Origin of the sequence: Bacillus cereus group sp. MG1 (assembly GCF_040460035.1) — a bacterium.
In the GTDB taxonomy this organism is placed as follows: Bacteria; Bacillota; Bacilli; order Bacillales; family Bacillaceae_G; genus Bacillus_A; species Bacillus_A cereus.
The window spans coordinates 1-230,686 of the sequence record NZ_JARVGY010000001.1 but is presented as its reverse complement, the minus strand read 5'-3'; the positions used below and the strand labels follow the sequence as shown (position 1 = coordinate 230,686).

Below are 230,686 nucleotides of genomic sequence, written 5' to 3'. Positions count from 1 at the left end.
GTGGCTTAGGTAAATTATCGGAGCATCTATATCATCTTTCATATCAAATGCTAAATAATCTCCATTTCCCACTTCACAAAATGCTAATTTGTTGTGCCAAACTACATCATATTCATCATCTAGATTTGAAAAAAACTCGTCAACCAAGTCTTTACGTTCTTTTTCGAATTCAGAAAGACTTTCTAAACTCCAGTGGGGTGTTCCGCAAAAAATATCAGTAAATTCATTTGGTAGCTCTACATCATCAGGTAAAAACCAGCGTAAGCTAAAATTTCCTGAGAACTCTAAAAGTACTTTTTTGAAGCTATTTGGTAGTTTAATACCCAGTTTTTCTTCTACTTGGATTATTTGTTCAAGGGAAGATGGTTCATCTATACAAACTTCTTGAACTTCACCACCTATGTATTTAATTCTAGAAGTTATAATTTCTATTCGTTCTTTTAGTAACTCATAATCCATCTTATCACCTCATGTTATATTAATTAAAGTATATCATTCTTAATAAATTTTTTCGTGTTATTGAGGTTTTAAGTAGCAGCTTTCTTTGCTAATTCAGTAATATATTCAAAGAAAACATCATGTTTTACATCATAAACGACATTTACAGGTCGTCCATCAGTAGTTTCTTCTGTACGTCCTTGGCTTGGTCCGTATGTATGAACGATACTATTAATCGTTTCAGTTTTTGCAAGGCTAGTGTTTCCGACAAAAGCGGTAGTTAGTACATCCCATAAATAGTAAGTAGAGTTCGTTGAGAAGTGAACGAGAGGAGGGACCATTGCATAGCATTGACCAAGGAAATCCATACCAATATACTTTCGCTCTTTTGCCCACTGTTCACGTATGTTTATAGTTAACGGAACTTGGTTTGTACTTTCTAGTGTCACTAAGTCGATTTTAATTTTTGCATCCCATACACGAGCTACTGCTTCAGGATCCCAAAACGAATTCCACTCAGCTGTTCCATCATGCTCTGGTTCATGTACATTGCCAGCTTTAAGAAATGTACCACCCATCCAAACGAGGCGTTCAATTTTATCTTCGATTATGGGAGCTTCATATAATGCACGAGCAAGGTCAGTTAGGGGCCCAGTAAATAATAAAGTTGTTTTTCCTTCCGTTTGTAGAAGCGTTTCTATTAAATGATGATGCGCGGGTTTTGCCACCACGGGTGTTACAACTTTTCCAGACTCATTTAAAATTGGTAGAGCATCTACATAAAATGCATGCATCCGCCAGTCTTTCGGAAACGGGTTTTGCCCGCGAGAGTTTGAAGCGGCTACGGCAATATTACCTTTGCCGAAGCGATCGATAATTTTACGACTGGCAGACATTGCGGGTTCTAAATAGCAGTCTGCTGGGATAACAGATACCCCCGTAAGTTCAATGTTTTCCATTTGAAGTAATAAAAATAATGAAATTAAATCATCTACGCCGCCATCATGATTGAAGTACACTTTTTTCTTCATTGTAATCTCCATCCTATATGATTTAGTTAGAAATTAAATATGAATTGAGGAAAAGTCATCAATAATTTCCACCACTTCAATTTCTCCATTAATCAGTAGCTCAGGAAGATCATTTCTAATATTTCCTTTCCAATACTCTCTAGCTTGTTCGATTTTTTGAGAAAAAGGAATTCCATCTTCTTTCGGTAAAAGATTCCCGTCACCTTCAAAAGAATTTCCAATCACTCGTAGTTTAACAATCTGTAAAACTTCTCGATTGTAAGAATCAAATAATGTTTTCCATTTTAAAGCATCTTCATAGCTTTTTGAAGCGTATAAACAAGATAACCTGGAAGGGTATTCAGGGAATTCTTGTAGTCTAACCATTTCTACAATTGTTTCTCTAACTGCTCTAATTGTTTGATCCATATAACTCATAACTACTTTAGTATTTTCATTATTTATATGTAATTCGTTATTTTTATAGTGTTTATTTAAAATTTGTATGCCATCTTCACCACTAGCATTTAATTGTTCTCTTTCAAAAAAGAAGTGATATAGAGTATTGTGTTGATTTTTGTTAAAAAGAATGATTTGTCCGATATGCATTTTTTTCCTTGTTACGATGTGATATGCGTAAAATTCTGCTTCATTCATGGTTATCCTCCTAGTAATAGTGTAATGCAATGTTAAATTTAGTAATTCAACATTGCGATATATATAACCTCTATAAGTAAAAGTGAGAATTTGAGTAGAAAGGAAAAAATGAAAACGTTTTAAATTTATTCACAAAATGTTCACTTACGAAGAGGTTTCCAATGTCGATATAATGACAAAGACTCAAAGAGAAAGGATGATGAAATTTGCCAACAACAAGAAAGGAAAAACTCCAATTTGGCATGATGATGTGCCTTGGGATGGTTATCGTAATGACGTTTTACAATTTACTAATGAATGAAACAGGAGGACCAATTTATATTAAAGAGATTGCATTAGAACTATTAATTGGCTTTATTATTGCACTATTAATTGAAATATGTATCGTTGGACCTTGTGCGAAAAAAATTGTATTCATATTGCCATTTGATAAATCTAAAAAAATAAATATTATCGTTGCAATGGCGACAACTATGGTAATTGGAATGGTGTTCTTTATGTCATTTTTCGGTATGGCTATGATGTATTTACATGGTGGACTACAAGGAGATTCATTTGTTTCCATTTATTTTTCGATTTTTATTAAAAATTTCATAATGGCATATCCATTACAATTAATTATTATGGGACCGCTTGTACGTTTCTTATTTACAAAGTTTGTTATGAAAAAGAAATATTTTAATGTAGCGTAATTTAAATTTATAAAACTTTATATATAAATAATAAACATAAACACACCCCGCATTTTTGAGGTGTGTTTTTTTGTTCATTCCAAGTTGTTTTCATAGTGATGTGACATTTGTCCTTTTGCCATTATAGGATGATGGTTTTTAATTAAGTCAGAAATAAAGGATGAGGAGATGATTTTTTGAAAGGTATTATATTTGCTGTTTTTGCGGGGATATTTATAACACTTCAAGGAACCTTTAATGCGAAACTTAGTTCACATATCGGTATATGGTCGACGAGTATTATAACCCATTTAATTGGATTCATTATTGTAACAACTGTATTTTTGTTAAAGAAAGAAGAGAAAATAACGAATTTAAAGAGTGTGAAAAAAATATATTTAGCAGCGGGTGCATTTGGTGGATTCATTATTTGTGCAGAAACTATGGCGATATATGCACTAGGAGTTACATTGACAGCTGGCACACTTATGGTTGCTCAATTGTTAACGGCAACAGTTATTGAAATGAAAGGACTATTTCATATAAAAAAGATACAGATGGAGAGATATCATATTGTGGGAACAATAATAATGATTATAGGTATTGTTGTATTTAATATGTAAATGAAAGGAGAAATGAATATGGAGGATAGATCAGGTTTAATTACGCATTATTTGAAAACCAATAAAACGCTCGAGATTTTTTCAGAAATAGATACAGCTTATTTTCAATTAAATCACTTTGAAAAAGGCGAGCTTATTTGCAATATAGATGACGAAATGGATCGTTTATATTTTGTTGTTAAAGGTAAAGTAAAAGTTTACACGATTACACCTGAAGGGAAGAAACTAATCCTTCGCTTTATCAATCCATTGGCCATTGTTGGTGATATTGAATTAATTCAAAATAGCAAAGCACATAATATCGTTGAGGCTTGTTCAGATGTTGTAGCAATCTCTATTTCTAATACGGTTATTAGAAACAAGTTATTACATGATCCTATATTTATGAAGTTCTTGCTTGAAAACATTGCGAACACGTTAAAAATATCGACTCGTTTTACTGCTCTTAATTTACTTTATCCTGTAGAAGTACGTGTAGCTAGTTATTTGCTTTCAATTTCAACAGATAGTAACGGGAATATGTATAAAGGGGATTTGGATGCAACTTCAGTAACGAGTATTGCAGATTTTATAGGGGTAAGTTATAGGCACGTAATTCGGGTATTACAAAGATTTTATAATGAAAAACTAATTAAAAAGAGTAATGGAGTTATTGTAATTAAAGATTTTTCTAGAATGAAGGAAGTCGCTAAAGATAATATATATGAGCAATGAAAGGGAGAGGAAGATTTTGATTGGATTTAGTTTAGCTATATTAGCAGGAATATTAATTAGCGTACAATCTGTTTTTAATGCAAAAGTAAATGAAAATGTAGGACAGTGGTTAATAACTACATGTGTCCTTGGGATAGGTCTCATTAGCTCTATTCTATTTTATATCATTACAGAAAACAGTATTAGCATTAAAGTGTATACTGCAAATTATTTGTTTTATGTAAGTGGACTGTTTGGTATCGGGTTAATTATTTGTATAATGGGTGCAATAAAGAGTCTAGGTCCAGCATATACGGTGCTAATTAGTCTTATTACTCAATTGGTTGTTGCGTTATGCATTGATACATTTGGATTATTTGGAATGGAGAGCATTCCATTACAAATAAATAAATTAGTTGGTATAGGTTTATTAATTGTGGGAGTAGGAATTTTTAAAAATCTATTTTTGAATAAGAAAGCTATTCATATAAATGAGGATAGTGTCTAAAGGATATAAAGGGGAAAAGTGTGAATGGTCAGAACTTATACATTTAGATAGTAATAAGTGAGCGATGAGGAGAGAGGATAAATGAATCAGTTAATGTTGCAAGATGGTGTACATGATTTGGAAATCGGTGAGATTCAACATTTTAGCTCCTACGTAAAGTGCATGCAAGATTTTATCCCGCTATTTGTCGGGCAGTAAGACCCCTACCTCAAAATTCAGCGAAAGCAAAGAAGTTAGGTGGGGTTCGGGCTGCCGTAAAAGCTCGATTGGTGAGGGCTAATAATCAGTGGGGGATGAGCAAAGCCCCCACTGATTAAATTTTCACTTCACAATTATGTTTCTGCCTTTGATTTTATTGAAATTAACATTTATAACCTAAGTATAAATGTATTGAGCTCTTCTTTACTTATTATTTTTTGAACCGTAAATGAACAAACTTCAACATTTTTATTAAGTTTACAATTCTCATCATTATACGCGTACTACCGTCCCAATCTTTATTTGTAGGTATATCTTTAAAGAAAGGGGAGCAGCTTAATACTTTTATTGTAGAGGACCATTTTTCTATTAATTTTGGATTGTTTACGTAAAAATACATCATAGCACCATTATTACCGGATTTCTTTACAGTAGCATTCGAAAGATTCAGTGCGAACTTTGATTCAGCGTCAAAATATAATTCTCCTCCAGGGAAACGTTTTGACATAGCGACTACGATCTTTTTTAAATCTTCTTCTTTAAAGTAATAAAACACACCTGCTGATATAAAAAGAATACCGTCGTTTGAATTATATTTTATATCGTCAAACCAAGAAGTATCAAATAGTGATTTAGCAATGCTAATATTTCTAGGCGTATCTTCAATTAAAGTTTTGCGAAAAGAGATTGCATCGGGCAAATCAAGGTTGTACCAATGTATTGTACCGTTATCGATTCTTGAAAAAGTAGTGTCTAGTCCGGAACCGATGTTTACAATAGTAGCATTCGGGTGTTTTATTATAAATTGTTTTATCGTATCGTCAATTTTTCGTGCACGGGTAATGTATGTGATACATCCGTATTCGCCAAATATATTTGCTATTGTTGAGAAGTCAAAATTACATTCTTTAATAATTCGAATAGCCTCTATATCATCTAAAATATCCTTATTTTTCTCACTGCCATATGCTCTTCCCCATAAGGGAATAAGCATCGTACCTTGCACGGATTGTAAATCTAATTCTTTAGCCATGAAACATCCTCCGTTTAGTAATAAACAATATATTTAGTCGTTATTTAACATTTTTGAGAGCATTGTATTTGTTTTATATAGTCCATAAGTTAAATCCCGCCTATCTTCTTCAGATAACTTTTCGAGGTTTACTGTGAAATTATTATATATTTGTTTCCATCTCTCATAATGTACTTTTTCAGCTTTTTCTGTCAGAGAGATTAATATAGCTCTTTTGTCTACCATATCTTTCTTTTTTATGATGTATCCGTTTTGTTCTAAGTTACGTACTGTTACACTTAATTGTTGTTTAGGGATGTTTAAATAACTAGCAATCATTTTTAAATTTACAGGCACCTTTTGCTGGGCGATATACTCTACTACATGTTGTTCTAAATGTGTAAATTCTGAGGATTTCTCCGATAGTAATTTAAAAGTACCTGACATATTTAATAATAAATTCATGTATTCGTTTAATAATTCGTTTTGGTTCATTGTTTTTGATTCCTTTATGAGTTTAGTTATTATTTTATTACTAAATTCAATATAAATCAATTAAAATTACTCTTTATAGTAAATGAATGTTTACTAATAACTGTTTTTTGAATTTATGTGGACTGAATTATGAGGATGCGAGAAGTGGTTTTAGGGAACGAGAATATAACCGAATATAAAATATTACTAAACGTATATAACTAATGAATACAATGTCTTTTTCAGTTATTAAGTTGTAAATCATTTTATGATAAAATCTTTTACATAATTTAATAAAGGGGTAGTATTTAATGGGTTATTTCTCAAATGGTTTATTAGTTTTGTTTGTGCTTATCGTATGTAGTTGTATAATTTTTGGTTGATAATATAATGAGAGTCTTATATAAAAGAAGTTATCTTAAGTGAGATAACTTCTTTTTATTTTATATTGAGAAGGAATTCTATCTTTCTTATTGAAGTTTGTTCTAGTTATTTTTACATCGATCAGATTTGTGTAAAGGGAATTTTATGAAATATAAACAAGCTAGAGAATAGGGAGTGTTTACATGGAAAATAGTATACGCTACACAAGTGAACACCCTACAGATTTTAATGGATTATTATCCTTATACGAATCTTTAGGATGGAATTCTCTTAAATTAACGGTTAACGAGTTAGAACGAATGTGTAAGCAAAGTTGGTATGCAATTTATGTTTTTGATGATAAGAGGTTAGTAGGGATGGGGCGTGTCATATCAGATGGAGTCATAACAGGCATTATTTGTGGAGTTGGTGTATTGCCAAAATATCAGTCTAGTGGCATCGGAAAAGAAATAGTGAAACGATTAATCCAGCACTGTGAACAAAACAAGGTTATTCCACAACTTATGTGTGTAGAAAAATTGCAATCTTACTATGAATCTATAGGGTTTGAAGCATTCTCTATTGGGATGACAAAACATATTATAAGATAGAGGTGCTTTATCCTGCTATTTGTCGGGTAGTAAAACCCCACGGATTAAAGTTTCACTTTATATTTTCAGTTTACTTGTACATATTTTCAAACTTCAACATAAAGGAGAATGGCTGTATGGAGATTGCTAAAGGAGTAGAAATGTTACAACTTGAATTTCAAGAATTTGTTATTCATCCAATTCTTTTATGGAATGATGAAATGGCAGTATTAATAGATACGGGTTTCCCAGGACAAATTGAAGATATACAAGTAAAGATGGAAAAGGTTGGGGTATCATTTGATAAGTTAAAAGTCGTGATTTTGACGCATCAGGATATTGATCATATAGGTAGTCTGCCAGAATTGTTGCAGCGCTGTCGAAGTAATATTAAAGTTTATGCGCACGAACTAGATAAGCCATATATCGAGGGGGATTTACCTTTATTGAAGGACGGAAATGTAGAGAACCGCCCAAAAGGAAAAGTGAGTGATACTGTGATTGACGGGCAAGAACTTCCGTATTGTGGTGGAATACTAATTCTTCATACTCCAGGGCATACTCCGGGTCATATTAGTTTATATTTGAAACAAAGCAAAATTCTTATTGCAGGAGACTCTATGTATAGTGTGAATGGGATGTTAGGAGGAATTCACGCCCCAACAACTATAAATATTAAGGAAGCAAAGCAGTCTTTGAAGAAGTATTTAAATTTACATATTGAATCTGTAGTTTGTTACCATGGGGGATTAAGTAAGGAGAATATAAATGTTCAACTTCAAAATTTGTAAAGTTAAAATGGAGTTTTTTGTTAAGTGACGTTGAAGTATAATCTGATTATTAGTATATAAATAAATTATAAAAGAGCATGTTTGAAAAAATTAAACATGCTCTTTTATTAAAGTAAATCAGTTTAATATGAATGACCTAACCCATTCCAATAAAAAGAAACGATTTCTTGTGCTAATTCATCTATATTTGCCAGAATAGGATTGTGATTTTCATCTTTAAAATTCCCAATTGATAATAAAGATACGAAAGCATGAGCCGCAAATTTAGCGTTTCCTTTCGGAATTTCTCCGATGTGCATCGCATTATCGAGTGCTTTTTCTAGTACTTCATACATATTATCTTCAGCATTTTTTAATTGTTTCAATTGTTCTTCAGATAACGACAGTTTTGCATCTTTCATAAAATTTTTCATATCAATATCCATCGTTGCGTGTAAGTAAACTTTAGCGAAGTCTAATAATCTTTCTTCTAAAGTTTTGTTTGTAGAGAGTATTTGAGACATATTCTCACGTATACGTACCATCATTTCGATCATAGTAGCGGTAAATAAATCGGCTTTTGTTGAATAGTAATAGTAGACAGTTGCTTTCGTAACACCACAAACTTTTGCAACCTCATCCATAGAAACGACTTGATAATTTTGTGTAAGAAATAAGCGGGTTGCTACTTCTAAAATGGTTTCTTTTGTAGATTTTGTATTTTTATTTTGACGCGGCCTTCCGAGAGGACGTTGTTTTTGTTCCAAATACATTCGCTCCTGACATTTATGATTGAGATAATTATAACATAATTTTCAATCATTCTTGATTAATTAACCGACCAGTATATATAATTAATAATGGAGGAAAAAAGGAAGGTGGGTTTTTATGAAAAAGCACCCGTTACATATGTTAGGGAGGCTTGTAGCAGGGAAAAATATGCAATGGATCACTTTATCGGTGTGGGTTCTTATTACATTATTACTTTCATTTACGTTACCACAAGTAAACAGTACGAAAGAACCGAATCCAAAAAATTTACCTGAAACAGCTATGTCACAGCAAGCGGAAGCGCTTATGAAAAAAGAGTTTCCGAATAATGCAGGGAATCCGTTGTTAGTAGTATGGTATAGAGATGGTGGATTACAGTCACAGGATTATAAACTCATACAAGACGTTTATAAAGAGTTAAAAGCTAGTCCTTTAAAAGAACAATCAACGTTACCGCCATTTGATACAATTCCAGAGCAAGTATTATCAAAAAGTGCATCAAAAGATGGTACATCATTTGTTACACCAGTATTCTTTAATAAATCTGCTGGTACGGATATATTAAAAGGAAATCTGGAAGAGTTTAGAAAAATAGTGAATAGTAAGGTGGATGAAGATCCATTTAAACAAAAAATAAGTGAATCTGGTTTACATGTTCGATTATCTGGGCCTGTAGGTATTCAAACGGATGCAGTTAGTTTATTTAGTCAAGCAGATGTGAAATTGTTAGTGGCTACTGTATTATTAGTCTTGGTCCTATTAATTTTGCTTTACCGTTCGCCAATTTTAGCAATTTTACCTATACTTGTTGTTGGCTTTGCATACGGTATCATTAGTCCTACACTCGGTTTTTTAGCTGATCACGGATGGATTAAAGTAGATGCCCAAGCGATATCAATTATGACAGTATTATTGTTTGGTGCTGGAACGGACTATTGTCTATTTTTAATTTCGAGATATAGAGAGTACTTGTTAGAAGAAGAAAGTAAATATAAAGCATTACAACTTGCGATTAAAGCTTCTGGCGGTGCAATAATAATGAGTGCGTTAACTGTTGTACTTGGATTAGGGACATTATTACTTGCTCATTATGGTGCCTTTCATCGATTTGCAGTACCATTTAGTGTTGCTGTATTTATAATGGGAATCGCGGCTTTAACGATTTTACCAGCACTATTATTAATTTTCGGTAGGATTGCATTTTTCCCGTTTATACCGAGAACAACTTCAATGAATGAGGAGTTTGCAAGAAAGAAAAAGAGGGCTGTAAAAGTTGAAAAATCAAAAGGCTCCTTTAGTAAAAAACTTGGAGATGTAGTAGTACGAAGACCGTGGACAATAATTATGCTAACTGTGTTTGTATTAGGTGGATTGGCTTCGTTCGTACCACGTATTCAATACACATATGACTTATTAGAATCGTTTCCAAAGGATATGCCTTCTCGTGAAGGGTTTACGTTAATTAGTGATCATTTCTCAGCTGGTGAACTAGCACCAGTAAAAGTGGTTGTTGATACGAAAGGAAAAGAGCTTCCTATTAAACAAGAACTAGAGAAATTTTCTTTCATAAATACAGTGAAAGAGCCAAAAGAGGGAAAAGAAAATAAGCAAATACAAATGTATGAAGTTTCTTTAGCGGAAAATCCATACTCAATTGAAGCGTTAGATCAAATTCCTAAATTGAAAAGTAATGTAGAAAAAGTATTAAAAGATGCTGGGATTAGTAATGCTGAAGAGCAATTGTGGATTGGTGGAGAAACAGCTTCATTATATGATACAAAGCAAATTACTGAACGTGATGAATCAGTAATTATTCCAGTAATGATTAGCATTATCGCTTTACTATTACTTGTCTACTTACGATCGGTTGTTGCGATGATTTATTTAATTGTAACTGTCGTTTTATCATTCTTCTCAGCGTTAGGAGCAGGATGGATATTGCTTCATTACGGTATGGGAGCGCCGGCCATTCAAGGTGCGATACCGTTGTACGCATTCGTATTTTTAGTTGCTTTAGGTGAAGATTATAATATCTTTATGGTTTCAGAAATATGGAAAAACAGAAAGACACAAAATCACTTGGATGCAGTAAAAAATGGTGTAATACAAACAGGTAGTGTTATTACATCGGCAGGTTTAATTTTAGCAGGAACTTTTGCAGTGTTAGGTACACTTCCAATTCAAGTATTAGTTCAATTTGGTATTGTAACTGCAATTGGCGTATTACTAGATACGTTTATCGTAAGACCGTTACTTGTACCCGCAATTACAGTTGTGTTAGGCCGATTTGCTTTTTGGCCAGGTAAACTTTCAAGAAAGAGTGAAGAAATACAAAAGGTGGATGCATAGTTAAAAAAGCCAAGGGTATTTTCCTTGGCTTTTTTCAATGTAGTTAATTAATTTTTTGAAGTCAAATCATCAGCTGCAGCGTGATCAGCATCTTCAATTGTTGTTTCGGGCATTCCGTATAAGCCGTTCATTGCTTGTTCTTCAATAGTAAGGTTTGCAGTATTATTATTTTGAATAGATGTAGTATTTTCAGTAACATTTTCTTTTTTATTCATATTTTTGTTATTCATGTATGTATCCTCCAAATTTCATTTGATTTATCTATAGTATGTGGATGGATTTCAAGAAATATGTGAATTGATTCTTACATATGTTATATAATTAAATAAATAATTAGGGTGAAATGTAAACTGTTAGGAGTGAACAATTATGGTGAAGCAAGGGAAATAGCCTTCTAAAATAAAAAGAAAATTTTAGGAGGCTATTAGAATGAAGTTTCATGTAATTGATAGAGAAGATTGGAATAGAGAGCAGTATTTTGAGCATTATTTAAAGTTGAAATGTACATTTAGTATGACTGTTAATGTTGATATCACGATGTTATTAGAGAAAGTATATCAAAAGGGAATAAAATTTTATCCCGTTTTTATATATTTAATTTCTAGAGTAGTAAATAATCATAAAAAATTTCGAACATGTTTTAACGATGAAGGAGTTTTAGGCTATTGGGAGGAAATGATACCGAGTTATACAATCTTTCATAAAGATGATAAGTCTTTTTCAAGTATATGGACGGATTATTCAAGTGATTTCCGCACTTTCTATAAAAATTATGAAGACGATATGAGATGCTATGCTAGTGTTCATGGTCTTTTCACGAAAGAAAATATTCCTCCTAATGTATTTCCGATTTCTAGCATACCTTGGACTAGTTTTACTGGATTTAATCTTAATATTAATAATGATGAAAATTTTCTATTGCCAATTATAACTTGTGGGAAATATTTTAACGAAGGAAATAAGGTTATGCTACCAGTTTCATTGCAAGTACATCATTCGGTTTGTGATGGATATGATGCGAGTCAATTTATAGAAGATTTACAGCAGTTAAGTAACACTTGCAACGATTGGCTTAAGTAATATCTAATTTTTAATTATATAAAGTGAAACTTTAATCAGTGGGGTGTCAGCCCCCGCTGATTATTAGCCCGACCCCCACCTAACTTCTTTGCTTTCGCTGAATTTTGAGATGGGGGTCTTACTGCCCGGCAAATAGCGGAATAAAATTGAAAATGAATAAAAGAAGAGACCATGTTGATATTACATGGTCTCTTCTTTTATTCATTAATACTAAGTAATTGTGGAAAATATAGGATGATTTGTAGTTTAATAGTAAAGAGAGTGATTAGTATTAATTTTCTTTGTTTTTAAAATTTTAAGTATGTAAATGTTTAACAGGGGGGAATAAAGTGAAATTCGTAAGCATTGAAAAAGATGAAATCTTAATTGAGGATATGGCAAAATTGTATTGTAAAGTATTTGAGAAAATAAATTTCAATGAAATGATCGAGCGAATGAATAGGCATATAGAATATACAGGTTTTAAAGGTATAGTAGCAATAAATGATGAAAATGAAGTAGTTGGCTTTACTTATGGTTATCGCTCAATCGAGGGACAGTACTATAATCAATTAATGAGAGAAGCGTTACATCTAGAGCAAGTAGACGAATGGTTGCAAGATTGTTTTGAATTTGTAGAGTTAGCAGTTCACCCACAATATCAAAATAAAGGTCTTGGAACGAAATTACATAATGAATTACTAGAAGGGCTTTCAAATAGAACGAGTGTTTTAACAACACAAATAAACAATGAAAAAGCACGTTCGTTATATGAAAGATTAGATTGGGTAAATGTTTTAGAGCCATTTCATCCAAGTAAAAATGATGTTCCATATGTAATAATGGGAAAAGTATTAAAAATAAAAGTGAATTGATAATTATGGCATTCACAAAATGGTTGGTTTGTAATAATGAAGGGGAAAACGAAAATGACGAGAATATCTATAGAAAAAGCTACAATTTTAGATGCTGAGAAATTAACAGAAATAATGAAAAGAACATTTGATGCAGAAGCAAAACAATGGCTATACGGCCAAGATGATGTCATTGATTATAACATTCAACCGCCAGGGTACTCTTCAGTTGAAATGATGGAATATTCCATTGAAGAATTGGATTCTTTCAAAGTTGTAATGGATAAAGAAATAATTGGAGGGATAATAGTTACGATTTCTGGTAAGTCGTACGGTCGAATTGATCGTATTTTTGTAGATCCTGTTTATCAAGGAAAAGGAATTGGATCACATGTTATGAAATTAATAGAAAAGGAATATCCAAACATAAAGATTTGGGATCTCGAAACATCTAGTAGACAAATTAATAATCATCACTTTTATAAAAAGATGGGCTACCAAATGATTTTTGAATCGGAAGATGAGTATTGTTACGTGAAAAGAATAAAAACAAGCTCAAACAAAGAGAGTGTAGTTACAAATAAAGATATGAAAAATAGTCAATACGAAAACTGTAATTTAGCGAATACAGGGTATTATCAAGTGAATTTAAAAAACAGTTCATTTGTTGGTAGCAATATAATAAATATGAATATGAGTAATTGTAATGTAAGTCAATCAAAGTTTAGAAATATAAATTTTAGATGGTCATCATATGCAGATTTAAATCTTTCTGGCAGTAAATTTAATTTGGTGACTTTAGGTGGAGTGCAATTTAAAAATACAAGTCTCGGAGATGAGAAGGAACCTATTGTATTCGATAAATGTGATTTGGAAGGCAGCACTATAAGTAATAGTAATCTGAAAAATATTGAAATAGAAAATTGTAATATAGTCGGCATGAAACTAAATGGTATTCCAATTGAAAATTTGCTTAATTTATATAACGAGGCGAAAAGTTAACCAAATCCATATAGTTGTTAATCTTTTTGGAAATTAAGTATTATATCGAAATAATTATGTAAAAATGACATAAAGAAATACGAGTGAGAAGGTCATTCATACACGTTTCTAGAATTACACACAAACAAATATATTGTTATTTATATGGAGGAGAGAAAGATGGGGATCAACGTTAGAGCAGTAGAAATACAAGATGCTAGAGCAATTCATCGTATATGTATACAGGATGACGTTTTACCGTATATGGTTTTCTTACCTAGCATGCGTGTAGAAGCTATGGAAAATAGAATTCGAAATTTAGCACCAAATCAATTTGAATTTGTTGCAGAATATGATGGAGAAGTTGTTGGATTTGTAGGTTTAACACAAAGTCCGGGCCGAAGATCTCATTCAGGCGATTTATTCATTGGGGTAGACAGTGAATATCATAATAAAGGAATTGGGAAAGCACTTCTTATGAAGATGCTTGATCTGGCTGATAATTGGTTAATGTTAGAGAGAGTAGAACTAGGTGTGTTAGAAACGAATCCAAAAGCAAAAGCTTTATATGAAAAATTTGGATTTGTAGAAGAGGGAGTAAAGATAGGGAATTTGAAAGCTCACGGAAAATTTATTAATGAAATTATGATGAGTCGTTTTAGACCGAATGGTTTAATTGTACATAATGAATAGTTAAAAGCATGACAGTATACTGTCATGCTTTTTCATTAGAATTTGGCTGTAATAAAAATAATACTAAACCAATAAAAATAACGGTAATTCCTAGTCCTTGTTGTAAAGAAATAGTCTCATGTAATATAAAGTACGCTAGCATACAAGTACCAATTGTTTCACCTAAAATACTCATTGAAATTACAGTAGCACTCATCCATTTTAATAACCAATTAAAAATGGTTTGTCCTAAAATTGTAGCAATGAAAGCTAATCCAATAAAGCACAACCAAGTTTGTGTAGAGTAATGGATGAAAGATTCTTGTTGCATGAAAGCAAATATGCTAAGAAAGCCAGCACTACTTCCATAACTAATTACCGAATATGGTATAAGTGACAAATCTTTACGAACGTGTTGGCTAATGAAAAAATAAGCAGTAATGATACCGGCAGCGATAAATGCTAAAATATCTCCATATAAAGCTTCTCCACTAATTTTGAAATCTTGCCAGCCAATGATGATACTACCTGAAATAGCGATGAGGCAACCAATAACCGCTCCTTTCGTAAATCTCTCCTTAAATAAAAAATAACCACCAATCATTGAGAACAAAGGTTGTAACGTTACGATAACTGTAGAGCTTGCTACAGAAGTATATTGTAATGATTCAAACCATAGTACATAATGTGCAGCTAAAAATAGCCCAGATGTGAATCCGAATGTCCATTGTTTTTTCGTTAAAGTTTTTAGCTCATTTCGACTATTTTTATTAAATAGTAATAACGGTAACAGGATCAGTGTGGCAAAGAATAATCGGTAAAAAGCAATGATTGTCGCAGGAGCATCTGCCAATTTTACAAAAATTGCTGAAGTTGATAAGGCGAATACACCAAAAAATAAGATGAAATATGAAAGAATAGGTGATTTCAAAGTTTGTCCCTCCGATAGAATGTTTATTATAATAAACTTAATGCGATATAATGTACAAAAGTAAGTATATAAGTCCCGGGGATAATAGGAAAGGATTATTTGCCTTTGTTTAGTATGTCAGCACAAAGACAATGAAATATGCATTATGATGGACGAAAGGAAGTTTTACTATGATACATGATAGGCTTGGACAAACAGTATTAAGTTATCGTAAGAAAAATAATATGACAATTCGTGAATTCGCTGATTATGCAGGAATTAGTACGTCACTAATTAGCCAAATTGAAAGAGGACATGCTAATCCTTCTTTAAATGTTTTGGAGTTAATTGCAAAAGCATTAAATGTACCGCTGTTTACACTTTTTATTAATGATATCGATACAGATTCGCTCATTTCTAAGAAAAAAGATCGAAAAAAAGTATATCGGGAAAACAATGATCACATTGTATATGATGTATTAACACCTGATTTTATGAAAGCACGTATTGAAATGTTAATGATGGATTTAAATAAACAAGCAAACACAACAGAAAGTCATTATTCCCATGAAGATAAGGAAGAGATTGCTGTTATTATGAAAGGGGAAGTGTATGTAGAATTGGAGGGAAAAGAATATTTTTTAGAAGAAGGCGATGTTGTACGTATTCCACCAAATGTGAAGCATCGATTTTTGAATAAAAGTGATGAATCGAATCACATTTTATTTGTACTGACACCATCTTTAGGATGAAAATATAGTGATTTTAACTAGAGGAGAAAGAAAATGGAAAACAAAAGTATTTTAAAAGGCGGCCTTTCAATTATTTCTCAATGTAAAAAAGAAACAAATGATATTTGGCATGCGCATTTTGGAGCAGCTGCAATTGCTAGTTATTTTAATCATATAAAGAGAGCTCCAAATTATAAAGATATAACATTAGAAAAATTCCGGTATGTTATTCATTCTTAATGAACGTCAATAATCTGTAAAAGGAAGCTTAATCTAGTTTCTTTTTTTGTTAGTAGTATATTATTTTTTCAAATATGTAAGATTTTACATGCGTATTTTACTTTTACTAATTATGTAAGTAGGCTATACTGAAATACATACATTTTATTTTTGGAGAGATGTAAAACGACATGGAACTAGCGAAATTGGAAAAAGTAATTGAAATAAAAAAAGAAGAACTTTTATATTTAGTATCGGATTATGGAATTCAACATGAAAAAGTATTGGCATTGAGTCAAGAACTAGACAAATTAATCAATTACTTTATGTTTTTAAAATAAAGAGAACTATGACGTGGTTTGTATATGTTATAGTTCTTTTTTATTAGGTAATTTGAAAATATATTCAAATATATTGTCTAATTTTTTACAGAATGCGCAACTTGCTAGTCGAATATAAGGACTTTTGGTTATAATAAAAAGGAATTATTAATTGTATCGGTTAGGAGCGCAGCACATATGAAAACAGTTGTTGTTATCGGTGGAGGTATAACGGGACTTTCTACTATGTTTTATTTAGAAAAATTAAAAAAGGATTATAATATCGATTTAAATTTAATTCTTATTGAGAAAGCAGAGTATTTAGGTGGTAAAATCCATAGTGTGGAAGAAAAGGATTTCATTATGGAGTCAGGAGCGGATTCAATCGTTGCTCGTAATGAATATGTTATGCCACTTGTAAAAGATTTAAATTTAGAAGATGAAATGGTATATAATGAAACGGGTATTTCTTACATATATTCTGAAAACATGTTACATCCGATTCCTTCTGATACTATATTTGGGATACCGATGAGCGCCCAGTCTTTGTTTAGCAGTACGCTAGTCTCAACGAAAGGGAAAATCGTAGCTTTAAAAGATTTCATAACGAAAAATAAAGAGTTTACGAAAGATACATCACTTGCTCTATTTTTAGAAAGTTTCTTAGGGAAAGAGTTAGTGGAAAGACAAATTGCTCCTGTACTTTCAGGCGTATATTCTGGTAAATTGAATGAGCTTACAATGGCATCTACATTACCGTATTTACTGGATTATAAAAATAAGTATGGAAGTATTATTAAAGGTTTTGAAGAGAATAAAAAACAATTTCAATCAGCAGGAAATAAAAAATTCGTATCATTTAAAGGTGGACTATCTACGATAATTAATCGCTTAGAAGAAGTGCTCACTGAAACTGTCGTAAAAAAAGGTGCTATAACGACGGCTGTAAGTAAACAAGAAGATCGATATGAGATTTCTTTTGTAAATCATGAAACAATACAAGCTGATTATGTTGTTTTAGCAGCTCCGCATGATATAGCACAAACTTTATTACAGTCTAATGAGTTAAATGAGCAGTTTAATACATTTAAAAACTCATCTCTTATAAGTATTTACTTAGGATTTGACATACTAGATGAACAACTACCAGCTGACGGCACAGGGTTTATTGTAACGGAAAACAGTGATTTACATTGTGATGCTTGTACATGGACAAGTCGAAAGTGGAAACATACATCGGGTAAACAAAAATTATTAGTAAGAATGTTTTATAAGAGCACCAATCCGGTATATGAAACAATCAAAAATTATAGTGAAGAAGAATTAGTACGAGTAGCTTTATATGATATTGAAAAGAGTCTCGGAATTAAAGGTGAACCAGAAGTAGTCGAAGTTACAAATTGGAAAGATTTAATGCCGAAATATCATTTAGAACATAATCAAGCGGTTCAAGCATTGCAAGAAAAAATGACGAATCTTTATCCAAATGTATATTTAGCTGGTGCCTCATATTATGGTGTCGGAATTGGTGCGTGTATTGGAAATGGAAAAAATATAGCCAATGAAATAATGGCTACATTAAATAAATAATACTGTAGAATAAATAAAAGCTGTTCCTTCAGCAAAATGGAGGAACAGTTTTTATTTATTTTATTTGAATGGAAATTGTATTGTTTTTTATATTGTTTTCTTTTAATGTTAATGTTATTTCTCCAGACTCTTTAAATGAATACGGTGATAGTTGATAAATATCTTTTATATCATGTTTTTCTTGTAATTTATTTACCGGTATTGATACGATATTTGGCTTCCATGTTTCTTGTTTTCCTGAAGGATATTCTATAAGTATTACCGGATTTTTTAACTGTATTGTTTTCCAAGAGACGAAATATAGTTGTACTTCTGTATCTTTTTTTAATAATTCTTCGGAGAAATAACCGAATTCGCCTATATTACCGAAAACAGTATAGTTTTGATTTTTTAATTTAATATCTAAATAACTAGGTTGATATGTTACCGCATGATAAGTTCCATATGAAAGTGAGAGTATGGCAGCGATTAAAATACCGATTGAAAATGTCCTAAAGCTATTACCTTTAAAGCTAGTCATCATGAATGAGTTTGGTGTGAATTTTTTTGCGAATAAAAAAATAAGTAATATGAGTAAGAGGGATAAGCCGATGAATATATACATAGGAAATCTTCACCTCCACAATAAAATAATATATTAACTATATTTTACCATAAATGTAAGGGGTAGGTTTGTTGTTTAGAAGGAGAAAATGAAGAAACAATTTCTTTACAGTTCTTGATAATTTAAAATTCGATTTATGGAAATTATAGCGTCATGTTTGAGGTGCAATCAGAAGGTATCTAATTCGTGTATATAGAATTAAGAGAGAATGTGCCATTAGAAATGTTTGATTTATGGAACAATAAGGACTTTACTAATTATACATATTTTTTCTGATATAATGAATGAGTAGAGAGAAAGGAGTGATCCTATGGCATTTCCTATACTAGAAACAGAACGCTTACGTTTAGTTGAAATAGAACAATCTTATTGTCAAAAAATATATGAAATCTTTTCATTGGATGAAGTGACGTGTTACTACGGTATGAATTCTTTTACGGAGTTTGGACAAGCTTCACGTATGATCGAATCTTTTTCAAAAAATTACTTTGAGAAAAAGGCAATACGATGGGGAATTGTGTTAAAAGAAACGAACGTTTTAATAGGAACAATTGGACTAAACAATTTACAATTATGGAGTAAACGATCTGAGATTGGATATGATCTGCATCCTCGCTATTGGGGAAATGGTTATGCTTCAGAAGCAGCTGGAGAAATTATTAATTATGGATTTAAAGATTTAGGTTTGTTTAGAATTGGAGCTATTACATATCCTGAAAATGTTACTTCTTGTAGAATGTTATCTAAAATTGGCTTCCAAAAGGAAGGGCTATTGCGCGGATATATTCATCAAGGAAATAAGCAACACGATGCATTGTTGTATTCTATAGTGCGAACTGATGTTGAGGACATAAATTTATAATAAAAAAAACCTCTTAATTAAAAGAGGTTTTTTTTATTATAAATTAACCTAATTTAGGTAATAAACGTTCTCCGCTTTTCATGCTACTTTTACATAAAGGGCATTTAGGCTCTTCTTCAAATGAAAAGTTCTTTCTCATCCATCCTAAACAATCCTCTGATTCACATTCCCAAACAGGGGTTTGTTCTGGTGGTACTTCTGCTACATCGTTCTTTCGATTGCGATACATGTAACCACTCCTTTTATGTAAAAAATTTTAGTTATATATTAAAAAGGTTGTTAACCTTGCTGGTAACAACCTTTTTATTGTTTGAATTATAGCTTTACAACGTTTTTAGCTTGAGGTCCGCGGTTACCTTCTTCAACTTCAAAGCTAACTTCTTGACCTTCGTCAAGAGACTTGAAGCCGTCGCCAGTGATAGCTGAGAAGTGAACGAATACATCGTTACCGTCTGCAACTTCGATGAAACCGAAACCTTTTTCGCTGTTAAACCATTTTACTTTACCTGTTAATGTCATGGTAATGCCTCCTAAAAGTAGAAAAATTACAATATGATCGGCCTTATTTGAATGAAAATAAAATTTCACATATTATCAAAAACCCATAAGGAGTACAAACTGTCCCTGATTGATACTTGATAATATGCAAAGAAAATATAGTGTTAAATTGACCTTAATTACTATCTTACAACAAATGGTGGGAAATAGCAAGTGCTGGTAATACCACTGAGTAATCTGGGTGATAATAGTAAAGGCACAAAGGCACCTCTTTTATTTATATATTATTCCTAATTGGGATTTATGCAAAATCATGTAAGAAAAACTTAGAGTAAATATTAATAATATATTTTTCGTGGTAAAATATGGTTGGTTACTGTTGGTAGTTAAATATTATAAAAGACCTGCGGTAGTATGTCAACGGAAAAACAACAGAAATCAAAGTTATCAAAGGACATTTTGTTGAAAAAAGACATTACGAAACTAGACCAGTAATGTATGTAATTTACTGGAAAATATTTGAAAGGTAGCGATGACAGGTTTTATGTCACACTTTCACGCACCTTTCTGGCGTAAAGAGTTGGTGATTGCGTAGTAGCGCATCCACCAATCGCACAAATTTTCTTGCGGTTAGAACGAGTGCACGTTTGTGTTGATGCTTTGGTACTTCATTATATTTTTTTACGTAATATTCTTGGTAATCAGATACATACTTTCTTACAGAGTTGGCGGCTTCAACTAGGTAATAACGTAAGTAGTGATTTCCATTACGAGATAATGAAGTGTTTTCTGCAATGAAACGACCAGATTGATGTTTGCGCCAATATAATCCGGCATATTTTGCAATCTTAGTTTCATCATCAAATCTTTCGATTTGACCAATTTCAGCGATAATACCAGCAGCGAATACGGGACCCACTCCAGGAATGGATTCAAGTGTTTGAGGTAATCCAGCCATGATTTGCTTAATGGACTTTTCTATTTCCTTAATTTGTTGTTGATAGGTACGAATGACCGCAATTGATGTTCCGAGAAGGACATCGATTGAATCTTCCACTACCTTATCTAAACGATAGGAAGAGCGAACAGCCTTTTGAATGGTTGACGCAACACATTTTGGATCACCGAACCGATTCTTTCCTTTTGCTTGTAGGAACTCAGCGAGTTCGTTTAAAGGCATGTCAGCTAATTCCTCTAGACTAAGTTTTTCAAGGAATAGCTCCATCATGGCGTTGCCGAATATAGAAGAATCCACCTCTTGTGAGAACGTATTACACTTATAACTTAGGTGTTGTAGAAAATGTTGCTTTTCCTTTGTCAACATTCTAACGAGCTGATAACGAGATCTTGTCAATTGTTGTAGTGCTACGTACTGGCTTTCTTTTACGATAGACATTTGATTTCGTCCGAACCGTAAATAGTCAGCGATGACGAAGGCATCAATCTCATCTGTTTTATCCATGTCAGAATAGCTTTTCTTGAAGTTCGTAATTTGTTTTGGATTCATTAGAAATACTTTTGCTCCAAAACTTTGTAACTCTTTATCATAATGAAGAAACATAGATGGATGAAAACTATAAACAGATGTAGATTCTAAACCGATTTTAAAAATTTCTACTTTTTGATTGGCTATACGCTGTAATAATCGCTCTTTTAGCGCTATGGCACCTGGTAAATCATTATTGACTGAAAAGGAGTCTAGCTTTTCTCCGTCACCATTTAGAATACAAGTTTTTATATCAAACGAACTTACATCTAATCCAACAAATAATCTCATGTAAGAGACCTCCTTTCGATTTAGAATCATTGCTTGGACGTCTCGAGATATCTCTAGTGTGCACGCCGATCAACAACCTCGTGTATGAGAGCTAGTCCTGAATCGAAAGCCGCCCTAGAGCTACTAACATCTAAGTTCGAGGGTCAGGCTGCTCAGCCTGCGAGTAGGAAGTCCCGCACGTTCACTGAGAAACACTCTTTTTATGTGGTAAATCCACAGGAGAAGAAAGAATTGTCCCAAATGATCCTAAGACCATTATCTAGAAATATCTTGAGACGTCCAAGGATTATTTATAAGTCTCATAGTAGGAAGAAAACCTAAGTTTGAATTACAGCTTAAATATAATATACGAGGAGAAAAGAAAGTGAAAAATAATTCATTTATAATAATTGAAGCAGCAAAAGCAGGGAGAAAAAAGGTCCATCCAGTCTTTGCTGTAATATTAGCCATTATATTTTTGACTTTAGGCGAACTTTTTATGTTATTTATGTTATTTTTACCGAAAGCTGAAACGATATTCATGAAAGGTATTTATGACAATGTTAGAATGGTGTTAACGTTTGGCGGAGCTATATTTATTTTATTTATATGGGTTCGTTTTGTAGAAAAAAGACCTTTTTCATCCATTGGCTTTTGGAAAGAGAAATGGATGAGAAAGTATTTAAAAGGTGCGTTAATAGGGTTTTTATTTATTTCAACGCCAGTTATTCTACTATTATTAATGGGGAGTGTGAAATTGCAAGTACAACATATTACCTCAACAGTGATAGTAGGAATAGCAGGATCTCTAGTTGCATTTTTAATACAAGGGGCAACGGAAGAAATTATTGTACGAGGTTGGTTATTCCCGGTTCTTTCTGTTAGAAGTCGTATATGGGTTGGAATAATTGTAACTTCATTTTTATTTGGATTTCTTCATCTACTTAATCCAGGAATTACAATATTATCTATATCGAATATAATATTAGTGGGTGTTTTCGCAGCTTTATATGTATTGAAAGAAGACGGTCTGTGGGGAATATGTGCATGGCACTCAATTTGGAACTGGGCTCAATATAATGTATATGGTTTTGCAGTTAGTGGCACAACTGTATATTCTACTCCAATTTTTAAGTCTATAACAAATGGACCAGAAACATTGCATGGAGGCGCGTTCGGAATTGAAGGTAGTATCATTACAACAATCATGCTCACTGTCGCTTCAATTGTTTTATGGAGAAAGTTATGGGGAAGAAAAGCGAAACAACGAAATTTTAGTTAATGAAAGAGGGAGAAACTATGGGGATAATAGCATTTGAGGGAGCAAGCGCTGTTGGTAAAAGTACCACGTGCCGTGAATTAGAAAAGAATTATGGTGCTTATATAATACCTGAAGTGAATTCTTTATTTGAAAGGCCAAAAAATGAACATAGAACATGGTATTTTGAAAAACAAGTTGAGCGCTGGAATATAGCTGTTCAGAAGTCAAAGCAATATGAATTAGTAATACTCGATGGCGATATTTATCAGCCACTTAGTTATAATTGGTGTTTTCATTTTGATATATTTAATCAGCCATTATCTTTAATAGAAAATTTTTATAAAGAAAAGATGATAAATAGGGAAATTGGCTTTCCGGATCAATATTTTTATTTATATACGAACGATGAAGAACTTAGAAAGCGGAAAGTATCTGATGAGACGAAAAGAAGAAGAAACTTTGAAAAACATTTACATATATCAAAATCGTTTCAGCGTTATTATGAAAATTTAAATACTGTTACAGATGGGTATTGTAAATTAATTGAGGCAAAAAGTGTAAGAAATAATGAATTAGAAATAGTGAGAAACTCACAAAATTTGAACGTGTGTGAAGAAAGACGTTTTGATGTTTCGAAGTTAGATGCTATTACGAAGTGGTTAAAAGAAAATCGTGCATAAAGTAAAAACAACGAGTGTTGTAGAACGCCCTCGTTGTTTTTTGTTTCTTTATAAATATAAAGGAAAAATTTGTAGAATATTTTCATTATTTAACAGAATAATCTTTCAATTTTAAAGAAAAAGAAATACAATATGAGGAAGTATATATAAATAATATGATAGGGGATGGGATGCGATATTTTGAATGAAGTAACAGTTTTTATATAAGAAATAATTAGATAGTCAGAACGGAGATATTTGGGAGGAAACAAGCGAGATGAAAACATTTTTGAAAATAATAGGTGTTATAGCTGGTATGGCGGTAATTGGAGTAGGTTTAACATATGGTATGCTGCATTATTTAAATAATAGTAAACCAGCTGCGAAAAAGGCATCACCAGCTGCTCCAGCAGTAGAAGTATTAGCTGATAGTAACGTAAAAGCAGAAGATGCAAAGCTTTTAGAAAATGGAAATTATTCATTGCCGAATAGTGGTTTTAATAAAAATTTTAAATGGACAGATGAGAATATACAGACAGCATTACATGAAATGGCACATCAAAAAGCGAAAGCTGATCAAAAGTGGGGCTATATTTTTATTACACAAGAGCGGATTGAAAGCTTAATTGATATTGTAAAGAGTAATGATCTTGTACAGGGAAGTACATATGTAGAAATTTTAGAACGATGGAAACAAGGAAAATATGAAAAGGTTGATGGGGATCATAATAAGATTTGGAAATTACAAAGTGGGAATTTAGGAGAAGGAAAAGGAGTAATGTCGGAAGCTGAGCAAAAAGAATTAATTAATCAAGTGTTTATGAACAAAGGTACATATTCAGGTAGTAAATTAATTGCAGGTGGGGGACAGACTAATAAATAGTATACTAATTAATGAAAGAGAGTAATTGCTTATTAGGCAATTACTCTTTTTCTATGTACGTCTTAATATTTTAGTCTCGTTCAAGTAAGGAAAGGAACGATTGTAATACCGGGGAAATCCATCTAGATTTATGATAGATTACATAACTTTGAATAACTGTTGGAGTTTCGATAGGTTGAAAACATAGTTGTCCTTTTTGGCAACTTTCTTGTACAACGATATAAGGAAGAATTGAAATGCCTAACTCACACATAACGGATTGTTTAATGACTTCAACATTGGAAGTTTCAAATGTTTTAGCTGGAATATTTCCACTTTGACATAAAAAACGATCTACCATTGGCCTATAGCCGCAGCTTTGTTCTGTAAAAATGAACTGGGTGTCCTGTAATAACTGGAATGGATTTGTATGTGCAGCGGAATGATCTGGTAAAATCCATCCAAATATTTCATTACTAAAAGTACGCGTAATAAAATCATTATGTTCTATACTTTCTCCAATTATGAAGATAACGTCTGTTTCTCCTTCACGTAATTTTTGTAATGCTTGTTCATTTGTGTTTGTTTCAAGTACGATATTTACTTTCGGATTTTTCTGTTTGTAAGTACGTAATAATTGTGGTAATCGGTATACCGCTAATGATTCATTAGATGTAATACTTAATGTACCTTCTAAATAATCTGTATTTTGGGGGATTTCTTGCGCTTTTTCATATATTGAAAGTAATTCTAATGCATAAGGATGAAATTGATGACCTGCTTTTGTAAGTAGCACTTTTTTCCCTAACCGATCGAAAAGAGGAATATGTAAATCGTTCTCTAAAGCTTTCATATGTGCTGTAACAGTAGATTGCGCATAACCTAGCGCATGCGCAGCCTTAGAAAAATTACCATACTTCACAATGGCGCAAAATGTTTTAACATGTCTCATTTCCATAAGCAATCCCTCTTTTATTATCATGATTTGTGAATGATTATATCATGCATTTTAATTTTCCAAATGATTAAATTCTGTATAAAATGAAATTGTAGAAATATTCATACAGGTGATATTGGAGGAGAAAAGATGAAAAAAAAGGGCTATCATGTAGCTGTTGTTGGGGCTACAGGTGCGGTAGGGCAAAAAATTATTGAACTGTTAGAGAATGAAATGAAGTTTAATATAGTTGAAGTCACATTGCTTTCGTCAAAACGATCCGCTGGTAAGAAAGTAAGATTCAAAGGACGAGAGATAATTATAAAAGAGGCAAAAACAACTGGCTTTGAAGGTGTAGATATTGCCTTTTTTAGCGCTGGGGGAGAAGTATCTAGACAATTTGTAACTCATGCAGTTTCTAGTGGTGCGATTGTAATTGATAACACAAGTGAGTACCGAATGGCACAAGGTGTACCGCTCGTTGTTCCGGAAGTGAATGCGCATACTTTAAAGCAGCATAAAGGTATCATTGCAGTTCCAAATTGTTCAGCATTACAGATGGTAACAGCACTTCAGCCGATTCGAAAATCATTCGGTTTAGAAAGAATTATCGTTTCAACATATCAAGCCGTATCGGGTTCTGGCATTCATGCGATTCATGAATTACAAGAGCAGGCTAAGTCTATGCTTGCTGGTGAAGAAGTGAAAAGTAATATATTACCGGCGAAAAAAGATAAAAAACATTACCCAATAGCGTTTAATGTACTGCCTCAAGTAGATATATTTACAGACAATGATTTTACTTTTGAAGAAGTAAAAATGATTCAAGAAACGAAGAAAATATTAGAAGATGAAAACCTGAAAATGGCAGCTACTTGTGTACGTGTTCCAGTTGTATCAGGGCATTCAGAATCAGTTTATATAGAACTGGAAAAAGAAGCAACCGTTACGGAAATTAAGGAAGTATTAATGGATGCACCAGGTGTTATTTTGCAGGATAACCCTAGTAAACAGCTGTATCCAATGCCATTATATGCAGAAGGGAAAATAGATACATTTGTCGGAAGAATACGTAAAGATCCTGATATGCCAAACGGATTCCACCTCTGGATTGTTTCTGATAACCTATTAAAAGGTGCGGCTTGGAATTCAGTTCAAATCGCAGAGACTTTAGTAGAAAAGGGAATACTTTAATCTAGTTTGAAAAACCGGGGAATCGATAATCATTTTCCGGTTTTTATCCCGCTATTTGCTGGGCAGTAAGACCCCCACTGATTAAAGCTTCACTTTATTTAATAATTGTTTTCTTTATTTCGCCCAACTTTAATTTAAATTAGTCGTTATTGAATTTTTATAAATATCTACTTTATGTGCAGTGAAGCGTAAGGTTTTGGATTCTGCATGAATTGTTAGGTTAATAATAATCGATAACGGCATTTCGACCGTTTTCACAATATCTTCTATAGCAATATACTCATTTTCTGCTTCGTTATAATAAACAACAGAACGAATTACTGTCTCGTTATTTTCAATGTCAATTTCACACATCATAGGGAATTTTTCACCATTATGTAAGAATAGTTCGCCTAGTACGATTGAACCGTTTAGCTCCTCTGTAAAATTAGTAGTTGCTGCTGGTTTTACCCATGTTTCGTCATGTTCTTCGTTTTCCTCTTCATCTATTGTCCATTCCCAAATGGGGTTTTGTTTTAGGTCTTCAATAGTTAATTCATCAATTGGTTTGCAATTGCTCATACATAAATCCTCCTTTTGCTTTGATAAATAAGTTTCTTAATCTCAAAAATTAGATGATTGCTTACGAGTAAGTTCAATATAGTATTTTGCTCATTTGATATTAAACTATTTTATTTTGAAGTAAAGCTTCTATAGCGATATTAACAAAAAAATAATTATTTAGTAAATAATTATTAGTGGAGGTTTTAAAGTGGCATAGAGTTAAGGTAGTAAAAAACATCAAGAATGAATGGGATTCATTTGGTACGATATGGATATGTTTAATAAGAGGGGGAATTTGATGTATCAAGTAAAGGGGTATTTTTCATCGCTCAAAGGAAGTCATTATGAAATTGGTAAGCAACAAGGTGAATTTGTGAAACAACATTCTTATCTTATTCCGCAATTTATAGAGCAAGAAAACTTAATATCGCATAACCATTGGACAGAATCTAGAAATATATTAAATCAATATTGTTCTGGAATTAATGAAGAAATTGAAGGTTTTTGTGAAGTGTTAAAAATTCCTTCAAAAAATATGATGTATTACTATCAAACACTATTGAAAGCAGGTTGTAGTCATTGTGCAGTATTACCTAAAAAGACAGATTCAACTCACACTTATGTATTAAGAAATTATGATTTGTCACCAGTAATAGATGATATGCGTTTTTGCTCGACGTATGTTGAAGGTGCGTATGCACATAGTGGCTTTTCTACTCAATATTTTGGTCGAACAGAAGGGGTTAACGAACATGGATTATCTGTTACATTTTCAGCATGTGGTCAACCAGTAGGAAACATTGCAGGTTTAAGAAAGCCAATGGTAAATGGTTTACAGTGTTTTGCGGTAATTCGATTGTTGCTGGAGAAATGTAAAAATGTGCAGGAAGCTAAATCACTAATAGAAGAAATACCAATTGCTAGTAATATTAATTTAATAGTAGCTGATCCTTTAAACGCAGCACATATTGAAATATTTGACGGTCATAAATCCACAACAACGATTGATGGTGACAACCAAGCTTTTATTGTATCAACAAACCATGCAGTTAGTTCATCAATTCAGAAATTAAATAATAGGAAATTAGAACAATCTACAAAGAGATATCATGTTTTACATGAGCATTTAAATGGATATGAACAAGTGAGCATAGAGTCTTTAAAAAAGTTAGTAGAAGAAGAATATCCTGATGGACTGACTGTACATAACTATGAAGAATGGTTTGGAACTTTACATTCTGTATTATTCGATTTACATGATCGTACAATGAAGATTTGTTTCGGATCACCACTTTTAAACGACTGGTACTCATTGAAAGTTGGAGGAAGTATGCCGTTTTCTGAGGTGAACGTGAACTTTAAAAATAAAACTTATACTGACTTTTGGAGGGAAGATAAGAATGAATTGATGCCTAAAAGATAAATGAGATAAGATGATAATGAAGAGAGTGCATTTACACTGGAGGGATTACCAATGCTAAAAGTTATGTTACCATTTGTTCTTATCTTTTTTCTTGTTATTGCGATGTATATTGCTTATCAAAAGAGAAAAAAATCTGGGATAAAAGGATTGAAAAGTGCGTTAACTTCTATTTGCTTCTTTTCACTCGCAATTTTAAATATGTTTGCATATTGGTTTCACTTTGGCGGTGCTTTTACTTGGTTATTTTCAATTGTATTATTGCTAGTTGGTGCATATTTTACTAAATATATTCCAATATCTAAAAAGGTACATTAAAATCTATAAGAGTTTAATATAATGTTTACTTTGTTTTGAAAAGAGGTTATTCTACTAGATCGTTGTGAAACGGTTTCATAGGATAATCTCTTTTGTTTAGTTTTGGAAAGAACGTACTGTACTTTTTAGTTGCTCAATAAATTCTCGATTTGCAGCACACATATATTTATCTTTTCTATAAATTAGCCCTATTTCAATTGTTGGAGTAGGGTTTTCTATTTTAATAGCTTGAATGTTTTTATTTTGTAAAAAGTCTATATATGGTTTGGGTAACACTGTAATTCCCATTCCTTTGGAAACCATTTGGATTAAAGATTCCATCGTGCTAATTTCTAAAATTGGTCTTGGTTTAAAGTTGAATTTTTGACAATGAGATGTAATTAGTTCGGTTAAAAAGAAATTTTTAGGTAAAAGAATTAAAGGGTAGTTCTGTAATTCAGCAATAGATACATGATTACGTTCAGCTAATCGATGACCAGTTGGCACGACTAATGTAAGATCGCTTTTGTATAGAGGGATAGAGATAATCTCTTTATCTTGCACCGGGAGAAATGTAATTCCAATATCTAGTTCGTTTCGTAATAATTTTTCACGAATATCTCCTGTGCGAAGCCCTAATACAGAAAGCTCTATATTGGGATATAAATTATTGAAATTTAAAATAGTTAGTGGTAGTAAATAATTTAGGACGGTTAACAAAGCCCCTATTGTTAAGGAACCTTGCTGTAATCCGTTTAGGTCTTGAATAGCTGAACGAGCTTGTTCGACTTCATGAAAAATGGTTTTACTATGTGATAATAAAATCTTCCCTGCTTCAGTTAAAGATATTTTTTTACCAATTCGATCGAAAAGTGGCATTCCTACTTCATGCTCTAATGCACGTATTTGTTGACTTAGAGAAGGCTGTGAAATATTTAATTTCTCAGCTGCTTTTGTGAAATGTAATTCTTTTGAAACAGCTAAAAAGTATTCAAGTTGTCGTAATTCGATTGGAATCACCTCAAGTATAATAATAGGTTATACCTATCATTATTATATAAATAATTGAATTGAACAATGATTTTAAAGGTTTTATAATCATCTTTATATAGCAGAGAGGGTTGTAAAAATTAATTGAGAGAAAATACATGTAACACCTTTAAAGGAGGAAATAGAATGGCTAATGAATATCAATTATTATCTTTAAATATAGGATTACCAAAAGAGGTTACATACGGTGGAAAGGTAGTTCATACAGGCATAAATAAGAAACAAGTAAAGGAACCGGTATATTTATCCTTTGTAAAATTTAATGGGGATGGACAAGCTGACTTAATTCATCATGGAGGAGTAGATAAAGCAGTTTGTGTTTATACTGGTGATCACTATCCATACTGGGAAAAAGAATTGAATCAAGATCTTGTATATGGGGCTTTCGGAGAAAATATAACAGTTAGTGGTATGAGCGAAGAGGATGTTTGTATTGGTGATACATTTGAGCTAGGACAGGCAATCGTACAGGTAACACAACCAAGGCAACCTTGTTTTAAATTAGCAAAAAAATATAATATTCCAAAGTTACCACTATATTTTCAAGAAACAGGATATACAGGATTTTATTTTCGTGTATTAAAAGAAGGATGGGTATCATCAGTCGACATCTTAAAAAGACTACAGTCTGATCCAAAAGGTGTTTCAGTAGCATTCGCTAACCGTATTATGCATAAGGAAAAACAAAATATTGAAGGGGTAAAAAGGATATTAGAAGTAAATGCACTTTCAAATAGTTGGAGAAAGTCTTTTGAAAAGCGTATAAGTGGAGAAGAAATTAATACGAAGGAAAGACTTGAAGGGATAAAAGAATAAAAATATTTTATTATAAATAGTGTATTTCTATTAGTAAAAGCTAATTAGAAAGCGCTATTTTTATAAAATAAACTAATTAATATCCGAAAATCTTAATATTTTTTTATTCGACTTATTTTCAAATAGTCGAAACATAAAATTAATTAGACTTTTTTTTTATGTTTTATGATAGTATATTGATTGGTAAGACCTCTATTTTTAAGAGTAGGTCATATAAGTATATCTAATTTAATGGAATTTAACATTTGGAGGTACAACATGGGGAATGTTGAAAAATTGGCAAGTCTTCTAATAGAAGAACCGAAAAGAGAGCAGTTATTTCCTTTATTTGAAGAAGTGTTTGGAATTACAACTCAAACATTGAATGATTTTTCGGATAAAGGATATTGGGATGATACATATAAAGCTTTATCATTTTTACAAGAAGATAAAGTGATTGCAAATGTTGCGGCATTTTCACTCCCATTATTAATTAATGGTGAAAAAATAAATGCGGCGGGTATTCAATCAGTAATGACACACCCTAATTTCCGTAGACAAGGGCTAATGACACAATTAATGAGTAAAATGATAGAAGAAATTGATAAGAAATGTGAATGTGCATTATTGTTTACGGAAAAACCTGAACTATATACAGCATTTGGATTTAAAGTTGTGCAGGAATATTTGATGACTATACCATATGATAAAAATATTAATAATAACCATTCACTACTTAAAAAGTTAGATTTCTATAATATAGAGAATAGACAGTTAATACATGAAACGATTGATAGTAGCCAAAGACTTTCAAATAGTTTTTCAACTTTAAACTTCCATCCTTCATTTTATTTGAATATGTATGATTCGGAATGGAATGAGAAATTGTATTATTCAGAGAAACTAGATGCTTTAATCGTTTATGAAGTAGACAATGAAAAGTTGAAATTATTTGGAGTATTTGCGCCAGTACTTCCGGTTTTAGATGAATTATGTGGAGAAATCAATGAAAGGTTTACGGAAATCGAATTTTATTTTTCACCGGATCAATTAGGGGTTGAGGATGTACAGTTTACAGAATTACAGTCTAGCAAGTATTTAATGGTTCGAAGTGATAAAGAGTTAGATTTTAAAGGTTATAAATTCCCAGTATTAGCGGAGTTTTAAATATTTGTATAAAGGTTTTATTATGGAGGAACTATGAATATATCATATATACCTAAACATGTTGAGCAGCTCACTATAATGAATGTCCCTGAATATTATAAAATTAATGACAAGCAGGCGTTTATTGTCCGTTCGAAAGCAGAAACAGATTTTTGGCTTAAAACACATTATGGTTTTGAAGTCATGAATGGTCATGTATTTTATAATGAAATGATGACAGACTTTCAAGCTGAAGTACAATTGTGTATGAATCCAAATTCAAAATACGATCAAGCAGGTCTTTTTGTTATGATTTCGGAAAAGTGTTGGTTGAAAACTTCATTAGAGTATATTCCAGATGGCCCTTCTCATTTAGGAGCTGTCGTAACGAATAATGGATATTCTGACTGGTCAACGCAAGATTATCCAACTGAAGCAGCTAAGCAACAACTTCGTTTTCGAATTATTCGAAAACGCGGTGATTATACAATATATGTGAAAAAGAGCCATCAATGGGAACAAATAAGAATCGCTCATTTAATGGAGGATATAGGGAATGAGCCTATTAAAATAGGTTTTTACACGTGTAGTCCTTCTAAAAATAAGGGATTTGAGACTGAGTTTTTAAATTTTACAATTGAAGAAATATAGATGAAAAAACCGTATTCTTTTCATTAAGAATGCGGTTTTTGTATTTACATAATATAAAGCACATTTATTGACCAGAAAGTCATTAATACTTATCATTTAATAATGTTAAATATTAATTTGCATAATATAATAAAAGTAATGAAGAAATTACAAAAAATATCAATTAAATAAGGAGGGATATGAATTATTCAGTGGTAATTTCATGGGAAAAGGAGATTATGTATGAAATCATTTCGTAAGTTATTACAGTATTTAAAACCATACATGTTCTTCGCTATTATTGGACCGCTATTTATGGTACTTGAGGTTGCGATGGACTTAATTCAACCGACTATTATGCAACATATCATTGATGTTGGGATTGCAAATCGGGATTTAAATTATGTAATAAAAATGGGGCTTCTTATGATAGGAGCAGCAGCACTCGGTTTAGTTGGAGGGCTTGGGTGTATGATGTATTCTACAAAAGCAGCTGTTAATTTCGCTACAGACATACGAAAAGATGTGTTTGCGAAAATAGAAACATTTTCTAGTAATAATCGTGATTCATTTGGAACAGGTAAATTATTAACGATCGTGACGAATGATATCACTTCCATTCAATCGGCAATGACGATGACATTACGTGTTCTCGTTCGTGGTCCACTGTTATTTATGGGAAGTATAATTATTGTTTTTGTAACAGCGCGAGGGTTATTTCCAATATTACTTGTAGTTGTTCCGATTTTATTACTTGCGATTATTTTAATTGCAAGTAAAGCAAGTGGTACATTTAAAAAGGTGCAAGAGGCATTGGACAAAGTGAATACAAAGTTACAAGAAAATTTATCTGGTGTACGTGTTATAAAAGCGTATGTAAGACAAAAATATGAAATCGCTCAATTCGGAAGTGTAAATACAAATTTAACGAAGATAAATATTCGAGCTGTGCAACTTATTTCTTTAATGATGCCAATCATTATGCTAGTTGTAAGTGGCGGGATTGTCGCAACATTATGGATTGGTGGAGAAAAAGTATTCAATGGAACGCTTCAAGTAGGAGCGATTTTGGCATTTATTAATTACTTGAATATCATTTTAATGTCACTTATGTCGATTAGCATGGTATTTATTCAAATTGCGCGAGCTTTTCCATCTGCGGATCGTGTACAGCAAGTGTTAAATACCGAGGTTGATATTATAAGCGCAGCTAATGCAATCGAACCTGAGAAAATCGAGGGGAATATCGAATTTAAAAATGTTAGTTATAGCTATACGAAAAATAATGAATACGTTTTAAAAGATATTTCGTTTAGCATACAAAAAGGTGAAAAAGTAGGGATTATTGGATCAACTGGAAGTGGTAAATCTACCTTAGCGAAACTGTTACCACGTCTATATGATGTGGATCAAGGTGAAATATGTATAGATGGAATAGATGTTAAAACATATGATTTGCAAAAACTCCGTGCTTCAATAGGGTTTGTACCTCAGAAGGCTTTGTTATTCTCAGGTAGTATAGAAGAGAATTTACGTTATGGTAAAGAAAATGCAACACATGATGAGCTGGAAGTAGCAGCTGCATCAGCTTGTGCGACTGAGTTTATCAATAAGCTGGAAGAATCTTATCGATATAATTTAACACAAGGTGCGACAAATCTATCAGGTGGACAAAAACAACGTGTATCAATTGCAAGGGCACTTGTGAGAAAACCACCGATTCTCATATTAGATGATTCTACATCAGCAGTTGATGCAAAATCAGAGGCTACTATTCAAACAGCTTTAAAAACAAAATATAAAGGCACAACGACATTATTAATCGCGTCCAAAATTTCTTCCATAATGGATGCGGATAAAATACTTGTATTAGATAATGGTGAATTAGTTGGCAATGGTACACATGAACAATTGTTAGAACGAAGTGAGGTTTATCAGGAAATTTATCTTTCCCAAGGTGGTAATTTGCATAAAGAAGGTGGGGAAGAACATGCGTAATTTTCAAGGGCAATTTGCTAATAAAGGTGGACGAAACACACCGAAGATGGGAAAAGCTAAAAATGCCCAAGGAACTGTAATGCGGATATGGAACTATATGGGCTATCAAAAAGCTGCTCTAATGTTTGTTATATTTCTAGTCGTTGTTACTACTTTACTTGGATTATTAGGTCCCTATTTTATGGGAGTCATTATAGATCAATATATTGTACCGAAAGATTTAAGTGGTACAGCAAGAATGTGTATGTTACTTATCGCGATTTACGGTGTAACTGTACTTTTAACATGGTTACAAACATTTGTCATGATTAACGTTGCATTAAAAACAATTCAAAAAATACGACAAGATATTTTTGAGAAAATCCAAACGCTTTCTTTACGGTTCTTTGATGTGCGTTCTCAAGGTGATTTAATGAGCCGTGTGACAAATGATATAGATAATTTGAACCAAGCTTTGACACAAAGTGTTGTACAAATTATTTCATCAGCGCTAACTTTTATAGGTGTAACGATTGCGATGTTCGCCTTAAATTGGATTTTAGCAATTGTAACTTTAATTACAGTACCTATTATGTTTTACGTTACAAAAAAACTAGTTGCATATAGTGGTAAAAACTTTGCGAAGCGTCAAAAAGATTTAGGTGAATTAAATGGATTTATTGAGGAAGCAATTACAGGTGCGGATGTTACGACGTTGTATGGAAAAGAAAAAGAAACTGTACAAAATTTCAATAAAATTAATGAACAGCTAAGAGTTTCAGCTACGAAGGCTGATACATTTTCAGCTTTTATTTTTCCAAGTATGAACTTTATTAATAACTTAGGTATGGGGCTTGTCATTGGGACTGGATCAGTTATGGTCTTAAACGGAATGACAACAGTGGGTGTTATTGCGGCTTTTATTAATTATTCTCGTCAATTCTCAAGACCGTTAAGTCAATTTGCGACTTTAATGAATACAATTCAAGCGGCAGTTGCTGGTGGAGAACGTGTTTTTGAGATTATGGATGAGGTACCAGAAATTCAAAATAAAAAAGACGCATTTGTTGTACAAAATTTACAAGGGCATGTTGCACTTGAGAATGTTTCATTTGGCTATGCAGAGAATAAAACGATTTTAAAAGAAGTGAGTCTTAAAGCGCAGCCAGGAGAGACAATTGCTTTAGTTGGCCCGACTGGATCAGGGAAAACAACAATCATTAATTTGTTAACTCGCTTTTACGATATACAGCAAGGACAAATTCATATTGATGGAAAAGATATAAAAGATTATGATATTAATTCTTTACGAAGTAAAATAGGAGTAGTTTTACAGGATACGTATTTATTTGCTGGTTCGATTATGGATAATATCCGTTATGGACGCTTAGATGCTACTGATGAAGAAGTTATCACTGCAGCTAAGGCAGCATCTGCACATTCTTTTATTAAGCATTTGCCAAATCAATATGAAACAGAAATTGCTTCAGAAGGATCGAATTTAAGTCAAGGACAAAAACAACTTCTTGCGATTGCACGAGCAATTTTAGCAGATGCAGATATATTAATTCTCGATGAAGCGACATCTAATATTGACACAAGAACAGAATTACAAATACAAGCAGGACTAAATAATTTAATGAGAGGTCGCACAAGTTTTGTAATCGCTCACCGACTTAAAACAATTGAAAAAGTAGATCAAATCCTTGTTATAAAGGATGGAAGAATTTTAGAAAGAGGGAATCATGAGTCTCTTATGGAAGATAGAGGGTTTTATTTTGATCTGTATACGAGTCAGTTTAAAATTTAATAAAAAAAATGAGGTTTCTCTAGAAAAGAGAAGCCTCATTTTTTTATTTGTAAACTTTATGAATTACTTTTCTAACCAAATTAATTATCCGACCTGAAAAATACTTATACTTGCAGATACATTTGTTAAAGAGCCACCATCACTATTTGAGAGAGTGATAGTACCTGCTGAAGAGGTGTTATTTATTAAAGTCAATGTTGAAGGAACAACTGTTACGGTAAAAGCAGCAGTACCTTGATTTATTGAATGTGGTGACCCCGTACCAAAACGCCCACCTGGAATTGGTGTACCATTTAGTTCGAGGGAGAATTGGTTTTCGCGAGAAGCTTGTAATTGAAACTCTGCTACATATGTTCCTAGTGTATTAATTATAATATTTCCAGTACCTGTGATGTGGCTAAGGGCAGTTCCTGTTATAGGTCCATTTGTGTTAAAAGTAACACTACTTCCTACTGCAATTGATTGGTTAGTAGTATCAAAAACATATAGATAGTTTGTTAATCCTACACTAGCCGCCCCGGTAGGCCCAGTGGAGCCAGTGAAGCCAGTAGGTCCAGTGGAACCCGGTAGCCCCGGTAGCCCCGGTAGCCCCGGTAGCCCCGGTAGCCCCGGTAGCCCCGGTAGCCCCGGTAGCCCCGGTAGCCCCGGTAGCCCCGGTAGCCCCGGTAGCCCCGGTAGCCCCGGTAGCCCCGGTAGCCCCGGTAGCCCCGGTAGCTCCAGTAGCCCCGGTAGCTCCAGTAGCCCCGGTAGCTCCAGTAGCCCCGGTAGTCCCAGTAGATCCAGTAGGTCCAGTGGAACCAGTAGAGCCAGTAGCCCCAGTAGAGCCAGTAAGTCCAGTGGAACCGGTAGCCCCGGTAGTCCCAGTAGGTCCAGTGGAACCGGTAGCCCCGGTAGCTCCAGTAGCCCCGGTAGGTCCAGTAGGTCCGGTAGCTCCAGTAGCCCCGGTAGCTCCAGTGGAACCGGTAGGTCCAGTAGGTCCGGTAGCTCCAGTAGCCCCGGTAGCTCCAGTGGAACCGGTAGTCCCAGTAGGTCCAGTGGAACCGGTAGCCCCGGTAGTCCCAGTAGTCCCGGTAGTCCCAGTGGAGCCAGTAAGTCCAGTGGAACCGGTAGATCCAGTAGGTCCAGTGGAACCAGTAGAGCCAGTAGCCCCGGTAGGTCCAGTAGGTCCGGTAGAGCCAGTAGCCCCGGTAGGTCCAGTAGGTCCAGTAGGTCCAGTAGCCCCGGTAGGCCCAGTAGCTCCAGTAGGTCCAGTGGAACCGGTAGGTCCAGTAGGTCCAGTGGAACCGGTAGCCCCGGTAGCTCCAGTGGAACCAGTAGCCCCAGTAGCCCCGGTAGTCCCAGTGGAGCCAGTAAGTCCAGTGGAACCAGTAGCTCCAGTAGCCCCGGTAGTCCCAGTGGAACCGGTAGCCCCGGTAGCCCCGGTAGCCCCGGTAGCCCCGGTAGCCCCGGTAGCCCCGGTAGCCCCGGTAGCCCCGGTAGCCCCGGTAGCCCCGGTAGCCCCGGTAGCCCCGGTAGCCCCGGTAGCCCCGGTAGCCCCGGTAGCCCCGGTAGCCCCGGTAGCCCCGGTAGCCCCGGTAGCCCCGGTAGCCCCGGTAGCCCCGGTAGCCCCGGTAGCCCCGGTAGCCCCGGTAGCCCCGGTAGCCCCAGTAGCCCCGGTAGTCCCAGTGGAGCCAGTAAGTCCAGTGGAACCAGTAGCTCCAGTAGCCCCGGTAGTCCCAGTGGAACCAGTAGGTCCAGTAGCTCCAGTAGAGCCAGTAGCCCCGGTAGGTCCAGCAGGTCCGGTAGAGCCAGTAGCCCCGGTAGCTCCAGTGGAACCGGTAGTCCCAGTAGGTCCAGTGGAACCAGTAGAGCCAGTAGCCCCGGTAGAGCCAGTAGCCCCAGTAGAGCCAGTAGCCCCGGTAGGTCCAGCAGGTCCGGTAGAGCCAGTAGCCCCGGTAGCTCCAGTGGAACCGGTAGTCCCAGTAGGTCCAGTGGAACCAGTAGAGCCAGTAGCCCCGGTAGGTCCAGCAGGTCCGGTAGAGCCAGTAGCCCCAGTAGCTCCAGTAGCCCCGGTAGAGCCAGTAGTCCCAGTGGAACCGGTAGCCCCGGTAGCCCCGGTAGCCCCGGTAGCTCCAGTAGCCCCGGTAGTCCCAGTGGAACCAGTAGAGCCAGTAGGTCCGGTGGAACCGGTAGGTCCAGTAGGTCCAGTGGAACCGGTAGCTCCAGTAGGTCCGGTAGCTCCAGTAGCTCCAGTAGAGCCGGTAGCCCCAGTAGGAGAATGTGGGAGAATAATACGGTTAATATCTAAAAGTGAAAAGTTAATGAACATATCTTTGTTTTGATAATCTATCGAAATCACCTCACTAGCATGTTTAAAGAAATAGTAAAGTAATAATTTTTATAGGTATTTCATTTCTATATTATTAATGCAACTTATTTTGGAAACAGTAAATAGCTATTATGACTATAGGGTATTAATTTTTAACCTAAATTTTAATAAAACCTTTATTAAAGATAAAGAGCGCTTTTAAAGGCGCTCTGAGACAAGTGTCATGTTGAAAAAGGGAATGGAGGATATTATGTGCATACTGTTTTAGAATGTTGTAAATTTTTAATTAAAAATAAAAAGATCTTATGAAAATTAAAAATTTGTATTATTAGATAGTCACCATACAATAAAATATGCTTGTTTGATATAAATGTGTGTCAAATTTACCAAAATATATTTTGGCATGCATAAGAAAATTAAAATACTTTTTTAGTAAATAATAGCGGCTTCAGTGACAGATGGTAGAAAGAGTTTATGTGGTATTGTAATAATTTCAAGCGCAATTTGCGCTGAATATAGGAGTATTTGAGTTAAATCTAAAGCGAGTGTTAAAAGTATTATGAAGCTTGTAAGAATTACAAAACTACCCCAAAAGAAACTTTTTGAAGTGTTGCGGAAATCTTTTATTAAGGAAAAGAAAGAAAAAGATGCGGTAACAATAAAAATGAAAATTTTATACTTATCAGACATTATAACCCTCCCAAAGAACAGTAATTTATATTATACTGTATTTTTCAATATTATTATAAAAAGATTTTAAAGTGAATAATAAGAAAAAAATAAAGCCATAACTTAAGACATTAGTTTAGGTTCTATTGTTTTAATACTTTGTTTTAGAAGGTATATAATCTGAAATTGAAAATTTTCCAAATGAATTGCCATTTTTTATTTCTAATCCAACATCAGGTACTCAATGAAATGGTATGAAAGATTATAGGCTGGTGATACGACATTAAATAAGAGGAATCTGCGCGCAGCAAGAGTCCTAGCTCAGATTTCTACTAGAGAAAAATATTTAGTTGGAGTTGATATGTTAATAAAAAACGGATGGATGTGGAAACTAAATATTCATGACATTAAGGATAAAGGTCAGGAAATATAATTTGGTATTCTGGGAATAACCGGAGGTCCGTAGTTAAAGTTGCATAGAATTTGTATTTTGTTTCTAATTTTTCAATTGTTGTTAAGTGATGTGAACCTAGTCCACGCTGTACACTATGTTGAGAAAGAGTCGGCCCAATTTGTAATTTTCGTTTTTTCATTGCATCGTTCCATGGACTATAAAAAAATTTAAAAATAAAAGCAGGTTCCATGTAAATGCTATAAGGATAATGCGAACCATGTCTCCCGACTCTATAGTTCCCGTGCGAATTATTGTGAATTAATCTACCGTTAAGATATAGTTGGTTTGGATTAGGTTGAGTTATTATGCCGTGATAACGTTGTTTAACAAGCGGAGAGCTATATCTTGGATTAGTGTAGCCATAACTTGGTTCATCAATCATCATAATCATTCTTATTGAAAACATATTGCCACCCATAGTGCTAAGTAATTTAAAAAATTGTTCTTTATTATAACAGCACAGGAATTCTGTCGTATTCAATACCATTTTCCATCCTGTAATTTCTCTTTCAATTTCCATAACTTCTTGATCAACTAAATAAGCATCAAATTCGAGTGATTTTGAGTTTCGTATTTCCCAATTAGGAGCGAATGTTTTACAGATTTCAACTGAACGATCAGTGGATCCACGATTAATAAGAATGCCATGATCAAATAGCTTTGTATGGTGCATTAACCACCATGGAAGTAAATATTCTTCATTGTAAAAATGAGAAATTAAAGTAGTCTTAATCAAAATCACCTCCGTATTTAACCTGCTTCTTATTTAATATGATATGGAAGGAAACCTATTGTTAGAAGGTTTCCTCTTAAAAGTTTTAAACCACATAGGGTATGTGGATGGATTAGTATATAAAGTAGTCTGATTGATAAAGAGTGGTATTAAAAAGTACAAAATCTAAAATGAGCATCGAATTAGTGTATAACGATTGAAACGGCACTGAAAACTAATAAAACAGCCATAATGATGTTGAATAATTGGTTATGTTTTACTAATATTTTTTGGAATATTGAACCAAATAAACTCCAACTAAATGTACTTAGTAAACCGACTATACCTAGAAATAATGAGAAAAGCAGAAAACTTGAATATGAATTGTAGTAGGGGAGTATAAAAGTAGAGACTACTGTGAGCCCGAATAATATTCCTTTTGGATTAACAAATTGAATGAAAATACCCACTGTAAATAAGTTTTTATTATTTTTTTCATTGTGATCTGCACCGCCTTTACTAGTAATTATTTTAAAGGCTAAATATAGCATATACGCGACACCTAAAATTTTTAAAGGAAATTCAATTATAGGGATAATATTAATTAAAACAATATTAAAGAAACTGCATAAAGAAGTGAGGATGAAAAAACCGAATGCTACTCCAAAGCAAAAGTTTATGCTTCTCTTTAATCCATGTTGATTTGCGTATGTCATAGCTAAGAAATTGTTGGGACCAGGTGTGAAGCTACTTATAAATACAAATAACAAAAAAGAAAATATAGGCATTTCAAAACCTCCCAATTTTTGTATGTTATAATGATCAAAAAGAACAATATAACGTGTGCTTTTTATTATACATAACGGTCGTTATATTGTATGCGGTGTAGGAGTGTTTTTTATGGAAGAAATTCAACTTATTCTGGCAAAAAATTTAAAATCAATACGTGAAAAAGAAAAATTAAGTTTAGAAAAGGTCTCTCAATTAACAGGTGTAAGTAAAACAATGATTGGACAAATTGAAAGAGGGGAATCAAGTCCGACACTAACAACAATATGGAAAATTGCAAATGGCTTGAAAGTTTCTTTTACTTCTTTAATCAATAATCCTCAGCCTGATACGAAAGTGATTTTAAGAAAAGATATTCAAGTATTGTCTGAAGACAATGGAAAATATAAAGTGTATCCTTCTTTTCCATTTCAAGATGATAGACATTTTGAAATGTATACAGTGGAAATAGAAACAGAAGGGAAATTAAGTTCAGAAGGGCATAAAGAAGGCGCAGAAGAATTTATAACGGTATTTGAAGGTGAATTGACAGTAAAATTGAATAACTGTCAATATAAATTAAATAGTGGAGATTCAATTCGTTTTAAGGCCGATAGATCACACTCTTATTATAATTTAGGGGAATCTTTGACTCGATTAAGCATGACAATTTATTATCCAACTGCATAAGTTTACATTTATAGTAACAAAAGATAAAACCATCTTTAAGAGATGGTTTTTATTTTTTATTACTCACAAAAAAAGACACTCATCTGAGTGTCAACATAGTATTGCTCTCGCGTATAGGATTGGAGTACGTTTCTCAAATACGTATTGAGATGGTTCGTAAAAAAGAAACTGTCTTCATATTTAATGTAACATCGGTGGAAGTCAGTGTAAATTGATAATATATATACGGAAAATTTAGTATAGATAGTTTCTACTATGAATATAGTGCAATTTGTTCTTTAATGCGCCACCACTTTTATGAAATAATTGGGAGGTTCTTATCATGACAGACTTAGTATTTAATAATGTTTATTAGAAAAAGAATGAATCATTTTTAAATCGATTCGTATAATTGTTAGAGAGGCACCTGTTGAACCACCTCCAACCAAATTAACGATGTATAATACGTCGAATAATTGAAGTGAAATTGTAGTATCGGCAATTAAATTATTGTTATAATTTGAAGTTGATATAGCGGGAGAAAAAATAGAACCAGGAAGTGGAGTAGAAGCGTTTAATAGTAGTTTTGTTCCAGCGAGTAGAGCAGTTGTCGTATTAACTTGATAGGTTAAATGCTATCTTCTGGTTACAGGAATTGTAAATATATCGTTTGAGGCGTTAATTGTAAAATTACCGAGGCTTTGGTTATTAGAAAGAGGAATATTAGTTCCGCCTAATATCACAGTGATGGGATCACCTAATGTATTATTAGCGAACATAGAGTTTGTTGTAACTATTGACCCAGTATTTCTGGTAGGTTCAGTAAGTCTGTATGGAAGAATAATTTCAAGAGTCGTTGATACTAGTTTTTCTATTCTTTTTTCATTTTTATCTTGAGTATAAATTACCTCATTTTTAAATTAGAATGCAATAAGTTTCGTGTTTTTGGAATGGAACTATCATTTTATTATATTAATAGGAGTTATAGCAACGGTAAAATGTTTAATATATGTATGAATCATTTGGAAGGAAAAAAGAATAGTTATGAAAGCATTTCTTAATAATAGACTCATACTTATGTAAGTTAATTAAAAATATGTGGAATGAGGAATTAAATTGAAGCGGAATGATAAATTATCAATAAATAAAGGTAAGATAGAACCTGAGAATATTGGACCTACATTTTCAGCTCTTCCACCAATATATATTCCAACAGGAGCAACAGGAGCAACAGGAGCAACAGGAGCAACAGGAGCAACAGGAGCAACAGGAGCAACAGGAGCAACAGGAGTAACAGGCCCAACAGGATCAACAGGCCCAACAGGATCAACAGGATCAACAGGCCCAACAGGAGCAACAGGAGCAACAGGTCCAACAGGAGCAACAGGAGAAACGGGAGCAACAGGAGCAACAGGAGCAACAGGAGAAACGGGAGCAACAGGAGCAACAGGAGCAACAGGAGAAACGGGAGCAACGGGAGTAACAGGAGCAACAGGTCCAACAGGAGCAACAGGAATAACAGGAATAACGGGAGCAACGGGAGAAACGGGAGCAACAGGAGAAACAGGAGCAACAGGACCAACGGGAGTAACGGGAGCAACGGGAGCAACAGGACCAACGGGAGTAACGGGAGCAACAGGAGCAACGGGTGTAACAGGAGCAACAGGAACAACAGGAACAACAGGTCCTACTGGGGGGATTGGCCCTATAACAACAACTAATTTGTTATTTTACACTTTTTCAGATGGAGAGAAACTTATATATACAGATGCAGATGGCATAGCTCAATATGGTACAACGAATATACTATCACCTACTGAGGTTTCGTATATAAATTTGTTTATCAATGGAATTTTGCAACCACAACCATTCTATGAAGTTAGTACTGGTAAACTAACTTTATTGGATAACCAACCACCATCGCAAGGTGCTTCAATTATTTTACAATTTATTATTATTAATTAAAAAAGACAGATTCTTAATGAAAAGGAATCTGTCTTTTTTGTTCTGAATTACATTCGTTAACATTAAGTGACGATAAATTCAATTGTAATTGGAATTCCGCCGTCTAATGCATCCCCACCAGGAATTGTAATAGCACCAGTAGGACCAGTAGTAACACTGGAGTTCACGCTTGGTTGAAGAATACCGTTCACATATAAGTTGTAATACGTGAAAGTCGGAAAAGCGGTTGCAGTAGTACCCGCATCGTTTAAACAAGCTGTGGCAGCAATTGCAAAAGCTGCACCTGTACCTGTGCCGGCTCCTAGTGTGGATGTAAATCTTCTAGATGCCATAAATGGTTGAATGATAGGCAATTAATTTTCACTCCTTACAATATTTTATTAGAACGAAGTATAAAATAACTTGTCCACTATATTGTATGAGAGTTTTTTATAATAGAAACGGCTTCACCTTTATAAGGTGAGCCCAATTTTAGTAAGGAAATGTTCTTTATTTATATGAAAAAATGATGTTGTTACTTGCGGAATATATGTTAATCGTAAATTCGGTTTTTGTATTCAAATTAAAATGTGTCTTTGAACCTAAGAGATAAACGTGGAAAAATAAAATAAACTCTTAAGTTTAGGTATTTAATCTAAGCAGTCAATTATTAAAAACATATAATTAATATGTGAGTCATGAACATAATTAAATAGCGTTTGCAAGTTTAATTATATTTCATGTTTCCTATTTTAAGTCAATATATAACACATACTCTTTTACAACTTTATGATCCTTATAATAGGAAAAACTCAAATATAAAACAAGTAAGGAGGACATAAATGACAAGTAATAATTGTTTCGGTCATAACCACTGCAATAATCCGATTGTTTTCACTCCAGAGTGTTGTAACAATCCACAAACAGTTCCGATTACTAGTGAGCAATTAGGTAGATTAATTACTTTACTAAACTCTTTAATTTCGGCTATTGCAGCGTTTTTTGCAAATCCAAGTGATGCAAACAGATTAGCTTTACTCAATGTAGTGTAGTGCTATCCTAAGAGAGAAAACAAAAACTCATCTTAGCTTTGATACCTCCCACAATTACTTGTTATGTTTTAAAACACTTACAGATAGTTGGCTGTTTGAAATAAAGATGTAGGGGTCTGTGTAGCAATGGAACCAGATCACGCAATAAGCATTAGCGGACATTATCAGCGCAAAAAAAGGAAGTTTCTCTAATTTCAAGAACCTTCCTTTTTAAAAATTCATGTTAGCATTATTTATAAATGTCACCACGATTTCCGATAGCTTGTATGTATATGACTTTCTCATCATGATTTATTTCAAATAAGATTCGAAAGGTTCCAACCCGCAATCGATATAAATCTGTGTAACCCTTCATACTTTTAATATCTCCTTCAGGAGGAATTTCAAGAAGCCCCTTCAACCCTTCAGCAATTCTTTTTTGTATGCCTTTTTCTTGTTTTGCAATAAATTTCACCGCGGACTTATGGTAAATCAATTTGTAGTCCGAATTCACGTTTTGCGTCCTCCCCTGATACATATCCTTCTTCACTATTTAACTGTTCTAATTCTTGTTTAGACAAGGGTTCATCATCTGAATCCGCTATATCAATTTTTTCCCAATCGTTAGGTTTCTTTTTTGAGCGTTGAACAAGGAATTCTAAAAAATCAAATGCTGCTTTTTCATCTTGGTGACCAAGACAATCAATTAATCGATATAACTCTTCTTTACGAACAGCCATATTCTACACCTACCTTCGGTATTTTTAATGTCCGCTAATTAATATTAGCGGACATATGATGCTTTGAAATAAACAATTGATGTCCGCTAATGTAACTGATAAGATTAGATTAGCATGTCCACTAATATAAGTCAATATCGGAGGAGGAATATATGTCATCCATCAAGATTATTTCACTACAAGGAACATCTTTTATCTCAGATTTTATTTCTAGCTTATCTCTTGAAGGAGATTTGCATACAAAAACACTTACAGAATATAAAAGTGATCTTAAAGATTTTGTATACTGGTTTGAACATCTATGGGGAAATCTTTCGGAAGAAACTTTCTTCCATCCAACTGAAGTTACTGCTCGAACAATTGCAAGGTATCGAGAACATATGCAAATTACCAGATCTCTAAAGCCGGCTACAATCAATAGAAGAATTAACTCTATTAAGCGTTATTTTGACTGGGCGAAACAACAAGGAATCATTCAAACTGATTATTCCAAGTCAATTAAATTTGTTCCAGCAGTAAAAACGAGTCCGAAGCAAATGACGGATAAAGAAGAAGCAGCCTTAATGAATGCTGTTGAGAAATATGGCACGCTACGTGACAAAGCAATGATTATTTTTATGCTTCATACTGGTTTTCGTTCAATGGAGGTTTGCGATGTTCAAATAGAAGATATTGTTATGAGAAAAAGGGGAGGCAATGTCATTGTTCGATCTGGAAAGCGAAATAAACAGAGGGAAGTTCCTCTGAATAGTACAGTTCGTTTTGCACTAGAAGAATATATTGGATCGAATAATATTACACATAGCTATTTGTTTCCTTCTTCTAAAACAGGAAAACGGCTACAAGAAAGAGCTATCCGCCATATTCTCCAGAAGTACATGCGTCTTGCTAATTTAGATGGATTTAGTGCCCATGATTTAAGGCATCGTTTTGGTTATGTAATGGCTGAACGTACACCCTTACATCGTCTGGCACAAATTATGGGCCACGATAACTTGAATACCACGATGATTTATGTGAGAGCTACTCAAGAAGATTTACAGGGAGAAGTGGAGAAGATTGCCTGGAATTAAGGAATAAATATCATCATACTAATTTTGTCATTTGATACAAACTAATAATTGTAACAGGAGGAACAAGGATTATGCCTGTAGATTTTTTAACACCTGAACAAGAGGAGAAATATGGTTGTTTTTGTGACACTCCAACATCAGAGCAATTAGCAAAATATTTTTGGTTAGATGATAAAGATAAAGAGCTTATATGGAATCGTCGTGGAGAGCATAATCAACTTGGTTTTGCTGTTCAGCTAGGAACCGTGAGGTTCCTAGGTACATTTTTATCTGACCCTACAGATGTACCACATGCTGTGGTGACATATATAGCAGATCAACTTGGGTTAGACGCCAAATGCTTTGCTGATTACCGAAGTAAACGAAATCATTGGCAACACATGAATGAAATACGCTCTACTTATGAATACAAAAATTTTACAGATCAGCCCGGACATTGGCGTCTGATCAGATGGTTATATACACGTGCTTGGCTACACAATGACCGACCAAGTATATTGTTTGATCTAGCCACAGCACGATGTATAGAACAAAAAATTTTATTACCTGGTGTATCAGTATTAACAAAGTTAGTCGCGAAAGTTCGTGATCGTGCGTCAGAAAATCTATGGGAAAAACTTGCGGAACTTCCTTGTACTGAACAGCGCAAACAATTGGAGAATCTTCTTCAATCAGGTCCTAAAAAAAAGAAAACACATTTAGAGCGTCTGAGTAATCCTCCGTTTACTATCAGTATTACAGGTATTAAACATTCTCTTCACCGACTACAAGAGCTTCGGCAATTAGAAGCTGAATATTGGGATACATCTGGAATCCCTACCAAAAGACTGCAACAACTTGCTCGGCATGCTGTAGCTGTGAGATCACAAGCCATTGCCAGAATGAATGATGAGCGTCGCATAGCTGTGTTAGTAGCATTTGCTAAAATTTATACACAAAATGCCCAAGATGATGTGATTGATATACTGGATCGATACTTAACAGATTTATTTGCTAAGACTTATCGAAAAGAACAAAAAGAACGTCTTCGTACAATTAAAGATTTAGATAAAGCGGCACGTCAACTCCGGGAAGCTTGTATAACATTATTAGAGCATACGGATCCTTCTATCCATCCAAAGGTTGCAGTGTTCAAGAAAGTCCCAGAAAAAGATTTGATACAGGCTGTTCAAATTGTTGATTCACTTACCTGTCCGCCAGATCAAACGCTAGCATATTCAGAGTTATTGCAATATTACGGTACAATTCGAAAATTCCTTCCGCTACTCATGGAAGAGATTGAATTACAAGCAACACCCGCTGGACTTCCTATTTTACAAGCATGGAATTTTGTAAAAGAACATGGGGATTCTAGCAAGAAAAGATGGAGAAATGCTCCTCTTGTTGGTTTAAATACAAATTGGTCTAAAATTGTAGTTGATAAGAAAACACGAACTGTAAATCATCGTGCTTATACATTTTGGATGCTTGAACAGGTAGTAGATGCTCTACGCCGTCATGACCTTTATATCGTTGGAAGTGTAAAATATGGAGATCTCCGCGCACAATTGCTACAAGGAGAAGAATGGAAAGCAATCCGTCCTAATGTTCTTCGCTCACTAGACTGGTCTTTAGATTCTTATGAATCTTTAGCACCTCTTAAGGAAGAATTAGACTTGGCTTATCATCAAACCGTTGAAAATTGGGACAATAATCCTGCAGTTCAAATAGAGACGTTTGCTGGTAAACAAAGAATTACTCTTACACCTCTACAGAAGCTTCAAGAATCAGAGACACTAGAGATATTAAAAAAACGCATACAGGATATGTTACCAAACATAGATATTCCTCAACTATTATTAGAAGTAAATCGTTGGACTGGGTTTATGAATGATTTCCGACATATTAGTGAAGCTAAATCAAGGATTAATGAGTTACCCATAAGTATTTGTGCATTACTTATATCTCAAGCTTGTAATATAGGATTACGACCTCTTGTTCAAGATGGTGTTCCTGCATTGGCACGTGATCGTCTTACATGGATTGAACAAAATTATTTTCGTGCAGAAACTCTTACAGAAGCTAATACAAGACTTGTAGATTTTCATAGTCAGTTAGACCTAGCAAATATGTGGGGAGGCGGTGAAATCGCCTCAGCAGACGGGCTACGTTTCTTTACTCCAGTAAAATCTGTACATTCTGGACCGAACCCTAAATATTTTGGCACAGGTCGTGGAGTTACTTTTTACAACTTTACTAGTGATCAATTTACAGGACTTCACGGCCTTGTGATTCCAGGAACCATTCATGATTCTTTATATTTACTTCAATGTGTGTTAGAACAAGATACGAGTTTACAGCCAAAAGAAATCATGACAGATACAGCTGGTTATAGTGATATTATTTTTGGGCTATTTGGATTATTAGGTTATCAATTTAGTCCACGATTAGCCGATGTTGGAAAATCACGTCTCTGGCGTTTTGATGCCACATCAGATTATGGAATTCTAAATCCGTTATCTAAAGGGCGCATTCGTGAAGATTTGATACATCGTCATTGGGAAGACATGCTTCGAGTTGCCGGCTCTCTCTCATTAAATAAAGTCAATGCAACTCATCTTATCCAAGCATTGCAACAGAATGGAAAACCAACCATGTTAGGGCGAGCGATTGGAGAATTTGGACGGATTTTTAAAACACGTTATTTGCTTTTATACTTAAATGATGAGAATTATCGTCGGAAAATTCTAACGCAATTAAACAGAGGAGAAGCAAGACACAGTTTAGCTAGAGCTGTATTTTATGGAAAGCGAGGAGAGCTTCATCAAGCTTATCGAGCGGGCCAAGAAGATCAATTGGGTGCACTGGGGTTAGTCGTAAATGCGATTGTAGTGTGGAATACTCGTTATATGGAATCAGCCTTACAAGTTCTCCGAAATCGTGGTCATACTCTGGACGATAATAATATTGCTAGGCTGTCTCCACTTGGTCATGAACATATCAATATAGTAGGGCGCTATTCATTTATACTTCCTGAAGAAATAAAAGATGGCCAATTGCGTAATTTAACATATAAAGAAGATCGTTTGATGGAATAGAATAGGAATCCTATATTTCTACATGATATAGGATTCCTATTGTCCGCTAATGCTTATTGCGTGATTTGGTTCCATTGCTACACAGACCCCATGTATCCCTTATAGAAGATCCGTACTGTTTCGAACACATTTCAATCATTTATAACCAAGATGAATTAAAAATCTTTGTTATGTTTAAATTTTTTTAATAAAGAAGAATTTTTTATTCTCAATCTATCTCTGTTTCAATCAATTCTACATTATCAGATGCTGAATTTCCTGCAAGTTTTAATGCTTCTTGATAAAACTTGTCTGAGCTTACACTTTTTGTTCTTTTATCGTAAACAGAATCCCAAGGAATACCTGTTGCTTGGGCGTGTCTTACAGGATCATATTTTTGCCCTTTTTTAAGCATCATATAAAGGATTTTAGCAATTTTCCCACACATATGACCAATTGCTGTTTTACCATTCATTTTACGCTCTACTAGACGATGATAATAGAAACTGAATACAGATGGTTGTTTTTTCATCGCAATGATAATCATCGCCATTTGAAAGAGCACTCGACGTGCATCTCGAACACCACTAAAGGTCATTCTTGTACCCTTTACAGATGTTCCTGATTGTTTATTTTCTGCCGAGACACCAAGATATTTTTTAAACTCTTTATATGTATTAAAACGTTCAATATCACCAATGGCTCCAATAAGAGTACAAGCCCAATTATCGCTCATAAAAGGAAAAGAGAATAATAACCCTGTATAGGGATGAGGTTTAATACCTTTGCTTGCATTTCCATGGAGTAATTCTTGGATATGATTATCAATCCCTTTAATACTTTCTTCAATACGTAACGCTTCTTCAATTATCCAACTTTGTCTTCCAACTAAATGGGGGACATCAATTGTTATAGACTTTGCTGTAACTTTTGCTAGTGCCTCAGATGCCTTTGTAGCTATTCGCTTTGCTCCAGATTCAATCATTGTTTGTCGTAGTTCTTCCTGTGTAGCTAGCTTTAGATCTTTACTAGTTGGATACTTTAATACAAACTTCATCACAGAAGGTGTTCCTAGTTTCTTAAATGCTACTTTTAAGTCTGGATGCGTAACCATTAAAAGTTGCTGTACCTGATTTTTACGCCGCGTTAACTGAGTATTTAGTAACCATCTGTCGCGGGTTAACGAACGAAAAATAGATTGAGTCACAGAAGCTGGTTTAAGTAAATTAACCCCTTTCATATAAGGGTGTAACGTTTTGTGCCACCCCATATAGGACATTACCCTTGCGTCTACCGCATCTGATTTTTCAGTAATTCCTAAATGTTTTTCTCGAAAGTCTTTTACTGCGGAATTTTCCACTAAATATACATCAAAATTTCCATTCAAAAGAACTTGTTGAAGTAAATAAGAGTAGTGACCACCTGTTGGTTCTAGTAAAATCAAGAAATCTGATCTATAAATTCCTAGTTGCTTTTCCATGTGTTCTAAGGCTTGTAAAAATTGAGTTATTCCAAGACTGTCTGCATTAAACTTCATTGTCTTTGACCGTTTCCATTCACGTCCCTTAGGATCTAAAAAGGATTGGAAAGGGATACAGCTAGCTACGTGAAAGGTAGAACCAATGTCAATTCCCACAAATAACTGATATATCATCCTTTTATTTTCTTTCTCTTTTTCCTTGGAATCTTCTATAAAACTAAAGGGTGCTACAGTTTTTTCACTCATACATAAATCCTCCTAGCGATATATAAATCTGACTGTCCAATTTTCCGTTAGAGCTTAATGCCCAATGTAGTATGTCAGGACTATAACGCCAGACTTTAAATTTCATATTAAGTAAAGAGGTCTAACCAGGGGCCAGCCCCAAATAATTAAAGAATTTCAACCGCTAATTTTATTAAATACTATATAAGTTTTCAGATTTCATTTGCATATAGTCTTTTAAATTTCTAAAAGACAAAATTCTTTATCTAGCGCTCTATTCCCTTCATAATTTACGAACTTTTTTATCTTTTTTGCTTGATTTGTTATAATGATTGTATGTGCAGTGACCTTTTAAGGTGTTTCCGACCATAACTGGATTGGGGCTAGCATTATATTCCTAGACCTCTTATATGCAATTGGGGCACTCCGCTACTTATGGGTACAAGGCTCTGCACACCTTAAATAAAATCTTGTCTAGATTCAGAATAAACGACTTATTTTCTTATAATAAGTTTAAAATATAGAAAAAAACTCCTTTTTGAAGGAGTTTTTTTCTATATACGCCAACGCTCCAAAACTTGTTTAAGAGTTACTGCTCGAAAGCGTACCCACATTGAGTAAAAAGATACACTGGCATTATTATATTTCAAATTTTATTGTATTGTCTAATAATTCCCTGACCACTATAGGCCATGCCCTCCCTCGAAACCAATTAATCTTTAATATAAATTTCATTATCTAATAATCTTTCGCGTATAGTATGTAGCCCTTTAATTTTAACTATTGTATTGTGAAAAGACTACGGAAATTTGTTTACTCAACTATTGAACTTACTAAATGAATTAGCACCTTCTCCAGAAGGGAATTTCTTAAAACAATTAATTCAAAGTATTATTAATTTACTACAATCTCCTAACCCAAATCTAAGTCAATTACTTTCTTTATTACAACAATTCTACAGTGCTCTTGCACCATTCTTTTTCTCTTTAATTATTGACCCTGCAAGTTTACAACTTTTATTAAATTTATTAACTCAATTAATTGGTGCTACTCCAGGAGGAGGCCCAACAGGCCCAACAGGTCCAACAGGTCCAGGAGGCGGAGCAACAGGTTTAACAGGAGCAACAGGAGCAACAGGAGCGACAGGAGCAACAGGAGCAACAGGTCCAACAGGAGCAGGAGCAACAGGAGCAACAGGAGCAACAGGAGCAACAGGTCCAACAGGAGCAACAGGAGCAACAGGAGCAGGAGCAACAGGCCCAACAGGAGCAACAGGTTTAACAGGAGCAACAGGTTTAACAGGAGCAACAGGCCCAACAGGAGCAACAGGTCCAACAGGAGCAACAGGTCCAACGGGGGCAACAGGTTTAACTGGTGCAACAGGCTTAACAGGAGCAACAGGTGCAACTGGTGGCGGAGCTATTATTCCGTTTGCTTCAGGTACAACACCAGCAGCATTAGTTAATGCGTTAGTAGCTAATACAGGAACTCTTCTCGGATTTGGATTTAGTCAGCCTGGTATAGCGTTAACGGGTGGAACAAGTATCACATTAGCATTAGGTGTAGGTGATTATGCATTTGTAGCACCACGCGCAGGAACTATTACGTCATTAGCAGGTTTCTTTAGTGCAACAGCTGCATTATCTCCATTATCACCTGTTCAAGTGCAAATACAAATATTAACTGCACCTGCAGCAAGCAATACGTTTACAGTACAAGGTGCACCTCTATTATTAACGCCAGCATTTGCCGCAATAGCGATTGGTTCTACAGCATCAGGAATCATACCTGAAGCTATTCCAGTAGCAGCTGGGGATAAAATACTGTTATATGTTTCATTAACAGCAGCAAGTCCAATAGCTGCAGTTGCTGGATTTGTAAGTGCAGGTATTAATATCGTTTAATTTGTTACAATGTTTAGTAGGAAATTAAACAGGGGTTTGTATATAGTCCTTCCTAATAAATTTAGGAAGGACTATATTTTTTAGGAAAATAAGTAATAAATTAATTGAACAATTACTCTTTGTTAAGTTCGTATAAAAAAGTATAATTTACCCTTTCTCATTTAAGTAATAAGTTATGTAACTTTAAAAATTTCCGATCAGTAAAAAAAGATGAATTCTTTTAAAAAAGAATTCATCCATAAGATAAACTATTTATTTTTATTACAGTTACATCCTTTTTTCTTTACATAGCCTTGCTCCGCTAAGTCTCTTTGCGATTGGGAATTGGAAGATTGAGAGGATGCTGAAGAACTACTATTTTTATTATAAGAGTAGTTTTTTCGATAGTTATAATTACTCATAGTACTATCACCTCCAATTTAATATATAAATATTATATGTATGTCCACTATCAATTGTTACTATTTTTAATAGGAAGAGAAGATACAATAAAAAAATCTCCTTGGTATTTTCCTAGGAGATAAATGATGATTCTTTTGAAAATTTACAAATTAATAGCCCCAGTAAAGAGGGAAGTAATAAGAATCTTGGTGATGCGGATTATGTTGTTGAGCGAGGGGCTGGGTTGGATAATTTTTCATTTCACGGTTTTGATTGCAGTTTGACGGAGGACCAATTACAGTAGTTGATTGAATAGGGGAAACCGCTTGTTTCCATTGTTGTTCATTGAGGCAGTAAGTATGTGCCATCATATGAGCAGGAGTTAATCTTAAAATGTCAGAACCGAAAATAACTTCTGGCGCTGGAGCATTGAAAATAGCTAATAAATGAGTATTATTTGCTGTAGCAATTTCATAATGCCACCACGCTTGTGGAATGTTGGCAACTTGCCCGGGTTTTATCGGTAAGTTTAATATTTGATTCGTAAATGGATTAAGTAAAGAAACAACAGCAGACCCTGAAATACAATAAACAAGTTCAGCTGCATTTTGATGAATATGTGGTTCTACAACATTTCCTGTACTTAAATAAATATCTAATAAAGAAGTATTTTCTAAAGTATTTAATTGTTTAATACCAAGTACATTTATATAATTTTGGGCATCTTTCCGAAAAAAATTACTTTTATTTACATCATAAGTAAAATTGGTTGAGGGGGAGGTATAGTCGATGTTGGCAGTCAATTGTATTACCCGCCTTTCTATAGGTAAGTTAGGTTACAAAATTAGGATATGTGTCTAGTCTTTGTTTTGTGCTGTTGTCGGTAGCTTAATAAATTCACTTATTCCATAAAGAATAAGGTGTTAAGACCAAACTATATTCGTATTCCCATTCATACTTTGGATTGATGGAAAAAAGTAATGAAAATGTTAATTTAAAATTACATCAATCATTTATAAGGAGTGAATGTTCATGTCATTTAGTGAAATGATTAGAAATGAAGTACTCAGCTGGGCGGGTGTTTCTGAAAAACCGCATCGATTTGGTGGTATTGAAATAAATTATGGCAAGAAAGAACTTGGCCATCTTCATGGTGATAAATTAGCTGATTTACCATTTCCAAAGTTAAAGCGAGATGAATTAGTGAAGCAAGGCTTGGTAAAACCACATCACGTATTACCTGAATCAGGATGGATTAGTTATTATTTAAAGAGTGAAGAGGATATTCCATTTGCAATTGAGTTATTTCGTATGCAATATGATCGAATTAAAAAGTAATGAAATAAAGTAGGATAATAAAAATTTATTTTTATGTCACATCCCTCCTTAATCGTTCGTCTTGTATGTAGAACGATTAAGGAGGGATTTTATTATGAATACATTTGATATAGCAATTGTTGGCGGTGGGCTTGCTGGATTAACAGCATCTATATATTTAGCGAAAGCTGGAAGGAAAGTGATTGTATTAGAAAAGTCCAGTCAATTCGGTGGCCGAGGGATGACTACAAATAAAAATGAAATCTGCATGAATCTTGGTGCACATGCTTTATATAGAGGCGGGGCAGCGTTTATAACTTTTAATGAGCTTGGTATGACTCTTCCAGGTGGAATACCATCTACAAAAGCACATGGAATATGGAAAGGGGATATATTCACTATCCCAACAGATTTTTACTCAATTTTATCAACACCACTACTTTCTTGGTCTGCAAAAGTACAATTCTCACGTCTTATGATTCGTTTAGGAAATTTAGATGTAGGAGAAGTTCCGAAAATGAGTCTAACTACATGGGCAGAAAATGAAATAAAAGATCCAATGGTTCGCAATATATTTTATGCGCTATGCCGAACAACAACATATACGTTTGCTCCTACAATACAATTAGCATCATCTGTACTAAAGCAAATACAGCTTTCTATAAAAGAGGGAGTGCTTTATGTAGATGGTGGTTGGGAGACGATAATAACAAAATTAAGAGCTATAGCGAATGATATCGGGGTGCAGTTTTTGGCTAAAAAGCATGTTGTGGAAATTGAGCATTCCGAAGGTAAACAAAGAATACATTGTGTTGATGATGAGGTTTTTGAAGTAGGCACAGTCATCGTGACGACTCCGCCGAAAGAAGCTTGTAAAATAATAAAAGGTGCAGAAGGAACAAGTTTGCATAGATGGAGTGAACAATCTGTACCGGTTACTGTTGCTGCATTAGATATTGGCTTGAGACAATTACCCAATCCTACACATCAATTTGTATTAGGATTAGATCAACCTATATTTTTCACAAATCAATCGAGAGCAGCTAAATTAAGTGAAGATGGATCAATTGTAGTGAGTCTAATTAAGTACTATAATCCTGTACTCGAGATGAATCATATTCGTGATGATAAAGAACAGTTGGAAAGTACGATGGAGTTGTTACATCCAAATTGGAAAAGAGAAGTTGTTGCACAGCAATATTTACCGAAAATAACAGTAGTACATGATTTTCCTCATATTGACCGTGTTGAAAAAGCGGGCCCTAATATACCTGAAATGCCAGGTGTTTATGTTGCAGGAGATTGGGTAGGGCATGATGAAGTATTAGCTGATGCTGCGGTAGCAAGCGGGAAGCGTGCAGCGTTATACATTTTAAAGCAATATGAAAGTGAGGCAGTTCATCATGGAAACGGAGCAGTTATATGAAGCGTATCAACCATTATTATTTTCGTTAGCATACAGAATCCTTGGGAGTGTTATGGATGCTGAGGATATCGTTCAGGATGTATTTATCTTGCTAAATAATATAGAAGATCCTCAATCTATAGAAAATATGAAAGCATATTTATGTAAGATGGCGACAAATCGTTCAATTGATAAATTACGATCGGCAGCGCATAAACGTAACGTGTATGTAGGGATGTGGTTGCCAGAGCCAATTGTAGAAGAGAGTGATGAGCCATCAAAGTCATTTATAATGAAAGAATCCCTTTCCACCGCATATTTATTACTTTTACAACAATTATCTGAGGTAGAAAGGATTGTTTTCATATTAAGAGAAGTTTTCAGTTATGAATACGAAGAAATAGCTTCAATTGTTGATAAGAGTAGTGTAAACTGCAGGAAGATCTTTCAACGTGCTCGAAAAAGCATGTTGGAGAAACCGAAGCAATCAAAATTAAGCACGGAGAAAATGGCTTCTTATGTTGAAAAGTTTGTATCATCATTACAGTGTGGGGATGCGGAAGGTATGTTAGAAGTATTAAAAACAGATGCTATACTCAAAGCTGATGGTGGTGGTAAAGTTACGACTGCGATTAACCCGATTTATTCTGCGGATCGAATTATACGTTTGTTCTTTGGGATTGCACAACGATTGACAGAAGAGTACACTGTTGATTTCAAAATGGTCAATGGTATACCAGGAGTTATAGTTACAATAAATAATAAAGTAACTTATGTTCTTTCGTTTGTATTTGAGGATGAGAAAATTTCAAATATTTATATGATGGTTAACCCTGAAAAACTTATGCATTTAAATGTAAAAATATAAAAAAGCGCATTTCTTCAGAAATGCGTTTTTTATTATTTTTCTAACATTTCAAGAGGTACATCTTTTTCGCCAGCTACCTCAAATTTAATTTCCCCGTCTTCTTCATAAATACGTGTAATAATCGGTATAGTAATCATTAATTTTTTATGCTGCTTTCGTTTTCTAGCAGCATCTAAGCTAATCACGTTCATTTGTAAGCATCCTTTCTTCTGGAAATATATAAACAAAGAAAATGCGTCCGAAAAGGGCGCTTAATTGAATTTGAAATACCGATTCATTTAAATGGGGTTTATATAATTTAATAACTGCAATTTTAATATGAAATAATATGAATGGAATAATTGCACGTAGAAATTAACTTTACCAAAAAACGAAACAATATGCTATAAAAAAATTCAAATCTTTGTCATATAACAGGAAAAAGGTTTTTGTTTCGCATATAATGAAAGTAGACGGGCAGCAAGAGCTTTTTCATCATATTGCTTTGGAAAGGCGATGGAAAAAATGGATACGTTAGATTTATTATTATTTCAACTTGAACAATATGGAGAAGAGCATGATCGAAATAAAAAAACAAGGGAAGAAAAATTACGGAATATTACTCGTGAGATGGGGCAATTTTTATCAATTTTAGTAAAAGGGTGTAGCGCAAAAAACATTTTAGAAATCGGAACTTCTAATGGTTATTCTACATTGTGGTTAGCTAATGCGGTAGAAGAAACAAATGGAAATGTAACAACTGTAGGGCTTTCTTCAGAACGAGTTGGAGAGGCACTTGTCAATTTTGAAAAGGCAAACCTTTTACAAAGGATTGATGTTCATAATCAAGAAGCAGGGGCATTTTTAGATGCGCAATTAGATCATTCATTTGATTTTATTTTCCTAGATTCAGAGCGTACGCAATACATGTGGTGGCTTGAGCATATAAAACGCATTTTACAACCAAAGGGTTTTCTTGTTGTTGATAACGCAACCTCTCATGCAAATGAATTAGCCGAGTTTAAAAAAATGATAGAAGAAGATGAAATGTTTGAAACGGTGTTATTGGCATTTCAAAATGGAGCATTCGTAGCGCGCAAGAAGAAATAGGAGTGGGCGCAATATAATTATCACATTGAAAAAGGGTGTATGTCAAAAGATTGAGTACAGAAGGATAGAAGAACATAATTTATATACGTAACATACGAAGAATCCGCCTTCAGCATGTCGTTCTCTAGGTCTTAAGTCTGAGGAAAATTATGTTGTTTACAGGTATACTTATAGTAAGAAACAGGGAATGACTGCATAAACAGGCATTTCTAAAAAAATCGATTTCAAGCAATCAGAATGTATATGAAATACGATATAATAGATGAAATATAGTGCATATAAATTCGCACATATAAATAAAGGAGCGATTTTGTTGACTGAACTCGAGAAAAAAGAACCTGTATCGATCATGAAAGATAATAATGTAGAAGTAGTAGTTGATACAGTTATAAAAGATGCAGAATTAGAGGAACTGAATAAAGAAGCTGATCTTTATGTACAAAAGTTAAATAGCGAGCAAAATACAGATTTATCAAAAGTATTGTCTCAGCTAGGAGATTTAGGAGATAAAGAGCAACAAGCAGCAGGACAAACGTTGTCAGCATTAAAACGTCCTGTAACAGCGATGATGAATGGGAAAAATGAAGAAATTCCAAATACATTGTTAGAATTACGAAAAGTGGTATCAGAGCTTGATCCCAATTCACTTAAAGCAAGTGGTATGAAGAAAATAATGTTTAAAGTATTCAAGAAAAATCCACTTGAAACATACGTGCATAAATACCAATCTATAGATAAACAAATCGAGGAAATCATTAGATCCCTTCTAATTGGCCGTGATAACTTACAAGAGGATACAGTGGGTCTTGAAATGCTTAAAGAACAATCGCACGATAAAATTCATGCGCTTGATAAACAAGTATACTTAGGGAAAAAGCTTGCTGGCATGCTTGAAGCTGAGAAACAAAACCCAGAGCGTCAAAGAGATATTCCATTAATTAACGATGCGTTAGAAAAGATACTTGTACGTACACGTAATATGCAGCAAGCGAAAAGTGTTTTATTACAATCTATCGCATCTGTAGACATTATTAAGAAAAATAATGAAAAGTTAACAGAGGCAATTCGTAATGCAATTACGATGACGCAAAACGTTGTAACGGTTTCAGCTGCTATTCAGTTAGCGTTAACAAATCAACGGAAAACAATCGATGCAGTGAATGCGACAAATGAAGCAATTGAATCGATGGTATTAAGTAATTCTCAAGCGTTAAAACAAAATACAGAAGAAACGACAAAATTGCTTGAAAACCCTGCTATTAGCATGGATAAATTACGTGAATCATTCCAAAATGTGTTCGCTGCAATTGAAGCATCTGAAAAATCGTCAGAACGTATTATCGAGTCAAGTAAGAAGTTCGTTATTGAACTAGACACATTTAATGATGAGATGAAGCAGAAACTCATTCAGCGTCCAAGGAAATAACGGATTATTAGAGGAGGTGAACAAATGAGTTTCATTCAAACAGTATTATTACTACTCGGTACATTGCTTTTAATAGCATTTACTGTCGTTGTTTTAGTCGTATATTTCGGACGGAAGCTGTATTTTTCATGGACGAAGCCATATAAAAGAGCGCAAGATTCTTTAGACAAGTTATCAAACAAATCAATACCGTTTCTACAAGAATTTACACAACATCCACTGTTTTATCGCTGGATTCGCATTGAAGGAAAGAAAGAACAAAATACATTAAATACTCTATTTTGTGCATCAGGTCAACGTACGAGAGAACAAGTCTTCTCGATGTTACCGAAAGAAAAGCAGAAAAAAGTGCATGTAATGGCAAAAACTACGAAAAAGCTTACGAATGAAGATATTGATGTAGCTGCGATGAAAGTGAAAGATTTCTTAAGACAAGAGACACAGCAAACTGTAAAACCGACAGACTTATCATTTTACAAATTGTATTTTTATGACCGTTATCCAGACGCATTAAATACAATTCAAGCGTATAAACGCTCAATAAATCCTTCATTACAAAGAACGGTTGATGATATTACAATTTCAGTATTGAATGCACTTCCGTACTATCAAGAGCAACGCATGTTTGAACAACAACATAAACTTGAAACGTTCTTAATGAAAGATTTAACGGCCATGTTATCGTTGGTAGTACAATTACCACCTTCACAAAGACCAGAGAAAGAAGAAGAACTGAAAATCTACTTGGAAAATTTCCAAAAAGAAATGGAAGTAGTAGAGCGAGATATTCGCGACTCAATTGATCACGATTTAAATGTGAAGATGAGAGCAGCGACTGAGAAGTTTAAGAATAAATAACAAAAAGCGCCTTAAAAGCTAAGTATCACAGCTTTAGGGCGCTTTTTGTTATGAGATTTTATTTTGCATTAACGGTAGTATGACTAGAAGCCACACTTTCATTATGCAATCGATCAACTGCAGTTACGACATACGTATACGTTTCTCCAGAAATAACGGTTTTATCTACATAAATTTCTCCAAGTTTTGTTTTTCTTACAGTAGTAAGTAAATTTTTCGGATTTTGTATATCCACTTCATTTTTCCCATTCGCGCGGTAAATAGCGTAATAAGTAGAATCATTATCTCTATTGTCAATGATACCGATTGCAATACCTTCATCTCTTGGAATGGCACCTTTTAAAGTCGGTTGTTTTGGTGGATCATGATCAAGCCAAGGCATAGGCGGAATTAATGCAGGATATTTATATATGTCTTTTGAGAGTCTATCTTTAGCTCCAAGTGGATTGTTATTAATATCTTTTAAGCTAAAATGCATACTACCTTTTATTTCAGGATATAGCCGGTTTAATGCAATTTGTCTTGGATATTCTTCTGGATCAGACCAAGCAGGGACGGAGTTATTATTAATTTTATAGGCCGCTTGACCGATGTATAGGTGAATCGGTTTGTTATTTGTTTCTTTAACCCACCAATCTACTAATATGTCATATGCAGCTGGGGTGAAACCTATATTCCAATATATTTGCGGTGTAATGTAGTCAATATATCCTTTTTGTATCCACTCACGTGTGTCAGCATAAAGGTCATCATAGTTTCTTTGGCCTGCGGTTGTGTTAGAGCCAGTCGGATCGTCAGCTATATTTCTCCATACGCCGAACGGACTAATGCCAAACTTTACATATGATTTTTCTTGTTTTATAGCAGTATTTAAATCTTTTACAAGTTCATTTACATTGTTACGTCGCCAATCTTCTATATTTGTAAATCTACCGTTATTATATGTTTCGTACGTTTTCTGATCTGGAAATTCTTCACCGGCTACTTTATATGGATAAAAATAATCATCCATATGCAGCGCATCAATATCGTAATTTTGCACGATTTCTAAAGCACCTTCTGTTATAAATTTTTTCACTTCTGGAATACCGGGATTGTAATATAACTTTCCGCCATAAGGGACAACCCAATTGGGATGTTGCCTTGCAGGGTGATTATTTGATAATCGATTTATATCGGTGTGATTCATCGTTATTCGGTATGGGTTAATCCAAGCGTGGAATTCTATATTTCTTTTATGAGTTTCTTCAATCATAAATGCAAGCGGGTCATAACCAGGATCTTTTCCTTGTGTTCCTGTAATGTATTCAGACCAAGGACCGTAATTTGAAGGATAGAAAGCATCAGCGGTTGGTTTAATTTGTACAACAACTGCATTCATACCAGTGCTTTTTACATCGTCTAATAATCTTATAAATTCTTGTTTCTGTTTTTCAATGGGTAAGCCAGTTTTTGAGGGCCAATCAATATTCAGAACAGATGCAATCCATACAGCACGTAATTCATGTTTTTTGTATGCAGTATTTACTTCAGCATAAGTAGAGTGAGGGGGAATGAAAGAGAAAGGGATGAACAAGATGACGATACAACATATCATTAATAAACGTTTAACGATCATTTATACGCCTCCCTATCATATGATTATTTAAAATAATATAGGAGGCGAGGTTGACTTTGCAATAGAGAAAATTGCATATTGAAACATTAATTTAATAGGAAAAATATTTTTAATGAAATTTACTTTCATTATAACTAAATTCATTTACTACTTCATATGCTTGTTAGTAAAGTGAAACTTCCTTTCATTTGAAGGGTAATAAATTATAAGTATAGGAGGATTAATAAATGAAAGTTTTGTTCGTCTGTTCTGGAGGAATGTCCAGTGCAATTGTTGTAAACGCTTTAAAAAAAGAAGCGGAGAAAAATGGTGTGAACATGGAAGTGCATGCAATTGGAACGAATGAGGTAGAGGAAGAAGTAAAGAATGGCTGGGATGTCGTAATGGTGGCACCTCAAATAAGACACCGATTTGACTCTGTAAAAAAATTTGCAGAGGAGGAATCTATTCCGTGTGGCATCATTCCACCGCAAGCATACACGCCACTTGGAGGCCCGACTTTATTAAAAACTGTAAATGAATTAATTAGTTAGGAGGAAGCGTTATGAATAAGTTTGTCACGTTTCTTGATAAAAACTTATCTGGCCCGATGGCAAGGCTTTCTGAGCAGAGGCATCTACAAGCAATCCGTGATGGAGTTATTTCGGCGTTACCATTTATTATAGTAGGAAGCTTTTTTTTAATAGTAGCATTTCCACCACTGCCGAAAGATAGTTTCATATCGGTTTGGGCATTAAAGAATCAAACAAGTATATTGATACCATATCGTTTAACTATGTTTATTATGTCCTTATATATAGCATTTGGAATAGGATATAATTTAGCGAAAAGTTATAAATTAGATGCTTTATCAGGAGCACAGCTTGCGGTATGTTCACTACTTTTAACATTAACGCCTGAGTTAATTGATAAAAAAGGATTCATGCTTCCGATGACAAATCTTGGAGGTCATGGATTATTTGTGACGATGATCGTCTCTATTTTATCAGTTGAGATTTTAAGGTTTTGTAAGAAGAATAACGTAACGATAAAAATGCCAGAACAAGTACCACCGTCAGTATCACGTTCATTTGAAGCACTTATACCTGCAGCATTCGTTATTATTATGATGAGTCTTATTACAGTCGTTTTTAAAGTTGATTTACATTACGTTGTAGATAAACTAGCCGCACCGTTAGTAAAAGCTGGTGATAGTTACTTTGGCGTTATTATACCTGTATTTTTAATTACGTTTTTCTGGTCTTTCGGGATACACGGAGTATCAGTTGTAGGTACTGTGGCAAGGCCACTTTGGGATGTGTATTTAGGAAAGAACGGTGAAGCTGTAGCAAGTGGAGCGAGTCATTTTCCGTTTATTGCACCAGAACCGTTTTATCAATGGTTTATTTGGATTGGTGGTTCGGGCGCAACGTTAGGGCTTGTGTTAGCTATGATTGTATTTGGTCGATCAAAATATTCGAAAGCATTATCGAGAACGTGTATTGTTCCGGGGATTTTTAATATAAATGAACCGGTTATATTCGGTTTGCCGATTGTATTAAATCCAATTTTAATTATTCCTTTCGTCATTACCCCGTTAGTAACAGCTACTATAGCGTATGCTGCAACCGCAATGGGATTTGTAACACCAACGCATATTATGCCGCCATGGACATTACCTGCTCCAATTGGTGCATATTTAGCAACAGGTGGAGATTGGCGTGCGATTGTATTAGTTTTTATAAATATAGCAATATCGTTTCTTATTTATTTACCATTCTTTAAAATGTACGACAAAAATATGCTTGAAATCGAAAAGAATGGTGACGGAGAGTCGGTTAATCCTTAATCTGCATGCTGTTATTTTGAGTGATAGACTTTTTGTCTATCACTTCTTTCACATTAAAACTAGAAAGGGGGAAATAGAATGAATATAAAATTTAGTTATAAAGGTGTGTTTTTATTACTATTTGGAGTGATTTGTGCAAATTTACTTTTTGTCCCTTTATTAGGCATGCTAAATTTATCACAAATGCATAGTATTTGGCTCGTTACAAGTATTGCGGCAAGCGTTTTGCTTACGGTAGTTGTTTCTTTCATTGATGGATCGTTTGCATCGAAAGCTCAGTTGTTTTTTAGATTTATATTGTTTTCGATTGGTTGTACGTTGGTTACTTACATGATTGTTTTTTAGTAAATAGGAGGTCATGCATGTTATGTATGTTGCAGGGGTAATTGTAGAAGAGGTTTTGACATATTGTATGAATCATCCATTTCTGAAAATGAATCCACCGAAATCAACTGGTAGAGAACAGTTTGGAGAAGAATTTGTCAGTGAGTTATTAAAGCGGTTTGAAAAGCATAGTAAAGAAAATATATTGACGACTGTCACAAGGTTTACAGCAAGTTCAATTGTTTATCATTATAAGGAGTTTATTCTGCCGTATTATGAAATCGATGAGGTAATTCTAGGTGGTGGCGGAAGTTATAATGATACACTTGTAGAAATGATACGGCATGGATTGAAAGAAGAAAAATGTGCATTATTCCTTCAAGAAGATATAGGCTATTCTTCAGAAGCGAAGGAAGCAATCGCCTTTGCCATTTTAGCAAATGAAACATATCATCGTAATCCGAGTAATGTGCCGAGCGCAACAGGTGCAAAGGAATCTGTAGTTTTTGGGAATATAACATTCCCTCCAATTTGAAATGAATGAGGCGAATAGATGAAATATATGATTGGAGTAGACGGCGGGGGAACAAAGACAGAAGCAATTGCATTTGATAAAGACGGAAATGAACTTGTAAGAGCTACAAGTGGTTTTGGAAATATATTAATAGATTTTGAAGAAGTTCTTGTGCATATTATGGAGGTGATTGATCAATGCCAGAAAGGTGTATTAAATGGGCATTGCGTTTGTATTTGTTTAGGATTAGCGGGTGTAAGTGGAGTAAATACGAATGAATTAACATTACGTCTAAAGAAGAAGTATGGAACACCAATTGAAGTTTTTAATGATGCGATGATTGCACATGCAGCTGTTTTAAAAGGAAAAGATGGAATTTTAACAATTGGCGGCACAGGTGCAATTTGTCTTGGAAAGAAAGGAGAAGTGTACGAGTATAGTGGTGGATGGGGACATATTTTAGGAGATGAAGGAAGCGGATATTGGATTGCATTACAAGGTTTAAAAAGAATGGCCAATCAATTTGATCAAGGAGTTGCACTTTGTCCATTAAGCTTAAGGATTCAAGATGAGTTTCAACTTTTGACGTCGTCTCATATAAAAAGACTAGTTTATAGTTCTTCAAAAGATAAAGTTGCAGCAATCGCGCCATTAGTTATTCAGGAAGCGAGAAATGGGAATGATGATGCACGTGAAATTATCTTGCAAGCTGGAAAAGAATTGGCAAGGATTACAGTAAATGTTTATAACAAGTTGAACTTTAAGCACTCAACGCCAATTGCAGTAAGTGGCAGTATATTGCGTTTAGTTCCTGAAATATTTGCTGTATTTAAGAAATGCTGTGAAGAAAGTATGAAAGAAATTACATTCGTATCACAAGCAGAAATGGCAGTGAAAGGAACATATTATTTAATGAGGGATATATATTTTTAAAAATAGCGTATGAGAATTTTTGTATGATTTGTAAATATATGATGTTAAAATGTATAAAGGGAAGTGGATAAAAAAGTACAATATACATAGTTCATGAATATTGTATAAGTACTTCCATGTAGAAAGTGAATGATTATATGATTAATAGTATGCAGTTTTTGTATTTGGTCGCTTCTTATTTATTTGGGAACATATTGACCGCTTATATAGTAACGAAATGGAGATATAACGTTGATATCCGAGATGAAGGAAGTGGGAATCCCGGCGCAAGAAATATGGGGCGTGTATATGGAAAAGGATATTTCATCGCTACATTTTTAGGTGATGCAATTAAAGGGGCAATCGTAGTTTCTATTGCAAAATACCTTTTTGGACATTCTACATTTGTAATGTTAGCTTTACTAGCTGTTTTACTGGGACATATTTATCCAATTGTATTTAAAGGCAAGGGCGGAAAAGGCATATCAACATTTATTGGAGGATTAATCGCATTTGATTATTTGATAGCGCTTACTCTTGTTGCTGTTTTCATTATATTTTATTTAATTTTTAAAGGGTTTACTAAGCCAGGGTTAATTACAATTGCTTGTTTACCAGTTTGCATGATTTTGTATTCTTATTCTATTATTACGACTATTTTAAGTGCTTTTATCATTGTGCTTATTTTATATGTAAATCGAGACTGAAACGAAATTTTAATAAGTGGAGTAAATCTCCACTTATAATTTTTATTAAATACATAAAGGAGATAAGCCATGGGGTTAATTTATAAAGTTGCTGATCAAGATCGGGAATTTGAACGTATACATAAATTGAATTATAAAACATTTGTAGAAGAAATTCCGCAACATGAAGAAACGAAAGAGCGTGTTCGTATAGATCGCTTTCATGATGAAAATACATATTTAATTTGTTTAGATGAGGATAGATTAGTAGGTATGGTCGCAGTGCGGGGAAAACGACCATTCTCGTTAGATTATAAAATCTCAAATTTAGATATTTATTTGCAAGAGCATGGAGAAAAAGTGTATGAAATTCGTTTACTTTCAGTAGAACGTGAATATAGAAATGGAAGAGCGTTGTTAGGATTAATTCGTTTTCTACATCGTTATTTGCTTCTAAATGGATATGAATTAGCACTCATTTCTGCAACAACACGTGAACTACCTTTATATGAGCAAATGGGATTCAAATCTTTTCATACGTTAGTTGGTACAGAAGAAGCAGCCTTCCAGCCAATGTATGTTACTCCTGCTATGTTTGAAGAGTCGAGTGTTGGAGGGATTATGACGAAAGAATATACGTTTTTACCTGGTCCAGTAGATATTGAAGAGAATGTTCGAAAGGCATTTTCTACGCGGCCTATTTCGCATCGCTCTAAGTCATTTCAAGTGACAATGGACAATGTGAAAAAACGGTTACTTCACATGACAAAAGCAAAACATGTACAGCTTATGTTAGGAACAGGGACGTTAGCAAATGATGCGATTGCTTTACAGTTACGTTCTTTAAAAGGGAAAGGACTAATATTAACAAATGGAGAATTTGGAAATAGATTAGTTGGACATGCAAAACGAGCACAATTACATTTTGATACGTATAAAAAAGAAATGGGAGAGCCGTTTATTTATAACGAATTAGAAGAAATAATAATAACTGGAAATTATGAATGGCTTTGGTTTGTTCATCATGAAACATCTACTGGAATGTTAAACGATTTAGACGAGCTAAATACTCTTTGTAACGAGAATCAAATGAAACTATGTGTAGATTGTATAAGTTCAATTGGAGCAATACCATTAGACTTGAAGGATGTGTATTTTGCAAGTGGTGTTAGCGGTAAAGCGATTAAATCATATACAGGAATTTCTTTCGTTTTTCATAACCACATTGTAAAAATAAACGAGGCTGTGCCGGCCTATATGGACATTGGCATGTATGAAGAAAATGAAAGCATTCCATACTCACAATCATGGAATTTAATTTATGCATTGCAAGAAGCGTTGAAGAGATTTGAAGATGAAAAGGCATTTGTAAAAATTAAAGAGACATACGATTATGTTGAAGAAGTTATTACTGATATGGGTTTAAAGCTTGTTTCAACTAAAGAACACGCCGCACCAATTATACTTACTATTGTATTGAGCGAAGAGCATTCTTCTAAAGTAGTAGGCGATGCATTAGCATTACAAGGATACGTTGTTCATTATGAGTCATCTTATTTACAAAAGAATAATTGGATTCAAATTGCATGTTTAAATCATTATAAAGAACGCGATATGAAGAGGATGTTAAATTGTTTGCAAATATGTTTATTTCAGAGTGGGGTACATATATAAAGATTTTCTCTTTTCGTATAAAGGAGCTACGACTTACGAAAACTTAGAAATAGAACTTTGGAAGAGGTGTCAGTATGATAACTAGAAAACTACCATTACATATAGACGATATTAAAAAAGCTCACAAAATTCTAGATAGAAATGCTCGTAAAACGCCATTAGTAAAATCTTTTTATTTGACTAGTAAAACGGGCGGAGAAATTCATTTGAAATTAGAAAATATGCAATTAACGGGTTCTTTTAAATTCCGTGGCGCATTTAATAAAATGTCGCGGCTCACGGATCAAGAAAAAGAAAGAGGTGTAATTGCATGTTCAGCAGGTAATCATGCACAAGGAGTTGCATTATCTGCTCATTTACTCGGTATTAAGAGTAAAATTGTTATGCCAATTTCTGCACCGCAGGCGAAAGTTGAAGCAACAAAAGGATATGGATCTGAAGTGATTTTACATGGTGAAACCTTTGATGATGCAAAGGTAAAATGTGAAGAAATTATAAGGGAAACAGGTGAAACATACTTACATCCATATGATGATGTAGAGGTAATGGCTGGTCAAGGTACAATAGGATTAGACATTCTTGATGATATGTGGGATGTAGATACTGTCATTGTACCAATTGGTGGAGGCGGAATTATTTCTGGCATTGCTGTAGCATTGAAATCTTTTAATCCATCCATTAATATAATTGGTGTCCAAGCAGATAATGTTCATGGAATGAAGGCATCTTACGATAAAGGAGCAATCGTAGAACATTATGAGGCGCCTACTATTGCAGATGGTTGCGCAGTTAAAATACCAGGTGAATTAACATTTGAAATTGTAAAAGAATTAGTAGATGATATTGTAACTGTATCAGAAAAAGAGCTGGAAGTAGCGATGAAAGATTTATTACAACGTGGGAAAGCTGTTGTAGAAGGTGCAGGTGCATTAGCAACTGCTGCACTTCTTGCAGGAAAAGTTGATAGCTATATAAAAGGAAAAAAAGTAGTAGCGGTTATATCTGGTGGGAACGTAGACTTACAGCGCATATCAAGTGTATGTGAGCACTTTTTTGTCGCTAATGAAGTGAAATAGTTTTATGAAAGAAGAGCTAAGAGAAATAGTCTTAGCTCTTACTTTTTGTCTACTGTTTACTGTAAGTAGCAATAAACTTGCAAAATTTGCTGTTTAAAAATTATTTTATTTAAGCGCCTATTTTTACACATATCTTTAATGTTACAATAATTATTTCAATATTGTCGAAATGTAAGCAGAAATTTAATATAATAGTTTTAATGTGCTAATGAGCGGTGAGGAGGGCAGATCATGAATAAAGAAGAACAGGTCATGAACGGTTTCAGGGAATTATATAATAAACTGGTTTGGCTTAATAAAGATAAGATGGAAGAAGGTCTTAAAGGTTTTAAGTCTTCTGAAGTCCACTGTATTGAATATATTGAAAACAATGCAGATTCTAACGTGACGCAACTCGCAGAGGCTTTTTATGTGACTCGCGGTGCTATAAGTAGAATGACTAAGAAGCTCATACAAAAAGGCCTTGTTGAAAGTTACCAAAAGTCAGAAAATAAGAAAGAAATTTATTTTAAGCTTACCGAACAAGGGAAAGAAATTTATAAAATCCATGAAGATCTGCACAAAGAGTTTCAAGAGCGGGATAAAGCTGTATTTGAGCAAGTAACTGAAGAAGAATTCGACAGTATAATTAGCTTTGTGGAAAAGTATAGTAGACATTTGGATGCAGAAATAAAGAAACAAGGTATACATATTAAATCGTAATACATTTTAATAATAAAATGGCAGCCTTACTCTAATATGAGAATAGGCTGCTTTTTTATTATTTTATCTTTGTTGACTAATCAACAAAACAGAGTTATCATTTTGTTGACAAAGCAACAAAACATTTTAAGGAGAGAAGTTAAATGTCTATATTTAGATCACAAAATGAAAGGGAAACTGAAAAAAGCATAGATAAACATGCTTTACTATTCGGACTTATTTCTGTATTTCTTTGTGGTATAGGTTTCAGTATCATTATGCCTGTAGTCCCATTCTTAGTACAGCCATATACAAGCAATCCGGAAGAACAAGCATTGGTTGTTACACTACTAACTTCCGTATATGCGGCCTGCGTGTTTTTAGCTGCTCCAGCACTCGGGGCTTTAAGCGATAAGTATGGCCGTCGTCCATTACTTTTAATATGCTTATTTGGTTCTGCAATTGGGTACTTAGTTTTTGGCATAGGAGGAGCTTTATGGGTATTATTTGCTGGACGGATAATAGAAGGTATAACAGGTGGGAGCATAAGTACTATCTTCGCATATTTTGCAGATATCATTCCGAAAGAGCAGAGAACGAAATACTTTGGATGGGTGAGTGCAGTTGTAGGTGCGGGAACTATTATTGGACCAACTCTTGGGGGCTTACTTGCAAAGTTTGGTCATTCTGTACCTTTATACTTTGGAGCGTTCATAACTTTATTAAATGTTTTATATGGTATGAAATACATGCCTGAGAGCCTTGACAAAAATAACAGGTTAAAAGAGATTACTTTTGTAAGGTTAAATCCTTTTGCACAGCTAGCAAATATACTTTCCATAAAAAATTTAAAATGGTTACTTATCTCAGCGTTTTTACTTTGGATACCTAACGGATCTTTACAAGCAATTTTCACGCAATTTACAATGGATACTTTCAGTTGGAAACCTGCATTAATCGGACTTATGTTTTCAATTTTGGGCTTTCAAGACATTGTTTCACAAAGTTTTATAATGCCAAAGCTTTTAATTAAGCTTAGTGATAAACAAATAGCAATTCTTGGGATGGTTTTGGAGATTATAGGATACAGTTTTATTGCAGCATCAGCTGTATTTTCACTCTCTCCACTACTTATCGTTGGAATGCTAATGTTTGGTTTTGGGGATTCAATTTTCGGGCCTTCATTCAACGGGATGCTTTCAAAGTCTGTCAGTTCTAATGAACAAGGAAGGATTCAAGGTGGAAGCCAATCTATTCAAGCTTTAGCAAGAATGATTGGTCCGATTATTGGAGGACAAATCTATGTATCACTTGGTCATGCCGTACCTGCTTTTATGGGTATGATTCTTATAGTAGCGGCAATGGCAGTTTTGTATAAGGGAATGCATGCAACTGTATAACAGATAGATATAAGAACAAATAAAAGGGAGTCAGAACTTAGGAACAAGTGCTGATTCCCGATTTGTTTACGGTTTGAGAGCTAAGAGAAATGCTTTTGTTTAGGGATTTATTCTGCTATGCTCTCATGGTGAAGGGTAATATTCAGTGAGGTGGAACTATCATTAATTACAGTTAGCTTTATTTGAAAGTAAAAAGGTAGGTAAATGACTAGATAATTTCATTATGCTTGTGCTGAAGTAAATAATGACTCCATCTTTACTTTGCTCTTTTCTCGAATTTCAGCATCTGCGTGTCTCATAACGTATTTATGCGCTACAGCGATTGCTAAAACATCATCTAATAAGCCAATCCCAATAATAGCAGCTATATCTGGAATGAAATCGATTGTTAATACGTAATAAGATAAAGCGGCTAATATTATGAATTTCGCCTTAGTAGGTAATTCTTTCTTTTTCATTGTGTAGAATAAAATAATACTTTCATATACGCTAGATTTACCGAGGTTTACAGAGCTTTTTTTGAACTTTTTCCAAAGTGTCTGTTTCTCCATATAAACACTCCTTTTACAAAAACATAGATTTTTTAAAAGGATGGACAAAGAAGTGAGAGATTAATCAATTTTATTGTTTTTCTTAATTATATATTTCCATAAAAATAGGGGATTACCTGTTCAAAATAATATAATGTGGATTATACAATGATTCACAGTGTTTCATTACATAGTATGCAAGTAGTATTTGTTAAATTAAACAATTTGCAAATGGTATCTATCTAAAGAAGATTTCACCGAAGGTTTTAATTACTTCTAAAAGGATAGGGATTGTACGTCTTATTAGTGAATCGCTGCAATATAAGGTACATAATAATAAAGGTATATTACTGCAAATAAAGCTTATTCATCTAAAACGTCATATTTTTACAATTAATGAACTAGCAACCTTGTTCTTTCTATATCCTTCACCTGTAAATTTTTCACTACTATATTATTGACATACAATAAATGGTTAAATGTTTCTAAAAGGTTTTCTAAACAAACAAAATTCTCAGATTGATACGAAAATGCTATGAAAAATAATAAATATATCTAATGCGCTATTAGAATTTTTTCATATTATAGTATTGAGAATTGTATAAGGAGGTGGAAAAAGAATGGACGAGCGTGTACAACCTCAACTTTCACCGCCATGGATCACATATTTTAACGAACTCAGAAATTCGGTAGGGGCTGATCCAACTGTAACAGTAGGTCCGCTAATACCGACTGATGGAAATTTTATTATTTTAGTACAAACTACGGATTTTGAAAAAGCGATTGCATTAGCTACACTTCTTAAACCTACAGTGCAATTTGGCAATGTAAATGTAACTATTGTTGTTAGTGTTATTGGGGATGGAATTGTAAACCCAATTCCTTGTCCTTTAGATGCTTTTGAAATTGCACACCTTTTTCAAGTAGCTTTAGAAAGCAACTTGTATTTTGAGCAAGTTGTTGTGCAGCCGCAGTTCCCAGGTGGAGCGAATGTTGTTTTTCCGGTTTTTGCTGCAAAAGTGATTCAGTTTTTTAATGATGATATTTCTAATCTATGCCAAACTTTCACAGAAGTCGCTGCAAAAGTTTTTCGTGATGTAATGAATGATGCTATATGTGGTATACCAATTTTATACTCGACAAGTTGTAGTACAAGCACTGAAAATGTATAATTTATTGATGAAAAAACTTTTCACAAAAAAGAAATACAACTGAATTTGTTCTATTAATTTAAAAGAGACATTTCTAATTTAAGGAGATGTCTCTTTTATTACATATGAAAATTACGAAACGGATACTTGTCCAATAAGGGTAAAATTCATTTATAAAAAGTAACAGCTTAGGTTAAGAGTGAAAACCCTGTCTATGATTTTACAGACGAACTTGCTAACACATATGAGAAATAGATATAAAATAACTTTGGTATCCACATTTAAAAATAGAATTAACTAATAAAAAACTTAAAACAAAATACTGATAAAAAATTTTTTAATATGTATAGTAAAATGTATGTGGACGAAGTGGTTATTATTAAATATTGAATAGGCGGTATGGGGGAAGAAAAATGAAAATAATAGAACTACCAATTGAATTCGAATTTAACGGGCAAAAACAATGTATTTATCCAAGTTTAATTATATTACATAATGAATTAACGTTAGTCGATACAGGATATCCAAGTTTTTTACCTTTAATTGAAAATGCAATATTAAAACATGGATATGAGATAAAAAACTTAAAGAATATAATTATTACTCATTATGATGATGATCATATAGGGCCTTTATACGATTTTAAAGTGAAATATCCTCAAATTAATGTTATTGCTAGTGAAATTGAATCTAACTATATTAGTGGTGATATAAAATCAGAGAGGTTAGTTCAAGCTGAAGAAATGTTAGAACGTATGCCAAATGAAGAAAAAGAATTTGGTAAATGGTTTATACAACAGTTAAAAAATATAAAACATATTTCCGTCGATGAAAAAGTGCATGATGGTCAAATGATTTTGAATAATGAATGTCAAATAGTAGCGACGCCAGGACATACTTCGGGGCATATTTCATTATATTTTCCGAATTTAGATTGTGTAATTACGGGAGATGCGGCTGTTCAAGAGAATCGTGGGTTAGTAATAGCTAATCCGAATTTTTGTTTAGATATAGAAAAAGCGAAACAGTCTTTAAATAGGATTAAAAGTTTTAAAGCAACACAGTATTATTGCTATCATGGAGGAAAGCTTACTGTATAAATTAATGAAAATCGGTCTTTCCTAAATCGAAAAGATTGGTTTTTAGTTCATATATTTTGCGATTTCAACCAAATCAGTAACATTATATTTCGGTAAAATTGAAATATATATGTAAAGAAGAATATATATAATTTGAGCAAGAGTATAGGGGGGAGAAGATGGGTTCGTTATTTGATGTAATAGCAGATATCATTTTATTTTATCCTCGAAATGACATGAAATTGAAACATCATATCGCAAAATTAAGTGAATTAGAGTGGTTTCGAAATCTACATGAAGATCTGAAGTATACAAGTTTAATTTGGAGTAATAGAAAAATTAAAAGGTATATTTTGACTTCTATAAATATGGAAGCATTAATAAAATCTGAGAAAAAGCAAAAAGAATTTGTTCATCTAGTACAGGATGAATATAAAAAAAGAAGATAAGAATTTTTTTATTTTTCATATTTGGCGAAACAAATGGTACAATGAAAGCTAATGTGAAAAATAAGGAAAAGAAGTGGTCTATTTGAAAAATTTTTTAGAATTAGGAATTAGTGAAACTTTTAATCATACATTACGTGAAAATGGAATTACAGAAGCAACACCAATTCAAGAGCAGGCAATTCCTGTTATTATGTCTGGTAAAGATATTATTGGGCAGGCAAAAACAGGTACGGGTAAAACGTTAGCATTCGTGTTACCGATTTTAGAAAAAATCGATTCAGAGTCTAGTGATGTTCAGGCTTTAATTGTTGCACCAACAAGGGAACTAGCCCTGCAAATTACAACTGAAATTAAAAAAATGCTTGTTCAAAGAGAAGATATTAATGTACTAGCGATTTATGGTGGGCAAGATGTAGCACAACAATTGAGAAAATTAAAAGGTAATACACATATTGTTGTTGCAACACCAGGACGATTATTAGATCATATACGCCGTGAAACAATTGATTTAAGTAATCTTTCAACGATTGTACTAGATGAAGCGGATCAAATGCTTTATTTTGGTTTCTTATATGATATTGAAGATATTTTAGATGAGACACCAGGTAGTAAACAAACGATGTTATTCTCAGCAACGATGCCAAAAGATATTAAAAAATTGGCGAAGCGTTATATGGATGAACCGCAAATGATTCAAGTACAAAGTGAAGAAGTAACGGTTGATACAATTGAGCAGCGTGTCATTGAGACGACAGACCGTGCAAAGCCAGATGCACTTCGTTTTGTTATGGATCGTGATCAGCCATTTTTAGCTGTTATTTTCTGCCGTACAAAACTTAGAGTAAGTAAACTGTATGATAATTTAAAAGGACTAGGTTATAATTGTGCTGAACTTCATGGTGATATACCTCAAGCGAAACGTGAAAGAGTTATGAAGAGTTTCCGCGAAGCTAAAATTCAGTACTTAATCGCAACGGATGTAGCAGCTCGTGGACTTGATGTAGATGGTGTAACGCACGTATTTAACTTTGACATCCCTGAAGATGTAGAAAGTTATATTCACCGTATTGGCCGAACAGGACGTGCAGGTGGATCAGGTCTTGCAATTACGTTCGTTGCAGCGAAAGATGAAAAACATTTAGAAGAAATTGAAAAAACGCTTGGTGCACCAATACAAAGAGAAATAATCGAACAACCGAAGATAAAACGTGTAGATGAAAATGGAAAACCGGTACCAAAGCTGGCTCCGAAGAAATCAGGTCAAAATCGTCAAAGAGATAGCCGCGAAGGTTCAAGAAGTGAATCAAGACGTGATTCAAGAAATAGCTCAAGAAGTGATTCAAGAAATAGTTCGAGAAATAGTTCTAGAAATGAAAATAACCGATCATTTAATAAGCCAAGTAATAAAAAAGGTAGTACAAAGCAAGGTCAGCAAAGACGTGGCCGTTAAATGGTTATAATTGTAAAAGAGTCGCAAAATATTGTGGCTCTTTTTTTGTTTGTATACAACAAGGATGATGGCAAGAAAAAAACAAAATTTCATTCACCGCATTTGAAATTTATAAAGGGAATTTTATAGTCCAAAACCATTAGTGCAAGGGTATTACTATCATTCAGCAGAACACTTTGGTTAAAAGAAAAGGTATTGAAGCGAGCGAGTATTTTCATTATACATTCCGCAATTATTGAAATAGAACAAGAGAAGTTTATGAAGGATTAAACTCGTATTGGTGTACGATCGTTGGAAACTGGAAAACTAATTTGTTAGTTTTGATCGATGAGGAACTCGAGAAGCACCACTGCCATCCTTATGGGGAAATTGCTTACGACGACGATGAAGGTAATTTAGTGATAATATGCGAAATAAGAAAAAAGGACTAGCAGTCGTACCTGCCGTCCTTTAATAGGAGAAAAAGTAATCTTGTTTAGAACTACGCATAAACAGAAAATCTGCTTGTAATTAGTTTTACCCTAAATATACGTGTCTATACAAAAAAGGGATAAGTAAAAGATACTTATCCCCGGAAGGGAAATCCCAAGCACCAAAATGGCTCGTATTGGTCTGCAGGTTCAAAAGTAGTATATGTAAAACGAAAAATCTCATACAAAAAGCAGACAACGATTTTGGTTGTCTGCCAGTGAGTTCAATGAGTTAGCTAATTGTGATAATTTGCATCCCCATTGCGAGAAGAGTGAAGCTGCTAGTTCAAACAGCTTGTTGGTATTATTTTCGATTTCTAAAAAAATATACATCAAAAGAAAGAGGTATTAGCCATGGACACGGCGGCTTGAAAATAGTATGTATTTTTATTTGAAAAATATTCAAGGGATGAAGAAACATGGAATGTTTAATAAAGGTGTTTGTTTTATTAATCAGTTAATTAATAAAACAAAATAGTTATTTGGGAGAAAGGGAAAATTAATATGAGATGAATTGAAGCTGTTGAAAAATTACTTGAAGTGATGAAAGAATGCTTTTGGAACGGAACATCTTTAAAGGGTGAAACTAATGATTTTAATATTGTATCTTGGCTGATTGAAGAAGCGACGCGTAAAACAAAATAAAGATTTCATTTTGTAGCAATGGAGAATAGATATGTGTACTTATTGGGGGAAAGTAGATAAAGAGTTCTTTAAGAGGCAAGAACCGGAACAAAATAAAAGAGCGGCTAGCAAAAGCTAACTGCTCAATACAAGGAGATACAGAGAAGACTACTTTAAATGAATGTTGGCATACAGCCCAAATTCAGTATTGACCGAATATTTATTTTAAATTCAATTTATTTAAAGTAAACATCCCAACAGATAAAATGGTTGCGCCTGCTACAGAACCTAGCCAGTCTCTCCAGCCTAATGTATTTAAAGATGCATCTGTTAAATCCGTAATTAAGAAGATAGCAAACATTAATACACCAAATGCTAAGCATCCCCAAAATGTTTGCAAATATTTAATAATCTTCTTTCGGAACTTGCTCATATAAATCACCCTTATTAATAATTTATATTTTTATAAATAAATTATTACATATACAAAAATTAAAAGTACGAAATATGCAATATTACATATTGGAACTCAACAAAATACTCCATTGATAAGTACATAGATCGAACGGAGGCATCGTTCTTTTCCTAAAATGAAAGGTGACGATAAGAAACATGAGATACGTTTTAAACAAATTGAGCGGACGTTAAAAAATAAAAATTTATAAAGGAAATAGAAAGTATGGTGTTGTATATGTACGATAATAGGAAACTTTTTGCAAACTAAACATATAATTTTAATAGACCGACAGTCGGTCTGATGGGAAGGAGAACTTGAATGCGAATTGTAAAGGAGTATGAGGAGCGTAGAAAGGAAATTTTAGAAACAGCTGAGCGTTTGTTTCTTACGAAAGGTTATACGAAAACAACCGTGAATGATATTTTAAAAGAAATTGGTATAGCAAAGGGGACGTTTTATCATTATTTTAAGTCGAAGGAGGAAGTAATGGATGAAATCATTATGAGGATTATTAAAGAGGATGTCACTAAGGCGAAAAGGATTGTCTCCAATCCCGATATCCCCGTTTTAGATAAGTTATTTAAAATTTTAATGGAACAATCACCAAAATCAGGAGATGTCAAAGAAAAAATGATTGAACAATTCCATCAACCAAATAATGCAGAAATGCATCAGAAAAGTTTAGTGCAATCCATTATACATTTATCTCCTGTATTAACGGAAGTTTTAGAGCAAGGAATAGAAGAAGGCATATTTTCTACTCCATACCCACAAGAAACAATTGAATTATTACTCTCTTCAGCACAAGTCATATTTGATGATGGTTTATTCCAGTGGAAACCGGAAGAAATGATGAGAAGAGCTAAGGCTTATATTAAAATGATGGAAGTATCTGTTGGAGCGAAAGAAGGGTCCTTTGATTATATGATCGAGGTTTTAATGAAACAGAAATAGCTTTTTTCTGTTTGGGTGTTATAGACCGGCAGTCGGTCTAGACTAAATGAAGGATGTGATGAAGATGCCAGCAAGTATTCAATCTTCCTTGAAAGATTTTCACTTAATGGTAAGTGGTCAAATTATTACTATTTTAGGTTCAACACTATTACGTTTTGCACTGTCTTTATATGTGCTAGATATAACAGGACGTGCCGATATATTTGCAGGGTTATATGCCATAACGAGTATCCCGTTTTTGTTAGCTCCTCTTGGCGGAGCGATAGCAGATCGTTTCAACCGCCGTAATGTAATGGTCATTTTGGATTTTATAAACGCTGCTATTGTATTAAGTTTTATAGTTTTGTTATTAACTGAATCGGTATCTATTTTATTGATTGGAGCAATTATGTTTTTACTAGCAGTCATTAGTGCAATGTACTCACCAGTTGTTATGGCAAGTATTCCGCAATTAGTTCCAGAGAAAAAGTTAGAACAAGCAAACGGTATCATAAATGGTGTGCAAGCATTATCTAATATAGTTGCACCTGTACTAGGAGGAATATTATATGGCATAATTGGTTTGAAAATGCTCGTAATAACAAGTTGTCTTGCTTTCTTTTTATCTGCAATTTTAGAAATGTTTATTACAATACCTTTTATAAAAAGAGCGCAAGAAAGCCATATCATACCGACAATTGTAAAAGATATGAAAAAAGGTTTTCTTTATGTTTTAAAGCAACCTTTTATTTTGAAGGCTATGTTACTTGCAACTTTACTAAACTTAATTTTGACACCGTTATTTGTTGTTGGAGGACCTATTATGTTACGAGTAACTATGCAGAGTAGCGATACGATGTATGGAATTGGAATGGGATTAATTGATTTTGCAACCATATTAGGGGCATTGTCAATCGGTTTCTTTGCTAAAAAGTTACAGATGAAAACATTATATAATTGGATGCTTATCATAGCTTTATTAGTAATGCCAGTGGCACTATCAGTTACACCGTTTATTCTTAATTTAGGATACTATCCACCATTTATCCTCTTTATACTTTCTTCTCTTCTAATCGCAATGATTATGACAATTGTATCCATTTATGTGATTACTGTAGTCCAAAAGAAAACACCAAATGAAAATCTAGGAAAAGTGATGGCATTTATAACAGCGGTATCTCAATGTATGGCACCAATTGGGCAAGTCGTATATGGTTTTATGTTTGAAGGATTCAGTACGAAAATTTATTTACCTATATTTGCTATTAGTTTCATAATGATAATAATAGCGGTGGTGACGAAGGTGCGCCCATAAGGGCCTTGTAAACTCTGATTTAGTAAATCAGCGGGTGAAGTGAAACAAGATAACAACCCGACACCGGTAGCCTTATCCGTAATCGAAAGTGAGCGGGGAGTGTAGCATGGCTGCAACGGGATAAGTCACTCTAATGTCATGAGTGCGACTGAATTTCTAGGTGTACCGTGGTAAACAAGGTTGAATGCTAAACTGCGTGAAGGATAAATCAAGGGGTCTTATCGACGACCATATCGAAATAGACATTGAAACGATATGTCTCTAGTTCAGCTCATCTATTTTTTGTGGAGAGAGGTGTGTTTCACACTAGAGAACCAACTAAAGTACATTAGTAAAGATTGAAAGTCCCAACCGACATTACTACAAACTATTTACAAGGTACTAAATGGGGATTACCTAAGTGGAAGCGCCATTTATGGCTATAGAGGATGATTTCAAGGTAAAAACCAAGAAATGTGGCTCTTGAATATTCCATATGGTAACGGAGCCTTCGTAGTAGTCAGAGATAGGGAAAGCCTATCACACTAACGTATGACAAATTACGTTAGGTCATGGTTGTGAAATCAGGATGGCGAAGGAAGGTAGTCAATTAGTTCATGATGATAATAAACAGGAAGGAAGCGAGATGCTGATGAGAAATCCAGTTTATGTATTGAACACCTTGTCGAAGAATACTATTAAAGAAAACTATAAGTTCAAAAGATTATATAGAAATCTTTATAATCCAGAATTCTACTATAAAGGTTATCAAGAAATATATGCCAATCCAGGTAATATGACCAGAGGAACCATAAATAAAACTGTTGATGGCTTCTCAAAAAATAGAGTATCTAAAATCATCAACAACATTAAAAATGGTAACTATAAACCTACTCCTGTTAAGCGAGTATATATTGATAAAAAAGGGAGTAAGAAAAAACGTCCTCTTGGGGTACCGACATTTGACGATAAACTTGTCCAATTAGTAATAAAGTATATCTTAGAAGCAATTTATGAACCAAACTTCTCTGAGAACTCACATGGATTCAGGAAAAATAGGGGTTGTCATACAGCTTTGAAACAAATTAAAAAGAGTGGTAATGGAACTAAATGGTTTATTGAAGGTGATATTCAAGGTTTCTTTGACAATATCGACCACCATATCCTAATTAACCTACTAAGAAAACGTATCAATGACGAAACACTCATCGGATTAATATGGAAGTTCCTAAGAGCTGGGTACATGGAGGATTGGCAATTCCACAAAACATTCAGTGGAACACCACAAGGAGGGATTCTCAGTCCTCTTCTTGCCAACATATATCTAAACGAACTAGATATATACATGGAAAAATACGCTGAAAAGTTCGGAAAAGGTCAACCAAAAGACAGAGAAGTTGATAAAAGATATCAATACTTACACCTCAAAATAAAAAGAGGGCGTAAGAAAGCAGACTTACTAAGAGAACAAGGTAAACACAATGAAGCTCAGGAATTAATCGAGCAAGTCAACGAATGGGTTAAGGAAAGGGGACAACGTCCCTACTACAATCCAATGTCGGATAAATTTAAGTCACTAAAATATGTTAGATATGCTGATGACTTTATTGTAATGATAATCGGCAGTAAAGATGATGCCAAAGCCATTAAATCTGATATAGCTCAATTTCTCAATGAAGAATTAAAATTAACTTTATCAGAAGAAAAAACACTTATCACCCACTCTAGCAAGAAAGCAACATTTCTTGGGTACAACGTCAATATCACTAGAAACGAGTTATTTACCAAATACTCGGTGAAAGGTGCAAAAAGAAGACATCACAATCTAAAAGTAAGACTTGAAATCCCCCATGAAACATGGCGAAATAAATTACTTGCCCTGAATGTTTTAGAAATGAAGTATGTGAATGGGAAAGAAACTTGGAAACCAAAGCATAGACCGGAAATGGCACACCTAGATGATTTGGAAATACTACATAATTATGTATTACAGATCAGAGGGATGTACAACTACTACAAATATGCAGTTAATTCAACGGTACTCCAAAAATTCAGTTACGTTCTAGAATACAGCATGTATAAAACATTCGCCAATAAATATAAAAGCTCAATCGGAAAAATTAAGGGGAAATATTGCAAAAACGGTGTATTCATAGTCAATTACAAAGATAAAAAAGGCAAACAACACTCTCATTCTTTCTACAGGGAAGGATTTAGAACGGTTGATATAACTAAGATGAAAACACAAGAAAATAACATCGACAACTTGTTAGCCTCAAGAGTTCATATGTCAACAACTAGTCTTATGGATAGGTTGTCAGCCAACAAATGTGAACATTGTGGTAAAACCGATTCTAACTTAGTAATGCACCATGTCCGAAAAATGAAAGATGTTGAGAAAGGCAAAGCCAAATGGCAAAAATTAATGATTGCCCGTAGACGCAAAACATTAGCCGTATGTGAGGATTGCCATAATGAAATTCACTATGATATGAGAGTAGAACTTATAGCGAAAAACAGAAAAAAATAACTTTGACAAGCAATTGATGGAGAGCCGTATACTCTGAGAGGAGTACGTACGGTTCGGTGAGGGGTTTTGAGAAACCTATCATAGCAATATGACAAGGCGCTCGCTTCCTACTCTACAAAATATTAAGAAATGAAGGGAACTAGCTTCATATGCTTAGAGTATTAGCGAAACCCAATCCTAATCAATTCTTCATCATTTATTTCAATTACGAATCTATATTCTTTGTCTAATAGCCAGTAATAAAAACTGACTGCATCAACGTCAACTAGTGATTGGAATACTTTATCAAGATTTGTACTTACTACAGGGATTTCATAGTTATCCCATATTATAAAAATCTGTTCGTCAAAATCTAGTTGGTTTGCTCTAATAAGGGAAATTAGTTGTTCTTTGTTCGAAGCTATGAATTGATTATCTATCTGTTCCCAATCTATTCTTCCCGAGACAGTTATAGGAAATGAATTCATTAAAATAGTAGCAATCTGCTGGCTTTTTTCTTGGGAGAAAATGAGAGTTTCGTTTCCTAGGGATTCAAGGCATTCACTAAACAAAGGGTTTGTGTCATTGTTGTTTTTGGTTTTCAGTGCTCTTAACTTTTGTCGCAATTTCCATTGTCTTGACGATCTATCATCCATTTTTAACATTCCTTATACAATTATTTAAGAATGAGTATAGCATATAAGGGAAGTCTTTATGAAAAGGAACTTTTTAAATATAAATTAAACAAAAGCGTTATTTGAAACAAAAGCCTTTTAAGGAAAGATAAGAGGCCATCAAAAAATATAACAACATGAAAATTTTATATTATGTATATACAATTTAAAGAGTTAGTGGAAATAATAAAATGTATAAAATTCTTATAAAAAAGCCCTAGGATTAGGGGATCTAGGGCTTCCTCTGTTGGTATATCTCACACGACATTATAAAAAGAAAAGAACTTAATGAAGATAACACATGAATGTTTCGTAAATGTATCAAAAAAGTGAACAAAAACGTTATTTTATTAGAAAAGTATGATTGTATGAAATATCATGTATGAAAGAAGAGGCGTTAGCAAAAATATGCCTTAACGAAATCGGCTTTATTTTTCAGCAAAGTATTCTTCTTAAGTGACTCATGTTGTAAAGGTAGCGGTGAAAACAGAAAGAGTTCTTTTTTTGGCAGACGGAGAAATTGTTAGTGAAATACGGATGGGTAAATAGGAACATGATCATTTGAAAGTATGAGAAGAGAAGTTGTTAAAATGGTTAGCTATACTTGGATTTTAAAGGGAAAAACTCCTATTGAATGTAGGAGTTTTTTCTTTGTTTGAAAGTTCAAAAAGATATATAATAATTTTCTGACTATTAATTTGTGGAGGGGTATTAATGAAAAATGAAACGTTACACACACAAGAAGACATTTTAAAAATGCTTGATTCATTATTAAGACCTGCAGAACCATTTTGGAATGAATTTTATGAGAATAGAGAAAAGGATGTTCCATTTTTTGAAAATGTTCCAGATGAGAACCTAGTTTCGTATATACAAAAAGAGAGAGTTTCAAAAGGGAAAGTATTAGAACTTGGATGTGGTCCAGGTAGAAATGCCATTTATTTAGCGACTCAAGGATTTGATGTAACAGCAGTGGATTTATCTGTAGAAGGCATTAATTGGGCTAAAGAAAGGGCATTGGCAAAAGAGGTAGCAATTCATTTTATTTGTGATTCAATTTTTAATTTAGAGGTTCAAAACGAATTTGATTTTGTATACGATTCGGGCTGTTTGCATCACATTCCACCGCATAGAAGAATAAATTATGTGGATTTAATTAAAAACTCATTAAAATCGGGTGGTTATTTCGGATTAACATGTTTTGCGGCAGGTGATTTAGATGAGCGAAATGGATCGGAAATAACAGATTGGGACGTATATAGAGGGTGGAGTCTACAAGGTGGTCTTGCATACTCGGAAGAAAAGTTAAGAGAGATATTTAAAGAATTTGAGGTAATTGTGATTAGAAGAATGAAACAAATGAAACAACCGAAAGAAATGTTTGGAGAATCATTTCTTTGGACAGCATTATTTAAGAAGAAATAATAAAGTAGATAATTGACAAACTCATCGTTTTTATAGACAATATATTAAAAGGAACGTACGTTTGGTTTTGTTGGCGTATGTTTTACATAAATACATAACAAGGGGCTGTCTCCATATGAGTAACGCAAATCAAAAAATTACTACATTTTTAATGTTTGAGGGCAAAGCTGAGGAAGCAATGAATTTTTATACGTCACTATTTGATCAATCAGAAATTGTAAGTATTTCTCGCTACGATGAAAATGGACCTGGTAAAGAGGGAACTGTAATTCATGCAACTTTTACGCTAAATGGCCAAGAGTTTATGTGTATTGATAGTTATGTAAATCATAATTTTACATTCACTCCAGCTATGTCTCTTTATGTAACTTGTGAGACAGAAGAAGAAATTGAAACGGTCTTTCATAAACTAGCGCAGGATGGAGCGATTCTTATGCCTTTAGGTTCTTATCCGTTTAGTAAAAAGTTTGGCTGGTTAAATGATAAGTATGGTGTATCTTGGCAGTTAACTCTTGCTGAATAAAAAAAGAAAAAGCGTAGCTTATTTGTTTAATGGATTTAGTTAAAAGCTTGAAAAATGAAATAACATAAAAAAGCGTTCCAACTGTCAACAGATTTGGAATGCTATTTTTATGTGGAAGTGAGTTGTTTAAAACTTACCAATTCTACGATTATTTTAAATGAATGGAATAGATGTATAATTTTTTGTCTTTTTAGAATTTTTAGCGATTATTAGCATTTATCTGTTAATATAAATATAGACAACTATGTATGAACTATCAGGCGGGTTAATAGAAAAAGGAAAGCATAAATAGTTAATAAGTTTACACTTAAAATGCAACTAGATTGTTAGGAGGAATAATTGTAATGGATACTACACAACAAAACAGTAATGCATGGGATAAGAAGGTGGAAGAAGGTTCTAGATACACGCAGTCTGTAAGTAGCGAGATTATTGAGAAAAGCAAATCAGGTGAATGGGAGATTACAGTCACTACGGAAAAATCAGTTCCTAGAGAATGGTTTCCAAAGTCATTAGATGGATTAAAGATACTTTGCTTAGCATCAGGTGGCGGACAACAAGCACCAGTTCTATCTGCTGCTGGAGCAGATGTAACAGTTACTGATATATCTAAGAAGCAATTGGAACAAGATGAAAAGGTAGCAAAACGGGATGGTTTAACTTTAAAAACCGTACAAGGAGATATGTCAGACCTTAGTGATTTTGAGGAAGAATATTTTGATATTGTTGTAAATCCTGTGTCTAATTTGTTTGTCAAAGATGTTCATCTTGTATGGAATGAAGTTTCTAGGGTTTTAAAGAATAAAGGTGTTCTTATTGCTGGATTTACAAATCCGTTACTATGGATTTTTGATGATAACCAAGAGCAAAAAGGTATTCTGGATGTTAAACATTCAATTCCTTCATCAACATTGGATTATTTACCAGAGGATGAAGTTCAAGATTACATCGATTCAAATCAAACAATAGAATATGCGCATACTTTAGAAGACCAAATCCAAGGCCAAATTGATGCTGGTTTTGCTATAACAGGTTTTTATGAGGATGATTTTGGTGGAACAAGGATATTAGATAAGCATATTAAAACATTTATTGCGACAAAAGCTATAAAATTAAAGATGGATTAAGAATTTTTGCTTGTCGCACGGGGCGTTAGTCGAAGAAGGCTCTTAAAATAGAAAAGGATGGTACTTTCCATCCTTTTCCTTATGTATTTTGAGTGTCGAAACTATTCTCAAAACAAGTTTTACACTACTAGTTGTATAATTAGGTTATGCTTTTATATTAAGAATTTTGCTGACCGAATCTTTTCCCGAGTTTAGCTAACAATTCAGGTTGATCGCTTTGGCTCATTATAACTTCAATAAAGATAAGTTGATTCTTATTAAAAATTATATTTACTAAGGTTTCTGCTAATTCTGCTTCATTTTCTACTTTAAATGTTAGACTTTTTTCTTCTGATCCAAATATCATTGATAGTTTATTGTAATCCCACATCTGTATGTCATTATAAAGTTGGTTTTGTCCGTGAATGGCACGTTCAACAGTGTATCCGTTGTTATTGATTAAAAATATAATCGGTTTTAAATTTTGACGTAGTATAGTTGATAACTCTTGGGCAGTTACTTGGAAAGAACCATCACCAATAATTAAAATGTTGCGCCGTGATAAATTGGCGAGCTGTGTACCAAGTAGAGCGGGCAGTGTATATCCGATAGATCCCCATAATGGTTGTCCTACATATGCAGTGTTATTAGGTAGAGGGATAGCAGCACTACCAAAGAAAGGTGTTCCTTGCTCTACAATTAAGACGTCGTTTTCTTGTAAGAAATGGTACATTTGCTGCCAAAAACGTTTTTGTGTGACCATTTGTGCTTTTGGATTGAACTCTTCAGTAAAAGGTGATGTTTCTAAAATAAATGGCTTAACGTCAAGGGTATCTTTATTACGATGCTCAATTGAATCACTTAAATGTTGTAAAACATCCTGCATTACAACTGGACCGTATTTTTTATCTATAATTTTCACAGTGTAGGGATGGATTTCTATAACTTGTTCTTTTGTAAAACCTTGTGTGAAGCCGCCTGTAATAGTATCAGTTAACTTCACGCCAATACTAATAATACAATCAGATTCATCAATTCTTTTTCGCAAGTACGGAGAACTTACATCACCAGTATAAACACCTATAAATTGAGGGTGTTTTTCTGGGAATATTCCTTTTCCCATACTGAACGTCGCGATGGGAAACCCAGTTTTTTCTACGAATTGATGTAAACTTTCTTTAGCATGAAATCGATCTACTTCAAAATCAGCTAAAATTACAGGTTTTTTGGCGTTATTTATTATTGAAGTGGCATGTAGAAGCATTTTATCCAGCGTTTCTTTATTACTTAAAATCGGTTTATATAAAATTGGTTCTGTAGGTTTATTAATTGGTTTATTATACACATCAATCGGCAAATTAATATGAACAGGGCGTTTTTCATTCCAACATGCACGTAAAACACGGTCAATTTCCTCAGCAGCATGCTCAGGTGTTACATTTGTTTGTGCTATAGTGATTTCTCGATACATATTGGAAAAGTGATCGAACTTTCCATCTCCTAACGTATGATGGACGATTGCTCCATTTTCCATTACTTTTGTTGGTGGCGTACCTGTAATTTTTATAACTGGCACGTTTTCCGCATATGAGCCAGCAATACCGTTAATAGCGCTTAATTCTCCAACACCGAAAGTAGTAATAAGAGCGGCGATTCCTTTTATGCGAGCGTACCCATCTGCTGCATATGCAGCATTTAATTCATTACAATTGCCAATCCACTTTAAATTTTTATGTGCTACCACATCATCTAAAAAGGCAAGATTATAATCACCAGGAACCCCAAATATATGTTCAATTCCTAATTCGTGTAGTCTATCCAATAAATATGTACTTACAGTATATTGTTTTTTCAAATGAATCATCTCCTAATTATGCAATGAATGTTTCAATAGACTGAACAAGTTCTAATGCGTTGATTAAAATATTCATTACTAGATTGTGGTATAATTTACATACAGGGGGAAAGTAGATGACACAACATAAAGAAGAACAGATGAATGAGGCATTAGCATTATTTTATTTTGCATATAAAACATTTACTGAAAAGCCAGATGAAATTATAAAAGAATATGGCATTCAACGAGTACATCATCGAATTTTATTTTTTATCGCACGTTTTCCAGGGATAAGTGTAAATGAGTTATTATCACTATTAGAAATAAGTAAGCAAGCGCTCCACGGACCGCTACGTCAACTTGTGGAAAAGGGCTTAATTGAGAGTAATGAAGCTATGCATGATCGACGTGTGAAACAGTTGTCTTTAACAGAAAAAGGTACAGATTTAGAGAAAAAACTGAGTGATGTACAAAGACAACAAATGGGTGCTATTTTTTCAAAATTTGGTGAATCATGTGAGGACAATTGGCACCAAGTTATGAATGAAATGGCAAATAGCCGATCAGGTTTTGATGCTTGGATATCGAAACGTGAAATACCAGTCGATCAAAAATAATGAAAAAACTTCTGTTTTTATCGTTTGAAAAAGAACAAATTTTATCCATACATTTGGCAACTATCGATTGGTCATAGAGTGAATGGATAAAAAGATACATTACTAGATACTTTATACGTGTACGCAATGGAACAATAAAATTCACATTTCCGAAAGGGGAATTATAATGATAAAACTTGTACTTATTCGTCACGGACAAAGCTTATGGAATCTTGAAAATCGCTTTACTGGATGGACAGATGTTGATCTATCAGAGAATGGATTAAGTGAAGCGAGAGAAGCAGGAGCAATATTAAAGAAAAACGGATATACTTTTGATGTGGCTTATACATCTGTATTAAAACGCGCAATTCGGACGTTATGGATTGTACTTCATGAGATGGATCTTACTTGGGTTCCAATACATAAATCTTGGAAGCTAAATGAAAGACATTATGGTGCATTGCAAGGGCTGAATAAAGATGAAACTGCTCAAAAGTATGGTGAGGAGCAAGTTCATATTTGGAGAAGAAGTGTTGATGTAAGACCACCGGCTCTTACTGAAGACGATCCTCGATATGAAGCGACCGATCCAAGATATAAAACACTCAAAAAAGGTGAATTTCCATTAACTGAATGTTTAGAGGATACGGAGAAGAGAGTACTTGCTTATTGGCATTCAGAAATTGCGCCGACATTAAAAAGTGGTAATAAAGTAATTATTTCATCACACGGTAACACAATTCGCTCGCTAGTAAAATATTTAGACAACCTTTCAAGTGATGGTGTAGTTTCATTAAATATTCCAACTAGCATTCCGCTTGTTTATGAATTAGACGAAAACTTACGTCCGATTCGTCATTATTATTTAAGTATGGATGGAGAAGTACCTGAAGGGGAAATTCCGAAACATATTTCTTTTTAATACGAAAATTTGAAATGAATGCTTGTCTACATATACAATATAGACTCATGGTAAAGTGAAATTTTAATCAGTGGGGTCTTACTGCCCACAAATAGCAGGATAAAAGACGTGGTACCTTCTAATATATATGCGATGTAGCTAATTTTAGAAGCTTGTCCACGTCTTTTGTCATAAAGAGAGCAGCTTGCGCATGTAATGATATCGTGAGTAGTTTTTGAATGGAGGGTGATGTGATTAATGATCTCTAACATTCGAATTGGCTTATTTGTTTTAGCGATTGTCTTTGTAGTCCTTGTTTTCTTTTATTGGAAAAATGAAGAGTTGTACGAGGAGAAGAAGCAACGTATTAGAAAGACTTGGTATGGTTTGTTTATCATATCTGTCACCGTGTATTTCATGATAAAAGGAATCGATTTAACCCTCTGGAAAAATCTTTTAATGTTTACTGCAATGGTTATTTTTGTTGATATTGCGTTCATTTTAACGCCTAATATTTCAGAAATATGGGGTGCGAAATTTAGCGATATTGGCAAGACAGTTCAATCCATAAAACGATCATTAATTGCATCTAAAGCAAGAGGAGAAATATACACGACAATTATTCAAAATGTTAATCCAGCAGTATTCGGTACGATGGAATGGCATACGGAAGAGGAATATACAAAGAGCTTAAATGCATTTTTAGATTCATATGGGGAAAAGATTGGCGCGAAAATTGTTGTTTTTGAAGCTGCGAAGGAATTAAATACAAACTTTCGTGGTATTCGCTCACAATTTAGTATTATCGTCCCGTTAGAACATATCGAGCAATTGAATGAGCAGAAAGCGGTGCAAGTAGAAAATGTCGGGATTATACCAGCAAAAATAGTAAGTGACGTTTTCATTGTTATTGATGGAAAGAAAAATAACCTGCAAGATCGGGATTTTGAAAATGTATATAATTTAACAATACATCATAGTTATTTTAGTAAATAAGGACAGAATCTTTTTCTGTCCTTTTCTTCTATACATAAATTAAAAACAAAATCCGACAAAGTTGAATAAAATTGGACAATCATTCCTACACTAGCATGTAGAGGTGATTGTAGTGGTAAAAGATTATGACAATGATTTTTTTAAAGAAGATAACGAAGATACAACAGATTTCTCTTTAATAAAAGGGGATACGTTGCAGCAAGTAGAAGAATTAGAAGAAGAATTAAAAAGAAAATCATAAGTGTACACTCTTTCTACATTTGCTATATAATATAAATAAAAGGTTGTATCTTTTTGAAAAGGGGGAGAAGAGATGGCTGAAGTCAATGTACAAAAGTCTTCGTTTTTTAAAGAAAAAAAAGAAGAATCCAATACAGATTTCTCTCTTGTGAAAGGTGCATTAACGGAGAATATAAATCGGTTAGAGAAACTGATGAATAATAGTAGTTCAAAATATATACAGGTGAAAAGAACAAAAGAAAATGCATAGAGCATTTTCTTTTGTTTTTTATTTAATAGTAAACTTATCTTTTACTTTTTTAGGTAAATCTGTTTTCTGAATCTCTTCATAGGACTTTACTTCAATTGATGATATTTCATTGTTGCTATTATCATCTTGATCTACATAAAGGCGTAAAAACGCGTCTTCATTTAATTTATGATTGTTTTCTTTTTTTGTACTTCTAAATGTAATTTGTTTTTTGACGCCATCTTCATCATATGCGGACAGCGTATAGTTTCGTAAGTTTCTATGATCTACTTTTTCGATAGTTCCTTCGCCTTTTATCTGCATGTAATATACATCTTTACCAATTCTATTTAGTGACGCTCTCTCACAGCCAATAGTAAAACTAAAAAATAATAAACATAGTGTAATAATTGCTAAAAACTTTTTCATTTTCTTTATCTCCTTTAATGTGTTTCTTTAGAAAGTATACGACTATTATTAAATGAGAAAAATTGATGTAGATTACAACGCGCTTACAATGTTGTAAGAGTGTTGTACATAAAATGAACAATAAAAGTTAAAAGAAAGATAAAATAATGAATCATGGTATAATGATATGAGACTTACATATTATTTTTTCATTTTGAGAGGAGCTTGAAAAATGTATTCTACTTTAGAACAATTAACAAAGCACCCTGTATTTTTTCATTTTGCAGAAATTTCAAAGATTCCTAGAGGATCAGGTAATGAAAAGGAAATTAGTGATTATTTAGTGGGCTTTGCAAAAGAGCGTAACTTAGAAGTCATTCAAGATGAAGCATTAAATGTCATTATTAAAAAAGAAGCAACAGCTGGTTATGAAAATGTACCAGCTATTATTATTCAAGGTCATATGGATATGGTTTGCGAAAAAAATCAAGCAACAGTACATGATTTTGAAAAAGATCCAATTGAATTACGAATCATTGGGGACATGTTATATGCAAATCAAACAACTTTAGGTGCTGATAATGGTATTGCAGTTGCGTATGCATTAGCTTTATTAGATTCAAAAGAAATTCCGCATCCAGCACTTGAAGTCGTTATCACTACTGAAGAAGAAACGACAATGGGCGGAGCTTTTGCTATTGATCCAAATCATTTTGAAGGAAAGATATTTATAAATATTGATTCTGAAGAAGATCATAAATTACTTGTAAGTAGTGCAGGTGGTGCGAAAGCTGTTGAAACAATTCAAGTAATTTGGGATGAAACGCCAGCGAATATGGATGCATACCGTATATATGTTGGTGGTCTAAAAGGCGGCCATTCTGGTATGGAAATTGATAAACAACGCGGTAATGCGAACAAAGTATTAGGACGAGTATTACGTGATTTATCAGTACATACGGAGTTTTACATAAGTGAAGTTCACGGCGGATTAAAAACGAATGCAATTCCGCGTGAAAGTGTAGCTACAATTTTAATTCGTACAGAAGATGTAGGACAAGTAGAAGAAAAACTAGAATCATGGACACGTGTATTACAAGAAGAAATGCGTGCTGTTGATCCAGATGTTCATGTTACACTGACAAAATTGGATGAAAAAGTTGAAAAAGTATTTGCTAAAGAGACACAAAAGCAGCTTATTTCATCGTTATTCTTAATTCCAAATGGCATTCAAAGTATGAGCATGGATATTAAAGGTCTTGTAGAAAGTTCAACAAATTTAGGCGTTATTGAAACGTTGCAAGATGAAATTAAATTACGTAACGAAGTGCGAAGTTCTGTAAGTAGTTTAAAACAACATGTTGCAGAAGAAATCAAATATATTGCTGAATTAGTTGGTGCTACATTTGAAATAGAGTCAGAGTATCCAGAATGGCCATACAATCCAAACTCACAAATTCGTAATTTATTTGAAAAAGTACATCAAGAAAAATACAATAAAGAAATTGAAATCTTCGCTGTACATGCGGGGATTGAGTGTAGCGCATTCGTTCAAAAGATGCCTGAATTAGATGCAATTTCATTCGGACCAGACATTTTCAACGTCCACACTCCAGATGAACATATCAGTATCTCTTCTGTAGTGAATAACTGGGGATTCTTCATTGATGTAATGAAGGGTACGAAAGAATTAGCTAAGTAATAACGACGAAATAAAAAGGAGCCTATAAAAATTTATAGGCTCCTTTTTTGTATTGGAATTTATCCCACTATTTGCCGGGCAGCCCGATTGGTTCAACTAATAATCAGTGGGGGATGAATAAAACCACTACTGATTAAAGTTTCACTTTATGAGAAGTCATTTTTCGTTAGTATGTAATATTAAGCTTGAACAATTAATAAGGATGAATTGTTGATGTTTTTTAGTACTGATGAAGGGGTGGAGAAATGAAGGGAAGAAATCATTTTATTGTTTGTATGTTTTTATTGTTTTTCACATTTAGTTTTATTGGTGTTCAGAAAATAATAGCAGAAGAAGTTGAATTTTCAGGAACAACAGCTCCATTGAATGTAAATGTTAGAGAGGCAAAAAGTTTAAATGCAAATATTGTAGATGTGATTCCCGGAAATACAAAAGTATCTTTTAAAGGATGGGAGTATGGTGAAGCGGTTAAAGATTACTGGACAGGAAATTTAGATAATCGTTGGTTTTATTATTTTAAAGATGGAAAAAAAGTATATGTAACGTCAGCGTATATTAATGGAAATCCCCCAAGTACACCAACAGACCGTAAATTATCTGTACCTAACATATTACAAGAAAGATCAAATTGGTGTTGGGCAGGCACTTCGGTTTCAGTTTTAAATTATTTTGGGAAAACTCCTTCACAAGATCAGTACGTTAGGTATGTTAAGGGTGGATCATATAATAATCCTGCAACTTCACGTGAAATACAATATGGATTATCGGGATATGGTGTTAGCTCAGCTATAAGTTCTGGAGCAAAATCTTATGATTGGTTCAAAAGTCAAATTAATAGTAATCAGCCGATGATTGCACTCATTATGTGGCAAAATGGAGCTAACATCGGACACTTTCTAGTACTTGATGGATTTTATAAAGGGACAAATGGAACAGATTATATAACATACATGGACCCTTGGTATGGTGATCATTATAATCATAATTTCAGTACGTTCCATAACAATAATAATTTTTGGTGGAGTGAAACTGTTTATAATATCCATGCAAACTAATAATATTAAAAGCGGGGGTTCATAAATGGGAAAACTACTTAAGCTTGTGATACTGTGCATGTGCTTAATGACCGTTATTATTTTCGCTAGTAAAATTAGTTATGCATCAAAAAATAAAAGTGAATCAGTACAATCGATCGCATTAAAAGATTATCAATATAGTAAGGGAAGTTCTTCTGAAAATTTAAGTTTTGAAAAAATAACAACATCTCCATTTTCGTTACCAATCTATGAAACAATTCCAGCACAGCAAATTTTAAATAGCTCTGAATTTAAGAATTTACTATTACCAACAAATGAAAAGCTGTGGTTTATTATGAAGGGTGAGCAGCCAGAAGGACTAATTGTTGCGAATGATACTGAACCGATTCGAACGGGCGGAGAAAATAGAAGTAAAGATTTATATGGATTATATAAAGCAATAAAAAATAATACAAATGAAACAAAAGATATTAGTTATTTCGAATTTGAAGGGCAAGGAATATTGGTAGTAAATCAAAATAATGATCAAGAAATATACCTTAGTAAAGGTGCCGCTGCCATATTAAAACTTCCTGCTGGTCAAAAAGTATTGAGCAGTGAAGTAATACAGAAAATGAAAGAGAGAATTGTAACTGGTTTTGAATAGTGGTAATATCTGATTTTTTTGTTTATACAGGGTTGAATAGGGAACAGGATCAATGGTAGCATTAGGGCATCTTTACTGTTTGAAACCTAATAGTGTATATAAAAAGGTTAGAGAAGTTAATTCTCTAACCTTTTTATATTAATGTCTGAAATTTAAAAAGTGATGGAGTAAACCAAATAATAAAAGTTTGTCTGCTCTTCTATTTTTATTTGCAATTTAAACTCGTTATATTCAGCTATCTATTGTACAACCTTTTTACATAGCTGAATTTTTTTATTTGAAAATAAGGGTGCATCTATAAAACCATAATGATAAACTAAAATACCTAATTCCACTCTAGAATTAATATGCCATTTTTCTTTAATATGATTAATTATCGTTGAAATTCTTCGAGGGGTAACATATATTTTTTTTTGAAATTTCTGCATCTGTGTATCCTTTTGCTACATAAATAGCCACTTCTAACTCTCTTTCGGTCAACATTCTTTTCATAAAATACGCTCCTTCGAAATTATTTATATAAAAATCAAAAGAAACTATTAAAAGAAATAAAGGTGAAAAATCATATTTATTTTAATCCGGCTATTTGCGGGTAGTAAGACTCCGACCTCAAAATTTAGATGTGGCAAAGAAGTCGGACTCCCTGTAAAAGCCTACCTGGGGTGGACTAATAATCAGTGGGGGTGAATAAAACGCACATTGATTATTAGTGAACCATATTTTAATAATTTCTCGTATTGTGATACAAGTTTGTAAAAGAAACTATAAATCCATATAATTAGTAATTGTAACTATATCAATTTTACATTACATTAAAAGTTGGAAAATATTCTTATACTCATAAAGTGTTACATTTGAGGGAGGAAAGATGGAATTCTGCAATCTTGGTATTATTATTAAAGAACTTAGAAAGAAAAAAAACATGTCACAATCTGAATTATGTCATGGAATATGTTCACAAAGTCAAATTAGTAAGATAGAAAAAGGTATTATTTATCCATCTAGCATATTGTTGTATCAATTATCTGAAAGACTTGGTATTGATCCAAATTATATATTCGCACTAACCAAAAATAAAAAAATAAAATATATTGAAAATGTAAAATGTGTAATGAGAGATTGTGTAAAACAAAAACAATATAATGAGCTTTATAAAATAGTAAAAAAAGAGAAAAATGATAATAATTTCCAATCGAAAGAGGATAAACAATTTTTATTATGGCATGAAGCGATTGCTATATATTATGTAAATGGAGCAACAAGTAATGCTTTTGACATTTTAAATAGAGCACTAAAACAAACCTTAAGTAGTACTAACTTTTTATCAGAAAAAGAAATAAGCATAATGAATTCAATTGCTATAATACATGCAGAAAATGAAGAGTATGAGAAAAGTATAAATATATTAAAACAAAGTTTAATTAATTTTAATAAGATAGAATTTCCTAGAGAAAAAGAAATCAAATTAAGACTCATTCATACGTTAACAAAATGTTTACACCTTGCAAATCAATATGAAGAAGCAATAAAGTATAGTGAAATAGGTATAAAATTAGCCATAAATATGAATACTTTATACTTATTAGGTGAATTGTTTTTTGAAAAAGGTGCAATTTTATTGAAAGTTCAGCACTCTAATGAAGTTGGTTTAACAGACATAAAAAAAGCATTGTTTATATTTGAACTAACTGAAAGAAAACAATATATAAAAATGATCAAGGAAAAATATATTAAAAATCAAGAATAAACAAGAAAGAATTTTAACATAAACTATTCCTAATTGTTATTTATTTCTAAAAAAAGTACTGTAATACGAACTATTCCTAATTGTTGTTTATTGCTAAAATGAATACCGTAATATTAGATAAATATAAAGGGTGGCATTTTATGAAATCAAGAGGAATTACTCGTAAAGCAGATAGTATGGGGCGTATTGTTATTCCAATGGAAATAAGACGGAGTTTAGGAATTGTAGAAAAAGATTCTCTTGAAATGTTTATAGAAGAGGATCAGATTATTTTACGAAAATATCAATCTCCAAGAGCTTGTGCACTTACAGGAGATATTTCAGACAGCAATATTTCGTTAGCGAATGGGAAGATTATTGTAAGTCCAAACGGGATGGAACTGTTAATAAAGAAGTTACAGCAATATCTTTTAAAGTAAAAGATAAGTAAGAACTTTAAAATAGAATATACTTGGAAAAAGTCCTCTATTCATTTAGGGGGCTTTTTTATTGTTATCAATAAAATTGAGGGGCCGTAGTTGGTTCAATGGAATACGAATTACCTTGTGAATAGTCTGACTATTTTTTAGAAAAAACTATTCATTTACATTTTTTGGTTTCGTGTTATATTTTTAATGTTAACATAGTTGTATTGAAAATTCTGATTTTAAAATTAGGAAAACTTTAGAAAATGAAATACTCTTACTTGAATTGAAAATCATATAAACATAGTTTGAAAGTAAAGTATGAAAATGAATCAGATTTTCAAATTAAATTTGTCAATTCAATAGAGGTTCGTGGGGGAAATGTAGCTAAGAACAAATCTCTTATACTCCATGTTTTTTATTTGTAAATCGGTAATTCTAATAGCTCTGACGAAAAGTAAAGGAGTAAAAAAGAAGTGGATAGTTTGTTTAATGAAGATAGGGTGTAAAAAATAAAACAACGGAGGTTTTATAATGAATAAAGGAATACTGCAGATTACAGAAATTGAAGAAATTACTATTCCGAATCTATTGAAGGATAAAATGAAGAATCTGATAGAAAATGAATTAAAAACTCATAATCCTTATACTTGTGATCAAGAAATAGCAGCATATTTTTCAAAAGAGTGGCTTAATTGTTTGATTGACTATTCAAAGAAAAATCCGAATTCAGATATGAAAAACCTACTACATATGATAAAAATAGCGAATTGTGGCGGGAACGTACCGCCTATCCTTATTAAAAATACTCCATGTGATCCTATAGAAACACTATTACCTGGGGAAAATCGCAGAGGTTTTAATTATGGTGAAGACGAACACGATAGAATGAAAAAATATTTTTATGCAGAATGGGTCACATGGCTTTTTGCCACACTTTTTAATTATGATGCTTTAATTCACCCATCCGAACATGCTGGGAAAAATAGATTTCATCTTATTTCGCCTTTAAATAACGATGAAGTTTTGCGAAATGTCGGTGCAAGCACCGGTGGCGGGAACTTTTATCAACATAACGATGCCACAGTGTATACAGATATGAAAGACCAATCAGATATTGAAGCAAGATTGAAAACATTCAATACGAATTTAGAAATTGTATCAAATAGACTTAATAAATCCGTGGAACGAATAGTGTCTGAAATTACTTGTGGAAAATTTACTAGAGTTGATGCTCTTTTATTAAAAGGAGTGTTAAATTTAAAAACTCAAACTCATATTGGAACGCCAAAATTACTTCAAAAGCATCTTGAAGAAAATTTCTTCAGTAAAGATGACATATTGGCGATAAGTAAAATGCCTATTGCTCATATCGCAGGAATGGCTGATGGTGAAATATCGGGATTTGTAGGGGAAATAAACCAAATTATATTTTTAGATGATAATGGTGATATTATTGCAACTTGTTTAAATGGAGCAGAGAATAGATTGATTTATGTAGGAGAAAGTGAAGAAGAAAAATTGAAATTTGACATGTTTTTAGAACTCTTACGAACAACGCCTACTTATAAGGTTCCACTTACATCTGAAGATTTATTAATTATCCCAAATTCATACTATGGTAAACAAACAAATGTAACTCATGGTAGAGAAAGGTTATCTGAGGAAGAATATAAAATCCCGATTGGAAATAATAAATACGGAAGAAGAATTGTTTGCAGGCAATACGTTTCCAGCCGATTACGTGATCAGAAAGAAAGTTACTTTAAAGATTTAATTAACTAGTTTAAAGAGAGGAGGGAAGATGGGGAGGTTTGGGGTATAATAGCTCAAGCCTTCCCATATTCTTTGTATGGATTTTACTATTGAATTACTCATACTACTATTTTTAGTAGCTGTATTAGCAGGATGGATAGATACGATTGCTGGAGGCGGTGGTATGATAACTATCCCGATAATGTTATTAGTAGGTATGTCTCCTTCTGTAGCGATAGCAACTAATAAACTGCAAGGGAGTAGCGGAACTCTCATGGCAACAGTGTTTTTTATTAAGAAGAAAGAAATTAATCTTAAAGAAATGCGTTTGTCCATCTTAATGACCTTTTTTGGATCAGTTTTCGGTGGATGGCTTGTTTTACAGATACGGGCAGAATATCTAATTATGATATTACCTTTTTTACTTGTTTTTATTGGCATTTATTTTCTATTATCTCCAAATATAGCAAACGAAGATCGACCGAGGAAAATAAGTATGTTGTTGTTTGCGTTAACAGTGGCTCCGTTACTGGGATTTTATGATGGTTTCTTCGGCCCAGGAACAGGTAGCTTGATTGCTTTAGCGTTCATTCTCTTATGTGGATATAGTGCTACACGGGCGACTGCAAATGCTAAGATTTTGAACTTTACAAGTAATTTCGCTGCTTTGTTATATTTTATTATTTTTGGCCAAATCGATTGGACAATTGGGTTGATTATGATGCTTGGTCAAATTATAGGATCATATATTGGAGCGAAGATGGTGCTTACAAAAGGGACGTCATTAATACGACCAATAGTGGTTATTGTTTGCTTTGTTATGGCAATTAAAATTTTTTTACAAAATATAAACTAAATGTAATCAATATATTATTTGTATCGAAGTTAGAGTGTTTTCATGTTTTTATTGCAGTATTACGCTGTTTAAGATGTGTTCAAAATTACACAGTTTGACTATTGTAATGTATTGCGTTATGCTTTTTTATAGTATAAAAGAAAGGCTTGAAGATAATGATTCGTCGTTTGAGAAAGCTAAAAAATGTAGCAGTCGTAGTAAGCTTCTAAGTAAATAGCAATATATATAATACTTAGAAGCGAGGAATAAAGTTATGAAGCATCCATTATTTAATCATTGGTCAGAAACAAAGTATATAAAAGATATAGTAACAAATCCACTCATTGAAGTAGGAGAGTACTCCTATTATTCAGGCTATTATAGTCATCAAAATTTTGAAGATGGCTGTGTAAGGTATTTGTGGGGAGATGCTAAGTCCCAAGCACTGTTCAATCCAATTGAACAGATGGGATGGCACCTTGACAAACTCATTATTGGGAATTATGTTTGCATTGCAAGCGGGGTAGTCATTTTAATGGGTGGTAATCATAATCATCACTCAGAATGGATTACAGTATATCCATTCGCTGAGCAAATTAAACAATCATATGAACCTAAGGGAGATACAGTCATTAAAAGTGATGCTTGGATTGGAATGAATGCTATAATAATGCCTGGCGTTACTATTGGTGAAGGTGCAATTGTTGCTGCAGGATCAGTCGTAAGTAAAGATGTTCCGCCGTATACAATAGTTGGTGGAAATCCTGCTAAGGAAATAAAGAAACGATTCACTGATACAGAAATAAACATGTTAATGGAAATGCGTTGGTTTGATTGGGATAGGAAATTGATTGAGAAGGCAATTCCGCTGTTATCTAGTCCATCCATCGAACCATTATTTGCTTTTTATAAAAATGAAGTGAAAAATAAATAAATCAGTTAGAAAAACTACATCCAGTATAGGGTGTAGTTTTTTATTTTTTGTAAATGTGGAACAAATGTATTATTTAGATTGTCTATTAACTGTAATCCTAAAAAATATGAAAGTGTGAATCATTTTGAAAAATATAAGGGGATTAAAAATAAGGATATGTGTGGGAATACAAAGTATTAGCGCACCTAAAAGTGTCGGATGAGGTGGTCTATATGAAAGCGATTCTAACGTTTTATATGTATATATAATTTGAGAACACTGTCTATTTTTTGCGGGATTATGTTAGAATAACGCTTTTTTTGAGTACAAAGAAATTGGAGGTAACAGAAGTGAAAGGTATGTTTTGCAAGAGAGTTATTGCAATAGTAACAGTGCTTACACTATTTTGTAGCATGGTCGTTACAATTGGAAAAGCAGCAGCGGAAACAGTTCCTGCTATAGACGTTGAAGCAGGATCAGCAATTTTAATAGAAGCAAATTCCGGAAAAATTTTATATGAAAAAAATGCAGATGAATCATTGGCAATTGCTAGTATGACAAAAATGATGAGCGAATACTTAGTTCATGAAGCGGTGGATAAAGGAAAACTTAAATGGGATCAAAAAGTTAAAATCTCTGAATATGCACATAAGATTTCGCAAGATCGTTCACTATCAAATGTTCCATTAGAAAATGGTGGCTCTTATACGGTAAAAGAGTTATATGAGGCAATGGCAATTTACTCTGCAAATGGTGCAACAATTGCTTTAGTTGAACAGATTGCTGGTAAAGAAGTCAATTTTGTAAAAATGATGAACGATAAGTCGAAAGAGTTTGGTATGAAAGACTATAAATTTGTAAACTCTACCGGCTTAACAAATCAAGATTTAAAAGGATATCATCTAGAAGGGACAACTCTAGACGAGAAAAATAAAATGTCTGCAAGGGATTGTGCAATTTTAGCACAACGTCTTATTCAAGATTTCCCCCAAATATTAAATACAGCAAAAATTCCTAAAAAAACATTCCAAGAGGGTGGTAAATATCCAATTGATATGGCGAACTTTAACTGGATGTTAAAAGGTTTAATTAAGCAATATGAAGGTGTAGATGGTTTGAAAACAGGAACGACTCCAGAAGCGGGAGATTGTTTCACTGGTACAGTAGAAAGAAATGGTATGCGCCTAATTTCTGTAGTGATAAAAGCAAAATCTCATACGGCACGTTTTGATGAAACAAAGAAATTATACGATTATGGATTTGCGAATTTTGAAGTGAAGAATGTCTACGGAAAAGATTCAGTAATAAAAGGACATGAAACAGTTCGAGTGGCAAATGCAAAAGACAAAGATGTAGTAGTTCAAACGAAGCAAGCTGTTTCACTTCCAATGCCGAAGGGCAATAAAGACATTTATAAAAAAGAATTTAAAGTATCGAATACGGAACAAGAAGCGCCTATTAAAAAAGGTGTAACAATTAGTAAAATGATTATCTCGTCTAAAGATAATACAGATCCTGGGTTCTTATCAGGTAATTCATTACAAATAGACCTTGTAACAAAATCTGATGTGGAACAAGCAAATTGGCTTACACGTTTTATACGTAAAACAGGATCTTTTTTTAGTGGTATGTGGGATCGTACGATTGATATAGTAAAAAGCTAATTTTATAGGATACAACTAAATATTAGTTTGAAACAAAAGGTTTCAAAGCACTATAGATTCTTATGTGGATAGCTTGGAATGTCAGGGTGTAATTTTTTCTTCTTACTTTGTGCATTGCAATGACACTACTTTTTTCTATAGTTTCGTATCATGTAATCGAAAAGAAATGTATCAACTGGGCAAAACAAAGAACAACAAATTTTTTGAAAAAAGTATAAGTCCTAGAGGGATTTTATTTCTTTAGTAAATATACGAATATGACCGATTCCTTAGTATACTTGGGAATCGGTCAATTTTGGATTCTAAATGTAAATATAGTAAAGTGGAATATAATTGAAATCGAAAACCACTTAGAAATAACAATTACGGTGTGAGCTATTGTATAGTATAGATATGTTTAAAAATAAAGGGGGAATACATATGTGGAAGCGATTTGTAGCAATTGGTGATAGTTTTACAGAGGGGATAGGGGATGAAGTTGAGGGAATTGCATTAAAAAGCTGGGTAGATCATTTTGTTCAACTGTGTGAAAAAGATATAGAATATGCCAATTTTGCAAAGCGTGGGTTAGTAACTGAAGAAATTCGCTTGCAGCAATTGGAAAAGGCGTTAACTTTTAATCCAGATTTGGTTAGTCTCATTGCAGGGGCAAACGATGTTTTAAAAGGACGTTGGAATCATGATGCATATAAGAACGATATGGAATTTATGATAGATACATTAAGTAAAGCAGGGGCTGATATTATTATAGCAAACCTTCCTGATTTTACAGTTAGGCTTCCTTTTGCTTCTGAAAAAAAACAAGAAATAAAAGAACAATTATTAGAGGCAAATGAAGTTATACATTCACTGAGCAGAGAGTATAAGCTTCATCATGTTGATTTTTGGAATCATCATTTAGTTAATGACAATACGCTTTGGTCTAAGGATTTAATTCATCCAAACTCAAAAGGATATGTAAAAGTTGCTGAATTGATTTTTAGTAGTTTGCCTGTACAGAAGACAAAATAATAGTTTGCAATGTAACGAATATGATATTAAGTGTATGAAGCTATGTTTTTTAGTAAATGGAAAGAACTAAACATTTAGCAAACAAAGCGTTTCTACGATATATTTCTACAGTAGTGCACAAATACAGAATCACAAAGAAAGATCACTTATGGAAATAGGTGGTCTTTAAATGTTTTTATAACTAAATTAGTATATGCTGTATTACTAACAATTTCGTACTACATAAAAATTAAGTTCTCTTATAGAAAAACTGATTTTATATTATCTTAAAATATAATAACATGTTCAAATGATATTTTGGGTATGTATCCTAATTGTGAATGATGTGTAATTTTTTTTGAAGTATAAATATCCAATAAATAAAATAGGTAGTAGGTGCAGAAGTATTAATACTATATTATTCAATTCTTGTTATGAGTACATTAGTGATTGGTAATATTATATTTTTATTATCAACTTTAGTTATTGGAATTAATTTGCATAGAAAATATGTAGGATAAGAAAAAATAAATATACTTTATTGTATATTTATTTTTTTGTTTAGTAGGATTTATAGTCTCTATAAACTATTATGTTAATAAAATTAAAAAACTTAATTCTTGATATCCTTATGGCTAAAGCTATCTATAAAATGACAATATAACTAAATAATTGTTTGGTATGATTTGTGGATTTAGTTTTTTATCCGAATTTTCTGATTCAAATATTTCAACTTTATGAATATAGTAGGTGAAATATTTGTGTGATAGTATTTGAGATAGAAAAAAGCCAACTTTAAAAAGGATGTGAATTGAATGTGCAAACGACTGTAAAGGGTTATATTAAGGAAACGTTTAGCTGTTATTAGTGTAAGGTAAAGATATATTTTGTAACAGTTGATATAAAAATGAAGAAATAGGTACGCTTTCGTTTGTCTGACTATTTTAAATATATGAAAAACAAGAGTGGTTTGAGTTTTGACGAAGTTAAATTCTAGGTGAGATGTCAATAATGATTAATTAAGTTTAATAAAGAGGTACCTTATACGCAAAAGCGTTTATATTAGTAACCTAAGGAGCTTGCTTTTATGAAAACTATTGATTCAAAAGGCCTATTAGGAAATAGGGTTTATTTACAAGTTTTCTCTGCCTATTCATTGCTTATGCTTGGTGTTTTTATTGATATGTTAGCGATTATGACTATAGTTGGGTTTGAATGGGAAGTAGATCCTACTATGATTGGATTGATTCCTGTTGCATATGCACTTCCTGGAATTATTTTTGGCTCATGGGCAGGTGTTATTGCAGATCGTTTTAGAAAAATTCCAATTATGATGTTCTGTAATCTAATGGTTGGTCTAATAACAATTGCTCTTTTATTTGTACAAGATATCCACTGGCTCTTAGTGGCATTAATGATTCGTTCCATTTTTATTGTTTTCTATTATCCTGCACAGCAAACACTAACAAGACAGATTGTATCCCCGGACTTGCTTACTAAAGCAGTAAGTATCAACGGAATAGTAGAGCAGGGTACAAAGATAGTAGGCCCACTTATAGGGGGCATGTTGCTGAGTTGGTTTCAACCAGAGTTCTGCCTCATTATAAGAGCTATAAGTTGTTTATTAGCTACCTTAGTTCTCATACCCACAATAAAATTTAAAGAAACTATATCGAAAGAATTTGTTGAAAAGCAAAAACAAAGTACTTGGACCGCTTGGGTACAAGGGTGGGGTTATGTGTTATCTAATCGGATAATATTATCAACCATGATTTTCGTTACAATAGCCATGGCAGTATTACAATTAGTAGACTCACAATTCCCAACTTTATTTAAGAGTTTATTCCCACATGATAAAAGTAAAATGGGATATATCATTTCTATTATTGGTCTTGGCGGAATACTTGGTGCATTACTAACTCAGAAATTAAAACAATTTCAATATGGCTGGGTAGTATGTGGAGGTATGGTTTTAATGGGAATTGGTTTTGGGGGGATTGGTTTGATAACGCCCGGTACGGTCTTCGTTTTAGCCTATTTAATTAGTTTTATCGCTGGTATTGGAAGTGGGCTGATGCTTGTATCTAATCAAGTCATATTACAAATAGAATCCGATCAAGATCAAGTAGGAAGAGTATTTGGTATACAAAGCAGTTTAACAAACGCAGTTTTAATTATTTCCCCTGCTATGAGTGGCCCATTAGTGCATTTATTTGGAGTAACTCAACTCTATGTTTATGGAGGGATTGGGCTTGTTATTATTGGAGTAATTGGAGTTTCACTGCAGAAATATTTATGGGCTAAACATAAACACGAACCAATAAGAGCAAATAATTTTTGAAGGGAAGATTTTTATGACCAATGAGGAATGTTATCCATTAAGCCATCCGCAGCGAAGAATATGGTATACAGAAGTTATTCATTCTGATAAAGGAATATGTAATTTAAGATTTTTATTTAAACTTCATCGGAAAATGAACTATTCAAAATTAAACCAAGTTGTGAATCGCGTTATCAGTGAAAATGACGGTCTGTGCATTAGGTTAAAAGAAAATGGGCATCAGGAACCGAAACAATATTTTATTAAACATGAAGAACAAGAATTTGAGTTTTTTGATTTCAGTAATGTGGAGAATACAAATTTGCTTGAGGAATGGATTGAGCAGAAAACAAAAGAAACGTTTACATTATTTAATTCCAATTTATACTATTTCGCTTTAATAAAATTAAACGATAATGAATGTGCAGTCTTTGGAAATGTTCATCATATTATTATGGATGGTTTATCAATTCAAATATTTACTGAGCAGATTGCAAAATATTATTATGACATGCATAACGAGAATGAGGAAGGCGAAATTAAAAATTCATATGTTCAATTTCTGACCAATGAACAAACATACTTGAATAGTAGTCGTTTTCAAAAAGATCAAAAATTTTGGTTAGAGGAATTTAAAACACTGCCATCTATGACCGGGTTGAAGCCTTATAATACGTACCAAGTTAGTACCAAAGCATCACGTGAGACGTTTATATTAACGGAGCATTTGAAGAGAAAGATAGAAAAATTTTCTGAAGATTACAATTTTGGTTTATACACCCTTTTTGTTGCTGCTTTCTCGTTGTCCATGTATCGGTGGACCTCATCGTTTGATATTGGTTTAGGAATGGCTTACGGCAACCGTATGACTAAAATGGAACGAAAATTGATTGGAATGATGGTGAGTACAGTTCCTTTAAGAATGGATATTGATCCAGAAGAAGAAGTACTTTCATTTATTAGTAGGGTGTCCAGAAAACAAAGTAAATCATTAAGACACCAGAAATATCCATTTGATTTGTTATTAAAGCAGATTAATAAAGAGAATAACAGTAATGTGAGACTTTTCGGAACTACGATTGATTATAGGGATCGTGATGAAAGTGGTGACTCACTATGGATTCCAAACCGTGAAGAAGTACAAGATTTTGCAGTGCATATTGAAAATCTAATTGATATAGACTCTTTACATGTACATATTGATTATCGTGAGGAGCTATTTTCTAAGGAAGAGATAAAACGGTTTTTTAACGTGATGTTAGCGATAATGGAAAACACTTTTGAAAACCCAAAGCAGAAGGTGGCTGAAATAGAAATCATTTCTGAGGAAGATAAAAGAAAAAGTTTAGTTGAGTTCAACAATCCTAAACTGGATGTCCCGCCTCAAGTAACTATTCATGAAATGTTCGAACGGCAAGCGATGATTTATCCAAATGCTATTGCAGTTACGTATGAAAAAGAAAAAATTACTTATAAGGAGCTTAATGGACGTGCAAACCAGTTAGCTCATTATCTGCAGAAAAAAGGAGTAGGACCTGATACTTTAGTTGGACTGTGCGTTGAACGTTCCCACGAGATGATTGTAGGTATTTTAGGGATTTTGAAGGCTGGTGGGGCTTATGTCCCACTTGATCCAACATATCCAGAGCAACGACTTCAATATATTTTAGAAGATGCTAGCATTCAGTTATTCGTAACGCAAGAAAGTTTAAAAGAATTGAACTGGTTACCAGAAAATGTTGAGTCGATTTGCCTGGATCGTGATCAAGATGAGATTGGGAAAGAAAGTAAGACTTTGCCGGTTTCTAGTGTCGGTCCCAAAAATCTGGCATATGTAATCTATACTTCGGGATCAACGGGAAATCCAAAGGGCGTTATGATAGAACATCACAATGTCATTCGGTTATTTAAATCGACGGATTGTTGGTATCAGTTTAATGAAAAAGATACTTGGACGCTTTTTCATTCGTATGCATTTGATTTCTCAGTATGGGAAATTTGGGGAGCGTTATTATATGGTGGAAAATTAGTTGTTGTTCCGTACTGGATTAGTCGATCACCTAAGGATTTTTATCAATTATTGGTGGAGGAAGAAGTCACAGTTCTAAATCAGACACCTTCCGCATTTCGACAATTAATACAAGTGTGTGAACAAGAAGATAAGAATAAAAATTTGCAGCTGCGTTATGTCATATTTGGCGGAGAAGCGTTAGAACCTACTAGCTTGTTACCGTGGTTTCAAAGGTATGGGGAGAAAAAACCACAGTTAATTAATATGTATGGAATTACAGAAACTACAGTTCATGTTACATATTATCCAATTACTTTAGATGATGTGCAGCATGTTTCAAGAAGTAATATTGGAAAGCGGATTCCCGATTTAGAAGTGTATATACTAGACGCTTATCAACAACCTGTTCCTATAGGTGTTGATGGTGAACTTTATATTGGCGGGGCAGGGCTTGCACGTGGGTATTTAAATAGACCTGAATTAACAGCAGAGCGTTTTATATCTCATCCATTTAGTAGTGATCTGAAAGCAAGATTATACCGGACAGGAGACTTAGCGAGGTATTTGCCAGATGGGAATCTAGATTATCATGGAAGAATTGATCATCAGGTTAAAATACGTGGTTTCCGAATTGAGATTGGGGAAATTGAGTCTACTTTACATACATATGCATATGTAAAAGAGGCAGTTGTAATTGTAAGAGAAGATCAGCCAGGCGATAAACGATTAGTAGCATATGTTGTAGGAGATGGAAATGTAGATGCGTGGAGAGAATATCTTAAAGCGAAACTACCAAGTTATATGGTTCCTTCGGGATTTGTGGCGATGGAAGCTATTCCACTTACAACTAACGGTAAAGTTGATCGTGAGGCCTTACCTATGCCGGAGGAAAAGCAGATTAATAGTGAATGTGTTGGCCCTCGGAATAGTAACGAACAAATACTAACTACCATTTGGAAGAGAGTATTAGGTGTTAAAAAGGTGGGAATCTATGATAATTTCTTTGAAATTGGTGGCGACTCGATTCTCAGTATTCAAATCATATCTCAAGCAAGTCAAGTGGGGTTAAAACTGACTCCAAAGCAAATGTTTGAATGCCCAACTATCGCTGAGCTGGCACAAGTGGCTATAGAAACGCAGGGAGTACAAGCGGAGCAGGGAATTGTGATAGGTGATGTGCCTCTTACTCCAATTCAGTGCTGGTTCTTCGAGCAAGAACATCCACATACAGAGCATTGGAATCAATCAATGCTTTTAAGAGTAAAAGAAAGATTGGATGTGAAATTACTAGAGGGAGCGATATTAAATTTACTGAAACATCATGATGCTTTACGTTTCCGGTACGAACAGTTACCAAACGGAACGTGGAGACAGAGAAATGAAGGGACTGATGAGCTGTCAGTACTCCATGTTGTAAAACGGAATCAAGTTAATGAAAAAGAGTGGAATAAAATAATACAAGAAGAGATGAATATTCATCAAGCTAGTTTCAATTTAATTACTGGTCCGTTAATGAAAGTAGTGTACTTTGAAGATAACTTGACTGAAAATGATCGAATATTCTGGGTGATACATCATTTAGTAGTAGATGGAGTGTCATGGAGGATTCTATTGGAAGATTTACAGGTGGTATATAACCAGATGAAACAAGGTCAAGAAATTCGCTTACCTGCGAAAAGTACATCTTTTAAAGAATGGTCTGAACGACTTCAGACATACAGTGATTCGGGTATTTCAAAAGAAGTAAAGGATTATTGGAATGAACAAGTAGAAAAAGAAACGATGAAAATTCCAATGGACTATCCAATACAAGAAACGACAGAAGAATCGATTGATCAAGTGACGAGGACTTTAGGAATAGAAGAAACACAAGCATTGTTTCACGAAGTTCTAGTCACTCATAAGACAAGGATTGATGAGGTACTATTAACGGCATTAGGACAAGCTATCGTCGATTGTACAAATCAGCAAACTGTTTCTATTCATCTAGAAGGACACGGGAGAGAAGAGATGATTGAAGGTATTGATTTATCAAGGACAGTGGGCTGGTTCACGAGTATTTATCCCGTTCATCTCAATTTTCAAGGAACTCAGACACCTATTGAAGGGTTAAAGGCAGTCAAAGAGCAATTGCGTCGAATCCCAAATCGCGGAGTTGACTATGGCATTTTACGTTACTTGAATAAAGGATTACTTCCGTTTTATCAGCAAAAGCCTTCAATAAGCTTTAACTATTTGGGCCAATTTGATCAGGTGTTTTCAAGGGACTCTTTGTTTATGCAAGAGACAGGATTTACATTTTTAGATCATGCTCCAGATTCCAAACCATCTCATCTAATTGATGTTATCGGAATGGTGAAAGATGAAAAGTTACATTTTATTTGGATGTATAGTAGGAAACAGTTTTCTAAATTAAAAATTCAAGTGATAGCAGATGGTATGTTGAGGCATCTTCGTCAACTTATAAATAAACCAACAACAGAGTCTGCTTTTACGGTATCAGATTTTGCTGATGCAGAGGATCTTACGGAAGAAAGCTTGAGCAAAGTATTACTTAAATTAACAAAGAAGAGGGTGTAAAAATGGGAGACGTTATTGATATATATGGTTTATCACCTTTGCAAAAAGGAATACTGTTTCATACTTTATACGATCAAGATGATGAACATTCTTTTTCCTATATTGTACAAGTAGGTTTCTTGCTCGGGGGGCAATTGGATGTTGATACTTTTGAAAAGGCTTGGGAATATGTTATTAATCGACATGAGGTTTTACGTTCAGTATTTGTATGGGAGGAAGTAGAAAAGCCACTACAAGCGGTTTACCAACGTCTTCCTTTTACTATTCATCAAGAGGATTGGAGCACCTATCCACATGAGGAAAGGGTGAAGAAATTACAACAGTTTTTGAATGTAGATCGTAGAAAAGGATTTTTATTGGATGAAGCACCATTGATGAGAGTCACTGCGATCAAAGAAGCAAAAGAGGAAACGAGAATTATTTGGACACATCATCATATTTTGCTAGATGGATGGAGTGTGTCATTGGTCTTTAGTGAAGTGATGGAAGTTTATCTCAAGATGATAAAGGGAGAATTATTGACTCTTCCTAAATCTCTTCCTTATAAAAAATATATCCAGTGGATAAATAAACAAGATCAAAGTCAAGCAGAGGAATTTTGGAAAGAAGAATTAAAAGGGTTCTATGCACCTACGCCATTAGCAATGGAAAGAAAGGATCAAGGACAAGAGAAGGGCTATGGAGAGTGTGTTTATCAAGTATCTGAGAAACTTACTGAGAAGTTACAAGAGTGGGTACGAAATAGTCGATTAACGTTGAATACGTTAGTACAAGGTGCATGGGCTTATTTGATGAGTAGGTATAGCGGTGACAGTGACGTCGTATTTGGCGTAACTAGCGCTGGACGTCCTACTGATTTAATGGGAGCAGAGAATATGGTGGGGCTATTTATTAACACATTACCTACCAGAATTCGATTAACGGATAATACATCAGTAGTAGATTGGCTTCGTAAAATACAAATGAAAGAAATGGAACGAAGACAGTATGAGTATAATTCGTTGATAGATATTCAAGGCTGGAGTGAGGTTCCGCGAAATAGCTCCTTATTCCATACCTTGTATGTGTTTGAAAATTATCCAATTCAAGGTGAGAGAAATGATGATTTAAGATTACTAGATGTTACAAGCACGGAACAAACAAATTATCCTTTAACACTCATTGTAATGCCCGGTAAGAAAATTACTTTAAAGTTGATGTATGATCGAAGCTATTTTAATGAAGAAACAATAAATCTGATTCAGAATCACTTATTGCAAATATTAATTCAGATGACGAAGAGCCTAGATTCAAAACTATTTGAAATTACTCATTTAACAGAAGAAGAACAGATACAGTTACTAGAGGAATGGAATCATACTCAATTTAATTATTCGGCTGAAGGCATGATTCATACGATGTTTGAGGAGCAAGTTAAAAAAACACCGGAAGCAATCGCGGCTAGTTACGAAAATGAACAAATTACCTATAAAGAGTTGGAGAAGCGTGCAAATCAGCTAGCTCATTATCTACAAAAGCATGGTGTAGGCCCAGAGTTTCTAGTTGGGGTATATATGGAACGTTCATTACAAATGATGATAGCGTTATTAGGTATTCTAAAATCAGGAGCAGCGTATGTTCCACTTGACCCTACTTATCCAGAGAGTCGACTTCGATATATATTAGAGGATGCTGGAATCGAAGTACTAGTGACGGAAGAGAATTCTAAAAATTTGTTTGTATCTGAAAATATAGAAACGATTTGTATGAATAAAGATTACACTGCAATTGAAAAAGAAGAATCAACCCCATGTATAAGTGGTGTAACAGGAGAAAATTTAGCGTATGTTATGTATACTTCAGGATCTACAGGGAATCCAAAGGGAGTAATGATTGAGCATCATTCAGTAATTAATTATCTAGAATGGATGCAACATAAATATCCGCTTTCTGAAAAGGATGTGGTCTTGCAGAAAACGCCATTCTCATTTGATGTCTCTGTTTGGGAATTGTTTTGGGGCATTCACGTTGGTGCAAGTGTATCTTTCCTACCTCCAGGTGGAGAAAAAGATCCTTCTATTATAGCTGAAGTGATTAAACAACATCAGGTTACTATAGTTCAATTTGTACCTTCGATGTTATCTGTTTTCTTAGACCACTTCAATCATATTGAATTGAATATGAATTGTTCGTCCGTACGCCATGTATTTTCTGGTGGAGAAGAACTAAGTTCAGGGTTGGTTAGACGATTTCAACAGAAATGGAATTATAGTGGACAAGTGAAATTAACCAACTTTTATGGGCCAACTGAAGCCACTATTTATGTGAATGCATTTGATATTCAGCCTAATCAAGAATTTGTTTCTATTGGGCAGCCAATACAGAACACGCAATTATATGTATTAGACCAAAATCAACGCTTGCAATCAATAGGAATTGAGGGTGAGTTATATATTGGTGGTGCTGGTTTAGCACGTGGATACTTAAATCGTCCGAATCTTACTGCTGAAAAATTCGTTTCGCATCCATATCGATTTGGGGAACGACTATATCGAACAGGAGATTCAGTAAGATATTTAACTGATGGGAATTTAGAATTTATAGGTAGAATGGACCACCAAGTCAAAATGCGTGGTTTTAGGATTGAATTAGGAGAAATTGAAGCGACTTTAGAAAAATGTTCGTTTATTAAAGAGGCTGTCGTATTAGTTAGAGAAGATCGTCCAGGTGATCAACGATTGGTTGCATATGTAATAAGCGATGGAAATACCGAGGAGTGGAGAGAGTATTTACAAAAACAATTACCAAATCATATGATTCCAGCGCACTTTATAGATTTAGAACACTTCCCGCTTACTCCAAATGGGAAAATTGACCGAAAGGCCTTGCCAGCACCTGATGAGCAAGCTATTGAAGATTTAAATGTGCTACCTCGGACGCCATCGGAAGAGCTTATTGCCTCGGTTTGGAGTCAAGTGTTAGGAACAGAAAATATTGGCATTCAGGATTCCTTCTTTGAACGTGGTGGGCACTCACTACTTGCTACTCAAATTGTCTCTAGATTGCAAGAAATGTTCCAAATTAAAATTCCATTACGTGAACTTTTCAAGCACGATACAGTGGAAGCATTGGCGAAACGAGTGGATCAGTTACGAAAAGAAGATAAAAAACGAGAGGTTGCTCCTCTTGTACCTATGAAACGAGAAGAAGTTATCCCACTTTCCTATGCGCAGAAACGTCTATGGTTTATTGATCAATTAATGCCAAATAGTGCTATGTACAATATTCATGCAGCGTGTCGCTTAACAGGTAAATGGTCAATTGAAGCATTGGAGGTCGGATGGAATCAATTGTTGGAGCGTCATGAATCATTAAGGACGACAATTCTAGAACAAGAGGGTGAACCTTTTCAACAGGTTCAATCTCATGTGTTCAGGCATATTCCTCAAACGAATCTAACAGATCTTTCTTTGGAAGATAGGGAAAGAGAAATGAAACGCCTTATTCAAAACGAGGCGGAGGAACCATTTCATTTTGGACAAGGTCCTCTGATTCGAACACGAATATTGAAAGTGGACAGGGAAGAATGGGTTCTCATTTGTACGATGCATCATATTATTTCAGATGGATGGTCAATGGGAATCTTACTTGAAGAATGGATGGCTTTTTATGAAGGAGCACTAACCGGAAAACCAGTGGAATTGAAGGAGTTATCTATCCAATATGCAGATTTTGTCATGTGGCAGAAGGAATGGAAAAAGAGGAGAGTTTGAATCAGCATCTTCAATATTGGAAGGAAGAATTATCTGGGGAACTACCGGTTTTACAATTACCGATGGATCGTCCTCGACCTGCAGTTCAAACCCATCGTGGTGCAAGTCAGTCCTTAATAGTGGCGAATTCCTTACAGGAAAAGCTCAAAGATTTAAGTTTGCAAGAAGGATGCACTTTATTTATGACATTGATGGCAGCGTATCAAAGCTTCCTTTCTCGTTATACAGGACAGGACGACATTATAGTTGGAAGCCCCATCGCTAATCGAAATGTGAAAGAGATTGAGGGATTAATAGGATTCTTTGCAAATACGTTAGTTTATCGAGCTGATTTCAGTGGAAATCCGACGTTCCAAGAACTATTGTCGCAGATAAGAAAAAAAGCACTAAAAGCATACGAGTATCAGGACATCCCATTTGAGAAAGTGGTAGAATCCGTAAAACCTGAACGGAATACAAGTCATTCACCAATATTCCAAACTATGTTTACTTTACAGAATACGAAACAAGAGTTTCTTCAGCTATCCGAAAGACAAATGGAACTCATGGAAAGCTATGTTTCTGTTGCCAAATTTGATTTGAGTTTATTTGCTTCTGAGACGGAAGAAGGATTATCACTAACCTTTGAATATAATACTGATTTGTTTAATGATACAACCATTAAACGTATGGTAAATCATTTTGAACATTGGTTAAATCAAATTGCCTCTTATCCAAAATGTTTATTATCAGAATTGAATATGTTATCGAAAGTGGAATATAAGCAACTACTAGAGGAATGGAATGAATCAGCCGTTATAGATATAGAAGATAGTACGATTCATACAATGTTTGAAGAACAAGTGAAAAAAACACCAGAAGCAATTGCAGTAGTGTGCGAAGATGAAGAACTAACATATCGAGAGTTGGACGAACGCTCGAATCAGTTGGCACATTATTTACAAAAAAATGGTGTAACATGCGAAACATTGGTTGGGATTTGCGTTACACGTTCATCCGAGATGATTGTCGGTCTCTTAGGAATTATGAAGGCGGGAGGAGCATATGTCCCAATTGATCCAGCGTATCCGGAAAGTCGACTGCAGTACATTTTAGAAGATGCTCAAATAAAGGTACTGGTGACACAGGAAAAGTTACAACAAAAAATGGTTATACCTACATTCGTTAACGTCATTTGTATTGATCGTAATCGAGCAGAAATAGAACAAGAAGTTACTACGGTATGCACGAGTGAAGTGACGGGTGATAACTTAGCCTATATTATCTATACTTCAGGTTCCACGGGAAATCCAAAGGGAGTAATGATTGAGCACAGGAATACAGTAACAATGATTCATTGGGCGCATCATACGTATTCTCGAAAGGAATTAGCGGGAGTATTAGCTTCAACTTCACTATCTTTTGATTTATCTGTTTTTGAAGTATTTGTTCCCTTAACGATGGGTGGTAAGGTGATTGTCGCTGAAAATGCTCTACATCTAGACAAGTTGTCTACCAAAGGTGTGACTTTGGTTAATACTGTGCCATCGGCAGCAAAGGAACTGGTTCGAGCAAAAACAATTCCTTCTTCAGTAAAGGTAATGAATTTGGCTGGAGAACCGTTACCATATCCGCTTGTTCAAGATTTATACGAGAGAAGTACGATTGAGAAGGTGTTCAACTTATATGGACCGTCTGAAGATACTACGTATTCCACGTATATGGAATTAGAAAAGGGTGTCATGCATAGGGTACCACCAATTGGTAAACCAATCTTCAATACAGAAGTATATGTATTGAGTGCTGAACAAAAAATGGTTCCAATTGGTGTAGTTGGTGAGTTGTACATTGGTGGATCAGGGTTAGCACGTGGATATTTAAAACGCCCTGACTTAACGAAAAATCGATTTATACCGCATCCGTTTAAAGAAGACGAGCGAGTATACCGGACTGGAGATCTAGTAAGGTATTTGCCGGATGGAAATTTGGAGTATGTTGGACGAATTGATCATCAGGTGAAAATTCGTGGGTTCCGGATTGAACTAGGAGAAATCGAAGCGGTATTACAAAAGCATACATTAGTTAACGAAGCTATTGTGATGGTGCGGGAAGATTATCCTGGCGATCCACGTTTGATTGCCTATGTTGTAGGAGACGGGGGTGCTCAAAAGTGGCGTGATTATCTCAAGGACCAACTACCAAATTATATGATTCCATCCTATTTTGTTGGATTAAATGCATTTCCACTCACTCCTAATGGAAAAATTGATAGGAAGGCTTTACCAGCACCAGAGAAGCAGGAGATAGCGAGTTGTTATATTGCTCCTCGTACGTCTACGGAAAAAACAATTGTTTCGATATGGCATGAAGTTTTAGGCATGGAAAACATCGGAATTCAAGATTCGTTTTTTGAAATTGGTGGACATTCATTACTTGCTACGCAAGCTGTTTCCAATCTTAAAGAGGCTTTTGGAATCGAGATATCATTGCATGATTTATTTATGTTTCATACGGTGCAGCAATTGGCAGAACAGATTGATCAATTGCTCGATAACAAAAATCAAGAAATGCAGAATGATAGTAAGGAGAATATAAGCCTTCAAGATTATATTCAAAAAGAAGCAGAAGTGAGTAATGATGAAGAATTACTGGAACTGCTTAAGCAATTAGAAGAGTTATCAGAGGAAGAAGCACAAGGGATATTTGAGAGTAATTTGATTGAGGAAGGGGTAAAAAAATGAGAAGTGATTTACTTGCAAAGCTGAGTTCACTTTCTCCTGAGAAGAGAGCATGGCTTCAGAAGCAAATGCAAAAAAAGGAGAATAAAGAAGCACTCCCGTTGTCTTATGCACAACAACGTTTGTGGTTTATGGACAGATTTAACCCAAACAGTTCTTTATATAATATTCCAACCGTATGGCATCTAAAAGGAAATTGGATACCTGAAGCATTAGAGAAGGGATTCAATCGACTCATTGAACGTCATGAATCATTACGAACTGTTTTTAAAGAAATAGGAGAACAGCCTGTGCAACAAATTGTCGAATTCCTTCCTAGAGCATTACCTGTAAGGGATTACTCTCAACTTCCTCTAGAAGTAAAAGAAAAAGAGGTAGATAGTTTAATTGCGAGAGAAGCGCAAGAACCATTTGATTTAATGAATGGTCCTTTAATTCGTAATCAGCTTGTTCAATTAGAGAAGGATGAATGGTTATTACTGTGTACGATGCATCATATTATTTCTGATGCTTGGTCCATTGGTATATTCATGAATGAATTCCTTGCTTTCTATGAAGAAGAAACGGGCGGAAATCCTGCTAAATTAAGTTCATTATCTATTCAATATGCAGACTTTGCGAAGTGGCAAAAGGGGTGGTTGCAAGGTGATGTGCTAAATCGTCAGCTTACGTATTGGCAGGAAGAATTGTCTGGTGAGCTTCCTATCTTACAACTGCCAGTGGATCGACCTCGACCGGTTAAGCAGACTTACTCTGGGGCTGCGCATCATGTGATTTTTCCTTATAAATTGCTCAGTCAATTGAAGGATATAAGTCGACAAGAAGGATCTACTTTATTTATGACTTTAATGGCCGCATACCAGAGCTTTCTTGCTCGTTATACGGGACAAAAAGATATTCTAGTTGGTAGCCCGATTGCAAATCGGAACCATAAGGGAGTAGAAGGATTAATTGGTTTCTTTGTTAATACGTTGGTTTATCGATCAGATTTGAGTGGCACCCCTACTTTTCGGGAGATTTTGAACCAAACAAAGAAAAAGGCGTTAAAAGCTTACGAATATCAAGATATACCATTTGAAAAAGTGGTAGAAGCTGTGCAACCTGAACGAAGCATGAGTCATTCCCCTATATTTCAGACCATGTTTACGCTACAGAATATAAAACAAGAACGACTAGATTTGCCTGATAGAAGTATTGAAATGGTAGAAAGTAATATGTCTATTGCTAAATTTGATTTGAGCTTAACTGCCTATGAAGTGGAAGAAGGTCTATTCGTCTCATTTGAATACAACACGGATTTATTTGATAGTAGTACCATTGCACGTATGGCAGGACATTTTGAGAACTGGCTAAATGAAATCACGTATCATCCAGATGAATCATATACAAAGCTGTCAATGCTATCGGATACTGAGCAAAATCAACTCCTAGAAGAATGGAATGATACGGACGTAGTTTATGGTCATGATTGTATGATTCATGAGCTATTTGAGCAGCAAGTTGCACGGACGCCTGATGCAGTGGCGGTAGTTTATGAGGGTGGAAAGCTAACGTATCAAGAACTAAATGAAAAATCGAATCAATTGGCACATTTTCTACAAAAACGAGGTATCGGACCTGAATCATTGGTTGGTATATGTATTGAACGTTCTCCTGATATGATTATCGGTCTCTTTGGGATTTTGAAGGCAGGTGGGGCTTATGTCCCACTGGACCCAAGTTATCCTGAAAACCGCCTGAGATATATTTTGGAGAATTCACAAATTCAAGCGCTGTTAACAAAAGAGGCACTACAGGACTGGTTACCTAAAGATATTCAAGCAATTTGTTTAGACCGGGATCAAGTGATGATTTCTAAAGAGAGTAATTTAGCTCCGGTAAGTGGAGTAACAGCAAATAACTTAGCCTATATTATATACACTTCGGGTTCGACGGGAAATCCAAAGGGGGTAATGATTGAACATCATTCCGTTATCAACCGCCTACAGTGGATGCAGAAAAAATACCCATTGTCCGAGGAGGATACAATCCTACAAAAGACACCGTTTTCATTTGATGTTTCTGTATGGGAATTATTTTGGTGGTCATTTGTAGGAGCACGTGTTTGTTTACTTCCACCAGGAGGAGAGAAAGATCCTGCGGTGATTGAGGAGTATATTGAACGATATCGCGTGTCCACCATGCACTTTGTTCCGTCGATGTTATCTACTTTCTTAGATTATATGGAACTATATAATTCGAAAAGGGATGTATCGTCTTTAATTCAAGTTTTTACTAGTGGAGAAGCGTTAAACACTGAGCAGGTTCGCCGGTTTAAGGGGATCTTTTACAATGTTCAGCAAACAAAGTTAATTAACTTGTATGGTCCTACTGAAGCGACTGTGGATGTGACTTATTACGATTGTGATTTAGAAAAAGAAGCAATGCTTATTCCGATTGGTCGTCCGATTGATAATACAGAGTTGTATGTGTTAGATCAATATCAACAAGTGGTCCCGATTGGTGTGGCAGGGGAACTTTACCTTGGAGGAGTAGGATTGGCACGTGGCTACTTCAATCGACCGGATTTAACTGCTGAACGTTTTATTCCGCATCCTTTTAAGGACGGGGAACGATTATATCGAACGGGTGACTTGGTGAGATATATGAATGATCGTAACTTAGAATATATTGGAAGAATAGATAACCAAGTTAAAATTAGAGGATTCCGAATTGAATTGGGAGAAATTGAAGCAGCTTTACATGATCACGCATCTGTAAAAGAGGCAGTCGTGTTGGTGAAGGAAGAACGACCAGGAGATAAGCAGTTAGTAGCTTATGTAGTGGGTGAAGGGGATGCTGGAGAATGGCGTGAATATCTCAAGAAGCAATTACCACATTATATGGTTCCGGCATACTTTTTCCAAATTGAAGGTATGCCACTCACTCCAAATGGTAAAGTGAATCGGAAAGCATTATTGGAATTAGAAGAACAGTTCATAAGTGAAGATATTACTTCATCACGAACACCAGTGGAGGAGCTCATCGTTTCCGTTTGGAGCCAAGTGTTAGGAATAAAAAATATTAGTGTTCAGGATTCCTTTTTTGAAATCGGTGGTCATTCACTACTAGCTACTCAAGTAGTGTCACGTTTACAGAGAATTTTTCAAATCGAATTACCAGTACGTGAACTATTTGAATATACAACGGTGGAGTCACTGGCAAAGCGATTAGAACAGTTACGTAAAGGAGATAAAAAACGAGAGATTCCGCCACTAATACCAATGAAACGAGGAGATGCTATTCCACTATCTTATGCCCAACAACGTTTATGGTTTATTGATCAATTTACACCTAATAGTGCCCTTTACAATATGCCAATGGTATGCCGTCTTACAGGGAATTGGCTACTTGAAGCATTGGAAACGGGATGGAATCAACTAATAGAACGTCATGAATCACTGCGGACGGTCTTTCAAGAGGTGAATGGTCAACCCGTACAGCAAATTGAACCGTATGCTTTTCAATCAATTCCGAAAACGGATTTAACTATGCTTTCTTCTGAAGATCAAGAAGAAGAAGTTAAACGTTTAATTCAACAAGAAACAGAAGTACCATTTGATTTAACAGAGGGTCCATTAATCAGGACAAGTATTTTGCACGTGGGAGAGGAAGAATGGATACTCCTTTGTACTCTACATCATATCATTTCAGATGGATGGTCAATGGGAATCCTACTTGAAGAATGGATGGCATTTTATGAGAAAGCAACGGATGGAAAGGTAGCGGAACTTGAACCATTACCGGTTCAATATGCCGACTTTGCTCAGTGGCAAAAAGGATGGTTAAAGGAGGAGGTGCTTGATCAACAACTCCAATATTGGAGGGAAGAATTGTCTGGGGAGCTTCCTGTACTCCAACTTCCTGTGGATCGCCCGCGTCCCGCAATACAAACTCATCACGGGTCGACATACACTATGGTTCTGCCAAGCACGCTACATGATAAATTGAATGAACTTAGTCGAAAAGAAGGGGCTACGCTCTTCATGACGCTTTTAGCTGCATATCAAAGCTTTCTATCTCGTTATACGGGACAAGAAGATATTCTGGTCGGAAGCCCAATTGCGAATCGGAATTATAGAGAAATTGAAGGACTAATTGGTTTCTTCGTTAACACGCTGGTTTATCGAGCTAATTTGAGTGGTAGACCGACATTTCAAGATGTACTGTATCAGGTTCGTCAAAAGGCATTGAAGGCGTATGAATATCAAGATATTCCATTTGAAAAAATTGTAGAAGTTGTGCAACCGGAGCGAAGTACAAGTCATTCGCCAATTTTCCAGACTATGTTCATCTTGCAAAATATGAAACAAGGGTTACCGGTGTTATCTAGTAGAAGTATTGAAATGATAGAAAGCCATAGTCCAATTGCAAAGTTTGATTTAAGTGTAATGGCAGTTGAGACGGAAGAGGGATTACTTTTTACTTTTGAGTACAATAAGGATTTATTCAATGCTACTACTATTGAACGGATGGCAGGACACTTTGAGAAATGGCTACATGAAGTTTCTCATCGCCCACAAAATCCGTTGCATGATCTGAGCATGCTATCAGAACCCGAGCGTACTTTGTTATTAGAAACATGGAATGACACTGTAATAGAAATGTCTCATCAGGGTCTTATTTGCGACAAATTTGAGGAGCAAGTAGCAAGGCGTCCTGATGCGATTGCGATAGTTGATCAAACAAAACAGTGGACTTATGGTGAACTGGATACACAAGCAAATCAGTTGGCAAATGTTTTACAGCGAAAGGGAGTAGCCCCAGAGTCAGTGGTAGGGGTTTATCTTCCGAGGTCAGCTGAGCTAATGGTAAGTTTACTAGGCATTTTAAAAGCTGGTGGAGCTTATGTCGTTTTAGATCCGTTGTATCCAAAATCAAGGTTAGAATACATGATTGAAGATGCAGGGATTCAATTTGTAGTGACGGCGGAAGGACAAGAAGGCCATTTCGCACACGTCGAAATGGTGAGGTTAGAAGAATTAACGGTGGAAAGCGTAATCGCACCTACACGTCAAATAAATCCAGAGAACTTAGCCTATATTGTTTATACCTCTGGTTCTACAGGAAAACCGAAGGGTGTCATGGTTGAATATCGCTCATTAATGAATATGGTTTCTTGGCATCAGGAAGTTTATCATATTTCAGCAGAGGATCGTGCGACTCAGATTGCAGGGGTTGCTTTTGATTCGGCTGTGCAGGAGATTTGGCCGTATCTAACTGCTGGCGCAGCACTCTACTTGTCAACAGAGGAACTGAGAATTAATCCAGAAGCACTAAGGGACTGGCTCATTGATTCACGAATAACAGCTAGCTTTGCACCTACGCCTATTCTGGAAAGGCTCTTGAAATTATCTTGGCCAGATAAAACGGATCTTCGTTTTATCATTACTGGTGGGGATCAATTAACGCAGTACCCATCTAACGATATTCCTTTTGCGGTAATTAATCAGTATGGTCCATCGGAAAATACCGTTGTTACCACAGATTGTTATGTACCTGTAGGAGTGACAACAGGTACGCCATCGATTGGTCGACCGATTGCAAATACAGAAGTTTATGTGTTAGATTCTCATCTTCAGCTAGTACCAATTGGCGTAATTGGAGATCTCTATATTGGAGGGAAGAGTCTTGCACGTGGATATGCTAATCGTCCGGATCTTACAAAGGAAAAATTTATTCCACATCCTTTCAAGTCAGGAGAACGTCTCTATTATACAGGAGACAAAGCAAGTTATCTTTCTGATGGTAATCTCCAGTTCCATGGACGTATAGATGACCAAGTAAAAATTCGTGGTTTCCGGATTGAATTGGGAGAAATAGAAGCTGTTTTGCAGGCACATTCTTCTGTGAAAGAAGCAGTTGTATTGGTACGAGAGGATAATCAAGGTGATAAGAGATTAGTAGCTTATGTAGTTGGTGAAGGAAGTGTCCATGAATGGCGAGAACATCTACAAACACATTTACCAAATTACATGGTTCCAACAAACTTTATTGAGATGGAATTTTTACCACTTACACCGAATGGAAAACTTGATTTGAAGGCATTGCCTATACTTAGTGAACAATCCGCTGAAAATACTGTATACCCAAGAACTCCGCTGGAAGAACTTATCGCTTCAGTGTGGAGTCAAGTGCTAGGAATAGGAGACATTGGTGTTCAGGATTCTTTCTTTGAGCTTGGTGGTCACTCTCTACTTGCTACACAAGTGGTCTCGCGCTTACAGGAAGTCTTTCAAATCAAATTGCCAGTACGTGAACTGTTCGAATATTCAACGATCGAGGCATTAGCGAAACGAATGGATCAGTTACGTAAGGGGAATGAAAAACGAGAAATTCCACCATTGGTGCCGATGGAACGTGGAAATAATATTCCACTATCTTATGCCCAACAGCGCTTATGGTTTATTGATCAATTTGCACCTAATAGTGCCCTTTATAATATGCCAATGGCATGCCGCCTTACAGGGAATTGGTTACCTGAAGCATTGGAATTGGGATGGAATCAGTTGATAGAGCGTCATGAATCTTTGCGGACTGTATTTTATGAAGAGGATGGCCATCCTGTGCAGCAGATTCAACCGTACGTTTTCCGTCCGCTTCTGCAAATGGACTTAACTAAGCTTTCATTAGAGGAGCGAGAAAGAAAGCTGGAGCAATGGATTCAAACTGAAGTCGAATCTCCATTTGATTTAGAACAAGGGCCATTATTCCGTGGGAAACTCATAAGAATTTCAGAAGAAGAATGGGTTCTTCTGTGTAATATGCATCATATTATCTCGGATGGGTGGTCGATGGAAATCTTGCTTCAAGAATGGATGGCATTTTATGAGAATGCGATTGGTGAAAAACAAGCAGAGCTGGAACCACTACCAGTTCAATATGCCGATTTTGCTCAGTGGCAAAGAGACTGGTTGAAAGATGAAGTACTATATCAACAGCTTGCATATTGGAAGGAAGAATTATCTGGTGAGTTACCAGTCTTAATGTTGCCAATGGATCGTCCGCGTCCGCCAGTGCAAACCCATCATGGATTAACTCATAATGTTTTGTTGTCACGCTCATTACTGGATAAATTAAACGAACTAAGTCGTCAAGAAGGGGCCACACTTTTCATGACCTTATTGGCATCGTATCAAAGTTTCCTTGCTCGTTATACGGGACAAACGGATATTATTGTTGGTAGCCCAATTGCAAATCGAAATTATCGAGAAATTGAGGGGCTGATTGGTTTCTTTGTCAACACTTTGGTTTATCGAGCTGATTTAAGTAATGCACCGGCATTTCAAGAGTTGTTATCTCAAGTACGGATAAAAGCATTGAAGGCGTATGAGTATCAAGATGTTCCGTTTGAGAAAATTGTAGAGGTTATCCAACCTGAACGAAATACAAGCCATTCTCCGATTTTTCAAACCATGTTTACTTTGCAAAATACGGGACAGAAGCTACCAGAATTACATGGAAGAAATATAGAAGTAATGGAAAGTAATGCTCCGATCGCTAAGTTTGATTTAAGTTTAACTGCTGCAGAAGTGGAAGAGGGTTTATTACTTACTTTTGTTTATAGAACTGATTTATTTGACAGCTTAACTATTGAATCCATGGCTGAACATTTTGGGAACTGGTTGAATGTAATCGTGGAGAATCCTGATAAATCATTAGCTAAGTTGCCTATATTATCAGGATTACAGCAAAAACAGTTGGAAGAGTGGAATAATGGTGCTGTAGCATATCCACAGGAAAGTACAATTCATCAGCTGTTTGAAGAGCAAGTAAATCGTACACCTGATGCGGTAGCAGTGGTAGATGAAAAACAGCAGTTAACGTATCGAGAGCTGAATGAAAAAGCTAATCAATTGGCCCACTATCTTCAGCAATGCGGAATTGGGAATGAATCATTGGTTGGACTTTGCTTTGAGCGTTCAATTGAGATGGTTGTTAGTATTATGGGGATTTGGAAGGCTGGAGCAGCCTATGTTCCATTAGACCCATCATATCCAGAAAGTCGCCTACGATATATTTTGGAGGACACTGGAATTCAAGTATTAGTTACGAACGAGTCATTGAAAGATTGGATACCTAAAGAAATCAAGATAGTTTGTCTAGATAGGGATCAAACAATGATTTCGCAAGAAAGCATTCTTTCACCAAAATGTGAAGTAACAGGAGAAAACCTAGCGTATGTTATCTATACTTCGGGATCGACAGGGAACCCAAAGGGTGTCTTGATACAGCATCATTCTGTAATAAACTTGTCGCATGGTTTACAAAAAGAGGTTTTCGAAGATGAGATACCATCTAACATGCATGTCGGTTTAAATGCGTCAATTGCCTTTGATGCATCTATTCAGCAATTACAAATGCTGCTTTATGGTTCAAGTTTGTATATTATTCCAAGCGAAGTACGAAGTGATCCGGAGCAGTTTGTAGCTTATATTAGGGAGAACAAGTTAGAAATCTTTGATATAACACCTTCATTGCTTCAATTACTTATAGATGTCGGATTGTTAGAAACGTGCGATGGCGTTCATGTTCCAAGTAAGGTACTGGTTGGTGGTGAAGCAATTATGCCGTCATTATGGGAACAGCTAGTAGAGACTGATAAAATCCAGTTTTATAATGTATATGGTCCTACAGAATGTACGGTTGATGCAACATGCTATCATATCAAGAAAGATAGTAAGAGAGTAACAATTGGACGTCCATTGCCTAACATCCAAACTTATGTATTAGATAGAAATAGGTTGCCAGTTCCAGTTGGTGTAATGGGGGAACTTTATATCGGAGGAGCAGGTCTAGCAAGGGGGTACTTGAATCGTCCAGAGTTAACATCCGAACGATTTATTTCTCATCCATTCAAAGAAGGCGAGAGGTTATATAGAACAGGTGATCTTGTGAGATATCTTCCTGATGGTAATATAGACTACTTAGGAAGAATGGATAATCAAGTGAAGATTAGAGGATTTCGAATTGAACTTGGAGAGATTGAGTCGACTTTACAAGAGCATGACTTAGTAAAAGAGGCAGTTGTAATGGTTAGGGAAAATCAGTCGGGAGATAAGAGGCTGGTAGCTTATGTAGTGGGCGAAGGCAGTTTAGAAGAATGGCGAGAGTATCTTAAAACAAAACTGCCAATCCATATGATACCTTCCTACTTTGTCGAAATGAAAGAATTACCGCTAACCATAAATGGAAAGATTGATCGGAAATCGTTACCTATACCAGATTATCAAGGGACACAAGAAGGATACGTGGCCCCAAGAAATGAACGTGAACATAAGCTTTCTATCATTTGGGAACGTGTGCTAGGTTCAAAACGTATTGGTATGAATGATAACTTCTTTGAAATTGGTGGAGATTCAATTCTTAGCATTCAGATTGTCTCGCGCGCGAAGCAAGTTGGTTTACAATTGACACCAAAACAAATATTTGAACACCAAACAATTGCTGAGTTGGCGCAAGTAGTCAAAGAAGAACAAGGTGTACAAGCTGAACAGGGAATTATAACTGGAGAGACGATACTTACACCTATTCAGCAAAGGTTTTTTGCACAAAATCATCCTAACCCACATCATTGGAATCAATCCATGTTCTTTAGAACGAAAGAGAAATTGGACATAGGATCACTGGAAAAGGCGGCAGGTAACCTTCTACTTCATCATGATGCTCTGCGTTTAAGATATGAACGTTTACCTAATGGGGTTTGGAAACAGTGGAATGAAGGAATAGAAGAACAATTGATGCTTACTGTCATTTCATTAGACGAAGTGCCGGAAGCTAATTGGCATCAGGTTATTCAAAAAGAGATTAATATTGCACAAGAAAGTTTGAATTTACATGATGGTCCGCTAATGAGAATGGTGTATTTTGATGAAGGTGAGCACGCTGGCCGATTATTTTGGACAATTCATCATTTAGCCGTGGATGGTGTTTCTTGGCGAATTTTATTGGAAGATTTGCAAACAGCATATACGCAAGTAGTCCAAGGGCAGAAAATTCAATTACCTATGAAGAGTACATCTTTTAAAGAATGGTCGGAGAAATTACATCATTACGCTGAAACTGGCCTATCAAAAGAAGTGCTACATTACTGGGAGGAGCAGGCTGAACAAGACGTAGTTAAATTGCCGGTAGATGGTACTATAAGTAATCCAGTAAGCGCAGTAACTGAGGAAATTACTGTGGTGTTAAATGAGAATGAGACCCGTATGTTATTGCAAGAGACTTTAAGCACTCACCGTGTCCAAATCAATGAAGTATTATTAGCAGCATTAGTACAAGCTACGGCAGCATGTACGGGGCAGCCGATATTGAGCGTAGATTTAGAGGGACATGGTCGAGAAGAGATTATTGAAGATGTTGATTTATCGAGAACTGTGGGATGGTTTACAAGTATTTACCCAGTTCATTTAAATATTACTAGTGCTAATACGCCAATTGAAGCATTAAAAGCAGTTAAAGAACAAGTTCGCAAAATTCCTAATAAGGGTGTTGATTATGGGGTGTTGCGTTACATGAACGCAACAATGTGTGAGCAATTAAGCTCCCAATATACACCGTCTATTAGTTTTAACTATCTTGGACAATTTGACCAAATGTTTTCTAGCGATGCAATGTTTATTCCGGAGAACGAATTTAAGCGTTTAGATCATGCTGCCGGTTCCAAGCGATCGCATGTAATTGATGTAATTGGGGTTGTAACGGATGGAAAACTTCAGTTCACTTGGGTATACAATGTTGGACAATTTTCCAAATCAACGATTCAAAGTATTGCACAGAATATGCTATATCAACTGAGTACATTGATTCAATTTTCAGATAGAGAATCTGCACTGACCATTTCGGATTTTGCAATGGCTAATCTTAGCCAAGAAGGTTTGACAAATGTACTAAACAAAATGCATCGCGGAAAGAACAATCAGATTACTGATTTATATCCACTATCACCTTTGCAAGAAGGTATGATTTTCCACACATTGCATGACCAAGGGGATGAACATGTTGCACCGTATATAGTGCAATTGAGTTTTATGATTCGAGGAAAAATGAATATTCCTACATTTGAGCAGGCGTGGAAATCTGTAATTCAGCGGCATGAAATTTTTCGTACAGGATTTGTATGGGACGAAATTGAAGAACCTGTACAAGTGGTGTATGAAAATATCCCATTTAAAGTGAATAAAGAAGACTGGCGTACAATGACAAGTGAAGAGATAGAGGAAAAAAGAAAAGTCTTTTTGGCATTAGATCGAAAACAAGCCTTCCAATTTGATGAAGCACCATTGATGCGGGTAACAGTCATTCAAGAAGGTGAGGAAGAATATCGGATTGTTTGGACCCATCACCATATTTTACTGGATGGATGGAGTTTACCATTAGTATTTAATGAATTACTTACAGTCTATCAGAAGAGAATGAATGGAGAAGCTGTGAAGTTACCTAAGTCCTCACCATATAAGAAATATATCCAATGGTTAAGAGAGCAAGATAAGGAGCAGGCGGAACAATTCTGGAGAGAGAAGCTAAAAGGTTTTACTGCGCCAACTTTGCTGGGCTTAGAAAGTAAAGAGGAAGAAAAAGGTTACACAGAGAAGGTTACGTATTTATCAGAAGAGCAGACTCAAGCGTTACAAGGATGGGCGAAACGCAATAAACTTACTTTGAGTACAGTAATTCAAGGTGCATGGGCATATCTCATGAGCCGATATAGTGGAGAAAATGACATTGTTTTTGGTGTAACAAGCTCAGGACGTTCTACGGAGATTATTGATGTTGAAAACATCGTAGGTCCTTTCATTACAACGTCACCGACGCGAATTCAATTGATGGATGATATAAAATTAATAGATTGGTTGCAGAAGATACAAGAGGGAGAGATAGAAAGAAGACAATATGAGTATGCTTCTTTGACAGAGATTCAGGGGTGGAGTGAAGTTCCTAGAGGAATACCGCTGTTCAATAGTTTATATGTGTTTGAAAATTATCCAGTGAAAGAGGAGTCTTCAGAAAATCTGGAAATTGGTGAATTGGAAGGGGTAGAACAAACCCACTACCCATTAGGGTTAGCTGTAGTTCCAGGAATCCAGTTATCGTTAAAGTTAATGTATGACCGTAGTAAGTTTAATAGAGTAACCATTGAACGAATGCTGGGTCATTTACACAAAGTGTTAATGCAAATGCTCAAAAACATTGATCAAAATCTATCGGAGCTAGTATATATTACGGAAGCTGAACAAAGAAAGCTATTGGAAGAATGGAATAATAATACTATATCCTATCCACGTGAGAATGCAATTCATCAACTATTCGAAGAGCAAGTAAATCGTACGCCTGACGCGTTGGCAGTGGTAGATGAAAAACAGCAACTAACATATCGAGAGCTGAATGAAAGAGCTAATCAATTAGCCCATCATTTACAGAAATGTGGAATTGGGACAGAGTCATTAGTTGGCCTTTGCTTTGAGCGTTCAGTTGAGATGGTTGTTGGTCTCATGGGAATTTGGAAGGCTGGAGCAGCCTATGTTCCATTAGATCCATCGAATCCGGAAAGCCGCCTACAATATATTTTAGAAGACACAGGAATTAAAGTGTTAGTTACAAATGAAGTATTACTAGGCTGGATTCCTAAAGACATTAAGACAGTTTGCCTAGATAGGGACCAAGCAATGCTTTCTCAAGAAAGCAAACTTTCACCAATATGTGAGGTAACAGGGGAAAACTTAGCGTATGTTATCTACACTTCTGGTTCGACAGGGAATCCAAAGGGAGCTTTAGTACAGCACCATTCTGTAATAAACCTATCATATGGTTTACAAAAAGAAGTTTTCTCACATGAGATACCTAGTAATATGCGCGTCGGTTTGAATGCATCAATTGCCTTTGATGTATCTATTCAGCAATTACAAATGCTGCTTTATGGTTCAAGTTTATATATTATTCCAAGTGAAGTTCGCACTAACCCAGAACAATTTGTGTCCTATATTAGGGAGAATAAATTGGAAATGTTTGATATGACACCTTCATTACTTCAATTACTAATAGATGGAGGATTGCTAGAAATAAGTGCTGATGTTCATGTACCAAGCAAGATATTGGTCGGTGGTGAAGCAATCATGCCGTCATTATGGGAACAGCTAGTAGAGACTGAAAAGATTGATTTTTATAACGTATACGGTCCTACAGAATGTACGGTTGATGCAACATGCTATCATATCAAAAAAGATAGTAAGAGAGTAACAATTGGACGTCCATTGCCGAACGTTCAAACTTATGTATTGGATAAAAATTTGTTACCTGTTCCAGTTGGTGTAACAGGTGAGCTATATATTGGGGGTGCAGGTATAGCGAGAGAATACTTGAATCGCCCAGAATTAACAGCAGAGCGATTCATCTGTCATCCATTTAATGAAGAAGAGCGTTTATATCGTACGGGAGATTTGGTTCGTTATTTACCTGATGGTAATTTAGATTACTTGAGAAGAATTGATAATCAAGTGAAAATTAGGGGCTTTCGTATTGAACTTGAAGAGATTGAAGCGAGTATAGAGAGGCATCCATTGGTAAAAGAAGCAGTAGTTTTGGCAACAGAGGATAAATTAGGAGAGCAGAGATTGGTTGCTTATGTAGTTGGAGATGGTAGTATGCATGAGTGGCGTGAGTATCTCAAGACACAAGTACCAAATTATATGGTTCCCGCACACTTTATTAAGGTAGACGAGATTCCTCTTACAACGAATGGCAAAGTTGATCGAAAGGCATTGAACAATTTAACTATTCATAGAGAAAATAACTTCTCTACACCAATCATTCCAAGGGATGAAATTGAATATCAGTTGATTAAAATCTGGCAGGATGTGTTACAGATAGAAGATGTCTATGTAAATGATGATTTCTTTAATAGAGGAGGACACTCTCTCCTTGTAATTAAATTAGTTTCAAAAATTAGGGAGAAGTTTGGAAAAGAGATTAAGGTTTCAACATTGATTAAGAATCCAACATTGGAAGGAATCGCATGCCTTATTCGTGATAAGCATGATATGACGAAATCAGTAGCAGCGCTAGTTCCACTACAAGAATCAGAAAAAAGCCCTTTCTTCTGTGTTCATCCGTTTATGGGGAATGTATTCTGTTACATTCAACTAGCAAGATTACTTAAGAACCATTGTTCATTTTATGGTTTACAGAATCCTCTTATAGAAAAGGAAGAAATTGATGAATTGACCTTGCCGGAACTAATTCAACTTTACATTGAAGAAATCAAACGTGTTCAGCCAGAAGGCCCATATCGTCTTGGAGGATGGTCTTTAGGCGGTGCAATTGCTTATGAAATCGCAACTGTGCTAAAGAATCAAGGTGAGGAAGTTGAGTTGTTGATACTAATGGATACTAAAGTACCTTCAGAGCAAGATCGTAAAACAAGGGAGGATATGCTCTCATATATATCTGAACATTTCATTCCTAGAGATCTTACTGAGCAGGAAGAAGGGCTCGTTCATAAGCAAGATATGCTTGTGGAGCGATTAATTATGGAAGGAGTACTCCCGCCTGATGCAAATCTTATGAATTTGAAGCAAGTTATCAATGCTCATAGGAAATGCCTGAACTTAATGGCAGAGAATGATTTGATACCATACTTTGGAGAAGTTATCTACTTTAGTGCTGAGGAAGGAAAAGAGTTGTTTACAGATTGGGGACCTTTATTAAAAGGAAGAGTAAATAGGTATTCAGTCCCTGGATCACATGAGGAAATAGTAGACTTCCCCGCAGTTGAAAAGATAGTTAAGTACCTATTAAATGAATTTGAAGGGATAAAAGAAACATCCCTTTCATTAACTGAAAAGTAGAGAGTGCAAAAGATGCAACGCTATGAATGAAAAGGGGAGACCAATAACTGCAAATAAAGTGTAGGCAATAATGAATATATCAAGAGTATTAATTTTTAAGAGGATAATGGAAAATTTACTTGATAGAGACATAGAAACCTATATGAGTTGCTCATAGAATGATGTAAATCCTCTCTATTTTTTGTAATAGAAACTAATGCTTTGATGATATTATTGAGGAAAGGTGTATATTTTCATTGATATGTAAATATGCACCTTTTCTATTGTATTTGCAATTTAATAAAGTTAATTTGAATTTATGTAACGCACATATATGAAGCCATCTTTAAAAAAGGAAGTGATTTATCATACACATTCAAGCTGTGAAAATACCAAAGAATATTGAAAGTCATTTGTTTAAGCAACTTAGTAACTTGGTTTCAAATGAGAAGAAAGAACGAATGAAGCGTTTATTAAACTCATGTGACGTTAATAGGACCCTGATAGGGGATTTACTAATCCGATCTCTAATCTGCCAAAAGTATAAAATTAATAATGAAGAAATTAGATTTAAATATAATGAGTATGGAAAACCTTTTGTTGAAAATTTTTCTGACTTTCATTTTAATCTGTCACATTCAGGAGAATGGGTGGTTTGTACTACTGCTAATTTTAATGTGGGTATTGATATAGAAAAGACTTCAGAGATAGAGGCTCTTAAATTAGCAAAAGAATTTTTTTCAGCGGATGAATTTTATGATATATCTAATATGAATTCTGATGAACAAATTAATTGTTTTTTTGATTTATGGACATTAAAAGAAAGCTATATAAAAACGATTGGAAAAGGGCTTTATACCCCATTAAATTCATTCTCTATAAAAAAAGAATCACGAACTTTAATTTCATACAAGAATATACCTAAAAACTTTTACTTTAAACAATATAACATTGATCCAAATTATAAGTTATCTGCTTGTGCAACAAGGGATGAATTTCCGCAAGAGATAATAATTAAAGACATTTATGCAATTTGCCAAAATATATACAAATTTGAAAGTAAGGAGAAAATCAATGCAGAAGACTAAACTTTTTTGCTTTCCACATGCTGGGGGATCTGCGTTTAGTTACGCAAAATGGAAAAATCACTTTAATCCATATATTGAGGTAGTCCCGATAGAGCTAGCTGGTAGAGGATATAGAATTGAAGAAAACTTGTACCAAAGTATGGAAGAGGCAGTAAATGATGTCTACAATAAAATAGTTATGCAGATAGATGATTCGCCCTACATTCTATTCGGGCATAGCATGGGAAGTTTGATCGCCTATGAATTAGCCAGAAAAATAAAAGATTCTAAAAACGTATCGCCTGAATTTCTTGTTTTGTCCGGTAGAAATCATCCAAATAGTAAAATAAAAAATATCCGACATAATCTTTCTAATGAGCAATTTAAAAGAGAAGTTATTGCAATGGGAGGTACACCATCTGGGGTACTGCAATCAGAAGAATTAATGGAGATTTTTCTCCCTATTCTAAGAGCAGATTTTAAAATCGTTGAGACGTATATTCATGACAAAAATACACAACCATGTGATATTGATTTTCTTATATTTAATGGGGAAAATGATGAATTTACTACATATGATCAAGTAATAAAATGGGAACGATACACAAGTAAAACGTGTACTTTTCATTCTTTTGAAGGTAATCATTTCTTTCTAAATGAAAATATTGAAGAAATAGCAAATAGTATTAAAAGAAAGTTAGATTCTAAAAGATTATCAAATAGTTTTTAGTTTTTTAAGTATACTCATAGCTAATAAAGAAAAATATGAAAGATGAAAAATACAGGCATTGCTGAAATTTTATTGAATATATGCATAGAATCCTAAACGAACTGTTTAAAGGCAGAGACTCTAAGCAAAATGTATATGAATTAACTTTAGTTTAAGTTGGCTTTACCTATAATACCATTTAGAGTCTTTATTATACTTAGTACAAAGTACATAACAGTTGGGGATGCTGTATGTAAAGCTAATGAATATGTGAAGTGAAAAGGCCGACTTTTATAATTATGAGTGGGCCTTTTGGTTTTATGGATATCAAATTAGTGAGCAACATTTCAAAGGGTATCTTGTGATATAACTAAGTAGATTTTTTTAAACCAGGGGATGATGAGATGAATAAATTGAAGGGGAAAATTGCATTAGTAACAGGGGCTAGTAGGGGGATAGGTCGAAGTATTGCCTTACATTTGGCACGGGCTGGTGCGTTAGTCGTTGTTCACTATAGTAAAAGAAAAGAAGAAGCAGAAAGTGTAGTGGATAAAATTAAAAAAGATGGCGGTTCCGTATTTGCGATTCGTGCAGACTTAAGTACTTTTAATGGCATTAATATATTGTATTCAATGATGGATCAATCTCTTCAAAAATATATAGGTGATACTACATTTGATATCCTTGTAAACAACGCTGGAATTGGGCAGGTGTTAACGTTAGAGGAATCTACGTTTGAAATATATGTAATGTTTAGATACCTAAAGGAGTCTACGTTTTTTTAGTAGGCTCTTTCTAGCTAATGATAAGGTACCAGCAAATAAACTATTTTGTCTAATTGACAAAATAGAAAGTTTACATAACGTTTTTCTGGTAAACAATTCTGAGTCAAATAGTGTGATCAATTAAGTTATTTAGTCCTAAATCATAAGATTTTAATACAAAATACTATAATTTGATTAATAATAGTAGTGAAAAAAATATTAAATATATCTAAGTTTTAAAGCGAATATTAGAAGCTGGTGTACCGCATTCTTATTTCAATAGCACATATGCAAGTATTAAAGTCCAGAACTCATCTGGTAGCGTTATGTACAATAAGGAAATTATGGGAAATAGACAACAAAATGCTGAAACCCAAACAGTACCTGTAAAAGAGGGAGATTATATAGAATTTACTCATATAGAAGGGGAAGCAGCAAAGGAAAAAACACGCGCGACTTTAACTAACCTTGAGAATGGAAAACAGGAATATATCGGAAAGAAAAGAACATATCGGGTTACATCTACAGGATTAATAAGACAATAAACGTATAAAAAAGTTGGGGAAATCCCCAACTTTTTTATCGTTTTAGTCAAGAAGATTCCTTTTTCAAGGAATGCGAAGTGAGTAGGTAGAGGTAAATTGGCTTCGAATAAGGTATGGCAGGAAGCTTTATCAATAAGTATGCAAATATTTTAAAAACTAATTTTTATACAAAAATTGTATACTTACGACAAGAAAGTTTACATTAACCAACAATTTTGTTTTCGGTAAATTTAAGGTGTGTAATTAATATGCATTTTTCGAGGAAAACGCAGAATTATGTCAAATTATCTTTATTTACATGACTGTGAACGTGGTATAAAAATGAAGCATATCCAAAATTATTAAAGGGGCTGAAAAAATGATTAAAAAACTTATTATTGGTTCTATTGTTTTAGGAACAGCAATAGGAGTAAGTAAACCTACATTTGCTTCAACAAATTATTCTCCATCACAGTTTCAAGATAGGGGAGATGCCCAAGTTCAATCAATACCATCGCCATGGCAGTATTTAGGGCAAACCTCTAGGGAACTTCAAATTAAAACTAAGGATCCAAAAGTGCTTGCTTTTGAATTAGCAAAAGAAGCTCCATTTTACAAAGATGAATTAGTGGATGTGTGTTCTGCAATCTTAAAAGAAAATGTAGATGTAGTATATTGGACAAGTAAGGAATGGGCTAGATTTGAAGTAGGAAATTACGAGTTTAAACATGAAATGAAAATTTATAGAGATAAAGAACGTCAGCAATTAATTACTTCAATAGAATCATAAAAAAAGAAGCTATCTTTAGTAAGATATGCATCCAATAATGTAGACAGGAAAAGAGAGCACATAAAACTGTTGCGATATTGGAAAGTAAACTAAAAAAACAAGTATAATTACTTGTTTTTTTAGTTACAGTAATTATTTAGAAGGCTTAGCTTGTATATGTTCACATACATTTATTGGATAACCATAATCCTCTCTATACTATGATTGGGATACAAAAGCTAGAAAGGTATCAATCCATTTATTCTTAAATTGAATTAACATTCCTCCGTCATGGTAGGTTTCGTTATATTTTGAAAAAACACTTCACAAACAATATGTATTACTTTATGGGAACATTATTAAATTTGAACGATATTAACAATGCTTTGTTGATAATTAGCTAAAAAAGTATTGTACGATTAAATGTATTGTGTTACATTTGTGTTACAAGGTTGTTACGAAATATTATAATTATTTCTATATCATTTCCTTTTGTTTCCTTAATGTTACGAAAGGTATAGATGTTTTATGTGTATAGGAGTGTGTGTAGTAAAGAGTCTGAGTTGAAAATACGTGCACACTTTAAATTTCCTTTCTGTCTGAATGAAGAAGACTACCAACTAATTAAAGGGTTCAAAGTAACAACTTTAAATAAAATGTGCTTCCTTTCCCACACACAATTTAGTACATATTTAAAGTACAGCCTAGTTGCTACACAGACTCTTGTACATATAAATATTAAGGTGAAATAGAGATAAGGATTTATTACATAATAAGCATTACTTAGCTAAACGTAAAAATATTATCTGTGCATTTTTATGAAATGTTAAAATGTCTAGATGATATTTTTTGAAGATTTCTTGGATATGTTTATGAATAACAATTTCTAATACTTAATGATTCTCTACTACTGCAATATCCAATAATTTATGTAATAGGATTTATAAGGTGTATGTACATTCACTTATATAGGGAAAATGAGGTTTTTCATATGAAGTATAGTTATAAAGTGTTTATATTTATTTGGACAATTATTTTATTGTTTTTTCTACTTTATTATGGTTACAGTGAAATTTCTGATACTAAGAAAGTGCCAGTTATAACAATCAAAAAATAGAAGTAAAGAATATTGAGAAAACCAAATGAGATAAAATAGATACAGTAGAAAGGCTACTACAGGAAGTAATTAATCGTACGAAGTTAGATGGTGAAAATACATCTCTTTATAAAGATGCTATTCATGCAAGGTCGTTATCAAGTGGTCATAACCCATCGAGAACATGGGTAAAAAAGTTACAAGGAAGTATGGGGGGATAGAATTCCAGAAGGCTGGAGGATATGTGGTGAAAATGTGTATGCTTGTCATGGCATTCACTACACAGCACTGACGTCCTATTTTTATGTCTTTTCAATATAGAATGAGAAAAATGAATGTTTATCGTGGGATGCAGCAGTTGCATGGTGTAAAAAGTTAGGCCTTGCACACGTTCCAGTGTTATATCGTGGCCCCTATAATGAAAAGGTAATTCGTTCGTGCTACAACGGTACTTCACTCTTTGGAGGGATTCAGGAGGGGTATGTACTTAGATTAACGGATGCGTTTCACTATAATGATTTTTCAAAATCCATAGGGGCATTTGTTCGAAAAGACCATGTGCAAACTAATCAGCACTGGATGACACAAGCGGTTATCCAAAAAAAATTAGCAAAATAAAAACACGCAATTCCAAATGGAACTGCGTGTTTTTTCTTTTTTTAGCATCATTTGACGTTCATGTATGGTTACTCTTATTAGAGAATATGTCCCCTAACCACGGAAAACTATTAATTTATTAGTTTTTATTCGTAACTTTTAAAGTATCTAATACGACTTTAGTTGTGTCTGCAATAAGCTTATCATCATATTCTGCATCTTTTTTATCATGATTAGAAAGGATGGCAAGAACAATTGGTTTTTTATTTGGTGGCCAAATAATTGCAATATCATTCCTTGTTCCATAAGATCCTGCGCCTGTTTTATCAGCTACTTCCCATCCTTTTGGTACGCCCGCACGAATCAACTTATCTCCAGTCGTATTTCTCTTCATCCAATCTACTAATAATTCACGTTTCTCTGTTGGAAGTGCAGATCCTAATGTAAATGATTGAAGTGTCTTAGCGATCGCTTCTGGTGTACTGGTATCGCGCGTTTCTCCAGGATGTACTTCATTTAATTCAGGTTCAAATCGTTCAGATTTAGTAACCGTATCTCCCGTTTCTCTCAAGATTTTTTCAAATGCGGATGGACCACCTAACTTTTTAAGAATTAAATTATGTGCCGTACTGTCACTATATCGAACAGAAGCATCTGCAAGTTCTTTTAACGTCATTCCTGTATACACATGCTTTTTTGTAATTGGATTATAATTAGAAAGGTCTTCACGCGTATACGTAATCCCTTCATCAAGAGCTTCTATTGAGTTCTGACGTAAAAGAGCTCCCGCTGCTAATGATTTAGATGTAGAGGCAAATGCAAAACGATCATTTGAATGATAAGCAATAGTTTGATTTGTACCTGTATCCAGAGCATAAATACCAAGCTTAGCATTATATTCTTTTTCAAGCTTAGCAAAAGAATCATGACCTGTATTTTCTTGTTTAATTTGCTTTATTTGTTTTGTTTGCTTTGTTTGCTTTGTTTGCTTAGGTGGTTCAGATGGAGTATTACTATTAGAACACCCTATTAGTGTTACACATGAAAGTAATACGACGGGTACAATCTTTTTGTAGGTAAAGAACTTGTTTAAAACGTACATGAATTTTCAACCTCTTTCAACGATATATGGATTTTGTTTTGGTATTTTAAATACCGATGTTAATTAAAGCGGGTGTTGGATACCGATACTTCTGAAGTTGAATTTTAACAGGCTAAGCAGAACCAAAGCGTTTATATGAATGAACAGTTGCTGTTTAGGGTGTTTCTTTTTTTATAGTTTACCCGTGAAAGTATTAAACTCGTAACATTTAAATGAAGTATCTCAATACACACTTTTTTACATCACTTTACTTTGGGGAATAATAAGTCCTTTCATATTTTTAGGGATACACATAATAGACACTCTAAGTAATAAATTTGTTCCATTTTAACTTGGTAAATGGTAAAGAAAATACAATGAATTGTAAATGAAATCTGTACGGGAATCTAGTACCGTATAGTACAGTGCATATGAAAAACTCCTCAATGCTATCTCTTAAAAAATAATAATTCTCGGCTTTATAAACTGTCTTTTCAAAAATATTGCGAACCTGTAAGAAAAATGAAAGGTAATTCAATATGAGATAAACAACCTTACTACAATGAAAAACAGAATCATTATTAAAATCATGAGATACGATATCAAGTTATTTGCGTGTTTAATACATTTTACCAAATATTCCAGTTTTAATAGGAAAAGTTAAAATGTAGACAAGTATCTTCTATCAAATCTCATTCTTAGTGTGTACATTTGGAGGGGATTTCTCATATGAAATTAGTAAAAGTAAAAGATCTTAGTTAGGAGAAAGATGAGAATGCTAACAAATTCTATGGGAAGGTGAAGAAAGAAGGTAGCGTAGGTCTATTCATTAAGAGTAAGCTTGAGGAGATTATATCAGCTAAGTTACTCTTTAGCGACACAGTTAATCCTGAGGGGATGAGACAATTACAAAAGAACAGCAAGTTGAATTTCACTTCTAAGAGGGGGCAGACGCCTCTCTTTTTTTATGTCGCAAATAGCATTAATTCGTTAAGTAATTTATATGAGATTATCTTAAATAAGTTAGTTAAGAAAGAAAAATAAAAGTGAGTAAAAAGATAAAAATATACAGGTACGTAAAAAATAAGGAAGTTGTATTTGCAAGTGTTTTAGTTTGGTGTGATATCAACCGTATTGGTAAAGGTGAATATTACGTTCAAATTAATATGGATGGAAAAGGAGGAGTTTCAAAATCTATGGATGGTAAAGTGATGGGAAAGGAGTATGAATATACATTATCGGGTTTTGATAAGGAAGGTAAAGAAAAAGAGTTAGAATTTATCGCACAAAAGAATCTTCGTAAAGAAGCATTCCTACGTGTATATCATTTAGATAAAAAAGGTGTAACAGCTTGGGAGGAAGTGCAGGAAGATGAGCTTCCTAAGAAAGTAAAAGAAAAACTAGGTGTGAAATAATCATTTATTTGTGATGGTGGATTCTCCTACGTCGAGGGTTCGCCGTTTTTTTATTATATGTTATGTTGTAGTTTTTATATAAAGCATATTGAAAAGATAGGGTAAATCATCTGGAATGATACCTCCATTATTAATAATTTGTACGTTAACCTTTCCATTATTACTAAATCCATTTATATCAACAAATTTCCCCACATACCCCTTTGTACCAATATCTTTTAAAGTACGTATAAAAAATGCCCTTTATCTTATCTTTATCTTATCTTTACCTTATCTTTAAATTTTTATATTAAACTTAAAACCTTAAAGTATTGATGTTTGAGTCTAAAAAGGGCGGGAGATAGATGTTCATTACATAGTTTGTAAATAACCAATTACCTTTGAAAAATTAAATTTTTTATACGAGGAGGAATATATGAAGGATACAAGTAAAAAACAAATTATAAAAGTGTTCCTTATTAGTATTTTAGGCTTAGGAATAATACTTGGAATGCTATATTTTAATCATAAAACCAATATTCAAAAAAATAAAGCGCTAGCCACCGAAAAACGTGTATTGCAATATGAATCTACCTTGAAAAAAGAATTAGAAAAATATAATTTAGGAGAGAAAACAGCAGTTTTATTAGGAATTATGTACCAAGAGAGTAGAGGTGAGGGAAACGATCCTATGCAGTCATCCGAATCACTTGGATTAAAGCCAAATGAAATTCAAGAGACAAGCTTGAGCATTGAACAAGGGGTAAAACACTTTGCTAAAATGTACAAATATGGAACGGACAAGGATGTTAGCATGGATACAATTATTCAAAGCTATAATATGGGGCCAGGGTATATTGATTTTGTTGCTAGTCAAGAAGTTAAACAACACTCGGAGGATTCAGCCAAAAAGTTTTCTAAGATGAAAGTTGATCAAAATCCAGCGATGTATACTTGTGGTGGAAATAAAAATAATTTTAGGTATCCATATTGTTATGGTGATTTCACATATGCCACAAAGGTAAATGAAAAAACAAAACTTATTGAAAAACTTCTTCGAAATGTACATAGTTCTTCTAAATAAGTTGCAGAATGAAATATAATGATACCCAGTTATTAATAATAGTATCTAAGAAAAAAACTACTTCCTTTCTTAATTCATATGATTTTTAAAAATAAATCCTATAGATGTTAATATTTGTTATATAATATATTTGTCAAAGCATTACCCCTAAAATTTCTACAGTCAATCTGTAAGATAGTTTGTTTGGCCCGTATATTCACCTTAAACTAAAAAGAACTTGTAGAGATTCCTACAAGTTCTTTTTAGTTTAAGGATTAAATGAGGATTTAAAATATAGTTGCAATTTTTTGAGGGGGAAAAGTAAATGTTTATAAAAACAGAAAGATTATTAATACGAAAATTTGAGTTCAAAGATTGGCAAGCTGTTCATGAGTATACATCAGATATCAATGTTATGAAATACATACCTGAAGGTTTTTTTACTGAAGAAGATACAAAAAACTTTGTAAATGAAAATATTGGTGAAAACGCTAAGAACTTTCCTGTAGTATTAATTGATAAAGATATTTTGATTGGTCATATAGTTTTTCATAAATACTTTGGTGAGCATACTTATGAGATTGGTTGGGTGTTCAACCCTGAATATTTCAATAAAGGATATGCTTCTGAAGCAGCACAAGCTACATTGGAATATGGGTTTAAGGAATTGAAGTTACATAGAATTATAGCTACATGTCAGCCACAGAATATACCATCATATCGAGTGATGGAGAAGATTGGAATGAGAAGAGAAGGCTATTTCAGGAAGTGTATACCACATGGGAATGAATGGTGGGACGAATATTATTACGCTATTTTAGAAGAGGAGTAAAGCCTCATAACGCATTATTAAAAGAAAATGTTCCTCCTGAAGTTGTAAAAGCGGTAGCTAGAATATGAATGGAAACAATTTGATGGAAACGGTCAGCCAATCATAGCGTAAGACGATGGAATTGGCATTATGTAAATTACTATTGTTGTTGATATTGTCTTAATTGAAAAAATAAGTTCTGTTATTACTTGACAAGTTCAAAAATAGTAGATATGCTTTAACACGAAACGAACAAAAAATTTGAGATATCTATGACCTGTTAGGTGAGGCTCCTATACAAACACAGGCTATTGCCCAAAAATATCGAAAGATGCCAATGGGTAGAACAGGAATTGTCGGATTAAGGCTCTTCTTAAGATAGCTAAGTGATGAATGATTCATCCTTTACGTTGTATAGTGCCAAAACTCAACTAGGGGGAATGAGCTTTATTTAGCTATGTCTTTTTTAGCAACCTCCTTTAGTTGAATTACTAAGGGAGGTTTTTTATATGCAAAATTTTATTTGTAATAAATCTTTTATAAAAGGGGGGAAGACTAATGATTGATGATATTGATCCCATATTTATGAAGAAATTAGTTTTCCTAGAAGTGGGAAAATGATACCAAGTACCACTGTCCTTAAGGAGGAATTACGATGAAAGAATGCTTACAACAATTATTAGCAACAAAAGATACACACTTAGTGCAAGAGCTTATAAAAATTCAATCCTACGATATTGCAATGGAAATAAAAGGTTTTCAACATAAAGATCAGATATCTTTAATAAAATGTTTTCCTACTGAAAAAGGTGCGAAAATTCTCAGTTATCTTACACCAGAGGAGCAATATAATATTTGTACCAATTTGCCTGTGGATAGAGGAGAAGAGCTATTAGCTAGGCAATCTATTGATGACCTTGTTGATGTAATTCTTTCAATTCATCCACTTCAGGCTGAAAAACTTATACAACTTTTGTCTGAAGAATCTCAACAAAGAATTAGAAGTCTGCTGGTTTTTCAATCTGGAACAGCGGGCAGTTTGATGACAATTGACTATATTGCTGCCAGGGAAAATTGGAAAGTGAAAGATACGCTGTCGCATATTAGAAAAATTGGGGCAGGGGTTGAATCAATTTCGTATATTTATGTTCTGGATACACGTGGTCAGCTTAATGGAATTGTTTCTATTCGTGAATTATTGCTAGCTTCAGATGATAAAACTTTATCATCGATAATGGCATCAGATGTTATTTCAGTTTCAGTGAACCTAGACCAACAGGAAGCCGTACAAAAACTAATGGATTATGATTTATCCGCTATACCTGTAACAACGATGGATAATCGGATGATAGGTATTATAACCTTCGATGATGCAATGGATGTTTTCGAAGAAGAAGCAACTGAAGATATTCAAAAATTAGGAGGGAGCACCCCATTAGATAAGCCATATTTCGAAACTTCTATTTGGCAAATATACCGTAAACGTATAGGTTGGTTATTACTTCTGTTTGTAGCAGAAGCATATACTGGTTCTGTACTTCGGCATTATGAAGAAACATTAACTCATGTAGTTGCACTGGCTTTCTTTATTCCGTTGTTAATTGGAACTGGTGGAAATACAGGTACACAGGTCGTAACTACATTGGTTCGAGCTGTAGCTCTAAATGAGGTGAAATTTAAAGATATATTTCGTGTTATGAAAAAAGAAGCATTAGTAGGCCTTTTACTAGGGCTTACATTAGCCGTGGCAGCATTAATTCGTGCGTACACTTTAGGCGTAGGTACAGAAGTCGCGCAAGTTGTAGCTATTACTGGATTGTTCATTGTTATTTGGTCGTCCATTGTTTCATCTGTATTACCCTTGATTTTAAATAAGTTAAAGCTGGATCCAGCTGTTATCTCAGGTCCGTTCATTACGACATTAGTCGATGGAACGGGGTTAATTCTGTACTTTACCATTGCAAAAATGTTACTAGGGTTATAAGAAACTTATATTAAGTTTTTTTTATACCTAAGTTCGTTCCCGCAAAGTTTGTAGACAAACTCGTTGGAAGTATAGAGAAAGAGAGAATAGAAATGAAAAAAGTATTCAAGTTACTGGAATATCCGTTGGTGTTTTCGCTTATCATTACAATTGTATTTGGAATTTTGATTATGTATAGTGCTAGCTCAATTGTTGCAGTTGAAAATTATGGCTATAGTAGTTTTTTGTTGCTAATAAGAGGGAACTTATAAATAAAAATTACTATTTATGGTGAGAATAATACTATTTAAGTGCTATTGAACTTCTGAATTTAATTGAAAATTCAGAGTAATTATAAAAATGTAGTTTTATAATTATTTTTTTAAAACAGGGGAATTCTATTTATTTGGATAGGAGGTAAATTTGTTGAGATCTAATAAAAAATATTTTTATAAACAGGAAGTATTAAGCAAAAATTATAATATGCTAATTGAAATTGCAAAAAGTGATGTTAAATCAACGTTAGATTTTTTTAAAACAACGTCTCAAGGGCTGTCTCACGAGGAAGCTACTAAGAGGCTTGAAGTGTATGGAGAAAATAAAGTAGTTTCTCAAAAAAGAATAAAATGGTATATAACATTATTTAATTCTTTTAGAAGTCCGTTTATTTCTCTTCTAATTATATTAGGAATGTTATCTTTTTTTACCAATGATATAAAAGGTACTATTATTGTGGGAATCATGGTGACGTTAAGCGTATTAATTCGGTTCATACAAGAAATTCGTTCTCAGAAGTCTATAGAAAGATTAAAAAATCTTGTATATGAAAAGGTAACTGTTCTCAGGAAGGGAAATATTCCTTATAAAGAAAATAAGAGAACTTTATTGGAGGAAAGTGGAAAGTTACAAATTGGTCTTGAGGATCTTGTACCAGGGGATATTATAGAATTATCTGCTGGAAATATTGTGCCTGCAGATGTACGGATTATCTCATCAGAAAATTTACTTGTAAATCAATCATCTCTAACAGGAGAAGCATTACCCGTTGAAAAATCAAATCAGTATTTCCATATGTACAAAAAACGTAAAATTAGAAAAATCCAAAATTTAATTGAATTAGAAAATCTCTGTTTTATGGGAACTCATATTATAAGTGGTACAGCAAAAGTAATAGTTGTAGGTACTGGAACAGATACTTACTTTGGTTCAATAGCAAAGAATCAGGTTAAGATGAACAAGAAATCTGATTCTAAATTCGATAAAGGGGTAAGCAAAGTTAGTTGGCTATTAATTAAATTTATGATCATCATGACTCCTATTGTCATGATAATCCATGGGGGTATTAATGGAAATTGGTATGAGGCTTTTTTATTTGCAATTGCTATAGCAATTGGACTCACTCCAGAAATGCTTCCAATGATTGTAACAGCTAATTTAGCTAAAGGCTCTATTAATATGAGTAAAAAAAAGGTACTTGTAAAACAACTATCTTCTATTCATAACCTTGGAGCTATTGATATTCTCTGTACCGACAAAACAGGCACGTTGACAGAAAATAAGATGGATCTGGTACGCCATACAGATACAAATGGAGAGAAGTCGGATGAGGTTTTAAGATTAGCGTATATAAATAGTTACTTCCATACAAATAATAAAAATGAAATTGATTTATCAGTTATACGTTATGTAAAAGATAGTAGTAAATATGATTTGTCTCAATACTCCAAAATAGATGAATGTCTATTTGATTTTGATAGAAGAAGAGTTTCAGTTGTTATAGAAAAAAATGCTAACGAACGAATAATGCTTTGTAAAGGTGCAGTTAGAGAAGTTGTATCAATTTGTAGTTTTATAAAAGAAAATAATAAGATAATTCCTATTACAGATGAAATCCAGCGTAGAAATAAACACCTAATTGAACTCTGGCAAGAGCAGGGGATGCGAGTTGTTGCAGTTGCATATAAACAATTAAATAGTGATAAAGTGGGAAGTTATTCTATAAATGATGAATCAGATATGATACTCGTTGGATATGTAGGTTTTTTAAATCCACCCAAACAATCGGCTATCGCTGCACTTCATACTCTACAAAAGAAAGGAGTACAAGTGAAAATTTTAACAGGTGATAACGAGTCCGTGACAAGAAATGTATGTAGGAAAATGGGCTTGTATATAGGAGAACCAGTACTGGGTTATGAAATTGATAGTCTTCCTGATAAGGTATTAGGAAAACTTGCAAGTAAAACAAGTGTGTTTGCAAAATTAAATCCTAGTCAAAAATTCCGTATTATAAAGGCACTTCAAATGAATGGTCATACAGTCGGGTTTATAGGGGATGGAATTAACGATGTGTTTGCCTTAAAACAGTCTGACGTTGGTGTATCTATCCATACAGCAGATGATATTGTTAAAGAGAGTTCAGATATTATACTTATAGAAAAAGACTTACATGTTTTAGAAGATGCTATAGTGGAAGGACGGACAACGTTTGGAAATATACTGAAGTATATTAAGATGACAGCAAGTTCAAATTTTGGAAATGTATTAAGTTTATTAATTGCTAGTGCATTTCTTCCTTTTCTTCCAATGCTACCAATTCAAATATTATGTCAAAACTTACTATATAATCTATCCCAACTTTCAATTCCGTGGGATAAAGTAGACAATGAATTTTTAATAAAACCAAGAAGTTGGGATACAAAAGATTTATTTCGTTTTATTATTTTTATTGGGCCGGTAAGTAGTGTTTTTGATATAATCATTTTTATCGTAATGTGGAATGTATTTGGTGCAAATATTCCTGAGATGCAATCCTTATTTCAAACGGGTTGGTTCGTAGTAGGGTTATTAACACAATTATTAATTGTGCATATGATTCGTACTCAACATATCCCTTTCCTACAAAGTACGGCTGCTAGGCCAGTTTTGATGCTTACAGGCTTGGTTATGTTTATAGGGATTTCCCTTCCATTTACCAGTTTAAGTACTCAAATTGGTTTAACCCCACTTCCATTTTATTATTTTCTGTGGTTATTGGGAATTTTAACAATGTATGCTTTAGTTACTCAATTTATAAAGAGAATATACATAAGGAAGTTTAATCGATGGCTATAATACTAAAAAATTCAGTCCAGAACAAGAATTACTAAATACTATATTCTAAATGGATAAGGAATTTACAGCATAATTTAGTTTGGTAGGAAAAAAATTAAGTCAGATTGATGTTTTAATCAAACTTTATTCTCATTCTATAATAGAGTAAAATAAAAAATTTAGTACAATATGGAATAGGCAACGATAAAAACTAAAGGACAACAAAAGAGATATGCTTGTTGTCCTTTGGTTTTTATTTTTAAATATGTTTTATAAAGAGATATGTATTAGATCTCTTTTTTAATTAGAGCATGAATTAAGAAGATGTCTTATTTGTTCTATAAAATAATGATGATGTTTGATACTCGACTAGTATAATAGCTACTTCCATAGAAGAAAGGAAAGAAGCGAGTGACATAACCTCTATATCATCTTTAGCTAGGGAGAAAGAAGCATGTTATTAAATATTAGGGGTACGAGAAGGTAAGGAATCCAAGGGAATGTAGAATATAAAAAGGAGTCGTTATTCGACTCCTTTTTATATGGGATAGCTTAATTATTGGAAATATTACCTATTGAAATACTTTTTCAATTGTAGGCATAACAGCTATTGGTGGTAGGGATTTAGTCCATGCAGCTGCATATACATTTAATTTCTCACCTAATGTGTAGTTTTCATCATCTGAAACAGGAACTCTTAAAATCTTATTTTGAGAAACTAGATCCCACCAATCATGTTGATAAGCAAGAGCTTCATCTTTTGTAGGCGTAGCTGCAACTACTAAATAATTGTTCTCTACTGAAATGACATATCCAGTAAAAGGTTCTTGTTCTTGGTTCTGAATAGTATGAACAGGAATATTATTGGCGGAAATCTTGTTAGAATCTGCAAAGGCCGGTGTTAATCCGAATGTAAGTCCACATCCTAGTGTTAAAGTTGTTACCGTTGTTACGAATGTTTGTTTTTTGTTAAACATGGTATATCCTCCTTATATTTTATTCTTACACTATCCACTTTCAATTTACATACATATAAAACCTTTTAATATTAAGATGCTTAACAATTCTGTCACAATTATCCTATAAATGTTAATATTATCTATTAATGGAATTGGATTTGTGTTATAATTCACTAGGTGAACTATTATTGTTCATTTCATCTCTTGATGAATGTATGCCCTTCCTTAAGTATAAAGATGTTCGATTGTATTGGTGAAGAGAGGATATATTCCTCTTCTTTTTTATTAATATGAGATTTTTAGGGAATGAACAGAAAAAGAACCCTATGGGGTTCTTTTTCTAGGCATATTAACAGTAAGGAGAGTATTGAAATACTATTTTCAAATATTTACAAGGAGAAAAATTTGAAAAAGCTTATCATGTCATTGTTTTTACATACATGTAATATAAAGTTAATTGATAATATTTAAACTCATTATTACTAATATTCAATTAAGATAGTTAGCACTACATTGATAGTGTTAATTAGCTTGATTGGTGTGGAATGTGATATGAAGCATAAGTTTGCCGCAAACTTGTGCTTTCAGGATTTGAAGAATATTCTTAATATGAATTTTAAAGAAAATATAAAATTTTACTAGACGTGAGAAAAAAGAATTGAAAATATCCTTTAAAATAAGATATATTTTGTTCAAAAAATTAGAGGACACCAATTAATTAAAGCGGTAAAAAACGTTTTAATTAATCGGTGTCCTTTTTGTTTTAAAAAGAGAATATATTTTCTCAACAGGACAAATGGTAATTAGCTATAAGTATTAATTATAAGGATAACTGGAAAATAGAAATTAATAATAAATGAGAATGCAAAATGATAACATTAATATCTGAAAGAAATCTATCTGAAATCCACGAAGACGATGTAGATGTATTAAAAGTAATGGCACATCCTGTTCGATTACAAATTGTAAATGAATTAATGCACCATAAAGTATGCAATGTTACACAGTTAACGGAAATATTAAGACTCCCCCAATCCACTGTTTCACAACATTTATCAAAATTGAGGGGAACCGTACTTCAATCAGAAAGAAGAGGATTAGAGATGCATTATTATATAGATAATGCTAAGGCACGTCAGATTGTTGAAATTTTAGATTTGTAGGTTAATAATACATAAAAGGTTTCCTGTTACAAGGCAAGAAACCTTTTTTATATGTATAACTAATTGTGTGATAATATCATACTGTAGAAACTACCTAACAATAATTAAATTTAACAGCTTATTTTATCTTGCCACACACAATTTAACACGATATATAGGTATAAACGTACAAAGAAGGGTTTTAAATAGAAATTAGATATAACAATGGATAATGGTAAGTGTATTAAAGAAATTACAGAATTAATGAAATAAAAAATAATAAATAGTTGTTGTAAAGGCTTATTCTGATAATAAAAGGAATTAGATACATTAAATTCAACTATGAGTTTTTTACTAAAAATATGTAGGTGAAGAGTATAAGTAACATAATCCTTTTGTTGCTGATGGACGAAAAGCCTTCATGGATTTCTTTAAGGAGGATTTTGTTAAAAACCCTAATTCCTCTGCAGAGATTAAACGTGTAGTAGCTGAAGGGGATACAGTTGCTCTTCATGTACATTGTCGTACTAATTCTCAAGATAAGGGAGTTGCTATAGTCGGTATATTTCGTAACAAGGATGGAAAGATTGTCGAGCACTGGGATGTAATTCAAGAGATTCCAAGTGAAGCAGCTAATAATAATACTATGTTTTAAGTAGAAAATATAGTGGATAATTGTTAATTTGTTAGGGATGTATAAGGTCTAGAAATTAAGATTATTTATAATAAAATGAAAGAGATGCCCTAGGTATGGTACTAGGGCATCTCTTTTTGTTTTAATAAGGTTAAATTTATTAGTATTCTTAAAGTGCCTATTGCATGTACTTTTTTATAACGTAATACTAATTTAGTATTAGACTACTGTATTAGTTTGAATGAAGAGGGTAATTTGCTAAATACACTATGTTGTTCATTTCCTTCTTGGTTCATACCTGCTTGATAAGAAGAAAATCCTTTATACATTTTTCTTTTCCATTGCCATAAGCCATTAGTTTGATCGAATTCACCATAGTAATGATTGTAATCGAGTTTGTTTCCAGTGTTTTTATTAAAATTATTGCTAATAAAAATACGACTATTACTTGCATAGATTTCGTTATTGGTAATCACATTGTTACGAAGATCGTAATTTAATTCAATTTGACCACTCTCTTGATCTTTTGTGTCATTTTTATAAATCAAATTGTTGGTAATCGTGTTATTTTCAGCGTATCCTTGCTGACTGTCATATCCACCAATTGCAATGCCACCCATAGTATTGTTAGATATTGTATTATCTCTAACTGTAATTTGACTTGCACTTTTCCCCGCATGTTCGCTAGCTACTTCAATACCGAGGTCGTTTTCATAGCTCTGATTTTGCTCAATAATAATTTCCTTCCCACCATCCACGTAAATACCATCAGCTGAATATTCGTTATAACTAGTATTATTGAAAGATGAATTGTGATGGACGATATTGTTACGAACAATTCCATTCCGTGCTTGATCTAAAGCAGCTACTGGAGATACTCCTTCATGTCCAATCAGAACAATTCCGATGTTGTTGTTATCATGCACCTTGTTATTGGTAACTCCAAAAGAATCAACATTCCCATTCACAGCAATTGCTTCACTTAGTCCTAATTTCAAATTTGCTACTTCGTTATTATCGATGACAATATGATTTAAATTATTTTGTGCACTAGATGAAGTACCATAGACAGCAATACCGTGTGCGTTTCCATTCTTTACATTCGTTTCAATGTGATGGATATAATTATTTCTAATCTCGATATTACTCCCTGTTCCGGTAATATAAATACCAATAGGGGTTTCGCTACATGCCCATCAACTTAAGAATTTTCACTACCCCCAAGTGTCAAAAAAAGTTATCCTTTCTAAAAAGCTAGCTAGAAAGGGTGACATTTTTTATGAATCTTTCGATTCAAGATGAATTACAACTATTTTCTGAAGAGCTGTATCGTCATTTAACTCCCTCTCTTTTGGAAGAACTCGCAAAAGAATTAGGGTTTGTAAAAAGAAAACGAAAGTTTTCAGGAAATGAATTAGCTACCATATGTATCTGGGTAAGTCAACGTACAGCGAGCGATTCTCTCGTTCGACTATGCAGTCAATTACACGCAGCCACAGGCACTCTTATGAGTCCAGAAGGACTCAATAAACGCTTTGATAAAAAAGCAGTTGAATTTTTGAAATATATTTTTTCTGCATTATGGAAAAGTAAACTTTGTAAAACATCAACTATTTCAAGTGCAGCACTCATGTATTTTCAACGCATTCGTATTTTAGATGCGACGATTTTCCAAGTACCAAAACATTTAGCTCATGTATATCCTGGATCAGGTGGTTGTGCACAAACAGCAGGCATCAAGATTCAATTAGAATATGACTTACACAGCGGACAGTTTCTAAACTTCCAGGTAGGTCCAGGAAAACATAATGATAAAACATTTGGAACAGATTGCTTAGATACCTTACGGCCGGGTGATCTGTGTATTCGTGATTTAGGCTATTTTTCATTGGAAGACTTAGATCAAATGGATCAACGTGGAGTGTGCTATATATCAAGACTTAAGTTAAACCATACCGTCTATACGAAAAATCCGTTTCCGGAATACTTTCGAAATGGGACAATCAAAAAACAATCACAGTATATCCAGGTGGATTTAGAGAACATTATGCACACGTTAAAATCAGGACAAACATATGAAATAAAAGAGGCGTATATTGGCAAGAATCAAAGATTAGTTACAAGAGTAATTATCTACCGATTAACAGAGGAACAAATACTGGAACGTAGAAAAAAACAAAGCTATACCGAAAGTAAAAAGGGAATTACGTTTTCAGAAAAAAGTAAACGATTAACAGGTATCAACATATATGTTACGAATACGCCTTGGGAGATGGTTCCGATGGAACAAATCCATGATTTTTACTCCCTTCGCTGGCAGATAGAAATCATATTTAAAACGTGGAAATCTTTATTTCAAATTCATCACTGGCAAACTATCAAGCAAGAGAGATTAGAATGCCATGTGTATGGAAAGCTCATTGCCATTTTTATCTGTTCTTCTACGATGTTTAAGATGCGCCAACTTTTGTTGCAAAAGCACAAAAGAGAATTAAGTGAATATAAAGCAATTGGGATGATTCAAGATCATCTATCCCTGTTATATCAAGCAATACAGAGAAACACCCAAGAAATAGCAAAGGTCTTAATCCGCCTGTTTACCCTACTACAGAAAAATGGCCGGAAATCTCATCGATATGAGAAAAAGACAGTCTTTGATATTATGGGTGTTATCTATGAGTATAGTGGATATAGAAAACAAAAGAAAGTTGCATAAGTTAAAAAATGAAACCCGTTAGGGTTTATTTCGTATACTCATTTTTAATGGAATTATATTATTTCAAAGTTTTTTCATTTTAATCAATGGAAAGCCGCGGCGTTTCTATCCTTAAGTTGATGGGCATGGGGTTTCGCTAACTTTCGTTGATTTTAAATTGCGAAATTCTAACCCGTTTACCTGAATATAATTTTTATCTTCTATGGTAAATAATCCATCATCCTCTAACTTGACTTTAGAGCCATCTAGAATTACCTTTTCATTCTGGTAATTTTGAAAAGTAATCGGTGCTTCTGAGATTCCTGAATGAGTTACATGTACTTTTTGGTTATAAACTCCGCTTCTTATGTAGATTGTGCTTCCTTCTGTGGCGACGTCAGCAGCTTTTTGAATGGTAGCGAAAGGTTGATCTAATGTGCCAGTGTTGAGGTCACTTCCTGCCGGAGATACATAGTAATCTGTTCCAGATGTAACATTGTTATTGGATTGTGCAAAAGTTGGTGCTGGAAGTGCAAGAATTAATATAATGAAAGAGAGTATTAAGATAAAACAGGATTTTTTTAACGATGAAAATATTGTTTGATATTTCATTATTATTTTCCTCCTTTTTTATGCCATTCCTTCTCAACTATATAGTTAAAACTGACGATTTATATCTTGTTTCAGTAAAAAAGTTTAACTTGATTAGGACAAAATCAATCACGTTCCAGAATCGATAAAATCTATTATAAATATATATCGTATATATTAAAAAGAAATAAAGATAAAACTTTTATAGGTTATCAAAAATAGGAAATAGACTTACCCTCAAAAGGGAAGATTTAATGTTAGAGCGTAGAAAATCATAAATATTAGAAAAAATATCCGTAGATTCAAGGATTATTAGACTTTCAATTCTACAAAAAAGCAGAAAGAAAATTATATGTTTCTACATGAAAATGGAATTCTAATTTGTTTAAAAGTAATAGAGCTTGAAAAAATAATATAAGTAGAAGATTTGAATGAATAATTTTAAGAATAAGTGTGATATGAATCATAAGTTTTCCGGACCGGCAAACTTATGGTTGTTTTTGTTTTGGACAAACTGTTACTTCTAGTTTTTGAAAAAAATTTTTAATGTCGCTTTTTAAATAAAGTCACATTGCTTACAAAAGAGGTGTAATGTTTTAAAAAAATTGCGATGTTTTGTTCCTTGGAACCTTTTTATCAAAAGGGATGTTTTTATAGTGAAAAGAAGATCTGAACTAAAAGGCCGATTAAGGAAATGTTAAGTAGCAATAAAGTTATTTCATTTTTAGAATCAGTTCCTTCTTTCTGAGAAAAAGCTTCTTCACTATATTATCTAGATTAATTTGGTTGTATTCTCCAGTTCGAACAAACTATAAAAAACATCATCTTTTCTAGTTAAATTTTAGAAATAAAAACTTTTTTACACTTGGAGGAGTAAAAAAACTTAAATTGATAGGAATGTATAGTGACTACCTTGTATGTTATTGAAGGAGAGTATATGAGTATGCAATTGTACATATTCATATAAAGTACATAATACATAAAATCCCATAAAGTTATAGTGAAAACATTTTTTTGCATGATATTTATTAAGAATTAATGATACCAACAAATTTTATGTTTAATTATAGTAGTAAAATTATTTCACTTCATGAAGTGATAATAGTATGGAAATTTTTTTAATATAATTAGAAAAAAACAAAATATTTAATGTCGGAAAAATCAAACATAAGATATGCGATTTTCTAGTTTACTTATGAAAAGCATAGTGATTAAAATGGGGGGGAAGTAAGGACCTTATATTCTATCAAAAATAAATAAAAAACGAGATGCAATTACTCTTTCAAAAAAACTTCTATCCGCAAGTGTGTGTGAAGAAATCCTAACGTTAGGTTGTACAACATTTACGACTAAAACTTGTAAAAAACAATAGTGAAGAGGTGTAAGGAATGAAGAATAAAATTATGACAGGATTTTTAATAACATCAATTGTTACCGGGGCGACTTTTCCTATCAATACTCTAGCAACGCCAATCGTTCAGGCAGAAACAAAACAAGATAATGTAGATATTTCCTCAGCATTACGAAAAATAGGTGCACACTCCAAGTTAACACAAACCTTTATCGATGGAGCTTTAGCAAGTCCGAACGTACAATTTGAAGAAATTCCATCTTTAAATACAACTCAATTTCTAATTAAACAAGATATGAAAGAGTGGTCATCCGAACTTTACCCTAAATTAATTCTATTAAATTCAAAAAGTAAAGGATTTATAACTAAATTTAATAGTTATTATCCAACATTAAAAGGATTTGTAGATAATAAGGAAGATAAAGAAGGGTTTACAGATAGACTGGAAGTTCTTCAAGACATGACTATAACAAATCAAGAAAGTGTGCAACGTCAAATTAATGAGTTAACAGATTTAAAATTACTGGTAGATAAGAAGTTGAAAAACCTTGATACTGATGTGGTAAAAGCACAAGTGCGCCCATAAGGGCCTTGTAAACTCTGATTTAGTAAATCAGCGGGTGAAGTGAAACAAGATAACAACCCGACACCGGTAGCCTTATCCGTAATCGAAAGTGAGCGGGGAGTGTAGCATGGCTGCAACGGGATAAGTCACTCTAATGTCATGAGTGCGACTGAATTTCTAGGTGTACCGTGGTAAACAAGGTTGAATGCTAAACTGCGTGAAGGATAAATCAAGGGGTCTTATCGACGACCATATCGAAATAGACATTGAAACGATATGTCTCTAGTTCAGCTCATCTATTTTTTGTGGAGAGAGGTGTGTTTCACACTAGAGAACCAACTAAAGTACATTAGTAAAGATTGAAAGTCCCAACCGACATTACTACAAACTATTTACAAGGTACTAAATGGGGATTACCTAAGTGGAAGCGCCATTTATGGCTATAGAGGATGATTTCAAGGTAAAAACCAAGAAATGTGGCTCTTGAATATTCCATATGGTAACGGAGCCTTCGTAGTAGTCAGAGATAGGGAAAGCCTATCACACTAACGTATGACAAATTACGTTAGGTCATGGTTGTGAAATCAGGATGGCGAAGGAAGGTAGTCAATTAGTTCATGATGATAATAAACAGGAAGGAAGCGAGATGCTGATGAGAAATCCAGTTTATGTATTGAACACCTTGTCGAAGAATACTATTAAAGAAAACTATAAGTTCAAAAGATTATATAGAAATCTTTATAATCCAGAATTCTACTATAAAGGTTATCAAGAAATATATGCCAATCCAGGTAATATGACCAGAGGAACCATAAGTAAAACTGTTGATGGCTTCTCAAAAAATAGAGTATCTAAAATCATCAACAACATTAAAAATGGTAACTATAAACCTACTCCTGTTAAGCGAGTATATATTGATAAAAAAGGGAGTAAGAAAAAACGTCCTCTTGGGGTACCGACATTTGACGATAAACTTGTCCAATTAGTAATAAAGTATATCTTAGAAGCAATTTATGAACCAAACTTCTCTGAGAACTCACATGGATTCAGGAAAAATAGGGGTTGTCATACAGCTTTGAAACAAATTAAAAAGAGTGGTAATGGAACTAAATGGTTTATTGAAGGTGATATTCAAGGTTTCTTTGACAATATCGACCACCATATCCTAATTAACCTACTAAGAAAACGTATCAATGACGAAACACTCATCGGATTAATATGGAAGTTCCTAAGAGCTGGGTACATGGAGGATTGGCAATTCCACAAAACATTCAGTGGAACACCACAAGGAGGGATTCTCAGTCCTCTTCTTGCCAACATATATCTAAACGAACTAGATATATACATGGAAAAATACGCTGAAAAGTTCGGAAAAGGTCAACCAAAAGACAGAGAAGTTGATAAAAGATATCAATACTTACACCTCAAAATAAAAAGAGGGCGTAAGAAAGCAGACTTACTAAGAGAACAAGGTAAACACAATGAAGCTCAGGAATTAATCGAGCAAGTCAACGAATGGGTTAAGGAAAGGGGACAACGTCCCTACTACAATCCAATGTCGGATAAATTTAAGTCACTAAAATATGTTAGATATGCTGATGACTTTATTGTAATGATAATCGGCAGTAAAGATGATGCCAAAGCCATTAAATCTGATATAGCTCAATTTCTCAATGAAGAATTAAAATTAACTTTATCAGAAGAAAAAACACTTATCACCCACTCTAGCAAGAAAGCAACATTTCTTGGGTACAACGTCAATATCACTAGAAACGAGTTATTTACCAAATACTCGGTGAAAGGTGCAAAAAGAAGACATCACAATCTAAAAGTAAGACTTGAAATCCCCCATGAAACATGGCGAAATAAATTACTTGCCCTGAATGTTTTAGAAATGAAGTATGTGAATGGGAAAGAAACTTGGAAACCAAAGCATAGACCGGAAATGGCACACCTAGATGATTTGGAAATACTACATAATTATGTATTACAGATCAGAGGGATGTACAACTACTACAAATATGCAGTTAATTCAACGGTACTCCAAAAATTCAGTTACGTTCTAGAATACAGCATGTATAAAACATTCGCCAATAAATATAAAAGCTCAATCGGAAAAATTAAGGGGAAATATTGCAAAAACGGTGTATTCATAGTCAATTACAAAGATAAAAAAGGCAAACAACACTCTCATTCTTTCTACAGGGAAGGATTTAGAACGGTTGATATAACTAAGATGAAAACACAAGAAAATAACATCGACAACTTGTTAGCCTCAAGAGTTCATATGTCAACAACTAGTCTTATGGATAGGTTGTCAGCCAACAAATGTGAACATTGTGGTAAAACCGATTCTAACTTAGTAATGCACCATGTCCGAAAAATGAAAGATGTTGAGAAAGGCAAAGCCAAATGGCAAAAATTAATGATTGCCCGTAGACGCAAAACATTAGCCGTATGTGAGGATTGCCATAATGAAATTCACTATGATATGAGAGTAGAACTTATAGCGAAAAACAGAAAAAAATAACTTTGACAAGCAATTGATGGAGAGCCGTATACTCTGAGAGGAGTACGTACGGTTCGGTGAGGGGTTTTGAGAAACCTATCATAGCAATATGACAAGGCGCTCGCTTCCTACTCTACAGTGTCCTTAATTCAGAGGGAACAGGAAAAATAGATAAGTTAAAAAATGAAATGCTAGATACAAAAAAATCTATTCAAAATGATTTGCAGCAAATAGCATTATTACCAGGCGCGTTAAATGAACAAGGGCTAAAGGTATTCCAAGAAATTTATAGTCTATCGAAAGATATCATTGAACCGGCTGCTCAAACAGCAGTAGTAGCGTATAACAAAGGAAAAGAAATAAACAATGCCATTGTAGACGCAGAGAAGAAAGCAGAGCAAGAAGCAAAAGAAAAGGGAAAATCAGCTATAGAAATTGAAGCTGCCAAAAAAGAAGCACGTGAAACGATAGAGAAAAGTAAAAAAGGTGAAATCGCTGCAGCTGCAGTTACAAAAACGAAAGAGTATGATCTTATGAAAGTGATTGATCCTGAAAAAATAAAAAAAACATATAATACTTTTGCTGAAATTAATAAACTAACAGCTGAGCAAAGAGCATATTTAAATGATTTAGAGAAACAAAATCAGAAATTATATGACTTAACAACTAAATTAACAGTAGCAGATTTACAAAAATCAATGATTCTTTTCATGCAAAATGACTTGCATACATTTACTAATCAAGTAGATGGAGAAATTGAGTTAATGAAACGTTACAAAGAGGATTTGGATCTAATAAATAATAGTATTACAAAATTATCGACTGAAGTTGATACCAATAATACTCAGGCTCAAAAAGATATATTAAGACGATTAAAAAGTGTAACAATTCAACTTGAAGAACAAGTTTATAAATTTTGATATTAAGAAATTAGGTTTATTAAAAAATTATAACGAAACGGAAAATAAGGAGGAGAATCAAATGATGAAATTTCCATTTAAAGTTATAACCTTAGCTACTTTAGCAACGATTATAACCGCTACAAATGGTAGTACTATTCATGCACTTGCACAAGAACAGACAGCTCAAGAACAGAAAATAGAAAATTATGCGTTAGGACCTGAAGGATTAAAGAAAGCGTTGGCTGAAACAGGCTCTCATATTCTTGTAATGGATTTGTACGCAAAAACTATGATTAAGCAACCGAATGTAAATTTATCCAACATTGATTTAGGTTCGGGTGGAGAAGAATTAATCAAAAATATTCACCTGAATCAAGAACTGTCACGAATCAATGCAAATTACTGGTTAGATACAGCGAAGCCAAACATTCAAAAAACAGCACGTAATATTGTAAATTATGATGAGCAATTTCAAAATTATTACGACACATTAGTAGATACTGTAAAAAAGAAGGATAAGGTGAGCCTCAAAGAAGGAATAGGGGATTTAATCTATACAATTCATACAAATTCAAATGAAGTTACGGAAGTCATTAAGATGTTAGAGGCTTTCAAAACAAAGTTGTATACAAATACTGTAGATTTTAAAAATAATGTTGGTGGTCCAGATGGACAGGGAGGATTGACGGCTATATTAGCGGGAAAACAAGCGCTAGTCCCACAACTTCAGGCCGAAATTGAGAATTTACGTTCTACACAGAAAACACATTTTGATAATGTATTAGCCTGGTCAATTGGTGGTGGATTAGGAGCAGCTATTTTAGTTATTGGAACGATTGCAGGAGCGGTAGTAATTGTTGTGACTGGTGGTACAGCTACGCCAGCTGTTGTTGGTGGTCTTACAGCTCTAGGAGCCGCTGGTATCGGTTTAGGAACAGCAGCTGGCGTCGAGGCATCTAATCATATGAATTCTTATAATGAAATTTCGAATAAAATCGGAGAATTAAGTATGAAAGCTGATTTGGCTAATCAAGCGGTTATTTCACTTACTAATACGAAAGACACTCTAACATATTTGTATCAGACAGTGGATCAAGCAATAATGTCTCTAACAAGTATTCAGCAACAATGGAATAAAATGGGGGCTAATTATAAAGATTTATATGATAATATCGATCAAATGCAAGAACATAAACTTTCGTTAATACCTGACGATTTAAAAGCTGCTAAACAAAGTTGGAATGATATTCATAAGGATGCAGAATTCATTTCAAAAGACATTGCTTTTAAACAAGAAAAAACAAACTAGAAATTAATATATATTCATAGGAGGAATTAAAGTGAATAATAATTTTCCTTATAAACTACTTGCTGTATCGACGTTTTTAACCCTGACAACAACTACTGTAGTTTCACCAGTAGCTGCTTTTGCAAGTGAAAGTAAAATAGAACAAACCAGTACGGAAGATATATCTCTTTCTGTAAACAGTGAAAAGATGAAAAAAGCTTTGCAAGATGCTGGGGTATTTGCAAAATCCATGAATGATTACTCTTATTTGTTAATTAATAATCCAGATGTTAACTTTGAAGGAATTGATATTAAAGGATATACAAATCTACCTAGTCAAATTGCACAAGATCAAAAGAATGCAAGAGAGCATGCTACAAAGTGGGATGCGCACATAAAAAAACAACTTTTAGATACTCTTACAGGAATTGTAGAGTATGATACTACATTTGACAATTATTACGATACATTAGTAGAAGCAATTAATGAAGGAGATGCAGATACATTAAAAGAAGGCATTACAGATTTACAAGGTGAGATTAAAAAAAACCAAGCATATACAAAGAATTTAATACAAGAACTAGCTAAGTTAAGAGATAGTATTGGAGAAGATGTCCGAGCATTTGGAGGTCATAAAGATATCTTGCAATCGATTTTAAAAAATCAAGCATCTGGAATAGATGAAGATGAAAAACGTCTAAATGATGTTTTAGAGCAAGTAAGACATTTTAAACAAGTAGAATCGGATGGAATAATAACTGTATCAGTTCCCTCAATCCCTACATGGATTGCTGGAGGTGTAATGATAGGGGTAGCAAGAAATAATTTAAGTACGCTGGAACCGCTATTAGCGCAATTGCGCCAAACGGTAGACTATAAAATTACATTGAATCGTGTAGTTGGAGTTGCGTATAATAATATTGCTGAAATGCAAAATGCAATTGGATCAGCTATTAATGCTCTCACCTATATGTCAGCACAATGGCATGATTTAGATTCTCAATATTCAGGAGTACTTAATCATATTGATAAAGCATCCCAAAAAGCAGATCAAAATAAATTTAAATTCTTAAAACCTAATCTGAATGCAGCCAAAGACAGCTGGAAAACATTAAGAGCAGATGCGTTTACATTAAAAGAAGGAATAAAAACATTAAAAATGGATCCTGTTTCTTCAAAGAAATAGGAAAGTATGGTTTTATTGTTAAGTTTTCTAAAATATAGAGATTTTAAAAACATACTGTTAAATAATTAAATGATTCGTTATATATAGAAAAGGTGGAGTTGTATTAAGGACTCTACCTTTTTTGATGATATGCTTCTAATGAGCTAAAACTTTTTGTTCATTTATTTACAAGAAGGTGAGATTATGGTGTATGTCATTCCATACGACAGATTCGCTAGGGATGATATTAGTTATTTCTTAGCAAAGCATTACGAGGAAATTGGTTAATGCGTTTTGGTGATGATAATGAGGAGCTCGATGCATTTAAACAGTGTATCTTCATTGGGCGTAAGCGTGCTGCTAAGAAAAATGATACATACTTTAACGATACGCTACCCTATATCGATCAAGCTAAGATAAACGGAAATTTTGTGTTTTTTATAGTATCAGGTCCATTTTTGTTGTTTTGGGGGCACTTCAAAATGTTAGCTTTATGGGCATGAGGCTGTAACCAAAACACACGGTTAGTTAGATGGTTGTTCATCTGAATTTTCTATTAAATTAATCTCAAGTTTATGAAGATATCAAGATTTAATGTTGTGTGATAGTATAGAAGGGAAAAAATATAGATAAATTTGGAAAATGAGGATGCAAATTGGATGTTCAAACTACTATAAATAATAAAGTTACTGAACTGTTAAATGCCTGGTATATTGAAATTCGAAATAGAAATGTTGCGAATGCATATAAATAAAAAAAGAAATTGAGAGTTCTATAGAAAATATTGAAGAAGACCAAAATCTATTACTGTATTATTCATTACTTGATTTTGGTTATAAATATTTAATAGATAATTTGAGTGTAGCTAAAAATAGTTTTGATCAAATTGAATCTTTTAATAAACCAACTGACGATTTCTTATCGTATTATTATCATTTTTATAAAGCAATCTACTCTAATGCAGTTGGTGACTACAATGCAGCCAAAGAGCATTATGAAATAGCAGAAAATTCACTTAAAAATATTCCGGATGAAATTGAAAAGGCAGAGTTTTATTATAACCAAGCTGTGTTCCAATATCATTACTATCAGGCTTTTGTGGCTTTCCAACAAGCAACAAAAGCAAAAGAAATATTTACTGAACACAATGGGTAGGAAGTGAAAATCGGTTATTGTAATAACCTTATGGCGTTAGCTTGTACGTATTTGAAAGAATGGGAATTAGCTGAAGAACTTTATATCTTTTGAGCGTTTTCCGTGTGCATCAAGTGAGTATATTGTTAATTTTATCTGTATTCATTTTTTATTATGAAACATTTTAAGGTTGATAAAGTTTTATTGTGTGGGATTATTAAATAAAAATGATAAATTATATGTTATGATAAAAAGCAATAAAGTACATCATCCTGACTTTATTGTGTATGTTTAGCCTATGTATGTCGTTTGTATTAAAAAATAAGAAGTCTCTTAAAATGAGACTTCTTATTTTTGTATCGAGGGGGTATTACAGATGATTAATTACTATCAAATATTTTTAATTACCATGGCAGGTATTGCCTTGTTTTTTTATATACAACAAGCTGGAAAACCAACGAAAAGAAACAAATGGAAGTTTTTAATTGTAGTATTTTTATTTTACTTTTTGAATTATTTATTACTTAAATTTTCATAGATAAATATAGAGGATTTATAAATATCGAATATATTAAAGAATTATAAGTTAGCAAAAGCAATTAGTAAAGTATCATGGTCACAGTTTTGAGCCATGTTAGAATACAAAGCAAAATGGTATGGAAAACAAGTCATTGTCGTATCTAAAACATTTTCTTCCAGACAATTATGTTCTTGTTGTGGGTCTCAAAATAAAGACGTTAAAAATCTCAACCTACGTAAATGTGTTTGCCCTTCATGTCAAACACATCATGATAAGGATATTAACGCAAGTATCAATCTAAAGAATGAAGCGATCAAGCTGCTAACCATAAGGACTGCGGAGATAGTCTAATCAATTAGAGTTCGATAGAACTCTTTACTTGAAGCCTGTAGATGTAGATGCTTACGGGATATATATGAAGGAAAACGCCACCTTACTGCAAGTCCTGTATATTGACGATAAGGTCATGTGGACACAACTAAAAGGATATGAGATGGATAAACATGAACATTAACTGTCAGATGGTGATACTTAAGACGATTAGTAAGCTATAGTTTGTAACAAGAAGACATTTAATGAGTATTTATTTTCAACAAAATACGGGTTTTGTATGGAATTTCCTGCAATGAATTCACCATGGATAAGGTTGTCTCATATCATGTAAAGATTGCTTTATTAAGATTATAAAAGGGTGTGAATGCATTGGAAGATGTTTATGTGAAAATTGACAGTTTAAAAGCAGAACAAAAAGAAATTATGCGAGATATTCGTAATTTAGAAACTCGTACAACAATTAATGAGAAAGACATAGCTACAATTAATAAGCAATTAGAAAAGATTAGCATAAATACAACTTGGATTTTACGAATTATTATTAGTGCAATCACTATGTCGGTTTTGGGGTTAATATTAAAGGGTATGATTTAAAAATAACAGTACTTATTGAGAGATGGACGAGTATCTCTCTTTATTTTTATCATTTTAGCCAAGATAGTTTTTAAAACATGTTATAGGTAATTAGTACAATTAAATGGAAGACATTAATAATTGTTTAGCAATGGTAAAGTAGACGTATATAATTTAAAAGAGAACCTATGCAGCAATACAAATAATAATTTGTATGTGAACGTAAAAAATACCAAGACCGTCCTAGAAAGGAGGGGGCTTGATATTTTTTAGTTAAAATTACGATTTTTTAAGTGAATTTCATATTCTGTTAACCATACTAATATCAAGCACTTTAATTCAATCGTTTCAATTTCGCAAGTGTTTTCTTCATCTCCCACATATCGGTGGGTGGTCTTTGTATAATCGAATCTTATCTCTAAATCGCAATTGTTACCCCATTACTATCAAGTTAAAGTTTTATAATGCCCTTAAAATGAAAAACACATTATTCTACTATAACAATACAATTTTGTATGCAATATTGCATATTTATACGTTATGCCTCTATTAGACATTTTTTAATGGTACCATAGCAAGGTGAGAGTCTATAAGGGTTCTCCTTAATAGGAGGAAATATGGAAAGAGTGCAAAAAGTTTACAGTAATCCAAAACTTAAAAGTTGGATTAAACAGGTATTAGCTGTAGGAGGAATAATAGGGTGCTGCTATTTGGTGTTATATGTTTTCTGTTTCTTAGTTATCATGTAAATATTATACAATTAAACTAGTAGAGTCTTGCCTAGAGAGGTAAGGCTCTTTTATTGTATCTGGAGATGAGCAAACAATATAAAATACATCTTAGGTTTGTCAGATTACTTTGTACGGTGCCTTGTTTCTCTATGTTCTAGACCACTAACTCCTATCATCGAGAGTTAATAAACTTCTATTTAAAGTTTCCATTTATATTGAAAACAGAATTCTATTGATAAAAAATGTGTTTTTACTAGATATATATTAAAAAGATAAGCATAAGTTATATTACGTTGTGATAGAATCTTTTTATCTTTGAAAAGGATTTAAATTTTAATAATAGATTTGAGTCCTTTTTGTATATTATAATCCCTATGTTTGTATATAATTATAATATATTGAAAATGATTTAAAAGCAAGAATATTAGTAGGGGTACCGCTACATTGCCATCAACTTAAGAAATTAAATGTTCCTCAAAACGAAAATAGTAGCCGTCGGCTACTATTTTCGCCAGAGTGTGGGGAACCCTTTAGGGTTCCCCACACTCTGGAATCATTTTGATTTTAGCGAATAAAAACAACATAAAATAATAGAGTTTCAAAAAAATAGCCCTCCACCAGACCTTTTTTGGTCAGATGGAGGGCTATTTTTTTCATGTTTTGACAAGTTGCGGTGAGATAAGCCTGCATTTGGACAGACTTCAGCCCCCGAAATCGAGCATATCGATAGCCATGTAGTTCTTTGGCGTCCGCAAAGCTTCGCTCTATAGTTGAACAGCGTACTTTGTACAACTTTTTCCCTGTAACTGTTAGTTTGTTTTTTCTAGCGATATCCTTATATTTCTCCCATATATGATGAGTGATAACTTTTTGTTTTTGTTTCTTTGAAAAACATACCTCACGTAGCGGACAAACAGCGCAGTCTTCTGGGTTGGATTTATAGTGACGATATCCTTCACGATCCGTTGTCGCATACTCTAAAATACACCCCACCGGACAAGCAAATGCATTCATTTCTTCTACATATTTAAATTGGCTTTTTGGTACTTCTTTATTTCGTTTTCCAAATCGGCGATACCCCATCACCATAAATATATTTCTCTCCGATAATTTCTTACAGATATACCCTGTAAAATAGCCTGCATCAAGAGCTACAGCTTCCACTTTAAATCCGAATTTATCAATTTGAGCTTGTAGACGCGCTAAATATGGCTCGGAATCTGCCATATTTCCAGCCGTTACATAAGTATCTGTAATAATATTGTACTTCGCATCAGTCGTACGATGGTCTAAGAAATGAAAACCGTTCGGTTTTCCATCTCTCATTAAAAATCCACTATCTGGATCCGTAGTACTTATACGAGTTTTTTTAGTGGGAGTATCACTTTCCTTTCTGGGTTTTAATTCTTTTTTTCGTGTACCTCACGATCTTCAATTACCGCAGCTTCTAGTTCATCTATATAAAACTTTGCCTTTTCTTTTTTATATTTATGTACAAACTTATTTTTATTAGCATTGGCCTTAATGTGCGTAGAATCTGTCATCAGCGCACGTCCTCCCACCATCCGGTGCTCTGTCGCTTGCCTCACGATCTCATCAAAAATTTCTTCGAAAATATTTGTATGAATAAAGCGAGTACGACGATTCCAACTGATTGTAGAATGATCTGGAATAGTATCTGATAGAGAAAACCCTAAAAACCAACGGTAGGCGATATTCGTTTTAATCTCTTTTTCCAATTGACGCTCCGAACGAATACCGTAAAAATATCCAATAAACATCATTTTAAATAAAACGATAGGATGGATTGACGGACGTCCATTGTTTTCACAGTAATAAGGGCGTAACTTCTCTTCAATAAAATCAAAACTAATTGTCGCTTCGATCGCACGAAGGAAATGATCTTGTGGAACCAACTCTTCTACAGAAACAGATACACGTTTATCACGATGATTTTTTAAAGCACCCATCATAAAAAATCTCTCCTTTACCTCTTTTTATCAGTGTTGACACATAAAAAGAGGTTCAGACACAAAAACAGGCTGTGGAGAAGACTTTCTCCACAGCCTGACGAAAATAGTAGCCGTCGGCTACTATTTTCGCTTTTATTTAAGCTAGCGTAATGTCTCTGAAATTTTGAATGAACGTGGTGTGTCAGTTCATCCAAAAACTATTATGTGCTGGGTTCATGAATATGGCATCTGATTCAGCAAATTTGGTAATCACCCAGGTGGGCAAGCTGAGTATTTAAAAGTTCCATTTGGAAACTTTACTCTATTTGTTATACCGTAATTTTGTGAACTGGAGGATGAGTCCCTCTTTTTTATCCGATGTTTTACAGAACCCCTATTGGAGTGTCATAAATGCAAATGTAAAGTCAGGGGATACTGTTATCGTGCTTAATTGTGGACCTGTTGGATTGATGCCACAAAAATTTGCTTGGATGAAAAATGCTAAGCGTGTAATTGCTGTTGATTACTTAGATTATCGAATCACTTATGCAAAAAAAGATTAGCAATGCTGGAGTATTTGAGTTTAGAAATTATCCCAATATGGGGGAACGGATGTGGGCATGGATGGAAAGAAATCACCTTTGGAGTTTTTTGAACAAAAATTAATGAGTTTTAAAGAAACAAATTTTTGCTCCTTGGGGGTATTAAAACCTCTTAAGTTGATGGTGACGTGGTGCTACTCCTGTAAAGATAGTAGGAGGGCTACAATTAAAAAGATAGGCAATTCTCTGTATAGAGGAATTGCCTAATGAAACGGATTAAAAGAAATAACAGACGAACCAATTATATTAAAAACTATAATATATGCATATATTTATAAAAATATTTTATTATTAAGAATACATTAACATGTTTTTAGTATATCTGTGTTTTCTACTGATTCTGCACTGAAAATTATAGTAATAGCATTTAATAATTAAGCTTAAGGAAAATAAAAAATTTATTTAATAATTGCCTGTGACAAAAATCTAAACTATTAAGAGTAGATAGGTTAAGTATTCACTGCATTAAATTCAAGAAACTTAAACTACCAAAAGGGAATTTCACTATTAAATCTACCATATACATAAGTCAATTATAAGATCACGGAAACTTGATTATATGTAAATATTATTCAATTTTGTAAAAGACATTCATTGACACTTATGTATATAAGTAACTATACTCGTTACATCGAATTGAATGCGTGATAATACAATTTTATTATTATTACAAACATGTAAATATAAAAATAGAAAATTTCAATTTGATAAATACAATGGTAGAGGTGTTTATTTTAATGAAGCACAAATTAATTGCAACAGGTATCCTTGCAGGAGCTATATTATCCTATTCTTCTAATATTTTAGCGGATACTCATAAATTTCCTGATGTTCCTACATGGGCTGATAAATCCGTTAACTATTTAGTTGATAAACAGGTATTAAATGGTTATCCAGATGGAACTTTTGGTTCAAATGACTCCTTAGACAGAGCTTCGGCTACAAAGATTATGACAAAAGTTTTAGGGATACAAATTGATCCTACTGCAAAACCATCTTTTACAGATTCACAAAATCACTGGGCTACTCCTTATATTGCTGCTGCTGAAAAAGCTGGGATTGTTAAAGGTGAAGGTAATGGAATCTTCAATCCATCCGGAAAAGTAACTCGCGCTGCTATGGCTACGATGCTAGTAAATGCATATAAACTACAAAGCACACCAAATCATAATGATCAGGTTAGATTTGAAGATTTAAAAGGGCATTGGGGAGAAAAATATGCCAATATTTTAATAGATTTAAAAATCTCTAATGGTACCGAGAACGGTTGGCAACCAAATAGATTTATAACACGTGCTGAAGCTGCTCAACTTACTGCAAAAACAGATATGTTACAACAAAATTTAAACGATGAAAAAGAGGTTATTACTGCTACCTCATATGAAGATTTAAATTTAACAGTGGCTTCGAAAATTACAGCTCAAGAGATTGATAGTTTTATTGCGAAATATCACTCGGATAGTCCTTTAGTTGGACATGGGCAAGATTTTATCAATGCGCAAAATCAATATGGCGTGAGTGCTCATTATTTAGCAGCGCATGCGATTTTAGAATCTGGATACGGAAAATCAGAAATCGCATATCAAAAACATAATCTATTCGGTCTACGTGCATATGATGGAGATCCGTTTAAATATGCAAAATATTTACCAAGCTACGGGGATAGCATTGCTTATAACGCTAATTATGTACGAGAAAGATATTTAGAAGAAAGTGGTATGTATTATAACGGCCCAACATTAACTGGCATGAATGTGAAATATGCATCAGATAAAGGCTGGGCTAAGAAAATTGCGGGTATTATGGAACGTATTAAACCGTTTCATGTAGAAGACTATACATATGCAAAAAAATTACCAAAGAATCCTGAAACATTAGATGTCGACGCGTTATCGAATGAAATTCCATATAAAATGTATGCAGACGGTTCAAGCTCAAATGTTGTATCATCAGCTGCTTACTACCAGGTACCTTATCCATTTAATTTAAAAATTAAAAGTAGACCAGATGTAGCTGTCGAGGAGAATAAAGTTGGTACAGTAACCCCTGGAACAACCATCTTTATTTATCGTGAAGATCCAAATGGATGGGTAGAATTCTCTTTTGAAGCTAATGGAGAAAAATATTGGACATTAAAAAATAAATTAAGTATGTAATTAAAAAGATCTATTTCATTAGTTTTAATCGTTTAGATTTTAATCTCATATAATTGGGAGACAAGTTTTTTAATTTCTTAAAATAAAATTAAGTATACAAGAAAAGTTAGAGAATTATTTTCTCTAACTTTTCTTCGCTAGTATTTGAAATTAAAAAGATGGTGGAGTTACCCCAAATATAACAGTGACTTTGTTTAAAGAAGTGTTTTCCCATTTATGCTTTGTATAAGGTGGGATTTTAACACTATCACCTGTATTGAGAAGTAAAACCTCATCATTTAGATATAGTTTTACTTGTCCCTCCATAATAAATGCTATTTCTTCCCCTTTATGTGCCACAGGCTCCATAGATGAAGCAGTTTCAGGGAACAGATTCATTAAAGCCAATTCTAGTGCTCCATCTAAATTAGGAGATAATAACTCATATGAAACATTGCCGCTTTCAGGAAAAGTTATTTTTTTCCTTTGGTTAGCTCTTACAACTAATTCTTCTGTATTGGTATCCTCTAAGAAAAAGTTAAACAATGGAATATTTAGTGCTACAGAAATTAATTTTAGTGTTTGTAATGAAGGATTTGTGATTCCTTTTTCAATCTGACTTAACATGGAAGGTGTTATATCAGCTAACTCTGCTAAACGTTTACTGGTTAATCCGGCCCCTTTTCTAAATGCCCTAATTTTGTGACCAACATTAATATCGTTCATATATGTAATCCCCTTTAAATAAGCAAATGAAATTAAATTATTATTAATTTTATTTACTTATACTTAATATATTGTTAATATATACTTAATTATAATAAATTATTATTAATTTTAAAACATCATATGTACATATGGCAGCAGCTGCGAAAAAATGGGAAAAAGATTTAATTAGAAACAAAGGGGTTACTATTTTTAAATATACAGCGGGCTATAATAAAGCAGTAGAAGAAGGAAGAATACAAGTTAATAAGAATCAAATGTGCTATTTGATTGACGATGAAAAATCAAAGCATTTATTTTAAGGTTATGCAGTAGCTGATACTCGTCTGAATAATTGATATACAAATAAAAGTTGGTGAATGGCATCCTCTATTTGTATATCTACCATGTGGAATAGGATTTGGTGGAGTTTCATTCAGTTTAAAAATTATGGTATGTGATCATGTACATGTAATTTTTGCTGGGCCTACCCATTCTCCGTATATGCTATTAGGTATGATGACCGGATTATATGATGGGATTTCCATAAAAGATTTTTAATGAAAAGGAATCTAATAAGTAAAGGACAACTTAAGAGTAGACTTCAATGCTGTATTGTAAAATTTTTAAGGAAGTGAAAATAGTATGAAATCAGCTTTAAATAGTATTATGATCTCTTCGATTCTTGCAGTAGGAGGGATCATTGCGCTTTTGTTTAATTTAATGGGGGATCAAGATTGGATCTGGAATTGGGTAGGGCTATTACTGGCATATCTATCTTTGGGCATTTTAATCGGTTTATATAATAAAACTGTGGATCACAAAACATTTCCTAAAATACTAAAAAGAACTTTGTTTATTTCCTTTAATGCTACTATATTAGGGATAATAATAGGGGTAACATACCAACTATTAGGAAAGTGGAATCTTACTATAATGATGTATTATTGGTTGATAATTTTATTACTACATTTAATTACTATAATAACATTAGTCATCCTAGTATTTGAAAACCATAATAGTAAAAATTATAGCTTACTATATAGTTTTATTATAATTTTAAACATTGTCCTTACCTTAGGACCAGTATTATTTCCAGTAGTTCTGACTATTATAGGAAATGCCATGAACGCTAGTGCAGGGCACTAATTTTCACCTATACAGATTATTATTAAGATAGAAAGAAGATTATAATATGAAAATTAAGCTTAAGAAAAAGAGAATTATAAGTGTATTGTTGGCTATTACTTTAGTAGCAATAGGGTATTACGTGTTTCAATCTATTACGAATCCTAAGCTGGTAAATGCGGAAGAGGCAAATAGTGTTCAGCAAGTGAGCAGTCTACCTAAAAATGAATTAAAAAAATTGATACCTAATCGTTTTGATGGTAAAGAAAGAAAAGTTGCATATTTAACTTTTGATGATGGACCTGGAAAATATACAGCTAATCTATTAGATGTACTAAAGAAAAATGATGTGAAAGCAACATTCTTTTTAATTGGCGATAATGTGAAAAGGTTCCCAGATTTAGTGAAACGAGAGCATGTAGAAAACAATTATGTGGGCATGCATAGTATGACACATGTTTTTAAAAAGCTATACACCAATCAGGAATATGTGAAGGAAATGAAAGAAGATCAATCTTTAATTAGAAACGTTATTGGATACACACCGAAATTAACACGTCCACCATATGGATCAATGCCTGGCTTAAATGAATCACTTCGAAATGAAGTGGTAGGAAATAATTTGAAAGTATGGGATTGGACAATTGATTCTTTAGATTGGAAATACAATAAATTACCCGTTGATGTAGCAGCTGCAAAGATTGTTCAAAATGTCTTAGCAGGTGCGACGTCTTCAAAGGAAATTGTTTTAATGCACGATATTCATCCACAATCTGTCGCGGCAGTTCCAGTAATTATAAAAGGGTTAAAAGAAAAAGGGTACGAATTTGAAGCTTATGATGAGAACAATCATTTTCCAATAAACTTTTGGCATGATAATCGTATATAAAGAGATATATTAGTTAAAAGAAAATCAGAATGGAATAAGCAATTCATATAGGGTTTAAATATTTGTAAGAGCGTGTTTAGATAGATGAAAACACGCTCTTTTTACTGAACTATTTTATTGTAGATTTAAGTATAGGCTTTCTAATTTTAGAAAAATTTATATGATTTTTTCATTCATTTCTACATAAGCGTTGGATATTTCGTATGTTTGGCCAGAATGAAAAGAGTTTATTAAACCATTCATTATTCACGTTCTTCTTCATATATTTGTACCACAATTATTTTTTTGTTGTTAAAACTAGTTTTTAAGAAGCATATGTTTTAGCAACTGCAGAAATTCTGTATCACTTTTATCATTTTTTATATAATCCTGTTCGTAGTTAAAAATCATTCGTACTAACATAAAAGCTGTAAGCGGTAATGGTACCTTATGCAAAGCTCCTTGCTGATAACCTTTTTCGAGCAAATTACTTATCATGTTAATTGCTTCTTCTTCAGATTGTTTAAAACAAGTTGTAATTTCAGGTGAATGGTACTCTTTATATTCTTGAAAGAGTGTAGAAACAAACGGATCTTGATGATATTCTAGGCTGATATAATGAAGAACTTTTTGTATTCTAAGTAAAACATCTTTTTCTTCTTTATATAAATTAAATAATTGTGAGCGTTTGAGCTGAATATGACGCATATAGCAGTCACATAATATTTCAGTTTTATCTGTATAGTAATAATAAATAGTACCTTTACCAACTTTAGCTGTCTTTGCAATTTCATCAACCGTTGTGTTACGGACACCACGCGTAGAGAACAGTATTGTGGCAGATTGAATGATTTTCATTTTTTTATTTTCTTTTTCTAATTTGATCATTGTCTACACCCTATCCTTGAAATATTTAGCGAAGTTTTCTATCTTTACATTCTGTATTAGTTCATTTGTAATTTTGTAACTCCTAATAGAAAGTCCTCTATTTGCTTCTTATAGAATAACATACACCATTCTTATTTCTAGTATATAACTATAATAGAATGCAACTGTATCACTTAAGATAAAAATGAAAGTTTAAGGTAATAATTTTTTAATCGGACGATGATTTCTTTCTTGATTGAATTATTTGATTTTTTATTCAATTCATTTTATTATATAAACATGACTAAAAGATGTTTTTAGTCGGATTTTTTACGGAAAACCGACTGATATTCGATTTTAGTCGGTTTCTATACTATTTGAGAGAAGGTAGACACTATGTGTGGAATTGTAGGGTGGATAGACTGGTCTAAAGACCTGTCTAATGAACAAGAAACGTTAAAAAAAATGACAGATGCTATCATTCACCGAGGACCTGACGCAGAGGGGCATTGGTTTTCAAAACGAGCGGCATTAGGTCATCGACGTCTCATCGTCATTGATCCTGAAGGTGGCCTTCAACCTATGCTCTATAAAGATGGAAATGATATGATTGGCCTTACGTTCAATGGAGAAATTTATAACTATCAAGAATTACGTAAAGAACTTGAGGAGAAAGGTCATAAATTTCAGACCAAGTCGGATACAGAGGTATTACTACATGCTTACTTAGAATGGCAAGAAGATTGTGTTCAACATCTAAATGGGATTTTTGCTTTTGGTATTTGGGATGAAAGATTTGGGAAATTGATGCTTGGTCGTGATCATCTAGGTGTGAAGCCTTTATTTTTTGCTCAAAGGGGAAGCGCAATTCTCTTTGGTTCAGAGTTAAAAGTTTTACTTTCGCATCCATTTGTAGATGCAGAGGTAGATAAAGAAGGACTTTCTGAAATATTTTGTCTTGGGCCAACACGTACTCCTGGTCATGCTATTTTCAAGGATATACATGAAGTGCGTGCTGGGCATTACATGACGTTTACCTCTAATGGCTCGACTACGACACAGTATTGGAAACTTGAAAGTAAAGAACATGTAGATGATATTGATACAACAGTTGAGACAATCCGTTCCATTTTACAAGATACGGTAAAACGTCAGTTAATTGCTGATAAACCAGTGGTATCTATGCTTTCTGGAGGTTTAGATTCCAGTGGTTTAACAGGTTTAGCAGGAAACGAATTTGGGAATAAGGGGGAACGTCTTCATACATATTCCCTGAATTTCATCAATGATGAAAAAGATTTTGAGCAAGACTTCCTTCGTTTTGATCGTGATGAACCTTGGGTGAAACGTGTGGCTGAATATGTAGGAACAAAGCATCATTCTATAGAGTTAGGATCAGATAGTTTAATAGAGCATTTATTAACTCCAATGCGAGCGCGTGATCTACCTGGAGTTGGAGAATTAGAAACGTCTCTTTATTTGTTATTTAAGGAAATGAAAAAAGATGCAACAGTTGCACTTTCAGGCGAATCCGCAGATGAAGTATTCTCAGGATATCCATGGTTCCATCAAGAGAAGTTTCTAGATGCAGAGATATTCCCTTGGAGTGTTAATTTATGGTATAGTACAGAAATTTTATCAGAGGATTTTAAAGCGAAGATTAGCCCTGAAAAATATCAAAAACAAAAATTTGAAGATGCAGTTGCTGAGGTTCCCTTTTTAGAAGGTGAAAGTGATCTGCAAATGAAGCAACGTCAAATGTCTTACATGTTTATTACACGTTTCTTGCCATTTATGCTAGAACGAAAAGATCGCACAAGTATGATGAATGGCTTTGAAGTACGAGTTCCATTTTGCGATTACCGACTTGTAGAATACCTATGGAATGTCCCATTCGAAATGAAAAGCATAGACAATATTGAAAAAGGTATTTTACGTAGAGCTTTTGAAAATGTACTTCCAGAGGATGTACGTTATCGCAAAAAAAGTGCATATCCAAGCACTAAGGATGCCTCTTATCTACAAGGTATTAGTGATTGGATGTTACATGTGTTGAACAATCCTGAATCACCTATTTTGCCATTAATTAATGTAGAAAGAGTTCGTGCTATTGCAGAAGGAAAAGACGAAGTAATTTCAGGTAATGATGCACGAGGTATAATAGATTATTTACTTCAAGTTAATAGTTGGCTTGAGGAATATAATATTAAATTAATATGGTAGATGTAATTTTCAAATAAAGAGAATAGCTGAAACATCAATGACCTAAGTGAACCGCACCTCCAATGTATTAGATAGTTATCTAATAATTGGAGATGTGGTTTTATTATTTTGATTTGCAATAACCCTAATCAGTTAGTTAATTAGAATCAAATAAGAAACATAGAAATAGGGGGAATAATATGAATTGGAGGTCCCTTCCTGAGAGTAGGGAGTCTCTTTAATCTCGCTACCGATAATTAAATAATATGTTAATTAGATTTGATTATTGTATGCATCACCTTTTCTTCAATAAATATTAAGCATGCTAAGGAAGCAGGCGCAAAGGCAGTAATCGTATATAACAATGTAGATGGTGAAATTACAAGTTATCTTGGGGAAAGTACTGCATCTATTCCATCGTTCCGCTTAACAAAAGTAGATGGTGAGAAATTACAAGCAAAAGCTGTACAAGGAGATGCGTTGAAATTAAATTGGACTTTTAATTCCATGCAAGCAAGCGGTGAAGAAAAGTAAGTGTAATAATTTGTATACTATATGTGTGAGACATATCGTATACAAATGAAAAGAACTGTTTTGAAATGAAGGCGTTTATCCTCAATGGTAAAACTCCTTATAAAAATATGGGTGAAAAACTTGATGATGATTTCCCTTTTAAAACACATCGTAAAAATATTTTGCGATGTGTTTTGTTATAAGTTGGAGAGTATAGAAATATTAAATGAGTATCCAAATTTTGAGATAATTTGAGGGAATTTAGCACCTTACGCTAGCTTAGCAACTTTCCTGTCCCCTTTATCCCCAAGAAGACGTAATCCAGTTATGATGAGCGTACATCCTCATACGCGAAATTGAAAGTAACAACTAGTGCATGCTCACAAAACTTTTCATCCTATGGCAGAGAAGTTCCAGAAAATCAAGAACACCCTTCAGAGAATAAGCTGAGGGACTTATTGGCTCATGTAAAAGAGAAGTATATGAAAGTGAAGGGCTAAATTTTAAAATTCTAAAAAGGGTGAATGGATGATGTTAGGGATAGGGTTGATTGTATTAAGTATTTTACTTGTCAGCATTGTATTTTTACCATGATGCTTTATTCCAAGTGAGACAGAAAACATGTAGTATTTTTATTCGTAATCATCCAAAAAAGAAAGAGGGATATTTGTTACAATCACGGCATTGTAGAAGAAATAGAATAAAAGAGGAAAATATATACTGTTACAAATTAATATTCCATGTGTTTTTTGAACATACATTACTTATCTTTAATGTATATATTGAATATATAAATATATTGTGTTATGATGTGAATTAGAAACTCGCGTGTTTCAAATACAACATTTTTATCTTTTTGATGACCTCTTATCTTTCCGTAAGAGGTCCTTTTTTTATCCCTCCGTATTGCATAGCCGCTAAAATACTATGAAAAGATACTAGAGACTACTACACTGTGATATCCTTTAGTATTTTTTCTTTATCTATATTATCTATTGTTAGGTAAACGACGAATTGGTATTTTTTGTGTAATTTTCACAAAATAACTTTGAATCATTATTTATTTCAATATAAAGTAATGAAAGGACATATTTGACTATCGTCTTTAATTTTTCCGACAGCAAGCAAAGCTAGCATGTTTAATGCATAATCAGACGTCTATAAATGAGCATTACTATTTAAATTTTTACCAGAGAGTAATTTAGTTAATTAGTAGAAAAAGGAAGGGGCCTATTTGGCTCCTTCCTTTTTCTCATACATACATAACGCTTGTTGACAACTTATGAAATAATAGCATTCATCGCTATTAAAATATAACATTAAAAGCAATTAATTAGATATGTAATTTTGCATATATTGTACTATTTGAATAGAAACAAAACTATTTATCACTTTCTGTATGGAGACAAACAGATTTAGGTTTACTTAGGGTAAGAAGACCTGATCATTGATTGCTGGTTAAACCATATTTCTACGTATTTGAAACAAATTATTTCACTGGATTGTATGTTAAAGAGAGTGAGGGATTTATGAAATGTAGATTGTTCCTTGATTTCTTACTCGTGATTTTACTTGGAGAATGCATCGGAAAAGAAGTTACGTTATATACGATTTCAAAAGGGGATATTATTCAGTGCATCCAAAGATGCGCTCCGTTTCCTGTTTCCTATCCAACTAAATTACCATTTCAAGCAAATTTCTTCCCTTTCAAACAATTTATCCATTGAATAAAGATAATTCGGCCATACGTATCGGAGGACATGAAACTTTCTTAATACCATTTGGAATATATTTCAATATACTTCCGATACTATAACAGATCGAAAATTTCTTGATTGGAGGTATATAATGGCATATCCATTTCGTAACTTAGTATTTGAAGGTGGCGGGGTAAAGGGAAGCGCTTATATAGGTGCTATCCGTGCACTAAATGAAGAAGGGATTTTACCAGAAATACAACGATTTGGGGGGACTTCAGCTGGAGCGATTACTGCATTACTTTTAGGTCTTTCCATTCCATTCGCAGATCTTGTGAAAATCCACAAAGACATGAATTTCAAAGCGTTTAAAGATGATGATTTTTCGATTGTACAAGATAACATTCGTTTGTTTTTTGATGGTTTTGGTATCTATAAAGGGGATTTCTTCACTGAGTGGGTAGGAAAGATCGTTGAAAAGTGGACAGGGAGTAAGGACACAACTTTTCAGCAGTTGTATGACAAAACAGGAAAAGACGTGTTTTTTCAAGGAACGAACGTTTCTACACACCAACTTCGTACGTTTTCTCGCGAAACGACACCTGATGTCCCGTTAGTAGTTGCTGTGCGGATTTCGATGTCCATCCCATTCTTTTTTAAATCTGTGGAATGGGATAAAGATTATTATGTAGACGGAGGTGTACTCGATAACTACCCAATTCGTTTATTTGATCGGAAAAGTTTTGTGAATAAAGAAGAACACTTCACGACCACAGATACGATTGACGAGGTTAATAAACTGATAAGCAATATAGAGGATCATTCTACACTAAGAAGCTTACACACGAAATACAATGCATCTTTCTTTGATCCTACAGATGAAATTGTCTACAACAAAGAAACACTTGGTTTCCGTTTAGAATCTCAGGCGGAGGTTGCCATGTTAAAACATATCGCAACTTCAACAGAACATCATATTGGCCATTCTCTTATTCATTTTGCATGGAATTTGTCTCAAACCATGATTAAAGGTCATGAGAGCGGAAAAACCACCAAAGAAGATGCTGCCCGCACTGTATTTATTAATACATTCTTTACGTCGTCGTTTAATTTTGATATCACAGAAGAAGAAAAGAAAACACTCATGAATTCAGGTTATACTTCTACTAAAGACTATCTACATCAGTTTAATACGTCTGAAGTAAAATTGTTTAATCGACCATAAAGCCGAGTGCAATGCACTTGGCTTTTTTTAATCGTCCTGTAAATTTTTTTTAGTAGCTAATAAAAATTTAGATAGACTATGCATAGAACAAGAGAGAGGAGATAACAGAAAGTAATAAATATAAGTTTTGATGACTTCTTATTTTGTAAAACTAGGGTGTAAAAAGGGTGAAACAGGTGGAAGAAAAACGAATTATGATTTATACAATTTTTCGGCTAACACAGTACAAAAGAGAAGCCTAAAACGGTGGATAGGAATGTATCAAAAAATGAATAGAGTAGCAAGGCGGATTTATTGTGAAAGTAGGGATTTTCCTTTTTCTTTCTACTGATAATAAAGCGTTATGTAGACTGGGAATGTATAAGGTATTCATTGCTATTCCTTCAAAATGCTGATGTTACATCACATTAAAATAACCTCTAATTTAAATATTGAAATTCTCTAAATCTCGATGTATTATATTCTTGTATTTTCTCACTTTGCTAAGCCTAGAAAACATCATCACTTCTGAAAGAACTCGAACTCCAGCGGGTTCTTTGAATTTACTTGAACTTATTTTTGAATCATTGTATTATATTTCCGAGTCTTACTCATATAAATCATTATCAGGAGAATCTGCAAATTTGCAGGTTCTTTTTTATTTTATTGAAAGTAAAATTTTAGCCAGTCGTTTATTTTCATATTGTTGGTTTTTATACGTGTTTGGTAAAAATCAATGAGTTGCAAAAAAATACTATACTGAAATCTAGTTCGGTATAGCAATGTGCATATAAAAGATCCCACTTTGCTATATCCCCTAAAAAGAGTCATAAAAATCTATATTTTTTTAATTCAGTTGCATACTACAAAACTTCTTTTAAAAGAAATGTATGTACATACACATTATATTTTGTTCCATAACTCTCTAACTTTCGTTCACGATAGTCTGTTAAGTACAGGATTATTGGCGGGTGGTGCAATAGGTGCAGAGGATGTGAAAACAAATGAAAAAGTACAAGTTGCTGTTGCAGGTAAAGAGGGAAATATAACGTATAAAGAAATTGATAAAGCAGAATTTCCATTGTTATTTGGAATGTATCCTTTATGTTAAGATCCTAATAAGAAGTTAGTTTTTTTTGATAATTAATATTTATACAAAATGTATAATTAATATACTGAAACGTTTTTAAATTTTATAATGTATTCCTTTTCATATGAATGAATTATTTATTGCAACAGGTTTCCCGTTCAAAATAAGATGTTCAAACAAAAGACAATATAAGTATCTTTATAATGATTTTTCAATATAATCAATGTGTTTATGAAAGGAACTCTGTGTTATTTTTGCTTTTTTACTAACTAATACAGCTTCAAACAAAGGACACAATTGCTACATACTAAGTGTAATTTATTACCTATTCAAAATTCTGTCTATTCAATCTTTCTGAAAATAAAAAAAGATTAAACTTATAAATATACAAGTTATAATGAGGGCGTCGAGACACAATTTATTACCTCTAGAGAAAATATCAAACCTCGTTTTGGATTAAAAATTCTAAAGAACTTGCCAGTAATTTTTTAAAATTGGACATACTGATATGATTACTATACGGAGGATAGCGGATTAGAAGGGAAGTTTATTCAACTCAATAAAGAAAGCGTTATCAAACAAAACTTGTTTTGAATCGATCATTCTAATAACTTAGATTCAACTACAGCTAAAAATAATAAATTATGGGGGTGCTTATATGAACATGAATGTAGCATCTATTAAAGAAAAAAAGATTGTTAAATACAAAAGTTGTTTTGATGTGATTGGGCCCATAATGATAGGCCCTTCAAGTTCACATACTGCAGGTGCTTTGGCTATTGGAACAGTTGCTAATAAATTATTTCAAGGTCTTCCTAAAAAAGTTGTGGTAAAGTATTATGAATCATTTGCTGAAACCCATAAAGGTCACGGAACTGATTTTGCAATTATTGCTGGTATATTAGGCTTAGCTGCTGATGACAGCAAAGTGCCAGATGCTATTAAAATAGCAGAGTCTAAGGGAATTGACATTACCTTTATTGAACAATTGGGTAATAGTCCTGCTGGTCATCCAAATACGGCAGATGTATATGCAGAGGATGAAAGTCGAAGTATTAGAGTAATGGGTGTTTCGGTCGGTGGTGGGTTGATTGAAGTCAAAAATGTTGAAATTGATGGATTTAGCTTAAATCTGCAGGGGCCATTGCCAGTTGTTATTGCGATTTCAGAAAGAGCTGACTTTGAATTTGTTTTACGCAGGATCTTTAAACAATATGATGTGGAAATTAACAACTTTCATAGTTTGGAAGATAAAACAAAATATTTATATGCATTCGCTTTGGATTCGATATTGCCAGGTAATGCTCAGAAGGAATTAGGAGATTTAAGCAATATAGCTAATCTTATTATTCTTTAGTCACATTAAGGAGTGAAAAATATGTATATGGCCATAAAAGAAATTGTGGATGCAGCTAATAAAAGCCAAAAGCAAATTTATGAATTAGCAATCGAACAGGAAATCAAACAAACTAAAACTTCTTATGAAGAAGTATGGAGTAAAATGGAACGAAATTTAGCGACTATGCAACATGCAATAAATAAAAGTATCGAGGGCGACGGTGTATTTTCTCCAACAGGTTTGACCGGAGGGGATGCTGTAAAAATTAAAAACTATCGAGAAAATAGGAAAACTCTTTCTGGAGATTTGATGGTGTTAGGGATTCAAAGTGCTATCGGTGTTAATGAAGTAAATGCTGCATTAGGAGCTATTTGTGCAACTCCAACAGCAGGTGCGAGTGGGACGATTCCGGGAGTCCTATTTAGTATTAAAGATACGTTGCAGTTAAGTCATGAAGATATGATTCATTTTCTATTCACTTCAGCGTTATTTGGAACGATAGTCGCAAACAACGCTTGTATTTCAGGAGCGTATGGAGGATGTCAAGCTGAAGTAGGAAGTGCCTCAGCGATGGCGGCTGCAGCTGCGGCAGAAGCTGCGGGTGGAACGCCACAGCAATCTTCTGAAGCTTTTTCGATTGCATTACAAAATTTACTCGGTTTAGTTTGTGATCCGGTCGCTGGTTTGGTAGAAATTCCTTGTGTAAAGAGAAACGCCATTGGAACGGCAAATGCTTTAGCAGCAGCGGACATCGCATTAGCTGGCGTAAACAATCTCATCAATGCTGACGAAGTGATTGAAGCCATGTATAGAGTTGGAAGACAGATGCCTCGCGAATTAAGAGAGACAGGTTTAGGTGGTATTGCAGCTACACCTACAGGAATTTCCATTAAAAATAAAATCTTTGGGGAGAAACAATCAAATCAATAAGTTATCGAATATATTGTGAAGTTTCTAACAATCTTTACTCTATTGTTCGCCTAAGGATGTCTGTATATTGGGGAAGTTATCAATAAAATATACTACTATATAATTAAAATATTTTATAAGTGGTAACAAACCCTTCAGGTTGATGCTTCGCTAATTTTTTGATTTTTATTAACCTAGAAGGGGGATATTCGTTGTGGGGCACTATATAAGCTATTCATTTTTCAAGAACGGTCTATATTCCTATATCTTAAAAAGAGAATTAAGAATAGGACACAAGGAGGAATTATTATATGGATGGGAATACTGCAAAAAACATAGAATTTCAAGCTGATAACACTGCAGTAAAAAATGAGAAATATCTAGACCCTAAAAAGTGGCATAAACAGGATACTACCTGGGCATTGAGCCTTTTTGGAACAGCAATTGGAGCAGGAGTACTCTTTTTACCGATTAATGCAGGTTCAGGTGGTTTATTATCATTGCTGTTAATTACCATACTTGCATATCCTGTTATGTATTATTCACATAGGGCGCTTGCTAAAATGATTTACGCTTCGAACTCTGCCGATGAGGGGATTACAGGTACAATAAGAGAGTATTTTGGAAATAAGGCAAGTATCATTTTTAATATTGTATATTTTGTCTCCATTTATACGATCGTGCTGATGTACTCGGTCGCACTTACAAATACCGCTAGTAGCTTTATCGTGCATCAATTGCACATGTCGGAGCCTCCAAGGTCCATTTTATCGCTTGTTTTAGTACTCGGTCTTATCGCTATACTAAATTTTGGTCAAGATATAACTGTAAAGATCATGAGCATGCTAGTGTATCCTTTTATAGCTTCTCTACTTTTTATCGCAATATCTTTGATTCCACAGTGGAATACGTCAATGCTTAGTTTTTCAGCTGTTTCTACTGCTTCAACAGGAACGGGATATTTAGGAACGATATGGATGATACTTCCAATCATAGTATTCTCGTTTAATCATTCGCCTATGATTTCGTCATTTGTTATGAAACAGAGAGCTACGTATGGAATAGATGCTACTGATGCTAAATGTGCTCAAATACAAAAAGTTTGTTATATTATGACATTCGTAGTTGTTATGTTCTTTGTTTGGAGCAGTACCTTAAGTTTGACTCCAAATGATCTTAAGGTGGCAAAAGAACAGAACTTGTCAATCCTATCATATCTTGCTAATGAGCTTAATTCGCCAGTAATCACTATTGCAGCTCCTATCATTGCATTTGTGGCTATTACAAAGTCTTTCCTTGGTCATTATATAGGAGCGTATGAGGTAATGCGTGACATGATTATCAAGTCCAGTAAAAAACGTGGGAAAGATATAGGAGAAAAAACAGTTAAGACAATGATTCTTACTTTTGTCGTATTAACATGCTGGTATGTTGCTTATACAAATCCAAGTATTCTTGGAATCATTGATGCCCTTAGCGGTCCGCTAGTTGCTGCTATCTTATGTATACTACCAATGTATGCAATCCATAAAGTATCAGTACTTGCTAAATACAAAGGGAAATCTAGCAATGTATTTGTCATTATTATAGGTATTCTTACTGTCCTAGCAAGTATTAAGTCATTATTCTAATCCACTATTGTTAGTATCGATGCAAAAACCGTGGGATATGGAAAAAAGAAAGATTCTTATCGGAACTGAATTCTATATTGTTAAACTAAAGAAATCATGGTTTTGGACAAACTCCTCACATTGGAGAGTTTGTCTTTTTTTATCATTTTAGCCAAGAAGACCCCTTCCTCAAGGAACGTAAAATAAGTAGGTGGGAGATGAATTGGCTAAAATGATAAACTGGTGACCCCGTATGTAGAAGTAAAAAAGGGGGAAACTATTGTATAATTATCGATAATTTAGGGGGCGCCAAATGAAACATAATAAAGAAGTAACACTTGGGGATTACGTTCAATTTTCATATCGTAAAAATCATAATTTGAAATTAATGGGATTTGTGGTGAATGTTTTACAAAATACAATTGTTGTAGATATTGCGGAAAGAATGGATATCGAGGTAGATGATTTTAGGCAAGTTGTAAAGCATGGTTATTATAATAAAGTGGTTCATAAGCAAATAAAGAATAGTGTTTCATAAAAAGTGCTCCTATATATATAAATTTAGGAGCACTTTTTATGGAGAGAATTTTCGCAAAGATTTTTTTGTCTGAGGTATAAAATTTTCATAAGAAAATACGTTTTGAAGATATTTTCTTATTTGTTAATTAATAATTTTTTCAATCTTTATAGCTGTTATGGATTTAAAATATTATTCATAAAAATTTCACATAATTTTATTAAAAAGAAAAATACTAATACTTGTTTTAATACTTTACTTCGAGTCATTAAAACAAATTTACTAACTACGAAACAAGGAGGCATCACTGTGGACATTCGTGAAGGATTAATTCCAACAGCTTTAGGTACAGCAGTGACAGCAGCAGGTTATGCTCTTAAACAAACTCGTGGAACTAATAAAATGATTGCAAATACAGTATTTGGTTTTGGTTTAGCACACGTCGTTTTAGGTGTAATCGATCTTGTTGAACATCGTCGTTAGAACGAAAGGCAAGCATTGATATATGCTTGCCTTTTTGGGAGTACATTTATTATTCATTTTTCAAAATATGTTTGTATGACGTAATCATTATCAATGTAATTAAATAGTTACACTACAAGGAAATTAGAAAGTAAAACTGTGAGCATTGAATTTTATGAAATGAGATGGTGATGGAATGGAATTTTCTTCTGAAAGTAATACGTATCATGCTGGTGACATTGTTTATATTTTTTACCGAAATCCTCATACTCAAGACGTAGCTAACATACAAGCTGCAGCAGTTGTAAATAATCCTGAAAGACCTAATGAATTAGCACTATTTCTTTACGAAACGTATTATCCACTAACAAATGAGATGGCTATATATGCTACCGAAGATGAGGCAAACCAAGCTTACACTTACTATTATGGTGATATTTCAGAGGGGATGTTAGAATGAATAAGCCATTTATGCCTAAGCTCGTATATTTTGAACCGAAAGCATTGGATTATCCTTTGGGGAAAGAGCTGTTTGAGAAGTTTTCAAAGATGGATGTTGAAATTCGACATACTACTTCCCATAATCAAGTAAGAGATTTGCCAGGGGATAACGATTTTCAAAGGTATCGAGTAGCAAAATCCACGCTGGTTGTTGGTGTTAGAAAAACACTGAAATTCGATACTTCCAAGCCTTCAGCAGAGTATGCAATTCCTTTTGCGACGGGATGTATGGGACATTGTCATTATTGTTATTTACAAACAACGATGGGAAGTAAGCCTTATATACGAACGTATGTAAATGTTGAAGAAATTTTAGATGCTGCTGATAAATACATGAAAGAGCGTGCACCTGAAGTAACAAGATTTGAAGCGTCGTGTACTTCAGATATTGTAGGAATCGATTATTTAACGCATACCCTTAAACGGGCCATTGAGCATTTTGGAGAATCTGAATATGGGAAATTGAGATTTGTTACGAAATTCCACCATGTAGATCATTTACTTGATGCTAAACATAACGGAAAAACAAGATTTCGCTTTAGTGTAAACGCTGATTATGTGATTAAAAACTTTGAACCAGGAACTTCTCCCTTAGCTAAACGAATTGAGGCAGCAGGAAAAGTAGCTAGAGCTGGATATCCTCTTGGTTTCATTGTAGCTCCTATTTACCTGCATGAAGGCTGGAAGGAAGGATACTATCATATGTTTGAACGCCTAAATGCTGAATTACCTCTTGATGCACGGGATGATATTACATTTGAATTTATTCAACATCGTTTTACAAAGCCAGCTAAGAGAGTAATTGAAAAAAACTACCCGATGACAAAACTAGAATTAGATGAAGAGAAAAGAAGGTATAAATGGGGGAAATATGGAATTGGAAAATACATTTATCAAAAAGAAGAAGAAGAGGATATAAAAAACTATCTGTATTCCTATATGAAACAGTTCTTTCCTAATGCAAAACTAGAATATTTTACATAAAAGAAACGAACAAAATTCATTATATCATTAATCTAAAAAATTACTCACTCAAAAAAGTGATATTGGTCAACAATTCGCTAATAAATCATTTGAAAAATTTATATACGAAAGTCTTTTATGTAAAAATATGTTTCATTATGAACTGAATCCCAACAGTTAAACAGAAAAATACAGCGGTTGTATGAATATAAGTCCGGTATTGTACCGGGCTCATTCTTTTTAACGTTGCATCAATTCTTTTGTGAACATATTAATTTGAACATGTTTAAAAACGAATCATCTTTTGACAATGGTATTAGCGCTTTAGAAAGAACTTTCATAAAAAATGGTACTAATAATCCCTCCAAGTATTACTCCCATAGTAGAATCTAATAACAAAAATCTAATTGTTTAATTAGTAATTCTAATCTACCATTTTTTGCTGTACTATCAACTAAAGAAACAGTAAATGGTTGTTGAAACATATTAGAAAATCGAGCAATTAAAGACATAATATTATATTTAGCAAAAGCCGATGCAACTAAAGCTAATTTCGCCCCAACAAGTTGAACTCCATATCCTAAAACTTCTATAGAAGTCATAAGCATTAAAAATAAAAAGATACAAATTACTTTAAAAGTAATAAACTCCATAATCATACCTCTTAAGTTTCTATAAATACATAACTCAATAATTATATTAAAAACATTCAATATTTTCATTAAAATATAAATCAATTTCTATTTTATAATCAAAAACTATACTCCTTTATTTTGAATGATGGCATCACCTTTTATTAGAATTGTCCCTTGGTTTAGCAAATGTTTTTTTGTAAATAATATATTTGTTAAACCATTAATTAAGGGGGACTAGTATGCCGCAGGATCGAAAAGAAGAAGTGCAAAACGATACATATGAAGGAAAAGAGGTTATGCCAGATAATCCACAATATCTACCGCGTCACGTGCAAATGGAGCTGCCTCCCGAATTTTCTATAAATCCTCTTTTTGCCCGCAAAGGAGAATCAGTCGTTCCGCGCTTTCACATGCCTGATGAAGGCATGTTACCAGAAACAGCGTATCAAATCGTCCATGATGAAATGACTCTTGATGGCAATGCACGTTTGAATCTTGCAACATTCGTTAGTACATGGATGGAACCTACCGCAGAGCACTTATATGCTAAATCATTTGATAAGAACATGATTGATAAGGACGAATATCCACAGACAGCTGAAATTGAGGAGCGGTGTGTCCGCATTTTAGCCAACCTCTGGCATTCCCCCAGCCCCCTTACAACTATGGGCGTTTCAACAACTGGATCGTCGGAAGCCTGTATGCTCGGGGGGCTTGCGTTAAAGAGACGCTGGCAAAATGCACGAAAAAGAGAGGGTAAGCCGGTGGATCGGCCTAATATTGTGTTTAGTTCTGCTGTTCAAGTCGTTTGGGAAAAATTTGCGAACTATTGGGAGGTTGAACCACGCTATGTGAAGGTTAGCCCTGAGCATCCCCGATTAAATCCTCAAGGGGTCCTTGCAGCCGTGGATGAAAATACGATTGGTGTGGTACCGATTCTCGGTGAGACTTATACCGGACTTTACGAACCGGTTGCCGCCATTGCAAAAGCGTTGGACGATTTACAGGAGAGAACGGGACTGGACATTCCTATGCATGTAGATGCGGCTTCGGGCGGATTTATAGCACCGTTTCTTCAACCAGATTTAGTCTGGGATTTTCAGTTGCCGAGGGTGAAGTCCATCAATGTATCCGGACATAAATATGGATTAGTCTACCCTGGCTTGGGTTGGATAATTTGGCGGGAAGCTGATGATCTCCCTGATGATTTAATCTTCCGCGTCTCCTATTTAGGCGGGAACATGCCGACTTTTGCCTTGAATTTTTCACGTCCTGGCGCACAAGTGCTTCTACAATATTACAATTACCTGCGTTTGGGGAAAAGTGGGTACTATGATGTCCAAAGGGCTTCTCAAAAGGTCGCTCTTTTTCTTAGCAAGGCAATTCAGGAGATGGAACCATTCGAACTTTTGTCCGATGGTTCGGATATTCCGGTTTTCGCTTGGCAACTGAAAAAAGGTTACACATTAAACTGGAACCTTTATGATTTATCTCGACAATTGCGTGTGTTCGGCTGGCAAGTACCCGCATATCCATTGCCTCCAGACCTAGAAGCAGTGACAATTATGCGCGTTGTGGTTCGAAACGGGTTTTCTATGGATCTCGCGCATTTATTTTTGAGGAACCTCAAACAGGCCGTTGCCTTTCTGGATTCCTTGGATGGACCTATGCCACATGATACGAAATGTGATAATGGGTTTCATCACTAATTGGGGAGCAGCTCTCGTCGTCGTTAAGTTGAGCTCAACACCCATAACTTTTCGAGCTATCGACTGGGAAGAGGTACAGAAAAGCTGATGGTTTCAACCAAGGGATACATGATGATAGGTGATGAACAAATTGATGCCTGAGGGCTTTACAATATCAAATCATACGCCCAGTTTTCAGAAATCTATTGGCTTTTCTTCTGGTTTCGAAAGACACAATTCAAATCTGTTGAAGAGTTAAAGAAATTTGTAGCTAGTATTTCCTTTTTGGGGGTACCATTACCTGCTTTAGGAGTTACTCCACCATTACATTGGATTTTAGCGGATAAATGGGGTGAATCTATTGTATTAGAATCGACAAGGAGTAGTGACTAATAGTCCTGAGTTTAATTGGCATTTACAAAATGTAAGACAATATATAGGTCTTAAATCGCAGCCATGCGAGGGGGATATACCATTAAGTGCTTTTGGACAAGGTTCAGGTTCAATGGGACTTAATGGAGATTTCACCCTACTATCAAGGTTTATACGGGCAGCGTATGGTAAATAAAATATTCAGGGTATAGATAACGAAGAAGAGGGTATATCGGTCATTTTTCGTATTTTGTAAAATTGTGAGGTTCCAAAAGGAGGAGTAATAACGGAAGAAGATACATTAGATAATACTATTTATACAAGCGCAACGTGCATGGAGTCTGGTACATATTATTACTATATCTATGATTGTAGATAAATTATTGCCCTTCGTTATTAGTAACAGGATAGCTGCTTAACGATAAAAATGAATTTGCCAATTTTCTTGCAAAATGTAACGGGTGCTCTACCGATTGGATATGAATATACATAATTAAGGGATTCATGTATAACCAGTGATTATGTAAAGCACTGACAATAATTCCTTGTTGTACAATTGATTTCATAAATGCAGGGATCTCTTCTTGTAGAACCGCGATTTCTCCTAAATTTAATGCATTGCCATTTTGATCCAACGATTCAAAACTTACTCCGACGGGAACTACATAGGCACTTGGTTTTCCTTGAACCAGGACCTTAAAATTGCGGTGAAAAGACACCGAACAACCACCTTGATTTATTTTACTCTTTCCTTTAAGAATTGCAGCAAATTGATCAGAAATGAAATTTAAATTAGACATAAGTTCAATTCCTTTCTCGTGCTAAATTTATTCATTTAGAAATTTAATTTAAAAAATGTAGTTCCTTCTTTTAAAGAAAAGAACTACTTATAAACAACTTTTCTCTAAAATAAACAGGCCGATATGTGCAATTTGTACCCTGTTTATTTTAGAAGAAATATAAATGCTATTTCCCAACAAACATAACTTAATGAATCCTTTCTATATATCATTATAAAAAATTCATAAAGTAGGCAATTGTACATCTTTATTTTATGTAGGTTAGATAAATATGTGCCTTAATAAGTCTGTGCTTTCTTTATGAAATTCTTATTGGTAATTAAACAATAAATTTAATATATTTTAATGATTGTATAGGGTAAAACTTAATTTGTTTTTTCATTTTCTCTTTTACAATTGCTTGTGGTCCTTTGTTAAAATTGTAGTAATATATTGAACTGTATATAAAGATAGATATTTTAAATTTTTCATCCTAAAATAACTTACTATATCTAGCTAAAAATGTTGTTTTTTCAATGAAGAAGTAAATTTTGGGTGTATGGTTTATTGGTTATATTAAGTGTTTTGTTAATGTTAAACATAACTCTTATTGCACATACATTTTTTTAGATCGCAAAGAAGAATTTATTCGTCTGTCAAATTCTATGTTAACTGGTAAAACAGACTAATTTTAGATGAAAGATTCTATAATAAATCTGGAGAAACAAAAATAATTGAAAACATTTGAGCATGGAGATAAAAAACGCTTAACGAAGGATATTTCAAAAGAGATGGAGCAAAGGATTCAAAAATCAATACAGCTTGTTCAAAAAAATATAAGGTGGATGTATTAGCATTAGGAGAAGTATATAAGCGGAATAATTATAAAGAATGGAAGAAAATAAGTAAGAATTGGGATCAAGGTGAAAATTATTTTAGTAATGCTGACATTAATGTTTATGTTCATCTAGTAATTGAACATTCAGGCTCAGCTTTACCGAAGAGAGTGAAATAAGGTGATTTAAGTCGTTAGCGGATTAGAAATACGCTAAACGATATTAATGCTGGTTCTGCATTTTCAATCAGTGCAGACTTATGTACTTTAAACGTGATTAATAAATTATATTTGGCTTATTATGATCCTTTGGTTAGCACTAGTTAGAGTTATAGTAAAAATATTAAGCAGAAACGACTTATTTTTAATAATAAGAGGAAATATGTTACTGAAAAGTAAGGAGACAAATTATTACTTTTTTAAAGAGTAATTAGGTCCGTACAATGACGCATTAAAGTGATTCATAAGGGATTCTGAATGCTAAGAGAGTGAGAATGAATTACAAAAGAAAGGTGCATAGGCGCCTTTCTTTTTTTGAAGGGATTTTTTGTTACGAGTTAGTACAAAATTGGGTTCAGGGGGTACTATAAAATTTTAGCTTGATGGCGATGGGGTAGCATCCACGTCTATCAACATCACTACACCTATATTTAATACTGCGTTACGTGCCTTGAATCAAGTGAAAAACAAGACCCATTTTGTAAAAACTGAAACCAACGTTTTCTAAACTGAACTTGAGCCATATCTGCATGAACATGGGCCTCCATTTTTAAAGCTTCTGGTATAGGTCTAGGATGTTGACTTTCTACAATAATTTGATCCTCTTTTAGTACTCTTAAACTAAATTTAGCTAAAATTTGGTCTAGTAAAGGGAAGTACTTTAAAAATGTCCTTCCGGTATATCCCATAATTAATGTCTCTTCTTCATCAATTGGTGTAAACGTAATGTACTGAATAAATGACTCATTCTCCTGTTTGCCACTGTGAAGCATCCACTGATGTGGGAATTTGTATTCAAGGTAAGCATCACCATTTGAGAATATAAACTGATCCAGTGTTCCCTCCAGCTTATAATTGGTTGATTCGGCTTTTGTTTTTCTACCAATCGTTTTTTTATGTACATAAGCAAGATGAGCAATATCCAGCACAGATTCGATTGATCGAGTAAGGTGTGCATTCCAAGTGGCGTGGAAGAAAGAGAGTTTAAAAGGAGTGTTCTCCATTACATGAAAAGTTTGCCATTCAGGTGGAGTTTCCTCATTATCAGGATATATCCAAATCAACCCAATCTTTTCTTTTACAGGGTATGAGAGGGTATGAGCAAATTTCGGGATAGGTTTATTGGGTTGGGATGGAATTCTTACACAAGTACCACAACTATCGAACTCCCAACCATGGTAGGGACAGACTAGTTTACCATTTACTACTTGTCCCAGTGATAAGTCAGCGCCACGATGAGGGCAGTAAGGTGATAGGGCCTGAACTTCGTCTTTTTCATCCCGATATAATACAAAATCTTTGCCAGCAACTCTTTTTTTTACTGGAATCTTTTTTATATCTTTTGCATAACTCACAGCATACCAATTACGTGGGAATACTCTATTTATATTTAGAGTCATTTATTTTCTCCTTCTTTTTTATTCACCTAGTAGATATTAGTGGTGTCTACTGTATACTGTCTATTCTATGCTATAAAATATTTTAAATGTTCGTCTAAAATTAAGAAATCTACAGTTTGATCAAATCATTATGAAAGCCTGTATAATCTCTCTAAATGTAACAAAAATGACTATAGTACAATAGATTTTAAAAAGGAGAATGTCTTATTTTATTGAAAATTGAGATATTAAGCAATATTCCTATTGCTATTAAATTGACCATTAAAGAACTTCCACCAAAACTTACAAATGGAAATGGAGTACCTGTAAGAGGAAATAGTCCCGTAATACCACCTAAATTTACAACTGATTGCATACCAATCATACATCCTATACCAATTGCTATAAAACTGCCGAATGGATCTACACATAATTGTGCAATTTTTAAGGAGCGAAGTACCATAGTCAAAACTCCCACCAATAGAATAAATACACCAATAAATCCTAGTTCTTCAGAAACTATTGCCATTATAAAATCAGTATGTGGTTCCGGAAGATACCCTGTTTTTTGTATGCTATTTCCAAATCCACGACCAGTGATTCCTCCAGAGCCAATGGCAATAAAAGAGTTTACAAGCTGATATCCATTTCCTTGCGCATCAAGAAAGGGATTGAAAATCGTAGTAATACGTGTCTTTTGAACTGCTGATAAACTATATTGAATCAAATAATATAAAATAGGTAACCATAAAATAGAACCGATGGTAGTTCTTTTGATTAGTAGATTTATATTTATTCCTGAACAAAGAAATATGCTAAAACCTATACCTAATATTAAAAGTGCAGATCCTAAATTTGGTTGTTTAAAGATAAGAAAAAAAATTGTAGCTAAAAAAAATAAAAGTTTTCCGATACCACTCCAGTTATTTTTAGCTTGTTCTTGTCGCAATGCAAAAAAACGGGCTGTTACAAGTATTGTTCCTAATTTAAGAAATTCAGCTGGCTGTATTCCAAAGATCCATGATTGAGCATTATTTACCACTTTTCCTTTCCATAAAACCATAATTAATAAAAAAATCCCCCCAATCATAATACAGATTGAGACTATTCGTTTTTTCCATATTTCATATGGGAGTAAAGCACAAATTATTAATCCTATTGTTCCTAAAAGTAGCTTTGTTAATTGAGAATCAACAAAATGTCTACTGTTATAACCGTAATGTTGGACAGCGACAATGGAGCTTGCACTATACATCATGATAATGCCTAAAGTACATGTTATGAATAGAGGAAGGAGCAATAGATAATCGAGTTTTAATATTTTTTTCATTTTAATATCCTCCTGATTTAAAACAAAACATAATATTACATTTGTTAATGAATAGAATCTTGTTCTCGTCAATTACTAAATATGACTTTTGTTTAGAAAGATTCTATCACTTATTCCCTGTTTTTTACGCAAAAATCCCCCTAGTATGTAACTAGAGGGATTCAAAATGGCATGACTAAATAAGGCTTTTCCCCCCTAGTAGAGCTTTGGCACTATACAACGTAAAGTAATGAAAATTCATTACTTAGCTATCTTAAGAAGAGCCTTAATCCGACAATTCCTGTTCTACCCATTGGCGTCTTTCGACATTTTTGGGCAATAGCCTGTGTTTGCATAGGAGCCTCACCTAACAGGTTAAGCAATATAAATTTTATGTGTTTGTTTCGTGTAGCAAGCATAAATATATTTTTTTTGCTTGTCAAGCAACCATATTGCTAATTTTATTTGTTTTATTGCTTTATAGTCCTTTGAGAAATGATATAAAAAAATGTCTGTAATCATTCTGTATAAGTACATATTTTTGACTTGTAGTGTATCGTTTGATTAAGTAGTTTAACCATATAAATTTGATAAACAGTAAAGAAGATTTTAATCATAAAAGAAGATTTTTTGTGAATGTTCTTTTTGTATACAGAATGACTAATTATTCATCTTTTGTTATAAAGTTGGAATTTGATTAAAAATAATAAGTTTCATATGTTTTATTACGTTTCTTCGAATTAAATCTATTTGAATTCTATGTTTTTTAAGGGGAATTTTAAATTTATAATAAAATATAATTTCATTTTCTATAAAAGATTTTTTTATAAATGGAATTGAAAGTCAGTTGACAAATATTAAATTCTGGTTTAAATTTTGAAGTAATTCAATAAACTTTGTTAGGTGAGGCTCCTGTATAGAGAAACGCTGCTGCCCAAAAATGTCGAGAGACGCCAATGGGTCAACAGGAACGGTCGGATTAAGGCCCTTCTTAATGTAGCTGGTTATAAAAACCTATGCTATACAGTGCTAAAACTCAACGAGGGAGTGGTATACGATTTGATAGAAAGGCACCTCTGTGATTTCGGCAGAGCTGTCTTAATAATCATTTGTTTGTATTGTGAAAAAACCTTTACTCCTTTTTGAGTAAAGGTTTTTCTGTTTAATGTTATTTATTTTTATCTTGTCTATATTCAAAAAGGAGGTAATTCTAACTAATGAATTGATTGCAATGTAACTATTATTGCTCTAATAAAAAATTTAAGACAGATAAAATAAAACAAAACCACTCATGAAACTCTAGAGTCTCCCTTAGCAATATGAGGAGGAGTTAACATGAAGAAATTATTAAAGGAATTACTTATAACCCAAAATAACTTGGATGCAGAGAAAGTTTTACGTCTTCCGTCGTATGATATTGCGCAAGAAGTAAAACAGTTTTCAATTGAAGATCAAGTCATATTACTAAATACGATTCCTGTATTAAAAAGCTCTAAAGTTCTTCAATATATGAGTGCAGAAGAAAAATATAATATCTTAATTCACTTATCTGAAAATAAAGCTAAAAAGTTACTGAATTTACAACCGATTGATGAATTAGTAGATTTACTTCTAGCGGTTCATCCGGAAGAACAGGCTAAATTAATGGCGTATCTAGATAAAATTACAAAACATAACGTAAAAAAATTAATGACTTTCAAACCTGAAACGGCAGGAAGTCTTGTTACAAGTGATTTTGTTGCAGTTAGAGGAAATTGGTCAGTAAAAATGACATTGAAGTACATTAGGGAACATTCTGAAAATGTAGAATCAATATCTTATAGTTATGTTCTTAATAGTCATGGTTATCTTGAGGGAATCGTTTCCATACATGAGTTATTACTAGCAGCAGATGAAGAGATATTATCTACTATCATGATGCCAGAGGTAATTTCAGTACACGCTGAAGTTGACCAGCAAGAAGTTGTAAAAAAGCTACTGAATTATAATTTAGCAGCAATACCTGTCACAACAGCAAATAATAAAATGATTGGTATTATAACATTTGATGACGTAATGAATGTTATGGAAGCAGAAGCTACAGAAGATATTCAAAAGTTAGGCGGAAGTGAACCATTGAATCAATCTTACTTTGAAGCTAGTATTTGGAGCATTTTCCTAAAACGTCTACCATGGTTATTACTTCTTTTTGTTGCTGAGGCATATACAGGTACAGTATTAAAGTATTTTGAAGACGAAATTGAAACTGTAGTTGCCCTTGCTTTCTTTGTTCCATTATTAGTAGGTACTGGAGGGAATACAGGAACACAGGTTGTAGCAACAATTACTCGTGCAATTGGTATTGGAGAGTTAAAATTTAAAGACATTTTCCGTGTAATGAAAAAAGAATTTGCAATTGGTATGCTTCTTGGACTTGCACTTGGGATAGCTGGGCTCATTCGTGCTTATATGTTAGGAGTTGGAGCAGAAGTTGCGCAAGTTGTAGCAATTACTTTATTATTTATTGTTATTTGGGCTTCTCTTGTAGCAGCTGTTTTACCTTTAATTCTAAGAAAATTAAAACTAGATCCTGCAGTTGTTTCAGGTCCATTTATTACAACATTTGTTGACGGAACAGGATTAATAATTTACTTCATGGTTGCAAAAACGTTATTAAATTTATAAATATACACTAAAAAAACGAAATCCGGAATAAGTATGTTGCCTTAATTGCTAAAACATAGTGGGGAATTCAGGCATGAGGAAATCAAACACTTTTGTCTTTAGATAAATAATATTTTAATGGATTTATTGAATGTAATGAATGCTGGAGGATAAAACTATGAAACATCTAAGAAAAATCTTCAAACGAATTTTGCTTCTATTTTCTATTTTAATGATTATTGGCGTAGGAATACTATTTGGTACTAGCTATGGCCGAGAGCTTCGTATAACAATCGCTGGGAGTATATTAACTTCTCAGCATCCACAATATGCGAAATATACATTCCTATCCCAAAAGGAACTAGATAAACTGCAAGATAGAATTAATCATCCAAAATGGTCAAACAGTGATGAGCATATTTATAAAAAAATAGTAGGAAAAAGATTAGAAGAATTAAAAAATCAGCCATTAGAAATTGATGTAGAAACAATTAAAAGTAATAAAGATAGTCGCTTTCTTTTCGAAGGAAAGTTAGTAACAATTAGTAATCCTTTCAATGTTAAACTTGTTAGCCATCAAGGAACACAGGGTGCTAACAGGGGAGAAAAAATTAGTGTAATGGCAAAACGTAATCATGCACTTGTTGCTGTGAATGCAAGTGGATTTGCTGACGAAACAGGAAGGGGTGGAGGAAATGTTGCTACTGGAATTGTGATAGAAAATGGGAAAGCTATTGATACAAATATGGATAGAAATGCCCCTACAATTATTACGGGATTAACAAAGTTTGGTCAAATGATAACAGGAAATTATTCTACCCAACAACTGTTGGATAAACAAGTCGTTTCCGCAGCTGGATTTATGCCACAGTTAATTGTAAATGGAGAAAAAATGATTACAGAAGGAGACGGCGGTTGGGGGTCGGCTCCAAGAAGTATTATGGCCCAAAAAGAAGATGGTACAATTATGTTTCTAGTTATTGACGGTAGACAGACACATAGTATAGGAGCTACGTTGAAAGAGTGTCAAGATATTCTATATGAAAAAGGAGCTATAAATGCAATGGCAATGGATGGAGGTTCTTCTGCTACGCTATATTTAGGAGGAAAGGTTATAAATTCACCGTCTACATTATCCCATGAAGATCGTTATTTACCGAACGCTTGGGTGGTAACAGCAAACCAAAAACAAAAAATAAAGATGACAATTGATGGGAGAAAAATAGATACCAAAACATCAGATGAATTTGATGCGAACATTTCAACGAATTTATGAATTATTAAAAATAGAACAAATACATGATTTTTATCTCGTTAGTTGGAAAATTAAAATTATTTTTTAAAATTAGAAATTATTATTTCATATTCATGATTTGCACAATATCAAACGAGAGTGATGAGGATTCCAAATTTACGGAATTCTTATCACTCTTTTTTAGTTTTTGGTAAATATGGAACAATATCCTTACTTTCACTGTCTATTAAGCGTTAAAACATTTTTTATTAAATAAATTAAGAAAGGAATCATCATTTTTAACTAAGGGAGAAGATTGAATTGAAAAAATTATGGATGCTGCTTTTCGTTTGTTTCGCGGTTATGTTGGTAGGATGTAATAAAAACGAACCGCCAAAACAAGCATTTGAAGAATATATCAATTTATGGAATGATAGAAAATTTACAAATATGTATGATCATTTATCAGATCATGCAAAAAAATCAATTTCTAAAAAAGAATTCACAGAAAAATATCAAAAAATCTATGAGGGGATTGGAGCTAAGGATTTAAAAGTTAAAATGAAAGGAGAGAATACGAAAGATAAAGAGCTTTTTCTTTTTGAAGTTAAGATGGATACCGATGTAGGATCAGTTTCATTCATCCATGAAGCAAAACTTGTGAAAGATAAAGAGTCTTGGAAAATAGATTGGACGCCAGACTTCATTTTTCCAGGAATGAAAAAAGATTACAAAGTACGTATGCAAATAGAGCAAGGAAAACGCGGAGAAATATATGATCGAAATGGAAAAGGGCTTGCAACGAATGGTAAAGCGACTGAGGTTGGAATTATTCCAGAGAAACTAGGCGAAACAGCAGCGCAAACGAAAGAAATAGTAGCACAATTACTTGATATGTCTATAGAAGAGGTCGAACAAAAGCTCACAGCAAAATGGATAAAACCAGACTCCTTTGTACCAATTGGTATTTTAAAAGAGGGAACCAGACAGAATGATTATATTGAATTAGAAGGAGTTTCATCTCACCCAGTAAATATTCGTACGTATCCATTAGGTGAAGCAGCGGCACACTTAACTGGATACATAGGAAAGGTGAATGCGGAGGAGTTAAAATCACTTCAAAAACAAGGTTATCAAGCAGATGATTTAGTAGGTAAGACCGGTTTAGAGAAAGTGTTAGAAAATAAATTGCGTGGTGAAAAGGGTGGACGCGTATTTATAGAAGATGAGAAGGGGAAAGAGATTAAAAACGTAGCAAAAAAAGAAGCAAAAGAAGGAGAAAATGTTACGTTAACAATTGATGCTGCAATTCAAGAAAAAATCTTTAATGAGATGAAAACTGAAGCAGGGTCTAGTGCAGCGGTCAATCCTAAAACAGGTGAAACAATCGCACTTGTAAGTAGCCCTGCTTATAATCCAAATATAATAGTTAGAGGAGCATCGAAAGCCCAACGAGAAGCATGGAGTAACGACTCGAAACTACCAATGACGAATCGCTTTACACAAGCATTTGTACCAGGTTCCGTATTTAAAACGATCACAGGTGCAATTGGTTTGGAAACAAACACAATAAATCCGAAGGAAGAATTTAAAATTCAAGGATCGAAGTGGACAAAAGATTCGTCTTGGGGAAATTACTATGTAACGCGTGTAAAGGATGCAAGTCCAATTGATTTTGATAAGGCAATGAAGTACTCTGATAATATTTATTTTGCTCAACAAGCTTTGAAAATGGGAAAAGATCAGTATGTAAATGAATTTAAAAAGTACGGATTTCATGAAAAATTACCAATCGAATACGAACTTCCTATTTCAATCATTGCAAAAGATGGGATAAAAAACGATATTCAACTAGCAGACACGGGCTATGGACAAGGACAAGTACTAATGACACCACTTCATTTAGCATTAACATATGCACCGATTGTGAATGAAGGGAATATTCCGTCGCCACATCTTTTAAAAGAAGCAAAAGTAGCAGGGAATTGGAAAGAAAATGTGGTTTCTAAAAAGAATCAAGAGATATTAAAGAGCGCATTAATTAAAGTCATTAATGACCCTGATGGCGCAGGAAGAATTGCAAAGGTTGATGGTGTAACGCTTGCTGGTAAAACTGGTACAGCAGAACTGAAAGAGTCGAAAGAAGCAGACGGAAAAGAACTGGGATGGTTCGCAGCTTTCGATGCAAATGCGCCAGACATGATTGTTACAATGATGATTGAAGATGTAAAAGGAAGAGGAGGAAGTAACGTTCCAGGTGAAAAAGTAAAACATGTATTTCAGAAATAATACTTAATTATATGGTGAATTTTTTGACTAAATTTATTACAGGTTTGCTTAACTCAAAGATATAAATTGGGGAAAATATAGAACAATTAAATTTCAAAAAAGCATTCTCGATTAGAAAGAATGCTTTTTTGCTGTGATTCTAGAAAAGTTGACATTGTTAATGGCAAATAGAAGGAGATAGCAAATTGAAATGGACAAGTGGAGTGTTACGTTAAATTCAAAAAACAGATTTTCATGAGTAGAATTTTATCATTGTATGCTTTACTTGTTTTTTAGTAGTATTATTCTGCTTGAAAAAGATAAACAATGGAACAAATGAAACTTGTATCTTGTCTATATATTGAAACCATAATAAAAGTGAGGGCAGTTTTTATGTTTATTCAAATAAGTTTGAGGTGTGGAAATGGAACAGACGTTTATTGAAAAGTGTAATCATGATGAGCTGGACTATGTTATAAAAGACTATTGGCAAGATGTATGGAATTATTCATTTATTATTACGAAAGATCCACACTTATCAGATGATATCACGCAAGATGTATTTATAAAGGTGTTTAAAAATTGGAATTCATTTCGAAAGGAGTCATCTATTAAAACGTGGATATTAAAAATCACAAGAAATACGGCAATAAACTATTTGAAATCCTCTTATTTTAAAAGGATATCTTTAATAGGATTTTTTAGTGACGATAAGCAATCCCTGTCAGCAGAACAAGAATTTTTTAAGCAAGAAGAAATGAATGATGTGTGGAAGGTTGTATTAGAACTACCTAAAAAGCACCGTGAAATAATTATATTGGACGCAAAATATGAATTATCTTATGAAGAAATGGCTGAAACATTAGGAGTATCCATTGGAACTGTAAAATCGAGATTAAGTAGAGCGAGAAGTAAGGTTTCAAAATTAATAGGGGAGGGTAGTAGTGATGAACAATAAACAAAATCCTGACTGGTATAGAAAAATAAAAAAAGGGCCAATGGAGAATCGTAAAGATGAAGAAGAATTTATTTCTAAAATAAAGCAGTCTATATATGAAAATAATGAAGTGGATTTTGTAAAACATAAAAGACCATTTCGTAAAAAAGCATTACCTATTGTAGTTGTTTTGGTTTGTACAATGTTATTTTTCATTGTTCAACAACCTTGGCTTGATGATAATAAATCGCCGGTACAAAGTAGTACTCAAATTAAGCCTAAAACAAAAGATGAGTCTGCTCAAGATCCATCATTAAAACAATTTATGAATGAACTATATCAAAGTACGAACTCAAAAAATGAAAATAACTTGTACAAAGCGTTAAATGATGAAGTTCTATTTAAAGGAAAGAGTTATAGGAAGGATGAACTGAAGTTTGATGAAGATATCTTTCATGAGTTGCAAGTCGCCCTTACAATGGGAGGAGAGTTTGCAAAAGATACAAAGCAAGTATATAAAGTACCAAGTGGATTGACAGAAAGTAACCAACCAAACCAAGCGCATTTTATATATGCAACTGTTACTGGAAATAAAACGAAAATTTTAGCTGAACCAAAGAGAGAATCACAAGTTTTATATGAAATATCTAATGAAATGGTAAAAGCTTGGATTCCAGAAAAAGTGCAAAATGATGGATATATAAAAATTTCGACAATTAACGGTAATACTGGATATGTACAGAAAGAGTACGTTTTAACTGATATTAAATATTCATTTATGTTCGAAAAGAATAATGAAGGAACATGGAAAATAATAAATATAGATTCTATATGGTAAAAGAGGAAGGTTCACTTTAATGAACCTTCCTCTTTGTTTTTATTCTCTTTTTGAAGAGTATTCCAGTACTCTAAAATTTCTGATGTAACGAGAGCGGCAATGTTTTTTTCTGAATTACTACCAGGAATAACGACAGAAACGGCAATTTGTGGATCTTCAGTAGGAGCATATGCAATGAAAAGAGAATGATTTATCATTCTTTCTTGCTCATTCGGAAAACCTGTAATACCTGTTTTACCTGCGACGTCAAAGGGCAACTTTTTAATTTCCTCTATATTTTGACTCATTCCACCTTGCACGACACTCCAAAAGTTCATCGGGTAACGATTTGAACTTTCTAAAATTGGTTTAAACTTTTTTGTTTCCTTACCGTCCGGACTAATAATTGCACTTACAGTTTGAGGTTTATATTTATCACCTTTACTTGCCAAAGTTGCTGCATATTGAGCGAGTTGAAGAGGGGTATGCACTTCATTTCCTCCCCAAGAGGCGTTTAATAAAGCGGAGATTCCATTTTCAAACTTATTAGATGGATGGAATTCATATTGTCCGTCTTCTTCAAAGGGTAAATCAATCCCGGTTTTAGAACGTAGGCCGAATTGCATTAAATAATCTGTCCATATATGTGCCACTTTTTCTATATTCCCATTATTTTGGTTGAATAGGGGCAGAGCTACTTTTGCTGTCATAAATGTGTTAGATGAATTAATGATAGCCTGCCTCGGTGTAATCTCCCCTGTTGGTGTTCCAGGCGCATTCGTAATGTTATTTTGATTATCATACTGAAAAGTACCTTTATCTAAATAAGTATCTTCGGGTTGGAAAAGCTTTTCGTTTAATCCAATTAAAATAGTGAGTGGTTTTATAGTAGAAGCCATATTTACATAAGATTCACCATACTTTAATTTTTGAATTGCTTTATTTTGCGAAAGAGAGTTAATGTTTTCTTTTCTAGAAGATACACGTGTATTTAATATATTTGGATCAAAAACTGCCGTGTTGGCCATAGTTAAAATTGCGCCAGTTTTTGCATCGCTTACTACAGCATAACCAGCTTTAGCATCAGGTATTTTCTTAATTTGAGATCTTAATGCTTCTTCTGCTTTTTGCTGCAACTCAGAGTCTAAAGCTAGCCGTACATCTTTACCTATTTGTACTTTTTGAATGTCCCATAAGAACTTTTTATTATTCAATTTAAAAATAAGAGTTTTACCTGGTTTTCCTTTTAAATCATTTTCATATTGCAGCTCAATCCCGCTTTTTCCAACAGCCATATGCTTTGAATTAAGGTCATTTTCTACATACCCAATTACTTGTGAACCAATTTCGTGTTTAGGATAATATCGAATCCATTCATCTTTAATTATTACATTATTGGGTTTGTTTTTGTTTATGAATGCAAGTTCATTCTCAGTTATATGAGAGTATAACGGTATATCATTCATAGTCTGCTTTTTACAAGATTGTTGTAATTGAGATTTTATGTTCTCTGTAGAAATATCATGTTGAAACTCGCTTGAAAATTGATTAAAAAAAGCTAATGTGTTCGATGTATCTTGTTTCGATAGCTTTTCATCATTAGAAGTGCAATATAGAGACTTAACTTTCTTATTTGTAGCTAGTATTACACCATTTTGATCAAAAATCTTTCCTCTTTCAGCTGAAGAAGTTGCGATAGTAATTGAAATGAAGTTGATTTTTAATAAAATTAGTAAAATCAAACCTACAATAGAAAGAACCGCAAAAAATCTCCATCTTTTTGTATGTAACATATAACCCTCCCTTATGTAGCCTATTTCATCTTATATTTAATTATTTTTTTTGTAAATGTGGAACAACTTTATTGTTTAGGTTGTCTATTAAGTATTAAAGCATGAAGAAAGGAATAATTAGCATGAAAATTTACTAGCAAGTCTATATGTAAGTTTAATAAGAGTCATTATACAGTTTAGCACTTCTAATGCAAGCGGCAAAAAAATAGAGAGAAAACAAGAAGGGAGAGTTATTAATGCCGTAGCTAAACGAAAAAGAATGGATGCTTACAAGGATTAAGCAAAAAATTGAGGCGATATTTATAACCGATTAGCGGTATCTAATATATAAGAAATGCTTTTAGTATTTGTAGCAATTTCTGAAAGGATTAAATGGAGGATTTATGAAAGAACAAAAAGGCAAGAAGCAGAAGACATATATATCTATTCGATTAAATATAATGTTCCTTTGCATATTTGTACTATTCTCAGCTATTATTATGCAGCTAGGAAAGGTACAAATCGTTGAGGGAGAGGCTTATAAGAACCAAGTGGAAAGTAGTCAAAATGCAATAACTAGTATTCCAGTTCCACGTGGACAAATTTTAGATCGAGAAGGGAAAACAGTTGTTAATAATAAATCTCTTCGCACAATTACGTATACAAGGGTGAAGGGAATTACGAGTGAAGATATTTTAAAAACAGCAAAAGACTTGGCGAAAGTACTTGAAATGCCTGAACAAGATATAAATAAATTAACAGATATCGATAAAAAAGATTTTTGGATGCAGTTGAATTCGAAACGTGCGGAGACAAAGATTACTAAGAAAGATATAGAAAAGTTTAAAGAAAAGGGTATAGAGGGAAAAGAGTTAGATAAAAAAATAGAAGACTTAAGACGAGGTCGGGTTACAGAGGTAGAATTAGCAGAATTAACAGCACAAGATTTAAAGGTGTTAGCTATTAAAAGTAAAATGAGTTCAGGTTATCAACTAACACCACAAATCATTAAAAAAGATGTAACAGATGAAGAGTATGCGCGGATAAGCGAAAATCTTGCGAATTTTCCAGGAGTAGATGCAACTGTTGATTGGGAACGTAATTATGTAAACGATAATTTATTTCGTTCTGTATTAGGAAATATTACGAGTAGTGAAGAAGGATTACCGAAAGAAAATTTAGATTCTTATTTAGTACGTGGATATAACCGTAATGATCGTGTTGGAAAAAGTTATATTGAACAACGATATGAAGATGTATTACACGGCACAAAAGAAGAAGTAAAAAATATTACTGATAAATCAGGAAACATTGTTAGCACAGAAATAATCTCTAAAGGAAAAAGTGGTAATAGTTTAACATTAACGATTGATATGGAATTACAAAAGAAAGTGGAAGAAAGTATAGAAAAAAACTTGAGAGCTTTTAAGAGTTCAGAGCCACTGCTCGATCGAGCTTTTGTTGTCATGACGAATCCAAATAACGGACAAATTTTATCAATGGCAGGCAAAAAGATTGTAGAAAAAGAAGGGAAAATAGAGGTTGAGGATTTGGCATTAGGAAACATGACAACTTCGTATGAGCTAGGGTCAGCTGTAAAAGGTGCTACTTTATTAACTGGATATGAGACAGGGGCAATACATCCAGGAGATCAATTTTATGACGCGCCGATGAAATTTAAAGGTACACAAGCTAAGAAATCGTGGAATGTATCCGGATTTGGTAATATTAATGATTTACGGGCTTTACAAGTATCTTCGAATGTATACATGTTCCAGACAGCTTTAAAAATTGCGGGGGTCAATTACGTACCAAATGGCTCATTGGATATTAAACAAGGAGCATTTGATACGATGCGCTATTATTTCAAGCAATTTGGTTTAGGTGTCCCAACAGGTATTGATTTACCGAATGAAATAATTGGACAAACGAGAAAAGTAGATAGTCAACCTGGGTTTTTACTAGATTTTTCTATCGGTCAGTATGATACGTATACGCCGTTGCAATTAGCGCAATATATTTCAACGATTGCGAATGGTGGTTATAGAATGCAACCTCAAATTGTACAAGAAATACGAGAACAATCAATAAAAGAAGAGGTTGGCAAAGTTATACGTTCCATAGAACCTGTCGTATTAAATCGAATTGATATGAAGAAAGAACATATTGATCGGATAAAAGAAGGGTTTAGATGGGTATTCCAAGAAGGTGATGGAACTGGCGTGAAATATTTCAAAAACGCGCCATATAAACCAGCAGGAAAGACAGGAACAGCCCAAACTGTATATGGTGGAGATGACCCGATTGGTAGAAATGCAAAAGGAGAACGTATGGAATGTTACAACTTAACGTTAGTTGGATATGCTCCATATGATAATCCAGAAGTAGCATTTTCCGTAGTAGTTCCATGGCTTCATGATGATAAAAATGGAATTAATTCTATAATTGGAAAGGAAGTATTAGATGTATACTTTGATTTGAAACAGCAACGTATACATGGTGAAGCTACTAGTACAGGTAGTTCTAAGCAAAATTAGAGTACTTTTCTCAGGGAAGAGACCCTGTTCATATAAAGCCATTTATAAGTAAAAAAATGAAATATGAAATAAGAGATAGAGGCGTCGTAGCTACTATCTCTTATTTTGTTAATAACTCTCATACTAGCTATAATTTTTTTAGTTTGTGGAACAAATTTGGTTCGGTGATTGTCTATTATGTGTACGTATAAAAAGGTGCTAAAAATTTGGAAGGAATGATGATTTTGAAAAATAAGAGGATGCTAAAAATAGGAATATGCGTTGGTATATTAGGTTTAAGTATTACAAGCCTAGAAGCTTTTACAGGAGGGGCACTGCAAGTTGAAGCGAAAGAAAAGACTGGACAAGTGAAACATAAAAATCAGGCGACGCATAAAGAGTTCTCACAACTTGAGAAAAAATTTGATGCTCGAGTAGGTGTATATGCGATTGATACTGGTACAAATCAAACAATCTCTTATCGATCTAACGAAAGATTTGCCTTCGCATCAACCTACAAGGCTTTAGCAGCAGGAGTATTACTACAGCAAAACTCAATTGATACATTAAATGAAGTAATCACATTTACGAAAGAAGACTTAGTGGATTATTCACCTGTTACAGAGAAACATGTAGATACTGGAATGAAACTAGGAGAAATTGCTGAGGCTGCTGTTCGTTCAAGTGATAATACTGCAGGGAACATTTTATTTAATAAAATAGGCGGACCTAAAGGATATGAAAAAGCGCTTAGGCATATGGGGGATCGGATTACTATGTCTGATCGCTTTGAAACAGAATTAAACGAAGCTATTCCAGGAGACATTCGTGACACTAGTACAGCGAAAGCTATTGCTATGAATCTTAAAGCTTTTACGGTCGGAAATGCACTTCCAGCTGAAAAACGTAAAATTCTTACAGAGTGGATGAAAGGAAATGCTACAGGGGACAAACTTATTCGTGCAGGCGTACCAACTGACTGGGTAGTTGGAGATAAATCAGGTGCTGGTAGTTACGGGACAAGAAATGATATTGCTATCGTTTGGCCTCCAAATAGAGCACCAATTATCATCGTAATTTTATCTAGTAAAGATGAGAAAGAGGCAACCTATGATAATCAACTCATTGCAGAGGCAACTAAAGTTATAGTTAAGGCTCTTAGATAATAATCTCTCAATTCTTTATGTAATATCATTAAAAATAAGAACTTGGAAAGCGATTCTTTTTAGTATGATGGCTGTAAATTAAAATACTATAAAAACAACGCTATAAAAAAGATCCTAGTGTGTACTAGTGTCTTTTTTATGTTACCGATTTACTTCATCTTTTAATCTTGCTATTTGCCATGCAGTAAGACCCCACCTCAAAATTCAACGAAAGAAAAGAAGTTAGGTGGGGCCCTGCTGCCCGTAAAAGCCCGATTGGTGAGGGCTGATTAAAGTTTCACTTTATAATAACCATGTTTTACAACTTGCCTAGTTTCTTCAATAGCATGTGTTTCAGCAATTTCAGCAATATCAACTACAATCGTATTTTGTAAGATATTAACTACACAACCTGTTAATTGTAAGGTGGAGTTATTACGATAGGGAAATTGTACGTAGGAACCAATTGTAACATTATTTTTTGTCTCCATATGATACACCTCGTTGTTAAAAGTTTTCTTCTATGTGAAGATTCTTGCATCATATAATACACGAATGAAGATAAAATACAAGAGTGAAAAGAAAGAATATATTGAATAAATTACTCTCGATTAAGCGTAATTTAAATAGTTTTCACATCATAAAAACATTGAAAACTAGAGTGTTTATAAAACTTACTTATTTTATAAAAAACTTAAACAATCCTACATTATGTATCTTGTTTTAATAAAGAGAAAGAATATTAATTAATGGAATTTCACTTTAGTTTTAGGTATATTATAATTGACTGAATGAGTATATTGGTCAGTTAGTGCTATTTTGAGACTTGTAAAGTAGCACTCAGTATGTTTATGGAATTGATTTCATGAACTACGGTTTTGATACTGTGTGATAGGTAAGTGGACGGAAATAATTTAAACTCTTGGGAGGTGGAACAGCCAGTAGTTTCTGTGTGCGGTCTATTAACAATAATTTCATGGTGTTTAAATGGCAAAGTGGATAACGTATTTAATAGGGTAACGCATGATTAGTAGTTATAAGAATCCATACATATACCGTATACCCTTCGGATTAAGTATAGGAAGTTATAGTTTGAGAGAAGTTACATAGTAGGGTGTAACACTAAGATTAAAGAAGCTGATGTAATTATAAAATGACAAAAAGAGAAAAATGTGAGAAATGAGGAATTGAGATGGGAAGTATAAGGACTAAAAATGTTAATAAATTAAAAAGAATCTCGCAAGCAATTTTAATTGTTATTGGAGCATTTATAACCGCGTATGGATTAGAGGCTGTACTTATTCCTAATAATGTCTCAGATGGTGGTGTAACAGGTATAAGTATCGTTAGTTCTCAGTTATTTGGGTTGCCATTAGGTCTTTTAATTGGATTTATTAATATTCCATTTGTTTGGTTAGGTTATAAACAAATCGGTAGAGGATTTGCAATTTATTCAGTTATTGGTATTGTATCACTTGCAATAGGTACTGTGATTATGCATAATGTGCCTACAATTATTGAAGGAGATACATTGCTAGTTACTGTTGTTGGTGGTGTGATTATTGGCTTTGGTATGGGATTGGCACTTCGTAATGGTGGGGCGTTAGATGGAATTGATATGTTAGCGGTATTGTTGTCTAGAAGATTACCGTTTGGCACAAGTGATCTTATCTTGTTTTTAAATATGTTCGTATTTATTTTTGTGTCAACAGTATTCGGTCTTCAGGGTGGAATTTTATCAGCGATTGCGTACTTTATTGCTTCTAAAGTAATTCATATTATTGAAGTAGGATTAAGTGGCTCTAAAACATTTAAAATTGTTACAAAAGAACCTAAATTAATGATAGATACAATTTGGGAACGTCTTGGGAGAAATGCAATCTATAATGAAATGTATGGTGGCTTTTCGAAAGAAGCTTATAAAGAAGTTAGCTGTGTTATCAGTCGTTTAGAAGAGAATAAAATGAAGGAACTTATTCATGAAATTGATGAAAATGCCTTTGTCACTGTATATGATGTTGCGGAAGTACAAGGCGGTAACTTTAAAAAGCATGATATCCATTAAGGGGATTAATTAAGTTAAATATTTTATACATAGTTGATTATTGAAAAAGATAAAAAACTCATCACATATAGATAGACAACTGGTATGTACTAAGATCTACAACTGCAAGGTACATAGAACTAAAACTAAGATATTCATGCGAACTCAAAAAGCCGAATTTCCTTAACTTAGGAATTTCGGCTTTAATGTTATATGATACTATTAGAACAGAACCGGGCATGTTACATCAATGGTAGTGAGTAGAGGATTAGGAAATAGTATCATTCCGCAAAGAATTTTGAATAGGCCAGAGATTGTAGTCGTGCAGTTAAATTAAGCTGTACGATTTTTTTATACAAAAGTGAGTAAAGAGATTTTATGTATTTTGCAGGAGTTAACATTACAATTTTGTTAAAAATTTTCTACGTTACATAAAGTAACAAAATTTGACCCTGATTGTTTGTTATAGTGTAAATAATCAAAAAACTTAAAATTTGTCGAGTGAAAATTGTGATAAGTAATTCATGTAAAAAACTTAAAGGGGTGTACACATGCATAAAGAATATGAAATTGAAGAATACACGGCGATTGAGGAACAAATACATTATTATTGTAAATGTTTATTAGTAAGTCATCCTGATCAAATAATAAAGTATTTAGAAAAAAGGTTAGAAAAATATGCAGAAACATTACAATATGCACATTTATATCCTGACACAGTTATTTTACCGTTACAGCAATTAGTTATTGAATATTCTTTAGATGTTGCTAGAATTCGGAAGTATATGAATTTAAAAACGTAAAGTGAAATTTATAGTTTAAATGAAACAGAGTCGACTTTAGGAAATGAAATTCTAATGTCGACTCTGTTTCATTGTTTAATATCGTTGATTAAACATACATACTAATCAATGAAGTTTGACATATAATTAAGCAAGGGTAAAATAAAAGTGAGTACTCACTCATTTTATTGGAAAAGGAGGATGAAATGTGCAACAACCTTCCATTATTTTACGGACTGTATCAAAAAGTTTTGGAAAAAAAGAAGTGTTACACAATCTTTCATTGCAAGTTGAAAAAGCAGAAATTTTTGGTTTTGTTGGACCTTCTGGATCGGGGAAAACAACGCTCATTAAAATGATTGCAGGTATTAATGAGGCAACGAAAGGTGAAGTGCTTGTTAATAATACTAATATGCCTAATTTAAATGAAATGAAAAGAATTGGTTATATGGCCCAGGCGGATGCATTATACGAAGAATTGTCAGCATATGAAAATGCAGATTTTATAGCAACGATGTATGGACTAAAGGGAAAACGTAAAAAGACAAGAATTGCAGAGGTTTTTGAACTTGTACAATTGTCACAGTATATGAAAAAGCAAGTACAACAATTTTCAGGCGGAATGAAAAAACGCTTATCATTAGCAATAGCGCTCCTTCACGAACCAGAAATATTAATTTTAGATGAGCCTACAGTGGGGATAGATCCGCTTCTTAGAAAAACGATTTGGGAAAAATTTTATGATCTTAAAAAGAAAGGCACAACGATTATTGTAACGACGCACATTATGGATGAAGCTGAATTTTGTGAGCGTCTAGGGTTAATTAGAGAAGGGAAACTAGTTGCGGTTGGAACAACTGAAGAATTGAAAAAACGCGTTTCATCTGGACGGATTGAAGATGTCTTTTTGCTAGAAGAGGTGGTGCCATCATGAGAGTTACTGGTGTAATTATACGTATTATTCGTCAATTTTTTCGAGATAAGCGTTCGTTAGCAATGATGTTTGGAGCGCCGATGTTATTACTTTGGCTTTTGTCACTAGTGTTTACACAGAAAGACTATATACCGCAAATTGCTGTTGTTGATATGCCCGCTCAAATAGTAAAAGTGATGAAAAATCAAGAAGCGTCAATTTATGAATACAGTAAGGAAAAGGCGATTTCTGAGTTGGAAAAACAAAAGGTAGATGCAGTATTTCGAATAGAGAATGGAAAAATGAAACTTCTGTTGGAAGGTAGTGATTCGTCAAAAAATCGTGCTGTACTTCAAGTATTGCAAAAAAGCACAGAGAAGAATGATGTATCGATTATGAAACCTGAAGTAAATTATTTACATGGCTCTAAAGACTTTACGATGTTTGATGGGCTTGGTCCTGTATTAATTGGTTTCTTTACATTTTTCTTTGTATTTATATTATCAGGTGTATCTTTCGTAAGAGAACGTTTAAGTGGTACGCTAGAAAGGTTATTATCCACCCCAGTAAGAAGATGGGAAATAGTCGCAGGTTATATTATTGGTTTTGGAATCTTTGCCTTTATACAATCCATTATTATCGTAAGCTTTTCCGTTTATATTTTAGATTTATACGTAGCTGGCTCCATATGGCTAACGCTACTTATTACATGTATGCTCTCTTTAACTGCACTAACATTAGGTACGTTTTTATCGGCATACGCAAATAATGAATTTCAAATGATTCAATTTATACCGCTTGTTATTGTGCCACAAATCTTCTTTTCTGGATTGTTTCCAATGGAATCTATGAATAAGTGGCTACAAATGTTAGGGAAAGTATTTCCACTCACATACGGCGCTGACGCAATGAGACAAGTGATGATTCGGAATCAAGGGTTTACAGAGATTGCATTAGATCTTACTGTTCTGAAACATTTGTCTTGCAAACCCCTTTAAATCAACGTTTTTAACCATTTTCAAAGGGGTTTGCAAACGTTTTGCAAACATTGGTATCAAAATATACTTTTTGCGAATGTTTTAACCGCGTCTTCTTGCATATTCGGTAAGACATGAGAATACACCCTTAAAGTTAAAGAGATATCAGTATGCCCCAAACGCTCACTAACAACTTTTGGATGAACCCCTTGTTTTAATAAAAGGGTTGCGTGTGTATGTCTTGTATCATGAAATTTAATTTTTTTAATCCCAGCATTTTTAATTATCCTATAAAAGTGTCTAGTAAAAGTTGTTCTTATTGTGACTTTCCCTAATTTGTTACAAATGATTAAATCTAAATCGTGATAGGCTGGACCGATTCGTAATTTATCTTTATTTATTTGTAGCTTGCACTTTTTTAATTCTTCAATTACTTCTAAAGGGATAGGGATTGTACGCTTTGAAGAATTAGTTTTAGCACTTTGTTTAATTAAATTATCATGACCTACTGTTTGGTTAATTGTAACTGTATGGTTATTGAAATCAACATCCTGCCAACGTAACCCAAGAACTTCTCCCAAACGCATGCCTGTAGTTATTGCAAGAAGATATCCAATATGATATTGTGAATCTTGTGAATGTAATAAAAACTGTTTTACTTCTTCCTCTGTCCAAGTCTGGATGGAGCTTTTTTCTTTTTTCGGTATCACAGCAAAGGTAGCTGGATTTTTAGAAATAATATTTTGTTTTACAGCTAGATTTATAGCTGCTTTTAGGGTTCGATGCAGAAAGAGTATAGTGTTGTTTGCAAGGCCATTATTCAGTGCAGATTGATAACACCTTTGTATGTGCATTACATTTAATTTATGAAGTGGAATCATGCCTATGGTAGGTATAATATGTTTGTTTATATTGGACCGATATCTAGAAAGGCTACTCTTTTCTACACTCATCTTTTTAACTTCTAACCACTGAATCAAATAATCCTTTAAAGTGAGCTTAGACGGCTCCACAAAATTCCCTTCATTCAACTCCGTAATCTTTTTTGCCACATCAGCCTGTGCTTCTTTTTTTGTCTTATACCCAGAAAACCACTTCTGTCTTCTTTTTCCTGTCTCTGGATCAGGACCTATATCAATAACGATACAGTATTTATTTCCTCTTTTTCGAATATGTCCTTTCACTTAAAACACTCCTTCATCTTGTTTTGAATCATGTTGTATAAGCCTAGTTGTAATTTTGCTGCTATGGAAATTACATGTTTGGACATATCAGCGATGGATATATTTTATCATATTTAAATTGTTATTAATTAATAAAAGTAGCCGTTAAGGTTATTTTTATTTTTCTAAAATTACGTCGAATTAGCAGAAGTGTCTTCTTCAAAATATTTCTCAAGTTTTATTTGTCACTTAACAGAATACACGTTTGTTTACTTATGATAATATACGCTTATAGAATAAATTAAGAAGGAGGATTAATGTGAAACCGTTACATATTGAAGTTTGTAATATGATTGAAGACGATGAGAACTTAACATTTACGGATGTTGCAGAGTTACTCGGAGTAAGTATTCAATATATATCGAAATTTAAAAATAAAGGGATAATAGGTTTTTGTAAATTATTGAAAATTTCTTATATATTAACTACTTCCGCTGAAGAGCAACGCAAAGTTATGTCGGATTGGTGTTTAAAATTGGAAAAAACAGAAGCGATAAAACAAAGCTTTGAGTATGCAACAATTACAAGGAATATTTCACTTTTAGAAAAACTTCTAGGGAAATATAAACATGAAAATGGAACGATTAAAGAATATGTATCGGTTTATAAAATACTGTATAACTATATAACCAATGAAATACAAGGCGATAAATTAATCGATGAAATGCAAACAATAGGTCTCCCAACTGATTCGGACTTGCGTATTTTAATGAATATAATGAAGTGTTATAATTACTACTTTTCTAAGGAATTTGTTTTGATGTTAGGAGTTGCGCAAGAAACAGAAAAACAAATAATGAAGTTGAAAGGTGAAAGAAAATTATTTATAAAGCAGTGTTATATACATCGGATTGCTGAAGTATTAGGGCCGGCATATTTACGTTTAAATAACTTGGAAGCAGCGCGGCATTATGCATACATCATTAAACATGCTAATATCAGTAAAAAAATGCTTTCTGATGCTTTGTATACTATAGGAATGTCATACTTGACGGAAAATAAAGAACAATGCATTAATTCCTTGAAGAAAAGTTATAAAGAAGCTAAAATGATAAATGAGAAACCATTAGAGGTTGAGGCTAAATGTAACTTAGAAATGGCAGAAATGTATTATGAATTAGTGAATAGTGACCGCGTTAAAAGCATGCATTTTATAATGAAAATGGAAGAAATGTTTTATCAAAGAGAAAATGAAGATTTTATAAAATTCTTTAAAGCTGCTTGTCAAGAAAGCAATATTGAATTACATAAATGTTTACGTGAGTTTTTCACACAATCCAATTATTTATTTTCCAGCTTAATAGCTAAGGAGTTATATAGACGTGGTGAACAATCTATGGTTATTGAGTGGATGATTGATTTTAAAAAAGAACGAGGAGATGGATATTTTGAAGAAGATTCTATTGATGTCTTTCATGGTATTATCACTAGTAACAACAGGTTTAGCAAATGATTATAAAACAGTAAACAAAAGTAGCATTGACAAAACAACTTATATGCAAGTTGATATTAAGCCAGGAGGCTAAATGAAAGTGAAAATACGATCGAAAGATCGTATTTTTTTTGTTGAATTCACATACTTGCCAAAATTCAATAATTAAAATTTGAGTTAGTTTAGCTTTGTTTTGGTAGAATTTTGTTAAAATTAACTTATAAATCAGAAATATCAGCAAAGGGGAAGGCTTTAATGAAGGATGAGAAACATGTAGAGAATTTAATCTTAATTAAGAAAGCTTTATTACTTGTAGGATTCAAAAAAAATCGCAAGGAAGAAGTATTGAATATGTGCTTAAAGAATGTAAAAGTAAAAAAATTTATTTAAAATAGACTATCTTTTTATTTTGATAGTCTATTTTTATTAGTTATTTCTCTTTGTTTTTTCATAATTAACAAACATCTCCAACTGTTCCAATGCCTTTTTGCGTTGTTTTTCAGGCAAATCATTAATGATTTGAAGGATTTCTTGGGCTTCTTTTGTAAGTTGTAGATCTTGGTCTGCTGTTAAATGTGGTGAATCAGATACTCCCAATAGGTAATCAGTAGTAACTTTTAAATGATTTGCTATCTTTTGCAGTGTACGTATACCCGGTTTCTTTTTTCCCTCAACATAATTATAGACCGAAACATGGCTAACACCAATCGCATCAGCTAACTGTTGTTGGGAAATTCCTTTTCTATCAATCAGCGATTTCAACCTTTCATGATTAAACATATTCCAAGCTCCCTAAAATTTATTTTATATTATTTTATAACGTGCTCATTTTATTTTATATTACCTCACTGACATTATATATTAACTATCAGTTAAGTTGGAAGGGTAAATTTTTAAACAATTTTTCAAAAAGACTTGAACTTAACTAAAGGTTAAGTTATTATGTGTTTAACAACAAAAATAGAAGAGAGGAATTGCATATGAAGACTTTAAAACAGCTACGTGAAGAACGAGGTTATAGGTATAAGGATGTAGCTGAAGCAGTTGGTATAACTGAAGTATATTACTGGTATATAGAAAACGGTCAGCGCCGTCCCTATTATGATTTAATTGTAAAGATTGCTGATTTTTTTAAAGTGAAACTAGATGAAATAAAAATTTTTTGATTTCAACTTAACTTATAGTTAAGTTGAGGGCTATGGTTAAAAGGCGAAAAAAATTATCGTATTTGTTGTAGCGTTTGGCGGGTTTACATATCCGATGGGGTGTATAGACAAAAAATTATGAGGGAGGAACAAAAATGACAAGTACATTAAACAAAATGGGGTTAGATGAAATCATTAAAGAATCCGTTCGTGAAGTTGTCCGTGAAGAAATTCAAGCGGCTTTAGTTTCATTTCAACAACAATCACAACCAAATAAAGTAATGCGAGTGAAAGAAGCAGCCGCCTATCTTAACATAGCAGTTTGCAGAATGTATGAATTAGCAAATCATCCGCAATTCCCAGTAATTAGAGAGGGGCGTAAGTTACTCTTCTTACAAAAGGATTTAGAAGCTTGGCTTGAAGCACAAAAGGAGGTGATTTAGTGGAAGATACAACATCGTTAGCTATATTTGCAATGATAATCGCATGTGGTTCGTGGTTGTTTTACATCACTTATGAGCCAATAAAACAATGGGCTTGGAGTGATATAGAACAAAAGGAAAAGACCCACTGCAATGGGTCTCTTTAGAAAAAACACTTGATGTTAGTATATCACGGAAAGTAGGGAAATAGTACATGGATTTAATTGAATATCAAGTGCTATTACCTAATAAGTTCTGGGGCTTAGCAGAGAGCAATGATGAATTAAAGAAGATGATTGAAAAATATTGCAAAGTTGGTTATCCGCATTATGAAATTCAACGAATTATCAAAAGTGGACAAGCATATGTGGCGGTTTGTACAAGGAGGTAAATATTTATGTCAAACGTAGTAACTGAAATTGGTGGGCTAAATTTCAAAGGTAATGTGGTAGATCATGAATGGTTTAATTACATCACTTTTAGTAATGGTAAGCCTCACATTGTAGCGATTATGGTATTGAGCGAAATTGTTTATTGGTATCGCCCTACAGTTGTTCGAGATGAAATAGATGGGAAAGTAACTTACAAGAAAAAATTTAAAGCAGACAAGTTGCAAAAAAATTATCAACAGTTGGCTGATACTTTTGGATTTACAAAATTACAAGTGAAGAGAGCGTGTGATTTATTAACTGATATGCTACTTGTCAAAATCGAGTTTAGGACTATTAACGCTGATGGGAAAATTTTGAATAACGTAATGTTTGTGGAACCTGTACCAACAGAAATAAGGAAAATTTCTAGTATGTATCAACAAATAAAAGAAGACCCTGGTTACTTAGAAGTAAATAGGGTGGTTACTTCTAAATCAAGACCCTCGTTACTTACAAGTAAGGAGTCTCCTAACTTCAAAGTAAAGACAAATACAGAGATTACTACAAAGAGTACTACAGAGAATGTAAGTAGTAGTAGCATTTTCTCTTTCTACGAAAATAATTTCGGTATTTTAAATTCATTCATAGCTGAAAGTATTTCGCAATGGGTAAATGATACAAGCGAAGAACTTGTACAAGCAGCTATGGAGCGTGCTTTGAAACAGCAAAAGAAATGGAATTACGCTGAAGGGATTTTAAAACAGTGGGTTAACAAAAATATTCGTACTTTAGCTGATGTTAATGCAGCGGAAGAAGAATACAAAAGACAGCAGAATGCTAAAAAAATAAGAAAAGGAACAATTAAAGGAGGTTCGACTCATGGAAGCTCTAAATCAGGTGATGACGAGGATTTTGAATACATCGGCTTGTGATGATAAGGAAGAAGGTTATGAATGTCCCGATTGTAAAACATTTATACCTGCTGTTCCTGTAGAAGTACCAGAGTTGAAGATAAAGCGAAAAGTGTTTCCTACTTGTGAATGTGTGGTAGCTAGAGAAGAAGCAAGAATTCGGGAAGCACAAAATTTCGCTAAAAAGCGTGAGATTGATAAGTTGTTTAGTATCAGTAATCTCGGTGAACGTTTTAAGAAATCGACATTTGAAGCGTTTAGAGAAAGAGAAGGGTCTGTAACCGCTGGGCAAATTGCACAAAAATATGTGAATGAATTTAAGAAATGGAACGGAGAGTCGCTCATGATTTGGGGCGAACCAGGTAATGGAAAAACTCATTTAGCAGCAGCAATTGCAAACGAGCTTTCAAAACAAGGATTTATTGTTGTATTTCAAAGTGTACCAGAGTTATTACAACGTATTCGAAGTACATTTAACAACGATAACAAAGAAAATGAAACGCAAATTATGCGAGCTCTTTTGGAATGCGACTTACTTATTTTAGATGATATTGGTGCAGAAAAAACAACAGAGTGGGTAGAAGAAAAATTATTCAATGTAATTGATGGTAGATATCGTAAGGAATTACCTACATTATACACAAGTAATTTGCGACCAAAAGAATTACAAGAACAAGTAGGGAAACGTTCTTATGATCGTATGGTTGAAACAAGTTTAACTATAAAAAATGAAGCAACAAGTTATCGCCGGGAAATTGCGAAACAAAGATTACAAGCTTTTGGAGGGTGAGTATATGAAAAAAGCAACAATTATGAAAGCTGAACAGTTTCAAGAGGATTTTTTAAAAGGTAAGAAATCATTAAATGATTTAAGAGAAGAACTTGGTTTAGAGAAGTTAAATGAACCGGCATTCAATACTTTATTGAAGGTCAAAGTAGAAAATAAAAGAGTCGTAAATTTGATTCATCTGAACAGAGAAGAATTTAGTACGGAAACCATTCATACAAGGGCGATTCCAGCAATTAATGATTGTTTTAATGAATTAAGAATTTTTAACTACGGGTGTGCAAATACGTTTGAAGAATATGAAAAGTTGGTACATGAGGATTGTGAAATGATAAAAAAAACAATCAACAACTACATTGATGCAATGGGAAAAGCGATGTTGCATTTAGGAATGTCCGTGGATAAATGGGAAAAATAATTCTCCGTAGCGCCAACTACGAAGAATTATAATTAATAAATTTCTCTAATTGCAAAATTTACAACTTTATTGTCTTCTTCTGGATTGTGTTTTACAGTATATCGAATCTTACCAGAGCGATTTAGTTGATTCACAATTTCAATTAACGTATCCGGCGAAAGGTGTTGGAGTCTTTCGTCGGATAATAAAAATTTCATATTTAATGATTTTTGAGAATCCGGATGTAATAAATCCCTATTTTCGATAATGATTTGAAGAACACGTTCTTTTATAGATAAATGCATCATAGTTTTACCTCCTTTCCAAATATATGTTTATTTTACATGAATTTAGCAATAAGGTTGTCCGAAAAAATTAATAAGGGTGAAAAAATATGAAAAACACAGGTATTGTAAGAAAAGTCGACGAGCTAGGTCGTGTAGTAATCCCAGTAGAGTTACGCAGAACTTTGGGTATTGCTGAAGGCGCAACAATAGGCTTTCATGTCGAGGGGGAAAACATCATTTTAAGAAAAGAAGAAAAATCATGCTTTGTAACGGGCGAAGTGTCTGAATCCAACATCGAATTGTTAGGCGGCCGAATGGTTTTGAGTAAGGAAGGGGCTAGTGAGCTGTTGAACCTTCTTCAAAAGAATGTGATGGAACATGCCTAAACAACTAAATATTTTTGAAGTAGAGCCATCTATTTGCGAATTCGACGTGATGAAAGCAAATGTGAAGAAAGGAACTGGACGTACTACATATGCAGATGTACGTGTTCAAGTTCCAAAAAACGCAAAGTGTACGGATGAGTTACCACGCACAACTAAACAAGATGATCGTTATGACATCTTTGAACAATATGTGATAGCGATTTGGAGATTTCAAAGAGCTGTAGATAAGTTTTTTAATTGGGATACAGCTGAAGAATTGTGTAAGGCAGCAAGGGATAAAAAAGAAATAATTCCGGTACGGGTTTACTTAGGAAGTGGATTTAAACCTGATGTTGTCGAGTACATGCGATAGTAAAAGACCTGCGGTAGTATGTCAACGGAAAAACAACAGAAATCAAAGTTATCAAAGGACATTTTGTTGAAAAAAGACATTACGAAACTAGACCAGTAATGTATGTAATTTACTGGAAAATATTTGAAAGGTAGCGATGACAGGTTTTATGTCACACTTTCACGCACCTTTCTGGCGTAAAGAGTTGGTGATTGCGTAGTAGCGCATCCACCAATCGCACAAATTTTCTTGCGGTTAGAACGAGTGCACGTTTGTGTTGATGCTTTGGTACTTCATTATATTTTTTTACGTAATATTCTTGGTAATCAGATACATACTTTCTTACAGAGTTGGCGGCTTCAACTAGGTAATAACGTAAGTAGTGATTTCCATTACGAGATAATGAAGTGTTTTCTGCAATGAAACGACCAGATTGATGTTTGCGCCAATATAATCCGGCATATTTTGCAATCTTAGTTTCATCATCAAATCTTTCGATTTGACCAATTTCAGCGATAATACCAGCAGCGAATACGGGACCCACTCCAGGAATGGATTCAAGTGTTTGAGGTAATCCAGCCATGATTTGCTTAATGGACTTTTCTATTTCCTTAATTTGTTGTTGATAGGTACGAATGACCGCAATTGATGTTCCGAGAAGGACATCGATTGAATCTTCCACTACCTTATCTAAACGATAGGAAGAGCGAACAGCCTTTTGAATGGTTGACGCAACACATTTTGGATCACCGAACCGATTCTTTCCTTTTGCTTGTAGGAACTCAGCGAGTTCGTTTAAAGGCATGTCAGCTAATTCCTCTAGACTAAGTTTTTCAAGGAATAGCTCCATCATGGCGTTGCCGAATATAGAAGAATCCACCTCTTGTGAGAACGTATTACACTTATAACTTAGGTGTTGTAGAAAATGTTGCTTTTCCTTTGTCAACATTCTAACGAGCTGATAACGAGATCTTGTCAATTGTTGTAGTGCTACGTACTGGCTTTCTTTTACGATAGACATTTGATTTCGTCCGAACCGTAAATAGTCAGCGATGACGAAGGCATCAATCTCATCTGTTTTATCCATGTCAGAATAGCTTTTCTTGAAGTTCGTAATTTGTTTTGGATTCATTAGAAATACTTTTGCTCCAAAACTTTGTAACTCTTTATCATAATGAAGAAACATAGATGGATGAAAACTATAAACAGATGTAGATTCTAAACCGATTTTAAAAATTTCTACTTTTTGATTGGCTATACGCTGTAATAATCGCTCTTTTAGCGCTATGGCACCTGGTAAATCATTATTGACTGAAAAGGAGTCTAGCTTTTCTCCGTCACCATTTAGAATACAAGTTTTTATATCAAACGAACTTACATCTAATCCAACAAATAATCTCATGTAAGAGACCTCCTTTCGATTTAGAATCATTGCTTGGACGTCTCGAGATATCTCTAGTGTGCACGCCGATCAACAACCTCGTGTATGAGAGCTAGTCCTGAATCGAAAGCCGCCCTAGAGCTACTAACATCTAAGTTCGAGGGTCAGGCTGCTCAGCCTGCGAGTAGGAAGTCCCGCACGTTCACTGAGAAACACTCTTTTTATGTGGTAAATCCACAGGAGAAGAAAGAATTGTCCCAAATGATCCTAAGACCATTATCTAGAAATATCTTGAGACGTCCAAGGATTATTTATAAGTCTCATAGTAGGAAGAAAACCTAAGTTTGAATTACAGCTTAAATATAATATACGAGGGAGAGGGACATATGAAAAAAATAGAAATTGATGTTAGCAGCAACAAACTTTTAATAGTGAAGGACGGAAATGTTACAGCAGTCAATCCACCAATGAGCGGATTCGGTGAGCAAGTTGCAGTTTGGGTAAACGGTAAAGTTGATCGTGTGGATACTAAGTTTACTGAAAAGATAAAATAATCATTTTTAGAAAGTAGGTTCGCTTATGAGTGTAGCAAGAAATCATGAAGTGATGAAGGAATCACGTTTAAAAATATACATCGCTTTAGAAGAAGCTAACTTCATTTGGGATGAAAGAGATGTAGTACGTTTTCGTGAAATGTGGAGTCAAGGTATGAGCTTACCGAAGATGGCCAAAGCGTTAAGGAGACACCAAGCGGAAGTTGCGCTTCTTGTAATAGATCAAGCGGATAAGTATTTAATTGAAAATCGTCCGATAGGATTAGGGATTTGCTAAATAGGAAGGGGAAATCAAAATGAAAGCAATGAAAAACAGCGTTATGGAAGTAACTAAATTAATCAGTAAATCAAAGGAAGGACAAGCCTTTATGAGCAACAATCAAATTTGTGAATTAGATCAATATCAAGAAGCGGCATTACGTACATGGAATACAAATCAGGATTTTGGTGGACGTGTTTTAAATGCAGCATTAGGGCTTTCGGGAGAATCTGGTGAGGTTGCTGATATTGTAAAAAAAGCTATTTTTCATGGTCATGGATTTGATCCAGCTCATTGTCCAGGAGAAGAAGAAGGGAATACGCATAAAATCGCTTTAGAGCTGGGAGATATCTTGTACTACATTTCGATCATGTCTCACGAAATGGGATATACCTTAGAAGATATCGCTCAAATGAATATCGAAAAATTAGCTAAAAGATATCCAGATGGTTTTAGTAGAGAAGCAAGTCAAGCACGTATAGATTTGAAGTGAAGTTTGTAATGAAAAGAGCCATGAGTTGTGAAGGCTCATGGCTCATTGTATAAGGGTAAAGTCGTAATGACTTTATAAATAAATAATATCATGATTATTCAAAAAAATGCAATAAAAGTAAATTAAATGGTATAAAATTTGAATTTTGTACAAAAACGGAGGGGAATAGAATGGTGAGAAGTTTAGATTGGGGCGGATTGAAAAGTAATTGGGAAGCTTTTAAAGAGTTCGTTCAAAGAGAAGGAAAAGGCACTAGCATATTAACGGAGTACTATTTTGTATTCAGAGAAGACGACTGCGGTGATGAAGCGTACATTTTTACAACGCATTCTGACTTAGATGATTGGCTATCGGAAATGTTTTGGCAATGGGAGCGTTATGATACTAGAAATGTTGAAGAATCGATGGATGATGTGTTTGTTTGGAAGTTAATTTCTGAAAGTGATTTTAAGCGTTTAGACACGCTATATAAGGGAGCAAGAAAAACATCGATTGAAATCAATGGAGAAAGATACTATAGAAAGTTAATAAAAGTATCTGTAGAGCCGACAGTTGTTGTTTCAACTAATTTTTATTAAAAGCGTTATTTGAGAGAAAAGGAGATGAATACATTGGCCCAACACTGTTTAAATTGTGGGAATAAGTTAGAGACGGTTAATTATGTTGAAACTTGCACTAAATATATTTGTTCTACGTGTAATGTACACTGGTTTCAATCTAGAAGAGTAGTTGTAGAGTGGACTAAACAAAAGATTAAAGCAGACAATACAAAATAGTTATTTGAATTAGTTTTATTAATAAAAAGAGCACACTTGTATATGTGCTCTCAATAAGGTAGATGAATGTCTCATGAAACAGAAAAATCCCAAAAGTTGTAATCAGATTTTCATGAGTAAATTTTTAATATTGTATTCCTTATGTGAATTTATGGAGCCTGTCATTAAAGAAACGATACGAGTTGGAGTTTTAACCCAAACGATATTTCATAATAAGCGAAAAGGAGCACACATATAAGCATGCTCTTTAATAAGAAAGGTAGATCTCTATGAGCGCAGAGACTACATACAATATCCATATGTTTGTTTCTTTTAAATGTGAAGAAAAAATCAACAAAAGGTCAATGTAAACTCAATAAAAATTCAACAAAAACGCTATTTTATTAGAAAAGGATGTGCGGTTTGAAATCTGAAGAAATTAAACAGCTTATTACTGATTTAGAACGTAGAAAATCAGGTTTAAAACGGATCCAAAATGGCTTTTCGAGAATTCATAGTGAAGAATATCGTGACGGTGTGAATAATCAAATAGGAATTTTGGACCAGGTACTTATGAAGTTGAATTGGATTATGAGGAAAGAAAGTAATTAATATAAAAACTTCATTTTAATAGAAAAGGGGAATGGAAAATGAATAAAGTTGAATTTAATCAAAATAGTTTTGGTCAGCAATTAATAATAACTGGTTTAGCGAGATTAGTTGAAGAAGAGGGACTAACACCACATGAATCATTTGAAATTTTAAGGCTAATTCAAAACAATACATTCCATGCGTTAGCTGATTTACATAAAGAATATAAATCTAAAAACTAAACAAAAATTTCATTTTGTTGAAAAAGTTCATAAGAAAAAGCACCTTCGAACAGTGCTCTTTCCCGAAGTGAATTTATGCTTTTGAAGAAATACGGCATTCTCAAAATAATATATGCACTTTTGTAATGAAAGTTGTTTGTACAAAAAAGAGCAGCTAGCAAAAGCTAACTGCTCTCCAGAAAAGCATTAAGAAGGAAGTTCAGAACTCAAGTGTATTTATAGTATGGACAAGGTCTATGGATTTATTCAAGGGGGAAATAGATATGTGTACTTATTGGGAAAGCGCAGTTAAAGAATTCTTTAAGAGGCAAGAGCAGGAAAGAAATAAAAGAGCAACTAGCAAAAGCTAATTGCTCCATTCATGGGGTCTCCTACATATATGTGTAGGCTGATTATAGTATTTGTAAAATCTAAATTTTTATTCAGGAATAAATAAAAGAGCAGCTAGCAAAAGCTAACTGCTCCAATCAGGGATGTAATTCTAGATATATATATATTATTGACGGGATGTTGAGTTTTATGCAGGGGGTAGAAAGAAATGAAATATCATGAGTTATTTAATACATTAAAACCGAAGCAAGTAGCAAAAAGAGAATTTCAAGAAGAGTTTTCATGTAACGATAGAATCATAGCTATTTTCTTCGATGGGGAACATTATGGTTATTTAACAGACGAGTTAGATATTGAATATGGCGTTATTGTATGCAATAGCATGGTACATGATTCTGAATGGGAATTAACCGAAGAATACAACGAACATTTAGAATGTGTTTTTGAATAAAATAATCCTTTGAAAATAAAAAGAAAAAAGCAACTTGTATTGGGGACAAGTCACTTTTTTCGAATGGCAATGTTACATTTATTATAACAGGACAGATGTAGCAGCTAAACGAATAAAAAACACAAACTTTAGACAAAATTCGAGATTACAAATGAATACAGTCCGGCTAGAAAACTAGAGGACGCCAATTCACTAAAACAGCAAGTATAACTGTTTTAGGAATAGGTGTCCTTTTTATTTTGAAAAGGGAGATGGGGAAATGAAGGTGTTAAGAGATCAGCTACGCGAGTGGAAAAAGCAAACAAAACAAACTAAGAAGAAAAATAAGAAAAAACAAATAGAGAAATTAAGTACTCGTGACATTGAAGAATTAATGGGAATTCGCGGACCACGTTATGAACGAAGACGTGGAGCATTAAGACAAAAATAATAACAATGGAGGAATTTAATATGAATAAACAATTAACATTTAAAATGCCTGTTTTAGATGAAGAAGAGACAAAAAATGAAGTTGAAAAAGTATTTGAGGAGTATCGTATGTATTTATCTCAAATGCCAAGTGACATTTTACCTAAAGTAACCGCATCGTATTCAATTGTTCCTCCATCTGTAACGAATGAGTTTAATAGTTCTACTGAAAACATAGCAATTGAAAGAATACAATATGAGATGGCTAGAGATAAATTTATGAATTGGGTTCATAGAGCTGTTAACAGGCTGCCAAAAAGAGAAAGACAAATAATTCATATGTATTATATGGAGGAAGAAAAGGGTTACGATCCAGACATAATGGATGAAGTGAAGTTAGGTAGAACCACGTATTATAAAGTGAAAGGCAAAGCTTTATTACGTTTAGCTTTTAGTTTGCGAAAAGAAGTATTTAAACAAAAGGCGCAAAATGAAGAGGTAGAAGTAGTATGAACATTGTACAACCGATTCGCGATAAAGAAATAATACAAGAGATAAAAGAGTTTTATAAGAAACAGAATGAGAGGAACTACATTTTGTTTCTTCTTGGTATTAATACAGGGTTCAGAATATCGGATATATTACGTTTACGTGTTCGTGATGTAGAGGGATGGAATATTGTAATCCGTGAAAAGAAAACGAAGAAAATTAAAGACGTGAAGATGCCTTCAGAATTGAAGAGAGCTATCAGAAATTATACAGAAGGAAAGCCGAAGAACGAATATTTGATTAAGAGCAGGAATGGAAAGAATAAACCGATTACTCGTGCTATGGCTTATGTAATATTAAATCAAGCAGCAGAAGAGTTTGGGTTAGAACGTATAGGAACTCATTCACTCAGAAAAACATATGGGTATCATCATTACAAACAATTTAAGGATGTAGTTGCTTTGCAAAAGATGTTAAATCATACAGATCAGAAAGAAACATTGAGATACATTGGAATGGAGCAAGATACATTAAATGATTATCAAAGGAAGTTTAGAATCTAGCTCCTTTATTTTTTTAACACTTATTGAATTAGCTTTAAACTGAAAGTGTCAAATTCATTTTTATAAAATGCGAAAGAGATTGGTATATCTAAGGTTAAACGGAATAGGTGAATTTAACACAATCCAGGTTATAGCTAATTCATTTTCTAAGATTAAAGAACATATTTATTCAAAACTATGCGGAAAGAGGCTGAAAAACGATGTGAAAAAATACATAAATCAAAAACGCGAACTATTCGTGAACTATCTGCGGACTATTTGCGAACGATTTGCGGACACGTTTTGGTTTTTAACATGATATATTTGTATTGTGAGAAGTGGCGGAAAACACAACTCACTATGTTGTTTCTAAATTTCTAAACGGCTTCATAATGACGGCACATAAAATCCGAAACCAGCAGATGGTACTGATTGAATGTCACCGTTAATAAGGAGAGCTTTTGCTCTTCTTCCAGTTACCTAATAATGTTCGCGCAGATGTGTGTAGCAACATTAGGTAATTGGAAAAAGAATAAAACTTCACGTACCACAATCTAAATATAAATTAATAATTGAGAGAAAAGCATCCATTTGGGTGCTTTTTATTTTGGAGGGGGATGAAATATGGATGAACAGGAATTAACACAGAAAAAGAAAGGTAGTATTTATCTTAGACCGAGATATCCTCATAAGATTGATGCGAGTAAAATCAAATCGTTAGAAGACGTAATTAAGATTTTGGGATTGATGGATATTCGTTTAGATGATAAAGCAGTTCAAGGACTGGAACATTTGATTATGGAGGAGGATAAGTGATGAAATTTAAAACAATGATTGAATGTATGGATGAAAATTGCAAAACGGTTATTCTTGCAAAGCATACCGATGGATTAAGTTGTGTTAGATGTGGAGGCCCAACAAGACCAATGAAATTTGCGCCACTAGAAAAGCAGGAAGAGAAATTAGGAACGATAGAACAAACAATTATCAATAATAAAAAGAAAGAGATTTATAAAGAACTTGAACAGCTTTCTTATTTAATAAGAAACAAGACGCATGACATTAAGTTGATGGCAGGAATGTTCCTTTGTGATGGTCAGAGTATGGTAGAAGATTTTCTGATTGATGTTATAACAACAAATAAACTTCCTTCGGATATTGTTTTGTCGAAGGAAACGGAACAGTATCTATTAACAAAAGGCATTGAAGAGTTACTGAAGAAACCTCAAGAAGTAGATGCGGAAAAGTTAGCTAAAGGAATTCATGAAACGATGCTTGAGAGAGTGAATGTAAATGCAAATAGACTTTAATAAACTGGAAAAAACAATAATCATCGGCATAATCCTTCGCGCTCTTCGTAGTAAAAAGAAGATAAAACAGTATGTTGGATTAGAGCGATTGCCAGATGTAATCAAAGTGTTAGACGAATTACAAGAGAGCGCGACATTTGAAGAGAAAGAAGAAGCTATAGCAAGTGTAATCAATAAGTTGTTGGATGATCTGTTAGGGAAAGATAAGGGGTGAGGATAGATGTGTTATGTTTCTAGATGCTGTTTAGCTTGTGACTATCAAATTAAAACATATCAAGCACGAGAAGATGAATATCAAGAAGTAACTGTTTGCCCGAAATGTAACGGTGCTTTTGTAGATGTGTTTAAGTTAGGAAAGTACCTGAAACTTAGTGGAAGAACGAAATGTAATGGTAAGCCATTAACAGAGAATCAAATAGACATGCTGCAATTCATGATCAATAACTATTACAAGAAGAACATGAACATCTGCTCGTGTGATGTTGAACGAGTGCTTATACAGAAAGATAAGGGGTGAGTAAGTGAAGGATTTATTAGGAATATGGATTGCTCAAGTTAGGTGGGCTAAGAGATATTATAAAAATGGATTGCTCTCATACTTTCTACATAAATTCGGCATCATTAAAAGTCCAACACTTTCTTTAATTGTAGTTTATACATTCAAAGAAGATATATTTTTTTGGAGGAAGTTAAAGAAGAGGTGAAGAGATGAAAGGTGTAATTGTTTGTAGTGTAACATTAAGAGAAGTATTTGAGGTAATCCATGAGGCTTTTACTATTATGAGTGAACAGGCCAAAGAATTTAATGATCTAATCAAAGAAGCTTTAGTGTATGAAGAAGAACTGGAATATAAAGAACGTATTAGTTTTCCTTATACTGTTGTGGTAAAGGTTCTGAAGTCTCAAGTGTTAGATCGTAAGCCTAGATGCATAAGAGCAAGGACGGTGTGTTAACGATGGACTATATTAAGCTCATAAGAGAAGGTAAGCTTATGAAGTTCTATAAGTCTAAAGAATGGAGAGCACTAAGACTCAAGGCTTTACAGCGTGATAATCATGAGTGTCAGATGTGTAAGTCGAAAGGTAAATACAAACCTGCTGAGAATGTGCATCATCTTAAAGAAGTGAAGACACATCCACATTTAGCAATGGATTTAGATAACCTACAATGCTTATGTATTCGATGTCACAATGAAGTGCATGATCGATTAGATAAGGTTGATAAGAAGGTACCTAAGTTCATGAATGAGGAACGGTGGTAGCTATGATTATTGTTGATGGTAGTTGGACATTTGATACTGACATGATGATTCAATACGCTGAGAAGGACGAGCGTACGTCATATGAACGCGATATGCTTAATCAGTTCCGAAAGTATTCTTACTGGCGTTACTGCCAAATAAGAGACTGTGTGAACTCAAGAAAGTGTAAACGACTTAAACTTACTGTTGTTAGAGAAAGATTACAAGAAGAAGAGAATTTAATATTTACGACAGACATCCTAAAGATTTCTAGCGAAGAAGTCTTTTTTATTTTGGATTTTATTGAAGCTTACTTTGAATTGGTTTCTTAAACACCCCCCGGTCAAAAAGTTTGGCTTTTAGTAGGAGGACCGATCAACGGGGGGAGGTGGTGAGAAAATATATTTTTTATTTTTTTAAGTAAAGGGGGGGTATAGTTGCGAAAACTCTCTAAAAAGATGCAAGTTAAACAAGATTTATTACAACAATTGGAAAATGAAGAAATGGACAGTGCGGTGTACATTGATTTGGTCGATAAATACATGGCATTGTGGGATGCATCAAAAGCATTGGAAAGAGAATGGAAGAAAGAACGTATGGTTACATGGGATAACGGTGGAGGGCAAAAAGGAATTAAACCTAATCCAGCCGGAAAGGAATACCGGGAAACTATTCGTAGTATGACAGAGTTAATTAAAAAGATGAATTTGCAAAATCCAAATACAGGTGATGACGATGACGAATTATAAGTATCACCCCTATATTGATAACTATATAAATATGGTCGAAAGCGGCCGGGTGAAGTCATCGAAAGAAGTCAAACTATTAATGGGACTTCTAAAGAAGAAACTCAGCCAAAACAACATCGTTATCAATCATGATGAAATTACAAAAGCAAAAGAATTTATTGAAAGGTATTTTCCGTTTGAATTATTACCACATCAAGATTTTATTTTGGCTTGCTGTGTAGGTTTGTTTTATGATGACGGAACGCTTGTGTTTAATGAGTTTTTAATTTTGATGGGCCGTGGTGCTGGGAAAAATGGATTCATTGCAGCGCTTGCTTTCTACTTAGTTAGCAAACAAGGGATTCGAGGATATAACGTTGATATTGTAGCTACTTCAAAAGAGCAAGCTTTAACGTCGTTTATGGATGTTCATGATGTATTAGAAGAGTACAAAAAGAGAATGAAGAAATTCTTTAAATGGACGTTAGAAAAAATAGTATACAAGAAAACAAAATCGAAAATTAAATATTATACGAACAACGCTAAGACAAAAGATGGTTTACGTCCTGGGGTTGTTATTTTTGATGAAATTCATGCCTACGAAAGTTATGACAACATCAAAGTATTTACATCAGCATTAGGGAAGGTACAACATCCACGCCGTTTTTATTTAACTACAGATGGAGATGTGCGTGGCGGTGTACTCGATGATTTTAAAGATGTGGCTAGGCAAGTATTGAATGAGGAACTCCCTAATTCACGCATGTTTCCGTTTCTCTGTAAATTAGATGATGAAAGTGAAGTGGATGATTTTGAAATGTGGGAGAAGGCAAACCCTTCATTACCTTATTTTCCTCATTTGAAGCAAGAGATGGAAACAGAATATGAGAACATGCAAACGAGACCTTCCGCACGGATTGAATTCATGACAAAACGTATGAATTTACCACAAGAAGAAACGATGTTCTCTGTAGCAAGTTGGGAGCAAATAAAAGCTACTGATCAAGAGTTTCCATTGGAGGAATTAAAAGGACAGACTTGTGTAGGTGGTATTGATTTCTCGGATATTAATGATTTTGTTGGTGTAGGTTTGTTATTTAAATATAAAGGGAAAAGGTACTGGAAACATCATACTTTTATTAATCGTCAAGCATTAAAGAATAAAAACTTTAAAATTGATATTCAAGTAGCGATAGATGAAGGGCTTGTAACGATTATCGATGATGTCATTAATAAACCAGAGCATATTCTAGGATGGTTTATTAAACAAGCGAAAATATACAATATAAAATCAATCGCTTCAGACTTATATAGGATTAATTATATTAAACAAATCTTTGAAGAAGCAGGTTTTCATCTTGAGATAGCTCGTAGTGGAAAGGTAACACATACCAAGCTACAACCTGTAGTGGAAGAAATGTTTGCAACGGAGAGCATTGTATACGGTGCAGATCGTATGATGCGTTGGTACACCAATAATGTGTATGTAGATAAAGATTCAAAAGGAAATATTAGTTATGAAAAAATCGAACCTTATTTACGTAAAACGGATGGATTTATGGCGTTAATACATGCCCTAACTCTAGATGGAATGTTAAAAGAAGGAATCCCTATTACAAAAGAGACAATTAAGAAAATGTTTAGAGTATTCGGTGGTTAAAAGGAGGTGTGAAATGGGGGTAATTGATTGGTTTAAAGGGTTTTTGAGTGGTAAAAATTTTAGAACTGTAGATGGTTGTGATTATGAATTAAAAGTAGATTATTTTTATAAGAAGTTAGCAGTGGAAAGTTGTATTGATTTGATTGCAAATGCACTTACAATGTGTGAAATACAAACGTTTGATAAGGGAAAAGAAATTCGTGGAGAAAATTACTATCTACTAAATGTTCAACCGAATCAAAATCAAAATGCTTCTGAATTTATGCATAGTCTTGTGCATCATTTAATCGATGATAATGAGTGTTTGGTTATTATGTCAAATGACCAATTGTATATTGCTGATGAATTTACGGTAGATCATTATGCATTTAAAGAAAATGAATACAAGAATGTTGTTATTGGTGATTTAAGTTTGAGGCGAGAATATAAAGAGTCTGAGGTTTTATATTTTAAATTAAATGATGAAAACATTATGCAAGTAATCGATGGAATGTATGAAAGTTTAGGGAAACTATTAATATCGTCCATTAATTATTACAAACGAAAGAACAGTAAGCGGTTCTTACTAAAGGGGAACTTTTTTAGAGCACAAGATGACGAAACACAAAAACAAGTAGATGAGTTATTTGATAATCAACTTAAAAATTGGTTAGATCCAAATAAAGAAACATCTACATTTCAATTACAAGATGGTTATAGTCTTGAGGATTTTAGCGATGGTCAGAAAGGTACCTCAAGTAACGGAACGAGTAGGGATATAGCAGCCTTAATTAATGATATTTTCAATTATGTTGCCATAGCCTTCCATGTTCCTGTAGGTATTTTGAAGGGTGACGTTTCAGATATTGAAAAACAAATGGATTCTTTTTTAGCCTTTTGTATTAATCCCATTGCGAAACTAATCCAAGATGAATTTAATCGTAAGATGTACAAGAAAAAGGATTTCTTGAAACGGTCCTATTTAAAGATTGATACAAACGAAAATTAAAGTTGTTGATATTACCAAACTAGCGACAGCATTAGATAAGCCTCCTTTGCAATAGGTGGCTTATCTATCAATGATATCTTAACTATTCTAGGTAGAGAGCCAATTGAAGAAGAAATGGGCAAATAAACGCTTTGTTACAAAGAACTATCAAGAAGCTGATTCTTTGGAGGGAGGTGAAAAGAATGAGACGTTATAAAAATGAACAGTATAATCATCTACGAATGTCCAACATGCATTTAAAGCAGAAGCAAAAAGCTGATTCGTTGGACATAACGATTTATGGTGATATTGGCGAATCATGGTGGAGTGATTCTACATCAGCAGTTGATGTTGAGAAAACATTAAAAAG

194 protein-coding genes, 29 pseudogenes and 3 riboswitches (1 of these 226 cut by a window edge) are annotated in these 230,686 nt (G+C 33.8%); of the genes and pseudogenes, 172 read left to right on the top strand and 51 right to left on the bottom strand.

The genetic code is table 11. The annotated features are described in order from the left end of the window. The 3 genes from QCI79_RS01110 to QCI79_RS01100 form a co-directional block, all read right to left on the bottom strand. Positions 1–459, bottom strand: partial view of an SMI1/KNR4 family protein gene (locus QCI79_RS01110; protein WP_000384350.1) — the 5' portion only. The gene continues 192 nt to the left of window position 1, outside the view; 459 of the gene's 651 nt are visible here — the first part of the coding sequence; it begins with the start codon at positions 457–459; its stop codon lies off the left edge, out of view. 68 nt (positions 460–527) lie between these two features. Further along, complete coding sequence (locus QCI79_RS01105) at positions 528–1,481, bottom strand: nucleoside hydrolase (RefSeq protein WP_003284231.1); 954 nt, start codon at positions 1,479–1,481, stop codon at positions 528–530. A 21-nt stretch (positions 1,482–1,502) separates the two neighbouring features. Further along, positions 1,503–2,105 (bottom strand): DUF2441 domain-containing protein, encoded by a 603-nt coding sequence (locus tag QCI79_RS01100; RefSeq protein ID WP_001001044.1) that lies wholly within the window; start codon positions 2,103–2,105, stop codon positions 1,503–1,505. A 206-nt stretch (positions 2,106–2,311) separates the two neighbouring features. Between QCI79_RS01100 and QCI79_RS01095 the strand changes: the two genes are divergently transcribed. From QCI79_RS01095 to QCI79_RS01080, 4 genes are all read left to right on the top strand, one after another. Further along, positions 2,312–2,797, top strand: coding sequence for a DUF2798 domain-containing protein (locus QCI79_RS01095; protein ID WP_001143394.1), 486 nt, complete (start codon positions 2,312–2,314; stop codon positions 2,795–2,797). A gap of 176 nt (positions 2,798–2,973) precedes the next feature. Beyond that, positions 2,974–3,399: a DMT family transporter gene (locus QCI79_RS01090; protein ID WP_000676018.1), complete on the top strand. Its 426-nt coding sequence runs from the start codon at positions 2,974–2,976 to the stop codon at positions 3,397–3,399. Positions 3,400–3,417: 18 nt separating this feature from the next. Beyond that, positions 3,418–4,113: a Crp/Fnr family transcriptional regulator gene (locus QCI79_RS01085; protein WP_000390194.1), complete on the top strand. Its 696-nt coding sequence runs from the start codon at positions 3,418–3,420 to the stop codon at positions 4,111–4,113. Positions 4,114–4,129: 16 nt separating this feature from the next. Further along, complete coding sequence (locus tag QCI79_RS01080) at positions 4,130–4,600, top strand: DMT family transporter (RefSeq protein WP_000579021.1); 471 nt, start codon at positions 4,130–4,132, stop codon at positions 4,598–4,600. 409 nt (positions 4,601–5,009) lie between these two features. On the opposite strand, the gene QCI79_RS01075 is transcribed toward QCI79_RS01080, so the two are convergent. Then, positions 5,010–5,831: a class I SAM-dependent methyltransferase gene (locus QCI79_RS01075; RefSeq protein WP_001040747.1), complete on the bottom strand. Its 822-nt coding sequence runs from the start codon at positions 5,829–5,831 to the stop codon at positions 5,010–5,012. Positions 5,832–5,864: 33 nt separating this feature from the next. After that, positions 5,865–6,305 (bottom strand): MarR family winged helix-turn-helix transcriptional regulator, encoded by a 441-nt coding sequence (locus tag QCI79_RS01070; protein ID WP_001072998.1) that lies wholly within the window; start codon positions 6,303–6,305, stop codon positions 5,865–5,867. A gap of 545 nt (positions 6,306–6,850) precedes the next feature. Between QCI79_RS01070 and QCI79_RS01065 the strand changes: the two genes are divergently transcribed. Further along, positions 6,851–7,258 carry a GNAT family N-acetyltransferase gene (locus QCI79_RS01065; RefSeq protein ID WP_000431735.1) on the top strand — a complete coding sequence of 136 codons (408 nt, stop codon included), beginning with the start codon at positions 6,851–6,853 and terminating at the stop codon, positions 7,256–7,258. 116 nt (positions 7,259–7,374) lie between these two features. Next, positions 7,375–8,028, top strand: a complete 654-nt coding sequence (locus QCI79_RS01060; RefSeq protein ID WP_000401504.1) for an MBL fold metallo-hydrolase — start codon at positions 7,375–7,377, stop codon at positions 8,026–8,028. 122 nt (positions 8,029–8,150) lie between these two features. Here QCI79_RS01060 and QCI79_RS01055 read toward each other — a convergent pair whose 3' ends face one another. Then, entirely contained in the window at positions 8,151–8,774 is a 624-nt protein-coding gene (locus QCI79_RS01055; protein WP_000436025.1) for a TetR/AcrR family transcriptional regulator, read from the bottom strand. A gap of 121 nt (positions 8,775–8,895) precedes the next feature. Here QCI79_RS01055 and QCI79_RS01050 point away from each other — a divergent pair, with 121 nt between their 5' ends. Beyond that, a complete protein-coding gene (locus QCI79_RS01050) occupies positions 8,896–11,127 on the top strand; it encodes an MMPL family transporter (protein WP_000716542.1) in 2,232 nt (743 codons plus the stop codon). A gap of 47 nt (positions 11,128–11,174) precedes the next feature. On the opposite strand, the gene QCI79_RS01045 is transcribed toward QCI79_RS01050, so the two are convergent. Continuing rightward, positions 11,175–11,357: a DUF4021 domain-containing protein gene (locus tag QCI79_RS01045; protein ID WP_001060657.1), complete on the bottom strand. Its 183-nt coding sequence runs from the start codon at positions 11,355–11,357 to the stop codon at positions 11,175–11,177. A 199-nt stretch (positions 11,358–11,556) separates the two neighbouring features. Here QCI79_RS01045 and catA point away from each other — a divergent pair, with 199 nt between their 5' ends. The 4 genes from catA (at position 11,557) to QCI79_RS01025 (ending at position 14,714) form a co-directional block, all read left to right on the top strand. Next, positions 11,557–12,207 (top strand): type A chloramphenicol O-acetyltransferase, encoded by a 651-nt coding sequence (gene catA, locus QCI79_RS01040; protein WP_000668535.1) that lies wholly within the window; start codon positions 11,557–11,559, stop codon positions 12,205–12,207. Between the two features lie 329 nt (positions 12,208–12,536). Continuing rightward, positions 12,537–13,061 carry a GNAT family N-acetyltransferase gene (locus QCI79_RS01035; RefSeq protein WP_000673961.1) on the top strand — a complete coding sequence of 175 codons (525 nt, stop codon included), beginning with the start codon at positions 12,537–12,539 and terminating at the stop codon, positions 13,059–13,061. 36 nt (positions 13,062–13,097) lie between these two features. After that, positions 13,098–14,042, top strand: coding sequence for a GNAT family N-acetyltransferase (locus QCI79_RS01030; protein WP_002061342.1), 945 nt, complete (start codon positions 13,098–13,100; stop codon positions 14,040–14,042). Positions 14,043–14,201: 159 nt separating this feature from the next. After that, complete coding sequence (locus QCI79_RS01025; protein ID WP_000512617.1) at positions 14,202–14,714, top strand: GNAT family N-acetyltransferase; 513 nt, start codon at positions 14,202–14,204, stop codon at positions 14,712–14,714. A 22-nt stretch (positions 14,715–14,736) separates the two neighbouring features. On the opposite strand, the gene QCI79_RS01020 is transcribed toward QCI79_RS01025, so the two are convergent. Continuing rightward, positions 14,737–15,624 (bottom strand): DMT family transporter, encoded by an 888-nt coding sequence (locus QCI79_RS01020; RefSeq protein ID WP_000841812.1) that lies wholly within the window; start codon positions 15,622–15,624, stop codon positions 14,737–14,739. A 170-nt stretch (positions 15,625–15,794) separates the two neighbouring features. Between QCI79_RS01020 and QCI79_RS01015 the strand changes: the two genes are divergently transcribed. The 4 genes from QCI79_RS01015 to QCI79_RS01000 all read left to right on the top strand — a co-directional run bounded on the left by QCI79_RS01015 (position 15,795) and on the right by QCI79_RS01000 (position 18,463). Further along, entirely contained in the window at positions 15,795–16,355 is a 561-nt protein-coding gene (locus QCI79_RS01015; RefSeq protein ID WP_000581029.1) for a helix-turn-helix domain-containing protein, read from the top strand. 33 nt (positions 16,356–16,388) lie between these two features. Further along, positions 16,389–16,574, top strand: a complete 186-nt coding sequence (locus QCI79_RS01010; RefSeq protein ID WP_000428904.1) for a hypothetical protein — start codon at positions 16,389–16,391, stop codon at positions 16,572–16,574. A gap of 170 nt (positions 16,575–16,744) precedes the next feature. Continuing rightward, positions 16,745–16,894, top strand: a complete 150-nt coding sequence (locus QCI79_RS01005; protein ID WP_000417698.1) for an aspartyl-phosphate phosphatase Spo0E family protein — start codon at positions 16,745–16,747, stop codon at positions 16,892–16,894. A 177-nt stretch (positions 16,895–17,071) separates the two neighbouring features. Further along, positions 17,072–18,463 (top strand): protoporphyrinogen oxidase, encoded by a 1,392-nt coding sequence (locus QCI79_RS01000; protein ID WP_000860345.1) that lies wholly within the window; start codon positions 17,072–17,074, stop codon positions 18,461–18,463. Between the two features lie 55 nt (positions 18,464–18,518). Here QCI79_RS01000 and QCI79_RS00995 read toward each other — a convergent pair whose 3' ends face one another. After that, positions 18,519–19,067, bottom strand: a complete 549-nt coding sequence (locus QCI79_RS00995) for a hypothetical protein (RefSeq protein ID WP_000275248.1) — start codon at positions 19,065–19,067, stop codon at positions 18,519–18,521. 310 nt (positions 19,068–19,377) lie between these two features. Here QCI79_RS00995 and QCI79_RS00990 point away from each other — a divergent pair, with 310 nt between their 5' ends. Then, positions 19,378–19,929, top strand: a complete 552-nt coding sequence (locus QCI79_RS00990) for a GNAT family N-acetyltransferase (protein ID WP_000885392.1) — start codon at positions 19,378–19,380, stop codon at positions 19,927–19,929. Positions 19,930–19,972: 43 nt separating this feature from the next. On the opposite strand, the gene QCI79_RS00985 is transcribed toward QCI79_RS00990, so the two are convergent. The 3 genes from QCI79_RS00985 to QCI79_RS00975 all read right to left on the bottom strand — a co-directional run bounded on the left by QCI79_RS00985 (position 19,973) and on the right by QCI79_RS00975 (position 22,204). Then, positions 19,973–20,158: a cold-shock protein gene (locus QCI79_RS00985; protein WP_000286203.1), complete on the bottom strand. Its 186-nt coding sequence runs from the start codon at positions 20,156–20,158 to the stop codon at positions 19,973–19,975. An 86-nt stretch (positions 20,159–20,244) separates the two neighbouring features. Beyond that, positions 20,245–20,448: a cold-shock protein CspD gene (gene cspD, locus QCI79_RS00980; protein WP_000176366.1), complete on the bottom strand. Its 204-nt coding sequence runs from the start codon at positions 20,446–20,448 to the stop codon at positions 20,245–20,247. A 526-nt stretch (positions 20,449–20,974) separates the two neighbouring features. Then, positions 20,975–22,204 (bottom strand): IS110 family RNA-guided transposase, encoded by a 1,230-nt coding sequence (locus QCI79_RS00975; RefSeq protein ID WP_021728073.1) that lies wholly within the window; start codon positions 22,202–22,204, stop codon positions 20,975–20,977. A 364-nt stretch (positions 22,205–22,568) separates the two neighbouring features. Between QCI79_RS00975 and QCI79_RS00970 the strand changes: the two genes are divergently transcribed. The 3 genes from QCI79_RS00970 (at position 22,569) to QCI79_RS00960 (ending at position 24,986) form a co-directional block, all read left to right on the top strand. Continuing rightward, complete coding sequence (locus tag QCI79_RS00970; RefSeq protein ID WP_000794815.1) at positions 22,569–23,465, top strand: CPBP family intramembrane glutamic endopeptidase; 897 nt, start codon at positions 22,569–22,571, stop codon at positions 23,463–23,465. Further along, the gene (locus QCI79_RS00965) at positions 23,465–24,124 is read left to right on the top strand and encodes a nucleoside/nucleotide kinase family protein (RefSeq protein ID WP_002005064.1); all 660 of its coding nucleotides are present in this window, start codon (positions 23,465–23,467) and stop codon (positions 24,122–24,124) included. Before QCI79_RS00970 ends, QCI79_RS00965 begins: the two co-directional genes overlap by 1 nt. A 256-nt stretch (positions 24,125–24,380) precedes the next feature. After that, positions 24,381–24,986, top strand: coding sequence for a PRK06770 family protein (locus tag QCI79_RS00960; protein WP_000846982.1), 606 nt, complete (start codon positions 24,381–24,383; stop codon positions 24,984–24,986). A gap of 70 nt (positions 24,987–25,056) precedes the next feature. Here the strand turns inward: QCI79_RS00960 and QCI79_RS00955 are convergent, their stop codons facing one another. Next, positions 25,057–25,923 carry a LysR family transcriptional regulator gene (locus QCI79_RS00955; protein WP_000425893.1) on the bottom strand — a complete coding sequence of 289 codons (867 nt, stop codon included), beginning with the start codon at positions 25,921–25,923 and terminating at the stop codon, positions 25,057–25,059. A 129-nt stretch (positions 25,924–26,052) separates the two neighbouring features. Between QCI79_RS00955 and QCI79_RS00950 the strand changes: the two genes are divergently transcribed. After that, positions 26,053–27,096: an aspartate-semialdehyde dehydrogenase gene (locus tag QCI79_RS00950; protein ID WP_021728526.1), complete on the top strand. Its 1,044-nt coding sequence runs from the start codon at positions 26,053–26,055 to the stop codon at positions 27,094–27,096. A 129-nt stretch (positions 27,097–27,225) separates the two neighbouring features. Here the strand turns inward: QCI79_RS00950 and QCI79_RS00945 are convergent, their stop codons facing one another. After that, entirely contained in the window at positions 27,226–27,657 is a 432-nt protein-coding gene (locus QCI79_RS00945; RefSeq protein ID WP_000063768.1) for a hypothetical protein, read from the bottom strand. Positions 27,658–27,937: 280 nt separating this feature from the next. Between QCI79_RS00945 and QCI79_RS00940 the strand changes: the two genes are divergently transcribed. Beyond that, positions 27,938–29,062: a C45 family autoproteolytic acyltransferase/hydrolase gene (locus QCI79_RS00940; RefSeq protein ID WP_000285222.1), complete on the top strand. Its 1,125-nt coding sequence runs from the start codon at positions 27,938–27,940 to the stop codon at positions 29,060–29,062. A gap of 51 nt (positions 29,063–29,113) precedes the next feature. Beyond that, a complete protein-coding gene (locus QCI79_RS00935; protein ID WP_000921858.1) occupies positions 29,114–29,377 on the top strand; it encodes a hypothetical protein in 264 nt (87 codons plus the stop codon). 96 nt (positions 29,378–29,473) lie between these two features. On the opposite strand, the gene QCI79_RS00930 is transcribed toward QCI79_RS00935, so the two are convergent. Then, positions 29,474–30,376, bottom strand: coding sequence for a LysR family transcriptional regulator (locus QCI79_RS00930; RefSeq protein WP_021728527.1), 903 nt, complete (start codon positions 30,374–30,376; stop codon positions 29,474–29,476). 156 nt (positions 30,377–30,532) lie between these two features. Between QCI79_RS00930 and QCI79_RS00925 the strand changes: the two genes are divergently transcribed. From QCI79_RS00925 to QCI79_RS00900, 6 genes are all read left to right on the top strand, one after another. Continuing rightward, a complete protein-coding gene (locus tag QCI79_RS00925; RefSeq protein ID WP_021728528.1) occupies positions 30,533–31,222 on the top strand; it encodes an MOSC domain-containing protein in 690 nt (229 codons plus the stop codon). Between the two features lie 258 nt (positions 31,223–31,480). Beyond that, the gene (locus tag QCI79_RS00920; RefSeq protein WP_000528676.1) at positions 31,481–32,368 is read left to right on the top strand and encodes a GNAT family N-acetyltransferase; all 888 of its coding nucleotides are present in this window, start codon (positions 31,481–31,483) and stop codon (positions 32,366–32,368) included. Positions 32,369–32,401: 33 nt separating this feature from the next. Next, complete coding sequence (locus tag QCI79_RS00915) at positions 32,402–32,998, top strand: DUF1349 domain-containing protein (RefSeq protein ID WP_001027686.1); 597 nt, start codon at positions 32,402–32,404, stop codon at positions 32,996–32,998. 222 nt (positions 32,999–33,220) lie between these two features. After that, complete coding sequence (locus QCI79_RS00910) at positions 33,221–34,975, top strand: ABC transporter ATP-binding protein (RefSeq protein ID WP_000834793.1); 1,755 nt, start codon at positions 33,221–33,223, stop codon at positions 34,973–34,975. Further along, positions 34,968–36,764 (top strand): ABC transporter ATP-binding protein, encoded by a 1,797-nt coding sequence (locus QCI79_RS00905; protein ID WP_021728529.1) that lies wholly within the window; start codon positions 34,968–34,970, stop codon positions 36,762–36,764. Before QCI79_RS00910 ends, QCI79_RS00905 begins: the two co-directional genes overlap by 8 nt. Positions 36,765–37,555: 791 nt before the next feature. Further along, positions 37,556–39,085 carry a mucin 17-like protein gene (locus QCI79_RS00900; protein WP_353842237.1) on the top strand — a complete coding sequence of 510 codons (1,530 nt, stop codon included), beginning with the start codon at positions 37,556–37,558 and terminating at the stop codon, positions 39,083–39,085. Positions 39,086–39,501: 416 nt separating this feature from the next. Here QCI79_RS00900 and QCI79_RS00895 read toward each other — a convergent pair whose 3' ends face one another. The 3 genes from QCI79_RS00895 to QCI79_RS00885 form a co-directional block, all read right to left on the bottom strand. Continuing rightward, on the bottom strand, positions 39,502–39,762 hold the full coding sequence (locus tag QCI79_RS00895) for a hypothetical protein (RefSeq protein ID WP_021728805.1): 261 nt from the start codon (positions 39,760–39,762) through the stop codon (positions 39,502–39,504). A 386-nt stretch (positions 39,763–40,148) separates the two neighbouring features. Continuing rightward, positions 40,149–40,931, bottom strand: a complete 783-nt coding sequence (locus tag QCI79_RS00890) for a glycosyltransferase family 2 protein (protein WP_000598283.1) — start codon at positions 40,929–40,931, stop codon at positions 40,149–40,151. Positions 40,932–41,110: 179 nt separating this feature from the next. Beyond that, on the bottom strand, positions 41,111–41,695 hold the full coding sequence (locus tag QCI79_RS00885; RefSeq protein WP_001121272.1) for a LysE family translocator: 585 nt from the start codon (positions 41,693–41,695) through the stop codon (positions 41,111–41,113). Between the two features lie 112 nt (positions 41,696–41,807). Between QCI79_RS00885 and QCI79_RS00880 the strand changes: the two genes are divergently transcribed. Next, complete coding sequence (locus QCI79_RS00880) at positions 41,808–42,365, top strand: helix-turn-helix domain-containing protein (RefSeq protein ID WP_000391298.1); 558 nt, start codon at positions 41,808–41,810, stop codon at positions 42,363–42,365. A 338-nt stretch (positions 42,366–42,703) separates the two neighbouring features. Here QCI79_RS00880 and QCI79_RS00875 read toward each other — a convergent pair. Then, positions 42,704–43,249: pseudogene (locus QCI79_RS00875) on the bottom strand (BclA C-terminal domain-containing protein). Between the two features lie 211 nt (positions 43,250–43,460). Here QCI79_RS00875 and QCI79_RS00870 point away from each other — a divergent pair. Next, positions 43,461–44,309 carry a DUF4183 domain-containing protein gene (locus QCI79_RS00870; RefSeq protein ID WP_021728804.1) on the top strand — a complete coding sequence of 283 codons (849 nt, stop codon included), beginning with the start codon at positions 43,461–43,463 and terminating at the stop codon, positions 44,307–44,309. Positions 44,310–44,371: 62 nt separating this feature from the next. Here the strand turns inward: QCI79_RS00870 and QCI79_RS00865 are convergent, their stop codons facing one another. Then, positions 44,372–44,662, bottom strand: a complete 291-nt coding sequence (locus QCI79_RS00865; protein WP_001121647.1) for a DUF4183 domain-containing protein — start codon at positions 44,660–44,662, stop codon at positions 44,372–44,374. 468 nt (positions 44,663–45,130) lie between these two features. Here QCI79_RS00865 and QCI79_RS00860 point away from each other — a divergent pair. After that, positions 45,131–45,334 (top strand): annotated as a pseudogene (locus QCI79_RS00860) (exosporium glycoprotein BclB-related protein); the annotation flags it as partial. A 235-nt stretch (positions 45,335–45,569) separates the two neighbouring features. Here the strand turns inward: QCI79_RS00860 and QCI79_RS00855 are convergent. Both QCI79_RS00855 and QCI79_RS00850 read right to left on the bottom strand, forming a co-directional pair. Further along, a complete protein-coding gene (locus QCI79_RS00855; protein WP_002163075.1) occupies positions 45,570–45,833 on the bottom strand; it encodes a type II toxin-antitoxin system RelE family toxin in 264 nt (87 codons plus the stop codon). Continuing rightward, positions 45,802–46,059, bottom strand: coding sequence for a hypothetical protein (locus tag QCI79_RS00850; protein WP_021727717.1), 258 nt, complete (start codon positions 46,057–46,059; stop codon positions 45,802–45,804). The genes QCI79_RS00855 and QCI79_RS00850 overlap by 32 nt, the downstream gene beginning before the upstream one ends. A 152-nt stretch (positions 46,060–46,211) precedes the next feature. On the opposite strand from QCI79_RS00850, the gene QCI79_RS00845 reads away from it, so the two are divergent. Continuing rightward, positions 46,212–47,132: a tyrosine-type recombinase/integrase gene (locus QCI79_RS00845; protein ID WP_021727716.1), complete on the top strand. Its 921-nt coding sequence runs from the start codon at positions 46,212–46,214 to the stop codon at positions 47,130–47,132. Between the two features lie 71 nt (positions 47,133–47,203). Continuing rightward, positions 47,204–50,209: a Tn3 family transposase gene (locus QCI79_RS00840; RefSeq protein WP_021727715.1), complete on the top strand. Its 3,006-nt coding sequence runs from the start codon at positions 47,204–47,206 to the stop codon at positions 50,207–50,209. A 208-nt stretch (positions 50,210–50,417) separates the two neighbouring features. On the opposite strand, the gene QCI79_RS00835 is transcribed toward QCI79_RS00840, so the two are convergent. Further along, a complete protein-coding gene (locus QCI79_RS00835) occupies positions 50,418–51,914 on the bottom strand; it encodes an IS110 family transposase (RefSeq protein ID WP_021728002.1) in 1,497 nt (498 codons plus the stop codon). A gap of 785 nt (positions 51,915–52,699) precedes the next feature. On the opposite strand from QCI79_RS00835, the pseudogene QCI79_RS00830 reads away from it, so the two are divergent. Continuing rightward, a pseudogene (locus tag QCI79_RS00830) lies at positions 52,700–53,797 on the top strand (exosporium glycoprotein BclB-related protein); the annotation flags it as partial. Positions 53,798–54,045: 248 nt separating this feature from the next. Here QCI79_RS00830 and QCI79_RS00825 read toward each other — a convergent pair. After that, positions 54,046–54,198, bottom strand: a complete 153-nt coding sequence (locus QCI79_RS00825; RefSeq protein WP_002100980.1) for a hypothetical protein — start codon at positions 54,196–54,198, stop codon at positions 54,046–54,048. Positions 54,199–54,348: 150 nt separating this feature from the next. Further along, complete coding sequence (locus tag QCI79_RS00820) at positions 54,349–54,981, bottom strand: cupin domain-containing protein (RefSeq protein ID WP_000126329.1); 633 nt, start codon at positions 54,979–54,981, stop codon at positions 54,349–54,351. Positions 54,982–55,210: 229 nt separating this feature from the next. Here QCI79_RS00820 and QCI79_RS00815 point away from each other — a divergent pair, with 229 nt between their 5' ends. The 3 genes from QCI79_RS00815 (at position 55,211) to QCI79_RS00805 (ending at position 57,768) form a co-directional block, all read left to right on the top strand. Continuing rightward, positions 55,211–55,516, top strand: a complete 306-nt coding sequence (locus tag QCI79_RS00815; protein WP_000010319.1) for a luciferase domain-containing protein — start codon at positions 55,211–55,213, stop codon at positions 55,514–55,516. A 94-nt stretch (positions 55,517–55,610) separates the two neighbouring features. Further along, a complete protein-coding gene (locus tag QCI79_RS00810) occupies positions 55,611–56,921 on the top strand; it encodes a phytoene desaturase family protein (protein WP_001091195.1) in 1,311 nt (436 codons plus the stop codon). Beyond that, on the top strand, positions 56,899–57,768 hold the full coding sequence (locus tag QCI79_RS00805; RefSeq protein ID WP_000447132.1) for a sigma-70 family RNA polymerase sigma factor: 870 nt from the start codon (positions 56,899–56,901) through the stop codon (positions 57,766–57,768). Before QCI79_RS00810 ends, QCI79_RS00805 begins: the two co-directional genes overlap by 23 nt. Before the next feature lie 32 nt (positions 57,769–57,800). On the opposite strand, the gene QCI79_RS00800 is transcribed toward QCI79_RS00805, so the two are convergent. Further along, a complete protein-coding gene (locus tag QCI79_RS00800; protein ID WP_001100984.1) occupies positions 57,801–57,959 on the bottom strand; it encodes a hypothetical protein in 159 nt (52 codons plus the stop codon). Positions 57,960–58,263: 304 nt separating this feature from the next. On the opposite strand from QCI79_RS00800, the gene QCI79_RS00795 reads away from it, so the two are divergent. From QCI79_RS00795 to QCI79_RS00785, 3 genes are all read left to right on the top strand, one after another. Continuing rightward, entirely contained in the window at positions 58,264–58,857 is a 594-nt protein-coding gene (locus QCI79_RS00795; RefSeq protein WP_021728004.1) for an O-methyltransferase, read from the top strand. Between the two features lie 313 nt (positions 58,858–59,170). Beyond that, positions 59,171–60,283, top strand: coding sequence for a toxic anion resistance protein (locus QCI79_RS00790; RefSeq protein ID WP_000137392.1), 1,113 nt, complete (start codon positions 59,171–59,173; stop codon positions 60,281–60,283). 24 nt (positions 60,284–60,307) lie between these two features. Further along, entirely contained in the window at positions 60,308–61,141 is an 834-nt protein-coding gene (locus QCI79_RS00785) for a DUF3974 domain-containing protein (RefSeq protein ID WP_021728005.1), read from the top strand. A gap of 58 nt (positions 61,142–61,199) precedes the next feature. Here QCI79_RS00785 and QCI79_RS00780 read toward each other — a convergent pair whose 3' ends face one another. Then, positions 61,200–62,759, bottom strand: coding sequence for a glycoside hydrolase family 10-like protein (locus tag QCI79_RS00780; protein ID WP_000636005.1), 1,560 nt, complete (start codon positions 62,757–62,759; stop codon positions 61,200–61,202). Positions 62,760–62,986: 227 nt separating this feature from the next. Here QCI79_RS00780 and QCI79_RS00775 point away from each other — a divergent pair, with 227 nt between their 5' ends. The 10 genes and pseudogenes from QCI79_RS00775 (at position 62,987) to QCI79_RS00730 (ending at position 71,854) form a co-directional block, all read left to right on the top strand. Beyond that, positions 62,987–63,292 carry a PTS sugar transporter subunit IIB gene (locus QCI79_RS00775; protein WP_000865907.1) on the top strand — a complete coding sequence of 102 codons (306 nt, stop codon included), beginning with the start codon at positions 62,987–62,989 and terminating at the stop codon, positions 63,290–63,292. Positions 63,293–63,303: 11 nt separating this feature from the next. Beyond that, a complete protein-coding gene (locus QCI79_RS00770) occupies positions 63,304–64,587 on the top strand; it encodes a PTS sugar transporter subunit IIC (RefSeq protein ID WP_001032295.1) in 1,284 nt (427 codons plus the stop codon). A gap of 78 nt (positions 64,588–64,665) precedes the next feature. Further along, a complete protein-coding gene (locus tag QCI79_RS00765) occupies positions 64,666–64,932 on the top strand; it encodes a hypothetical protein (protein WP_001021966.1) in 267 nt (88 codons plus the stop codon). Between the two features lie 34 nt (positions 64,933–64,966). After that, positions 64,967–65,446, top strand: a pseudogene (locus tag QCI79_RS00760) (anhydro-N-acetylmuramic acid kinase); the annotation flags it as partial. A gap of 18 nt (positions 65,447–65,464) precedes the next feature. Further along, the gene (locus QCI79_RS00755) at positions 65,465–66,358 is read left to right on the top strand and encodes a BadF/BadG/BcrA/BcrD ATPase family protein (protein ID WP_000876593.1); all 894 of its coding nucleotides are present in this window, start codon (positions 65,465–65,467) and stop codon (positions 66,356–66,358) included. Positions 66,359–66,495: 137 nt separating this feature from the next. Further along, a complete protein-coding gene (plsY, locus tag QCI79_RS00750; RefSeq protein ID WP_000610865.1) occupies positions 66,496–67,044 on the top strand; it encodes a glycerol-3-phosphate 1-O-acyltransferase PlsY in 549 nt (182 codons plus the stop codon). Positions 67,045–67,113: 69 nt separating this feature from the next. Further along, positions 67,114–68,697 (top strand): aminotransferase class V-fold PLP-dependent enzyme, encoded by a 1,584-nt coding sequence (locus QCI79_RS00745; protein WP_000523029.1) that lies wholly within the window; start codon positions 67,114–67,116, stop codon positions 68,695–68,697. 74 nt (positions 68,698–68,771) lie between these two features. Then, a complete protein-coding gene (gene tdcB, locus QCI79_RS00740) occupies positions 68,772–69,773 on the top strand; it encodes a bifunctional threonine ammonia-lyase/L-serine ammonia-lyase TdcB (protein ID WP_000632958.1) in 1,002 nt (333 codons plus the stop codon). A gap of 231 nt (positions 69,774–70,004) precedes the next feature. Continuing rightward, positions 70,005–70,475 (top strand): MarR family transcriptional regulator, encoded by a 471-nt coding sequence (locus QCI79_RS00735; RefSeq protein ID WP_001030900.1) that lies wholly within the window; start codon positions 70,005–70,007, stop codon positions 70,473–70,475. A 143-nt stretch (positions 70,476–70,618) separates the two neighbouring features. Further along, entirely contained in the window at positions 70,619–71,854 is a 1,236-nt protein-coding gene (locus QCI79_RS00730; protein WP_000021818.1) for an MFS transporter, read from the top strand. 221 nt (positions 71,855–72,075) lie between these two features. On the opposite strand, the gene QCI79_RS00725 is transcribed toward QCI79_RS00730, so the two are convergent. Continuing rightward, entirely contained in the window at positions 72,076–72,405 is a 330-nt protein-coding gene (locus tag QCI79_RS00725; RefSeq protein WP_000415089.1) for a YkvA family protein, read from the bottom strand. Between the two features lie 599 nt (positions 72,406–73,004). On the opposite strand from QCI79_RS00725, the gene QCI79_RS00720 reads away from it, so the two are divergent. The 4 genes from QCI79_RS00720 to QCI79_RS00705 all read left to right on the top strand — a co-directional run bounded on the left by QCI79_RS00720 (position 73,005) and on the right by QCI79_RS00705 (position 76,513). Next, positions 73,005–73,556 (top strand): hypothetical protein, encoded by a 552-nt coding sequence (locus QCI79_RS00720; RefSeq protein WP_000344486.1) that lies wholly within the window; start codon positions 73,005–73,007, stop codon positions 73,554–73,556. A 392-nt stretch (positions 73,557–73,948) separates the two neighbouring features. After that, positions 73,949–74,635, top strand: a complete 687-nt coding sequence (locus tag QCI79_RS00715; protein WP_000691153.1) for an MBL fold metallo-hydrolase — start codon at positions 73,949–73,951, stop codon at positions 74,633–74,635. 158 nt (positions 74,636–74,793) lie between these two features. Beyond that, the gene (locus QCI79_RS00710; protein WP_000535034.1) at positions 74,794–75,063 is read left to right on the top strand and encodes a hypothetical protein; all 270 of its coding nucleotides are present in this window, start codon (positions 74,794–74,796) and stop codon (positions 75,061–75,063) included. Positions 75,064–75,136: 73 nt separating this feature from the next. Continuing rightward, positions 75,137–76,513: a DEAD/DEAH box helicase gene (locus QCI79_RS00705; protein WP_002101005.1), complete on the top strand. Its 1,377-nt coding sequence runs from the start codon at positions 75,137–75,139 to the stop codon at positions 76,511–76,513. Between the two features lie 1,314 nt (positions 76,514–77,827). On the opposite strand, the gene QCI79_RS00700 is transcribed toward QCI79_RS00705, so the two are convergent. Continuing rightward, complete coding sequence (locus QCI79_RS00700; RefSeq protein ID WP_000033153.1) at positions 77,828–78,040, bottom strand: hypothetical protein; 213 nt, start codon at positions 78,038–78,040, stop codon at positions 77,828–77,830. Between the two features lie 342 nt (positions 78,041–78,382). Between QCI79_RS00700 and QCI79_RS00695 the strand changes: the two genes are divergently transcribed. The 3 genes from QCI79_RS00695 (at position 78,383) to QCI79_RS00685 (ending at position 82,821) form a co-directional block, all read left to right on the top strand. Continuing rightward, the gene (locus tag QCI79_RS00695) at positions 78,383–79,018 is read left to right on the top strand and encodes a TetR/AcrR family transcriptional regulator (protein ID WP_001223580.1); all 636 of its coding nucleotides are present in this window, start codon (positions 78,383–78,385) and stop codon (positions 79,016–79,018) included. 64 nt (positions 79,019–79,082) lie between these two features. Continuing rightward, complete coding sequence (locus tag QCI79_RS00690) at positions 79,083–80,312, top strand: MFS transporter (protein WP_021728006.1); 1,230 nt, start codon at positions 79,083–79,085, stop codon at positions 80,310–80,312. A gap of 631 nt (positions 80,313–80,943) precedes the next feature. Continuing rightward, complete coding sequence (locus QCI79_RS00685) at positions 80,944–82,821, top strand: reverse transcriptase domain-containing protein (RefSeq protein WP_031310562.1); 1,878 nt, start codon at positions 80,944–80,946, stop codon at positions 82,819–82,821. A 161-nt stretch (positions 82,822–82,982) separates the two neighbouring features. Here QCI79_RS00685 and QCI79_RS00680 read toward each other — a convergent pair whose 3' ends face one another. Beyond that, positions 82,983–83,456 (bottom strand): CDI toxin immunity protein, encoded by a 474-nt coding sequence (locus QCI79_RS00680; RefSeq protein ID WP_000342728.1) that lies wholly within the window; start codon positions 83,454–83,456, stop codon positions 82,983–82,985. 474 nt (positions 83,457–83,930) lie between these two features. On the opposite strand from QCI79_RS00680, the pseudogene QCI79_RS00675 reads away from it, so the two are divergent. The 4 genes and pseudogenes from QCI79_RS00675 to QCI79_RS00660 form a co-directional block, all read left to right on the top strand. Then, a pseudogene (locus tag QCI79_RS00675) lies at positions 83,931–84,047 on the top strand (ABC transporter ATP-binding protein); the annotation flags it as partial. Between the two features lie 141 nt (positions 84,048–84,188). Then, positions 84,189–84,899, top strand: coding sequence for a class I SAM-dependent methyltransferase (locus tag QCI79_RS00670; RefSeq protein ID WP_000787494.1), 711 nt, complete (start codon positions 84,189–84,191; stop codon positions 84,897–84,899). Positions 84,900–85,014: 115 nt separating this feature from the next. After that, the gene (locus QCI79_RS00665; protein ID WP_000063589.1) at positions 85,015–85,422 is read left to right on the top strand and encodes a VOC family protein; all 408 of its coding nucleotides are present in this window, start codon (positions 85,015–85,017) and stop codon (positions 85,420–85,422) included. Between the two features lie 344 nt (positions 85,423–85,766). After that, on the top strand, positions 85,767–86,549 hold the full coding sequence (locus QCI79_RS00660; RefSeq protein ID WP_000381800.1) for a class I SAM-dependent methyltransferase: 783 nt from the start codon (positions 85,767–85,769) through the stop codon (positions 86,547–86,549). A 157-nt stretch (positions 86,550–86,706) separates the two neighbouring features. Here the strand turns inward: QCI79_RS00660 and QCI79_RS00655 are convergent, their stop codons facing one another. Then, positions 86,707–88,392 (bottom strand): alpha-keto acid decarboxylase family protein, encoded by a 1,686-nt coding sequence (locus QCI79_RS00655; protein WP_003284281.1) that lies wholly within the window; start codon positions 88,390–88,392, stop codon positions 86,707–86,709. Between the two features lie 107 nt (positions 88,393–88,499). On the opposite strand from QCI79_RS00655, the gene QCI79_RS00650 reads away from it, so the two are divergent. The 5 genes from QCI79_RS00650 (at position 88,500) to spoIISB (ending at position 91,351) form a co-directional block, all read left to right on the top strand. After that, positions 88,500–88,982, top strand: coding sequence for a MarR family winged helix-turn-helix transcriptional regulator (locus QCI79_RS00650; RefSeq protein ID WP_000191888.1), 483 nt, complete (start codon positions 88,500–88,502; stop codon positions 88,980–88,982). 166 nt (positions 88,983–89,148) lie between these two features. After that, positions 89,149–89,886, top strand: a complete 738-nt coding sequence (gene gpmA, locus QCI79_RS00645; RefSeq protein ID WP_000594152.1) for a 2,3-diphosphoglycerate-dependent phosphoglycerate mutase — start codon at positions 89,149–89,151, stop codon at positions 89,884–89,886. 237 nt (positions 89,887–90,123) lie between these two features. After that, a complete protein-coding gene (locus QCI79_RS00640; RefSeq protein ID WP_000624977.1) occupies positions 90,124–90,861 on the top strand; it encodes a type II toxin-antitoxin system SpoIISA family toxin in 738 nt (245 codons plus the stop codon). 112 nt (positions 90,862–90,973) lie between these two features. Beyond that, on the top strand, positions 90,974–91,102 hold the full coding sequence (locus tag QCI79_RS00635) for a hypothetical protein (RefSeq protein WP_000237818.1): 129 nt from the start codon (positions 90,974–90,976) through the stop codon (positions 91,100–91,102). A gap of 72 nt (positions 91,103–91,174) precedes the next feature. Continuing rightward, positions 91,175–91,351, top strand: a complete 177-nt coding sequence (spoIISB, locus tag QCI79_RS00630; RefSeq protein ID WP_000852629.1) for a stage II sporulation protein SB — start codon at positions 91,175–91,177, stop codon at positions 91,349–91,351. A gap of 18 nt (positions 91,352–91,369) precedes the next feature. On the opposite strand, the gene QCI79_RS00625 is transcribed toward spoIISB, so the two are convergent. Further along, positions 91,370–91,759, bottom strand: a complete 390-nt coding sequence (locus tag QCI79_RS00625; protein ID WP_000713866.1) for a YxeA family protein — start codon at positions 91,757–91,759, stop codon at positions 91,370–91,372. Between the two features lie 211 nt (positions 91,760–91,970). On the opposite strand from QCI79_RS00625, the gene pepD reads away from it, so the two are divergent. The 3 genes from pepD to QCI79_RS00610 all read left to right on the top strand — a co-directional run bounded on the left by pepD (position 91,971) and on the right by QCI79_RS00610 (position 95,123). After that, positions 91,971–93,440, top strand: a complete 1,470-nt coding sequence (gene pepD, locus QCI79_RS00620; protein WP_000287515.1) for a beta-Ala-His dipeptidase — start codon at positions 91,971–91,973, stop codon at positions 93,438–93,440. A 245-nt stretch (positions 93,441–93,685) separates the two neighbouring features. Further along, entirely contained in the window at positions 93,686–94,495 is an 810-nt protein-coding gene (locus QCI79_RS00615; RefSeq protein WP_000678509.1) for a papain-like cysteine protease family protein, read from the top strand. 25 nt (positions 94,496–94,520) lie between these two features. Next, positions 94,521–95,123 (top strand): hypothetical protein, encoded by a 603-nt coding sequence (locus QCI79_RS00610; RefSeq protein ID WP_000517260.1) that lies wholly within the window; start codon positions 94,521–94,523, stop codon positions 95,121–95,123. Positions 95,124–95,362: 239 nt separating this feature from the next. Here the strand turns inward: QCI79_RS00610 and QCI79_RS00605 are convergent. Then, positions 95,363–95,615: pseudogene (locus QCI79_RS00605) on the bottom strand (response regulator transcription factor). Positions 95,616–95,991: 376 nt separating this feature from the next. Here QCI79_RS00605 and QCI79_RS00600 point away from each other — a divergent pair. The 19 genes and pseudogenes from QCI79_RS00600 to QCI79_RS00520 all read left to right on the top strand — a co-directional run bounded on the left by QCI79_RS00600 (position 95,992) and on the right by QCI79_RS00520 (position 135,526). Further along, the gene (locus QCI79_RS00600) at positions 95,992–96,870 is read left to right on the top strand and encodes a helix-turn-helix domain-containing protein (RefSeq protein WP_000393603.1); all 879 of its coding nucleotides are present in this window, start codon (positions 95,992–95,994) and stop codon (positions 96,868–96,870) included. A 140-nt stretch (positions 96,871–97,010) separates the two neighbouring features. Further along, on the top strand, positions 97,011–97,289 hold the full coding sequence (locus QCI79_RS00595; protein WP_000842216.1) for an AbrB/MazE/SpoVT family DNA-binding domain-containing protein: 279 nt from the start codon (positions 97,011–97,013) through the stop codon (positions 97,287–97,289). Positions 97,290–97,808: 519 nt separating this feature from the next. Beyond that, positions 97,809–99,059, top strand: a complete 1,251-nt coding sequence (locus tag QCI79_RS00590; RefSeq protein ID WP_001032363.1) for a hypothetical protein — start codon at positions 97,809–97,811, stop codon at positions 99,057–99,059. A 67-nt stretch (positions 99,060–99,126) separates the two neighbouring features. Continuing rightward, on the top strand, positions 99,127–99,885 hold the full coding sequence (locus QCI79_RS00585) for a TSUP family transporter (RefSeq protein WP_000347987.1): 759 nt from the start codon (positions 99,127–99,129) through the stop codon (positions 99,883–99,885). Positions 99,886–100,138: 253 nt separating this feature from the next. After that, entirely contained in the window at positions 100,139–100,798 is a 660-nt protein-coding gene (locus QCI79_RS00580) for a CatB-related O-acetyltransferase (protein ID WP_000682538.1), read from the top strand. Positions 100,799–101,127: 329 nt separating this feature from the next. Continuing rightward, on the top strand, positions 101,128–102,441 hold the full coding sequence (locus QCI79_RS00575; protein WP_000677704.1) for a D-alanyl-D-alanine carboxypeptidase family protein: 1,314 nt from the start codon (positions 101,128–101,130) through the stop codon (positions 102,439–102,441). Positions 102,442–102,533: 92 nt separating this feature from the next. Beyond that, positions 102,534–102,659 (top strand): annotated as a pseudogene (locus tag QCI79_RS00570) (acyltransferase family protein); the annotation flags it as partial. A 202-nt stretch (positions 102,660–102,861) separates the two neighbouring features. Further along, a complete protein-coding gene (locus QCI79_RS00565; RefSeq protein WP_000265873.1) occupies positions 102,862–103,452 on the top strand; it encodes an SGNH/GDSL hydrolase family protein in 591 nt (196 codons plus the stop codon). A gap of 1,066 nt (positions 103,453–104,518) precedes the next feature. Next, the gene (locus QCI79_RS00560) at positions 104,519–105,772 is read left to right on the top strand and encodes an MFS transporter (RefSeq protein ID WP_000848289.1); all 1,254 of its coding nucleotides are present in this window, start codon (positions 104,519–104,521) and stop codon (positions 105,770–105,772) included. A gap of 13 nt (positions 105,773–105,785) precedes the next feature. Further along, positions 105,786–110,342 (top strand): non-ribosomal peptide synthetase, encoded by a 4,557-nt coding sequence (locus tag QCI79_RS00555; protein ID WP_000180429.1) that lies wholly within the window; start codon positions 105,786–105,788, stop codon positions 110,340–110,342. Positions 110,343–110,344: 2 nt separating this feature from the next. Then, positions 110,345–111,625 (top strand): annotated as a pseudogene (locus QCI79_RS34935) (condensation domain-containing protein); the annotation flags it as partial. Beyond that, positions 111,614–116,619 (top strand): annotated as a pseudogene (locus QCI79_RS00550) (amino acid adenylation domain-containing protein); the annotation flags it as partial. The pseudogenes QCI79_RS34935 and QCI79_RS00550, both read left to right, overlap by 12 nt. Continuing rightward, positions 116,596–116,814: a hypothetical protein gene (locus tag QCI79_RS34930; protein WP_438502902.1), complete on the top strand. Its 219-nt coding sequence runs from the start codon at positions 116,596–116,598 to the stop codon at positions 116,812–116,814. The pseudogene QCI79_RS00550 and the gene QCI79_RS34930, both read left to right, overlap by 24 nt. Continuing rightward, positions 116,811–131,693 carry a non-ribosomal peptide synthetase gene (locus QCI79_RS00545; protein WP_021728797.1) on the top strand — a complete coding sequence of 4,961 codons (14,883 nt, stop codon included), beginning with the start codon at positions 116,811–116,813 and terminating at the stop codon, positions 131,691–131,693. Before QCI79_RS34930 ends, QCI79_RS00545 begins: the two co-directional genes overlap by 4 nt. A gap of 362 nt (positions 131,694–132,055) precedes the next feature. Continuing rightward, entirely contained in the window at positions 132,056–132,760 is a 705-nt protein-coding gene (locus tag QCI79_RS00540; protein WP_000701218.1) for a 4'-phosphopantetheinyl transferase family protein, read from the top strand. Beyond that, positions 132,747–133,469, top strand: coding sequence for a thioesterase II family protein (locus QCI79_RS00535; RefSeq protein ID WP_001172935.1), 723 nt, complete (start codon positions 132,747–132,749; stop codon positions 133,467–133,469). Before QCI79_RS00540 ends, QCI79_RS00535 begins: the two co-directional genes overlap by 14 nt. Before the next feature lie 383 nt (positions 133,470–133,852). Next, a pseudogene (locus QCI79_RS00530) lies at positions 133,853–134,194 on the top strand (SDR family NAD(P)-dependent oxidoreductase); the annotation flags it as partial. Positions 134,195–134,448: 254 nt separating this feature from the next. Continuing rightward, positions 134,449–134,757 (top strand): annotated as a pseudogene (locus QCI79_RS00525) (putative mucin/carbohydrate-binding domain-containing protein); the annotation flags it as partial. Positions 134,758–135,115: 358 nt separating this feature from the next. Next, positions 135,116–135,526, top strand: coding sequence for a hypothetical protein (locus tag QCI79_RS00520; protein WP_000592188.1), 411 nt, complete (start codon positions 135,116–135,118; stop codon positions 135,524–135,526). Positions 135,527–135,724: 198 nt separating this feature from the next. Here QCI79_RS00520 and QCI79_RS00515 read toward each other — a convergent pair. Beyond that, positions 135,725–135,811, bottom strand: a pseudogene (locus QCI79_RS00515) (DUF2278 family protein); the annotation flags it as partial. Between the two features lie 1,045 nt (positions 135,812–136,856). Here QCI79_RS00515 and QCI79_RS00510 point away from each other — a divergent pair. Next, positions 136,857–137,219, top strand: a pseudogene (locus QCI79_RS00510) (RNA ligase family protein). Between the two features lie 118 nt (positions 137,220–137,337). Here the strand turns inward: QCI79_RS00510 and bla (QCI79_RS00505) are convergent. After that, positions 137,338–138,300: a class A beta-lactamase gene (bla, locus tag QCI79_RS00505; RefSeq protein WP_000289422.1), complete on the bottom strand. Its 963-nt coding sequence runs from the start codon at positions 138,298–138,300 to the stop codon at positions 137,338–137,340. Between the two features lie 1,037 nt (positions 138,301–139,337). Between bla (QCI79_RS00505) and QCI79_RS00500 the strand changes: the two genes are divergently transcribed. The 5 genes from QCI79_RS00500 to mgtA all read left to right on the top strand — a co-directional run bounded on the left by QCI79_RS00500 (position 139,338) and on the right by mgtA (position 146,624). Continuing rightward, the gene (locus QCI79_RS00500; RefSeq protein WP_031303557.1) at positions 139,338–139,694 is read left to right on the top strand and encodes a YxeA family protein; all 357 of its coding nucleotides are present in this window, start codon (positions 139,338–139,340) and stop codon (positions 139,692–139,694) included. Between the two features lie 415 nt (positions 139,695–140,109). Further along, a complete protein-coding gene (locus QCI79_RS00490; RefSeq protein WP_000655717.1) occupies positions 140,110–140,757 on the top strand; it encodes a lysozyme family protein in 648 nt (215 codons plus the stop codon). Positions 140,758–141,061: 304 nt separating this feature from the next. Then, the gene (locus QCI79_RS00485; protein ID WP_000470142.1) at positions 141,062–141,568 is read left to right on the top strand and encodes a GNAT family N-acetyltransferase; all 507 of its coding nucleotides are present in this window, start codon (positions 141,062–141,064) and stop codon (positions 141,566–141,568) included. A gap of 248 nt (positions 141,569–141,816) precedes the next feature. Continuing rightward, a riboswitch (M-box (ykoK) riboswitch) is annotated at positions 141,817–141,993 on the top strand. A gap of 209 nt (positions 141,994–142,202) precedes the next feature. Further along, a complete protein-coding gene (mgtE, locus tag QCI79_RS00480) occupies positions 142,203–143,531 on the top strand; it encodes a magnesium transporter (protein WP_000656647.1) in 1,329 nt (442 codons plus the stop codon). Between the two features lie 402 nt (positions 143,532–143,933). Further along, a complete protein-coding gene (gene mgtA, locus QCI79_RS00475; protein ID WP_002101013.1) occupies positions 143,934–146,624 on the top strand; it encodes a magnesium-translocating P-type ATPase in 2,691 nt (896 codons plus the stop codon). A gap of 551 nt (positions 146,625–147,175) precedes the next feature. Here mgtA and QCI79_RS00470 read toward each other — a convergent pair. Then, positions 147,176–147,580 (bottom strand): DUF3221 domain-containing protein, encoded by a 405-nt coding sequence (locus QCI79_RS00470; RefSeq protein WP_000482317.1) that lies wholly within the window; start codon positions 147,578–147,580, stop codon positions 147,176–147,178. A gap of 851 nt (positions 147,581–148,431) precedes the next feature. Here QCI79_RS00470 and QCI79_RS00465 point away from each other — a divergent pair. Continuing rightward, positions 148,432–148,725 carry an ArsR/SmtB family transcription factor gene (locus tag QCI79_RS00465; protein WP_000631355.1) on the top strand — a complete coding sequence of 98 codons (294 nt, stop codon included), beginning with the start codon at positions 148,432–148,434 and terminating at the stop codon, positions 148,723–148,725. Positions 148,726–149,062: 337 nt separating this feature from the next. Next, a pseudogene (locus tag QCI79_RS00460) lies at positions 149,063–149,359 on the top strand (nuclear transport factor 2 family protein); the annotation flags it as partial. A 203-nt stretch (positions 149,360–149,562) separates the two neighbouring features. Here QCI79_RS00460 and QCI79_RS00455 read toward each other — a convergent pair. Continuing rightward, a pseudogene (locus QCI79_RS00455) lies at positions 149,563–150,525 on the bottom strand (right-handed parallel beta-helix repeat-containing protein); the annotation flags it as partial. A 92-nt stretch (positions 150,526–150,617) separates the two neighbouring features. Here QCI79_RS00455 and QCI79_RS00450 point away from each other — a divergent pair. Continuing rightward, complete coding sequence (locus QCI79_RS00450) at positions 150,618–152,054, top strand: IS4 family transposase (RefSeq protein WP_042991529.1); 1,437 nt, start codon at positions 150,618–150,620, stop codon at positions 152,052–152,054. Positions 152,055–152,180: 126 nt separating this feature from the next. Here QCI79_RS00450 and QCI79_RS00445 read toward each other — a convergent pair. Next, positions 152,181–152,645: pseudogene (locus QCI79_RS00445) on the bottom strand (right-handed parallel beta-helix repeat-containing protein); the annotation flags it as partial. Positions 152,646–154,012: 1,367 nt separating this feature from the next. On the opposite strand from QCI79_RS00445, the pseudogene QCI79_RS00440 reads away from it, so the two are divergent. The 10 genes and pseudogenes from QCI79_RS00440 to QCI79_RS00395 form a co-directional block, all read left to right on the top strand. Further along, positions 154,013–154,549 (top strand): annotated as a pseudogene (locus QCI79_RS00440) (HBL/NHE enterotoxin family protein); the annotation flags it as partial. A gap of 643 nt (positions 154,550–155,192) precedes the next feature. Beyond that, positions 155,193–157,070, top strand: a complete 1,878-nt coding sequence (locus tag QCI79_RS00435; RefSeq protein ID WP_309009745.1) for a reverse transcriptase domain-containing protein — start codon at positions 155,193–155,195, stop codon at positions 157,068–157,070. A 116-nt stretch (positions 157,071–157,186) separates the two neighbouring features. Further along, positions 157,187–157,969, top strand: a pseudogene (locus QCI79_RS00430) (hemolysin BL lytic component L2); the annotation flags it as partial. Positions 157,970–158,030: 61 nt separating this feature from the next. Then, the gene (hblD, locus tag QCI79_RS00425) at positions 158,031–159,260 is read left to right on the top strand and encodes a hemolysin BL lytic component L1 (protein ID WP_000975318.1); all 1,230 of its coding nucleotides are present in this window, start codon (positions 158,031–158,033) and stop codon (positions 159,258–159,260) included. A gap of 31 nt (positions 159,261–159,291) precedes the next feature. Beyond that, positions 159,292–160,425, top strand: a complete 1,134-nt coding sequence (gene hblA, locus QCI79_RS00420; RefSeq protein ID WP_001063466.1) for a hemolysin BL binding component B — start codon at positions 159,292–159,294, stop codon at positions 160,423–160,425. Positions 160,426–160,587: 162 nt separating this feature from the next. Then, positions 160,588–160,793 (top strand): annotated as a pseudogene (locus QCI79_RS00415) (DUF6094 domain-containing protein); the annotation flags it as partial. Between the two features lie 266 nt (positions 160,794–161,059). After that, positions 161,060–161,646, top strand: a pseudogene (locus QCI79_RS00410) (response regulator aspartate phosphatase); the annotation flags it as partial. Between the two features lie 268 nt (positions 161,647–161,914). Then, complete coding sequence (locus tag QCI79_RS00405) at positions 161,915–162,076, top strand: hypothetical protein (protein ID WP_000611668.1); 162 nt, start codon at positions 161,915–161,917, stop codon at positions 162,074–162,076. A gap of 21 nt (positions 162,077–162,097) precedes the next feature. Next, positions 162,098–162,409 (top strand): annotated as a pseudogene (locus tag QCI79_RS00400) (zinc ribbon domain-containing protein); the annotation flags it as partial. A gap of 351 nt (positions 162,410–162,760) precedes the next feature. After that, positions 162,761–162,985, top strand: a complete 225-nt coding sequence (locus QCI79_RS00395; RefSeq protein WP_000390477.1) for a hypothetical protein — start codon at positions 162,761–162,763, stop codon at positions 162,983–162,985. A 1,274-nt stretch (positions 162,986–164,259) separates the two neighbouring features. Here QCI79_RS00395 and QCI79_RS00390 read toward each other — a convergent pair. Next, positions 164,260–165,668 (bottom strand): IS1182 family transposase gene (locus tag QCI79_RS00390; RefSeq protein ID WP_209291804.1). Its coding sequence is split into 2 segments (ribosomal slippage): positions 164,260–165,110 and positions 165,110–165,668, totalling 1,410 coding nucleotides; the frame shifts between segments, so codons are not numbered across the junction. A gap of 94 nt (positions 165,669–165,762) precedes the next feature. Between QCI79_RS00390 and QCI79_RS00385 the strand changes: the two are divergent. The 3 genes and pseudogenes from QCI79_RS00385 to QCI79_RS00375 form a co-directional block, all read left to right on the top strand. Further along, positions 165,763–165,914: pseudogene (locus QCI79_RS00385) on the top strand (IS6 family transposase); the annotation flags it as partial. Next, positions 165,907–166,312 (top strand): annotated as a pseudogene (locus QCI79_RS00380) (glutathione-dependent formaldehyde dehydrogenase); the annotation flags it as partial. The pseudogenes QCI79_RS00385 and QCI79_RS00380, both read left to right, overlap by 8 nt. Positions 166,313–166,986: 674 nt before the next feature. After that, a complete protein-coding gene (locus tag QCI79_RS00375; protein ID WP_000680988.1) occupies positions 166,987–168,405 on the top strand; it encodes an S-layer homology domain-containing protein in 1,419 nt (472 codons plus the stop codon). 150 nt (positions 168,406–168,555) lie between these two features. Here the strand turns inward: QCI79_RS00375 and QCI79_RS00370 are convergent, their stop codons facing one another. Further along, on the bottom strand, positions 168,556–169,110 hold the full coding sequence (locus tag QCI79_RS00370; RefSeq protein WP_000997924.1) for a helix-turn-helix domain-containing protein: 555 nt from the start codon (positions 169,108–169,110) through the stop codon (positions 168,556–168,558). 131 nt (positions 169,111–169,241) lie between these two features. Here QCI79_RS00370 and QCI79_RS00365 point away from each other — a divergent pair, with 131 nt between their 5' ends. The 3 genes from QCI79_RS00365 (at position 169,242) to QCI79_RS00355 (ending at position 171,106) form a co-directional block, all read left to right on the top strand. Beyond that, positions 169,242–169,412, top strand: coding sequence for a hypothetical protein (locus QCI79_RS00365; protein ID WP_002101019.1), 171 nt, complete (start codon positions 169,242–169,244; stop codon positions 169,410–169,412). Positions 169,413–169,734: 322 nt separating this feature from the next. After that, entirely contained in the window at positions 169,735–170,238 is a 504-nt protein-coding gene (locus QCI79_RS00360) for a DUF3902 family protein (protein ID WP_000833544.1), read from the top strand. Between the two features lie 46 nt (positions 170,239–170,284). Continuing rightward, entirely contained in the window at positions 170,285–171,106 is an 822-nt protein-coding gene (locus QCI79_RS00355; RefSeq protein WP_000694606.1) for a peptidoglycan-N-acetylglucosamine deacetylase, read from the top strand. A gap of 297 nt (positions 171,107–171,403) precedes the next feature. Here QCI79_RS00355 and QCI79_RS00350 read toward each other — a convergent pair whose 3' ends face one another. Continuing rightward, positions 171,404–171,973 carry a TetR/AcrR family transcriptional regulator gene (locus tag QCI79_RS00350; RefSeq protein ID WP_021728043.1) on the bottom strand — a complete coding sequence of 190 codons (570 nt, stop codon included), beginning with the start codon at positions 171,971–171,973 and terminating at the stop codon, positions 171,404–171,406. Between the two features lie 375 nt (positions 171,974–172,348). On the opposite strand from QCI79_RS00350, the gene asnB reads away from it, so the two are divergent. The 12 genes and pseudogenes from asnB to splB all read left to right on the top strand — a co-directional run bounded on the left by asnB (position 172,349) and on the right by splB (position 184,980). Then, positions 172,349–174,175, top strand: a complete 1,827-nt coding sequence (asnB, locus tag QCI79_RS00345) for an asparagine synthase (glutamine-hydrolyzing) (RefSeq protein ID WP_000334322.1) — start codon at positions 172,349–172,351, stop codon at positions 174,173–174,175. 273 nt (positions 174,176–174,448) lie between these two features. After that, positions 174,449–174,664: pseudogene (locus QCI79_RS00340) on the top strand (PA domain-containing protein); the annotation flags it as partial. A 1,532-nt stretch (positions 174,665–176,196) separates the two neighbouring features. Beyond that, on the top strand, positions 176,197–176,394 hold the full coding sequence (locus QCI79_RS00335) for a hypothetical protein (protein WP_000650125.1): 198 nt from the start codon (positions 176,197–176,199) through the stop codon (positions 176,392–176,394). Between the two features lie 121 nt (positions 176,395–176,515). Then, entirely contained in the window at positions 176,516–177,589 is a 1,074-nt protein-coding gene (locus tag QCI79_RS00330; protein WP_000331137.1) for a patatin-like phospholipase family protein, read from the top strand. An 865-nt stretch (positions 177,590–178,454) separates the two neighbouring features. Beyond that, the gene (locus QCI79_RS00325; protein WP_170857913.1) at positions 178,455–178,679 is read left to right on the top strand and encodes a hypothetical protein; all 225 of its coding nucleotides are present in this window, start codon (positions 178,455–178,457) and stop codon (positions 178,677–178,679) included. Positions 178,680–179,316: 637 nt separating this feature from the next. Continuing rightward, positions 179,317–180,015: a serine dehydratase beta chain gene (locus QCI79_RS00320; RefSeq protein ID WP_001057000.1), complete on the top strand. Its 699-nt coding sequence runs from the start codon at positions 179,317–179,319 to the stop codon at positions 180,013–180,015. Positions 180,016–180,036: 21 nt separating this feature from the next. After that, on the top strand, positions 180,037–180,927 hold the full coding sequence (gene sdaAA / locus QCI79_RS00315) for an L-serine ammonia-lyase, iron-sulfur-dependent, subunit alpha (protein WP_000281776.1): 891 nt from the start codon (positions 180,037–180,039) through the stop codon (positions 180,925–180,927). A 290-nt stretch (positions 180,928–181,217) separates the two neighbouring features. Then, positions 181,218–182,537: an aromatic amino acid transport family protein gene (locus tag QCI79_RS00310; RefSeq protein ID WP_000348954.1), complete on the top strand. Its 1,320-nt coding sequence runs from the start codon at positions 181,218–181,220 to the stop codon at positions 182,535–182,537. Positions 182,538–182,829: 292 nt separating this feature from the next. Beyond that, on the top strand, positions 182,830–183,054 hold the full coding sequence (locus QCI79_RS00305; protein ID WP_000682214.1) for a DUF2187 domain-containing protein: 225 nt from the start codon (positions 182,830–182,832) through the stop codon (positions 183,052–183,054). A gap of 288 nt (positions 183,055–183,342) precedes the next feature. Then, positions 183,343–183,516: a hypothetical protein gene (locus tag QCI79_RS00300; protein ID WP_000354585.1), complete on the top strand. Its 174-nt coding sequence runs from the start codon at positions 183,343–183,345 to the stop codon at positions 183,514–183,516. Between the two features lie 175 nt (positions 183,517–183,691). After that, a complete protein-coding gene (locus QCI79_RS00295) occupies positions 183,692–183,955 on the top strand; it encodes a transcriptional regulator SplA (RefSeq protein ID WP_000396091.1) in 264 nt (87 codons plus the stop codon). Further along, positions 183,952–184,980 (top strand): spore photoproduct lyase, encoded by a 1,029-nt coding sequence (splB, locus tag QCI79_RS00290; protein WP_001039641.1) that lies wholly within the window; start codon positions 183,952–183,954, stop codon positions 184,978–184,980. Before QCI79_RS00295 ends, splB begins: the two co-directional genes overlap by 4 nt. 368 nt (positions 184,981–185,348) lie before the next feature. Here splB and QCI79_RS00285 read toward each other — a convergent pair whose 3' ends face one another. Beyond that, positions 185,349–185,612 (bottom strand): lipid II flippase family protein, encoded by a 264-nt coding sequence (locus QCI79_RS00285; protein ID WP_000394421.1) that lies wholly within the window; start codon positions 185,610–185,612, stop codon positions 185,349–185,351. 221 nt (positions 185,613–185,833) lie between these two features. Here QCI79_RS00285 and gad point away from each other — a divergent pair, with 221 nt between their 5' ends. Beyond that, a complete protein-coding gene (gene gad / locus QCI79_RS00280; protein ID WP_001135435.1) occupies positions 185,834–187,303 on the top strand; it encodes a glutamate decarboxylase in 1,470 nt (489 codons plus the stop codon). 210 nt (positions 187,304–187,513) lie between these two features. Beyond that, a pseudogene (locus QCI79_RS00275) lies at positions 187,514–188,030 on the top strand (linear amide C-N hydrolase); the annotation flags it as partial. Positions 188,031–188,034: 4 nt separating this feature from the next. On the opposite strand, the gene QCI79_RS00270 reads toward QCI79_RS00275, so the two are convergent. Next, on the bottom strand, positions 188,035–188,454 hold the full coding sequence (locus QCI79_RS00270; protein WP_000067578.1) for a DUF1259 domain-containing protein: 420 nt from the start codon (positions 188,452–188,454) through the stop codon (positions 188,035–188,037). A 734-nt stretch (positions 188,455–189,188) separates the two neighbouring features. Here QCI79_RS00270 and QCI79_RS00265 point away from each other — a divergent pair. Together QCI79_RS00265 and QCI79_RS00260 are read left to right on the top strand one after the other, a co-directional pair. Continuing rightward, positions 189,189–189,448 (top strand): annotated as a pseudogene (locus tag QCI79_RS00265) (Ger(x)C family spore germination C-terminal domain-containing protein); the annotation flags it as partial. 181 nt (positions 189,449–189,629) lie between these two features. Further along, positions 189,630–189,698: pseudogene (locus QCI79_RS00260) on the top strand (HXXEE domain-containing protein); the annotation flags it as partial. Positions 189,699–189,918: 220 nt separating this feature from the next. Here the strand turns inward: QCI79_RS00260 and QCI79_RS00255 are convergent. Continuing rightward, positions 189,919–190,887 (bottom strand): aromatic ring-hydroxylating oxygenase subunit alpha, encoded by a 969-nt coding sequence (locus tag QCI79_RS00255; protein ID WP_000174195.1) that lies wholly within the window; start codon positions 190,885–190,887, stop codon positions 189,919–189,921. A 187-nt stretch (positions 190,888–191,074) separates the two neighbouring features. Next, positions 191,075–192,196, bottom strand: a complete 1,122-nt coding sequence (locus QCI79_RS00250; RefSeq protein ID WP_000722113.1) for an FtsW/RodA/SpoVE family cell cycle protein — start codon at positions 192,194–192,196, stop codon at positions 191,075–191,077. A 184-nt stretch (positions 192,197–192,380) separates the two neighbouring features. Further along, positions 192,381–192,557: riboswitch (M-box (ykoK) riboswitch) on the bottom strand. A 506-nt stretch (positions 192,558–193,063) separates the two neighbouring features. Beyond that, a riboswitch (M-box (ykoK) riboswitch) is annotated at positions 193,064–193,229 on the top strand. Between the two features lie 281 nt (positions 193,230–193,510). Between QCI79_RS00250 and mgtE (QCI79_RS00245) the strand changes: the two genes are divergently transcribed. The 5 genes from mgtE (QCI79_RS00245) to QCI79_RS00225 all read left to right on the top strand — a co-directional run bounded on the left by mgtE (QCI79_RS00245) (position 193,511) and on the right by QCI79_RS00225 (position 200,095). Then, a complete protein-coding gene (mgtE, locus tag QCI79_RS00245) occupies positions 193,511–194,839 on the top strand; it encodes a magnesium transporter (protein ID WP_000734824.1) in 1,329 nt (442 codons plus the stop codon). Between the two features lie 157 nt (positions 194,840–194,996). After that, positions 194,997–196,094 (top strand): phosphodiester glycosidase family protein, encoded by a 1,098-nt coding sequence (locus QCI79_RS00240; RefSeq protein ID WP_000681825.1) that lies wholly within the window; start codon positions 194,997–194,999, stop codon positions 196,092–196,094. Positions 196,095–196,373: 279 nt separating this feature from the next. Continuing rightward, a complete protein-coding gene (locus QCI79_RS00235; RefSeq protein WP_000737767.1) occupies positions 196,374–198,341 on the top strand; it encodes a penicillin-binding transpeptidase domain-containing protein in 1,968 nt (655 codons plus the stop codon). A gap of 403 nt (positions 198,342–198,744) precedes the next feature. Next, positions 198,745–199,278, top strand: a complete 534-nt coding sequence (locus tag QCI79_RS00230; RefSeq protein ID WP_000438327.1) for an RNA polymerase sigma factor — start codon at positions 198,745–198,747, stop codon at positions 199,276–199,278. Further along, the gene (locus tag QCI79_RS00225; protein WP_001060763.1) at positions 199,268–200,095 is read left to right on the top strand and encodes an SH3 domain-containing protein; all 828 of its coding nucleotides are present in this window, start codon (positions 199,268–199,270) and stop codon (positions 200,093–200,095) included. Before QCI79_RS00230 ends, QCI79_RS00225 begins: the two co-directional genes overlap by 11 nt. An 11-nt stretch (positions 200,096–200,106) precedes the next feature. On the opposite strand, the gene QCI79_RS00220 is transcribed toward QCI79_RS00225, so the two are convergent. Beyond that, complete coding sequence (locus QCI79_RS00220) at positions 200,107–201,867, bottom strand: peptidoglycan D,D-transpeptidase FtsI family protein (protein ID WP_000903340.1); 1,761 nt, start codon at positions 201,865–201,867, stop codon at positions 200,107–200,109. A gap of 383 nt (positions 201,868–202,250) precedes the next feature. Between QCI79_RS00220 and QCI79_RS00215 the strand changes: the two genes are divergently transcribed. Both QCI79_RS00215 and bla (QCI79_RS00210) read left to right on the top strand, forming a co-directional pair. Beyond that, positions 202,251–204,383 (top strand): peptidoglycan D,D-transpeptidase FtsI family protein, encoded by a 2,133-nt coding sequence (locus tag QCI79_RS00215; protein WP_000662988.1) that lies wholly within the window; start codon positions 202,251–202,253, stop codon positions 204,381–204,383. Positions 204,384–204,601: 218 nt separating this feature from the next. Further along, positions 204,602–205,528, top strand: a complete 927-nt coding sequence (bla, locus tag QCI79_RS00210) for a class A beta-lactamase Bla1 (RefSeq protein WP_002101021.1) — start codon at positions 204,602–204,604, stop codon at positions 205,526–205,528. A 269-nt stretch (positions 205,529–205,797) separates the two neighbouring features. Here the strand turns inward: bla (QCI79_RS00210) and QCI79_RS00205 are convergent, their stop codons facing one another. Beyond that, positions 205,798–205,998: a DUF2187 family protein gene (locus QCI79_RS00205; RefSeq protein ID WP_000448567.1), complete on the bottom strand. Its 201-nt coding sequence runs from the start codon at positions 205,996–205,998 to the stop codon at positions 205,798–205,800. Between the two features lie 701 nt (positions 205,999–206,699). Here QCI79_RS00205 and QCI79_RS00200 point away from each other — a divergent pair. From QCI79_RS00200 to QCI79_RS00180, 5 genes and pseudogenes are all read left to right on the top strand, one after another. Next, complete coding sequence (locus QCI79_RS00200; protein ID WP_000534865.1) at positions 206,700–207,572, top strand: YitT family protein; 873 nt, start codon at positions 206,700–206,702, stop codon at positions 207,570–207,572. Between the two features lie 223 nt (positions 207,573–207,795). Continuing rightward, positions 207,796–207,888 (top strand): annotated as a pseudogene (locus QCI79_RS00195) (phosphoesterase); the annotation flags it as partial. 214 nt (positions 207,889–208,102) lie between these two features. Then, on the top strand, positions 208,103–208,354 hold the full coding sequence (locus QCI79_RS00190; protein WP_000548621.1) for a hypothetical protein: 252 nt from the start codon (positions 208,103–208,105) through the stop codon (positions 208,352–208,354). Positions 208,355–208,541: 187 nt separating this feature from the next. Next, positions 208,542–209,267 (top strand): ABC transporter ATP-binding protein, encoded by a 726-nt coding sequence (locus tag QCI79_RS00185; RefSeq protein ID WP_001187071.1) that lies wholly within the window; start codon positions 208,542–208,544, stop codon positions 209,265–209,267. Beyond that, entirely contained in the window at positions 209,264–210,244 is a 981-nt protein-coding gene (locus tag QCI79_RS00180; protein ID WP_021729726.1) for an ABC transporter permease, read from the top strand. Before QCI79_RS00185 ends, QCI79_RS00180 begins: the two co-directional genes overlap by 4 nt. Positions 210,245–210,300: 56 nt before the next feature. Here QCI79_RS00180 and QCI79_RS00175 read toward each other — a convergent pair whose 3' ends face one another. Then, complete coding sequence (locus tag QCI79_RS00175; protein ID WP_021729725.1) at positions 210,301–211,407, bottom strand: site-specific integrase; 1,107 nt, start codon at positions 211,405–211,407, stop codon at positions 210,301–210,303. Between the two features lie 298 nt (positions 211,408–211,705). On the opposite strand from QCI79_RS00175, the gene QCI79_RS00170 reads away from it, so the two are divergent. Together QCI79_RS00170 and QCI79_RS00165 are read left to right on the top strand one after the other, a co-directional pair. Beyond that, positions 211,706–212,899, top strand: a complete 1,194-nt coding sequence (locus QCI79_RS00170) for an AimR family lysis-lysogeny pheromone receptor (RefSeq protein ID WP_021729724.1) — start codon at positions 211,706–211,708, stop codon at positions 212,897–212,899. 234 nt (positions 212,900–213,133) lie between these two features. After that, positions 213,134–213,268: a hypothetical protein gene (locus QCI79_RS00165; RefSeq protein WP_021729722.1), complete on the top strand. Its 135-nt coding sequence runs from the start codon at positions 213,134–213,136 to the stop codon at positions 213,266–213,268. Positions 213,269–213,304: 36 nt separating this feature from the next. Here the strand turns inward: QCI79_RS00165 and QCI79_RS00160 are convergent, their stop codons facing one another. Continuing rightward, positions 213,305–213,658: a helix-turn-helix domain-containing protein gene (locus QCI79_RS00160; RefSeq protein ID WP_000481768.1), complete on the bottom strand. Its 354-nt coding sequence runs from the start codon at positions 213,656–213,658 to the stop codon at positions 213,305–213,307. A gap of 200 nt (positions 213,659–213,858) precedes the next feature. Here QCI79_RS00160 and QCI79_RS00155 point away from each other — a divergent pair, with 200 nt between their 5' ends. From QCI79_RS00155 to QCI79_RS00125, 7 genes are all read left to right on the top strand, one after another. Further along, entirely contained in the window at positions 213,859–214,044 is a 186-nt protein-coding gene (locus QCI79_RS00155; RefSeq protein ID WP_000854265.1) for a helix-turn-helix domain-containing protein, read from the top strand. 155 nt (positions 214,045–214,199) lie between these two features. After that, the gene (locus tag QCI79_RS00150) at positions 214,200–214,466 is read left to right on the top strand and encodes a helix-turn-helix domain-containing protein (protein WP_021729721.1); all 267 of its coding nucleotides are present in this window, start codon (positions 214,200–214,202) and stop codon (positions 214,464–214,466) included. Further along, positions 214,466–214,612 (top strand): hypothetical protein, encoded by a 147-nt coding sequence (locus QCI79_RS00145; RefSeq protein ID WP_021729720.1) that lies wholly within the window; start codon positions 214,466–214,468, stop codon positions 214,610–214,612. The genes QCI79_RS00150 and QCI79_RS00145 overlap by 1 nt, the downstream gene beginning before the upstream one ends. A gap of 47 nt (positions 214,613–214,659) precedes the next feature. Next, positions 214,660–214,836, top strand: a complete 177-nt coding sequence (locus tag QCI79_RS00140) for a hypothetical protein (protein WP_021729719.1) — start codon at positions 214,660–214,662, stop codon at positions 214,834–214,836. Positions 214,837–214,842: 6 nt separating this feature from the next. Further along, positions 214,843–215,748 carry a DnaD domain-containing protein gene (locus QCI79_RS00135; protein ID WP_021729718.1) on the top strand — a complete coding sequence of 302 codons (906 nt, stop codon included), beginning with the start codon at positions 214,843–214,845 and terminating at the stop codon, positions 215,746–215,748. Continuing rightward, a complete protein-coding gene (locus QCI79_RS00130; protein ID WP_023901538.1) occupies positions 215,696–216,517 on the top strand; it encodes an ATP-binding protein in 822 nt (273 codons plus the stop codon). The genes QCI79_RS00135 and QCI79_RS00130 overlap by 53 nt, the downstream gene beginning before the upstream one ends. Before the next feature lie 4 nt (positions 216,518–216,521). Further along, positions 216,522–216,932, top strand: coding sequence for a hypothetical protein (locus QCI79_RS00125; RefSeq protein ID WP_021729716.1), 411 nt, complete (start codon positions 216,522–216,524; stop codon positions 216,930–216,932). A 32-nt stretch (positions 216,933–216,964) separates the two neighbouring features. On the opposite strand, the gene QCI79_RS00120 is transcribed toward QCI79_RS00125, so the two are convergent. Next, a complete protein-coding gene (locus QCI79_RS00120) occupies positions 216,965–217,219 on the bottom strand; it encodes a hypothetical protein (protein ID WP_021729715.1) in 255 nt (84 codons plus the stop codon). A gap of 86 nt (positions 217,220–217,305) precedes the next feature. Here QCI79_RS00120 and QCI79_RS00115 point away from each other — a divergent pair, with 86 nt between their 5' ends. Then, positions 217,306–217,584, top strand: a complete 279-nt coding sequence (locus QCI79_RS00115; protein WP_021729714.1) for an AbrB/MazE/SpoVT family DNA-binding domain-containing protein — start codon at positions 217,306–217,308, stop codon at positions 217,582–217,584. Then, the gene (locus tag QCI79_RS00110; RefSeq protein ID WP_048549471.1) at positions 217,577–217,936 is read left to right on the top strand and encodes a hypothetical protein; all 360 of its coding nucleotides are present in this window, start codon (positions 217,577–217,579) and stop codon (positions 217,934–217,936) included. Before QCI79_RS00115 ends, QCI79_RS00110 begins: the two co-directional genes overlap by 8 nt. A 151-nt stretch (positions 217,937–218,087) precedes the next feature. Here QCI79_RS00110 and QCI79_RS00105 read toward each other — a convergent pair whose 3' ends face one another. Further along, positions 218,088–219,317, bottom strand: a complete 1,230-nt coding sequence (locus QCI79_RS00105) for an IS110 family RNA-guided transposase (RefSeq protein WP_021728073.1) — start codon at positions 219,315–219,317, stop codon at positions 218,088–218,090. Between the two features lie 365 nt (positions 219,318–219,682). Between QCI79_RS00105 and QCI79_RS00100 the strand changes: the two genes are divergently transcribed. From QCI79_RS00100 to QCI79_RS00005, 20 genes and pseudogenes are all read left to right on the top strand, one after another. Next, a complete protein-coding gene (locus QCI79_RS00100) occupies positions 219,683–219,850 on the top strand; it encodes a DUF3954 domain-containing protein (protein ID WP_000717826.1) in 168 nt (55 codons plus the stop codon). A gap of 25 nt (positions 219,851–219,875) precedes the next feature. Then, positions 219,876–220,127, top strand: coding sequence for a hypothetical protein (locus QCI79_RS00095; RefSeq protein WP_042991632.1), 252 nt, complete (start codon positions 219,876–219,878; stop codon positions 220,125–220,127). Positions 220,128–220,146: 19 nt separating this feature from the next. Beyond that, entirely contained in the window at positions 220,147–220,602 is a 456-nt protein-coding gene (locus QCI79_RS00090; protein WP_021728086.1) for a nucleoside triphosphate pyrophosphohydrolase family protein, read from the top strand. Between the two features lie 170 nt (positions 220,603–220,772). After that, positions 220,773–221,180: a hypothetical protein gene (locus QCI79_RS00085; protein WP_016090376.1), complete on the top strand. Its 408-nt coding sequence runs from the start codon at positions 220,773–220,775 to the stop codon at positions 221,178–221,180. Positions 221,181–221,771: 591 nt separating this feature from the next. Further along, positions 221,772–221,969: a hypothetical protein gene (locus QCI79_RS00080; RefSeq protein WP_021727602.1), complete on the top strand. Its 198-nt coding sequence runs from the start codon at positions 221,772–221,774 to the stop codon at positions 221,967–221,969. Positions 221,970–222,007: 38 nt separating this feature from the next. Further along, the gene (locus QCI79_RS00075) at positions 222,008–222,190 is read left to right on the top strand and encodes a hypothetical protein (RefSeq protein ID WP_021727601.1); all 183 of its coding nucleotides are present in this window, start codon (positions 222,008–222,010) and stop codon (positions 222,188–222,190) included. A gap of 538 nt (positions 222,191–222,728) precedes the next feature. Next, positions 222,729–222,971, top strand: coding sequence for a hypothetical protein (locus tag QCI79_RS00070; protein WP_021727600.1), 243 nt, complete (start codon positions 222,729–222,731; stop codon positions 222,969–222,971). 259 nt (positions 222,972–223,230) lie between these two features. Continuing rightward, complete coding sequence (locus QCI79_RS00065; protein WP_021727599.1) at positions 223,231–223,401, top strand: hypothetical protein; 171 nt, start codon at positions 223,231–223,233, stop codon at positions 223,399–223,401. A gap of 20 nt (positions 223,402–223,421) precedes the next feature. Then, positions 223,422–223,892: an ArpU family phage packaging/lysis transcriptional regulator gene (locus QCI79_RS00060; protein WP_021727598.1), complete on the top strand. Its 471-nt coding sequence runs from the start codon at positions 223,422–223,424 to the stop codon at positions 223,890–223,892. Beyond that, the gene (locus tag QCI79_RS00055) at positions 223,889–224,431 is read left to right on the top strand and encodes a tyrosine-type recombinase/integrase (protein ID WP_021727597.1); all 543 of its coding nucleotides are present in this window, start codon (positions 223,889–223,891) and stop codon (positions 224,429–224,431) included. Before QCI79_RS00060 ends, QCI79_RS00055 begins: the two co-directional genes overlap by 4 nt. 603 nt (positions 224,432–225,034) lie before the next feature. Continuing rightward, positions 225,035–225,226, top strand: a complete 192-nt coding sequence (locus QCI79_RS00050) for a hypothetical protein (protein ID WP_021727596.1) — start codon at positions 225,035–225,037, stop codon at positions 225,224–225,226. Continuing rightward, positions 225,226–225,720 (top strand): hypothetical protein, encoded by a 495-nt coding sequence (locus QCI79_RS00045; RefSeq protein WP_021727595.1) that lies wholly within the window; start codon positions 225,226–225,228, stop codon positions 225,718–225,720. The genes QCI79_RS00050 and QCI79_RS00045 overlap by 1 nt, the downstream gene beginning before the upstream one ends. Then, positions 225,704–225,934: a hypothetical protein gene (locus tag QCI79_RS00040; RefSeq protein WP_021727594.1), complete on the top strand. Its 231-nt coding sequence runs from the start codon at positions 225,704–225,706 to the stop codon at positions 225,932–225,934. Before QCI79_RS00045 ends, QCI79_RS00040 begins: the two co-directional genes overlap by 17 nt. Before the next feature lie 6 nt (positions 225,935–225,940). After that, positions 225,941–226,237, top strand: a complete 297-nt coding sequence (locus tag QCI79_RS00035; protein WP_021727593.1) for a hypothetical protein — start codon at positions 225,941–225,943, stop codon at positions 226,235–226,237. 191 nt (positions 226,238–226,428) lie between these two features. After that, a complete protein-coding gene (locus tag QCI79_RS00030; protein ID WP_021727591.1) occupies positions 226,429–226,674 on the top strand; it encodes a hypothetical protein in 246 nt (81 codons plus the stop codon). A gap of 38 nt (positions 226,675–226,712) precedes the next feature. Beyond that, positions 226,713–226,982, top strand: coding sequence for an HNH endonuclease (locus QCI79_RS00025; RefSeq protein ID WP_228220125.1), 270 nt, complete (start codon positions 226,713–226,715; stop codon positions 226,980–226,982). A gap of 2 nt (positions 226,983–226,984) precedes the next feature. Further along, positions 226,985–227,293: a hypothetical protein gene (locus tag QCI79_RS00020; RefSeq protein WP_021727589.1), complete on the top strand. Its 309-nt coding sequence runs from the start codon at positions 226,985–226,987 to the stop codon at positions 227,291–227,293. Between the two features lie 105 nt (positions 227,294–227,398). Beyond that, on the top strand, positions 227,399–227,710 hold the full coding sequence (locus tag QCI79_RS00015; RefSeq protein WP_021727588.1) for a hypothetical protein: 312 nt from the start codon (positions 227,399–227,401) through the stop codon (positions 227,708–227,710). Next, positions 227,697–229,349, top strand: a complete 1,653-nt coding sequence (locus QCI79_RS00010) for a terminase TerL endonuclease subunit (RefSeq protein WP_021727587.1) — start codon at positions 227,697–227,699, stop codon at positions 229,347–229,349. The genes QCI79_RS00015 and QCI79_RS00010 overlap by 14 nt, the downstream gene beginning before the upstream one ends. Before the next feature lie 13 nt (positions 229,350–229,362). Then, positions 229,363–230,533, top strand: a pseudogene (locus tag QCI79_RS00005) (phage portal protein). Positions 230,534–230,686 lie beyond the last annotated feature (153 nt).

Bases quoted from the DNA above. Each gene is read 5' to 3' on its own strand.
- QCI79_RS01105 (WP_003284231.1), bottom strand. From the start codon at position 1,481: ATGGAGATTACAATGAAGAAAAAAGTGTACTTCAATCATGATGGCGGC.
- QCI79_RS01100 (WP_001001044.1), bottom strand. From the start codon at position 2,105: ATGAATGAAGCAGAATTTTACGCATATCACATCGTAACAAGGAAAAAA.
- QCI79_RS01085 (WP_000390194.1), top strand. From the start codon at position 3,418: ATGGAGGATAGATCAGGTTTAATTACGCATTATTTGAAAACCAATAAA.
- QCI79_RS01075 (WP_001040747.1), bottom strand. From the start codon at position 5,831: ATGGCTAAAGAATTAGATTTACAATCCGTGCAAGGTACGATGCTTATT.
- QCI79_RS01070 (WP_001072998.1), bottom strand. From the start codon at position 6,305: ATGAACCAAAACGAATTATTAAACGAATACATGAATTTATTATTAAAT.
- QCI79_RS01065 (WP_000431735.1), top strand. From the start codon at position 6,851: ATGGAAAATAGTATACGCTACACAAGTGAACACCCTACAGATTTTAAT.
- QCI79_RS01060 (WP_000401504.1), top strand. From the start codon at position 7,375: ATGGAGATTGCTAAAGGAGTAGAAATGTTACAACTTGAATTTCAAGAA.
- QCI79_RS01050 (WP_000716542.1), top strand. From the start codon at position 8,896: ATGAAAAAGCACCCGTTACATATGTTAGGGAGGCTTGTAGCAGGGAAA.
- QCI79_RS01045 (WP_001060657.1), bottom strand. From the start codon at position 11,357: ATGAATAACAAAAATATGAATAAAAAAGAAAATGTTACTGAAAATACT.
- catA (WP_000668535.1), top strand. From the start codon at position 11,557: ATGAAGTTTCATGTAATTGATAGAGAAGATTGGAATAGAGAGCAGTAT.
- QCI79_RS01030 (WP_002061342.1), top strand. From the start codon at position 13,098: ATGAAGGGGAAAACGAAAATGACGAGAATATCTATAGAAAAAGCTACA.
- QCI79_RS01025 (WP_000512617.1), top strand. From the start codon at position 14,202: ATGGGGATCAACGTTAGAGCAGTAGAAATACAAGATGCTAGAGCAATT.
- QCI79_RS01015 (WP_000581029.1), top strand. From the start codon at position 15,795: ATGATACATGATAGGCTTGGACAAACAGTATTAAGTTATCGTAAGAAA.
- QCI79_RS01010 (WP_000428904.1), top strand. From the start codon at position 16,389: ATGGAAAACAAAAGTATTTTAAAAGGCGGCCTTTCAATTATTTCTCAA.
- QCI79_RS01005 (WP_000417698.1), top strand. From the start codon at position 16,745: ATGGAACTAGCGAAATTGGAAAAAGTAATTGAAATAAAAAAAGAAGAA.
- QCI79_RS01000 (WP_000860345.1), top strand. From the start codon at position 17,072: ATGAAAACAGTTGTTGTTATCGGTGGAGGTATAACGGGACTTTCTACT.
- QCI79_RS00995 (WP_000275248.1), bottom strand. From the start codon at position 19,067: ATGTATATATTCATCGGCTTATCCCTCTTACTCATATTACTTATTTTT.
- QCI79_RS00990 (WP_000885392.1), top strand. From the start codon at position 19,378: ATGGCATTTCCTATACTAGAAACAGAACGCTTACGTTTAGTTGAAATA.
- QCI79_RS00985 (WP_000286203.1), bottom strand. From the start codon at position 20,158: ATGTATCGCAATCGAAAGAACGATGTAGCAGAAGTACCACCAGAACAA.
- cspD (WP_000176366.1), bottom strand. From the start codon at position 20,448: ATGACATTAACAGGTAAAGTAAAATGGTTTAACAGCGAAAAAGGTTTC.
- QCI79_RS00975 (WP_021728073.1), bottom strand. From the start codon at position 22,204: ATGAGATTATTTGTTGGATTAGATGTAAGTTCGTTTGATATAAAAACT.
- QCI79_RS00965 (WP_002005064.1), top strand. From the start codon at position 23,465: ATGAAAGAGGGAGAAACTATGGGGATAATAGCATTTGAGGGAGCAAGC.
- QCI79_RS00960 (WP_000846982.1), top strand. From the start codon at position 24,381: ATGAAAACATTTTTGAAAATAATAGGTGTTATAGCTGGTATGGCGGTA.
- QCI79_RS00955 (WP_000425893.1), bottom strand. From the start codon at position 25,923: ATGGAAATGAGACATGTTAAAACATTTTGCGCCATTGTGAAGTATGGT.
- QCI79_RS00950 (WP_021728526.1), top strand. From the start codon at position 26,053: ATGAAAAAAAAGGGCTATCATGTAGCTGTTGTTGGGGCTACAGGTGCG.
- QCI79_RS00945 (WP_000063768.1), bottom strand. From the start codon at position 27,657: ATGAGCAATTGCAAACCAATTGATGAATTAACTATTGAAGACCTAAAA.
- QCI79_RS00940 (WP_000285222.1), top strand. From the start codon at position 27,938: ATGTATCAAGTAAAGGGGTATTTTTCATCGCTCAAAGGAAGTCATTAT.
- QCI79_RS00935 (WP_000921858.1), top strand. From the start codon at position 29,114: ATGCTAAAAGTTATGTTACCATTTGTTCTTATCTTTTTTCTTGTTATT.
- QCI79_RS00925 (WP_021728528.1), top strand. From the start codon at position 30,533: ATGGCTAATGAATATCAATTATTATCTTTAAATATAGGATTACCAAAA.
- QCI79_RS00920 (WP_000528676.1), top strand. From the start codon at position 31,481: ATGGGGAATGTTGAAAAATTGGCAAGTCTTCTAATAGAAGAACCGAAA.
- QCI79_RS00915 (WP_001027686.1), top strand. From the start codon at position 32,402: ATGAATATATCATATATACCTAAACATGTTGAGCAGCTCACTATAATG.
- QCI79_RS00910 (WP_000834793.1), top strand. From the start codon at position 33,221: ATGAAATCATTTCGTAAGTTATTACAGTATTTAAAACCATACATGTTC.
- QCI79_RS00905 (WP_021728529.1), top strand. From the start codon at position 34,968: ATGCGTAATTTTCAAGGGCAATTTGCTAATAAAGGTGGACGAAACACA.
- QCI79_RS00895 (WP_021728805.1), bottom strand. From the start codon at position 39,762: ATGTCTGATAAGTATAAAATTTTCATTTTTATTGTTACCGCATCTTTT.
- QCI79_RS00885 (WP_001121272.1), bottom strand. From the start codon at position 41,695: ATGCCTATATTTTCTTTTTTGTTATTTGTATTTATAAGTAGCTTCACA.
- QCI79_RS00880 (WP_000391298.1), top strand. From the start codon at position 41,808: ATGGAAGAAATTCAACTTATTCTGGCAAAAAATTTAAAATCAATACGT.
- QCI79_RS00850 (WP_021727717.1), bottom strand. From the start codon at position 46,059: ATGGCTGTTCGTAAAGAAGAGTTATATCGATTAATTGATTGTCTTGGT.
- QCI79_RS00845 (WP_021727716.1), top strand. From the start codon at position 46,212: ATGTCATCCATCAAGATTATTTCACTACAAGGAACATCTTTTATCTCA.
- QCI79_RS00840 (WP_021727715.1), top strand. From the start codon at position 47,204: ATGCCTGTAGATTTTTTAACACCTGAACAAGAGGAGAAATATGGTTGT.
- QCI79_RS00835 (WP_021728002.1), bottom strand. From the start codon at position 51,914: ATGAGTGAAAAAACTGTAGCACCCTTTAGTTTTATAGAAGATTCCAAG.
- QCI79_RS00825 (WP_002100980.1), bottom strand. From the start codon at position 54,198: ATGAGTAATTATAACTATCGAAAAAACTACTCTTATAATAAAAATAGT.
- QCI79_RS00815 (WP_000010319.1), top strand. From the start codon at position 55,211: ATGTCATTTAGTGAAATGATTAGAAATGAAGTACTCAGCTGGGCGGGT.
- QCI79_RS00810 (WP_001091195.1), top strand. From the start codon at position 55,611: ATGAATACATTTGATATAGCAATTGTTGGCGGTGGGCTTGCTGGATTA.
- QCI79_RS00805 (WP_000447132.1), top strand. From the start codon at position 56,899: ATGGAAACGGAGCAGTTATATGAAGCGTATCAACCATTATTATTTTCG.
- QCI79_RS00800 (WP_001100984.1), bottom strand. From the start codon at position 57,959: ATGAACGTGATTAGCTTAGATGCTGCTAGAAAACGAAAGCAGCATAAA.
- QCI79_RS00795 (WP_021728004.1), top strand. From the start codon at position 58,264: ATGGAAAAAATGGATACGTTAGATTTATTATTATTTCAACTTGAACAA.
- QCI79_RS00785 (WP_021728005.1), top strand. From the start codon at position 60,308: ATGAGTTTCATTCAAACAGTATTATTACTACTCGGTACATTGCTTTTA.
- QCI79_RS00780 (WP_000636005.1), bottom strand. From the start codon at position 62,759: ATGATCGTTAAACGTTTATTAATGATATGTTGTATCGTCATCTTGTTC.
- QCI79_RS00775 (WP_000865907.1), top strand. From the start codon at position 62,987: ATGAAAGTTTTGTTCGTCTGTTCTGGAGGAATGTCCAGTGCAATTGTT.
- QCI79_RS00770 (WP_001032295.1), top strand. From the start codon at position 63,304: ATGAATAAGTTTGTCACGTTTCTTGATAAAAACTTATCTGGCCCGATG.
- QCI79_RS00765 (WP_001021966.1), top strand. From the start codon at position 64,666: ATGAATATAAAATTTAGTTATAAAGGTGTGTTTTTATTACTATTTGGA.
- QCI79_RS00755 (WP_000876593.1), top strand. From the start codon at position 65,465: ATGAAATATATGATTGGAGTAGACGGCGGGGGAACAAAGACAGAAGCA.
- plsY (WP_000610865.1), top strand. From the start codon at position 66,496: ATGATTAATAGTATGCAGTTTTTGTATTTGGTCGCTTCTTATTTATTT.
- QCI79_RS00745 (WP_000523029.1), top strand. From the start codon at position 67,114: ATGGGGTTAATTTATAAAGTTGCTGATCAAGATCGGGAATTTGAACGT.
- tdcB (WP_000632958.1), top strand. From the start codon at position 68,772: ATGATAACTAGAAAACTACCATTACATATAGACGATATTAAAAAAGCT.
- QCI79_RS00735 (WP_001030900.1), top strand. From the start codon at position 70,005: ATGAATAAAGAAGAACAGGTCATGAACGGTTTCAGGGAATTATATAAT.
- QCI79_RS00730 (WP_000021818.1), top strand. From the start codon at position 70,619: ATGTCTATATTTAGATCACAAAATGAAAGGGAAACTGAAAAAAGCATA.
- QCI79_RS00725 (WP_000415089.1), bottom strand. From the start codon at position 72,405: ATGGAGAAACAGACACTTTGGAAAAAGTTCAAAAAAAGCTCTGTAAAC.
- QCI79_RS00720 (WP_000344486.1), top strand. From the start codon at position 73,005: ATGGACGAGCGTGTACAACCTCAACTTTCACCGCCATGGATCACATAT.
- QCI79_RS00715 (WP_000691153.1), top strand. From the start codon at position 73,949: ATGAAAATAATAGAACTACCAATTGAATTCGAATTTAACGGGCAAAAA.
- QCI79_RS00710 (WP_000535034.1), top strand. From the start codon at position 74,794: ATGGGTTCGTTATTTGATGTAATAGCAGATATCATTTTATTTTATCCT.
- QCI79_RS00700 (WP_000033153.1), bottom strand. From the start codon at position 78,040: ATGAGCAAGTTCCGAAAGAAGATTATTAAATATTTGCAAACATTTTGG.
- QCI79_RS00695 (WP_001223580.1), top strand. From the start codon at position 78,383: ATGCGAATTGTAAAGGAGTATGAGGAGCGTAGAAAGGAAATTTTAGAA.
- QCI79_RS00690 (WP_021728006.1), top strand. From the start codon at position 79,083: ATGCCAGCAAGTATTCAATCTTCCTTGAAAGATTTTCACTTAATGGTA.
- QCI79_RS00685 (WP_031310562.1), top strand. From the start codon at position 80,944: ATGAGAAATCCAGTTTATGTATTGAACACCTTGTCGAAGAATACTATT.
- QCI79_RS00680 (WP_000342728.1), bottom strand. From the start codon at position 83,456: ATGGATGATAGATCGTCAAGACAATGGAAATTGCGACAAAAGTTAAGA.
- QCI79_RS00670 (WP_000787494.1), top strand. From the start codon at position 84,189: ATGAAAAATGAAACGTTACACACACAAGAAGACATTTTAAAAATGCTT.
- QCI79_RS00665 (WP_000063589.1), top strand. From the start codon at position 85,015: ATGAGTAACGCAAATCAAAAAATTACTACATTTTTAATGTTTGAGGGC.
- QCI79_RS00660 (WP_000381800.1), top strand. From the start codon at position 85,767: ATGGATACTACACAACAAAACAGTAATGCATGGGATAAGAAGGTGGAA.
- QCI79_RS00655 (WP_003284281.1), bottom strand. From the start codon at position 88,392: ATGATTCATTTGAAAAAACAATATACTGTAAGTACATATTTATTGGAT.
- QCI79_RS00650 (WP_000191888.1), top strand. From the start codon at position 88,500: ATGACACAACATAAAGAAGAACAGATGAATGAGGCATTAGCATTATTT.
- gpmA (WP_000594152.1), top strand. From the start codon at position 89,149: ATGATAAAACTTGTACTTATTCGTCACGGACAAAGCTTATGGAATCTT.
- QCI79_RS00640 (WP_000624977.1), top strand. From the start codon at position 90,124: ATGATCTCTAACATTCGAATTGGCTTATTTGTTTTAGCGATTGTCTTT.
- spoIISB (WP_000852629.1), top strand. From the start codon at position 91,175: ATGGCTGAAGTCAATGTACAAAAGTCTTCGTTTTTTAAAGAAAAAAAA.
- QCI79_RS00625 (WP_000713866.1), bottom strand. From the start codon at position 91,759: ATGAAAAAGTTTTTAGCAATTATTACACTATGTTTATTATTTTTTAGT.
- pepD (WP_000287515.1), top strand. From the start codon at position 91,971: ATGTATTCTACTTTAGAACAATTAACAAAGCACCCTGTATTTTTTCAT.
- QCI79_RS00615 (WP_000678509.1), top strand. From the start codon at position 93,686: ATGAAGGGAAGAAATCATTTTATTGTTTGTATGTTTTTATTGTTTTTC.
- QCI79_RS00610 (WP_000517260.1), top strand. From the start codon at position 94,521: ATGGGAAAACTACTTAAGCTTGTGATACTGTGCATGTGCTTAATGACC.
- QCI79_RS00600 (WP_000393603.1), top strand. From the start codon at position 95,992: ATGGAATTCTGCAATCTTGGTATTATTATTAAAGAACTTAGAAAGAAA.
- QCI79_RS00595 (WP_000842216.1), top strand. From the start codon at position 97,011: ATGAAATCAAGAGGAATTACTCGTAAAGCAGATAGTATGGGGCGTATT.
- QCI79_RS00590 (WP_001032363.1), top strand. From the start codon at position 97,809: ATGAATAAAGGAATACTGCAGATTACAGAAATTGAAGAAATTACTATT.
- QCI79_RS00585 (WP_000347987.1), top strand. From the start codon at position 99,127: ATGGATTTTACTATTGAATTACTCATACTACTATTTTTAGTAGCTGTA.
- QCI79_RS00580 (WP_000682538.1), top strand. From the start codon at position 100,139: ATGAAGCATCCATTATTTAATCATTGGTCAGAAACAAAGTATATAAAA.
- QCI79_RS00565 (WP_000265873.1), top strand. From the start codon at position 102,862: ATGTGGAAGCGATTTGTAGCAATTGGTGATAGTTTTACAGAGGGGATA.
- QCI79_RS00560 (WP_000848289.1), top strand. From the start codon at position 104,519: ATGAAAACTATTGATTCAAAAGGCCTATTAGGAAATAGGGTTTATTTA.
- QCI79_RS00555 (WP_000180429.1), top strand. From the start codon at position 105,786: ATGACCAATGAGGAATGTTATCCATTAAGCCATCCGCAGCGAAGAATA.
- QCI79_RS00545 (WP_021728797.1), top strand. From the start codon at position 116,811: ATGAGAAGTGATTTACTTGCAAAGCTGAGTTCACTTTCTCCTGAGAAG.
- QCI79_RS00535 (WP_001172935.1), top strand. From the start codon at position 132,747: ATGCAGAAGACTAAACTTTTTTGCTTTCCACATGCTGGGGGATCTGCG.
- QCI79_RS00520 (WP_000592188.1), top strand. From the start codon at position 135,116: ATGATTAAAAAACTTATTATTGGTTCTATTGTTTTAGGAACAGCAATA.
- bla (WP_000289422.1), bottom strand. From the start codon at position 138,300: ATGTACGTTTTAAACAAGTTCTTTACCTACAAAAAGATTGTACCCGTC.
- QCI79_RS00490 (WP_000655717.1), top strand. From the start codon at position 140,110: ATGAAGGATACAAGTAAAAAACAAATTATAAAAGTGTTCCTTATTAGT.
- QCI79_RS00485 (WP_000470142.1), top strand. From the start codon at position 141,062: ATGTTTATAAAAACAGAAAGATTATTAATACGAAAATTTGAGTTCAAA.
- mgtE (WP_000656647.1), top strand. From the start codon at position 142,203: ATGAAAGAATGCTTACAACAATTATTAGCAACAAAAGATACACACTTA.
- QCI79_RS00470 (WP_000482317.1), bottom strand. From the start codon at position 147,580: ATGTTTAACAAAAAACAAACATTCGTAACAACGGTAACAACTTTAACA.
- QCI79_RS00465 (WP_000631355.1), top strand. From the start codon at position 148,432: ATGATAACATTAATATCTGAAAGAAATCTATCTGAAATCCACGAAGAC.
- QCI79_RS00450 (WP_042991529.1), top strand. From the start codon at position 150,618: ATGAATCTTTCGATTCAAGATGAATTACAACTATTTTCTGAAGAGCTG.
- QCI79_RS00435 (WP_309009745.1), top strand. From the start codon at position 155,193: ATGAGAAATCCAGTTTATGTATTGAACACCTTGTCGAAGAATACTATT.
- hblD (WP_000975318.1), top strand. From the start codon at position 158,031: ATGATGAAATTTCCATTTAAAGTTATAACCTTAGCTACTTTAGCAACG.
- QCI79_RS00405 (WP_000611668.1), top strand. From the start codon at position 161,915: ATGATTAATTACTATCAAATATTTTTAATTACCATGGCAGGTATTGCC.
- QCI79_RS00375 (WP_000680988.1), top strand. From the start codon at position 166,987: ATGAAGCACAAATTAATTGCAACAGGTATCCTTGCAGGAGCTATATTA.
- QCI79_RS00370 (WP_000997924.1), bottom strand. From the start codon at position 169,110: ATGAACGATATTAATGTTGGTCACAAAATTAGGGCATTTAGAAAAGGG.
- QCI79_RS00365 (WP_002101019.1), top strand. From the start codon at position 169,242: ATGGCAGCAGCTGCGAAAAAATGGGAAAAAGATTTAATTAGAAACAAA.
- QCI79_RS00360 (WP_000833544.1), top strand. From the start codon at position 169,735: ATGAAATCAGCTTTAAATAGTATTATGATCTCTTCGATTCTTGCAGTA.
- QCI79_RS00355 (WP_000694606.1), top strand. From the start codon at position 170,285: ATGAAAATTAAGCTTAAGAAAAAGAGAATTATAAGTGTATTGTTGGCT.
- QCI79_RS00350 (WP_021728043.1), bottom strand. From the start codon at position 171,973: ATGATCAAATTAGAAAAAGAAAATAAAAAAATGAAAATCATTCAATCT.
- asnB (WP_000334322.1), top strand. From the start codon at position 172,349: ATGTGTGGAATTGTAGGGTGGATAGACTGGTCTAAAGACCTGTCTAAT.
- QCI79_RS00335 (WP_000650125.1), top strand. From the start codon at position 176,197: ATGAAATGTAGATTGTTCCTTGATTTCTTACTCGTGATTTTACTTGGA.
- QCI79_RS00330 (WP_000331137.1), top strand. From the start codon at position 176,516: ATGGCATATCCATTTCGTAACTTAGTATTTGAAGGTGGCGGGGTAAAG.
- QCI79_RS00325 (WP_170857913.1), top strand. From the start codon at position 178,455: ATGTATGTACATACACATTATATTTTGTTCCATAACTCTCTAACTTTC.
- QCI79_RS00320 (WP_001057000.1), top strand. From the start codon at position 179,317: ATGAACATGAATGTAGCATCTATTAAAGAAAAAAAGATTGTTAAATAC.
- sdaAA (WP_000281776.1), top strand. From the start codon at position 180,037: ATGTATATGGCCATAAAAGAAATTGTGGATGCAGCTAATAAAAGCCAA.
- QCI79_RS00310 (WP_000348954.1), top strand. From the start codon at position 181,218: ATGGATGGGAATACTGCAAAAAACATAGAATTTCAAGCTGATAACACT.
- QCI79_RS00305 (WP_000682214.1), top strand. From the start codon at position 182,830: ATGAAACATAATAAAGAAGTAACACTTGGGGATTACGTTCAATTTTCA.
- QCI79_RS00295 (WP_000396091.1), top strand. From the start codon at position 183,692: ATGGAATTTTCTTCTGAAAGTAATACGTATCATGCTGGTGACATTGTT.
- splB (WP_001039641.1), top strand. From the start codon at position 183,952: ATGAATAAGCCATTTATGCCTAAGCTCGTATATTTTGAACCGAAAGCA.
- QCI79_RS00285 (WP_000394421.1), bottom strand. From the start codon at position 185,612: ATGGAGTTTATTACTTTTAAAGTAATTTGTATCTTTTTATTTTTAATG.
- gad (WP_001135435.1), top strand. From the start codon at position 185,834: ATGCCGCAGGATCGAAAAGAAGAAGTGCAAAACGATACATATGAAGGA.
- QCI79_RS00270 (WP_000067578.1), bottom strand. From the start codon at position 188,454: ATGTCTAATTTAAATTTCATTTCTGATCAATTTGCTGCAATTCTTAAA.
- QCI79_RS00255 (WP_000174195.1), bottom strand. From the start codon at position 190,887: ATGACTCTAAATATAAATAGAGTATTCCCACGTAATTGGTATGCTGTG.
- QCI79_RS00250 (WP_000722113.1), bottom strand. From the start codon at position 192,196: ATGAAAAAAATATTAAAACTCGATTATCTATTGCTCCTTCCTCTATTC.
- mgtE (WP_000734824.1), top strand. From the start codon at position 193,511: ATGAAGAAATTATTAAAGGAATTACTTATAACCCAAAATAACTTGGAT.
- QCI79_RS00240 (WP_000681825.1), top strand. From the start codon at position 194,997: ATGAAACATCTAAGAAAAATCTTCAAACGAATTTTGCTTCTATTTTCT.
- QCI79_RS00230 (WP_000438327.1), top strand. From the start codon at position 198,745: ATGGAACAGACGTTTATTGAAAAGTGTAATCATGATGAGCTGGACTAT.
- QCI79_RS00225 (WP_001060763.1), top strand. From the start codon at position 199,268: ATGAACAATAAACAAAATCCTGACTGGTATAGAAAAATAAAAAAAGGG.
- QCI79_RS00220 (WP_000903340.1), bottom strand. From the start codon at position 201,867: ATGTTACATACAAAAAGATGGAGATTTTTTGCGGTTCTTTCTATTGTA.
- QCI79_RS00215 (WP_000662988.1), top strand. From the start codon at position 202,251: ATGAAAGAACAAAAAGGCAAGAAGCAGAAGACATATATATCTATTCGA.
- bla (WP_002101021.1), top strand. From the start codon at position 204,602: ATGATTTTGAAAAATAAGAGGATGCTAAAAATAGGAATATGCGTTGGT.
- QCI79_RS00205 (WP_000448567.1), bottom strand. From the start codon at position 205,998: ATGGAGACAAAAAATAATGTTACAATTGGTTCCTACGTACAATTTCCC.
- QCI79_RS00200 (WP_000534865.1), top strand. From the start codon at position 206,700: ATGGGAAGTATAAGGACTAAAAATGTTAATAAATTAAAAAGAATCTCG.
- QCI79_RS00190 (WP_000548621.1), top strand. From the start codon at position 208,103: ATGCATAAAGAATATGAAATTGAAGAATACACGGCGATTGAGGAACAA.
- QCI79_RS00180 (WP_021729726.1), top strand. From the start codon at position 209,264: ATGAGAGTTACTGGTGTAATTATACGTATTATTCGTCAATTTTTTCGA.
- QCI79_RS00165 (WP_021729722.1), top strand. From the start codon at position 213,134: ATGAAGGATGAGAAACATGTAGAGAATTTAATCTTAATTAAGAAAGCT.
- QCI79_RS00160 (WP_000481768.1), bottom strand. From the start codon at position 213,658: ATGTTTAATCATGAAAGGTTGAAATCGCTGATTGATAGAAAAGGAATT.
- QCI79_RS00155 (WP_000854265.1), top strand. From the start codon at position 213,859: ATGAAGACTTTAAAACAGCTACGTGAAGAACGAGGTTATAGGTATAAG.
- QCI79_RS00150 (WP_021729721.1), top strand. From the start codon at position 214,200: ATGGGGTTAGATGAAATCATTAAAGAATCCGTTCGTGAAGTTGTCCGT.
- QCI79_RS00140 (WP_021729719.1), top strand. From the start codon at position 214,660: ATGGATTTAATTGAATATCAAGTGCTATTACCTAATAAGTTCTGGGGC.
- QCI79_RS00135 (WP_021729718.1), top strand. From the start codon at position 214,843: ATGTCAAACGTAGTAACTGAAATTGGTGGGCTAAATTTCAAAGGTAAT.
- QCI79_RS00130 (WP_023901538.1), top strand. From the start codon at position 215,696: ATGGAAGCTCTAAATCAGGTGATGACGAGGATTTTGAATACATCGGCT.
- QCI79_RS00125 (WP_021729716.1), top strand. From the start codon at position 216,522: ATGAAAAAAGCAACAATTATGAAAGCTGAACAGTTTCAAGAGGATTTT.
- QCI79_RS00120 (WP_021729715.1), bottom strand. From the start codon at position 217,219: ATGATGCATTTATCTATAAAAGAACGTGTTCTTCAAATCATTATCGAA.
- QCI79_RS00115 (WP_021729714.1), top strand. From the start codon at position 217,306: ATGAAAAACACAGGTATTGTAAGAAAAGTCGACGAGCTAGGTCGTGTA.
- QCI79_RS00110 (WP_048549471.1), top strand. From the start codon at position 217,577: ATGCCTAAACAACTAAATATTTTTGAAGTAGAGCCATCTATTTGCGAA.
- QCI79_RS00105 (WP_021728073.1), bottom strand. From the start codon at position 219,317: ATGAGATTATTTGTTGGATTAGATGTAAGTTCGTTTGATATAAAAACT.
- QCI79_RS00100 (WP_000717826.1), top strand. From the start codon at position 219,683: ATGAAAAAAATAGAAATTGATGTTAGCAGCAACAAACTTTTAATAGTG.
- QCI79_RS00095 (WP_042991632.1), top strand. From the start codon at position 219,876: ATGAGTGTAGCAAGAAATCATGAAGTGATGAAGGAATCACGTTTAAAA.
- QCI79_RS00090 (WP_021728086.1), top strand. From the start codon at position 220,147: ATGAAAGCAATGAAAAACAGCGTTATGGAAGTAACTAAATTAATCAGT.
- QCI79_RS00085 (WP_016090376.1), top strand. From the start codon at position 220,773: ATGGTGAGAAGTTTAGATTGGGGCGGATTGAAAAGTAATTGGGAAGCT.
- QCI79_RS00080 (WP_021727602.1), top strand. From the start codon at position 221,772: ATGTGCGGTTTGAAATCTGAAGAAATTAAACAGCTTATTACTGATTTA.
- QCI79_RS00075 (WP_021727601.1), top strand. From the start codon at position 222,008: ATGAATAAAGTTGAATTTAATCAAAATAGTTTTGGTCAGCAATTAATA.
- QCI79_RS00070 (WP_021727600.1), top strand. From the start codon at position 222,729: ATGAAATATCATGAGTTATTTAATACATTAAAACCGAAGCAAGTAGCA.
- QCI79_RS00065 (WP_021727599.1), top strand. From the start codon at position 223,231: ATGAAGGTGTTAAGAGATCAGCTACGCGAGTGGAAAAAGCAAACAAAA.
- QCI79_RS00060 (WP_021727598.1), top strand. From the start codon at position 223,422: ATGAATAAACAATTAACATTTAAAATGCCTGTTTTAGATGAAGAAGAG.
- QCI79_RS00055 (WP_021727597.1), top strand. From the start codon at position 223,889: ATGAACATTGTACAACCGATTCGCGATAAAGAAATAATACAAGAGATA.
- QCI79_RS00050 (WP_021727596.1), top strand. From the start codon at position 225,035: ATGGATGAACAGGAATTAACACAGAAAAAGAAAGGTAGTATTTATCTT.
- QCI79_RS00045 (WP_021727595.1), top strand. From the start codon at position 225,226: ATGAAATTTAAAACAATGATTGAATGTATGGATGAAAATTGCAAAACG.
- QCI79_RS00040 (WP_021727594.1), top strand. From the start codon at position 225,704: ATGCAAATAGACTTTAATAAACTGGAAAAAACAATAATCATCGGCATA.
- QCI79_RS00035 (WP_021727593.1), top strand. From the start codon at position 225,941: ATGTGTTATGTTTCTAGATGCTGTTTAGCTTGTGACTATCAAATTAAA.
- QCI79_RS00030 (WP_021727591.1), top strand. From the start codon at position 226,429: ATGAAAGGTGTAATTGTTTGTAGTGTAACATTAAGAGAAGTATTTGAG.
- QCI79_RS00025 (WP_228220125.1), top strand. From the start codon at position 226,713: ATGAAGTTCTATAAGTCTAAAGAATGGAGAGCACTAAGACTCAAGGCT.
- QCI79_RS00020 (WP_021727589.1), top strand. From the start codon at position 226,985: ATGATTATTGTTGATGGTAGTTGGACATTTGATACTGACATGATGATT.
- QCI79_RS00010 (WP_021727587.1), top strand. From the start codon at position 227,697: ATGACGAATTATAAGTATCACCCCTATATTGATAACTATATAAATATG.